This is a genomic window from Fischerella major NIES-592 (assembly GCF_001904645.1).
GTDB lineage: Bacteria > Cyanobacteriota > Cyanobacteriia > Cyanobacteriales > Nostocaceae > Fischerella > Fischerella thermalis.
Genome location: NZ_MRCA01000003.1, coordinates 211,096 through 441,781 on the forward strand (window position 1 = coordinate 211,096; position 230,686 = coordinate 441,781).

General features: G+C 42.3%; 197 protein-coding genes, 2 tRNA genes and 1 pseudogene (1 of these 200 cut by a window edge). 92 read left to right on the forward strand and 108 right to left on the reverse strand.

Translation table 11 applies throughout. From position 1 onward, the window contains the following. Positions 1-92, reverse strand: partial view of a hypothetical protein gene (locus tag NIES592_RS08260; protein WP_073555449.1) — the beginning only. It extends 463 nt beyond the left edge of the window; the window shows 92 of its 555 coding nt (coding positions 1-92); the start codon lies at positions 90-92; the stop codon falls past the left edge of the window. Positions 93-192: 100 nt separating this feature from the next. Here NIES592_RS08260 and NIES592_RS08265 point away from each other — a divergent pair, with 100 nt between their 5' ends. From NIES592_RS08265 to NIES592_RS08275, 3 genes are read left to right on the forward strand one after another with little or no spacing between them, the layout of a single operon-like run. Beyond that, positions 193-483 (forward strand): hypothetical protein, encoded by a 291-nt coding sequence (locus NIES592_RS08265; protein ID WP_073555450.1) that lies wholly within the window; start codon positions 193-195, stop codon positions 481-483. Continuing rightward, a complete protein-coding gene (locus NIES592_RS08270; protein ID WP_073555451.1) occupies positions 483-830 on the forward strand; it encodes a hypothetical protein in 348 nt (115 codons plus the stop codon). The genes NIES592_RS08265 and NIES592_RS08270 overlap by 1 nt, the downstream gene beginning before the upstream one ends. Continuing rightward, on the forward strand, positions 827-1,237 hold the full coding sequence (locus NIES592_RS08275) for a hypothetical protein (protein WP_073555452.1): 411 nt from the start codon (positions 827-829) through the stop codon (positions 1,235-1,237). The genes NIES592_RS08270 and NIES592_RS08275 overlap by 4 nt, the downstream gene beginning before the upstream one ends. Here NIES592_RS08275 and NIES592_RS25765 read toward each other — a convergent pair. Continuing rightward, positions 1,234-1,518 carry a hypothetical protein gene (locus NIES592_RS25765; protein WP_256678086.1) on the reverse strand — a complete coding sequence of 95 codons (285 nt, stop codon included), beginning with the start codon at positions 1,516-1,518 and terminating at the stop codon, positions 1,234-1,236. The two genes, NIES592_RS08275 and NIES592_RS25765, sit on opposite strands and share 4 nt — an antisense overlap. Between NIES592_RS25765 and NIES592_RS08280 the strand changes: the two genes are divergently transcribed. Next, on the forward strand, positions 1,509-2,537 hold the full coding sequence (locus NIES592_RS08280; RefSeq protein WP_256678087.1) for an IS66 family transposase: 1,029 nt from the start codon (positions 1,509-1,511) through the stop codon (positions 2,535-2,537). The two genes, NIES592_RS25765 and NIES592_RS08280, sit on opposite strands and share 10 nt — an antisense overlap. Before the next feature lie 25 nt (positions 2,538-2,562). Further along, complete coding sequence (locus NIES592_RS08285; RefSeq protein ID WP_073555453.1) at positions 2,563-3,048, forward strand: hypothetical protein; 486 nt, start codon at positions 2,563-2,565, stop codon at positions 3,046-3,048. Here NIES592_RS08285 and NIES592_RS25010 read toward each other — a convergent pair. The 6 genes from NIES592_RS25010 to NIES592_RS08310 all read right to left on the reverse strand — a co-directional run bounded on the left by NIES592_RS25010 (position 3,027) and on the right by NIES592_RS08310 (position 7,887). After that, positions 3,027-3,191 carry a hypothetical protein gene (locus NIES592_RS25010; protein ID WP_178379503.1) on the reverse strand — a complete coding sequence of 55 codons (165 nt, stop codon included), beginning with the start codon at positions 3,189-3,191 and terminating at the stop codon, positions 3,027-3,029. The genes NIES592_RS08285 and NIES592_RS25010 overlap by 22 nt on opposite strands. 138 nt (positions 3,192-3,329) lie before the next feature. After that, a complete protein-coding gene (locus tag NIES592_RS08290; RefSeq protein ID WP_073555454.1) occupies positions 3,330-3,767 on the reverse strand; it encodes a hypothetical protein in 438 nt (145 codons plus the stop codon). 2 nt (positions 3,768-3,769) lie between these two features. Further along, the gene (locus NIES592_RS08295; RefSeq protein WP_143168354.1) at positions 3,770-4,093 is read right to left on the reverse strand and encodes a hypothetical protein; all 324 of its coding nucleotides are present in this window, start codon (positions 4,091-4,093) and stop codon (positions 3,770-3,772) included. A gap of 86 nt (positions 4,094-4,179) precedes the next feature. Continuing rightward, complete coding sequence (locus NIES592_RS08300) at positions 4,180-4,941, reverse strand: hypothetical protein (protein ID WP_073555456.1); 762 nt, start codon at positions 4,939-4,941, stop codon at positions 4,180-4,182. 2 nt (positions 4,942-4,943) lie between these two features. Further along, on the reverse strand, positions 4,944-7,208 hold the full coding sequence (locus NIES592_RS08305) for a host specificity protein J (protein WP_178379504.1): 2,265 nt from the start codon (positions 7,206-7,208) through the stop codon (positions 4,944-4,946). Between the two features lie 115 nt (positions 7,209-7,323). Continuing rightward, entirely contained in the window at positions 7,324-7,887 is a 564-nt protein-coding gene (locus NIES592_RS08310; protein ID WP_073555458.1) for a tail assembly protein, read from the reverse strand. A 220-nt stretch (positions 7,888-8,107) separates the two neighbouring features. Between NIES592_RS08310 and NIES592_RS08315 the strand changes: the two genes are divergently transcribed. From NIES592_RS08315 to NIES592_RS08370, 12 genes are all read left to right on the forward strand, one after another. Continuing rightward, positions 8,108-10,249 (forward strand): LamG domain-containing protein, encoded by a 2,142-nt coding sequence (locus tag NIES592_RS08315; RefSeq protein ID WP_256678088.1) that lies wholly within the window; start codon positions 8,108-8,110, stop codon positions 10,247-10,249. A 1-nt stretch (position 10,250) separates the two neighbouring features. Beyond that, positions 10,251-10,922, forward strand: a complete 672-nt coding sequence (locus NIES592_RS08320) for a phage minor tail protein L (protein ID WP_073555460.1) — start codon at positions 10,251-10,253, stop codon at positions 10,920-10,922. Positions 10,923-10,925: 3 nt separating this feature from the next. Continuing rightward, positions 10,926-11,273, forward strand: coding sequence for a phage tail protein (locus NIES592_RS08325; protein WP_073555461.1), 348 nt, complete (start codon positions 10,926-10,928; stop codon positions 11,271-11,273). Positions 11,274-11,309: 36 nt separating this feature from the next. Further along, a complete protein-coding gene (locus NIES592_RS08330; protein WP_073555462.1) occupies positions 11,310-12,023 on the forward strand; it encodes a phage tail tube protein in 714 nt (237 codons plus the stop codon). 2 nt (positions 12,024-12,025) lie between these two features. Next, a complete protein-coding gene (locus NIES592_RS08335) occupies positions 12,026-12,613 on the forward strand; it encodes a hypothetical protein (RefSeq protein WP_073555463.1) in 588 nt (195 codons plus the stop codon). Positions 12,614-12,720: 107 nt separating this feature from the next. Beyond that, the gene (locus NIES592_RS08340; RefSeq protein WP_073555464.1) at positions 12,721-13,005 is read left to right on the forward strand and encodes a hypothetical protein; all 285 of its coding nucleotides are present in this window, start codon (positions 12,721-12,723) and stop codon (positions 13,003-13,005) included. Positions 13,006-13,242: 237 nt separating this feature from the next. Continuing rightward, positions 13,243-14,025, forward strand: a complete 783-nt coding sequence (locus tag NIES592_RS08345) for a hypothetical protein (RefSeq protein WP_073555465.1) — start codon at positions 13,243-13,245, stop codon at positions 14,023-14,025. 8 nt (positions 14,026-14,033) lie between these two features. Further along, positions 14,034-14,315, forward strand: a complete 282-nt coding sequence (locus tag NIES592_RS08350) for a hypothetical protein (protein WP_073555466.1) — start codon at positions 14,034-14,036, stop codon at positions 14,313-14,315. Between the two features lie 47 nt (positions 14,316-14,362). Next, the gene (locus NIES592_RS25570; RefSeq protein ID WP_073555467.1) at positions 14,363-19,528 is read left to right on the forward strand and encodes a glycoside hydrolase family protein; all 5,166 of its coding nucleotides are present in this window, start codon (positions 14,363-14,365) and stop codon (positions 19,526-19,528) included. Next, complete coding sequence (locus NIES592_RS08360) at positions 19,525-19,755, forward strand: hypothetical protein (RefSeq protein ID WP_073555468.1); 231 nt, start codon at positions 19,525-19,527, stop codon at positions 19,753-19,755. Before NIES592_RS25570 ends, NIES592_RS08360 begins: the two co-directional genes overlap by 4 nt. Positions 19,756-19,860: 105 nt before the next feature. Beyond that, on the forward strand, positions 19,861-20,058 hold the full coding sequence (locus tag NIES592_RS08365) for a hypothetical protein (RefSeq protein WP_073555469.1): 198 nt from the start codon (positions 19,861-19,863) through the stop codon (positions 20,056-20,058). 324 nt (positions 20,059-20,382) lie between these two features. Continuing rightward, positions 20,383-20,697, forward strand: coding sequence for a hypothetical protein (locus NIES592_RS08370; protein WP_073555470.1), 315 nt, complete (start codon positions 20,383-20,385; stop codon positions 20,695-20,697). Here NIES592_RS08370 and NIES592_RS08375 read toward each other — a convergent pair. Next, positions 20,694-21,461 carry an NlpC/P60 family protein gene (locus tag NIES592_RS08375; protein WP_073555471.1) on the reverse strand — a complete coding sequence of 256 codons (768 nt, stop codon included), beginning with the start codon at positions 21,459-21,461 and terminating at the stop codon, positions 20,694-20,696. The two genes, NIES592_RS08370 and NIES592_RS08375, sit on opposite strands and share 4 nt — an antisense overlap. Before the next feature lie 855 nt (positions 21,462-22,316). Here NIES592_RS08375 and NIES592_RS08380 point away from each other — a divergent pair. The 4 genes from NIES592_RS08380 (at position 22,317) to NIES592_RS26220 (ending at position 32,907) form a co-directional block, all read left to right on the forward strand. Beyond that, positions 22,317-25,925 carry an AAA-like domain-containing protein gene (locus NIES592_RS08380; protein WP_073555472.1) on the forward strand — a complete coding sequence of 1,203 codons (3,609 nt, stop codon included), beginning with the start codon at positions 22,317-22,319 and terminating at the stop codon, positions 25,923-25,925. A gap of 607 nt (positions 25,926-26,532) precedes the next feature. Further along, positions 26,533-27,054: a tetratricopeptide repeat protein gene (locus NIES592_RS08385; RefSeq protein ID WP_073555473.1), complete on the forward strand. Its 522-nt coding sequence runs from the start codon at positions 26,533-26,535 to the stop codon at positions 27,052-27,054. A gap of 556 nt (positions 27,055-27,610) precedes the next feature. After that, entirely contained in the window at positions 27,611-32,284 is a 4,674-nt protein-coding gene (locus NIES592_RS08395) for an Hsp70 family protein (RefSeq protein ID WP_073555475.1), read from the forward strand. A 437-nt stretch (positions 32,285-32,721) separates the two neighbouring features. Beyond that, complete coding sequence (locus tag NIES592_RS26220; protein ID WP_073555476.1) at positions 32,722-32,907, forward strand: DUF4278 domain-containing protein; 186 nt, start codon at positions 32,722-32,724, stop codon at positions 32,905-32,907. A gap of 162 nt (positions 32,908-33,069) precedes the next feature. On the opposite strand, the gene NIES592_RS08405 is transcribed toward NIES592_RS26220, so the two are convergent. Beyond that, positions 33,070-36,798, reverse strand: a complete 3,729-nt coding sequence (locus NIES592_RS08405) for an NB-ARC domain-containing protein (RefSeq protein WP_073555477.1) — start codon at positions 36,796-36,798, stop codon at positions 33,070-33,072. A gap of 302 nt (positions 36,799-37,100) precedes the next feature. Between NIES592_RS08405 and NIES592_RS08410 the strand changes: the two genes are divergently transcribed. The 4 genes from NIES592_RS08410 (at position 37,101) to NIES592_RS08425 (ending at position 40,941) form a co-directional block, all read left to right on the forward strand. Then, positions 37,101-37,997, forward strand: coding sequence for a pyridoxamine 5'-phosphate oxidase family protein (locus NIES592_RS08410; protein ID WP_073555478.1), 897 nt, complete (start codon positions 37,101-37,103; stop codon positions 37,995-37,997). A gap of 302 nt (positions 37,998-38,299) precedes the next feature. Then, on the forward strand, positions 38,300-38,722 hold the full coding sequence (locus NIES592_RS08415; RefSeq protein WP_073555479.1) for a hypothetical protein: 423 nt from the start codon (positions 38,300-38,302) through the stop codon (positions 38,720-38,722). Positions 38,723-38,736: 14 nt separating this feature from the next. Then, positions 38,737-39,492 carry a MinD/ParA family ATP-binding protein gene (locus NIES592_RS08420; protein WP_073555480.1) on the forward strand — a complete coding sequence of 252 codons (756 nt, stop codon included), beginning with the start codon at positions 38,737-38,739 and terminating at the stop codon, positions 39,490-39,492. Between the two features lie 69 nt (positions 39,493-39,561). Continuing rightward, the gene (locus tag NIES592_RS08425) at positions 39,562-40,941 is read left to right on the forward strand and encodes an AAA-like domain-containing protein (protein ID WP_073555481.1); all 1,380 of its coding nucleotides are present in this window, start codon (positions 39,562-39,564) and stop codon (positions 40,939-40,941) included. Positions 40,942-40,975: 34 nt separating this feature from the next. On the opposite strand, the gene NIES592_RS08430 is transcribed toward NIES592_RS08425, so the two are convergent. The 7 genes from NIES592_RS08430 to NIES592_RS08460 all read right to left on the reverse strand — a co-directional run bounded on the left by NIES592_RS08430 (position 40,976) and on the right by NIES592_RS08460 (position 52,507). Further along, complete coding sequence (locus NIES592_RS08430) at positions 40,976-41,323, reverse strand: type II toxin-antitoxin system RelE/ParE family toxin (RefSeq protein ID WP_073555482.1); 348 nt, start codon at positions 41,321-41,323, stop codon at positions 40,976-40,978. Further along, positions 41,323-41,574, reverse strand: a complete 252-nt coding sequence (locus NIES592_RS08435; RefSeq protein ID WP_073555483.1) for a hypothetical protein — start codon at positions 41,572-41,574, stop codon at positions 41,323-41,325. The genes NIES592_RS08430 and NIES592_RS08435 overlap by 1 nt, the downstream gene beginning before the upstream one ends. A gap of 256 nt (positions 41,575-41,830) precedes the next feature. After that, positions 41,831-42,346, reverse strand: coding sequence for a hypothetical protein (locus NIES592_RS08440; RefSeq protein WP_073555484.1), 516 nt, complete (start codon positions 42,344-42,346; stop codon positions 41,831-41,833). Between the two features lie 83 nt (positions 42,347-42,429). After that, on the reverse strand, positions 42,430-42,972 hold the full coding sequence (locus NIES592_RS08445) for a hypothetical protein (protein WP_143168355.1): 543 nt from the start codon (positions 42,970-42,972) through the stop codon (positions 42,430-42,432). A gap of 204 nt (positions 42,973-43,176) precedes the next feature. Beyond that, positions 43,177-50,445: a LamG-like jellyroll fold domain-containing protein gene (locus tag NIES592_RS08450; RefSeq protein WP_073555486.1), complete on the reverse strand. Its 7,269-nt coding sequence runs from the start codon at positions 50,443-50,445 to the stop codon at positions 43,177-43,179. 219 nt (positions 50,446-50,664) lie between these two features. Further along, a complete protein-coding gene (locus tag NIES592_RS08455) occupies positions 50,665-50,862 on the reverse strand; it encodes a hypothetical protein (RefSeq protein WP_062245907.1) in 198 nt (65 codons plus the stop codon). Between the two features lie 361 nt (positions 50,863-51,223). Beyond that, on the reverse strand, positions 51,224-52,507 hold the full coding sequence (locus tag NIES592_RS08460; RefSeq protein ID WP_073555487.1) for a flavin-containing monooxygenase: 1,284 nt from the start codon (positions 52,505-52,507) through the stop codon (positions 51,224-51,226). A 252-nt stretch (positions 52,508-52,759) separates the two neighbouring features. Between NIES592_RS08460 and NIES592_RS08465 the strand changes: the two genes are divergently transcribed. Next, positions 52,760-54,391 (forward strand): cyclic peptide export ABC transporter, encoded by a 1,632-nt coding sequence (locus tag NIES592_RS08465; RefSeq protein ID WP_062245904.1) that lies wholly within the window; start codon positions 52,760-52,762, stop codon positions 54,389-54,391. 39 nt (positions 54,392-54,430) lie between these two features. On the opposite strand, the gene NIES592_RS08470 is transcribed toward NIES592_RS08465, so the two are convergent. After that, positions 54,431-55,021 (reverse strand): chromophore lyase CpcT/CpeT, encoded by a 591-nt coding sequence (locus tag NIES592_RS08470; RefSeq protein WP_009456402.1) that lies wholly within the window; start codon positions 55,019-55,021, stop codon positions 54,431-54,433. A 335-nt stretch (positions 55,022-55,356) separates the two neighbouring features. Next, the gene (locus NIES592_RS08475) at positions 55,357-56,019 is read right to left on the reverse strand and encodes a methyltransferase domain-containing protein (RefSeq protein WP_073555584.1); all 663 of its coding nucleotides are present in this window, start codon (positions 56,017-56,019) and stop codon (positions 55,357-55,359) included. A gap of 583 nt (positions 56,020-56,602) precedes the next feature. On the opposite strand from NIES592_RS08475, the gene NIES592_RS08480 reads away from it, so the two are divergent. After that, positions 56,603-57,538: a phosphoribulokinase gene (locus NIES592_RS08480; protein WP_062245903.1), complete on the forward strand. Its 936-nt coding sequence runs from the start codon at positions 56,603-56,605 to the stop codon at positions 57,536-57,538. A gap of 238 nt (positions 57,539-57,776) precedes the next feature. Continuing rightward, positions 57,777-58,508, forward strand: coding sequence for a RadC family protein (gene radC, locus NIES592_RS08485; RefSeq protein WP_062245902.1), 732 nt, complete (start codon positions 57,777-57,779; stop codon positions 58,506-58,508). A 108-nt stretch (positions 58,509-58,616) separates the two neighbouring features. Here radC and NIES592_RS08490 read toward each other — a convergent pair whose 3' ends face one another. Further along, positions 58,617-60,266, reverse strand: a complete 1,650-nt coding sequence (locus NIES592_RS08490) for a bifunctional ADP-dependent NAD(P)H-hydrate dehydratase/NAD(P)H-hydrate epimerase (protein ID WP_073555488.1) — start codon at positions 60,264-60,266, stop codon at positions 58,617-58,619. Between the two features lie 210 nt (positions 60,267-60,476). Here NIES592_RS08490 and NIES592_RS08495 point away from each other — a divergent pair, with 210 nt between their 5' ends. From NIES592_RS08495 to NIES592_RS08530, 7 genes are all read left to right on the forward strand, one after another. Next, entirely contained in the window at positions 60,477-61,391 is a 915-nt protein-coding gene (locus tag NIES592_RS08495) for an ion channel (protein WP_073555489.1), read from the forward strand. Positions 61,392-61,699: 308 nt separating this feature from the next. Next, a complete protein-coding gene (locus tag NIES592_RS08505) occupies positions 61,700-61,924 on the forward strand; it encodes a hypothetical protein (protein ID WP_062245899.1) in 225 nt (74 codons plus the stop codon). A 64-nt stretch (positions 61,925-61,988) separates the two neighbouring features. Then, positions 61,989-62,240 (forward strand): hypothetical protein, encoded by a 252-nt coding sequence (locus tag NIES592_RS08510; RefSeq protein WP_062245898.1) that lies wholly within the window; start codon positions 61,989-61,991, stop codon positions 62,238-62,240. Then, positions 62,237-62,584: a type II toxin-antitoxin system PemK/MazF family toxin gene (locus tag NIES592_RS08515; RefSeq protein ID WP_062245897.1), complete on the forward strand. Its 348-nt coding sequence runs from the start codon at positions 62,237-62,239 to the stop codon at positions 62,582-62,584. Before NIES592_RS08510 ends, NIES592_RS08515 begins: the two co-directional genes overlap by 4 nt. Positions 62,585-62,785: 201 nt before the next feature. Beyond that, on the forward strand, positions 62,786-63,343 hold the full coding sequence (efp, locus tag NIES592_RS08520; RefSeq protein WP_062245895.1) for an elongation factor P: 558 nt from the start codon (positions 62,786-62,788) through the stop codon (positions 63,341-63,343). Between the two features lie 277 nt (positions 63,344-63,620). Then, entirely contained in the window at positions 63,621-64,172 is a 552-nt protein-coding gene (accB, locus tag NIES592_RS08525; RefSeq protein WP_073555490.1) for an acetyl-CoA carboxylase biotin carboxyl carrier protein, read from the forward strand. A 69-nt stretch (positions 64,173-64,241) separates the two neighbouring features. Beyond that, positions 64,242-64,586, forward strand: a complete 345-nt coding sequence (locus NIES592_RS08530) for an ArsR/SmtB family transcription factor (RefSeq protein WP_009456410.1) — start codon at positions 64,242-64,244, stop codon at positions 64,584-64,586. Between the two features lie 134 nt (positions 64,587-64,720). Here NIES592_RS08530 and NIES592_RS08535 read toward each other — a convergent pair whose 3' ends face one another. The 3 genes from NIES592_RS08535 to proS all read right to left on the reverse strand — a co-directional run bounded on the left by NIES592_RS08535 (position 64,721) and on the right by proS (position 68,138). Continuing rightward, complete coding sequence (locus tag NIES592_RS08535; protein WP_073555491.1) at positions 64,721-65,329, reverse strand: GerMN domain-containing protein; 609 nt, start codon at positions 65,327-65,329, stop codon at positions 64,721-64,723. A gap of 68 nt (positions 65,330-65,397) precedes the next feature. Beyond that, positions 65,398-66,198, reverse strand: coding sequence for an LmeA family phospholipid-binding protein (locus NIES592_RS08540; protein ID WP_062250484.1), 801 nt, complete (start codon positions 66,196-66,198; stop codon positions 65,398-65,400). A 134-nt stretch (positions 66,199-66,332) separates the two neighbouring features. Beyond that, complete coding sequence (proS, locus tag NIES592_RS08545) at positions 66,333-68,138, reverse strand: proline--tRNA ligase (RefSeq protein ID WP_073555492.1); 1,806 nt, start codon at positions 68,136-68,138, stop codon at positions 66,333-66,335. A gap of 291 nt (positions 68,139-68,429) precedes the next feature. Between proS and NIES592_RS08550 the strand changes: the two genes are divergently transcribed. Further along, positions 68,430-69,809 (forward strand): glycerol acyltransferase, encoded by a 1,380-nt coding sequence (locus tag NIES592_RS08550; protein WP_073555493.1) that lies wholly within the window; start codon positions 68,430-68,432, stop codon positions 69,807-69,809. Between the two features lie 41 nt (positions 69,810-69,850). Here NIES592_RS08550 and NIES592_RS08555 read toward each other — a convergent pair whose 3' ends face one another. The 4 genes from NIES592_RS08555 to NIES592_RS25020 all read right to left on the reverse strand — a co-directional run bounded on the left by NIES592_RS08555 (position 69,851) and on the right by NIES592_RS25020 (position 73,147). Beyond that, a complete protein-coding gene (locus NIES592_RS08555; protein ID WP_073555494.1) occupies positions 69,851-70,435 on the reverse strand; it encodes a Uma2 family endonuclease in 585 nt (194 codons plus the stop codon). A gap of 61 nt (positions 70,436-70,496) precedes the next feature. Then, a complete protein-coding gene (locus NIES592_RS08560) occupies positions 70,497-71,261 on the reverse strand; it encodes a circadian clock KaiB family protein (protein ID WP_178379506.1) in 765 nt (254 codons plus the stop codon). A 130-nt stretch (positions 71,262-71,391) separates the two neighbouring features. Further along, the gene (locus NIES592_RS08565; RefSeq protein ID WP_062245890.1) at positions 71,392-72,690 is read right to left on the reverse strand and encodes a type IV pilus twitching motility protein PilT; all 1,299 of its coding nucleotides are present in this window, start codon (positions 72,688-72,690) and stop codon (positions 71,392-71,394) included. Between the two features lie 286 nt (positions 72,691-72,976). Continuing rightward, positions 72,977-73,147 carry a hypothetical protein gene (locus NIES592_RS25020; RefSeq protein ID WP_157221844.1) on the reverse strand — a complete coding sequence of 57 codons (171 nt, stop codon included), beginning with the start codon at positions 73,145-73,147 and terminating at the stop codon, positions 72,977-72,979. 340 nt (positions 73,148-73,487) lie between these two features. Here NIES592_RS25020 and NIES592_RS08570 point away from each other — a divergent pair, with 340 nt between their 5' ends. The 3 genes from NIES592_RS08570 to NIES592_RS08580 all read left to right on the forward strand — a co-directional run bounded on the left by NIES592_RS08570 (position 73,488) and on the right by NIES592_RS08580 (position 75,916). Continuing rightward, positions 73,488-73,862, forward strand: coding sequence for a hypothetical protein (locus tag NIES592_RS08570; protein ID WP_009456418.1), 375 nt, complete (start codon positions 73,488-73,490; stop codon positions 73,860-73,862). A gap of 269 nt (positions 73,863-74,131) precedes the next feature. Beyond that, positions 74,132-75,253 carry a non-hydrolyzing UDP-N-acetylglucosamine 2-epimerase gene (gene wecB, locus NIES592_RS08575; protein WP_062245888.1) on the forward strand — a complete coding sequence of 374 codons (1,122 nt, stop codon included), beginning with the start codon at positions 74,132-74,134 and terminating at the stop codon, positions 75,251-75,253. Positions 75,254-75,436: 183 nt separating this feature from the next. Then, complete coding sequence (locus NIES592_RS08580) at positions 75,437-75,916, forward strand: hypothetical protein (RefSeq protein ID WP_062245886.1); 480 nt, start codon at positions 75,437-75,439, stop codon at positions 75,914-75,916. A gap of 73 nt (positions 75,917-75,989) precedes the next feature. On the opposite strand, the gene NIES592_RS08585 is transcribed toward NIES592_RS08580, so the two are convergent. Together NIES592_RS08585 and NIES592_RS08590 are read right to left on the reverse strand one after the other, a co-directional pair. Further along, positions 75,990-78,212: a GumC family protein gene (locus NIES592_RS08585; RefSeq protein ID WP_073555495.1), complete on the reverse strand. Its 2,223-nt coding sequence runs from the start codon at positions 78,210-78,212 to the stop codon at positions 75,990-75,992. A 549-nt stretch (positions 78,213-78,761) separates the two neighbouring features. After that, positions 78,762-78,833 (reverse strand) — tRNA-Gln (locus NIES592_RS08590). Between the two features lie 415 nt (positions 78,834-79,248). Between NIES592_RS08590 and NIES592_RS26225 the strand changes: the two genes are divergently transcribed. The 9 genes from NIES592_RS26225 (at position 79,249) to NIES592_RS08635 (ending at position 88,085) form a co-directional block, all read left to right on the forward strand. Next, complete coding sequence (locus NIES592_RS26225; RefSeq protein ID WP_016869274.1) at positions 79,249-79,575, forward strand: hypothetical protein; 327 nt, start codon at positions 79,249-79,251, stop codon at positions 79,573-79,575. 531 nt (positions 79,576-80,106) lie between these two features. Then, positions 80,107-80,421, forward strand: coding sequence for a PqqD family peptide modification chaperone (locus NIES592_RS08600; RefSeq protein WP_062245883.1), 315 nt, complete (start codon positions 80,107-80,109; stop codon positions 80,419-80,421). Beyond that, positions 80,405-80,845 carry a lasso peptide biosynthesis B2 protein gene (locus NIES592_RS08605; protein WP_009456424.1) on the forward strand — a complete coding sequence of 147 codons (441 nt, stop codon included), beginning with the start codon at positions 80,405-80,407 and terminating at the stop codon, positions 80,843-80,845. The genes NIES592_RS08600 and NIES592_RS08605 overlap by 17 nt, the downstream gene beginning before the upstream one ends. Further along, on the forward strand, positions 80,842-82,869 hold the full coding sequence (locus NIES592_RS08610; protein ID WP_073555496.1) for a lasso peptide isopeptide bond-forming cyclase: 2,028 nt from the start codon (positions 80,842-80,844) through the stop codon (positions 82,867-82,869). The genes NIES592_RS08605 and NIES592_RS08610 overlap by 4 nt, the downstream gene beginning before the upstream one ends. Before the next feature lie 126 nt (positions 82,870-82,995). Further along, on the forward strand, positions 82,996-83,208 hold the full coding sequence (locus NIES592_RS08615) for a lasso peptide (RefSeq protein ID WP_009456426.1): 213 nt from the start codon (positions 82,996-82,998) through the stop codon (positions 83,206-83,208). 377 nt (positions 83,209-83,585) lie between these two features. Further along, positions 83,586-83,804 carry a lasso peptide gene (locus NIES592_RS08620; protein WP_062245880.1) on the forward strand — a complete coding sequence of 73 codons (219 nt, stop codon included), beginning with the start codon at positions 83,586-83,588 and terminating at the stop codon, positions 83,802-83,804. Between the two features lie 369 nt (positions 83,805-84,173). After that, positions 84,174-85,079, forward strand: a complete 906-nt coding sequence (locus NIES592_RS08625) for a hypothetical protein (protein ID WP_062245877.1) — start codon at positions 84,174-84,176, stop codon at positions 85,077-85,079. Next, positions 85,076-86,938 carry an ABC transporter ATP-binding protein gene (locus NIES592_RS08630; RefSeq protein WP_073555497.1) on the forward strand — a complete coding sequence of 621 codons (1,863 nt, stop codon included), beginning with the start codon at positions 85,076-85,078 and terminating at the stop codon, positions 86,936-86,938. The genes NIES592_RS08625 and NIES592_RS08630 overlap by 4 nt, the downstream gene beginning before the upstream one ends. 31 nt (positions 86,939-86,969) lie before the next feature. Continuing rightward, entirely contained in the window at positions 86,970-88,085 is a 1,116-nt protein-coding gene (locus NIES592_RS08635; RefSeq protein WP_073555498.1) for a nucleotidyltransferase domain-containing protein, read from the forward strand. A gap of 18 nt (positions 88,086-88,103) precedes the next feature. Here the strand turns inward: NIES592_RS08635 and NIES592_RS08640 are convergent, their stop codons facing one another. From NIES592_RS08640 to NIES592_RS08745, 22 genes are all read right to left on the reverse strand, one after another. Then, positions 88,104-89,441, reverse strand: a complete 1,338-nt coding sequence (locus NIES592_RS08640; RefSeq protein WP_073555499.1) for a hypothetical protein — start codon at positions 89,439-89,441, stop codon at positions 88,104-88,106. 166 nt (positions 89,442-89,607) lie between these two features. Next, positions 89,608-90,771: a glycosyltransferase gene (locus NIES592_RS08645; RefSeq protein ID WP_062245869.1), complete on the reverse strand. Its 1,164-nt coding sequence runs from the start codon at positions 90,769-90,771 to the stop codon at positions 89,608-89,610. Then, positions 90,772-92,025 (reverse strand): glycosyltransferase family 4 protein, encoded by a 1,254-nt coding sequence (locus NIES592_RS08650; RefSeq protein ID WP_073555500.1) that lies wholly within the window; start codon positions 92,023-92,025, stop codon positions 90,772-90,774. It lies immediately after the preceding gene. Positions 92,026-92,027: 2 nt separating this feature from the next. Beyond that, positions 92,028-93,182, reverse strand: coding sequence for a glycosyltransferase family 4 protein (locus tag NIES592_RS08655; protein WP_073555501.1), 1,155 nt, complete (start codon positions 93,180-93,182; stop codon positions 92,028-92,030). 9 nt (positions 93,183-93,191) lie between these two features. After that, positions 93,192-94,352: a glycosyltransferase gene (locus NIES592_RS08660; RefSeq protein WP_062245862.1), complete on the reverse strand. Its 1,161-nt coding sequence runs from the start codon at positions 94,350-94,352 to the stop codon at positions 93,192-93,194. Positions 94,353-94,359: 7 nt separating this feature from the next. Continuing rightward, positions 94,360-95,055: a class I SAM-dependent methyltransferase gene (locus tag NIES592_RS08665; RefSeq protein ID WP_256678089.1), complete on the reverse strand. Its 696-nt coding sequence runs from the start codon at positions 95,053-95,055 to the stop codon at positions 94,360-94,362. 156 nt (positions 95,056-95,211) lie between these two features. Continuing rightward, on the reverse strand, positions 95,212-95,892 hold the full coding sequence (locus NIES592_RS08670) for a class I SAM-dependent methyltransferase (protein ID WP_062245858.1): 681 nt from the start codon (positions 95,890-95,892) through the stop codon (positions 95,212-95,214). 64 nt (positions 95,893-95,956) lie between these two features. After that, entirely contained in the window at positions 95,957-97,066 is a 1,110-nt protein-coding gene (locus tag NIES592_RS08675; protein WP_073555503.1) for a glycosyltransferase family 2 protein, read from the reverse strand. An 18-nt stretch (positions 97,067-97,084) separates the two neighbouring features. Further along, positions 97,085-98,959 (reverse strand): glycosyltransferase, encoded by a 1,875-nt coding sequence (locus NIES592_RS08680; RefSeq protein ID WP_073555504.1) that lies wholly within the window; start codon positions 98,957-98,959, stop codon positions 97,085-97,087. Positions 98,960-99,080: 121 nt separating this feature from the next. Continuing rightward, entirely contained in the window at positions 99,081-100,211 is a 1,131-nt protein-coding gene (gene glf / locus NIES592_RS08685; RefSeq protein WP_073555505.1) for a UDP-galactopyranose mutase, read from the reverse strand. After that, on the reverse strand, positions 100,208-100,597 hold the full coding sequence (locus NIES592_RS08690; protein ID WP_073555506.1) for a hypothetical protein: 390 nt from the start codon (positions 100,595-100,597) through the stop codon (positions 100,208-100,210). Before NIES592_RS08690 ends, glf begins: the two co-directional genes overlap by 4 nt. 44 nt (positions 100,598-100,641) lie before the next feature. Further along, complete coding sequence (locus NIES592_RS08695) at positions 100,642-102,675, reverse strand: HAD family hydrolase (RefSeq protein WP_073555507.1); 2,034 nt, start codon at positions 102,673-102,675, stop codon at positions 100,642-100,644. Positions 102,676-102,735: 60 nt separating this feature from the next. Further along, a complete protein-coding gene (locus NIES592_RS08700) occupies positions 102,736-104,004 on the reverse strand; it encodes a glycosyltransferase (protein WP_073555508.1) in 1,269 nt (422 codons plus the stop codon). 26 nt (positions 104,005-104,030) lie between these two features. Continuing rightward, positions 104,031-105,020 (reverse strand): glycosyltransferase family 2 protein, encoded by a 990-nt coding sequence (locus NIES592_RS08705; protein WP_073555509.1) that lies wholly within the window; start codon positions 105,018-105,020, stop codon positions 104,031-104,033. Continuing rightward, the gene (locus NIES592_RS08710; protein WP_073555510.1) at positions 105,011-106,009 is read right to left on the reverse strand and encodes a glycosyltransferase; all 999 of its coding nucleotides are present in this window, start codon (positions 106,007-106,009) and stop codon (positions 105,011-105,013) included. Before NIES592_RS08710 ends, NIES592_RS08705 begins: the two co-directional genes overlap by 10 nt. A gap of 137 nt (positions 106,010-106,146) precedes the next feature. Next, positions 106,147-107,373: a polysaccharide pyruvyl transferase family protein gene (locus tag NIES592_RS08715; protein WP_016869248.1), complete on the reverse strand. Its 1,227-nt coding sequence runs from the start codon at positions 107,371-107,373 to the stop codon at positions 106,147-106,149. A 46-nt stretch (positions 107,374-107,419) separates the two neighbouring features. Next, positions 107,420-108,859, reverse strand: coding sequence for a Coenzyme F420 hydrogenase/dehydrogenase, beta subunit C-terminal domain (locus NIES592_RS08720; protein ID WP_073555511.1), 1,440 nt, complete (start codon positions 108,857-108,859; stop codon positions 107,420-107,422). A gap of 80 nt (positions 108,860-108,939) precedes the next feature. After that, positions 108,940-110,253, reverse strand: a complete 1,314-nt coding sequence (locus NIES592_RS08725) for an ABC transporter ATP-binding protein (RefSeq protein WP_073555512.1) — start codon at positions 110,251-110,253, stop codon at positions 108,940-108,942. Positions 110,254-110,255: 2 nt separating this feature from the next. Beyond that, complete coding sequence (locus tag NIES592_RS08730; RefSeq protein ID WP_082720533.1) at positions 110,256-111,035, reverse strand: ABC transporter permease; 780 nt, start codon at positions 111,033-111,035, stop codon at positions 110,256-110,258. A 573-nt stretch (positions 111,036-111,608) separates the two neighbouring features. Further along, entirely contained in the window at positions 111,609-112,424 is an 816-nt protein-coding gene (locus NIES592_RS08735) for a WecB/TagA/CpsF family glycosyltransferase (protein ID WP_062245834.1), read from the reverse strand. A 509-nt stretch (positions 112,425-112,933) separates the two neighbouring features. After that, positions 112,934-113,137 (reverse strand): hypothetical protein, encoded by a 204-nt coding sequence (locus NIES592_RS25780; protein ID WP_009456450.1) that lies wholly within the window; start codon positions 113,135-113,137, stop codon positions 112,934-112,936. 663 nt (positions 113,138-113,800) lie between these two features. Next, positions 113,801-113,884 (reverse strand) — tRNA-Leu (locus tag NIES592_RS08745). A 225-nt stretch (positions 113,885-114,109) separates the two neighbouring features. On the opposite strand from NIES592_RS08745, the gene NIES592_RS08750 reads away from it, so the two are divergent. Together NIES592_RS08750 and NIES592_RS08755 are read left to right on the forward strand one after the other, a co-directional pair. After that, entirely contained in the window at positions 114,110-115,426 is a 1,317-nt protein-coding gene (locus NIES592_RS08750) for a serine hydrolase (protein WP_073555513.1), read from the forward strand. Positions 115,427-115,761: 335 nt separating this feature from the next. Then, positions 115,762-116,106: a hypothetical protein gene (locus tag NIES592_RS08755; protein WP_062245831.1), complete on the forward strand. Its 345-nt coding sequence runs from the start codon at positions 115,762-115,764 to the stop codon at positions 116,104-116,106. Positions 116,107-116,373: 267 nt separating this feature from the next. On the opposite strand, the gene NIES592_RS25025 is transcribed toward NIES592_RS08755, so the two are convergent. After that, positions 116,374-116,550: a hypothetical protein gene (locus NIES592_RS25025; RefSeq protein WP_178379507.1), complete on the reverse strand. Its 177-nt coding sequence runs from the start codon at positions 116,548-116,550 to the stop codon at positions 116,374-116,376. 413 nt (positions 116,551-116,963) lie between these two features. Continuing rightward, positions 116,964-117,182 (reverse strand): hypothetical protein, encoded by a 219-nt coding sequence (locus tag NIES592_RS26230; protein WP_371915097.1) that lies wholly within the window; start codon positions 117,180-117,182, stop codon positions 116,964-116,966. Positions 117,183-117,270: 88 nt separating this feature from the next. Here NIES592_RS26230 and NIES592_RS26235 point away from each other — a divergent pair, with 88 nt between their 5' ends. Both NIES592_RS26235 and NIES592_RS08765 read left to right on the forward strand, forming a co-directional pair. Continuing rightward, positions 117,271-117,588, forward strand: a complete 318-nt coding sequence (locus tag NIES592_RS26235) for a hypothetical protein (RefSeq protein ID WP_306417336.1) — start codon at positions 117,271-117,273, stop codon at positions 117,586-117,588. Between the two features lie 228 nt (positions 117,589-117,816). Beyond that, complete coding sequence (locus NIES592_RS08765) at positions 117,817-119,643, forward strand: peptidoglycan D,D-transpeptidase FtsI family protein (protein WP_062245828.1); 1,827 nt, start codon at positions 117,817-117,819, stop codon at positions 119,641-119,643. A gap of 245 nt (positions 119,644-119,888) precedes the next feature. On the opposite strand, the gene NIES592_RS08770 is transcribed toward NIES592_RS08765, so the two are convergent. The 25 genes from NIES592_RS08770 to NIES592_RS08875 all read right to left on the reverse strand — a co-directional run bounded on the left by NIES592_RS08770 (position 119,889) and on the right by NIES592_RS08875 (position 141,887). Further along, entirely contained in the window at positions 119,889-120,164 is a 276-nt protein-coding gene (locus tag NIES592_RS08770; protein WP_062245826.1) for a hypothetical protein, read from the reverse strand. Positions 120,165-120,305: 141 nt separating this feature from the next. Further along, positions 120,306-120,611: a P-II family nitrogen regulator gene (locus NIES592_RS08775; RefSeq protein ID WP_073555515.1), complete on the reverse strand. Its 306-nt coding sequence runs from the start codon at positions 120,609-120,611 to the stop codon at positions 120,306-120,308. A gap of 161 nt (positions 120,612-120,772) precedes the next feature. Beyond that, complete coding sequence (locus tag NIES592_RS08780) at positions 120,773-121,072, reverse strand: RNA recognition motif domain-containing protein (protein ID WP_062245824.1); 300 nt, start codon at positions 121,070-121,072, stop codon at positions 120,773-120,775. A gap of 254 nt (positions 121,073-121,326) precedes the next feature. Next, on the reverse strand, positions 121,327-122,313 hold the full coding sequence (locus NIES592_RS08785; RefSeq protein WP_073555516.1) for a zinc-dependent alcohol dehydrogenase family protein: 987 nt from the start codon (positions 122,311-122,313) through the stop codon (positions 121,327-121,329). 182 nt (positions 122,314-122,495) lie between these two features. Further along, a complete protein-coding gene (locus NIES592_RS08790; RefSeq protein WP_073555517.1) occupies positions 122,496-123,806 on the reverse strand; it encodes a TldD/PmbA family protein in 1,311 nt (436 codons plus the stop codon). 246 nt (positions 123,807-124,052) lie between these two features. Beyond that, positions 124,053-124,919, reverse strand: coding sequence for a Tab2/Atab2 family RNA-binding protein (locus NIES592_RS08795; protein WP_062245818.1), 867 nt, complete (start codon positions 124,917-124,919; stop codon positions 124,053-124,055). 185 nt (positions 124,920-125,104) lie between these two features. Continuing rightward, the gene (locus tag NIES592_RS26240) at positions 125,105-125,473 is read right to left on the reverse strand and encodes a double zinc ribbon domain-containing protein (protein ID WP_371915098.1); all 369 of its coding nucleotides are present in this window, start codon (positions 125,471-125,473) and stop codon (positions 125,105-125,107) included. A 38-nt stretch (positions 125,474-125,511) separates the two neighbouring features. Next, entirely contained in the window at positions 125,512-126,273 is a 762-nt protein-coding gene (locus tag NIES592_RS08800) for a PRC-barrel domain-containing protein (RefSeq protein WP_016870258.1), read from the reverse strand. 26 nt (positions 126,274-126,299) lie between these two features. Continuing rightward, positions 126,300-126,461, reverse strand: coding sequence for a hypothetical protein (locus NIES592_RS25035; protein WP_178379508.1), 162 nt, complete (start codon positions 126,459-126,461; stop codon positions 126,300-126,302). Between the two features lie 14 nt (positions 126,462-126,475). After that, the gene (locus tag NIES592_RS08805; protein WP_062245815.1) at positions 126,476-127,024 is read right to left on the reverse strand and encodes a phosphate-starvation-inducible PsiE family protein; all 549 of its coding nucleotides are present in this window, start codon (positions 127,022-127,024) and stop codon (positions 126,476-126,478) included. 22 nt (positions 127,025-127,046) lie between these two features. After that, positions 127,047-127,283 carry a DUF2905 family protein gene (locus NIES592_RS08810; protein ID WP_009756720.1) on the reverse strand — a complete coding sequence of 79 codons (237 nt, stop codon included), beginning with the start codon at positions 127,281-127,283 and terminating at the stop codon, positions 127,047-127,049. Between the two features lie 8 nt (positions 127,284-127,291). Beyond that, positions 127,292-127,690 (reverse strand): hypothetical protein, encoded by a 399-nt coding sequence (locus NIES592_RS08815; RefSeq protein WP_073555518.1) that lies wholly within the window; start codon positions 127,688-127,690, stop codon positions 127,292-127,294. 38 nt (positions 127,691-127,728) lie between these two features. Next, positions 127,729-130,353, reverse strand: a complete 2,625-nt coding sequence (gene clpB / locus NIES592_RS08820; protein WP_073555519.1) for an ATP-dependent chaperone ClpB — start codon at positions 130,351-130,353, stop codon at positions 127,729-127,731. Between the two features lie 49 nt (positions 130,354-130,402). After that, on the reverse strand, positions 130,403-130,699 hold the full coding sequence (locus NIES592_RS08825) for a hypothetical protein (protein ID WP_062245809.1): 297 nt from the start codon (positions 130,697-130,699) through the stop codon (positions 130,403-130,405). Positions 130,700-130,749: 50 nt separating this feature from the next. Further along, the gene (locus tag NIES592_RS08830) at positions 130,750-131,067 is read right to left on the reverse strand and encodes a chaperone modulator CbpM (protein WP_073555520.1); all 318 of its coding nucleotides are present in this window, start codon (positions 131,065-131,067) and stop codon (positions 130,750-130,752) included. Continuing rightward, the gene (locus NIES592_RS24460; RefSeq protein WP_016870265.1) at positions 131,064-131,255 is read right to left on the reverse strand and encodes a hypothetical protein; all 192 of its coding nucleotides are present in this window, start codon (positions 131,253-131,255) and stop codon (positions 131,064-131,066) included. The genes NIES592_RS08830 and NIES592_RS24460 overlap by 4 nt, the downstream gene beginning before the upstream one ends. A gap of 121 nt (positions 131,256-131,376) precedes the next feature. Beyond that, positions 131,377-132,522 (reverse strand): ABC transporter permease, encoded by a 1,146-nt coding sequence (locus tag NIES592_RS08840; RefSeq protein WP_073555522.1) that lies wholly within the window; start codon positions 132,520-132,522, stop codon positions 131,377-131,379. A 34-nt stretch (positions 132,523-132,556) separates the two neighbouring features. Next, complete coding sequence (locus NIES592_RS08845; protein ID WP_073555523.1) at positions 132,557-133,702, reverse strand: ABC transporter permease; 1,146 nt, start codon at positions 133,700-133,702, stop codon at positions 132,557-132,559. Positions 133,703-133,707: 5 nt separating this feature from the next. Further along, positions 133,708-135,699 carry an ATP-binding cassette domain-containing protein gene (locus tag NIES592_RS08850; RefSeq protein ID WP_073555524.1) on the reverse strand — a complete coding sequence of 664 codons (1,992 nt, stop codon included), beginning with the start codon at positions 135,697-135,699 and terminating at the stop codon, positions 133,708-133,710. 11 nt (positions 135,700-135,710) lie between these two features. Continuing rightward, positions 135,711-137,009 carry an HlyD family secretion protein gene (locus NIES592_RS08855; protein WP_073555525.1) on the reverse strand — a complete coding sequence of 433 codons (1,299 nt, stop codon included), beginning with the start codon at positions 137,007-137,009 and terminating at the stop codon, positions 135,711-135,713. Between the two features lie 159 nt (positions 137,010-137,168). Next, complete coding sequence (locus tag NIES592_RS25790; RefSeq protein ID WP_256678090.1) at positions 137,169-137,300, reverse strand: hypothetical protein; 132 nt, start codon at positions 137,298-137,300, stop codon at positions 137,169-137,171. Continuing rightward, positions 137,297-138,292, reverse strand: coding sequence for a DnaJ C-terminal domain-containing protein (locus tag NIES592_RS08860; protein ID WP_062245798.1), 996 nt, complete (start codon positions 138,290-138,292; stop codon positions 137,297-137,299). The genes NIES592_RS25790 and NIES592_RS08860 overlap by 4 nt, the downstream gene beginning before the upstream one ends. Positions 138,293-138,352: 60 nt before the next feature. Next, a complete protein-coding gene (locus NIES592_RS08865; RefSeq protein WP_016872100.1) occupies positions 138,353-139,123 on the reverse strand; it encodes a ChaB family protein in 771 nt (256 codons plus the stop codon). Positions 139,124-139,228: 105 nt separating this feature from the next. Beyond that, the gene (gene dnaK, locus NIES592_RS08870) at positions 139,229-141,097 is read right to left on the reverse strand and encodes a molecular chaperone DnaK (protein WP_073555526.1); all 1,869 of its coding nucleotides are present in this window, start codon (positions 141,095-141,097) and stop codon (positions 139,229-139,231) included. Between the two features lie 349 nt (positions 141,098-141,446). Continuing rightward, positions 141,447-141,887, reverse strand: coding sequence for an Hsp20/alpha crystallin family protein (locus NIES592_RS08875; RefSeq protein ID WP_073555527.1), 441 nt, complete (start codon positions 141,885-141,887; stop codon positions 141,447-141,449). Positions 141,888-142,380: 493 nt separating this feature from the next. Between NIES592_RS08875 and NIES592_RS08880 the strand changes: the two genes are divergently transcribed. Beyond that, complete coding sequence (locus tag NIES592_RS08880) at positions 142,381-144,231, forward strand: response regulator (protein ID WP_073555528.1); 1,851 nt, start codon at positions 142,381-142,383, stop codon at positions 144,229-144,231. A gap of 36 nt (positions 144,232-144,267) precedes the next feature. On the opposite strand, the gene NIES592_RS25040 is transcribed toward NIES592_RS08880, so the two are convergent. Beyond that, the gene (locus NIES592_RS25040) at positions 144,268-144,426 is read right to left on the reverse strand and encodes a hypothetical protein (RefSeq protein ID WP_218600596.1); all 159 of its coding nucleotides are present in this window, start codon (positions 144,424-144,426) and stop codon (positions 144,268-144,270) included. Between the two features lie 197 nt (positions 144,427-144,623). Between NIES592_RS25040 and NIES592_RS25795 the strand changes: the two are divergent. The 4 genes and pseudogenes from NIES592_RS25795 to NIES592_RS08895 all read left to right on the forward strand — a co-directional run. After that, positions 144,624-145,004, forward strand: a pseudogene (locus NIES592_RS25795) (CHASE3 domain-containing protein); the annotation flags it as partial. Between the two features lie 123 nt (positions 145,005-145,127). Beyond that, entirely contained in the window at positions 145,128-146,693 is a 1,566-nt protein-coding gene (locus tag NIES592_RS08885) for a PAS domain-containing sensor histidine kinase (RefSeq protein ID WP_256678100.1), read from the forward strand. A gap of 377 nt (positions 146,694-147,070) precedes the next feature. After that, complete coding sequence (locus NIES592_RS08890) at positions 147,071-147,469, forward strand: response regulator (RefSeq protein ID WP_016870280.1); 399 nt, start codon at positions 147,071-147,073, stop codon at positions 147,467-147,469. Positions 147,470-147,890: 421 nt separating this feature from the next. Beyond that, on the forward strand, positions 147,891-148,298 hold the full coding sequence (locus NIES592_RS08895; protein WP_073555530.1) for a response regulator: 408 nt from the start codon (positions 147,891-147,893) through the stop codon (positions 148,296-148,298). Between the two features lie 252 nt (positions 148,299-148,550). Here the strand turns inward: NIES592_RS08895 and NIES592_RS25050 are convergent, their stop codons facing one another. Then, positions 148,551-148,724: a hypothetical protein gene (locus tag NIES592_RS25050; RefSeq protein ID WP_178379494.1), complete on the reverse strand. Its 174-nt coding sequence runs from the start codon at positions 148,722-148,724 to the stop codon at positions 148,551-148,553. 176 nt (positions 148,725-148,900) lie between these two features. On the opposite strand from NIES592_RS25050, the gene NIES592_RS08900 reads away from it, so the two are divergent. The 11 genes from NIES592_RS08900 to NIES592_RS08950 all read left to right on the forward strand — a co-directional run bounded on the left by NIES592_RS08900 (position 148,901) and on the right by NIES592_RS08950 (position 159,325). Further along, a complete protein-coding gene (locus tag NIES592_RS08900; RefSeq protein ID WP_073555531.1) occupies positions 148,901-150,811 on the forward strand; it encodes a chloride channel protein in 1,911 nt (636 codons plus the stop codon). Between the two features lie 165 nt (positions 150,812-150,976). Then, on the forward strand, positions 150,977-151,999 hold the full coding sequence (locus NIES592_RS08905; RefSeq protein ID WP_073555532.1) for a sigma factor-like helix-turn-helix DNA-binding protein: 1,023 nt from the start codon (positions 150,977-150,979) through the stop codon (positions 151,997-151,999). A gap of 108 nt (positions 152,000-152,107) precedes the next feature. Next, positions 152,108-152,575, forward strand: coding sequence for a CBS domain-containing protein (locus tag NIES592_RS08910; protein WP_062245786.1), 468 nt, complete (start codon positions 152,108-152,110; stop codon positions 152,573-152,575). Positions 152,576-152,715: 140 nt separating this feature from the next. Next, positions 152,716-153,108: a hypothetical protein gene (locus tag NIES592_RS08915; RefSeq protein WP_256678091.1), complete on the forward strand. Its 393-nt coding sequence runs from the start codon at positions 152,716-152,718 to the stop codon at positions 153,106-153,108. 31 nt (positions 153,109-153,139) lie between these two features. Next, the gene (locus tag NIES592_RS25800; RefSeq protein ID WP_256678092.1) at positions 153,140-153,349 is read left to right on the forward strand and encodes an NAD(P)-binding domain-containing protein; all 210 of its coding nucleotides are present in this window, start codon (positions 153,140-153,142) and stop codon (positions 153,347-153,349) included. Continuing rightward, complete coding sequence (locus NIES592_RS25805) at positions 153,283-153,444, forward strand: hypothetical protein (RefSeq protein ID WP_256678093.1); 162 nt, start codon at positions 153,283-153,285, stop codon at positions 153,442-153,444. Before NIES592_RS25800 ends, NIES592_RS25805 begins: the two co-directional genes overlap by 67 nt. Then, on the forward strand, positions 153,434-153,805 hold the full coding sequence (locus tag NIES592_RS25810; protein ID WP_073555534.1) for a hypothetical protein: 372 nt from the start codon (positions 153,434-153,436) through the stop codon (positions 153,803-153,805). The genes NIES592_RS25805 and NIES592_RS25810 overlap by 11 nt, the downstream gene beginning before the upstream one ends. Positions 153,806-153,918: 113 nt before the next feature. Continuing rightward, positions 153,919-155,610 carry an alpha-amylase gene (locus tag NIES592_RS08935; protein WP_026086257.1) on the forward strand — a complete coding sequence of 564 codons (1,692 nt, stop codon included), beginning with the start codon at positions 153,919-153,921 and terminating at the stop codon, positions 155,608-155,610. 180 nt (positions 155,611-155,790) lie between these two features. Further along, positions 155,791-156,198: an Hsp20/alpha crystallin family protein gene (locus NIES592_RS08940; protein WP_235148042.1), complete on the forward strand. Its 408-nt coding sequence runs from the start codon at positions 155,791-155,793 to the stop codon at positions 156,196-156,198. Between the two features lie 2 nt (positions 156,199-156,200). Next, the gene (lon, locus tag NIES592_RS08945) at positions 156,201-158,690 is read left to right on the forward strand and encodes an endopeptidase La (protein WP_073555535.1); all 2,490 of its coding nucleotides are present in this window, start codon (positions 156,201-156,203) and stop codon (positions 158,688-158,690) included. Positions 158,691-158,698: 8 nt separating this feature from the next. After that, complete coding sequence (locus NIES592_RS08950) at positions 158,699-159,325, forward strand: MarC family protein (RefSeq protein WP_026086541.1); 627 nt, start codon at positions 158,699-158,701, stop codon at positions 159,323-159,325. Between the two features lie 18 nt (positions 159,326-159,343). On the opposite strand, the gene NIES592_RS08955 is transcribed toward NIES592_RS08950, so the two are convergent. From NIES592_RS08955 to groES, 3 genes are all read right to left on the reverse strand, one after another. Continuing rightward, on the reverse strand, positions 159,344-160,999 hold the full coding sequence (locus NIES592_RS08955) for an ABC1 kinase family protein (protein WP_073555536.1): 1,656 nt from the start codon (positions 160,997-160,999) through the stop codon (positions 159,344-159,346). A 97-nt stretch (positions 161,000-161,096) separates the two neighbouring features. Next, positions 161,097-162,731 (reverse strand): chaperonin GroEL, encoded by a 1,635-nt coding sequence (groL, locus tag NIES592_RS08960; protein ID WP_009756747.1) that lies wholly within the window; start codon positions 162,729-162,731, stop codon positions 161,097-161,099. Positions 162,732-162,878: 147 nt separating this feature from the next. Continuing rightward, positions 162,879-163,190 carry a co-chaperone GroES gene (groES, locus tag NIES592_RS08965; protein ID WP_009756748.1) on the reverse strand — a complete coding sequence of 104 codons (312 nt, stop codon included), beginning with the start codon at positions 163,188-163,190 and terminating at the stop codon, positions 162,879-162,881. Positions 163,191-163,528: 338 nt separating this feature from the next. Here groES and ftsH point away from each other — a divergent pair, with 338 nt between their 5' ends. Continuing rightward, positions 163,529-165,499, forward strand: a complete 1,971-nt coding sequence (gene ftsH, locus NIES592_RS08970; RefSeq protein WP_073555537.1) for an ATP-dependent zinc metalloprotease FtsH — start codon at positions 163,529-163,531, stop codon at positions 165,497-165,499. 440 nt (positions 165,500-165,939) lie between these two features. Here the strand turns inward: ftsH and NIES592_RS08975 are convergent, their stop codons facing one another. Both NIES592_RS08975 and NIES592_RS08980 read right to left on the reverse strand, forming a co-directional pair. Next, complete coding sequence (locus NIES592_RS08975; RefSeq protein WP_256678094.1) at positions 165,940-167,127, reverse strand: tetratricopeptide repeat protein; 1,188 nt, start codon at positions 167,125-167,127, stop codon at positions 165,940-165,942. A 244-nt stretch (positions 167,128-167,371) separates the two neighbouring features. After that, positions 167,372-167,848, reverse strand: a complete 477-nt coding sequence (locus tag NIES592_RS08980; RefSeq protein WP_256678095.1) for a lipocalin-like domain-containing protein — start codon at positions 167,846-167,848, stop codon at positions 167,372-167,374. A gap of 238 nt (positions 167,849-168,086) precedes the next feature. On the opposite strand from NIES592_RS08980, the gene NIES592_RS08985 reads away from it, so the two are divergent. From NIES592_RS08985 to hisS, 5 genes are all read left to right on the forward strand, one after another. Beyond that, on the forward strand, positions 168,087-169,130 hold the full coding sequence (locus tag NIES592_RS08985; protein WP_073555540.1) for a nitrilase-related carbon-nitrogen hydrolase: 1,044 nt from the start codon (positions 168,087-168,089) through the stop codon (positions 169,128-169,130). A 142-nt stretch (positions 169,131-169,272) separates the two neighbouring features. Next, a complete protein-coding gene (locus tag NIES592_RS08990; RefSeq protein WP_073555541.1) occupies positions 169,273-170,688 on the forward strand; it encodes an aldehyde dehydrogenase family protein in 1,416 nt (471 codons plus the stop codon). Next, positions 170,681-171,268 carry a hypothetical protein gene (locus NIES592_RS08995; RefSeq protein ID WP_009756755.1) on the forward strand — a complete coding sequence of 196 codons (588 nt, stop codon included), beginning with the start codon at positions 170,681-170,683 and terminating at the stop codon, positions 171,266-171,268. Before NIES592_RS08990 ends, NIES592_RS08995 begins: the two co-directional genes overlap by 8 nt. Positions 171,269-171,287: 19 nt before the next feature. Then, positions 171,288-171,734, forward strand: coding sequence for a DUF3598 family protein (locus tag NIES592_RS09000; RefSeq protein WP_073555542.1), 447 nt, complete (start codon positions 171,288-171,290; stop codon positions 171,732-171,734). Positions 171,735-171,854: 120 nt separating this feature from the next. Next, a complete protein-coding gene (gene hisS, locus NIES592_RS09005) occupies positions 171,855-173,252 on the forward strand; it encodes a histidine--tRNA ligase (RefSeq protein ID WP_073555543.1) in 1,398 nt (465 codons plus the stop codon). Between the two features lie 125 nt (positions 173,253-173,377). On the opposite strand, the gene NIES592_RS24475 is transcribed toward hisS, so the two are convergent. The 3 genes from NIES592_RS24475 to NIES592_RS09015 all read right to left on the reverse strand — a co-directional run bounded on the left by NIES592_RS24475 (position 173,378) and on the right by NIES592_RS09015 (position 175,916). Then, a complete protein-coding gene (locus NIES592_RS24475; RefSeq protein WP_143168357.1) occupies positions 173,378-173,578 on the reverse strand; it encodes a hypothetical protein in 201 nt (66 codons plus the stop codon). Positions 173,579-173,989: 411 nt separating this feature from the next. Continuing rightward, a complete protein-coding gene (gene ilvC, locus NIES592_RS09010) occupies positions 173,990-174,985 on the reverse strand; it encodes a ketol-acid reductoisomerase (RefSeq protein ID WP_009756758.1) in 996 nt (331 codons plus the stop codon). Positions 174,986-175,043: 58 nt separating this feature from the next. Beyond that, entirely contained in the window at positions 175,044-175,916 is an 873-nt protein-coding gene (locus tag NIES592_RS09015; protein WP_073555544.1) for an aldo/keto reductase, read from the reverse strand. A 688-nt stretch (positions 175,917-176,604) separates the two neighbouring features. Here NIES592_RS09015 and NIES592_RS09020 point away from each other — a divergent pair. Together NIES592_RS09020 and NIES592_RS09025 are read left to right on the forward strand one after the other, a co-directional pair. Further along, positions 176,605-177,699: an IS701 family transposase gene (locus tag NIES592_RS09020; protein ID WP_073555545.1), complete on the forward strand. Its 1,095-nt coding sequence runs from the start codon at positions 176,605-176,607 to the stop codon at positions 177,697-177,699. A gap of 111 nt (positions 177,700-177,810) precedes the next feature. Further along, the gene (locus tag NIES592_RS09025; RefSeq protein ID WP_073555546.1) at positions 177,811-178,215 is read left to right on the forward strand and encodes a DUF4359 domain-containing protein; all 405 of its coding nucleotides are present in this window, start codon (positions 177,811-177,813) and stop codon (positions 178,213-178,215) included. A gap of 35 nt (positions 178,216-178,250) precedes the next feature. Here the strand turns inward: NIES592_RS09025 and rppA are convergent, their stop codons facing one another. Beyond that, positions 178,251-178,940 (reverse strand): two-component system response regulator RppA, encoded by a 690-nt coding sequence (gene rppA, locus NIES592_RS09030; RefSeq protein WP_062245764.1) that lies wholly within the window; start codon positions 178,938-178,940, stop codon positions 178,251-178,253. 67 nt (positions 178,941-179,007) lie between these two features. Here rppA and hisG point away from each other — a divergent pair, with 67 nt between their 5' ends. Further along, a complete protein-coding gene (gene hisG / locus NIES592_RS09035; RefSeq protein WP_062245763.1) occupies positions 179,008-179,652 on the forward strand; it encodes an ATP phosphoribosyltransferase in 645 nt (214 codons plus the stop codon). 103 nt (positions 179,653-179,755) lie between these two features. Continuing rightward, the gene (locus NIES592_RS25815) at positions 179,756-180,004 is read left to right on the forward strand and encodes a hypothetical protein (protein ID WP_082720477.1); all 249 of its coding nucleotides are present in this window, start codon (positions 179,756-179,758) and stop codon (positions 180,002-180,004) included. On the opposite strand, the gene cydB is transcribed toward NIES592_RS25815, so the two are convergent. Both cydB and NIES592_RS09050 read right to left on the reverse strand, forming a co-directional pair. Further along, the gene (cydB, locus tag NIES592_RS09045; protein WP_073555547.1) at positions 179,992-181,005 is read right to left on the reverse strand and encodes a cytochrome d ubiquinol oxidase subunit II; all 1,014 of its coding nucleotides are present in this window, start codon (positions 181,003-181,005) and stop codon (positions 179,992-179,994) included. The two genes, NIES592_RS25815 and cydB, sit on opposite strands and share 13 nt — an antisense overlap. 8 nt (positions 181,006-181,013) lie before the next feature. Further along, on the reverse strand, positions 181,014-182,456 hold the full coding sequence (locus NIES592_RS09050; RefSeq protein ID WP_073555548.1) for a cytochrome ubiquinol oxidase subunit I: 1,443 nt from the start codon (positions 182,454-182,456) through the stop codon (positions 181,014-181,016). Between the two features lie 384 nt (positions 182,457-182,840). Between NIES592_RS09050 and NIES592_RS09055 the strand changes: the two genes are divergently transcribed. Together NIES592_RS09055 and NIES592_RS09060 are read left to right on the forward strand one after the other, a co-directional pair. Continuing rightward, the gene (locus tag NIES592_RS09055) at positions 182,841-183,665 is read left to right on the forward strand and encodes a sulfatase-like hydrolase/transferase (RefSeq protein ID WP_073555549.1); all 825 of its coding nucleotides are present in this window, start codon (positions 182,841-182,843) and stop codon (positions 183,663-183,665) included. A gap of 15 nt (positions 183,666-183,680) precedes the next feature. Then, entirely contained in the window at positions 183,681-185,189 is a 1,509-nt protein-coding gene (locus NIES592_RS09060; RefSeq protein WP_073555550.1) for a hypothetical protein, read from the forward strand. Between the two features lie 159 nt (positions 185,190-185,348). On the opposite strand, the gene NIES592_RS09065 is transcribed toward NIES592_RS09060, so the two are convergent. Both NIES592_RS09065 and NIES592_RS09070 read right to left on the reverse strand, forming a co-directional pair. After that, positions 185,349-186,443: an FG-GAP repeat domain-containing protein gene (locus NIES592_RS09065; RefSeq protein WP_062245754.1), complete on the reverse strand. Its 1,095-nt coding sequence runs from the start codon at positions 186,441-186,443 to the stop codon at positions 185,349-185,351. 820 nt (positions 186,444-187,263) lie between these two features. Then, positions 187,264-188,178 (reverse strand): TauD/TfdA family dioxygenase, encoded by a 915-nt coding sequence (locus NIES592_RS09070; protein WP_073555552.1) that lies wholly within the window; start codon positions 188,176-188,178, stop codon positions 187,264-187,266. A 575-nt stretch (positions 188,179-188,753) separates the two neighbouring features. On the opposite strand from NIES592_RS09070, the gene NIES592_RS09075 reads away from it, so the two are divergent. The 3 genes from NIES592_RS09075 (at position 188,754) to NIES592_RS09085 (ending at position 193,292) form a co-directional block, all read left to right on the forward strand. Next, positions 188,754-190,256 (forward strand): hypothetical protein, encoded by a 1,503-nt coding sequence (locus NIES592_RS09075; protein WP_143168358.1) that lies wholly within the window; start codon positions 188,754-188,756, stop codon positions 190,254-190,256. A 381-nt stretch (positions 190,257-190,637) separates the two neighbouring features. Continuing rightward, the gene (locus NIES592_RS09080) at positions 190,638-192,116 is read left to right on the forward strand and encodes a hypothetical protein (RefSeq protein ID WP_073555554.1); all 1,479 of its coding nucleotides are present in this window, start codon (positions 190,638-190,640) and stop codon (positions 192,114-192,116) included. A 270-nt stretch (positions 192,117-192,386) separates the two neighbouring features. Continuing rightward, complete coding sequence (locus NIES592_RS09085) at positions 192,387-193,292, forward strand: sulfotransferase family protein (RefSeq protein WP_073555555.1); 906 nt, start codon at positions 192,387-192,389, stop codon at positions 193,290-193,292. 209 nt (positions 193,293-193,501) lie between these two features. Here NIES592_RS09085 and NIES592_RS09090 read toward each other — a convergent pair whose 3' ends face one another. The 8 genes from NIES592_RS09090 to NIES592_RS09125 all read right to left on the reverse strand — a co-directional run bounded on the left by NIES592_RS09090 (position 193,502) and on the right by NIES592_RS09125 (position 213,920). Then, the gene (locus tag NIES592_RS09090; protein ID WP_231936414.1) at positions 193,502-194,689 is read right to left on the reverse strand and encodes an alpha/beta hydrolase family protein; all 1,188 of its coding nucleotides are present in this window, start codon (positions 194,687-194,689) and stop codon (positions 193,502-193,504) included. A 160-nt stretch (positions 194,690-194,849) separates the two neighbouring features. Continuing rightward, positions 194,850-195,380, reverse strand: a complete 531-nt coding sequence (locus NIES592_RS09095) for a hypothetical protein (RefSeq protein WP_073555556.1) — start codon at positions 195,378-195,380, stop codon at positions 194,850-194,852. Between the two features lie 61 nt (positions 195,381-195,441). Next, positions 195,442-198,087 carry an efflux RND transporter periplasmic adaptor subunit gene (locus NIES592_RS09100; RefSeq protein ID WP_073555557.1) on the reverse strand — a complete coding sequence of 882 codons (2,646 nt, stop codon included), beginning with the start codon at positions 198,085-198,087 and terminating at the stop codon, positions 195,442-195,444. Between the two features lie 228 nt (positions 198,088-198,315). Beyond that, positions 198,316-199,914: an alkaline phosphatase family protein gene (locus NIES592_RS09105; RefSeq protein ID WP_073555558.1), complete on the reverse strand. Its 1,599-nt coding sequence runs from the start codon at positions 199,912-199,914 to the stop codon at positions 198,316-198,318. Beyond that, a complete protein-coding gene (locus NIES592_RS09110) occupies positions 199,914-200,201 on the reverse strand; it encodes a phosphopantetheine-binding protein (protein ID WP_062245740.1) in 288 nt (95 codons plus the stop codon). Before NIES592_RS09110 ends, NIES592_RS09105 begins: the two co-directional genes overlap by 1 nt. Positions 200,202-200,251: 50 nt before the next feature. Beyond that, positions 200,252-205,315: a type I polyketide synthase gene (locus NIES592_RS09115; RefSeq protein ID WP_073555559.1), complete on the reverse strand. Its 5,064-nt coding sequence runs from the start codon at positions 205,313-205,315 to the stop codon at positions 200,252-200,254. Continuing rightward, complete coding sequence (locus tag NIES592_RS09120) at positions 205,312-207,768, reverse strand: SDR family NAD(P)-dependent oxidoreductase (RefSeq protein ID WP_073555560.1); 2,457 nt, start codon at positions 207,766-207,768, stop codon at positions 205,312-205,314. Before NIES592_RS09120 ends, NIES592_RS09115 begins: the two co-directional genes overlap by 4 nt. Continuing rightward, positions 207,768-213,920: a type I polyketide synthase gene (locus NIES592_RS09125; RefSeq protein WP_073555561.1), complete on the reverse strand. Its 6,153-nt coding sequence runs from the start codon at positions 213,918-213,920 to the stop codon at positions 207,768-207,770. Before NIES592_RS09125 ends, NIES592_RS09120 begins: the two co-directional genes overlap by 1 nt. A gap of 815 nt (positions 213,921-214,735) precedes the next feature. On the opposite strand from NIES592_RS09125, the gene cysC reads away from it, so the two are divergent. From cysC to NIES592_RS09150, 5 genes are all read left to right on the forward strand, one after another. Further along, a complete protein-coding gene (gene cysC / locus NIES592_RS09130; protein WP_073555562.1) occupies positions 214,736-215,341 on the forward strand; it encodes an adenylyl-sulfate kinase in 606 nt (201 codons plus the stop codon). Further along, a complete protein-coding gene (locus NIES592_RS09135) occupies positions 215,298-216,077 on the forward strand; it encodes a tetratricopeptide repeat protein (RefSeq protein ID WP_073555563.1) in 780 nt (259 codons plus the stop codon). The genes cysC and NIES592_RS09135 overlap by 44 nt, the downstream gene beginning before the upstream one ends. Before the next feature lie 655 nt (positions 216,078-216,732). Continuing rightward, entirely contained in the window at positions 216,733-217,476 is a 744-nt protein-coding gene (locus tag NIES592_RS09140) for a hypothetical protein (protein ID WP_073555564.1), read from the forward strand. 1,116 nt (positions 217,477-218,592) lie between these two features. Beyond that, a complete protein-coding gene (locus NIES592_RS09145) occupies positions 218,593-219,381 on the forward strand; it encodes a DUF1350 family protein (protein ID WP_062245730.1) in 789 nt (262 codons plus the stop codon). A gap of 294 nt (positions 219,382-219,675) precedes the next feature. After that, positions 219,676-220,812 (forward strand): PP2C family protein-serine/threonine phosphatase, encoded by a 1,137-nt coding sequence (locus NIES592_RS09150; RefSeq protein ID WP_073555565.1) that lies wholly within the window; start codon positions 219,676-219,678, stop codon positions 220,810-220,812. A 77-nt stretch (positions 220,813-220,889) separates the two neighbouring features. Here NIES592_RS09150 and NIES592_RS09155 read toward each other — a convergent pair whose 3' ends face one another. The 4 genes from NIES592_RS09155 to NIES592_RS09170 form a co-directional block, all read right to left on the reverse strand. After that, positions 220,890-221,243, reverse strand: coding sequence for an STAS domain-containing protein (locus NIES592_RS09155; protein WP_009756779.1), 354 nt, complete (start codon positions 221,241-221,243; stop codon positions 220,890-220,892). 261 nt (positions 221,244-221,504) lie between these two features. After that, positions 221,505-222,158, reverse strand: coding sequence for a nucleotide exchange factor GrpE (gene grpE / locus NIES592_RS09160; protein WP_062245726.1), 654 nt, complete (start codon positions 222,156-222,158; stop codon positions 221,505-221,507). 373 nt (positions 222,159-222,531) lie between these two features. Then, entirely contained in the window at positions 222,532-223,011 is a 480-nt protein-coding gene (locus NIES592_RS09165) for a Dps family protein (RefSeq protein ID WP_062245724.1), read from the reverse strand. A gap of 84 nt (positions 223,012-223,095) precedes the next feature. Next, positions 223,096-223,359: a ParB N-terminal domain-containing protein gene (locus NIES592_RS09170; RefSeq protein WP_016872129.1), complete on the reverse strand. Its 264-nt coding sequence runs from the start codon at positions 223,357-223,359 to the stop codon at positions 223,096-223,098. A 182-nt stretch (positions 223,360-223,541) separates the two neighbouring features. On the opposite strand from NIES592_RS09170, the gene NIES592_RS09175 reads away from it, so the two are divergent. Together NIES592_RS09175 and NIES592_RS09180 are read left to right on the forward strand one after the other, a co-directional pair. Next, complete coding sequence (locus NIES592_RS09175) at positions 223,542-225,173, forward strand: SpoIID/LytB domain-containing protein (protein ID WP_073555566.1); 1,632 nt, start codon at positions 223,542-223,544, stop codon at positions 225,171-225,173. Between the two features lie 282 nt (positions 225,174-225,455). Next, complete coding sequence (locus NIES592_RS09180; protein WP_073555567.1) at positions 225,456-226,907, forward strand: Ni/Fe hydrogenase subunit alpha; 1,452 nt, start codon at positions 225,456-225,458, stop codon at positions 226,905-226,907. Positions 226,908-227,406: 499 nt separating this feature from the next. On the opposite strand, the gene NIES592_RS09185 is transcribed toward NIES592_RS09180, so the two are convergent. Beyond that, the gene (locus tag NIES592_RS09185; RefSeq protein ID WP_009756786.1) at positions 227,407-227,709 is read right to left on the reverse strand and encodes a ferredoxin; all 303 of its coding nucleotides are present in this window, start codon (positions 227,707-227,709) and stop codon (positions 227,407-227,409) included. 427 nt (positions 227,710-228,136) lie between these two features. Between NIES592_RS09185 and NIES592_RS09190 the strand changes: the two genes are divergently transcribed. Both NIES592_RS09190 and map read left to right on the forward strand, forming a co-directional pair. After that, a complete protein-coding gene (locus tag NIES592_RS09190) occupies positions 228,137-229,120 on the forward strand; it encodes a Gfo/Idh/MocA family protein (protein ID WP_073555568.1) in 984 nt (327 codons plus the stop codon). Between the two features lie 6 nt (positions 229,121-229,126). Beyond that, positions 229,127-229,888, forward strand: a complete 762-nt coding sequence (gene map / locus NIES592_RS09195) for a type I methionyl aminopeptidase (RefSeq protein ID WP_009756788.1) — start codon at positions 229,127-229,129, stop codon at positions 229,886-229,888. Positions 229,889-230,019: 131 nt separating this feature from the next. Here the strand turns inward: map and NIES592_RS09200 are convergent, their stop codons facing one another. Both NIES592_RS09200 and NIES592_RS09205 read right to left on the reverse strand, forming a co-directional pair. Beyond that, the gene (locus NIES592_RS09200; RefSeq protein ID WP_073555569.1) at positions 230,020-230,256 is read right to left on the reverse strand and encodes a hypothetical protein; all 237 of its coding nucleotides are present in this window, start codon (positions 230,254-230,256) and stop codon (positions 230,020-230,022) included. Further along, positions 230,256-230,456, reverse strand: coding sequence for a hypothetical protein (locus NIES592_RS09205; protein ID WP_062245711.1), 201 nt, complete (start codon positions 230,454-230,456; stop codon positions 230,256-230,258). Before NIES592_RS09205 ends, NIES592_RS09200 begins: the two co-directional genes overlap by 1 nt. Between the last annotated feature and the right edge of the window lie 230 nt (positions 230,457-230,686).

The window sequence follows — 230,686 nt, forward strand, 5'->3', positions numbered from 1 at the left end:
ATGCCCAACACTGGGACATATTCTGTGTAAAATTTGCGGTGTCCGTAGCGCGCCTTGAGGGGTGCGATCGCTACTCGGTCAATCTGTTCCATACGTTCTGGTACGTGTCGGAATGTGTTTCAATATATCAGAAAACGAGCCAAACGATAAAGCAGGGTGGAAAATAGAAGATGCGTTTATTAAAGAATACGTATGCCTATTTGGAGAAGCTGGACACCACCTAAATTAACTATCACTACCGCAACGTACCGATGGACAGCACCTTACGCTTATGATGTCCACGAACGTCAAGGTAACAGATGGACTGATAGGGCATTATCAGGAAGTAATTTACCTGCTGTGTTTACGGCAAATTACCAGAACACTCATAATTTAAATTTGGCTTTCACTGCGACTGCGAACTATCTCAACCAAATATTTCTACAAGAAGTTCCTGTCAGTAGTGGACGGTTGAAAGCGTCGCAGTCGATGATGTTGAGTTGATGAATTTAAAAACCCTTCAACAATCTTGTCAGAAATGGCAACAGATATTAAAGCTAATGGATTGGGATGTATCTGTCAAAGTCGTTTCTTCAGAAGAAATAGACGATGCGGAGGGACTAGTTACCTGGGACTTGGGCAAAAAAGTTGCTGATATCAAGATAGCTAAACCGGAAGAATATTCAACCGATGCAATGCGCCCTCACAATATAGAACACACGCTAGTTCACGAGCTACTGCATTTACACTTCGCTCCTTTTAACGTTAAAGCTGGATTAAAAGCAACATCTCAAGAACAAGCAATTAACGCAATAGCCGAAGCATTAGTGAATCTCAAAAAGCAACGATGATTCAACACATCCACACCGCACCCGAACTAAGGCAAGCGATCGCCGACTTACTAGCCAATGAACTTGGGCTTTTTGCCAACAACCAACCCGCTATCTGGGTTGAACCTCCCAGCACTCCTAAAGGTGGCGTGAGTGGTGGCGTGGAGGTGAGCATTAATAGATTTAAAAACGTTTCCAGTAGTAGCCTGTTGCTTAACAACCAGCAAGAACAGCGCTATGAGTGGATTGTGGCGATAAAGTTAGGCGATCGCACTCCAGAAGGTTTCACGAAATTCAACAGCGCCATTGAGAAAATGCGGCGATACTTTCCCAGGAGACGAGAGACAATATCACCGTACAGTGAAGAAGAAAATTTGATTGCTACGTTTCGGTTAAGTGAGTTGGAAGTTGTGAATAGCTACGTTTAGTCAGGGACAATAATCGCGCTAAGGTGTTCCAGTAAATTTTCTGCATACCGCCAACTACGTCCATCATCCAATTTGTAAGTCCAGTGTTCAGCAATAGTTGTCGGACTTATGGAAGTTCCGCCATTTTTGTACGTCTTAATTTCGTAAGTTGCAACAGCTTTGTTGTGGACGCGATCCAGTACTGTGTAAATTTTGCCACTGCGTTTGTGTAAGACGCGATCGCCTACCTGAAATTTTGGTTTTTTCATGTTTTGAAGTTGAGTATAAACAGGTGTACGCATCCGGTTTAGCAAGTAGTCCTTGGCAGCATTTAGACCAAACAGGTGCGCGTGTTGGTGGAGTCAACTATACAACGAACATAATTTGTAATCCTTTGTATACAGTCTACCTGACGACGGAAAACAAAGACCGCTTAAGCGTACTCAAGGTACTACAAAATACGACGGAACTGGAGTTTATCCTCAATTCGCTAACCTACGATTTACTTGAGGTATTAAATCTGCCAACAAAGTGGAATAATCGACTAAAATTATTGCCTCAAGAAACAGCCTTCACAGAAATTGAGTTGAATCGATTGCTTGATGAGCATCTGGCTAATTTAAATCCTCAATCCCGTACTCGTATACAAGAAGCAGCAGCAATTGCTTTTTATCATCAGCAATCAATAACTCCTGTAATCAAAACTCTTCTATGTGATGATGCCCCACAGTTCAAGTTATTGACTGATGAATTAGCTTTATGTTGGGTACATGAAGGACGGCATTATAAAAAGTTAAATCCATTTATTGCCTACCACCAAAAAATTTTAGATAACTTTCTAGACAGATTCTGGCAATACTACCGAAAATTATTAGCTGATCGAGATTCCCCCAGTCAAGATAAAGCCTCAGAACTCAGGTCAGAATTTTGGACGCTTTTTACCGAAAAAACTGGTTACGAACAGTTAGATGAGCGAAAACGATTAACCACTGCAAAAGCTTCTGAGTTGCTTTTAGTTTTAGAGCATCCAGAATTACTATTGCACAACAATCCTGCCGAGTTAGCAGCTAGGACAATGGTGCTGCGACGTAAGATTAGTTATGCTACTCAGACATTTCAAGGTACAAAAGCTTGGGATATTTTTATGTCGCTTGTTGACACTACTCGTAAGTTGGGTATCAGCTTTTTTGAGTATATGCGCGATCGCATTTCTCAAGCTGGAATAATTCTCCCTCTGGCAACTATTATTCGTGAGAAAGCTTCTCTTCATTCCTTCGGTTGGTCCTGGGAAGCAGAATCATTGCTTACCCCCAATTATTGAGAGGATACAAAAATATCGTCGCATTTTGGAACAGTTGCAGCAAGAGCGGTTGACGGTACAAAAGGTGCGCGATCGCACCAAAGAAATCAACGCACAACTCAAGGAGCAAAAACCACCCAAGCCAGTAATGGAATGGAGAAGAGCAAAAACAGGCGATCGCTCCTTATTGATTCGTTTGGAAGACCCAGAAGCAGCAGCAGAACTGGAAGCGCGGTACAAACAATCTTGTCTGCCGTTGCCTTTGTTCATCCGAGAGTTGTTGAAGGGTACGGGCAGTTTTTCCACCACTTTCAAAAGCGACAGTACCCGCACCGCAAATAATACTACTACAACAATTCAAATAGGCGATCGCATTGAAGTTGTCTCTTGTGAAGATGGCTGGCTTGGTTGCACTGGTAAAGTCACAAATATTTGGAATGGTGGCTATTGGGTTTTGCTGGATAATGTGCAGCAGCAAGGATTAACAACCAAAACCTTTTTCAAAGCACATCAAATTGTAAAACTGGAATAGTCTTGCAAAAATTCAGCTTCAACCACCTCAGCAGGAACTTCGGTGGTTGTTGGTGTCTGGGCAAAGCAAATCGCTGCTAGCAGTTTTTCTTGGGCGCTTAGTGCAGCACCTGAGATTGCATACTGCCGATTTTGCAGCAACACTGCAAATGCTTTTGTGTGAAAGATACTGTGGTAGTATTTTGTTGCATTTGTCTCAGTATAAATATCATTATTATTAAAAATTGAGGTGATGTTCTCGATGCGATCGCATTGTTAATAGATTAATGTAAGCAAATCAATCTACTCTCTGATTTTAAAACCTCCTCGTTGCTGCAAATATCTTTGCAGTTCCCTTACCTCGCCATTAGTCTTTTCAAATTCCTCTTCTGTTCGTTTCCATTTATGGGCTATTGCTTCTTTATTTCCATTAACTGCTAAAAGTAAAGCATCCTTGTAACCTGAGTAGTCTTGAAGATGAATGTCAAGGCGTTTATCAAGTCCGTGAACTTCCCTTTCTAATGCTTTCGCTTGCTCAAATATTTTTTTGTTTTCATTCAAGTCTTCTTTTAAATCTTTAATCTCGCTATTTATTAAATTAACTTTTGACACTATTTTAATAATTATTCCTATTAATATTGAAACTGATACTAAGCTTCCTAAAAATATGCCAGCCGATTCCAAAGTGATTGTCAGCGACGGCTGTGGGTTAGGTGTCGAACTGATAAAAGTTTGCGTCATAATTATTCTTTTTTCGTGCTTTGAGCTAAACCAGAAGCTCCAGCTATAGCCGTACCAGCCAGACCGAAACCAGCTGCTGCTTTAGCGTCACTTAAATTAGAAAATATTACAGCAATGCCAATCACCCCACCAATCACCCCTAATACCGTTTCACCATAAGTCTGATACATTTGGCGACAAGGGAGACAAGGAGGACAAGGAGGACGACTTGGGAGAGGATTTGTATCAGGATTTTCGTGAAATGGTATAACAATAAAGGTGTTGCCGTTTGAATCAAGTCGCTTTTCACAGCCCATCTCCCGCGACTGCACTTGCTTTTTCTTCAAGTTTGGCTCCTTACAAGTGCAGAAGCTAGGCAAAATTTACTGAAAGTACAAAGCAATAAAATATTTTTACATATACCTATTTATACTTATACTTCTGCGATTCCATGAGACAGCATCGTAGTAGTGCCGCTTGCTACCTGTGCCTGGATTCGCACTGATTCCATACCATTGCAGCGCATTCTAAACCAGCCATCACCACCACCAGGAATAGTAATCATAGTTCCACTACTAACACCGCTATTGATTATTTCAGTGCTAGCGTTGTTACCTTGTTTACCATTGCTGGTAGTGAAATCAGCGTTAGTAGAAGCGATGGTATTCCAAATATTTAGATTGCTGTTAAAACGTGCTTGCACCTGCAAGGCTGAAAGTGCTTCACTACCAGTATTTTGTAGCTGTACGCCAAGTGTGCTTTTACCACGGCAATCAAACGTAATTACCGTTGTCAAGCTAGTGCCAATAGTTACATTGGTGGCTGTTTGCGATTCTACAAAATTAGATTCAGCCAGCGATCGCAACATCGCCATCAGGGAGCCAGAACGCGCCGCTGCATCTGAAATTGCACCTATGACATCAGCCAGCGATCGCAATTTGGCATGAATTGAACCTGTAGGCGAAGAGGCTTCGCTAGCAGTACCCAACAGATTCTGCCAAAGACCCCGAATCACAGCAGAAAGTGTGCCATTGGCAGTAGGGGTACTTATGGGCGAATCGCTGGTTGTACCCAAGCGATCGTAAGTCCCTTGGTCAGCAAAGGAAAATACATCGGGGTCAGTATTTGTACCGTCTCCAGAAGCTGATTTACGTTGGCGGATAGCGCCGGAACCATCTATATAAGGAACAGACATAATTAAAATTCAGTTGCAAAAATAGAAGTTTGTTGGTCAGTAAACACTGCTGAATAATTAACTTTGCTTAGGGATAAGGGATATGATTCCACCCAAACAGAAGACTTGCCATTGATATCTGTCGCCGCCACTCTCACATAATATTTCCCTTCTTGTAGTCCTTCGTATTGGGTACTGGTACTTGTGACGTTTCGCGTATCAACCCAATCGCCATCATCACCCTTTCTGTATTCCACAAAGTAGCTGGCAATAAATTGGTCGCGCTGTCCATTATTTAACGGGTATTGCCAAGAAGCATCCAATATATAAGTGAAAGATGCTCCATTATTAATTGCTCGGTAAGATAGAGCAATATTTCTAGGCACGTTTACAACAGCAGGAACTCTGTTGATTGTGGGGCGTGGTGTAAGCGACCAACCTTGTTCAATAAAGTTGTATTTATCGCCTCGGTAGTCTAAAGCTGTGATTTCGTGCAGCATCTCTCCACTTCCGGGTGCTGGCACGCGGTTGAGTACACGAAATAGCTGGGGTTGTATATTCGTAGAAGCAATTATCCAGTTGCTTTCCGGTGGTGGTGCTTGAGGTAGAGGTGAATCTAGGTTCAAGGTGGTATGGGAGCCAGGGGGGTTTGTTACGGTGCGTTCAACCACTGTCCCGTCAGCCATCATCACAGTCAGGGTGTAAGTTTCACCAGTATTTAAAGATACTGGATTATCTAAAGTAACAGTGGTAAGAGTTGATGCTGCGATTAATCCGCCGTAACGAATCTCGGCACGTTTCGCATCGGAAATTCTGATAATGTCGCCGGGTTTTGTGTATGCACCATAAGCCCTAACTCGGAAGGTTACAGTTTCCGTCTCCAGGCGTTCTGTCAGCAGGGCTGCAAGTCCAGCGCGGTGTGCTTGACCTCTGGAAATGCAAGCAAATGCTGACATTTCGAGTTCGCGTACACCATATTTAGCAATGCCTTCACGGTCTTCTACTGTTTCTATCGTTGGTCGGTAGAAATCGTCGGGGTCAAGCCATGTCACCAATGCGATTGTGTGGCGAGACTTTAAACCAGTGCGACTATAAGAAAACATCCCATTTTCAATGTCAGCTTGGGTGAATTGGGCAACAGGGGATGCTGGTTTGTCAGCTGCAAAAGAAATTGCACCATTCATCCAGTAGGAGAAGCCACGAAATATGGAACGAATCGACTCAATAACTTTGTAAGCTTCTTCTTTACCTTCTAACAGTACGTGACATTGGAAGCGGTGTTCTGTACCTCCTTCACCGTTGGGTACATACTCATTGCAGTACTGGCTAATTTCGTACAAAGCCCATTTGTCAATTTGATTCGCTTTGATGTAGCGGCCCAAACCGTAGCGGGTGTTGGTGATGAGGTCGTAGAGAATCCAGGCCGGATCTGCGATCGCCACCGATGGCACATAAAAAGTCCCGTTCCAAATCCCTGAGTATGTCAGTCCCCTTGTAGCGGTTGGGGTGGCGTTGGTGGGAATGGCAATTTTACGCCCCGCAAGTTTGAGTGAGATTTGCGGTAAAGATTCAAATTGTGCGGCATCAAATCGGAAAGCAAACAAAGCACTATTAGGATAGCGCAACTTGGTTTCTGTGACTTCAATTAGGGTACGCCATTGTAGAACACGCTGAAAACGTGTAGTGTCGGAGTCTTGGGGGGTTACACGCTCTACGCGAACTGAAAAATCGTTAACTGTACCGCCTAAGTTGTTGACTGGGAAGTTGTATTCAAACTCTGTCAGGGTTGAGTAACGACCTTTGATGGTTTGGTCAAGTCGCAGTACAAAAGCACCATTACCCTCTTTAACATAAATCTTAAATTGAATTTTTAACCCCAACACCCCACCCTTGGGAGGGTATTCTTGCAGCACTACCCCAAGTCGAACGCGAATTATATCAAGGTTGGCGTTGATAATGGAACGGGTAAGGGGTATGGGTTGCTTAATTTCAGCACCGACGTTGGTTTCAGAACTAATTTCATCAGAAAAACCCGCTAGCCTATCCTGTCCTTGAGTTCCGCCTCGCCAATCCCAGCTAAAGTTAGTAAAGTTTGAAGAACCGTCACTGTTTTGGGCCGGGGTTTCGTTAAAGTAAATGGATTGCGCCCCATTAAACAACCCTTCGATTTCACCTTCGGACACGATACCCAGTATTTGAGCGTAAGAAGCGCTACGTCCACTATCCGCCTCTTCTTTGGGTTTTTTGTTCTTTTTGCCGCCTCTACCTGATAAATTTCGTTTTTTCATTTGCATTGTCCCCAAAAAAACGGGCAGGCTTAATATACCCGACGAATAGCCCTATTTGCGTATCGAACAAGCCCAGAAGCCTGCCCGTTTTTCTACGTGGAAGACCCTCATCTACTTACTTAGTTAAATAAGTCACTATTTTTGCACTCACAACATACAACCCAGCAATAACGACACCATAAATTATCGGTACTCGTCCCCCTTCTTTGGTTGTGGTTGAAGGGCCGCCAAAGGTGAGGGATTTTTTACTCTCTTTCGCATCTGGTGACTCTTGACGACCAAACAATGAAGATATCCCACCCAAAAGCATTGCGCCACCAGTAAGAGCAAGTGTTGTGGCGGAAATACCCAAAAACCCAACCCCGGTTAAGCCTAAACCCAAAAGCGCGACACCACCAATAATTCGTCCTACAGTTCCCGCCCCCGCAATGACGGGAGTAATACGAATCGTATTCACGCTTTTACTTATAGGGCTATAAAGTTGGGTGTCATCGACTTCCTGACGCCCAACTTTTATTTGATAACTGACACCCCTTTGGGCGGCTTCGTATAAGTAAGTTGCAAAACCTGGGAAGTTGGCACGAAGTGCGGCGATCGCTTCGGCAACACTACTAACAGCAACGGTGATTTGCTCGGTACATATATCAGCTAATTCACCACACAGAGTAATAGTAATCATAAAATTACGAATTAGGAACTACGAATTACGAATTATGACTGACCCTATCCTTCCCCTAACACTAACTTGGGGTAACACAGAGCAAGAAAAGGCTGATGTTGCTAAGACTAAATATGGTGAAGCAGGGGTTGAACAGCGTGATTTTATTGGTATTAATCCCATTTCTACAAGCTGGGATATTAATGTTAATATCCGCAATTTTCAAGAAGTTGATGATTTTTTGCGATCGCGTCGCGGACAACCATTTCGCTTGAGTTTAGATGGTGGTGTAAGCGACGATGGTAAATTTTACATTTGTACAGAGTGGCAGATACAGCAATTGGGCGTAAGTGCAGGTAATTTCAGTGCAAAAATTACTCAAGTACGGCGATTTATTTATATTCCTGAACCTGAACCTGAACCTGATATTATCAACCCAGTTTTTCTGCTCTCTGGAAATGGCGCAAACAATGCAAATAACTTTAGGGATTTTTATGGTAGGGCTTTGAATCCTTCAGGTAATCCTATTTACTCTACTGCCCAAAGTAAGTGGAATAATTCAGCTCTTTATTTTGATGGAAACAGTTATATTCAATCCCCCTTAGTTTTTGAACTTACTTTTGGTTCAGGAGATTTAACTTGGGAAGCTTGGGTTTATGTTACTCAAGCTGTATTTGATACAGGGTATCAAGCAATTTTTGGTAATACTTTTGGTACGGGTTCTGGTAATGCTGGACTATTTTTAGCTCTTGCTCATAACTACAATAACTACAAATTTGTATTTAGACACTGGGTGGATGGTTACTCAAATGCAGCTAGTACTCAAACTATAAATTTAAATACTTGGTATCATGTAGCTTGTACTAAATCTGGCACAGTTCTTGAAATATTTGTTAATGGTATAAAAGGAACTTCGGGGTCTACTTCTCTCTTTAATACTGATTATGCTTTTAATCTGGGTAGGGCTTCTAATCCTGGCGGGTACGCCGCTAACTTTAGAGGATACCTAGATGATATTAGACTAACTAAAGGAGTAGTTAGATACACTTCTAACTTCACTCCTCCTACACAAGAATTTTCTAAACCTATAGACCCTTATCAAAATAACAATGTTCTGTTATTTGATTTTCGTCCAGTTAATGGAAACAATTTCTTTTATGATTACTGCGGTAATAGTTGTACTGGCTTTGGAAACGCTCAACTGTCTTCTACTCAAAGTAAATTTGATGGAACTTCCCTATATCTTGATGGTAATGGGGACTATGTACAAATCCCTCACAATAATAATTTCCACCTTCCAGGAGACTTCACAATTGAAGCCTGGATTTATAAACAAAGTGAAAATAGACCAAGAACAATAATATCTAAAACTTCTGTCAGCGCTATTGAATTTGCACTAGTTTTAGAAAATACAGAAAAAATTTCTTTCTTTAATCAAAATAGCAGTATATTTATAATCTCCACAAACACTGTTCCAAATAACACATGGTCACATATTGCTGTAACTAGAAAAGGTTCAAATATAAGACTATTTATTAATGGTAATCTTGAAGCTACTCAAGTTTCTAGTGCATGGCTATACTATGCTCAAAGTCCTGTTTTTATAGGAGCGCTTGACCCTTATAACTCAGGATTTAGTAATTTCTTTAATGGATATATTGATGATTTAAGAATAACTAAAGGGATAGCTAGATATACAGCTAACTTTACTCCAGACAACTATCCAGCCATTTTAGAGCGAGATCTTGACATAGATAAAGTAGTATTCTTAGCTCACTTTAACGGGGCAAATAATTCTACTACTATTGCTGATTTAACCAATAAAGCTATCACTAAAAATGGTAGTCCGACAATTAGTACTACTCAGAGCAAATGGAATGGTAGTAGTTTGTATCTTAATGGTACAAGTTCTGCATTACTTATTTCTCAATCGCAGCTAGATTTAAGGTCTTCTATCAATCCTGTTTGGACTGTAGAATGCTGGATTTATCAACTAAGCCAAACAGGTAGGCGAGTAATATTTGGTAACTACAATATTGTTAATTCTGGACAAGCCAATGCTTTACTCTTGGCTACCACTCAAATAGGAACTGATAATACCTTTTTGAATTACACTTTACCTCAAAACCAATGGATTCATTGGTGTGTAACTAGAAATAGTAATGGTATTATTTCTTTGTATCTCAACGGACTCCTTAACAATAGTATTTTAGCCAATCCTAGCAACTCATCTAACAATAACTTTATCGGCGGTTCGCCTGGTGACAACAATATTGGAAATGAGTGGTTGAATGCATATATAAACGACTTTAGAATTACTTTAGATGTAAGATATACATCAAACTTTACCCCTCGCACTAGACCATTTCCAGACATCAACTAATATGATTGCTGATTTAATATCACTCAGTCCCGATTCGCCAATTGAGTTATTTGAAATATCGGGATGGAATCTTACTAATCTCGCAGAAACTTTGTATATTTGCAACTTTACAGGTGTAACTTTTGAAGGGGTAAATTATCAAGCAATTGGCTGTGAAAGCGAAGGCTTTGATTTAATCGGTCAAGGGCCAATCCCCAGGCCACAGCTAACTGTTTCCAATATTGGGCGAACAATCAGCGATTTACTCTATAACTGCAAAACTAACGCCAATTATCGACTTGAAGGTTCTACGGTATTACGGCGCGTCACACAAAAGCAATTTTTAGATGGACAACCAAACGCAGCTTTTGCAATTAAAGAACTTCCACAGCAGCAGTACATTATTGAGCAGATGCAGGAAGAGACTTATTTAGCTGTGAAGTTTCGGCTAGGAAGTCCTTTTGATGTAGAAGGAGTTACACTGCCTGCACGTCCTCTGTTGCGTTCTTGTTCGTGGCGATATCGCTCTGCTGAATGTGGATGGACAGGGGGAATGTTTACTTTAAATAATCAGCCAACCACCAACTCAGCATTAGACCAGTGTGCGAAGTCGTTATCCGCTTGTGAATGCAGGTTTGGCCCGTATGCAGAATTAAATTTCGGTGGTGCGCCTGGACTGAATACTTATCGATAAGCCATGCCAATAGCAATTTTAGAACTACCCCCAACATGGGACGCAACTAAAAAAGTTAGCGTACCAACCACCAGAGCCAAGTTAGGTGATGGATACGAGCAAATTGTGGTGCAGGGAACAACAGGAGCAATTGAAGAATGGGATGTGCGATCGCCTGCGATGCCTCGTCAATACGCACAAGATAAATTAGATCAATTGCGGGTGTTTTCTGGCATATCTCCTTTTTATTGGAGTCCAGACAATGAATTAACAATACCTAGAAAAATATTCACCTGTGAAGGCTGGACATTAACTAGATTAGGGCTAACTGCTCATCAAATTAGTGCGACATTTAGGCAAGTCACACAGTGAAGGTTGGGAACAATACCAAAAAGCTTATAAAAATCGATGCCACAGACTATTAATCGTGCCAGTGTAGTAGAAACTACCCTTGGCATTACTTTTCAAATCGGCGAATTACCTACCCAGCAAGTAGGCAACGTAATTGTAACTAACCGCAACGCACCCAGTTACACCATTACAACAACTGCGGCGGCGGCTGCTAATACTGAATCCTTGAGTGTACAAGCAACACCCGTACTTCTGGATGCTGGGACATTGCTTAATTTTGGTGGTGTGGTTGCCACACTTTCTAATGCTGCACCCGCTCTTAGCACCACGCTACAAACACTACCATTACCAGGAAGTATCGGTAATGGTGCGGCTGCCACCACCAAAGCACTGGTTTTTGTAGCTGGATGCACCGATGCAACGGTATCACCAGAAATCAAAAACGTAGAGACTACCAATTACCTCTCTGGAATTGGGATGGAGAAGGTAACAACCGGGAACGCCAAAAGGATGAAATTGGACTTCAACTTGGTTTACGGCGATCGCGGTGGCAGCATTCTTAGACGTATTGCTTACGACAAAGTTTACGTAGGGCGTGAATTCTACTTCTACTTGCTTTTTCCCAGTGGTGAAGCACATGAAGGCGTAGCGTTACTTGAATCAGCATCACCTACACAACAAGTGCAAGACAAGCGTTCTTTCTCCTGTGATGCCCAAATTCAGGGCAATAGTTACATATATACACCACCCGCAGTAGTTAATATCTTCTAAATATGGCAATTACTTTAGAGTTAACCCGCCCTAAATCGGTTACAACTAACGCCGCTAACTCAGTATTATCAGTTGGCACAGTAGTAGAAACTGATACAGCACAAGAAGAAAGCTTTTTTATTCCCATCGGTTTAGCTTCAACCGACCCGCCATCATTTACAGTTGCTAACTCCACCACAACTAGTGGTAGCAACCAAGTTACGACTACCAACAACGGATTTTCTAATGTCAAGGTGGGTGATGTCGTAACAGGTACAGGTATTCCAGCCAGCACTACAGTGACAGCGAAAGCGAATAATAACACTATCACTCTCAACAATAATGCCACCGCATCGGGTACGGTGACATTAACCTTTGACCCGCCAGCAGTGACACCGACACTGTACGCAGTGAAAATCACTCACTCTAAAGCTGGTTCTGTTTTTGGGCTAAATGTAGCTCTTTATACTTATGATGGCTCATTGGGGGGGACGGCTGGAACTGCTGCTAATGCTAGTAAAACCATTAATTTGGCATCCACTGATGGGCAACCCGTACAAATTGATATGGATTCTGTTTTAACTAATTTGCGCGTTCCGCAATCAGCTTAAACGAAGGAAGGAGGAAGGAGGAAGAGGGAAGAAGGTTGATGGGAAGAATACTGGAGTGGTTTTTTAACCTAATCCTTCAACGACTAGAACAACTGGAGAGTAAGATAATGGCTTCAATTGAACAATTGCGAACTGAACTAAAAGATGCGGTAGCTGCGATCGCAGAACTAAAGCAAGCAACAGCTACCGAAAAAGAAGAAATTGCTCTTAAGCTTACTGCATTAGACACTAAAATTGCAGAGCAAGCAGGATTGATTGAGGAACTTAAAGAACAAATTGCTGGTACAGTACCGGATTCTGTTTTAACTGAACTTACAAATGCTACTGCTAGCATCAAAGAAACAACAAACGAAATTAAAAATATTATCCAAGCACCTGTAACTGTGAGTTGATAAACCACAAATACTTACACTCAAACGGACACACCATAACTCTCATTAATTGCAAACTACTGCATCCTGAGTATTTAACCTGTGGTGCAGCTTATTTTATGGCGGGATTGCCAGAATATATGTTTTTGTATAGTTTGAATGGTAATAAAATCTGTTCAATTGTTGTTCCTGAAACTGTTAGAAAAAATCCCACTTACACACGCTTACTCTCACCATTAGACGACATCAAAATAGATTATGCAAAACCCTTGGGGAGTACCTGAAATTATTCATGTAGCTGGTTTTCCACTGCCTAAAATGGGTGGGTTAAATCCAGAAGAAAAAGATTACATGGCAGAAAAGATACGTAATGTGCAGTTTCAAGAAATCGCACCATTAGCGGAAATTGCGGATATTGTTGTTGAGAAAGAGAAGATTAGCAAAACAGAAGCTATTAGCCTAATTCGTAAAACCTTAGAAGGGAATGCCGGGAAAAATGAAGAGGAAATTGATGAATTATTAGCCTTTGCCATTGAATATCAACACGAATTAGGGCGGATAAAAAAGCCGGATATGTTGATAGAAAAGCAATCTCAAGAAGTGGCAGTGATGATACTGCGATCGCGCCTTGCTCCACAGTGGATACTTGAGAATATTGATAATTTACGAGCTTCTTTTCGGTGTTCTCTGGATAAAGAAGTATGCGCCTTATTAATGGCAACACCTGAAGAAAATTGGTTGAGTGATACTACCAGAGAGAAAGTCATTAGGCAGATAGTACGCAAGTTACCTGAAAATATTTACTCCCAAATTGCTGCATTTGCACTGGGAGAAGAGAGAGAATGGGCGGAATTACCAGTGATTACAGTTGAACCAGAAGAAGTAACGCTGGGGGAGCGCTCCAAAGGCTTCGGGAATACCAAGAAGTCACCCAAAAAGAGCGCCAGTTCTACCGTGAATGCTATTACACCATCCAATACTTCGGAGTCACAGACCCCAGTTTCCACAGAAGAAGTTTCCACCGCGTCCCCTGTTGGGTAATCCGGGAAATGGTTGATAATTTGTACAAGCAGTACAAGTTACACGCCAATGTCACCACGTCCGCAGTCGCCAAGATAGGTACGATGCTGGATATGTCAGGAAAGGCGACAATGCAAGACTTTTTGCCCTTTCCTGACAACGCACAAGAGCGTAAAAAGTTACCAGTGTCAAGGGAAACAGCAAAGATTTATTTAGAGTTGCGATCGCAACGGCTAATACCGCCACGGGTATTGGGAGCGTTTGCGGATATTGAAAGTCAGATGGAGGAGCTGGCAAATATTAATTCGTAGTGCGTAATTCGTAATTACGAACTACGAATTACGAATTACGAATTATTATGACTTTTTCCGGCAGTTCCCTCGGCACTCTTGAATTACAGTTAACAGCCAACCAACTAGCTCTACAAGCACAACTCAATCAAACTCGCGCTTACGCCACACGAGTAGCGCGAGATATTGAACTGCAAATCAATCGGGCTTTTGGTGGTGGTAGAAGAAGCACACAATTACCAGGATTAGCTAACGCTTCATCTCAAGGGGCGCAAGCTGGCGCAAGTGCTGGGAAATCCTTTGCTGATAAATTCACAACGGCTGTCGCACCAATCAAAGGAGCAATTGACAGTATTTTCAGTGGTGTTTTTGTTGGGGCGGGGATAGGGGCGTTTAATGCTGTCACGGGTGCAATTCAAACGGCTATTGGTGCGGTACAGGGGTTTGCAGGGCAGATATTCAACGTTACTAAGGATTTTCAAGGGTTTGAAGCCTCGTTAAAAACATTTCTTAAAGGGAATCAGCAGGAGATTGATAAGTTTGTCGCTGGTTTAGAGAAATTTGCAGCAACCACACCCTTTGAACTCAAAGACTTACAGCAAGCTGCAATTCAAAACCTAGCTACAGGGGCGAAACCCGACCAGATTATCAAGGATTTGAAATCGATAGGTGATGTCGCAGCGGGTGCTAATGCTAACCTCAAGGATTTGATGGAGGTGTACGCCAAAAGTCGGACTGAAGGACGTTTGCAGAATGAAGATATTGACCAGTTTACGGGGCGTGGTGTGCAACTACGGGCTGAACTTGCCAAGATGTTGAGCGCAACGGAACAGGAAGTAAGGCAATTAGCCACGGATGGGAAGTTGGAATTTCGCCACTTGGAAGAAGCGTTGCGGAGAATGTCCGCTCAAGGTGGCGCGTATTTTGGGGCGATGGAAAACAAAGCCAAAACCCTAGAAGGTAGACTTTCTAACGTCAGTGACACCTTTTACCAATTCCAAAAAAGTATCGGACAAGCATTTGAACCCCTGATGAATTATGGGGTGCAGGTGTTTGGTGATATTGTCTCAGGATTGTCTAGTTCTAAAGGTGTGCTGGGTGAGGTTAAAAAAGAATCCCAAAAGTTAGTTGAATATTTCAAAGCCAATCCCCAACTAATTGAAGCATTAAATAAAGCTATTCAAGAATTAGTTAGTGGTGGCTTTAAATTACTATTAGGTGGCATTAAAAACGTTGCCGAATACTTACAGGAAAACCCTAATTTTATTCAAGATGCCACAGATAAATTTAATTCATTATTTGGTGTTGTTCGTGGTGTTTTGGATACGATTAGCTCTATCGCTTCCTGGATTAGTGGAGCGATTGCTGAAGGAATCAAATTATTTAATGATAGAGCGACAGAATCACACCCTATCTTTGAAGCTATTAGAGATTTGTGTCAGGCAATCGCTGAGTTATTTAAAAAACATGGCGATTTACTAAAAACATTATTAGACATCATTGTAACTATTATTAATACTGGGTTTAAAATAATTATTCAATTATTAACAGAAGCCGTCAAAATAATCACTCAAATTATTTCTTATTTTCGTGAGAATTTACCAGGTGCAATACAGAGATTTTCTCAAGGATTAGAAAAAGTATTAGAAGTTTGTAAGCAGATAGGACAAGCAATTTTTGGTTGGGTTTCGGGTATTACTGATGCAGCACAGCAAGCTGGTAGTTTTGTGGGAGGATTATTTGGTGGTGAACAGCAGCCGCAGCAAACGGAGCGATCGCAAAACACTAGCGGTGGTACTGGGAACTTTATCGGGAATTTGATTCAAGGTACACAAAACCTTGTTGGTGGTGGAGTTGGCAGGGCAATACAAGGAGTACAGGGCTTGCTTGGCGGTTCTAGTAACTCAAATCGAGGTGTTGCAGGACAAGTAACATTACGCCGCACTGGAGTTAAGGATGAATACGGACTAGAGAAAATAGCCGTTATTCTCCCTGATGGACAAACCTTCTACGCAACTTCTGGTCAACGCCGCACCCAAAATCAATTTGGTCGCGGTGGTACTACGAAGAGTGGTTCTATGGCTCCTATCGAATACGGTAAATACAATATTGGAACCGAAACTGCTGGTATTGGTGCGGGTGTAGGCAAAACTTTTATTCCCATTAACCCCACCTTCAAAACTCAACGTTCTGCCATTGGTTTTCATCTTGATGCAAACCGTTCTGTAGCACCAGGTAGTGCTGGATGTGTTGTTTTTTCGACACAACAAGAATTTAATGCTTTTCGCGCTGCTCTAAAACGAAGTGGGGCTAAACAATTGGTATTTGAAGAAGGACAAGGAATAGGTATTGCTGATGCAGCACAAGGTGTGAGTGTTGGTAAGGTGACTAGTGCAGGCGGGTTTTTAGGTGAAATAGCAAACCAAGTACAGAAAATTTTACCCACAGGTGCGGGACTTTCAAGTAAAGCCGCTAATGTCGTCCGTGGAAAGAATGAAGGGATATTTCAACAGGCTGGGGTGACAGATAAATTAGTGGAATTAGTGAAACAAGCTGAGGGATTTGCAGCTACACCTTATTGGGACAGAACACAGTACAGCGTGGGTTTTGGAACCAAGGCTAAATCTCAAAGTGAACGGCTGACTGTAGAGCAAGCAAATGAGCGGTTATTGCAGGAATTACAGAGTAAGCGATCGCGTGTGCAAGGGATGGTAAAAGTACCGCTAAATACCAACCAACTAGATGCGCTCACTTCCTTTGCATTTAACGTTGGTGATGGGGCTTTGCAGAAAAGCACATTGCTAAGAAAGCTTAATGCTGGCGATTACGCAGGTGCGGCGGCGGAATTTGGACGGTGGAATAAAGGTGAGCATCGGGGGGTGAAGCAGGAGTTGCCAGGGTTAACGCGACGACGTAAGGCTGAAAGGGATCTGTTCTTGAGTCAGTCAACAGTCAATAGTCAACAGTCAATAGTCAATAGTCAGCAGTCAATAGTTAGTAGTCAGCAGTCAGTACCAACCACACCTACAGGCGGTAACGAAGAAGACCAACGCAATTTAGTAGCGGCACGGCGCAGGCTGGCACAACAGAAATATCGTGAAATCAAAGAAGAAATTGATTTTGCCACTCAACAAGCTGATGCCACTCAAAAACAACAACGGGAATTAGCAGCCCAAAAACGTGAACAACTGAATAAAGAGAAGAAAGCACAACTACAACTAGCAGCCGCTCAAGCTCCTGATGATGAAGCGAAAAATGTAATTGAAAAGCGTTTATCTAGGTTTGAAATTGATAGTAAATATGAAGAAGATTTAATTAAACTTGCACAGCAACGCGAAGACTTGACATCAGCTAGAGACAAGAAGCTGCAAATTATAGCTGAAGCTAAAAAACGCGGTCAAACTGTTGATTTGGGTGAAGAAGGCGGGAAGGACTACACTAAGGCAATTAATCAGTTAGATGAAGTAATTGCTTCTACCAAAGAATTGCAAAAAATAGAATTAGAAACTAATAATTTAAACGAATCTAATTCTGAACAGCAACAAGAGCGAGATAAAGAGCGACAACGCGAATTAGAAAAATTAACTCGCGCTCATGAACAATATATTAATCAGCTAAAATTACAACAGTCACTAGTTTCCGACGAATCAACTAAGCAAAATCTTCAATTAAGTATTGATAAAGTAGAAATTGAATATCAAGCAAAATTAGCGTTAGCTCCACTACAAAATCGACTTGATGATTTACAGGAGCGGAAAGTTTACCTATTGGGTGAAGGTGGCTTGAAAGATGATTCTGAAGAAGTGAAGCGGTTGCAGAAAGAAATTGATAATTTAGTTGCTCAGATTCATTCACTTGCCGATAAATCTGATATTGATTTATCGGTTTTTGAAAACCAACGTAAGCAAGTTGAACAGGCTAACCAACGCTTGCGGGAAGCCGAAAATCAGGAATTGCAATACAACCAACAAGTAACCCAACTGCGATCGCAAATCTCAGGAGCGCGTACTCAACAGCAAAAAGCTGAGTTACAATTCCAGCTTGATAAATTAGCTGCAATACGTGAGGAGCAACAATTATTGCAGCCTTTAAAACAACAATATGATGATTTAGTAAAATCTCGTGAGAGGTTAATTAATGAAGGTAAATTAGACGCTTCTAGTGAGGCAATTAAAAATCTTGATGCCGAAATTGCACGATTAAATAATCGAATTCAATTAGTTGGTGAGCAGTCCAAAATCAGTTTTGAAACTCTAACTCAAGAATCACAAAAAGCCATTGAACAAGCTAAATTTGCCGACATGGAAGCGGCGTTAAATAAAGAATCAGGTTTAGCTGGTGGACGCGTTTCTGTTCTTCAAGGACAAGCTACTTTAATCCGTAATCGTGGTGGCGATGAGTACCGAGCATCTGCATTAGAAGCAGAAGCCGCACGGATGCAAGAACAGATTAGATATAAGCAAGAGTTACTACAAATAGAACAACAAATTGCCTCAGTAAGAGGGACTGCTTCTGAATATACAGAAGAAGAAATTGCTACAATGAAGGCGAATGCTGAAGCACTAAATAAAATCAATTTAGAAAATATTTCTTCTCAAGTTCGGACGCTTGGTAAAGACTTGATGGATATTGGTAAAAACGCTCTTGGAACTTTCTTTACTGATATTATTACTGGTTCAAAATCGGCTGGCGAAGCTTTTCAAGACTTAATTGGCAACATAGCTAACCAACTCGCACAGTTAGCAGTTAATAAGTTGATTTCCGGTTTATTTGGCGGGGGCTTATTTGGTGGTGGGGGCGGGGTTCCAGGTGTAGGAAGCGGTGGTGGTATCTTAGGCTTCTATCAAGGTGGGATTGTCCCCAACTACGCTAGTGGTGGTAGTGTAGGAGCGATCGCCACTGCACTGCAACGAGAACGCGCTGCATCTGGACGTAACCCAGTTTTAGCGGCGCTGACTCCTGGTGAAATGGTGCTGACGGTGGAACAGGCTAAACGCTTTCAAGAACTGCGGTTAGATAAAGTTTTGAATTTTGCTAATGGTGGGGTTGTAGGGAAGGAAGGAGGAAGAGGGAAGAGGGAAGAAGGTGGAGGTATGACTATTAATATTCCTGTCACTGTCCAGGGTAGCAGTCAAACTTCTGTTGATGTGCCACGCTTGCAAAGTTCGATTCGGGGTGTGGTGGTTGAGGAATTGTTGAAACAGCAGCGTCCTGGAGGGGCATTAAACAGATGAGTGATTTTGATTTGTATATCGATTCAACCCGTTGGCACGAAAAAGACAAATGGGAAACAGGAATACCAATCCGAGCCAAGCTTAGAGACGGTGGCTATGAAGCAGCAGATATTGGTGTGCTTGAAAAAGATTCGTTGCCAGCTTTTTTGCGATCGCGTGGCGGTGATAATATTTGGGCCGAAAACATAGTAGGCATACTGTTAGGACATGGGCAGTTGCACAAATAATTATCAAAAGCACCTATACATATATAGCTCGTGGTTTATATATGTATAGGTGCATATACTATCGGTTGTGTTATTCTAAATCTGTAAACCAGATTATCAAAAGGTATGGTTGGCAGAAAAAAATTAAATCGGGACAACTTACACGCTAGAGTTGCTCCGGAAACATCTGATAAGTTGAAGGAAATAGCTTATAAATTAGGTTACGTATACAATAATGAAGGATCAACAGGACAACTTTTGGACGCGATCGCACACGGCGAAATTATTTTAATTTCTGCTAATAAGCCTAGAAAATCTGGTTAACGTTTTTGCTTAATGATGCGATAATTGTAGGTATGAGGGGCAAATACTACTAAACCCTCATAAGGAGGTAAATTGACCCAATCAGGTAAAAAAGGCAACGGAAACCACGAAACCAATCCCGACGAAATTCGGGTTTATGAAGCGGTTTACGAGGTCGAAGACGAGGCTCAGGAAAATCCTGCGGGATATCTTGAGCTAAATATGAAAGGGGAGGAAACTAGGTTCCTTTAAAAGCTTCCTCCTGAACTTTCTGATGACAAATCAGAATAACAACTTAGTTTAGTTTTTGTCCCTAGATTGTCTAGGGACTTTCTTACCACCATTATGTCAGAGACAACCGTTTTTATTCCAGATTACTACCGAGTTCTAGAACGGCGTTCTGGAGAGTGGTTTTTAAAAAAGGCCAAGGTTCTTGTACGAAACCTGCCAATTGCTATTGACTTTGATGATTTTGAATTGCTTTACGGTATTTCCAGAGAGAAAGTTGCGATTGAATTATTTCGGATCAATGGCGGGAGAGATGGCTACTACCTAGTTAATCTCCGCCAAAAACGATACTACTATTGCGGAACAGAACCAGAAGGGGTAAAAACGCAATTGAGAGAATTAGGGATTGGGCGAGATGATCCAATACCTTAACCAACATACCGAATTACAGCCCGTGTCCTGTCTACCCAATACCCGCCATACATAAAAATTTCACTGAGTCGACCTTCACCGAGATTATGCAGCGCTTTCCCGGTTGAAGGGTCTAATAATATGGCGGCGTGGTGAGTGCGATCGCCTACAATACACATGAGTAACACATCGTTTGTTTGGAGTGGTTCATCGGCTTCGAGTTTACGGAAACCACATGAAGCAAAATTGCTCCTAAACATATCCCATTCCGGTGAAGTTGTTTCTTCGATGTCACCTCTTGGAAAGTCTGGTAGTTCGATATCCAGCATCCCTTTATAGTAACTGCGAAATAGCGTGTAACAGTCGCTACGGTTGTACTCAAAGCGCCATCCCAGGTAATACTCTAGTGATTTTGGGGAATGGGGATTAGGGGTTAGGGGATAGGGGTAAATATTGTTAGGTTCGTAGTAGTCCCATTGCCCGAAAGCAGTGTGGTATAGGACGTAGGGTAGTTTTGCAGCTTTGCTGTTGCTTATATCTGTGGGGCTGAGTAAAGCTGGTTGCGTATGTTGCCAATGACTATGGTAAATAGCCGCTACTTGGTTAGCAGCGTTTATTTGGTCAAAGTAGTCTGTTGAAATTTCAAACGCTTCTTGCGGGTTAGGAGCAATATTTGCACAAGGAAAAACTTCCCCATTCTCACAAATTAATCCACATATTTCCATTTCGCTCTGGTATTGAGAATGGTTGATAATTTTTTGTTTAATTTGGGTTGTTATTATCATGTAAGCTAAAAGCTAAATATATATACTGAATTTTAGTTTTTAAAGCTATAGTTTTTTATAATGCACGAAATTTTGAGCTTGCTACAAAATTTGTTACATTTTGGTTTTATTTTTTCAAAATCTTTACCAGTCAGGCTTTTGAAAGTTGGATATCGGACTGCAAAACCTCCATTCCCCGGTTCAAATCCGGGTGCCGCCTTTAAGAAAATCAAGTGTTTCAGGGCTTGAAAGCCCTTTTTTGTTGGACGTTAAAGGTCTTGTTTTCCAAGCCTTAAGATATTTTTGGGGTTATTTTGGGTAGTTGGGATAAAGAACTGGGGTAAAAATGTAAGGTAGAGGTTTTTACCCCAATCAGCATTTCTGAGGTAAAACTGGGGTAAAGTGGAAAGGATGAAGGTCTTTACCCCAGTTAAATTTACAAGCATTACGCAGGTAATAAACGTAACCTACAGATGCCAGAGTTATAAATTTGTTGAATTCAAAGACAGGCGATCGCCTTTTTTGATTTCAGGCAGAATTAGGTTTTGTGCGATCGCAGCAAGGAGAAATGGCAGAGTATGATCTGCTCGAGCAGTTTCCCTGTTAGCAACTAAATGTCCCGTAATTCCAGGTGATGTTGCTAGTCAATACCACAATTTCAATACATAGTCCAGTTTTTTCCAGTTTTTGGGGAATGGAATTTGCGATCGCTTATTTCCGGTATGATACATTTTTTTAGTTTGTAAATTGCTGTACATTAAGTCAAGAAAATCCTTAACTTTTCTACATCGACAATTACAGCTAGAACTTCTATAAATATGACAGTCAACTTTGTGATGCATTGCATCAATTCAGAATTGAAAGGCAGGGATACCCGTGCAAATATTGATTTCATCCTACGAATATCAAGTTGGCGGACGCCTCCCGGCTGATGCACCCAGCTACGTAGTACGGCAGGCTGACGAAGAACTCTACAATGCTCTAAAGGCAGGTGAGTTTTGTTACGTTCTCAACTGTCGTCAGATGGGCAAATCTAGCTTGCGAGTACAGGTGGCTAAACGTCTGCAAGAGGATGGTATTGCTTGCACAACGGTTGACCTGTCGGGGATTGGAAATCGCAACATCACAGCCGACCAATGGTATGCAGATATCGTTATGCGGCTGGTAAGGAGTTTCCGGCTATCTACTCAAATTAATGTCCGCAATTGGTTAGGAGAAAGACAAGACCTGTCCCCTGTAGGTCGTTTGGGTGAATTACTGCAATCTGTTTTACCAGAATTGATTAAGCAGCCGATTGTAATTTTCTTTGATGAAATTGACAGTACAATCAGCTTACCATTTAATACGGATGACTTTTTTGCTCTGATCCGCTCTTGCCACGAACACAAACGCTTCACTTTTGCTCTATTGGGAGTAGCCACACCTTCAGATTTAATTGCAGATAAAACTCGCACACCTTTTAATATTGGACGAGCAATAGAGTTAAACGGGTTCAATCTTGCGGAAGTTCAATCATTAGAAATAGGGTTGGCAAATAAAGTAGAAAATCCTCAAGCAGCATTGAAGGAAATACTTGCTTGGACGGGAGGTCAACCATTTTTGACTCAGAAACTCTGTCAATTAGTAGCACAGCATTGGGATGGAGGAACAGGACAACAGGGGAACTTTTCTGCTATAGAATCGCCCTTCCTGAAGAAACTGATGCACGAGATATTGACCCCAACTGAAGCGATCGCAGATCAAGTATCTGCTATAGTGCGATCGCATATCATCGACAATTGGGCATCACTTGATGAGCCACCCCATTTAAGAACGATACGCGATCGATTACTTTGCAACGAACAACGGGCTAGCAGACTACTGGGACTATATCTGCAAATATTACAGCAAGGTGGTGTGCCAGCCGATGATTCACCTGAAAAAATCGAATTGCTCCTATCGGGGTTAGTGGTTAAAAAACAAGGTAGCTTACAGGTTTACAATCGCATCTATCAAGAAGTTTTTAATTTAGAGTGGGTAGAAAAGCAGTTAAAAAAGTTACGACCCTACGCAGATTTAATTAATGGGTGGGTGACATCAAATTATCAGGATGAAACCAACCTCTTACGAGGACAAGTCCTCAAAGATGCTCAAGCTTGGGCGAAGGGCAAGAGTTTGAGTAACATGGATTATCGGTTTTTAGCCGCTAGTGAAGAACTGGAGAAACGCCAGGTACAAAGTGCGCTAATTGCATCCCAACAGGCAAATCAAATCCTCCTGAATGCCGAACAGCAAGCGAAACAAACGATTCGTCGCGGAGTGGTGGGATTATCTGCGTTGTCTCTAGTGACTCTCACCCTGCTGGGATTGTCAGGTTTACTAACATGGCAAACCGCGCAACAAAAGCGACAAGTAAGCTTGGGCGAGATTAAAGCCTTGACCCTCTTATCAGAAACTGCTTTTGAGTCTCATAATACCTTTGATGCTTTACTTGAAAGTCTAAGGGCTGGTATCAAGTTAAACCACATGGGATGGGAAAACGCAGATACAGAGTTAAAGGTGCAGGTAGAAAAGACATTACGCCAGTCCCTTTACTGGGTGCGTGAACGCAACCGTTTGGTAGGACATGGGGATGTAGTCACACGGGTGAAATTCAGTCCCGATGGGCAAAAGTTAGCCAGCGCCAGTTGGGACAAAACCGTGAAAATTTGGCAGCGTGATGGTAAGCTACTTCATACCCTGCGTGGTCATACGGATGCAGTTTGGAGTGTAAATTTTAGTCCCGATGGTAAGATGTTGGTCAGTGCCAGTCGAGATAAAACCGTGAAAGTCTGGCGTGTTGAAGATGGTAAAGAAATTATCACCTTAAATCATCAAGATTGGGTAGCGTGTGTCGGATTTAGCCCCGATAGCAAGGCGATCGCATCAATGGAATGGGGCGGTAAAATGAGACTCTGGAACCTACAAGGACAGGAGTTGAAATCTTTCTCTACCCATAATGCCCCAGTTGTTGCTATCCATTTCAGCCCCAACGGCAAAATGATTGCTACCGCTAGTCGAGATGGTACAGCAAAGGTTTGGTCTTTGGATGGCAAAGAATTATTGTCTCTGGGAGGCCATAAGAATTGGGTAATGTATGTTAATTTCAGCCGGGATGGCAAAAACCTAGTCACGACAAGTCGAGACAAGACCGCGAAAATTTGGGATTTAGACGGTAAGGAATTGGCAACACTACGCGGTCATACTGATACTGTAGCTAGTGCAGTTTTTAGCCGTGACGGTCAGACAATTGCCACTGCCAGCTGGGATAAAACCATCCGACTGTGGAGCCGCAAAGGCGAGGAATTGCAAGTTTTTCGGGGACATACTGATGCTGTTTGGGGTGTAAATTTAAGTAAAGATGGACAAATCCTGGCCAGTAGTGGTGAAGACGGGACTGTGAGATTGTGGAATATGGAGAATGGGGAAGCAGGAAAATTCCAATCCCTAAGTTTCAATCTTGGTGAAGCTGCTGCTGGTAGTGTCAGTTTTAGTCCTGATGGTCAAATTCTTGGTACAACTGGTCGTTACACAATGGCGAAACTCTGGAATCACCAAGGACAGGAACTGGTAACACTGAACGGTCATAGCGATACCCTAAGAAGCCTCCAGTTCAGCCCTAATGGACAAATTATCGCTACCGCTAGTCGAGATAAAACCGTCAAACTGTGGAATTTGTCTGGAAAAGAAATAGTGACTTTGCGGGGACATCAAGCAGATGTAAGGAGCGTAACTTTCAGCCCAGACGGTAAAACCATTGCTAGTGCTAGCTGGGATACAACAGTTAAACTGTGGAATTTAAATGGCAAGGAACTTTTAACTTTACGTGGACATCAAGGCGGTGTGAGAAGCGTAAGTTTTAGTCCTGATGGTCAAATTATTGCTACCGCAAGTGAAGATGGAACTGCTAAACTCTGGAATTGCCAAGGACAAGAACTAGTTACCCTCAAAGGACATCAAGCTGGAATACAGGCTGTAGGTTTTAGTCCTGATAGCCAGGTTATCGCCACAGCCAGTAAAGATAAAACCGTGAAACTCTGGAATCGCCAAGAATGTAGAGATGTTACATGTAACGTCTCTACACTGCGGGGACATGAGGGTGAGGTGAATGCTGTAAGTTTTAGTCCAAATGGAGAGATTATTGCTACAGCAAGTGAAGATATGACAGTCAAGCTTTGGAACCGTCAGGGAGAAGTGCTGCAAACCCTTGCAGGTTTGGATGCTGGGGTTAAAAGCGTGAGTTTCAGCCCAGATGGTCTAGTTTTAGCTTCTTCAGATTCTCTTGGTAAAATCACTCTCTGGAATTTAGATTTTGATTCTAGTCCAGAGAAATTGTTAGCGCAGGCTTGTAATTGTGTGAGGGATTATTTGCACAATAGTGCAGATGTCAAAGAGGATGAGAGGGGTTTGTGCGATGGGCTACGCCCCAGCCTTGGCGATCGCATTAATTCAGTGAAAATACCATAGTAAGCTAGAGCAATTGATTATTTTCAGTTGGCTAAAGTCCAACGATGTGTATGAGAGTGGGAATAACCAAATTTTTGGATTTTACTGGTATGTCAAGGGATTTTGTTTAGCAAACCAGTTATATCAAGTTCGGCTAATTGCTTACGATATTATGCTTCGCTTTTGGTCATTGGTTTTTCTCCATTACCAATTACCTATTACCAATTACCAGCCTACGCGACAGTATAAGTATTCAAGAGAACATGATATTAAAGGTTTATAGTTAAATTTTATAACCAACAAATATTTGTGCATTGAAAAGCTATAGACTTTAAAATCATGTCTTTATACCAATTAAAAATAAAGAAATCCAGATATCATAATGGTTTCTGAGTTTTGAAAGGTTACTTATACCATTTCACAAAAAATATGAGACGGATGTAGGTTGGGTTGAGGGACGAAACCCAACACCTCAAAATATTGTGATTGTTGGGTTTCACTGAGTTCAACCCAACCTACACATCTGTTTCATTCTTTTCTGGAATTGGTATTAATTTTGAACAATTGAGATTGTAGCTAGCCTGTGTCGCGATCGCTAGTCACATCATGTTTGCATGAGGAATAAATCATGAATAAACTCAAACAATTTTGGGTTAGTTTGTTAACCATTGCGCCATTAGTGAGTTTATCTAGTAATGCACAAGCACAATGGTATACCCCTATCCCACCACCAGAAACATATATCATGCCTTCTGCCATAGAAAGTGAGATTTGTAGACAGAATCCTGAGGTGAGAAATCACCCTAGATGTCAAAACCCTGGCTCGTTGGGCTTAGGAAATCAAAGACACAATACTAATGCTCCCAATTCAACTATTAATCCTCAACTTGCTAGTGCCTATTTAAAACAGGGTTTTCAACACTATCAACAGGGGAAATTCCAGAGTGCGATCGCAGCTTATAATCTAGCGATCTCGAACAACCCGAGTTATGCTGCTGCTTATCTTGGTCGTTCTATGGCTTTAAAAAAATTAGGAGACAGACACAATGCCTTTTTAGATGCGCGAAGAGCCGCTCATTGGTCTCGCCAACAAGGAAATATGAAAATATATAATGCAGCAGAAAAATTCAAGCGTGCAATCTATCGATAGTGACGCACCCTAATTTAACTTACCTTTCAAGAAGCAGGGGGAGTAGGGAAGCGCTTAATACCTGCTTTGGGGATTAGTTTAGGTGTAGGTTTAATGCTGGGTTTCTCCAATTTTTGGGTAATATCAGCACTAACTGTTACTGCACTACCTGTTATTAAAGTGATTTTTTACCATAATTTTAAAGCTTTCAAACATAAGCAAACTTCTCCTAGTCAGAATCTCAGTTCTCCTGATCAAAATTCCAAATCGCAGACTTTATCTGTTATTAATCAGCAAACTGACTCTAGCGAATTGAATGCGCTAAAAAATCAATTTTTAAAACTTCTTTATGGCGATCAAGGCGCTTGCAAACGGCTCATTCAATTCGAGCGCAGGCAGAATCCACATAAATCGGAAATAGAACTGTATCAAAATGCAATTGCTCGGCTGCTAAGAGATCGTGGACACTATTGAATCAGAATTTGATGATAAAGCCACAGGTATTAAAAATTATTACAGGAAATCGCAAAAGTAATCTATTCCGTAGATTTACTATAATAGGTTTCCTAAAAGAAAAATGTCTAATTGGCGCTTGAATTTCAAGAGGTTATTTCAGGCTTTATACAGACCTCTGATTAGTCTGGTAAGAAGGCTACAGGCGGGAAAAAATCCTCGTCAACAGCTAGCCAAGACTTGTGAAAAGTTACAAAGACAACTAGAGATTCCCCAAGACAGGGAAAAAGCTTGGCAGACTTATACGCAAGCTTTGTTTCTAGCTAGGAAATGCAGCGATCACCAGGAACTCACTCAATTAATTTTCAGATTTGATCCGCTTTTTGGTGAACAAACTCCTAGCCCTAACTTGGCGATTGGACAAGCACTCTCTTTTCTGCTGGAAGCAAAACCTCAAACCGCTCAAAATCTGGACGCTGCATGGCGACTATCGCAACGATTGCCCGAAACCTCATCTATACAGGAAATCCAGCAACAGATATGCCTGCAAACAGCAAGAATTGGTGATAGCAATCTGCTGTTAGCTAAGTTACTCAAGCGGCGTCAGGAGGGTAATTTAGATAAATCACAACTTTTGCAAGTAGTCAATATTTTTTTAGAAAATCACACTTTTCAACTGGCTGATCCTTGGAAGTCATTTTTTGCACAGTTGCAGCCAGATGAACTTCCCAAAATACATCAAGTTTACGCTCTTGTCGATCGCTATATTGAAGCTGCTGATTTGGCGGAAACTGCTCAAGATTACCGCGCTGCTATGCATTACCTCATGCCTCTGGCTGGTCAGGAAAATGCCTTGCGGCGGTTGAATTTGGCTAATCGGTTAGGTGATGACAGAGCGATCGCTCAAGCGCATGAAAAAGTAGCAGAGAGTTTTTGGGAGGGCCGTAATTTTACCATAGCCCTCGAACATTTTCAACAAGCAGGTAATCTAGAACGGGTCAGCGATTGTCACCAGAGACTTGGAGAATTAGGACTAGCTATTCAATACCGTCCTAGTATTACCCCTGAATGGGTGCAGTCAATTCGAGAATCATTAGAGAATACAGTCAGGTTACACATCGAACATCAGGAATTTTTAGCGGCTGTACAGTTGTTAAAGTCTGTAGCCGCAGCATGGCAGGAAAAATCTCAAGTACCTGAAGCTGAACGGACACAACGTCTTTTATCAGAGGCAGTCAGAACCGCTCGTGCTGCCTTGACTACTGAGTTGTCAGGCTGTGAGGGACAGTCTACCACAGACCTGTTTAAACGCTGGAGTCTTCTGGAAGAGGCGGCGGGAAACTATCTCGAAGCTGGATTGCAAGCCGAGAAAGCCCAAGATTATTTTGCTGCTTCTGTGTTGTTTGAAAAAGCTGGTGCATTTGGACAAGCTTTAGTTGCCTTAGAATCTGCCTCCCCGGAAGCAGTTGATATCAGAAAAAAAGCACAGTTGCTAGAAGAAGGCGGTGACTTTTTTATGGCGGCATCGCTGTATGAACGGTTGGGAGAAACCGATCAGGCGATCGCACTTTACGCACAAGCCGGGGAGTTCTTGCGGGCAGCAGAGTTACGCCAACAGCAGCTAGGTGATGAGCCAGCATTGTTTGATTATCAATTCCAAGAATTGCTGCAAAAAGCTGGACGGGTGGAGCAGCTCGCCCAGTTGTGTGCAGCCAAAGCCAACGCCACAGGACAATCCACCAGCCAAAAAGCCAAATTGTGGCGGCGGATCAAAGATTTGGCAGACCAAGGTCTGCTGGGGCAAAAATGGCTAGACTTGGTAGCGATTGAGCTTCCTGGTATAGAAGTGCTAGATCGTCGCCGCTTTGAGGAGCAGGCAAATAAATGGGTTAAAGATGCAACTACGCAAGTTTTAGCAGATTATATTGATGCGATCGGGTTGGATTTAGGCACTAGTAACAGTGTAGTGTGTCTTTACAACAAACGAGAAGGAAAGCCGGAAGTTGTGGAGCGGCGAAGACAACGGCAGATCCCATCGGTATTTGCGATTGATCAGTCGGGACGGGAACTGGTGGGAGTCCCCATCGCCGAGTTGTTAGGCAAGTCCCCCCGCGCCATCATCATCAAAGCTAAACGGGAGATGGGAACAGACCGGAAATTTCGGGCAGGTGGTCAAGAATATCGAGCCGAAGAAATTTCCGCCCGGATTATCAACTGTGCGCGTGAGTTTGCCAGGGAATACCTGCAAACGAAGATTGCAGCCAAAGTCTCGACCATCGCCGCCCAGAAAATGCGATCAACTCCTCCCAGCGATTGGGTAAATGAGTTTCTGGTGCAACATCCGCCTGTCATTCCCTTGCACAACATCGTCATTACTGTACCAGCGTACTTTAACGAGGCACAGAAACAGGCAACTAAAACTGCTGGATTTCTAGCAGATATTTGTGTGCTGCGATTGATACATGAACCAACCGCGGCTTGTCTGGCCCAGCGTATCCATGAACATAAAAATGAAACCATCTTAGTCGCTGACTTGGGGGCAGGAACTTTCGACCTTTCGATCATTGAAGCTGGTGGCGGTGTATTTGAAGTACAGCAGATTGAAGGTGATAATGCCCTTGGTAGTGCGGATTTAGACGAAATCATTTACACCCATTTTAGTGAATTTGTCAGAGCCGAGACAGGACAAGATATTCCGCGCAATAGTCAAGCCGCAACCCGCTTGCGTCAGGCTTGTGAACAACTCAAGATTGAACTGTCTACACAAAGCGAATGGACAATCGATTTGCCTTATCTGATTGGCGATCGCACAATCCAATTAATCCTGACACGAGCAGAACTAGAACGATTGGCATCCCCCTGGCTAGAACGGATTCGTAGCACCTGCCGAAAAATCACAGAAAACCCCACTCGTATCTTGCTGATTGGAGGGGGTGGACTAATGCCCGCAGTTCGCCGATGTATTCGTGATGTATTTCATCTAGAGCCTGATTCTGCTTATGATCCCTTGACAGTCGTTGCCCGTGGTGCAGCTTTGCAAACAGCAATTCTCATGGGTGATTTCCATAACACGCTGTTGCTCGATGTTGTACCCTTCAGTTTAGGGATTAAATGCCGGGTTGAGTCTGGGGAATTTCAGTTTAGTCGTGTCATTCCCAAACACACCACCATTCCCACTGCCAACACCCAGCGATACACTACCATTGAAGATAACCAAACTGTGGTCAGAATTGAGGTTTTTCAGGGGGAATCATCTATTCCTGAAGAAAATTTCAAGATTGGCGAATTTATCCTACAAGGCATTCCCATTGCCCCAGCTGGTGTACCGCAGATTGATGTCAAGTTTGAAATTGATGCTAATTGTTTGCTCACGGTCACGGCTCGTGATGTCGGGACGGGTAATAAGCAGAGTATTGCGATCGCTGATTCCCACTTGCTCACCCCCGCACAAATGACTTCGCTGCAAACTCGATTCCGTGACTCACAACTCTATCAGGAATCGCTGACTAGTTTAGAAAAACTGATGGCACAGTTGCAAGCAACCTTGCATGAGGTAGAAACAGCAGACATTCTTGCTTTGTCAACACGCTTTCAAAACCGCATCCAGATTTACGAACGACATCGGGAACGCTATTCACCTACATCCACAGATAATAATACACTTTTTGATGTTTATCGCGATCGCCTGCAATTAGAGAACAACACCAGACTCGCACTGGATCAATGGGACACCTTAAGCCGCAGTATTCGTTTGTGGTTAGATCGTTATGGCTCGTTGGATTGGCGAACTAAGGAAATTGTCACGCAAGTACAGCAGTTGTTAGAAGATGGCGATCAGCTGCTGCAACGCGCTCAAAATGCCAAAATGGATATCATTGATATTGCCGCCAATTATCAAAGATGGTTGAGTGTGCTGGAGAACTTGCCCATTAACCCTGAAGGTAATCCTCAAGAGCTAGCACAACATTTTTTACGTCTGCAACGTTACTCAGAAGCTTTGACTCAGTTTGAGCGATTGGCTAAACCTCTATCTTCGCAGCAAGTAGAACTCGGTTTAGAAATTTTAGCTCGTGTTCGACAACGCGAAGCTTATACAGCTTTGTTGCATGAAAATACGGTTACGCTGGGAGTTCACCAACCAGATTTTACCAGCCTCAATCATACTGTCCGGATTTATACTTCTTCTGTTGTTTGGATACAAGTAAATTTAGGTAATTGGGCTACGAGTGGCAGTGGTTTTGTGATTAGCTCCCATTACATCGCTACCAATCGCCATGTACTCATCGACGAGACGACAGGAAACTGTGTTGCACCCCACGCTATACAGGTATTTACCAGAGAGGGTACTTTGCAGGTCGTATCAATTCATTTACCCAGTTGGGGTGCAGACGATGTAGCAATTTTGCAGGTGCAGCCAGCATCTAACTCGCTAACACCCTTGCGGTTAGGCTTTTCGGAACTAGTTGAAGTGGGAGAGCAGATCATGACCATTGGTTTTCCCTCTCCTGAAAGTGGAGGATTTACCGAGAATCTTTACTGCAATACGGGGTTAATTAATCGTGTCCGTCCCAGTTCACTTTGCTCTGAGCGAGTGTTGGAGGTGAGCATTCCCCTACAAGGAGGAATCAGTGGCGCACCCATCTTGAATCAATTGGGCGAAGTTATTGGGCTGTTAACCTTCTGGTTAGAGCGCAGACAGGAGTCGGCTAGTAGACAGATTCGCAGTGAGCAGTCATTTTATGCCATTCCGGTAGAACTGTTACGCCGCTTGCGAGCCGAAATTAATAATGAATGGTAAACTAGCTACACTTATGCAAAAAGAAGGCGATCACTTTATCAATGTCAATGCTTATTGCTTCTGCTTAAAATAACTACCTTCCATCCTGACAAATTCTAATCGTCTTCTTGCCAAAATCACCCAATGGGAATCAAATATAGTGTAGATAGTTGCATTACTTTTGGTTAACGGCGATCGCCACTGCCAAATTTTTCCGTCAATACAGAAAAGTTAAGTATTTTGCTTGTGATCGCCACAATTAATTTAAGGTACTGGTAGTCCATAAGTCATAACCCATTTGTGGCACTTATAGTTAGTGAAAAGTTAAGGGTGTAAGAAATAAAGTTAATTCTTGTTTCGCTCAAAAACTGCATAACTTTTATATATCGACTTGAGAAAATATAAATTTTATCGTGATAACAGTCAACGCTAGTCACCCACAAAAATAAACTAAACTTATGCTACTGTCTTATCGCGGTTCTTATTACAGTACTATCATCACCCAATTGCCTAAGCAGCAAGATTTTATAACTGCAAAGTATCGTGGGGTTAGTTACAAGATTGTAAAGCATACAAAAGTTCAAACTCAACTCAAATCTGAGTTAAAATATCGCGGTGTTATCTATATCAGTAGTAGTAAATGAGGTTTTGCAGAATAATGTATTTACAAGTAGCTGTTCAAGCTCAAGTTCATCCGAGTAAACAAAATGATGTTGCGATAAATCCACTCACAGGATGTACCATAATTTCTCTACCTCTAATTTTACTGTGGCGTTTAAGTACTCCAGAAAAGACCTCCTAAACTTCTAACCTACTGCACCTAAAGATTGCAGTGTCACAATCGTCGCATCTGTTAAACCTTTGACTCGAGTAATATTCATCCCCTCATAAAGTCTTTTCGCCCTCAAAATTCTTATACAGTCACCCGTTTTCATCTCCCAAATCCTTACGGTTTGGTCTTGAGAACCACTTGCGACAAATTCTCCATCGTGGCTGAATGCAATGGAAGATACTAAATGTGTATGCCCAACGCAGACATGACGACATTTCCCTGTGCTGACATCCCAAATTCTCACAGTTTGGTCATGGGATGCACTAGCAAGGGTTTTTCCATCTGGACTAAATGCAACAGCAAATACCCAGTTTGTATGTCCAGTTAGTGTTTTGAAACATTTACCAGTTTTCAAATTCCATAGTTTCACCGTTTGGTCAGTGCTGCAAGTAGCGATGATTTCCCCCTCTGGACTAAAGATAGCTGAGTATACACGACTATCGTGTCCTTGTAATGTGCTGATGCAATTACCTGTGCAATAATCCCACAATTTTACCGATTGGTCAGCACTGGCGGTAGCTAAAACTTGCCCGTCTGGACTCCAAGCAATTCCCAGGATTTTATCGGTATGTTCGCTCAAGCTTTTGAGACATTGACCTGTGCTAATATCCCATAGCTTGACTGTAGAGTCAGCGCTACCAGTGGCAAGGATTTTACCTTGCGGATGAAAAGCTACGGCATATACCCAATCTGTATGTCCGAGTAAAATTTGGAAACATTGACCTGTGCTAAAATTCCATAATCTTACTGAAGAATCTGTACTTGCACTTGCCAAGATTTGATTATCTTGACTAAAGGCAATTCCATAAATAAAATCTGTATGCCCTTCTAAGCTTCTAATGCAACTACCAGTTTGCCAATCCCATAGCTTAACTGTTTTGTCGTTACTACCACTGGCTAAAATTAATCCGTCAGGACTAAAAGCTACAGGAAATGCCCAATCTGTATTACCGTACCAAGTTTTCAAACATTGACCAGTACGACAATCCCACAGCCTAACACTTTGGTCTAAACTGACACATACCAGTGTGTAACCATCTGGGCTAAAGGCGACGGCACAAACTTCATTGGTATGCGCATGTAGAGTTTTGATGCAAATATTTGTTTGACAATCCCAGAGTTTGATTGTGCGATCGCCACTTCCACTAACTAGAATTTTACTATCAGGACTAAAAGCAATGGAATAGACGCTGTTAGTATGTCCTGTGTAAGTTTGCAAGCATTCACCTGTATGATAATTCCAAATTTTAATAGTGCGATCGCCACTAGCACTAGCCAAGGTTTGGCCATCTGCACTAAACGCCACCGAACGCACCCACCCTGTATGTGCTTCCAAAGTTCTTAAGCATTGACCCTGACGCACATCCCACAGTTTTATTATGTGGTCAGCACCACTACTAGCCAAGGTTTGGCCATCAGGACTGAAAGCAACGCAACGTACCCAATCTGTATGTCCTGTAAGCGTTTGCAAGCATTTACCCTCGTGGATATTCCAAAGTTTGACAGTCTTATCACCACTTGCACTGGCTAAAATCTGACCGTCGGGATGAAACGCTACAGAAAATACCTCATGTTCATGCCCAGTTAAAGTTTTTATACACACTCCATCTTGGACGCTCCAGAGTTTAACATTCTGGTCAGCACCACAACTCGCCAGGATTTTACCATCTGGACTAAACACCACAAAGCGCACCCAATTAATATGTCCTTGACAAATGAGCAATAATTTACCTGTTTTCACCTCCCACAGACGGACATGACAATCAGTATCGCAAGTTGCTAAAAGTTGACCATCTGGACTAAAGGCAGCAGATAAAATATTACCTAAAGTTTCAGTAAAAACACAGCGATATAAATCTGAGTCTGCAAAATTAACATCATGCAAGTTTACACCCTGAAGATAAGCTTGCCAAACAGTTAAACCCGAAAAATCATAGCTACTGAGGTCAATTTGTGCTTGATGCAGCAGATTTAAAGCATTTCCCCCAGCATAGCCCGTTACTTGCGGCGATTTGCCTCGGAGGTTGGCAAGGATTTGAACCAGACAATTAGCTATATTTTGCAGACTGCCAAGTTCTGTAATTAATTTATCGATAACAGGTTGAAGAATCAGACTGATTTGAGTCTCCCGCACATAATCTTTAGCTTGCGCCTTAATTAGTGCATGACTGATAAATAGAGAAGTAGGAGGGGAAAATTGCTTCTGTGTTCCCCATTGCTCGATTTCTTGACAAACTTGCTCTATCAACTGATTGCTAACATACTCCATCACTACAGGTTGCTGAGTAAAGCCAGCAGCACTTTTTTCGATTAAAGAACGCCTTTGCAAAGACAAGAGCGATTCTAGCAGTTCACGAGGTGGGATATTAGCCACAAAATCTGCTTGTAACTCTGGTAGAGAAATAGGTTCGCGGTTGATGGCTAACCAGTACATAATCTCTCGTTCCAAGACTGTCAGACGCTGGAACTGTTGGTCAAGCAGATCACGAATATCATCAAAGATGAATGTACCTTGCTGGGAAATTTCCAGAAATTGGGAAATATCACCATCAAAAAAGTCTCGGATGGAAGACGCTACAATCTTGAGAGCCAGAGGATTACCGCCATAGCGTGAAATTAAAAATTGCCATTGCTCTTGGGAAGCAGTAAATTTACCTTTAACGTTAAATAATTCGCGCCCTTCTGTTTCTAGTAAACCTGTAAGTTGCAGAGAACGCACTGGCAAACTATCCCCTTCATACTTGGTGAGTCCTTGGGGTTTTTCCCGTGAAGTGAGAATTAAACAACTTTGGTGGGAAGTTTCTGCTACACATTGCAGAAATTGACCGTAACCTTCACATCCAGCACGATAACGACCAGTGCGATCGCCTGCTTGTAAAATTGACTCAGCATTATCCAGAATAATTAGACAGCGCGACGAACGTAAATATTTGAGTAGCAGCGAGATTCTACCGTTTAAATGAGTTGGTAAATTTGTTTGGTGCTGTGCAGATAAAAACTGAATCAGTTCTGCCAAAATATCTTCTACAGGCGGTACATTGCGGAGACTGCGCCAAATTATGTATTGAGGGGATTGGGGACTAGCGACTGGGGATGAAGCAGATGAAATTTCCCCTTGTCGTCCTTCTGTTCCCTTGCCCTCTATACTGGCAATAATTTCCTGTGCTAGCTTAACGGATAGTGTTGTTTTACCAATCCCACCCATTCCCAGCAACGTAATCAAGCGACAATTTTCTTGTGTAACCCATCCTTTAACGGTTTCCAATTCTTCACAACGACCGTAGAAAATCGATACATCAGGTGCTTCACCCCAGTCAGTCTCGAGTGCTAAATGCTGTAGACGCTTCTGCGGCTTCCCGTAGGGTGTACTGAGTTCTCCCTTGTCCTCCCTGTCCCTCTTGTCTCCCTCTGCCTTCTGCCTCCGCATAGCTGCCTTCTGTTCAACAACCTCTTCCCAGTTCAAACCAAGCACCTGAGAGTAGGCTTTAAATGCCTCAGCGTTAATCGCCTGTTTTCCCGCTAAGAAACGTTTCCAAGTTCCTTCTGATATACCAACAGCAAGAACGCCTTTTTCTTTCCAACAGACACCTAAAACTTCACTGGCTAACTCTATCCATCGAAAATCATCAACAGACCAGCCTTTTTCACTTCTAGCTTGTTTAATCCTTGCGAGTCCCTGTTGAGAAGCTTTGAGAGTAGCCACAATTTTTGAGTGTGTCCTGGTATAGCTGGATCTGACTGAATTACCGAGTGTTATCTCAGCGTTCCACGTATAAATAATATTTGCAGAATCGCAATGTTTATTGCAACAGCATAAAATTATGCGATCGCCAAGATCAGTTATCTTTGCCCAATCAAGCCAAAACTGATCTTGGAAAGTAGAGGTTGTATGAGGTTATATAACGAATATTTAATAAATGTGCAGAAGTCGCACGACTTAATTTTTTACGGATACAGAAGATTGAGATCGTAGAACAAAACTAGCTAGTAAAACGAATTAATATAATGTCTTTTCATTCTGGAGAAATCAGAGTCCAAACTCAAGCCGGGGTGCGACAAGAGGCGCAACGTCTATGTCATGTCATCAATAGCACTATCAAGCCATCTGTCCAAGATTTCCTTAGTAAGCAACAATTAGCAGTTGCTAGTACAGTGGATGCAAACAGCAGAGTCTGGGCATCTTTATTAACCGGACAACCTGGTTTCGTACAAGTCTTAAACACGCAAACGGTACAGATTAATTTTACTCCTATACATACCGATCCCCTACACCAAAACCTGCACGGCAATAATGATATTGGTCTATTGATAATTGATTTAGCAAACCGCAAGCGTTTGCGTTTAAATGGCAAAGCAGAAGTAGATCAACAGAGTATAAAAGTACAGATTCAGCAGGCGTTTTTTAACTGTCCTAAATACATCCAGGTACGTCACATCGAAAAAGCTATAATTTATTTATCAAAAGAACCTCAAACCCTTATTATAGATGCTTTGAACCAGACAAATCAACTTTGGATAACCCAAAGCGACACTTTTTTTATAGCCAGTTTTCATCCAGAAAGTGGGGCTGATGCTTCCCACAGAGGAGGATTTCCGGGGTTTGTGCAAGTTGTGAATAGTAATAAGCTTGTGTTTCCCGATTACTCTGGTAATAATATGTTTCAGACCTTCGGTAACTTGATTGTGAATCCAAATGCAGGTTTATTATTTATCAATTTTGAACAAGGTCACACATTGCAACTCATTGGTAAAGCAAAGGTAATTTGGGATGTAAATAGATTAAGTGAGTTTGCTGGGGCGCAGCGCTTAGTAGAGTTTGATATTGACCAGGTGTTGGAAAGTAGGAATGCTACTTCCCTACGTTGGCAGTTTGGGGAATATTCTCCTGTAAATCCTGGATAGGGTTTGATAGTTCGTACTAGGGGCTTTAGCCCTCATTTAAGCACGCGCATTGCTTAGTACAAACTACCTTAAAAAACTTTTGTTTGGCAAAAACATCCGTTGCCTTAGACACAGAGACTGAGACTAAAATAATTTAGTCTCAGGTATTGTCAAATCATAAAGATACATTTTTGTCAAGACCAGTTTTCCAAGTGCTGCTTCGCCGCAAAACTGATCTTTCGTCATGTTGTGCGATCGCGTAATCCTAGAAAGATAAAGATCCGCAAATTTCCAGCACAGGCGTTGATCATATGGAGTAAATCATGCCCCAATATCCTTTTAATATTGGTATCGAAGCAGTCCCCGCCAAGATTATTAGCTTCAGTACTTTTAAAAATGCAGCGAATAACAATATTCTCATGCCTTTTCCTTCCAGACTAACCCAGAATAGCTTTAGAAAGAATGAAGTCAAACAAAAGGCTAAGTCTAACTTACAAGATATTGAAGAAAGTTTAAGGGCAGAAGTTGCTGCTTTGCAGCAGGAATTGGCAATTACAAAACAGCAAAAAGCTGAATTAGAAAGTCTATTGAAACAGCAGGAAAAGGAGAGAAAACTCCGACTCCAAGAGATGCAAATCGAAATTGATTTACATAAAGTTGCATACCAGGTAGCAGAAATTACTCAAACTGATTATTTTCAACAATTGCAGATAGACATTGAATCTCTTCGGAATGCAGATTGCTAATTGCTGAAATCTATATGTCTAAAATTATTGCGATTCACTCGTTCCGAGGCGGAACTGGTAAATCTAACTTAACAGCAAATTTAGCAGTAGCAATAGCACTGCAAGCAAAGCGAGTTGCCATTGTAGATACTGACCTGCAATCTCCGGGTATTCATGCTTTATTTGGTATTAATGAGACTATGACAGGCAAGACCTTGAATGACTATTTGTGGAATCGTAGTTCCATTGCTGACACCGCCTATGATGTCACTTCTGATCTAGAAATTAATCAGGGAAAAGTTTTCCTCATACCTTCTAGTATAAATACTGATGAAATTGCCAAAATTCTCAGTGAAGGATACAACGTTAGTTTACTTAATAGTGGATTTCAAAGATTAATTGAAGAACTAGAGTTAGACTACTTATTTATTGATACTCACCCTGGTCTGAGTCGAGAAACTTTACTTTCTATTGCTATTTCCAACCTTTTAATTGTAATTCTCCGTCCAGATCGCCAAGACTTTCAAGGTACGGCGGTGACAGTTAATATTGCTCGTCAGCTTCAAGTCTGCAAGATGATGATGATCATTAATAAGACACCAAGCCGAATGGACTTTTCATCACTACAGCAAAAAGTGGAAAAAACTTATAACATCCCAGTTGCAGGTATATTTCCACTTTCAGAAGACATGGCACAACTTGGCAGTAGCGGACTATTTTGTTTGCAATATCCTGACCATCTCTTTACTCAAATCCTACAACAGGTAGCAGACAAAGCAATTATGAATTAGCAAGATCCCCGACTTGTTTAAGCATTCGGGGATCTGGAACTTTCAGCTTATAAAAATTAAACTAAGAAAATGGTGGAAATTATTCAAGAACAAGCAATAACATTTGAAACCGCTTTAAAATTGGCAGATGCAGCAGTATTTGCCAAGACCAAAAGACATTTGAGAAACATTGAAGTAGCTGTACTACGGGGAGCTTTGCTAGGTCAAAAATATGACCAAATTGCGGCAGAATGTGACTATGCTCCTGAGTATATCAAGCATGATGTGGGCCCAAAATTATGGCAGATCCTTTCAGCTAGTCTAGGGCAAAAAGTCAGTAAAACTAATTTGATGGCTGTCCTAGCGCAACGAATCTCTTGGGAAGAGGACACAAGAACGCGCAAGAGGATAACGAAAATGTTTATACCCTTCACACCCCTCTCCCCATCTTCTTTTTATGTAGAACGTCCTCCCGTAGAGTCTCGCTGTTATGAAGAAATTACCAGACCAGGGGCATTAATTCGCATTAAAGCACCAAGTCAAATGGGTAAAACTTCTTTGATGGTGAGAATTTTAGCTCATGCTAAACAACAAAATCCTGATGAAGTACGTACTGTAGCTTTAAGCTTACAGAGAGCAGAGCGTTCTATTTTTAATGATTTAGATAAATTCTTGCGTTGGTTTTGTGCTGCGATTACTCGCAAGCTTCAATTACCCCATAAAGTTGAGGATTATTGGAGTGAAACTTTTGGTAGTAAAAGTAACTGCACAGCTTATTTTGAAGATTGTTTATTGCCAGATCTTAATGGTGTTTTGGTATTAGGTTTGGATCAAGTTGATGAGGTGTTTTTACACCCAGAAATTGCTGATGATTTCTTTACTTTATTGCGTTCTTGGTATGAAGAAGCAGCCTACGGAGATAGTGGTAATCCTCTGTGGCAAAATCTCCGGTTGGTTATTGTCCATTCCACAGAAGTATATATTCCTCTAGATATTAATAAATCACCATTTAATGTGGGTTTAGCAATTGAATTGCAAACATTTACACCTCTGCAAGTATTCGATTTAGCTAAACGTTATGAAATTCATTTATCTGAAGGTGAATTATCAGAACTGATGCAGCTTGTGGACGGACATCCATATTTAGTGCAACAGGCTTTATATCATCTTGCACAGCAAGATTTGACTTTGAAGCAGTTAATCGAAACCGCAGCTACGGATGCAGGTATTTATAGTAATCATTTGCATCGCCATTTAAGAAGCTTACAAGAACATGCGCAATTAGCAGCAGCCTATGAGGAAGTAATCCATTCATCAAATCCTGTAGAGTTAGAACAGACTTTAGCATTTAAGTTGCACAGTATGGGGTTAGTCAAGCTGCAAGGAAATCAGGTAATATCTAGTTGTGAACTATATCGACAGTATTTTGAAGAAGCCTTAAGACCAACTGCTATACGTAATATTATGTAGATAGATACGTAATTAGATTCACTACACAGTCTTGTTAAGTTGTGTCGGGTTTCTCTGGCTCTTCACCAAGAGTTTGCTGTGAGGCGTGTCGGATATGGAGAATACGAATTGTGGCTACTTCTTCTCGTTCTAAAATAGTAAACAGAATACGGTATAAATTACGCCCTCGACCATAGAGTAATTGTCGAATTTCTTGGCTAAAATATTCATTCTCTCTGGCTAGCGGACAACGCTTGGGCATTTGTGACAAAGACTCAATTGCTTGTAGTAATCCTGCATACCACTGACTTGCTCTGCTTGGAGATATTATTTGAGACAAACGCAGAAATGCACTATTTGCCTCAGCCTCAGCCACACTAGAAATTTCGATACGGTATTCCATTAATAAGTGGCTAAGTTATACTTACGACGCTGCTCGTCAGCAAACTCATGAAAAGACCGAAACCGACCAGCCTCAAAGTCATCTAATCCTTGTTGAATACCTTTGATAGCTTCCTCTGAATCTTGTGTTTCCCACTCTAAGACATTAGCCAGTAATTCTGATGCAACAAGATTAACATCTTGACCTTGCCGAGCAGCTTTGTCGCGCAGTCGTGCTTCTAATTCTGGAGTCAGGGTCACAATAATTGTCATCAAGCTACTTCCTGTTGCATTAAGCCTTTGAGCTTCATTTTAGCAAAAGCAAGAAATAGTGCGATCGCTTTCTGATTTTACCTGAGAAATGTATTGTATTTTAGTAGGCGATCGCTCACAGCAAAGAATCACTCAACTTTGACCACTACAACCTCACGTAACTTAATCCTGAACACTTATCAGTAACTTTACGGCTACCTTTACGTCAATGACTTAAGCAATCTAACAGCAAAAGTCAGTAGCACTACTACTGTAGCTATGGTGTTGCAATATTGACGAGTTTTTTAACTCTATGAGACCAACCAGAGAACTGTAGATCCGTGTAGGAGAGACGTGAAAGACCGTTTGCCCATTGGAGTGGAGCAGGAAGGCGACTAGGTTGGTAGGAGAGCGTAGCTGAATGGCAAAGAGCTGTGAGTAGTAAAGCGATATCTGATGAACTATGGTTTTTAGGATTGATTGGTGTGCGGAATTTTACTGGTGTTGTGAGTACGCCATGCTGTGGTGAGGTGCAGGGATATAAAGCGGTAAAGTCTGATTCCTCAATTAGAATTGTTGTACCTGGTTGGGGTTCAAAAGGAGCGCAGTGAATTAAAGGAGAGCCAGATTTTGAATATTCGATCAATGTAAATTCATGATTGAACAAAGCTTCACGGTAAGATTCTATGGACTCGTTGTGTGGTCTAAGTCCATCACGAATAAGGTAGAGATGACGACCTATACCCAATGATTCAGCTTTGGAAGCAATCCACGATAAACCCTCACGTAGCACCTCCGCAGAAAGAGTCTCATCCTCGCCCTTTCTGGCTCGCCAGTGAGCTTGTAAAATCCCTTCTGCATTGGTAAGCGCGATCGCTACTCTTTTGGCTTATCTAGGTCGAGGTTATCAGGTAGAACTTCAATCTTTTCGGTCTTAACAGTTTGCCGGACAGGTAGCTCAAACTTAGCAAGCATTTGAGTTATTTCTGCTTGATTTCCGTACAACTCTCCTAGTATTCTGTCTTGGTTTAGTGCACCATCTTTCAGGTAATTTAGAATTTCCCCAATTTCTTCGAGTTTGCTGTTAATTTTTCCTTGATTATTATCTATATCCAGAATTTGATCATCAAATTCACTATCATCTGGTTCTTTCACAGGTGACTCAATACCAGGGGGACGTTGAGTTTTTGGTCTGCGGATGTCGAATTGGTGGGCATCATTTTCAAATTCTTCTGATAGTGCTTCGTAGGTAGGTTGATCTTTAGGGTAGACCCATACTTTCCGGCTTCCATCCCATTGTCGTCCAGCAATCTTCTTAGCACGATCGCGGTTTTCAGGATGAATACGGACGAGAAAATGTGTATCATCCTCAAAAACCTCAATTGGACTATGCTTTCTAGAGTTGAGGTCGAAAGGCATAGTCATATTGAGAAAAACAGAATTTTTGTATATAATTATTTTTGCTTAAAAATATACATACTTACACCGTATAATTCCTTAAGAAAAGTCAATCTTCCAAATTTTTCTGAATATTTTCTTGCTTTCAATTTCTTTTTCACATAAAAGTACGTGAGACAAAAGCCTCACGCACCTTAGATTTTATGTCTTATTCGATTGCGTTAACTAATTCACTCCCTCCACACCAAAGTAATTAGCTAATGCCAACACAACCTCCTGAGTTAAACCCTCGGATAACTCTGGCAAATAAACCCGAATTGCATTCCTCACAGCCGCATCGAATTCGCCAGCGCTAGCCGTAGCATTACGGACAAATGGCTCAATTAAACGGATTAATTCGTAACTACTGCTCAAGTCCGTATTCTGAATTGCTCTATCTAATGGTGGTGCTGTGGGGTCGGGGAATTCTGGGAGGATGCGGCTAACGAAGGTGACGCGGTGGAAGATGCGCCAGCAAGCGGGGCCGCCTTGGGGTTGTCGTGCTTGGCGGAGTGCTTGAGCATTGGGTGAATTATTTTCCTCTAACCAGATGGGATCGACAACCTCATTAAAGAAAGCATCGTAATTTTGAGTATCTGGGGTGAGGTAGAAGCTCAAGAAGCGATAGGCGTTGACTTTACCGGGAGCATCCAAAGGATTACCATTAGCATCATATTCCCGTATGGGACGACCAGCTTCATCTCGTACTAAGTTACCTCTTTCATCTAGCCTAAATCTCTGTAAATCGCCTTGGGTGTTATTTGTTAAGTCGATTCTAAACGATTGGCTGGCTTCTTTGGTTTTGGATTTGGTGAGGTTTAAACTACCACCAAAAGATGCTTTAGTTTCTACGTTTAAACTGATACCAACTACTTCACCGGTGGCGGCAGCACTAAAGGTGGCGTTACCTGTGAAATTATAAGCCCCACTGGTAGATTCTTGCTGTATATCTGTGGTTTCTGTAGATTCAGCAAAGAGTCCACCGTCTGCTGTCCAAATGTAGCTGTTGACTAAGTTACGTTTACTGTATTGCTCTGGTAAATCGTTGTTGGAAGTTAAAGCATCGATTAAACCACCGGCAGCAATTCCGGCGGCGGCGACAAAGGGTGCAGCTGCTCCGGCAACTGAGGCTCCGGCGATCGCACCTGTGAGTCCTCCTGCTAAAACACCTGTTGCACCGGGGGGTGTGGTGCGGAAGTCTTCGTAGTAGGTACGCAAGCGGGTTTCTTCGGCTTGAATGCGTTGACGCAGGGCGTAAGCTTCGCTGGGTTTGAAGTAGCTGTACTCGCCGTAGTTGATAGCTTCAGGATAATCGGGATCTAATACCTTGCCGTTTTGGTCGTATCCCACAGCACCATCGAGGGTGCCTTGTTTGGTATAACGAGGATTGATGGGGAAAGGAATGATGTTGGTATCCTTGGGAATATTGGGATTGGGAACTATACGGAAAGCGACTAGGGCGCGGTTATATGATAGGCGGATGGCATACATATCAGCAGTTTCCGATTCCACTAGGGCAAAGCCGACGTTGGAGGGTTGGTAACGGCGAGGCATGGCTTTATTTAGCCGTCGGTCAATATTTGGATCTTCCCACGCACCACCTAAGCCGACGGTGGTCATTTTGTTGACATTGGTGATGTTAGTTTGTTGCTGGTTACTCGACCATTTCAACTCGGTGTCTAATTTGGTTGAAGCACCTAATTTAATACCACCAGCAACAATATCTCTAGTGATAATACCGAAACCCAAAGGAGCAACCACACCATCGATATTTTGACTCACTTCGCCAGTTATGGATGCTTCAAAGGAGGAGGTGAAACTAGTGTCTTTACTGGCTGCAATGGTGTAGGAAACGCTATCTGCTTCGACAAACTCTACAGAAGTAGTATCAACGTAATCGCGTGAGGAATCATCAATTGGTCCGGCGGTGAGGTTTTCCGAGGGAACGGGGGGCGCACCTTCGATGAAACCTTTGATTTGGGGGTCAAATTGGACTTGACTAATCCATTCGGTAATTAAGTTACCGACTTTGTAGCCTGTGAGCAAATACCAATGGCTGTCTTGAATGAAAGCGTAACAGCGTTTGTGAACTCCGGTAATTTCGCCGTTGTTAGCGGTTTGGATGTCTGCGTATTCGGCGATCGCAGGACGGCTGGTAATATGACTTTGGTATCTGTTCCTGACACTACCTAACGCATTCCTCACTAAAGGTATGTCATCAGAAAGTGGTGCGCGGGAGAAGGTATGCTGAATATCGGCATTGTTGCTAGCTGTGAGGTGGTTTCCTCGTAAGCTGCTGTCGTTGACGGTGGTGACTTTACCTGCGGTTGTCGGATCGGATTCAAATTCGTAGTAAGCTAGCAGGTTTTCTCGTTCGCCTTTGAGTTGTCCAAACAGGTTATCGAGAATTTGTTCTTGGGTACGGAACTGTTTCCAGATGAGGACTTCATCAATTGCTCCCCGGAAATCTCGACCCACAGTAAATTGATTTTGTGGCAAGGTGACAGCATTGAGAGGGGCAATCTGGGCTGGGATACCGTTGATGTATAAATCTAATCTGGTAGCTGTGGGTGCAGGGTCAGCAACCCAAGTCGCACCGATGATTCTGGCTTCATCATTACCGATTAAATTGGCGGTAGCGTTACCGGAACCTTCGTTAATGCGCCACTCACCGGCTAATTTATTGCGATCGCTATTAGTTTGGTGCAATTCGCTCATACTTAAAGCACGGTTCCACACCCGCAAGCTGCTGATGGTTCCCAACAGATAACGGGGATAACCATTAACAATTCTTGTACCTTGAGGTATACCATTACACCTACCTACTTCTAAGGGTTGTAAACTGCTTACTGGTTTGCCGCTACCTGAGATAGTTTCAGTTCTGCGTAATTGTCTGTTCCAGTACAAGTTAACTGTGTAACCATTGTCAGTTTGTGTACCTGTGACGGCGATGTTCACCGGAATACCAGGGGTAGGTGCGTTAACAGAGGCAATGATTAGGCGTGGTTGTTGATTATCTTCATAACCAAAGCACAGGCTGTAGTTTGTCGCCGAATCGCGTCTGACGTATAGCCAAGCAGTCAGTTCGGGGTTGTCTCTGCCAATTCTACCTTTTTGCAACAAGGGGTGAAACATTTGATTGTTGTTAGGTAGAGTGACAGTCATTTCAATTGTGAGTTCGTTGTCTACCCCTAAACCAACTTGATTACCACAGTCTAGGTAATTATCGACACCATTGAATCTTAAAGCATAGGCTTCGGCGTAAGTGGCGGCGACGTGTTCCCAAGTAGTTGTCCACATCGGTTCGGTGGTGGTGAGGTAGCGGTCTCTCACCCCAGCGACAACGTTGTAGGCGGTGAGTCCTGATTCTACTTTGGCTAGACTGCCGAAAATTTGCCCATCATTGCTGGCGTTACCAGTGCGATCGCTTGCTGTGCCATCTTCAAAGTGATAGTATGCCCGCAATCCTGCTTCGTTGCCATCTAAACGACAATTTTTGGTGTCATTTATTTCTGTTTGGCTACGTACTTTACCCCAAACCCGGATTTCATCAAGGGCACCTTGGAAATAAAACTGTCGGGAAGGGTTCTCAATCACCCCAATCAGTAATGCCCCTGTACCTTGGTAAGCGGCTGTGGCAATATCTTCTACTACCATTTCTCCATCTTTGTAAATAATCCGTTTGCGGCTTTGGGCATCATAAGTACAAGCCCAGTGATGCCAATTGGTATCGTTTGCGACACCATTTGGTGTATTCAAATCATTGCCAAAGAAGGCGAAGGAAAAGACTCCATTTTGACGGAAACCGAAGTGCAGTTGGTTATTATTGGTAGGTCTTCCTTGGGTGAGAACTGCGGAGAAGAAAGCGTTGAGGTTGGCGGAATCTCGTCTAGTCCAAAATTCGATGGTAAAGGATTGATTCGCCAAGTTAAGGTTAGCGGCTTGGATATAGTCACTTTGTCCATTGAATCGCAAAGCAGAATTTACAGGCTTTCCTTGAACGCCTAAAGAATATCTGGATGTGGGCGAATTTTGGGAGACAATCCAAGTGATGTTACGAGAGATTTCTTTATCAGGACGAATCCAAGCTTCTAGAGAAATGTCGCCTTGATTTGATAACTCGCTAGCATCGCCGCTTAAATGTCCACTGCGAATTTGCAGCGCATTTCCTGGGGTATCGGAAATCCAAGCGTTGGGTTGAGATAAGCCAGTCAGGAGACGGGTAGCAAGATTTTCAATGTTACCTGTGTTGGATACCCCAGTTACTTCTACCAAAACCGAACCAAATTTGAGATTATAAGGAGCATTCATCAGCTCGCCTGTGTTGCTGAAGCTGCTGTAAGTGTCATAATCGTATTCAACCAAGTTGATGGTTGTACCCGCAGGTAAAGTGCCTGTAAAGGTAATTTCGCTAATGCTAACTTCTTTTTCGCCAGGTGCGATCGCTTTCCTTAAGGTGAGAGTTCCTGCACCAATTACCAAGGTTGCACCTTGTTCGTAGCGTTGCGTCGCAGGTTCCGCCAGGGTAATTCTATCAACTTTGCCTGTGACATCTGCACCCAAGCGACCGAGATAAACCACATCCCGCGCCTGTCCACTCAGCACTCTTGCCAATCCCATCGGGTTGCGGGGGACTCGTTGCCAAGTTTCGGTAATTTGCAGCAAGCTATTTTCTAAAGTGACATTGCAAGTATTGGCATCTTCCCCATCGGTAATCTTCACCGTAGTAGTATCAGGATTGGCATCACTAGCCATAATCACTTTCACTTCCCTGCGTCCCAACCCTGGAGAACGTTCCCGTAGTTGCACACTATTAGAAAGTAAAATGCTAGCACGGGCAACATTGGTGTTGTAACTAACAGCAAAAAATTGGTCTGCATCACCCCGGAAATACAACCGCAACATTCCATTAGCACTTTCAAATAATTGCGGTGCATCATTTGTCCAAGCAAAATCTAACAATCCACCTACTACATTTAAACCATTGGGGTCAATATGAATTAAGCGCATGGGGAAAGCAAATTTACCTTGCAGTTGGGTGCGTAAATCTGCTAGTTGGGCTTTGAGGTGTTGCAGATGTTCTGTTTGTGCAGTCACCTGCTTATTTAAGTTAGGAATAATTACCGTTTGAATGTTGGTAATGTGTTGGTTGATAGCCTCGATTCGCAAGTTGTAAGCATTCACTTGATTCTGAAAACTCTCCGTATGAAGCACCCTCGCACTCATGTAATTAATCAGAAAATAAGTGCCGCCTAATCTACTATCTTCCTCATACACTGCCCGTGGAAAACCTCGGAAGTTTGGTTCCCTATATAGCAGAACATAAGTACCTGGATCTGGTTTTACCGAGTTAATTCCAATTGGTAATGTTGGATGTTCGCCTATTTGTAATCTTTGTCTAACACCTGTAAATCTATGGCCAGAATATCCTGTAATACCCCGGCTTTGATTTAGATTTACTCTCCCTAGTTCACTGTTTTTCCTCTCTGTAATTAATCTTTGGATCACTGCTTGTTGATTAGCAATTTCTTGATTGAGAGAGTCAATTTCCCGTTGGGTATTGGGAATTTCAGTTTGTTCTAATTGAATGATTTGGTTGATAAAGGTATTCGGGTCTTTTGTCGTTGTGTCTATCAACGGTAGATTGATATTGTCGGGAATTTGCGATAAACGACCCCGTTTACTAACAGCAAAGTCCAGGACAGCTATTTTTTTATTGTCATCATTTTCATGGGCTGTGGCTACCGCAACTAACACACGGGCATTTTGCTTGATGGGTGCAGGTGTGCCATCATGTCCTGAAGGTAGTTCCTCTTGCTGATAATACAACATAGCAGAGATACCTTTACCTGCCACAGTGCGTTCATCAAATCCAAAACTCGTCCGTTGAATACCTGGATTATCGCCTACAGGTGCGTCAGATTGTACCCACTCGGCTTCTCCTTCGACAATACCATTGTTGAGTGTGTCTGTGCGATCGTAAACAGTTGTACCGTTTCCTTCGTCAAATTGCCAATAAGTAAGTAAACCTGGTTCATTCCCCGCCTTGCGGAACTTTTTCGTTTCTCTAACTTCCAGTTCTGAACGTTCCCGTCCCCAAATCGATAATTCATCAACAGTTGCAACAATAGGTAAAGCAGGTTGGGAACCACCGTACAACGAACCGACATTTTTACCAACAACCATGTAAGTTGTCGTTTCAGTAGTCGTGGGAAACAATAAATATTGATTCTCTTCCCCTTCACCGTTAACAACTGCATCCCCTACCTGAATTGTCACCACGCCAGAATTTGCAGGTGCATTGATGCCATCTGGAGCCGGAGCCAGAGAAATACTAATATGATTCCATTGCCCCATTTTGATTACACTAGCCGCAGAAGTCACTGTCTTGGAGTTAGCGGTTACCTGAATACCGTAACCAGGAAGCAATTGTCCATCAGTATTTAACTGAGTTTCTACCAAGCTAATTTGGAAAACTGCGGCTGGTGTTCCTTCTGAGTAGATTACACCAGTAGTTTCTGGTTTAATCCAAGCGGAAATATTAAACTTTTGTTTGTTGAGGACTTGTGCTTTACCTGCTATATAGGTATCTGCATTTAGCTTTATAGCTGATTCTGCATAACCCATCTTCGCAAACCCATCTGGACTTTCTGTACCTTGAGTATTGAAAAATCCATCAGCAGAACGTTCAATATTGTAAGCATCAATTCTGTTAGTCTGTTGATTATGGACAAATATCTGCCAACGTTTAATATCAGGAATACCCGTTGGGACTTGCAAAACCGTAAACCGCCCATCTACCAAATTCTCGACAAAACCTAACTCCATAGTTGGTTCAAAAAATGGACGATTATCCATATCTGTGGCGCCGAGAGTATCTTTTGCACTACTTTTGAGAATTTTATGGCGACTGCGACGATAGCGGACTTCTCTCGCTGTTTTTAGTTGTGTACCAGCGAGGATGAATCTGTCTACTAGCAGGGTTTGATCGACAATCGGAATGGGTGTTTGTCCATCAGGATTTGTCATAGTAACGTTATCAGGATGATTGCCATTAATCGACTGACGGAACAGGTAAATATATTGTCCATCACTCAATGCTTGAAACGGCGCATCTGCTGTTAGTCTTGCGGTTGTTGAACGGAATAAATCGATTTCGGAAAAATTGCGAGCAGCTTGACCATTACTTCTAACAGTTGGTAAAACTTTGTTGGCAAGAATAGCAAAACCAACTTGGGTAATTTCGTTGGGAAAAATCAATTCTTGGGGTGTAGGCGACCAATTTCTGGCATCAATTGGATTGGGGTCATCTTGCTGATCGAGAACAGTGTAATATATTCGGCGATCGCTATCCATCGCCAAGGATATCAATACCCCTGTATGTTCTACCAGAGTTGTGTACTGATAAGCTTTGTTAGCGTATGTTTGCAAATAGTTGTCCCATTGGGGTTGCATATTTTTCTCCTAGTTATTAGTTCAGGTGATGCAAAACTGTTCAAAATACGGGTTTTCTGTTTTTTCGGTTAGCTAAACAGAATGAAGAAAAGAACTTACACTTACACAAAATTTGCAAATGTAAGTTCTATAAATTTAGACAAAATACTCGGGAGATTTAAATTTCCGTAAATTTTTGATGACAGATTAATCTTGCTTATACCAGAAGATTAGACAAATTTAATTACCACCACGATTGAGTGGAGATTTAACAGGACTCTGGGCAATAGATGATGTAGGATTAGAAGGATTGACACTATCACTCAAAATTCTTCGTGGCGCACAAGCTTGTGTAAATAGCAATATGCTGATTGGTAAAGCAATGGTGAAAATTCTGTTCCAGCGCATATTGTTCATAGAATTCATTACACGATTCATCAGTTCAACTCCTTGATTTCAGATGTTCTGTTATCTTTATATAACCTGCAAATAAAACAGTCGATACAGAAAAATTAAGGAATTCAAACTGGAAGCTAACTTAACTCGAAACTTAACTTTTATAACATCAAAAATAATTATAAGTTTGTAGTAATATCAATTTACAATGAGCTTGCACATAAACGTAGGGTGTGTAACGCTCTAACAATCTTTCAACGAAGCGAATAATCTTGTAGCGTTACGCAACATCAATATTAAATAATGTGTATCTTTAATGTAAAACGATATAAGCATTTTCTGCTTAGAAAATAAGAACTAAAGTCCTTACTACGAACAAGTTTAACTTGACTTAGACAGACTATTAGAGTAAAATATTATATTGTTGACGCGACGAAAATTGGCTTTCCAGCAATTGCAAGGCGATTCTTTTACCTGTACACCAGCCGTAATATCCATAAGTTGCGGATGCACCCACAATTTTCTCAAAGCCTACAAAGTAAAGTGTAGGATCAACAATAGATTGGCATTTACCATCTGTTTTTGGTAATAATCTATCGTTCTCATTAAGATATAATTCAGGCTGTCTCAATATTTTATTAATACCAGGGCGAAAGCCAGTACCTAAAATAATCGCATCGTAATCTTGTGATATGCCATTGGCAAAAATTACGCCTGTTTTTGTGAGTTGCTGAATGCAACTAGAGATTACTTGAATATTTCCTTTTTGAATTTGTTTGACAGTACCTCTGTCTACCCACGCGACACGACCCTGATTAACTTCCATATCTATTGGTCCTTTATCTTCTGGATAGATAGAGTAAGCACTCAAATCTAAAGCAAAACGCTGAATAAATTTATCAGTTTCCTTGATGTCTGCTTGCAATTCTTCTGGAGAAAAGTCTATGGCTCTCTCCATAGCTTCTATTCTCGTATCTGTTGTATTTTGATTAAACAACTGTTTAAAGTATGACCTGCTTCGCCATAACAAATATTGTAGCGATCGCAGTCTCGGATAAAGAGGAAATACCCAACGTTTACCACGAATTAACATATCTACACGCGCAGCACCGTGTTCATATAAATCAAGTGCTATTTCTGCTGCTGAATTTCCCGAACCAACAACTAAAATTTTCTGATTTCGATAAGAAATACCGTTTTTATAGGCACTACTATGAATAATTCTCCCTGTAAAATATTCTTGCGCAAAAAAGTTTGGTATCACAGGTTCATTATTTAGTCCAGTACATATAACAATAATCTTGCTGTATAGAATGTCTTTAGTTGTTTGTATCTGCCAATGATAATCTGTTTGATTTTGATTATAAATCTTGGTAATACTTTGTACCTCCTCACCAAAACGAATATACGAATAAACCTGAAAATGATCTGCATATTCTGTCAAATACTCCACCATTTCATCTTTGGTCTTAAACGCGGAATATTTTCTCTTGCCCTCAAAGAAAGGTAGAGTAAAATAAGGATTTTGAGTAACTAATCGTTCGTAGGCATTTTTCCAGATAGTTGCGACAGTTTCTCCCTTCTCTATCACAATAAAATTATTAATCCCAAAATTTTTTAAACTTGCAGCTATAGTAATACCGCAAAAACCAGCCCCAATGACGATAACGTCTAGTTCAGAGTTCATAAAATCAACTTTGATTGAAAATCTTTACTTTTATCTTTATAAAATTTGGGGTTTCAATAGTCGATACAGATTAGTTAGGGATTTTGAGTCGTTACCAACCTACTTAAATCTCCTTTCTACCTGCCCTATTCATTAATTGAGTTTATAAGTTAAGTCATTTTCCTCCCTATTTCCTTAACTTTTCTGTATCGACACTGCGATCGTCAACCTCTATATATAAACAGCAAGACTATCTATGACGAAAGAGTTAATATGAACTTGATAACTTTGCTGTTACGCTCTTCTTGGAAAATCCTGGCTCTTGCTGCTATCATCGGATTATTAAGTGGGGTTAGTACAGCCGGATTACTTGTTACAGTCAACGCTCAAATCAATCATTATCCACTGATAAATACACTCATTTGGAGTTTTATCAGCCTTTGTTTTCTGAGATTTATTACTAATATAATTTCTAAATATTTGTTAATAAATCTGGCAGAAAAAGCAATTTTAGAATTACGAATTATCTTAAGTGAGAGAATTTTAGCTGCACCACTATATCATTTAGAAAGTTTAGGAAAGCATCGCATCTTAGCTACACTAACGGATGATGTTTTCTCAATTTCTAACACAGTTTACATGATTCCTACATTGTGTATTGATATTGCCATTGTAGTCAGTTGCCTTTTTTATTTGTTTTGGTTATCTCCAACGATATTTTTTCTGGTGTTTATTTCTTTATTACTAGGAATCTTTAGCTATCAACAGTTAGCACAAAAGGCAACCTCATTTTTTACCTTAGCTCGTCAGCAAGAAGACCAATTATTTAATCATTTTCGCAGCATAACTGAGGGGACAAAAGAACTTAAGCTTCACTATCAGCGACGACAAACATTTATAAAGCAAGAACTTAGAGAAACTGCACAATTATTTCGACGTAAAAATGTAGTTGCAATGACTATATTTGCGACGGCTGCTAGTTGGGGAAATATTTTATTCTTTGTAGTTGTTGGGTTAGTGATTTTTATCCTGCCTAATCTCCAGGTCGTTCCTACCTATATTTTATCTGGATATGCACTGACTATTCTCTACCTGCTCTCACCTTTAGACTATATTATGAGTGCTATTCCTAGCTTAAGTAAAGCTACAGTTGCTTTGAGTAATGTAGACTCTCTCAAGTTGTTATTGTCAAATTACTACCGCGATAGCAATTTGATGACTGGAATTGAAGCAGATAATTTTTGTCGGCGTTTAGAACTTTTAAGCGTAACTCATACTTATCATCAAGACCAAGAAGATACAGTTTTTACTCTTGGGCCAATCGATTTTACTATTGCGGGTGGTGAAATTGTTTTTATCGTCGGTGGTAATGGTAGTGGTAAGTCTACTCTCGTAAAATTGATAACTGGTTTGTATATTCCTGAAAGTGGAAAAATTTATCTCAATGGCAAATTAGTAACTAAAGAAAATCAAGAGTGGTTCCGCCAAAATTTTTCAGTTGTATTCTCTGATTTTTATCTATTCGATAATTACTTGAATTTAGGTAAAACTATTGCTGACGAGCAAATTTATGACTATTTGGTTAAATTACAACTCGACAAAAAAGTTCAAGTTAAAAGTGGTAGAATTTCTACTACCTCATTGTCTCAAGGACAGCGAAAACGTCTAGCTTTATTAACTGCTTATTTAGAAGATCGACCTATTTATGTATTTGATGAATGGGCTTCTGACCAAGATCCTATATTTAAAAATATTTTTTATACGCAGATATTATTTGAGTTGAAGAATAAAGGCAAAACTGTAATAGTAGTTACTCATGATGAGCAATATTTCTATTTATCAGATCACATAGTTAAGTTAGATTATGGCAAGGTAAATAATGTTCATAATTATGTAATTTCTTAAATTACCCACCATACCGCTTGGCGGTTGGTGGTGGTTACTTTACACTTTCACTTCATCTGCAAAACTCTGCCAACGAACAAAATGAAATGGTCCAGCGACAGATCCCCAAATATGTTCATCTGTTTCTGGATCACGTCCCCGATCCAGGCTAATAAATTTTTCTTCGTTAATCTCAAACTCACTATCAAGGTAGGTTTTGTGACCTTTACGAAAGACGATACACGCTTTTCCTGGCTCTACCTTACCTTTGAAGCTGTTACCAGTCCACTCTACAATCATGTTGCAGCCTGGTAATTTTTCCAAATCATCAGCGTTTAGCGTTTTCAGACGTTCGATGTTACGAGATGCACCGTAGAATCTTTGTTCTTCTTTAACAGTGTAGTTTTCGATAATGATGTGCTTCTGTGTCGTTAGTAACTTCAATACCCGCATACGATAGGGATCATTGAGCATGTAGTCATAAGCTTGCTCAACAAAAAAACTTACCCCTGATAGCAATTCTAAGGGGAGGGGACGCATACACACACGGATATGAGCATAAAAAGGTGGGTTTTCAAAAGCTTGTTCTTGATTGCTAAAGTCTGCTGCCATCAGGCGGGCTAAGGTAGCAATATCTGTGGAGCTAGTCATTACAAAAAATACACCAATCGTTTAAAAATTATCTGCGAGTATTGTAAAACTTGTGAGGATGTCAATACAAATTGAAGTCAATTGCTTAGTGCTTAGGAGCGCGATCGCACTTACCTATGTGAGCAATTGTATATGAACTACTAACGCATTTATCATTGACTCAGTGTAGATGTGATCGCAGCACAACCTGTACGACAGCATTTTTTCTGCTATGAGCCTGGCTCATGTCCTAACTTCTGGTGCTTTTGTCATCAGACACTGATAAAAATTTTTCAAGTCGTGCCAACCTGTTGCAAGAACTCGATATTTAGCTCTATTTATACAAATTTTGATATTTAGTCAGACAAAGGCTTTATATAAAAGTTAAACACATGCGCAAACTTCTGATCATTCGATTTATCAGGTACTGAGTATTGTACAGTAGATAAAGGACTGAAAAAATAAGGTTCAAATTGTTGTAAGGTTTGACATTCTTCAATTACAGGAAAAGGCTTTGCTTCAGGAATATCATTCCATCCGAAGACTAAAATTCCTCCTGGTCGCAGGCATTGAAAGCATTGCTGAAAAGAAGTTTCAGTATCTTCCCTGCTATTGATGCCCCATCCGAAAACTCCGTTATAAACTATCACATCCAAATAATCATTAGTAAAATGATTGCTGAGGTTCAAAAGTGAATCAACAATGTGCCTTTTGGAACCATATTTTTTTCTCTTTTCATCAATTTCTATAGTCCAGTATTCTTTATTTTTAAAGTAGTTATTGTAAGGTTTAGTAAACCAATCACAACCAATAAAGAGAATTTTATAAAATTCATTGCGTTCAAGCAAATATGGGATAATAATATCTTCTAGTACATAGCGATCAGGGGTATTGAGATGTAAATTAAATCCCCGGAGCCGACTAATTGAAATCTGGGCAAGAAAACCCTGAATTCTATCAACTACAGGTTTTGGCAGGATTGTTTTAATAAAATTTTTTACTTGTAGAATTAACACCATTACCATACACTCACTGGCTCAACAACAGTGATATCTATGAATGTAGATACTAAAAATCTTACTGTGTGATTAATAACTAGATATTAAGAGTTTATTAACAAAGTTAATTTAATTTATTAAACAAGGATGCTTTCAATAATAATTCTTACCTAGCAGGTACATCATTACAAAAGAGTTAACATCATCACCTTGCGGTCGTTTCTCGCCGGAAAGCCTCTGTTCTACCACCGCCTTGCCTTTGCTGTGCGATCGCTAGTTGCAATCGCCCGAACCCTCGTTACCAAATTTAACTGAGAAATAAGAAACACAGAGTTTTTAGATTTATATGTTGAGTAATACCAATGCAGGTGGAAACTAGTTCTCGGCCATTTGTCATAACTTATTGACAAAAATATATACAAATCGTTTTAAAGAGTAAGTAAGCTTGATTACAAGTAATGAAGTCAATATTTCTTGACTCACTTTGATCAGAACATCTGTTCGAGACCTTGAGTTATCTTTAATTCATTTCTAGAATTAGTAAACTGGAATACAATTTAAAATTGCATTTTATTGTAAGAGCTATCTTCAGGGGGAAGAAATCATGAGCCGTCCAATTATTCTTGGTATTGTTGGTGATAGCGCTGCTGGCAAAACTACGCTGACAAGAGGAATTGCTCAGGTACTCGGTCCAGAAAATGTCACAATCATCTGTACAGATGATTACCATAAGTACGATCGCAAGCAACGTGCAGAAATTGGTATTACGGCTCTCCATCCCGACTGCAACCATCTCGATATCATGCAGCAGCATCTATCGCTGTTACGGACTGGGCAACCTATTCTCAAGCCAGTTTACAGCCATACAACTGGTACTTTTGAAGCTCCAGTGTATGTTAAACCCAACAAATTTGTAATTGTAGAAGGATTACTCGGCTATTCTACCCGTGCTGCTCGCGATTGCTATGATGTAAAAGTTTACCTTGCACCCCCTGAATCAATCCGCGCCAATTGGAAAGTCAAGCGAGATACCCAAAAGCGTGGTTACACAGAAGAACAAGTTTTGGCAGAACTAGAGAAGCGAGAACCCGACTCAGAACAGTTTATCCGCCCGCAACGGCAATGGTCAGATATAGTAGTGAGTTTTTATCCACCTAGCGATGATATTAATAACACCAATGGACATTTAAACGTGCGTTTGGTACTACGTCCAACAATTCCTCATCCAGACTTTACCAAAATTCTTGATTTTTGTGATAACACTGTGTCTGCCATCCGTTTGGGATTAGACCGCGACATGGGTAAACCAGTGGATGTGCTAGAAGTAGACGGTCATGCAACTCTAGAACAAGTCAACAAACTCGAACATTTGATTTGTTCTGATATGCCTTATTTAAAGAATGTATGTAATCGCGAAGTTAACCCAGAGATCGGCAAAGTTGCTGGTACTACTGGCGAAACAATCCAGAGTTACCCCCTAGCGATCACTCAACTTCTCACTACCTACCACATATTAAAAGCAACACAGATTTATCAATAAGTTGGTTGGTGGTTGGTGGTTATTGATCAATCATTCTCAACAGAGTACAAGCCTCCAGATTTATCTCTAGGGTCAATCCAAAATCTAAAATCTAGATGGCTTGTGCTAAACAACAAACATCGAACAATCAATTTTAAACACCAAAATCTTGAATATTTTATCAAAAAGGCATAGATTTTGAGAGCTTACAGGGGATAACTAGAGTATATATCCTCCTTTGTTTTTATTCTCTTGAGCTATGACCTATTGCCTAAGAATTGCTGATATGCCAGAGACTGAGCGTCCACGGGAGCGCTTATTGGCTCATGGTGCAAAAGTTCTATCCACAGCAGAATTAATAGCAATTTTGCTTGGCACTGGTCAAGGCCCGGGAAAACTTTCTGCGGTGGGTTTGGGACAATACATATTACATGAATTGAGTAAATGCGATCGCGAACCTTTAGCAGTTCTACGAGATATTAGCGCTGCTGAACTCATGCAAATACCTGGTATTGGTCCAGCCAAAGCAACAACAATTTTAGCAGCCATTGAATTGGGCAAACGCGCCTTTCAATCGCGCCCTGCGGATCGTGCAGTTATAGATAGCCCAGCAGCAGCGGCGGCTGCTCTCAGTCAAGATTTGATGTGGCAAAACCAGGAACGTTTTGCAGTTCTGTTATTAGATGTAAAAAATCGCTTACTGGGAACGCAAGTCATTACTATAGGAACTGCAACCGAAACCCTCGCACCTCCCCGTGAGATTTTTCGAGAAGTGATTCGTCAAGGTGCAACACGGTTAATAGTTGCCCATAACCACCCTTCTGGTAACATCGAACCCAGTAGCGAAGACATCGAACTCACTCGCCAGTTACTAGCAGGAGCCAAATTTTTAGGTATTCCCCTGCTTGATCATTTAATTTTAGGTAATGGCAATCATCAGAGTTTGCGGGAAATTACAACTTTGTGGGAAGAGTGTCCCCAAGGAGATTAAAGTTCTTGCACAAATATCTGTTTACCCTATCCTAACCCTCCCCGTAAATGGGGGGATTTTTAGAAATGTGTATATACGTAGCGTCAGGATTGAGGGGGTTTTTAGGATTCATGCAAGAGGTTTATTGATCAGACTTAGAAATTTAATTAAATACTGAGTCAATGTAAATGCATCAACTCCTAATTCTGTGCGTTCTTGGGCTGCTAAAATTCCGGCTTGAGCGTGCCACCAAGCAGCTGCTGCTACCATATCTTCGGCAGGTATTTGATGGGTGACAGCCTGAGCAATTAATCCACCCATTAATCCAGTTAACACGTCACCACTACCACCCCGCGCCAACGCTGGAGTACTTTCGGGAACAATCCATACTGCACCTTCGGAATTGGCGATCGCTGTTCTTGCTCCTTTCAACAATACTACTGCCCCGCTTTGGGCTGCTGCTTCTCGCACTGCTTCGATTCTATTGTGTTTGGCATCTGGTAAATCAGGAAATAAGCGTTGGAACTCGCCTGTATGGGGTGTAAGTACTGTTAATGCTTGTCGTATTCCCCCTTTTGTCCCCCCCTTAGTAAGGGGGGGATTAGGGGGGGTTCCCATTTCCGCCAGAATATTTAAACCATCAGCATCAAGCACTAGAGGGATTGTGCTTTCTAACACCTGTTGAACAATTGGGCTAGCATCTTTGGTTAAACCGGGGCCACAGGCGATCGCATCAAAGGAATTTAAGTCTGTGTTTTCTGGTAATTGTAATTGAGCGATCGCACCTGTTTGTGTCTCTGGACATCCGACAATCAACGCTTCTGGCAAATGACTAACCAAGATAGGTTTGAGAGATTCTGGCACAGCGATCGACAACATACCAACTCCACTTGCCCTTGCTCCCAATCCAGTTAAAATCGCACCTCCAGCATAGCGACGCGAACCGCAAATTAATAATAGATGTCCTTCTTTGTACTTATGGGTGACAGCAGGACGCGGTAGAGGCACAGTTGAAAACACACTATCTTTTGTTACACGTTTAATCCTGGGTGTTTCTCCCAGCACTGCTTCCACATCCGCCCAAGGAATATCAAAATCGATTAACTCTGCTTTGCCTACATATTCTAAAGCCTGGTCTTGTAATAAACCCAATTTCCACAAACCCAGACAAAAAGTGTGGCTAGCACGGATAGCAGTTCCTAAAACTTCGCCAGTATCTGTATGCAAACCAGACGGCATATCGATACTAATAATAGGCACAGACTTGTGATTTAACTGATTAATAGCACTAGCAATAGGGTCTTGGAGTTCTCTTTCTAACCCAAATCCAAACAATCCATCAACCAACAAATCACACTTTGGCAAGTCCTCAATAGATTGATAACAGGGAATACCCAGACTCTGAGCATACTGCAAATGTTGTGAAGTTAATTCTTTGAGTTTGGCAAAAGGACTATATATATAGACAGCATAACCCCGAAAGTACAATTCACGGGCAACAACCAAAGCATCCCCACCATTATGACCGGGACCGACAAGAATTCCGACTTTGTGTGGACGCACAGACACAGAGAAATTTTCTGTCTCCGCGTCTTCAGAAAGATAAAGCACCTGAATACGACGGGCAATCAGTCCTGCTACCTTTTCCATCAAAGCCGCTACAGGCATACCTGCTGCAAAGATACGCGCTTCAATCTCACGCATCTGTTGTGCTGTCACTACAACTTGCGAAATTTGGATTCTTTGTTGGTTGTTGGGTGTTGGGTGTTGGGAATTCATGGTTGATAGCCAGCCTTCTTATAACCATTAACCACTGTACAGGCTCACAGTCGTACGCTCCTAAGGATGTATTTGTATCATCAAAAAAGGGGAATGGAACGAGAAGTTTCGTGTTTCAAGTGAAAACATTTTCATTTCAAGTGAGAAGATTCTGATTTAAAGTGAGAACATCCTCGTTTCAAGCAAGAGATAACAGGATAACGGTACATTGTGAGATTAGTTCGGCAAAAAAAACGGTCTCAGAAGCCACTACAGCCTTTACTTCCAAAAGTCCACATCAAAATCCAGGATGGACGGTTTGAAGTCTTGGGCATGAATGTTTGGTATTCCTACTGGCGTGATCCTTACCATTTGCTTTTGACAATTCCCTGGCCTGGCTTTTTGGGGTTAATTGCTCTATTTTATTTAACTACTAATGCCTTGTTTGCCTTAGCTTACCTGGCAGGGGGAGATTGTATTGCTAACGCTAGACCTGGGTCTTTTCTCGATGCCTTTTTCTTTAGCGTCCAAACTCTGGCATCTATTGGCTACGGGGCAATGTTTCCTAAAACAACCTATGCTAATATTATTGTCACTATTGAAGCAATGATGGGTTTGGTGGGAATTGCGGTACTGACTGGTTTAGCATTTGCCCGTTTCTCTCGACCTACAGCCCGTGTCATTTTTAGCCGGGTAGCAGTAATTGCGCCTCACAATGGTGTACCTACTCTCATGTTTCGCGCCGCAAACAAGCGCCGCAACCAGATTTTGGAAGCGCAGTTACGGGTTTACTTGATGCGCGATGAAGTGACAACCGAAGGTCAATTTATACGTCGATTTCACGAACTCAATTTGCTGAGGAATCAGACACCAAGTTTCACGCTGAGTTGGACGGCTATGCATCCAATTGATGAGTTAAGTCCTTTATATGGGATGACACCAGAATCATTGGTAGCAACAAAAACTTCAATCGTGGTTTCCCTCAGTGGAATTGATGAAACAGTTGCACAGCTTCTTCACGCCCGTCAAACCTACGCTGCTCATGAAATTTTGTGGAACAACCAATTTGTAGATATTTTTTACCACACTTCTGATGGACATCGCTACATCGACTACAATTACTTCCACGATGTCGTGCCTTTATAGTAATACAGTTATCAGTTATCGGTTATCAGTTTTCTGTTCACTGTTATCTGTTCACTGTTAACTGTTGTCACTACAACGCGACCATTTTCAACAACGGTGCATTTTTTAGAAGTCGTACTTTGCTCACAGTTAAGTGGGACTTTAGCACACTGTTTATGGTGATGAATATTTTCCTGTTGTTGCTGTCTGAGAATCGCGGCACAACAGGCAGAAGTGGAGACTAACATATTTTTGGCATTGCTGAATCAAGATATGAATTTACAATTCACGGATATGTAGAGACGTAGCAATGCTACGTCTCTACAAAAATGTATACAAACATAATTCATGACCAGATTCAGCAACGCCATATTTTTGATACTCTTTGCTCTATTTCTATTATTTCTCGATTCAGAGATGGTGACGCAGCAAATAGTTGTAATTTAATTTTTGATTTTTTTATGAGTTTTAATGATCTTCCCAATCTTTGGGTTCCTTTAGCACTGTTAGGTTTAATTATTGCGGCTGCTGTGTTTTTCAGCCGCAGTAGCTGAGTGGTGATAGTTTTGTCACTAAAATATTTACAAAAACCTAACTCACACAAAACAAAGAGGAAATATGGTATCACATCATTTACTGGAAATAGAGCGTTCAATCCGTGCTTTGTCTTTAGAAGAACAAGAATGGCTATTAGAACGCATTACAAAACAAGTGGAAGAAAGAAAGCACACAGCAGGTAAATTGAATGATGCTAAATATATGAACGAACAACTAGCTGCAATGGCCAGAGATTTAGATATACAAGCAGAAATTGCTTCTATCAACGAGGACTTTATGATCACTGAAATGGATGGTTTAGAAAAGCTGTGAGCATTGAGCGTGGACAGATTTATTTTGTCAATCTTAATCCTGTACAAGGACGAGAACAGGCGGGAAAACGACCTGTTTTGGTGTTATCTATAGATGCTATTAACCAACTACCCTTAGTCGTGACTGTAGTTGTAGGCACAAAAGGAACAAGTATTAAACAGGATTATCCAACTAATGTGCGAGTCTCTCCTAGTGAGTCTGGATTACCTATAGAAACGGTATTCCTTTGTTTTCAAATTCGTTCTCTAGATGCAAATCGCTTTTCTAATGAAGTTGCTGGAAAGATTTCTGAGGCTAAGATGCTGGAAGTGGAAGCTGCGGTTCGCTACTGTTTGGGATTATAAACCTTAGTAAAAAGGAGCTACACTCACATCAGGATATATGATCGCACACCACCAACACAATATCGAGCGATCGCACCTTGTTAATCACTAAGTGAAAATTCCTACCCTTCATCCTTCATCCTTCTTTTATGACTTAATGACTAATTTCTCCCTTTGAGGGGTACAATAAATGCCGATTGTCTTCCAAACTTTGAAAGCTTCATGATCTCCAGTAACGACTTTCGACCTGGTGTCTCAATTGTTTTAGATGGATCTGTATGGCGAGTTGTGGAATTCCTCCACGTTAAGCCTGGAAAAGGTTCCGCCTTTGTGCGAACAAAATTAAAAAATGTCCAGAGTGGAAGCGTGGTAGAAAGGACATTCCGCGCCGGGGAAACTGTACCACAAGCGACTCTGGAAAAAAGCACGATGCAGCATACCTATAAAGACGGTGATGAATACGTTTTTATGGATATGGAAACCTATGAAGAAGGTAGATTAAGTGCAGCCCAAATTGGCGATCGCGTTAAATATCTTAAAGAAGGTATGGAAGCTAATGTCGTCCGTTGGGGTGATCAAGTACTAGAAGTTGAACTACCTAACTCTGTAGTATTAGAAGTGGTGCAAACTGATCCTGGTGTCAAAGGTGACACAGCTACTGGTGGCAGTAAACCTGCAATACTGGAAACTGGTGCAGTTGTGATGGTTCCTCTATTTATTAGCCAAGGAGAGCGCATCCGTATTGACACCCGTAATGACACATACCTGGGCAGGGAGTAAATTATAACTCAGCAAAGATGGAAATCTATATTTCTATCCCTAGCGGGGATTTCCATCCCTGCCTCGCTTAATATTTATCTTTACCAAAAAGCCTATCTACCAGTACACTCGTCATCAACTGCATACACCAAAACGTACTGAAAAACTTGGTAATTGGTAATGGGTAATTGGTAATGGGTAATTGGTAATAAAAAATGATATTTATGAAATTTCTGCCTTCTGCCTTCTGCCTTCTGCCCTCTGCCTTTTTTAACGCATTATTGAGGTAATCAAAGCTGTGCCATTGGACTTTAATGAAATTCGTCAATTGTTAGAAACCATCGCTAAAACAGACATTGTAGAAGTAGCACTCAAAAGCAACGATTTTGAAATCACAATACGTAAAGCTGTTACGGCTACTGCTGGAGTTTTACCAGCACCAGTAGCAACTCCAAGCGCTGCTACTGGTGCTGGATTACCGCTTGTGAGCGCAATGCCATCAGTAGCATCTACTCCAACAACAGATGCAACTACAAACAGTACAGTTGATACTCCTACGAGTACAGGTGTAAAATCATCAGCTACTCCCTCACCACTTGAGCAAAAAAAATTTACAGATGTTACTTCCCCAATGGTGGGAACATTTTATCGTGCCCCTGCACCAGGTGAGCCACCATTTGTAGAAGTAGGCGATCGCATCCGTAGCGGTCAAACTGTGTGTATTATTGAAGCCATGAAGCTAATGAATGAAATTGAAGCGGAAGTATCCGGGCAAGTGGTTGAAATTCTGGTTCAAAATGGTGAACCTGTAGAATATGGTCAGCCTTTGATGCGAATTAATCCAGATTAAGTATTAATGTATATAACTGATGTCTAAAGTTGTAAAATTTCTCAGTTCAGTTCTTCCGGGACAATCCTGATGAAACAAACGTTGCCTGTACCGCCAGAAGTTGTGCAACAAGTAGCTGAATACTTCAGCCTGTTGAGTGAACCAATGCGCCTGCGATTGCTGCATTTATTGCGGGATGAAGAAAAATGCGTACAAGAGTTGGTAGAGGCAACCCAAACGTCACAAGCAAATGTATCAAAGCACCTGAAGGTGATGTGGCAAGCGGGGATTCTTAGCCGTCGTAGCGAAGGAACTTGTGCCTACTATCGGGTGGAAGATGATATGATTTTTGAATTGTGTAACCGAGTTTGCGATCGCCTTGCCAGTAGGTTAGAACAACAAGCCCGGAGTTTTCGTGTATTGAATACTAAGTAATTTAGTCATTAGTCATTTGTCTTTTGTCATTAGTCATTTTTCCTTTGCTCTACCCAAAACAAAGCTGAATAAAGCACGTTCATACTATTAGCATTTTTCCAATGACCAATGACCAATGACCAATGACTACACGATTAAAGTTGAAAATTTTCCTTAAAGTTTTGACGTGTCAGTGGTTGTTCCAACTCCAAACCTTCGCCACCCAATACATCTAGTTGTTTGCCGTCTACATCAATATACACTTTGGCGTTCGGATTTAAACTAGTGGCGGTGTAAACAATTTGACCAATACGCCCTTGCATAGAAGTGCTACCACCGCCACTGGTAAATTCTCCAGATAGATTGACACGGACAGTATCACCTTGAACATCTACACCCAGCAATTTTGTTCCCTGAGGAATTGTACTCGAACCACTACTTCCTTCTGTAGGTCCTTCTAATAAACGTTGGAATGCTGCTGTTAAAAATTGGTTGGGTTGGTTACGATTTGCTTGCACTTGAACTGATTGAGGAACCAATTTAAAATTTGTGCCAGTATCTTGTAACCAATAAATTTGGGTAGTTTGTTCATTTCCTACCTGGGGTGGATTCCCTGGTACAAGGCGTTCTGATGGTGTAGGATTGGTGTCCTGATTAGAATTCCAAGTTAACCAGCCTACCCCCCCTCCTACCAACACAACTGCTGCTGAAATTGCTGCTATAACACCAGAAGAAACCCGTTTCGATCCTTGTTGTTGACTCATATGCAAAACCTTCCTTAAGCTCTTGATACTATTTATTTGAAGAGAAGTTTGGTTAACGACGAGACTTACTAACGACGAGTTTCCAAAAACTTAGAAGATGGTTCTAACCTTACAAATGCTGCCATTTCTAATTTCCCTGGTTTCATATTCCATTTTAGAATTCGCATTTGTACTCCGTCACCTTCCAAATTACGTAAATCTAATTGTTGATTTATGTTACTAATAATCATATTGAGAAATTCTGTTGGAAACTCTTGTCCATCTAATGATACTTTTGGATCTACTAGTTGAAATTGTCTGCCACCAACTATATTTAACCCAGAATTGATTTTAATTAAAAGGGGTATTACCTCCTGCTCGTTTTGTAACTCTACCTGGAAACTAAAGCGATTATTGGGTAAAAATTCTACCTTAGGGTTAGCGAAACTAGAGGCTTCGGTAAACTCAAGAGCAGAAAAATTCCCTTTATTCAATTCTTGCAGCTGCTTCAGAAATTGTGGTGATTGTAAAAGTTTATTGATATCTTGCTCTGTTACAACTAAACGTACTCCAGCCTGTAAAGGTTGTTTTAATTTGGGTAAGTTTTGCCTCAAACTAGTTGGATCAAATTCTATTTTATCGGTCTCCAATTCCAAAACTGCGATGCGGAAATCTTGTTGTTTTAATTGCAAAGAACGTCCTGCAATTAACACTCTTTCCACCTTACCTTGCAGTAATTGATAACTAGGAGCATTATCGACTCTTACTTGTAGTTGTTCCACTGTTGAAAACTGTGAACGGATGGTATTTTCAGCAGTCTGATCAATTACCACTCCTACAGGAGCAACTACACCCAATAGGCTAGATATGAGGATTGTCAGAAATTCCATTTTATTATTTTGAAGGGAATTGGGGGTGATGGGGCAATGGGGAGGTAGGGAGGTGGGGAACTCGGGGCCCCTGGTGGGGAGAAAAATTTCTTTGTTGTCCTCGTTGTCGTCTTTGTCCCCCCTATCCCTAGTTCCTAACTTACTGCTTGCGAGATCCACCCTTTAAGAGTAGATACAACTTCCGTGATGGGGATTTCCTGAGAATTGCGGCTTTTTCTTTCGACTACTTCGACTTTGCCATTGGCGATCGCTCTTCCTGTGACAATTCTGTAGGGTATGCCAATCAAATCTGCATCCTTGAATTTTACTCCTGCTCGTTCGTTGCGATCATCGAGGAGGGTTTCAATTCCAGCTTGATTGAGTTCTGTGTAAAGTTGTTCGGCGATTTCTAGTTGTTGAGCGTCGTTGATGTTGGGAACTGTGACAATGGCGTGATAAGGTGCGATCGCGACAGGCCAAATAATCCCGTCTTTATCGTAAGATTGCTCTACTGCCGCTTGTGCCAAGCGTGACACTCCTACACCGTAACAACCCATCACAAGTGGTTTTTCTTCTCCCTGTTCATTGGTATAAGTTGCTCCCATTGCAATTGAGTATTTTGTACCCAACTGGAAAATATGCCCGACTTCAATCCCCCGGGCACTCTTTAAGATTTGTTCGGGGTTATGTATGGCGCGATCGCCTGATCTGGCTTTGCGTATATCTACTATTGCTTTTGGTAATTTAAATTGCTTTTGCCAATTCGCACCAACTACGTGATAGCCAGATTCATTCGCACCCGTGACAAAGTTCTTTAAATCAACGACGGTTTTATCTGCCAAACGCAAAAATTTCGGTGCAACATCTTTAGTAGATTGAATATAATCATCGGCAATATCAGGCGCAACATAACCCAAAGGTAAAGGTTTCGCCGCCCATTTTTTCTGGGCATCTGCATCAGGTACTATTAACTTCAAAACTGCATTTCCACCATATTCAGAAGCTAATTTTGTCAACTCATTTTGTAACTTGACTTCGTTAACTTCCTGATCACCCCGAACACTCACTAGTACCAAAACCGTTGTGTTGTTATCGTATAGTGCCTGGTAGAGAACATTTTTCACAACTTGAGTCGGAGAACATTTGAGGAAATCACAAAGTTTTTCAATTGTCTCAGTTCCCGGAGTTTCCCGTTTTTCATAACTTGTAAACGGGGAATTTTCCGCATCAGCAGGTAGAGAAACAGCTTTTTCCACATTAGCGGCGTACTGTCCATCTTCGGTATAGAGGACTTCATCTTCGCCAGCTTCTGCCAAAACCATAAATTCTGTGGAACCAGTACCACCAATCGCCCCAGAGTCAGCTTCTACAGCACGAAAACTCAAACCAGAACGCCGCAGCATATTGCTATAGGCTTGGTACATATCCTGGTAAGTTTTTTTTAAGCTTTCTTCATCAGTATGGAAAGAATAGCCATCTTTCATAATGAATTCTCGTCCGCGCATCAAACCAAAACGGGGACGAATCTCATCACGAAACTTCGTTTGAATTTGATACAAGTGCAGTGGTAGTTGCCGATAGGAGTGAATCATATCACGAGCGATCATCGTGATCACTTCCTCGTGAGTCGGTCCTAATGCTAATTCTTGTTCACGGCGATCAGTGAGGGCGAACATAATACCCTCAGCTTTAGTGTAGGTATCCCATCTACCAGATTCACGCCATAGTTCTGCTGGTTGTAATTGGGGTAAGAGACATTCCTGGGCCCCTGTGGCGTTCATTTCTTCCCGCACAATTTGAGAAACTTTTTGCAGTACCCGCCACATCAATGGCAAATATGCGTAAACACCGCTACCGATGCGACGAATGTAACCTGCGCGCAGTAATAATTTATGACTGGGGATTTCAGCATCGGCTGGATCATCCCGCAGTGTAACGAATAACATTTGTGACAGTCGCATCGTTTATCCCTTTTTCAGTGTTGCTAATCTCTAAATAAATGAAGTCTGGAGTATAAAGGATGAAAGACAAATTATGAATTATTTAATCTGAATCACAAAAAATGAAAAAAAGAATAAAAAAAACAAAATGAGGACTTACGCAAAAACCCTCTGAAAGCCTCTTTCCTTTGCGTTCTTTGCGTCCTTTGCGGTTCATTTTACCGTGACCACTGCGTAAGTCCTAAAAATTTCATAATTCATAATTCATAATTCATAATTCATAATTTACAATTCACATTGGAGAACGTTACCTTGACTGATGTTATCAATCAAGCACAGCCGCCCCTAGAATTTATTCCGCCAGCATTTAACCCCTCGGCTTTACGAGTTATTCAGCTAGGTTTACCCAGCTACTTACGCTGGAAAACAGCAATTAGCCAAATTGAAGCAGATAACGTAGAGGTTTTGGTAAATCTCTACCGTCAGTTTCAAGAGGGAAAGATTCGTTTTTTGATAGCATTTCGCCATCCTCAAGCTACAGATCCACTGTGTTTGGGCTACTTGCTTTCCCGACTCGTGCCAAGGGTAGCACGACAGCAGGGAATATCGCTACAGCATCCAATCCATGCTCATTTTATCTATGATCGCGGTATTACTCTATGGGCTGGTTCCCAGGTAGGTTGGATTGCTTCTAAGTTGGGTGCAACACCTATTCAACGGGGTAAAGCTGACTGGACAGGTTTGCGTTCAGCACGCGATTTGTTTGCCAATGGGCGGTTTCCCATGGCTGCTGCACCAGAAGGTGCTACCAATGGGCTTTCAGAGATTGTTAATCCCCTCGAACCCGGAATCGCCCAAATGGGTTTTTGGTGTGCTGAAGACTTGCACAAAGCTGGACGAGATGAACAGGTTCTCATTGTACCAATAGGAATTCAATATAGTTATGTTGCAGATCCTTGGGGTGCGATTGCCAATTTATTAACTAAATTAGAAACTTACAGTGGTTTACCCTCGACTCACTCTCATCCCCATCTCCCTAGTTTCCTTTACCCCCGGTTGTTAAGCTTAGCAGAACGTTTGCTCAGTTTAATGGAAGATTTTTACACACGGTTTTATCATCAAAAATTGCCAGAAATTCCAGCAAAATCTGAAGAAATAAATATATTTATTGCTGCTCGTCTCAATGCACTTTTAAATATAGTTTTACAAGTAGCAGAACAGTATTTTGATTTACAACCAAAGGGTAATTTTAATGATCGCTGTCGCCGAGTAGAACAGGCAGGTTGGAATTATATTTTTAGAGAAGATTATAAAGATATAAAATCACTCTCATCTTTAGAAAGAGATTTAGGCGATCGCATTGCCGAAGAAGCGAATTTGCGGATGTGGCACATGCGTTTAGTAGAAAGTTTGGTTGCTGTCACAGGTAATTATGTCAACGAAAAACCCACCGCCGAACGCTTTGCCGAAACAACATTACTCATTTGGGATGTAGTAACTCGAATTAGAGGTGGTAATCCTTTCCAGCGACCACTTTTGGGTAAACAGAAAGCGAAAATAACTGTGGGTGAACCGTTATCAATTTCGGAACGGTATCTGGTGTATAAGGGAAGTCGTCAAGGTGCGAGACAAGCAGTTGCAGATTTTACCAAAGATTTACAGCACGCAATGGAGGATTTGATTGTCAAATAAGGGTGATTGTAGCGATCGCCCTTTTTCTGATTTCTTGGATTCTACTGCATCTTTGGGGGAAAAACCTTTGATAAATCCAGAACTAAATCCGGAAAACACGGTAGATAAACTGATTCATTTGCCAGATAAATTAACTTTTTGCGATAACCAAATTTAGCTTGGAAATCATGTAATGGTTCACTATAATACTCTAAGTGATTTTCTACTAAATTAAATATCCAATAATCAGCAATACCCGCTTCTGCATAAAGTGGTAATTTCACCTCTTGATCATATTTCAAAGAGGAATCGGCTATCTCAATTAACAGTAAAATATCATTTGGAGTGGGATGATTGCTAAGATAATCATCAGGGCTATTTTTGACAATTACCCGATCTGGTTCCGGTTCGCTGTAGTCAGAAATAATAATCGGTTGCTGTCCCCGTAGTGTCGCTCTTTCTCCCACAAGCTTAAATAATTCTCGCTCTAAGCGTGTTTCACACACAGAATGCGGTTTGCCTTTAGATACCATCGAAATGATTTCTCCCCTAATTAGCTCAACTCGGTCATCTTCATTAAAAAAACCGAGTTCTGCTAAACGATCATATTCGGCTATAGTAAAGCGTTTAGTTAAGACTGTAGTCATAACATTTAAGATAGTGCAGGTCTACCTGCATGTTAACTCTTAACCCTTAACCATTGACTTTTTAACTCTGTTCTTTCGCACCCAACATCTGCAAAATTTTATCTACATTATCCAAGTCGCCCACAATGCGCCGCACGGGGAGAGGCCATACTTTTACAAGGGTAGGGGTAGCTGTGACTTGATTTTTTTCTGCTTGTTCTGGATGGCTGATTACATCAATGACTTTCAGGGTGTATGGTTGGCCAAGGTATTGTTCTAATAGGTCGTGGAGACTCTCAAGTGTACGTTCTATACCGGGGCTATGGCCAGCTACAAACAAGCGTAGAACATAGCCTTGGGTGTTTGGTTGTATCTGTAGTTTTGTTGCTTCTTGATAGTATGGTACTGCTTCAAAAGGATCTAAACGTACGATTAAGTCGTGGTCTTCCCAAAGTTGGGGGAACGAGGAGCGATAACTATTTAATACCATGCGATCGCACAATCCTTCTCGCCAAGGTGCGCTTTGCCAAATAATGTCGCCTGTACCAAAAATGGCATTTAGTAGCGCTTGATGTCGCATCACAGCTGGATAAGCTTCAGCAAAAGTGCGTATTTGTTGGGTACGTGGATCTAACCAATGATCAATAGTAGCTGTGTAGCAGGGTACTAAAAAATGAGGTGGTTCTGGCAAGTTTAAGATTTCCTGTAAACTTGCACATAAATTCAAATGCCATCGACCTTGCTTACTGGGGTCGATACAATAAATCAAATCTCCTCCGGGCGTAAACAGAGCAATGCCTTTAAATAACTGGGGTAGAATGAGTCTATCTGAAGTCAAGGGAATCAATAGGTTAGGGACTGGGGGCTAATAGTCAACCAGGAATTAGAAGCTAGTGTAGAACTATATTTTTATTGTCTAATTCCTACTCTTATTATTATTTCCTAATCCCCTATTCCCTATCCTCTATCCCTAATTCTTACACTCGACCTCGCAGCATTTGGGCCATTTCATTGGGAGTCGGTGACATCTCCAAGGCTGTTTCTTCAGTAATCCGACCTTCTTGGTAGAGGTTAAACAAAGACTGATTCATGGTAATCATGCCATCAAAACCAGCTTGTTTCATTAATTCCGTAATTTCATCGTACTTACCTTCTTTGATCCAGTCTTTAACTGCATCTGTGTTTATTAGAATATCGTGAAAAGCAGCACGTTTGCCATCTGTGGTGCGACATAAACCTTGAGCAATCACTGCTACCAGAGATTCGGAAATTGCCACCCGCATGGCATCCTGTTCATCACCTGAGTAAAGATTGAGAATACGTTCAATCGTTTTCACAGCGCTGTTAGTATGCAGAGTTCCCATAACTAAGTGACCAGTTTGAGCAGCTTTGAGCGCTGTATTCACGGTTTCTTTGTCCCGCATTTCCCCTACTAGAATTAAGTCTGGATCTTCCCGTAAAGCAGCTTTTAAGGCGTTGTCAAATTTTCGGGTGTGCATTCCCACTTCCCGTTGTTTGATCAAGGACTTTTGACTTTTGTGAACAAATTCGATGGGGTCTTCGATGGTGATGATATGCTTGGGCATCTCTTTGTTGATGTAGTCAATCATCGCTGCCATCGTGGTAGATTTACCAGAACCAGTCGGACCTGTCACTAGAATCAAGCCTTTGTGGTAATGGCAAATGTCCCTGAAAACAGGGGGTAGGCGTAACTGGTCAATGGTTAAGATTTTGAGGGGAATTAAGCGCATGACCATTGCATAACCTTTGAGAGAATCAAAGATATTTATCCGCACACGGGCAAATTCGTATTGAGTTGCACCATCAAATTCTAGGTGTTCTTCAAACCGTTGAATTTCTGCTTCCGTCAATATTTCCCGCATCCAATTCATAAAAGTCTCTTTATCCGTTTCTGGATAATCTGTAGTCTGAATTTCGCCACGGTTACGGAAGCGGGGTGGTTCGCCTACACCCAAGTGAATATCAGAGATACCATTATCATAAGCTTCCCGTACCAACTGATGTAAAGTTGGGTGTAAACTATTGTTTTTGACACGGGCAGGACTGGGACTAGGGATTGGTGGTGGTGTCCCAGGACGATGAGCAGAAGCAGGGGGAGAAACTGGTGATGGGGTAGTACGACTTCTGTCAACTGGTATTTCTAAAGTTTGTGTGGACTGGCGCTGCGTACTAATTGTTGGTGGTGGTGGGGGAAGCGGAGGAATACCACGAGCTACAGATGGGGCTGGATTTAATGGATTTTGTGATTCTGACATATATCTTTACAAATGATTTTGTGTGAACTTATGTAAAAGACAGGAAACAGAAGGCAGCTAAACGTCATCTGGTCTGCGATCGCTATAGTTACGTATTCAGCTGCCACTGAAACTATGGTCAATATTTATTGCTGTTATGTGTATTATTTTTAACTTAATTAATGAAAACATTATCAGTTAAGTATATACATTGTTGTTGACTTTACTATGTCTAACACAATAAGTATATAATCCAGCTATAGAATTTATACTTATACAATTTAGTATAAATTAAAACTAAAATATTTTAATAAGATTTGAAATTTAGGTGAACTACGTAGCCATCATCAACTGCGTAAACCAAGGCAGATGAAAAAACTTTACTTTCCACCTGCCATCTGCCTAATTTCCCAGACAACTTCGGTTCATGTTCATGTAGAGATTTTTGATGAGATGTCTCTACAAATTTTGCTTGCACGCTACCGCAGCCACATCTTAAAATTATGAGAATCAGCTATGGTTTTGATAAGAAATATTAAGAAAGCTAGAAGCGAATTCTTAAGACACACTAAATAAGTAAGCAACTTATAGCTTATCTGTCTAAGGATAGATGGCAAAAAGAAGTTTTTAGCGAAAATAAGCTATCAGCGTTTATCCATAATAATAAAAACTTAACTGTTAATTTTATTAAATAAATGCTCATCTTCTCAACTGGTTTTTATATACTGAACTTCACTAATTGTTGATCCCTTTGTTTATCAACATCAAGGAAAGACTTCTGAATTCCAAACTGATTTGCGTATTTAGGAGATATACTCATGGCTCTCTCACAAACAGCTAATTTAAGCAAAACTGATTCCTTATTAATGGTTAAAAGCTTTTTGATATGGTCTTTCACATTGGCAGTATGCTTGCTGGTTGTCGGTTTTCCTTTGGTTGTTTTAATGGCTACGGTCGGATGTCTATTGTCTATTGTTCTACAATCTGTGATGCCTGTTAGTGCCGTTTTACTTGTGGCAGGAGGTTTAATTCTGTTTAATGTTTTGGCTGTTGTTATTGGTGCAAGCGTACTGACCGCTAAGGGTATCCACCCTAAAGAAGTGAAGTGGTTAAGCTGGTTGCATGGAGAAACAGAAGAAATGCAGAAGACCGTTTATGCTGCTTGCCCACTAACGTGTGACATCAAACTGTAACCTATTGCTGAATTCGACAAACAGTGCATCCTGCCCGGTTTTACCGGGTTTTTTCATGCTTTTTTGTCATTTGTCATTTGTTATTTGTCCTTTGTGATAATTGACCGATAATTCCGAACAGCTTACAAGAAAGCGGATTTATCCGTGGGGTCAATCCAAAATCTAAAATCCAAAATCAGATGACCATAATTTGAACTTAACAATTATTGACAATTGACCATTGACAATTGACCATTGACCAATGACCAATGACCAATGACTAATGACTAATGACTAATAACAAACTCGTTTACATTATTTTAGGTACTCGTCCAGAAGCAATTAAGTTAGCTCCAGTCATTCAAATTTTCCAAAACTTTCCAGGCTTTGAAACACAAGTTATTTTGACTGGACAGCATCGTGAAATGGTTGAACAAGTGATGCAGCTTTTCAACCTTCAGGCAGATCGTGACTTAGAAATTATGCAACGGCAACAATCTTTAACTGATATTACTTGCCGCAGCTTGCGAGGATTAGAAGAATTATTTCAAGAAAATAAACCAGATTTAATTTTGGTGCAAGGAGATACTACCACGGCATTTGCAGCGACTTTGGCAGCCTTTTACCAAAAAATTCCTATCGGTCATGTAGAAGCTGGGTTAAGAACAGATGACTTATTTAATCCTTTTCCAGAAGAAGCTAATAGAAGGTTAATTTCACAACTAACTCAATTGCACTTTGCACCAACACCTTTAGCAGTGCAAAACTTAAAAAATTCTGGTGTTTTAGGTCAAATTCATTTGACTGGTAACACAGTAATTGATGCACTGTTAAATGTAGCTGCAAAAGAACCAGCCTGTAATATACCTGGGTTGGAATGGAATAAATATCGTGTTTTGCTGGCGACTGTGCATCGACGGGAGAATTGGGGAGAACCACTCCAAGGAATCACCCAAGGATTTTTACAGATACTAGATAAGTTTCCTGACACAGCTTTATTATTGCCATTGCATCGCAATCCTACAGTACGAGAACCATTACAAGAAAGTTTGGGCAATCACCCTCGGATTTTTTTAACAGAACCTCTAGACTATAGTGAACTGGTAGGAGCGATTATGCGATCGCACCTTCTCCTTACAGACTCTGGCGGTTTGCAAGAAGAAGCCCCTAGTCTAGGTAAACCAGTTTTGGTTCTGCGAGAAACTACAGAAAGACCAGAAGCAGTCACAGCTGGTACAGCTAAACTTGTGGGAACTAAATCAGAGACTATAGTGGCTAATGCCGTAGAATTGTTAAGTAACCCGGATGCTTATGCAGCAATGGCAAATGCAATCAATCCTTTTGGAGACGGTCATGCAGCAGCACGAATTTTGCAGATAGTCCAGAATTATTTAGGGATAGGGAATCGGTGATCGGGGACTGGGAATTGGAAGGGAGACAAGGGGACAAGGAGGACAAGGAGGACAAGGATAAAGATTTCTCCCACACTCCCTCCATCACCTCATCACCCCATCTCGCCACTATCCCCAAAATAGGGGTTTCTTCATGTTAAAATTAAGCGGCTTTCAAAGCAGTAGCAAGTTTCTTGCAAAAATATGGTTCAGTACACTCTCGCTCAAAGCCCAGATATCATCCTTACTGTAACTGGTAAAGATTCAGCTAAAGCCCGTGAAAAAGCGATGGATCAGCTGATGCAACTCATGGATGAAGGTAAGTTACCTACGGAACTCGAAGACGGATTTAGTGCCAAACAATTGATCGAGGTAAAAGAAGTATCAATGGATACTACTAGCGGTGAGGACGAAATTACCCAAGCTGTTCAAATTCTTAGCAACCTAGCTACACTCAAGCTGAAAGTCCAAGACTCACGCGCCGAAGCATTGGAAATTCGCAAACAAGTTGATATTCTCTTTTCAGATGATTCTGTGACAGAAGAGGAAATTACTCGCCTGAAGGAAGGTTTTAAGGTTCTCAAAACTTTTGCTCAAGCAAATTTACGTTACCAGGAAGCAAAAGCGAAAGCAGAACAGGCTAGGCAAATACTAGATCGTGCTTTGAAATCGGCGGATAAGTAATAGCTGGTAGTTAGTAGTTAGCAGTTGGTGGTTGGTAGTTAGTTATTAACCACTAACCACTAACCACTAACCACTACCCCTTAATTTTCCTCACGGAAGAAGATGTGGGGACAGAGTTATTTCTGATTTCTGTGTCATCATCATCACCAACACGTTCTACGCTCATGCTCTGCCTGTAATACTGCTGATAGTAGGTATAGGAAGCAGGTACGGCATCTCTGGACTTGTTGGCTACCAATCCCAAGATGGGTGTGCCGGATATTTGTAGCTCTTCTAATGCTTGTTGGAAGACGGTACGCTTTAGTTTACCTAAACCAGCAACTAGTACCATACCATTGGTGTTAGCTGCCAATAAGGTTGCATCAGCAAATCCAACGAGGGGCGGAGTATCATAAATCACTAAATCAAAACTACTATGTAGGTCTTGCATCAAGTCCTGCATTTTCTGAGACGCGAGTAACCTAATTGAGTCTGGGGGAACAGGACCAGCCGAGAGGACATAGAGATTGTCTTCTAGAGGCGATCGCTCAATCACGTTGCTCCAGTCTAAGTCAGAAGAAATAACATCAGTCAATCCCTGAATATTCATTAACCCTACGCGTTGGTGTAAGCTGGGAGAACGTAAATTTGCATCTACAAGCAAAACTCGGTGTCCCATTGCAGCTGCTGCTAAAGCTAAATGTACAGCAACTGTTGATTTTCCGTCTCCTTGTCCTGCGGAGCTGATCACTAGTGAACGAATTGGTGCATCAGAACCTAAAAGCAGAATGTTGGTGTAAAGAGAGCGAAAGACTTCAAAAAATGAAGCGCGAGCTGCTTGCTGCAAACCACTGGAAGTATTACCTGCATTTGTGGAGAGGGCAATTTCTTTTCTGAAAGGAACTACTCCTAATAATGGCAGTCCTATAGTTTCCTTAAGTTCTTTGGAAGTATAGAAGACGTTGCTGAGTTTATCAACAACTAAAGCTGCTCCTACTCCCATTAACAAACCTAACATTCCTCCCAATATGAGATTTCTCTTAGCGCTATCAGAGATGGCTTCAGGTTCACTCACTTTTGTCAATTGAGGATCTAGTAATCTCCAAGGTTGTAATCTTTGAGCGTACTCGATTTGTAATGCTTGTTGCTTGGCTGTAAATTGGCTTAAGCCTTCGGTGGCAATTTTTAATTCTCGCTGAATGTTATCGTAATCACGACTAACTGCTGCTAAAGCTCGCAAATAGCCATTGAGATTATCTATTTTTTCACTAATAGCCAGATCACGTGCTTCCAATTCTCGGATGCGGCTTTGAAAATCTCTGTTGACTCGCGCTCTTTCTTCTTCCAACATCATAGTCATGGTGTCTCTCTGTTGAGAAAGGCGTACCATGCCTTCTTCTTCGTCGGTAAATATAGATCCTCTTTGAGCAATTTGGGCATTTATTTGCTGGAGTTGATCGAGAATTTTTTGATACCGGGGATTATCACTGAGTAGTGAATTGCTAGCTAATGCACCTGGTTGTTGCAAGAACTCTTTTTGCAAGTCTTGATACTTGGCTCGCATTTGTTCTAGCATCACACGATTTTCTAGTTGCTGCTGTGTCAATGTAGCAACATGAGTAGATACTTCCTGTGCTTTTTGGGCTGGTTCGACTAAATTATTCTTCTGCCTGATTGTTCGCAGTCTTTCTTGCCAATCTTTGACTCGTTGTTCTAATGGTTTTCTTTGTTTTTCTACAAATTTCAGTGCCTGCTCTACATCATTACGGCGTTCTGCCAAACTATATTGCAAATAAGCATCTTTAATACTATTTAGCAAATCTGTAACTAGCTGCTGATCTGCATCGATATATTGAACTTGTAAAATATGTCGCTGTTTCGACTCAATCTCTAAGTTCTCAATTACATAGTCGTATTCTATTTCTGGGTACTTAGTCTGAAGCTTTTTGATGACTGGCTCTAGTATTCTGCGACTTTGTAAAACTTTTATTGTTGTTTTGATTTCTTCGGTGGTTTCTGGAGCTGCGATCGCGTCTTTGCCGTCTCCTATAGTTTGAGGAACATTAGCTATAACTTTACCCTCACCAGTCACAGGTTTGGTTAAAATTTCAAAGCTGCCTTGGTATATTGGTGGATCTGTTTCTGCTTTTAATGCCCCTGCGGTTGCTACTACGCCGGTTAAACCAGCTATTAGTAGCGCTCGTCGACGAAGGGCTGCTCCCACTTGACCTAAATTTAATCCGCCTTCATCAGCATCATTTAATTGAGCAGAGTTGGCTGTTAACAACGGGTGATGATATTTTTCTGATTTCAGCATATCTTTAGTAAATTTCACTACATTCCTGACCGAAATAATCGGATATTCAGAATTCAGAATTAGTAAACTCAAAAGTAAAAGCCCGCAATTTGATCATGTTATGGATCAAAAAATTATTTTCGTTGTCTGGGGTTCCCAGCTTTAATTGTCGGGTAATTCTAAATACTGAATTCCTGATTTCAATTCATTGTCACCCTGTATTAAGTCTTGAAAATGCCCGTTAATTTGGAGCGATGCACTATACATACAGTAACATTACGTAAGGTAGATTGGTAGCTTAATTGAGACAGTTAACCAAGCTGTATGTATAGATTTTTTATACTGTGCATCGTGATCTATACCTGCGGGTACTTCCATCGAGCGTGTGATAGCACTTGACAGTGATGGGTTATGGCTGCTGTTGCCTATTACCAACTACCGCACATTATATTTTGTGCTTTGGCGAAATTGCGATCGCTACCACAAGTTTGGTAAAATTACAGTTAAATAAGTTTGAAAGCACCAAACTGTAAGATAAAGTTTACTGCTTTAGTTTTACCTTTGAATTAACTGGGGCGCTAGGATTCGAACCTAGGGATGGCGGGACCAAAACCCGCTGCCTTACCGCTTGGCTACGCCCCACTGCGTTTTCGCTGTTTAACAATATAGCAGTTTCGACCATGGTTGTGTCAAGTACTTTGACCCAGAAATTTTGAGTGTATTAGTGGATGCACTAGGGAGTGTGAGGAGTAAGTATTAAACAACCACTAACAACTAACAACTAACAACCACCAACCAACAACAAAGGATATCAAACCAAAGCCTTGACTTGTGCCAGTAGGATTACAGTTGACATTATTTTCATCTGGCTACAATCTAAATGTGTGTATCCAGCAATTTTGGCTAGTTCAAGTGTTATCTGCAAGGGGAGAACTAGAAACATCAAGTCAAAATCAAAAGTCCTTGATTGTTTGCAGCTTGAGACTAGTTGTCGGTTGAATGATTACTCTGTGAACAGCATTAATTTGAGACAAATTTTATTGATAAGCAAATAATTATGCCTTTTAGTAGGTCAGGGATTAGCATTAGTGTTATTTATGAGTTAGTCGCGCAATTTATTTTTACTATACCAACGTTCCAAAAACATAAAATACACGACTTTCGGGGATTGATTTATGGGCGCGACTATATATTTGAGCCTATAGAAGGTTTAAAAAAAGGTTATATGACCGCGCAGTGTAAAGGTGTCAAGCGTGGTGACTGGATTATTCTAGAAGATGATAGTCGCTCTTATAGATATCAAGTTGAGCAGATTGATTACTACTCAGAACCATCAGACATGTGGATAGCTTTGCTTAATCAAGCAATAGTGGAAGAAACTTAAAAATTGGTTCAAAATTCCAGGTTTAGACCCCTACACCTCTATTTCCATAAACTCCTCAGAGCAAACTTTACCCAAGATTAACCTAATTATGTTTTTTTGATGAACTTTACGTACATCGTGAGTGTTATGTATGTATACTGATAACTTAGAAAAGCTACGTAAGCATCTTCCGCATTCAGGGTTGTTAATTCATCAAAAATCTACCTCTGCAATAATTAAAAACCGAGTTTGACGGTAAAAGTTTCACAAGTTTATACCATGGGTGTTAGTAAAACTAAAACTTTTTAGTTATACAAGTGTAAGAAAATATACTTAATTTCAGCCATACCCTATTTTCCCAAGGTAAGGCTCGGTTTTTCCTGGGTGCAAAGAATAAAAAAGAAGTGAATCTATGAGTTGTTGGGTGCAAAGTTTGGGAAGTTATTCGCTTTTTTTACCTGAATATCCGGATAAGCACTGAGAAAGCTAGTTAGATGTTAACAGGAGCCATTGCATAGCCAAAATAGAATAGCCTAAGGAAATTGAGTAAACATGAAATCAAAAACAGTAGAATTTAATATCTCAGAAAATACAATTGTTGTGGCATCTGTTGAGCAAATTTCCTCTGATTTGGGAGGTGAAGCAGTGATTCTCAATCTGAAATCTGGTGTATACCACGGTTTGAATGAAGTAGGAACATTGATCTGGAATTTGATTCAAACACCCAAAACTGTCAAGGATATTAAAGCAGCTATCTTGGCAGAGTACGAAGTTGAAGCCGAACGGTGCGATCGCGATTTGCTCAAGTTACTTGAAGATCTTTTAGCTGCGGAACTAATCAATATTCAAAATGACGCTACTGTTTAAATTTGTGAGTTTTAATGCAGGCGATCGCCACTTACTAATCATGACCTTGATTTTACTGGCAGCTATGCGCCTGGGATTGTGGTTACTACCGTTTCGCACTCTTTTAAAGCTGTTACCAAAAATAAGTCAACCAGTTAGCCTACAAACTACAAACCAAGTATCCATCCGCAAAATTGTCTGGGCTGTAGAGGTAGCCAGTCGTTACACGCCTGGCGTCAAGTGTTTAGCTCGTGCCTTGACTACGCAAGTCCTGATGAATAGATATAACCACCCTTGTCAACTCCGCATTGGTGTCGCCAAAGACAAGACAGGAATCCTAGAAGCTCATGCTTGGATAGAACATCAGGGAAAGATTGTGATTGGGAATCTGGCAGACCTTTCTCGCTTCATTCCCCTGCCAACCCTAGAAGGAGTCAAGTTATGAGTGGGATGATGGGAATTTACTATCTTGATGGGCGTTCTGTAGACAAGCAAGATTTAGAAAAGATGGTAAATACTCTCGCTCACCGTGGTCCTGATGGTGCAGACATCTGGCATGATGGAAATTTGGGTTTTGGTCATAGAATGCTGTGGACTACCCCCGAATCTCTACTAGAAAAGTTACCTTTAGTTAATCAAACGGGTGATTTAGTCATTACATCCGATGCTCGCATCGACAATCGGGAAGAGTTATTATCTATATTACAAATAAATGATTGTCCACTCACAAAAATAACGGACACTCAGCTAATATTAGCTGCTTATCAAAAATGGGAAGAGCTATGTGCAGAGCATCTACTTGGTGATTTTGCTTTTGCGATTTGGGATAGAAAAAAGCAAACACTTTTCTGTGCAAGAGACCATTTTGGAGTCAGGCCTTTTTACTATTACTATCAACCAAATCAAGAATTCATATTTGCTTCAGAAATCAAAGCACTCCTATGTTTACCACAGGTACCACGTCGCCTCAATGAAGTTAGGATTGGCGACTACTTGGCATTGATGATGGAAGATCAAAAGATCACCACCTATAAAAATATTCTGCGGCTTCCTCCGGCTCATAGTATGGTGGTCAGTCAATCAGGAATACAACAATGGTCTTACTGGTCACTTGACCCTGAGCATGAAATTCATTTAGCTGATAATGAAGCATATGCTCAAGAATTTCGGCAGATCTTCACAGAAGCTGTCAAGTGTCGCTTGCGTAGCGCCTTCCCCATAATCAGCCAACTGAGCGGTGGCTTGGATTCTTCGGCTGTGACTTGTGTAGCACGGAATCTGCTTGCGGAAGTAGGAAAAACTCCATTGCACACCATCTCAAGTATTTTTGATAAAGTTACTGAATGTGATGAACGCCCCTTTATCAATGCTGTACTAGAACAGGGAGGATTCATCCCCCACTACATTCATGGTGATGAATTTGGTCCTTTGTCTAATCTAGATAGTATTTTTCAGTATGAAGATGAGGCTTTATTGGGTCCGAGTCATTTCTATCCTTGGATGGTTTATCGCACCGCCAAAGAACTGGGAATGCGGATTACCCTAGATGGCTTTGATGGCGATACCACAGTGAGCCACGGGATAGCTAGACTCACGGAATTAGGACGTCAAGGTAAATGGAAAACTCTCATCCAGGAAGCTAAAGCCATAGCAGCACAGCACAATGTTTCGCCATACGTAGTTTTTCGGGGCCATGGTTTACCATATCTCCAAGATTTAGTCAAGAAGTGGCAATGGATAGAGTTTGTTAAAACCGTACAGTTGATTCACAAACATTTTGGTGTTTCCCGGAAATTGTTAATTATCGCTCACGGAATTAAGCCTTTCTGGGAGCAAGTACGGTTATTCTGGAGGGGACAACACAGACAAAAAACATCTCCTGATTGGTCTTTACCTCAGACTCCTCTTGTCAACCGTAACTTTGCACAACGTATTTATCTGGATGAACGGATGCAAACGTTAAGCCCTCCACGGGAAGCGCCCCTGACTTTAAGACAGGAGCATTGGCGTAGCTTAACTCAAGGAATATTAGCCTACACCCTAGAACAGATGGATCAATATGCAGCAATGTTTTCTTTGGAAGTTCGCCATCCTTTCATGGATAAGCGACTTATAGAATTTTGTCTAGCATTGCCTTCTGAACAAAAACTATATCAAGGATGGGGACGGATGGTCATGCGCCGTGCTTTAGCAGGAATTCTTCCAAAAAGCATTCAGTGGCGGACTGACAAAGCTGATTTGTCACCAAATTTTAATGATGGCTTTCTCAAGCGCGATCGCCAAATTCTCGATCAGGTGATGTCCCAAAAAATGAAAAACCTGGAGAAATACATTAATTTAGATTTTCTGCAAACAGCTTATCAGCGCATTCTTGCGGCAGAAAACCAAGCTAGCAACGATGATTGGATGGCAGTTTGGCAGGCAGTCATCTTAGCATCATGGCTGGACTTTAAAGGATTGACACCGTAATTTTCAAAACTTGGCAAATGTGGATTTACAAGCGCTCTTAACATTATAGCCACTGTAAATCCAATTAGCTGGGTGCATCACCACAAGTTTGCAGAAAATAGGTCAAAAATCAAAGGAGTTACAGCGATGAAGAAAACCTATATTGCACCAAAGCTAATTGCACACGGCAGTGTCGAAACAATCACCAACTTTTCTGGCAACCGGACACGCACGGATTTCGTATTCTTCAATGGTGATAACAATGCTGGTCTTTCTGGTCCAGTCAATCTGAATGGTAGTCTGGGTTCCATTGACCATTTTGATACTCCATGTCCCGAGAATCCAAGTAGATGCAAATAGTGCTCAAACTAGATCCATCAGAATTGGATAAAACGTCACTGGCTTAAGAGCCTAAAAGTAATTGTTCGATGGTCTTGGATTTAACCACCAACCACTCACCAGTACTTTCAGGCAGCTTAAGAGAGTAACAGTAGGCTACATCATTATGGATGAGCATATGTAGTCTGATCCAGTTTTCAATCTTGGCAGGTCGTAGCTCAGGGAGTTTGGTATACATCACTCACGATGAAAATACTGCTAAATCCAGGTTTCCGGCAGACCTTGGTTGTAGATACTGCTGATCTAGCAACCACTAAGCTGCGCCGTAAGTCCAACAAGGGGCTCTACACTCAAAAACTACTAAGTCAACTTTATCACTCAAAACAAGGAGACAAAACATGAAAAGTACGTATAGTACCCCTATACTCAGTGTTTATGGCGATGTGACCGAAATTACCCAAATTCTTGGTAGTTCTGGACAAACAGATTTCCTGTTTTTCACTGGTAGTGGTCAGTCTGTATCTGGTGGCAATGATAAAGGTTCCCTGGATATCATCTGTGATGGTACAGGCTGGAGGAATTTAGGTAATTGCCGAACTGCTCCTACCAATAAATAGTTTGGATAATCACATTCATAAAGTCTTGGTGATTATACCTTCATTAATTTACCAAAAAAAATGATAATGTTGGTTAACTCATAGAAGGCTAATATCCTTCTTGATTAAATGTTTACCAACAGCATCATCAACTTCCTGGCAATTTCTTGGTTCAACATTGTAGGTTGTTTGAGGTTGTAAAATCCAAAAAACGTTCATTGATTTTGAATGCTACTTCACTCAACCTACAATTATTTTTTATCTTAGCGGAGGAATAGAGGAGATCCATACAGATGGACTATGAGTTTGCTGTGAGGTTCTTGCCCAGCGCCCCTAATTCCTACTCAGGGGCTGAGTTCCACAATCCCGATCCCTATTTCCAGACAGGATATGAAGTGTTATAAAGCCTATAATTTGTGCATTGCTTGCGAATTACCACTTCCAGAGTTGATGGAAAGTGAATCTGAACCAGATGTAATTGTGCGGTTTGGCGATGTTAATGACGCGATCGCCACACAACATGATGGTGGCACAAATATTGTGGGAGGAATACCAGAAGTAGGTAAATTTTTTATCCAAAATGGACGGGAAATTGTGATCAATCCTCTACCAGATGTGGATGAGGCTGTTGTGCGGACTGTACTTTTAGGTCCTGTATTATGCGCTCTGCTGCGACAAAGAGGACTGTTAGTTTTACATGCTAGTTGTGTTGACATCAATCATCAAGGAGTAGCATTTTTAGGTGGTTCCGGTTGGGGAAAATCTACCCTAGCAACTGCTTTTCATAATCAAGGCTACGCCGTTTTAACAGATGATGTTATGGCTATCCAAATTCAAGCGGGGCGACCTTTAGTCTTGCCTGCTTATCCTCAGTTTAAAGTTTTTCCAGAAGCTTTGAATTGCTTAGGATATGATACTAAAAATTTATCACCAGTTTATCAAAGTACAACAAAGCTAGCTTATAAATTTACTCGTGGTTTCCAGCAAATTCCCCTACCACTACAACGTGTCTATGTCTTGGATAAAGGAAGTGAACATTTGATCGCAAACATGCAACCCCAAGAAGCATTTGTCGCATTGGTGCGCCATACTCGTGCTATGGGTGTATTAACAAAAAAAGAATTTGTTGCTAATCATTTACGTCTTTGTAGCGAGTTAATTAAAAGTGTAAAGTTTAGCCGTTTCACTCGTAAACCTTCCTTGGAAGATTTACCGAATTTAGTGAAGTTAGTTGAGGATGATATTAGCGATACTCTGGAAAATTCCTCTGATTATTTATTAGCTACCAAATCTTGAATTCACAGGGTCTTGATATTTTGAAGCGCAAATTTCGTAGTGCCAATACTATCATAAATCATCTAATTCAAACTCTCAGTCTGGTCTGGGCTGCCTCTGGCTACTGGACTTTAGCGAGTATGGTAATGTTATTAGTGCAAGGAATACTGCCAGCAATTTCCCTTACTTTCACTCGTCAGGTCGTTGATAATTTAGTGGTAGTTGCTGGAAATGGTCTCTCTGTGGCAAATGTGCAAAAGATTTTGATTCCAGTGGCATTGATGGCGGGTATCATGCTGTTGGGAGAGTTTTTCAATAGTTCTAGCGAATGGATTCGCACTGCTCAATCAGAATTAGTAAATGACCATATCACAGCTTTAATTCATAACCAGTCAGTAACAGTAGATTATGGCTTTTATGAATATTCAGAATATAATGACAAACTGAATCGCGCCCGAGAAGGAGCAAGTGGACGATCGCTAGCATTATTAGAAAGCATTGGTAGTTTGTTGCAAAACAGTGTCACATTGTTGGCAATGGCAACAATCTTAATTCCTTACGGTCTTTGGCTACCCACAATTTTAATTATCAGTGCTTTTCCGGCGTTCTATGTATTAATGTATCTCAGCAAAATTCAATATCAATGGTCACAGCGGACAACAACTGACCGTCGCTGGCTGATGTATTATGACTATCTGCTGACAAACAGTTCTACCGCCGCAGAAGTACGATTATTTGACTTTGCTAATCATTTTCAGTCTGCTTATCAGATTCTGCGTCGGCGACTTGTCAAAGAACAATTCCATTTATTAAAACTGCAAACTTTAGGTCGCTTTATTGCTGCCATAATTGCACTGATAATTACTGGTGGGGCTCTAGCTTGGATGGGGCGGCAAGTATTATTAGGTATTTTAACATTAGGAGATTTAGCTCTATTTTTCCAGGTATTTAATCAGGGACAAGGAATTGTTAAAGAGTTATTAAGTAATATTGGAAAAATTTATCGTAATAGCTTATTTATTGGTAATTTATTTGAGTTTTTACAAATCCAGCCCACAATTGTAGATCCAGAAAATCCAGTTGCTGTACCGACAAAACCTCAAAAAGAAATTCGATTTCGGCAGGTTACTTTCCGCTATCCTGGTGCTACAGAAGCTGTATTAGAGAATTTTAACTTGATAATTCCAGCTGGTAAAATTGTAGCGATCGTCGGTGACAATGGCGCAGGCAAAAGTACATTAATTAAGCTTTTGTGCCGTTTTTACGATCCAGATTCGGGAAGGATTGAATTAGATGGTATAGACTTACGTAACTTTGCCGTCAAAGAATTCCGTAGATTAATTACTGTTTTGTTCCAATCTCCCATTCCCTACTACACCACAGCAGGTGAAAATATTGCTTTGGGAGATATCACAGCACTATCAAATCAGGTAGAGATTGAATCGGCAGCTAAAGCATCGGGTATTCACGAAAAGATTATGCGCTTACCTTTGGGTTACAACACAATGCTGGGTAAGTTGTTCCCTGATGGAACCGATTTAAGTGGCGGTCAATGGCAACGTTTGGCACTAGCACGAGCATTTTTTAGACGCGCTCAAATCATTATTTTAGATGAACCAACAAGTGCTATGGACCCCTGGGCTGAATACGACTGGTTGGAACGTTTCCGCACCTTAGCAGAAGGTCGTACTGCTGTTGTGATTACTCATCGTTTCACTCTTGCGATGCAAGCAGACATAATTTACGTCATGCGTGCTGGTCGGATTGTAGAGTCAGGGAATCATGGCGAACTATTGGCTTTGGGTGGACTTTATGCTCAATCTTGGAAAGCACAAATGGAGTCCAGTTCGAGTCAGAAAGTGAAAAATGGGATTGCTTAACAAACTGAAAATCATTGAATAAGGCAGACAAATGCAAACTCTACCAAAGTTAAATACCAATATTTTAAATATCTATGTTCGCCCTGAAATACAGCTACTCCTTTATTGTGCTTCTACAAAAAGAGACGCTGCTAAAACCGAACAAATAAAAAGTTTGATTCAACTACCAAATTTAGACTGGCAAGATGTAATTAGTCAGGCATATAAACATGGTTTAGTACCGCTTTTATACACCAATCTGAATACTATCTGTAAAGATGATATCCCCAAGGAAGCTATCAATCAAATTCGTCATCTTTCTTATGCCAATAGCCAACGCAACTTAGTTTTGTGTGCAGAATTATTTAAAATTCTGCATCTATTACAAGAAAAAGATATTAAAGGGGTTCCTTATAAAGGACCAATTTTGGCTAGCACTGTATATGGCAATATAGCACTGCGCCCTAGTGGTGATTTAGATATTATAGTGCAACAGCAGCATGTTCTAGAGTTCAAGAAAATATTAATTTCTCTGGGATATCAACCATTAGTAGAATTAACTCAACGAGAAGAAATTGCCTTTCTTGAAGCGAAAAGCGAACATAGCTATAACTTTTTTCATTATGAAAAGAAAATTCTGGTAGAGATTCACTGGAGAGTTAGCCCAGAATATACATCTCCAATCGAAACCAAACACTTTTGGAGCAAGCTAAAACCCTTCCCTTTTGCTGGCATTACAATATATAACCTACCGTTGGAGGATTGGTTGCCAATTTTATGTGTTCATGGTTCCAGACATCGTTGGGAAAGATTAATTTGGCTTTGTGATATTGCAGAACTACTGCGGACTAATCCAGAAGTTAATTGGGATTATCTGATTCAAGTAACTACTGAATTAGACTGCAAGCGTATGTTCTTTCTCGGTCTTTTTTTGGCTCATCATTTATTGGATGTCACCCTACCAGTAAAAGTGTTACGGCAAATCAAAGCAGATACAGAGGTAGTTGCTTTATCTTCAGAAATTTGTCAAAGTCTATTTACGAAAGATAATCATAACCCTAAATTTTTGGGCAGAACAATCTTTCATATGAGAGTCAGAGAACGCTGGCAAAATAAATTTTTGTATTTTCAATCGTTTCTACGCTGGTTAATGATTGTCAGAAAATAATAGTTGCACTTGTGATTGTTAGTTCAATTCTAGCTGGGGATTGCTATTGTAAATTAACTGTAGTTGTCGATCGCGCGATCGCTTGGCTAATTGTACCTCTTGCCACCGCAAACCCAGAATTGCAGCCACAGAGATGACATATCCTGGTTCTTCCATTTGCGTAAAAATAAAGCCAAACACGGCTACACTCATCAAAATCACTCTGCAAGCATCATCAACGCAAAATCGCCGCCAAGCGACGAACATTACATAAATGAAAGCCGCTAAACCAAACAATCCCCAATCTCCCCAAATACCAGCCCAACCAAAAAATGGCGACCACAAACGACTTCTAGGACCAATCCAAGTAGACCAAACCGCATCCCACGCTTCCTGACTCGCAGGAAATTTTGTCACACCTAAAGGCTCTAATAAGCTGGCATAATCCCTTAAAATCCATCCCCCTAATCTACCAACAGTGTGTCCGGGTCCTAAACCAAAAAGTAAATTTAAGGGCGATTGATAGTGAGATGTCACAATCGAAAATATTGAGAATTTTAAATCTAAACCATCCTGCATTTGGTCTTCTCGGGAAAACGCAAGTAATGAAGGAGCTACCGTCTGAGATGCCAAATGAATTCCACCTAAAAATAAAATAGCTAACACCAAGTACTTCAAGAATAAAGTAATACTTTTATTTGTTAGTTTTAGTTTAGTTAACATCACTAATATCAAGGCGACTAAAAACACTAATAAGTGTGATTTTGCATCTGTAATAAAAAGATGTATAATTGCGAATACAGCTACAGCTATACGTATCCAGAGGGGAGATTTTTTAGAACTGGTGAAATAATAAATAGCAAAAATAATCGAAACTCCAGAAGAAACATCACAACCCGCACCTTGTCCAAGAAAAACTCCGGTGATGAAATCTCCTGCTGCTGGTTGACCTTCTCCCCAACGTAAAATAAACTTCTGTACAAACGCAAAAAATATATTAATAAAAGCAAATGATAAAAACCAAAAACGCAGACGCCTAAGACTTTTTTCTGTTGGTATGATGCTAATCATGGCAAGTAAAAAGATGAACCACTCAGCACGCAACATATAGTCTAAAAAGACATTGACTACACCTGCTTTGTTGAGCAAAGCGCTAAAAATAACGATTGCAAGTAAGATCAGCAAAGCTGTTAACAATTCGAGTGCCATCTGCACTCGAATTTTGGATCGAATTTGTAAAAATGTGAAAATTCCTGCTAAAGGAATGAAGACAAAGTGAGCAAAATTTACTACTGAAGGAAAACCAACTGCATCTAGAACTCGCGGTAGAAACGCACTAGCAAAGGCAAGCAACAAAATTACAGAATTTTTAACCATATCATGTTCATTTGAACACTTATATTATCCATTAGAGTTGGTCATAAGTAATTAATATTAGATGAAGTACACATCTATCTGTGTACCCTGCGTGAAGCCGCCCGTAAGGGCATCTACATCTGTGTTCATCTGTGTTAATCTGTGTTCGTTTTTTTGCCTTAAAAACTTAAAGATTACGAACTAAATCATAAATCTCCATAAGTTTATGATAATTTTGTCTAGCTGTATATTTTATTTCATATTCCCTTCTAACTTCTTGACGCATCCGATTCAGTTCTTGGGGATTTTCCCACAACCACGTAACTTTTCTCGCTAAATCTGCGGAATCAGCAGGTATAAATTTAAGTCCAGTACGCTTGTCCTCTACCAATTCTGCGATCGCACCGATATCAGAAGCCACCACCGGTGTTCCCTTGGCAAAAGCTTCGACAGCTACCCTACCAAAGGTTTCATACCAATTAGAGGGAAAGATTAAGAACATTGCTTCTCCAAGCAACTCATAAACCTCCGACATAGATTTACGACCCAACCATTCAATGTGGGGCATATCTTGGGCATCTGCTGCCAACTTCCCTGCTAACGGCCCATCACCAATTATTTTTAAAGGTAGTCGCATCGGTAATTGCTTCCAAGCCGCCAGCAAGGTACTCAAACCCTTTTCCACAGATAACCTACCGACATATAAAGCATAGCCACCCTTACCCTCTCCAGGTTTGGGATCGGGGTGAACGAAGTTAGATTTTACGACGATTTTTTCTGCGGGTAACCCCCCTTGAATAAACTTCTGGCGGGCAAACTCAGTTAAAGCAATGTAGACATCAACCATTTTTGTCCAGGTGCGAAGCGTGCGGTGGACTGTTAGCATACTAGCAACTGCGACACTCGCTACCCGACTTTGGCGGTAACAACCATGTATCACTCCTGGTAAGGGCAAAAATTTACCCAGACAGTCTTCGCAAACTTGCCCATCACGAAAGAACAAAGCATTAGGACACAACAAACGGTAGTTTCGCAGTGTCTGAACTACAGGCACACCCTGAGCTTTGGCAGCATAATAAACTGAGGGAGAAATTAAAGGGAAAAAATTCTGGACGTGAACGATATCCTGGGGTTGTTCTTGGAGTCGCCGTTGGATAATTTGGTATGCTTCTTGTGACCAAATTGTTCGTGATGCCACCTGTAACTGATTCATCTTGGCAATGCGATCATTGTGTTCTTCGTACACTGTCACTTCATGCCCCATTTCTCGCAGCAGGTTTTCTTCGGCTTGGCGAGATTCATCTTCGCCGCCGCGAATTTGATAACGGTTGTGTACGCTGAGAATCCGCATTTAAGCCCCCTGATGAACGATTTCCGTATAAAGTTTCCTCAAAAACTTGCCCTTCATTTCCCAACTGTAGAGTTGGTTTACTCTTTGCCTACCTGCCTTTCCCATGCGAACTCTTAAATCTGGTTCCCCAGCCAAACGCTGCATGACTTTTGCCATGTCTACGGTAACTTGCTCCGGAGTATGGGCAGGAATTTTGAATCCGGTTTCTGCGGTGATTTGAGTTGCTGGCCCCCCTAGTTCCAAACAAATTACCGGACGACTGGCTGCCATTGCTTCCAAACAAACTGTTGGGGAGAAATCATGCAAACTGGGGTGTACCAAAACATCACACTCTCCCAATTTGCTTAAAGTTAAATCTCGTGGCAAGTTGCCAAAAAAATGGACGCGATCGCTAATTTGTAATTCTCGGCTCAGGTTTTCTAAACGCTTTCTTTCTGGCCCGTCACCCACAATCCAGAATTCTCCATTTGGTAAGTTGGCTTGGGCAAAAGCCCGCAAACCCAGGTGAAAGCCTTTCCAATGTAACAACCTGCCAATGCTAATAAAGCGGATAGATGTTGCCGATGCCTCCACGGGTAACTGCCCCAACTGGGTAATTTCTTGTTGATTGATACCAGTTTGCCCGTATATTACCTCAATGCGCTTTGCACCTAAGGCACTGACACGGGCAGAAGTTTCGGGTGTGGCTACAATTGCTACTTGGCTGCGCTTGACTGTGAGATGAACAAATGGATCGCGCTCCCCTACCCAAGCAGCAATATTACGGAGAAATTCATAAATTTTATTACTTGTACTGAAGTCTTGCCAGAAAGGCGTGGGTGCAGATTCACCACCGCCCACAGGTCCCCAAACGAAAGGTATAGGTAGCAAAGACAGAAAGCTAGGAGCGGAATACCTACCGTAGGTGACATGGTGGACTAAATCAAAATTGATTTGGCGATGTAAATTTTGTGCCAAGAAGTAAACGCCGATCTGCCAAAGATAATGATGCAAGTGGACGCCTCGATTCTTTCCTTTCCACCAACGCGCCCAAGCTGGTAGGTCGTAGTAAATGACTTCTAAACTGGGAATGGGATTTTGTGTCAGTTCCGCCTCAATGAACGGGCGATTTTCAGCACGAGTGATGACCCAGATTTTGTAGTGTTTGACCAACTCTCGCGCCATGTTCCAACCAACACCCGGTTCCGAACCCATATCCGGTCTGCAGGCATAGGCAGAGAGGAGAACTTTTAAGGGTTTTTGTTGATTTTCCATACCTAGACCATAGATTGTTGTAAGGAATAATCTCGCTGCATGCCAACCAAACTTTCATAAACTTCAGCCACTTGAGAAGCGGCTTTTTCCCAGGTAAACTCTTTAGCCCGAACTCGCCCCCGCTTAATTAGTTGTTGATGGTAGCTAGAATCTTGCTGAATGTGCTGTATGGCCTCAACCATAGCTGACACATCCAGAGGCTCAACTAAAATTCCTGCATCCCCCACTACTTCTGGTAAAGAAGTCACATTAGAGCTAATAACTGCCGTCTGACAAGCCATTGCTTCTAAAATGGTGATGCCAAAACCTTCATAAACTGAAGGTGCTAGCAGGATGTCTGCTGCGTTGTAAATTTGTCTGAGTATATTTTTATCTGGCTTACCTAAATACTTGATACAAGAGTTAAGGTTGTGCTTCTGGATAAATGTTTTTTGTTCTTTGGTAAAATCAGCGCCTGTTTTCCAAAAATGAACGCCCATTCCTTGGGAATTTAAGATTTCTAAAACTTGGAGTATAGTTGTGACATTTTTCCGGGGATGGTTTGACCCTACGTTCAGCAGACAAATGGTATCTGGCCTCAGTCCCTGCTGCTGGCGAAAAGCTGATATTTCCTCTACCGGTAAGGGATAAAAATCTGACTCTACGCCGTTGTGTACTACTTTTATACGTTCTGCTGGTGTGTGCAACAACTGCATCGCATCTTTTGCTGTATGGTTAGAGACACAGATAATGCGATCGCTCTGTTTGAGTCCTTTGATGGCATACTTCCAAGCAGCCATGCTGACTACTGGTAGCTTTGCTTGGTCTTGAATATTTTCTGGATAAATAAAATTAATCAGGTCGTGGCAGGTAACAACTACGGGTTGATTAGTTTTACGCAGCCATTGGACAATATGGGCATCACTATGGTCAATGATATGAAAAACATCAGCTACCTGTTGCCTGACAGTGGCAGGATAGCGCCAGTAACGCTCGTAATACTTCTCAATTCCTTGGAGCCAAGAAGTTTTTTTATTAGTGAGGGAATACGACCGTGGAGTTAATTCGATAATTTCCCAGTCTGGGCGAACTGCTTTGAGGCCACTAACCAAACCATCAGCATAGACATCCATACTAAAGGAAGCTTTGGGCAGCCTGCGGACAATTGCTACACGCATTGTAATTTTCTATGTGTTTGTATCAACGACTTGATGCCAAAGATTAACTAGTTTTTGAGCAATACTTTGGTGTGTATACTGTTGCTGCACTCTTTGCAGGCTGTATTCTCCTGCGGCTTTCCACCAATCTGGTTCGCGGATCATGCGTTCTAGAATAGCAGTTAGCGCTTCGCTATCTTCCTGGGGAAACACTAAATCAGGACGACCGATAACGTTCGGGATTTCTCCACAAGTAGACCCAACAACAGGGATACCCATTGCCATAGCCTCAATGAGTACATGGCCAAATTGTTCTTTCCAGGTGGGAATGCTACGAGAGGGTAACACCAAGACATCAAACTCACTCATGACTTGGGGTACTTGATCATGGCGGACTACACCATACCAAACCACCAAGTCTTCTACTTGTTGTCTGTGTGCTTCTTGGCGTAGTTCTGCTTCATGGACACCAGTTCCACACAAAATAATCTTCACGGAGTAACCGCGATCGCGCAGGTTTTTGGCAGCTTTTAAGATCAAATCAACACCTTTTTGATGTACCAAACGCCCTACAAAGCCGATGCGGAATTCCTGATGAGGATGTTTTTTTGGCTGGGGAGCAAAGAACTGGTTGTCTACTCCCATTTGGGGCATAACTTCAATTTGACCTTTGTAACCCCATTTCCGGATAATATCAGCCCCTTCTTGGTTCCCTGCAATAATTAACTTGGCGGAATTCAGCACAAATTTATACATCCAGCTGCGATACCAGGGGAGTTTGCGGTCAATGTTTTCCCAACAGAAGACAACTAGGGTTTTACCTGTTAGTCTTGCCCAAACTGCCATTTCAAAGGCAGAAATCGCCAGTACTTCTTGTTCAACTTGTAGAATATCTGGTTTAAAATTTCGGAGGGCGTGCAAAGTTGCTAGTGGTGGATGAAAATATACTGTACTGCGCCCGTTAAAAAATACCTTAGTCGGGAACATGTGAATGTGGGGAAAAGGAGTCTCTAATTCCATTACCTTTCCCCAAGCGATCGCCCGCCATCTACTAGGGGTGAGTAAACCAACTTCTGCTTTCCCAGTAGATGCGATCGCATCTAGTTTCCCTTGGTTGACACCAACCATATAAGTATGGGTAATAAAAAGAACCCGCAGTGGTGAAATTTTCTCAGTAATTACTTGACTCATATAAACTTCACACACTTAGCTTTGTACAAAAATAAATATCTTCAGTGTTGGAATCTTCACTAATCAACCGATATTTTTCTGCTAAATTATCACCTAATGCTTGAATATAATCTTCTACTTTTACCTGGAATCCTGCTGCTTCTAGCCTATTTTTATAATCACGTCCGTAGAGTCTGAGATGGTCTTTTTGTCCGTAGAACTTCACTCTATCTTCTTCAGAAGTGATATTAGGATCTTCAAATGTTTCAGCAATATTTTTATCTAAAGGAACTTGGAGAATTGCCCAGCCATTTGGCTTGAGAACTCTGTATAATTCTTTTATGGCCTTGGCATCATCTGGTACATGCTCTAATACGTGATTGCAAAGAATCACATCAAAAGAAGCATCAGCAAAAGGTATATTAGTAATGTCCATATTCATCATTACCCGTGGTGCTGATAAATCAGCAGTTAGGTAATCAATATTGGGCAATTTCCGAATCAGTCTGTAAAGTTGGAATTCCGGTGCAAAATGTAGCACCTTCAATTTTTCCGACAACAAATTAGTGCGATTTTTGAGATATAACCATAACAAACGATGTCTTTCTAAAGAAAAGCATTTCGGGCATTCAGCCTTTGGTCTATGATTAATTCCCGCAGGTAAAAATGTCCGAAAACTTCCTTCACAACAAGGACAAGTATATTCTTTCCCTGCATAAGTCACAGATTGTATAGCTGATATACAGCTTTTTGCTATTTGTGACAGGTAATATTTGGTTTGTAAGACTTCTCGATATGTCTTGGTATGACTCATCATTATTGTTAATAAAAAAAATACTGAATTTACTCTAATTTTTAGTATTCTCAGCCTATTTATTGATCATGCATTACCTACTAGAGAAACTGGCTGTGAGCTTTCTTGCAATTTGGGTGCATGGTCAGTTATTTTTTTTCCTTCAACAATGACAGCATTCACTGTCCGGCTATACTGTTCAATAATGGCGACATCCTCAATATCGCTTTCTAAACCTTTCTTACTTGCTACTTCAAAGCCAATTTCCGACATAACTTGTAATAGTGCATTAGTATCATACATGCACTTATGAGGAAAACGAATAAAAGGTGCTAATCTGCGTTTGAGAAATCCATCTGCTGAATCTTCGTAGCTAACTTCAAGTGCATCAAGAAATTTATGTGCTGGTATTTCACCTTGCAGATAACTTTTGACTATGACGCTCAAGTCAGGAACAACTATGCGAATAATGCCATTCGGTTTCAAAACTCGATAGCATTCTTTTAAAAATTTTTGTCCTTCAGTGCGTGAGAAATGCTCCAGAGTATGGGAGCTATAAACTATATCAACAGAATTGTCTGCCCACGGAAATTTTTTTCGCAGGTCATAAATAAAAATATTATCTGGCCAGTCAAGATTGATAATTTTGAGATATTTGTTGATGGTAGAAAACACAGGTAGCTTAGCTAACCAAGAACCAAGGGCATAATCTACATTTAACCAACCATCTGGAGTATGAGAACCACAACCAAGATTGAGTTTGAGCATTTGTACAAATTCCTTCTGACGTTACCAAATTTATTCAGAGATCAAAATTCACAAATTCACCCACTTACAAAGCTAGTGCTAGTTTTTTTCTAAACAGCCATTTTCCGAAACGTCTTAAGCTACCTGAACCATAAATTTGGTCAAATAACATTTTAAAGATTGCATCTGGTAGAAATTCACCCCATTTTAATAGCCATGTGTGAGGTGTATTTCGACCAAATAGCTGATAGAATTCCGGGTGATTTATGAGTTGTTGATGTGCTTTTCTAGTTTCTAATTTGGATGCACCTTTGAGGCGGGCTAGTAGATAAAGATTTTGGCAAACTATTAAACTGTATTGCCAATCTTTTAGCCTCTCTGCAATTTCAGTCCCATAAACTTTTAACAGAAACTGTTTCTGTTCTTGATGTACACGAGCAATAGTAATTTGTGATTTCTCAATGAAGTCTGCTGACACGATCGCCACGCTCGTAGTGTTGCTTCCATGCAAGCGAAACTGATTGAGTACGTCGGGTACAGCTCCGATAACTGTTATGTAGGGTGCACAACGGAAGATTAAACTATCGGCATTGCGTCTAAATTGTTCATTAAGTGGAAATATATAATCAGCAACTTCTCTACGAAGACTCAGCGCCGAAGCTTGAGGAATATTGTTAATAAATCCACCATTTTCTAGAGCATAATCTCCCATCCAGCCAGAAGCTAGATTTTTATACATAGGGGTAGGTTTGATTAATTTCCCCTCACTATCAATTTGAACAACATTGTGAATTACAAAGCCAGCTTGAAGATTGGTTTTAAACTCATTGACAATCTTTTCCAACTTCCTCTTCATCCAGATATCATCTGCATCTAGTAAGCAAATGATTTGACCTTGGCTCTTTTGGTAAGCTACATTTAAAGCGCTAGCAACTCCACCATTTTGTTTGCTGATTAATTTAATTCTAGAATCTTTACGAACGTAGTTAGCAATGACATCACAGGAGTTATCAGTGGAACCATCATCACAAACAATGATTTCAAAGTTTTGATATGTCTGGCGAAGGACACTTTCTAAGGTTTCGCTAATGTATTTGTCATAGTTATAGTTAGCAACTAATACAGAGACTAGTGGACTATCAGGAAGCTGAGACAATTTAATGGGTTGCAGTTCTTTTGTTTGTAGTTCTGGCATTTAGTGAATCCTTGGGCTTTAATTTACCGACGCATTGTGTATAGGTTGTTGGGGTTGCTCTTTAAGCTTGAGATAATCTTTCCAGAATTCAGTTGAAGTGAAATAACTGAACGAATTCTTCCACTCTAAACTGACAGAAGACCATCTCGTTGCACTCTTAATAACAATTTGTAACCATCTAAATAAAATTCCTATACCAGTTGCTCGACTCATCTCGTTCCTTTGAATAGAGTTATTTCCTTCGCGCGAAATGATAACTCTCTTTTTCGCAAACGCCTTAGGCCACCAATCTTGATAGTCTGAACCTATCCATAAAAATGCATCTTCATTGCTGAGTAAAAAGTTGGGGATTAAATGACCATTGAGAGTCAATAAAGCAATAGTTTTTTTTAAAAACGTAACTTTAGTCTGTTGATTAAGAGATTTTGGATCAAATTTATTATTAGTGGATTCGCTATATTGCAGACTCTGACTCTTATACATTTTGCTCAGTTCCACAATACTAGCATGTAGTTTTTCTGGATCAGTACTTTTAACTTTATCTGGTCCTTTGATGTAATCTTCAAACCCCCTCAGCAGCATTTCAGCAGAATTGTAATCAAATAAAAATAGCTGGTAAAATAAAGCTTTTGTCAAGAATTTTACTGCTTCTAAATATCTTAAAGATTCACGAATAGAATGTGTTATCAAATGATTACGAGTTGCATAATAATTAACCCAAACAGGATTTTTGGCATAAAAAGGTTCGTGCCAAACAGCTATGCCAGGGAACGCCACTATAGGATTTCCAAGGCGTTCCTTAATCCTTGTACCAAACTCCATATCATCTACCTTAATGAAATAAGGCATCGGTAGTCCGATTTTTGCAACTATTTCCTTGGAAAAAGCGAAAAACCAAAATGCTCCATAGTCAGGGTTATCTTCTGTTAGAAATATATTAGTAGTGGTTTTTTCCAGATTCAGTTTGTGCTTCAGAGGAACACGTCCAAATGGACTATGTACAGGTTTTCCATTAGCACCAAAGTGTATACCATAAAGTGCGCCTGCTTCATATACCATGGATTTTTTGTATAAATCTAGCATAGCGCCAGATACTGCAAAATCTTGATTGGCATACTCATACAAAGGGAAAAGTCTATAGATAGATTCACTGTCTAGTTCTACATCATCATCCATCAACAAAAAGTGTGTATAAATATTCTCATCAAGAGCTTGTATTAATCCTCGAGTAAATCCTCCAGAACCACCTACATTTCTGTTAGGAATCAATTCCACATTTTGCTGATCAAACTCATCTCTTTTTAAGGTACTACCATTATCAACAACAAAAATCTTAAAGTTTTTACTTTGTAGAAAACTGTCTTTTAAAATAGTATTAACTGTGTTTTTGACATATGTTTCTTTTTTAAAAGTGCAAATAACAATGCCCAAGGAAACTTCTTTAGTCTTTGGTTGATCAGTTGCAATTACACCCTCTGTAAATAAGCCATGCTCACCTAAACAAGTAATTTCAAGATAAACTCTACCTGCATCTTCACTCCGCCAAGAATCTGGTAGTGAAATTTTCACAGGTTTAGATAGTTGACATTTCTCAAAACTTTCTGTGTGGATCAACTCTCTAGTCTCTTGATGAGGATGCTCTCTATAAAGAGCAACCTGAAAGTTACCCTCAAGAGTTAATAAATAATATAAAGAAGATATCTGGGTATACTTGGCATAGAATTTCTCAAAAAACGAATTAAAATAGGTATTTAAAGACAAAACACTATTTTGAGTGAAAACAATCTCTTGGTGTTCTGTACATAAATTGAGATATGCACCTTCGGAACATTTTATGTACAAGCTAGAGGTTTCAGATGTTGACGGAAATTTAATTCTGTTTACTACGGTCATCTTTTATTGAGTGTTTAGATACTTAAATATTGTTTTGGTAGATGCAGACTTTTGATGGAATAAATTTGTAATTTCTATACAATAGAAATCTACTATTTTTCTCAGAGCTTATTTACCATTCCTAAACTCTGGAATTGGCTATCTCTTTTTCAAACAGACCTAGCACACGCAATACAGCTTGATCCATATCGTAGTATTTATAATCTGCAAGCCTTCCTGCAAAAATTACTGTTCCGTTTAATTTCTCTACTTCTTTCAGGTAAAGATCAAGGCGATCGCGATTTTCTTCATTGAGAATGGGATAATAAGGATCATTCTTTCCTGGTATATAAGCTTGAGGATATTCCATCACCAAGGTAGTTTTAGGTGAGGTTTGTCCTGATAGATATTTCTGTTCGGTAATGCGGGTGATATCGTAGTCGTTGGGGTAATTGACCGTTCCCACTTCTTGATACCATTCCTGGTCTAATGTCTGAAACTCAAAATGTATGCTACGGTATGGCAATTCACCATACATATAATCGAAGAATGTATCAATCGGACCAGTGCAAATGATTCGATTGAATTGAACGTCGTTGATAATTTCGCGGTAATCTGTGTTTAGCAGTACCTTAATGTTAGGATGAGCCAACATCCGACGAAACATCTCAGTATAACCAAGCTTGGGCATAGCTTGATAGGGGTCTTGAAAATAACGATTATCCCGACTGATGTAGACTGGAACACGTCCTGTAACTCCCCGATCAAGTTCTTCTGGTTTGACTCCCCACTGCTTCATTGTGTAGCGGAGGAAGACATTTTCATAGATGTAATCAGCTAAGAAAGTCAGGTCTCCACTAGCACTTTCACGTAGTTTGAGAATGGGTACTTTGACTCCAAAACCAAAGTTTTCTAGAAGCAAGTTTTCTAATTTTTCTGCATATTTTGGAGGGAAAAGAGCGTAGAGGGAATTGAGGTTAAAAGGAATAGGGACTTTTTTTCCTTCTAACACTCCGAGTACGTGATGATAGTAATGTCTCCACTCTGTAAATTGTGAAAGATAATCCCAAACTTTTTTAGATTTGGTATGAAAAATATGGGGACCGTATTTATGTACTAAAATACCATGTTCATTGTAGTAATCGTAGGCATTACCGCCAATGTGGTCTCGCCGCTCTACAATTAAAACTCTTTGTGCAAGTTGAGTGGCAATTCTCTCAGCCAGCACACAGGCAGAATATCCAGCTCCTATTATTAACCAATCGAATTTCACGAAATTTCTCCTTGCTTGAGACTAAGAGGTTGTGAATGTTCACACTCAACTGAAGATTGTGTATTTTTTTCAAGTTCTAATTCAATAAAAGTGTTTTCTGCTAAATTCTTTAGTAGAGATTGTAATTTCATACGCTGAATGTATGGCCAGCCGCCTTCCTCTTCAATATTTTTTAAAAGAAGGTAAAGAGACTGGCGATCGCGTGGTAGAGATTCCAGAAATAGACTATCTCGAATTTCTCGATGTAAACTCTCTAGCAAACGTAGCAATGCCAGTAGTTTTAAAGTATCTTCCTGATATTTTTTGGCTACTGACTGAACCATCTCCGCAATCGTTTCTAACCTTGGATTATTCTCTTGTCGTTTCAGCTCTGTATTGATGTACATGCTAGTATTGATATTTAGAAAAATCACAGTAATCAAGGCTGAAATTAAGTAGGCTGGCTGACTTTTGCAGTTGCATGAGTCACTTTTTGCTTGATAAATTTCCTCCTAATTTGGCGAATTTTATTCACCATTTTTACTCCAAATACACTTCCCATAATCGGATTAGCTCTAGCAACTGAAGCAGGAAACCAAGCATCTACATGTGGATGTCTGCTCGAAACCAGCAGCCGCCACCAATCAACTAAACTGTAAATTGGTGCTAGTTCATAGAAAGAATTTTCAGTTATATCCCCAGATATCAGGAAGGATCCAAATACTTTTGCTTCCTGGTACGAAGGATATAAGACAAATTCTCGTGATAAAATTTCAGTTGCTTCAACTAAATGATTAGTTGTACATTCTTGCGCGTTCAGATTAGTGGTGAATTGCTTTGCAAATTCAACCGCAGCATTTTGTAAGACGTATAACCCCCAAGCAATTGCTTCTTCGTTTTTTTGCCGGCGCAGAACTGGAATATATTTGTGATCATGTGAATCGTAGCACTTAGTGCTGCCATGATCTGCTGACATGAAAAGTTCAAACAAGCATCTATACTTGCAGAGAAAATAGCGATCGCTACGTTTTTCCTCTACATCATAAAAATAAGCAAATAATTTATCATCCTTAAATGGTTTAACCCGGTTTTCTAATGCAAAGTAAAAACCATAAACACCAGATTCTGGATAAATACCAGCAATGTTCAATAAATTACTAAAAGATGATTGTGTTTTTCCACTCCAACCAACATCTACTAAGGCAAAAGGAACTCCATCACCTATACCTTCTTGATGAAAATAGCCAATAGCTTTCTCACGGTAGTAAGCAGCATTGGCGATGATCAGTTCAGTAACTTTTTTCTCAGTAAAAATCTGCTTCAATAATTTACGTTCGTGCTGCTGAAGATTAACATCCCATTTTTTGGCTGGGAAACCATAGCGGCTGAGTACATCTTGAATTTGTTCTGGTAATATATGAACCCGATCGCAGACAGAACGAATTGATGTAAACTGAGTGAGGACCTCAGTCTGAAGCAAAATCCAATCAAATTCGGATTCACTAATACCTCGAGTAGCAGGCATATGCCATGCTTGACGAGAACCATATAAGTAGCGACAATCGATGGTAAATCCCCAATTTTGGCAGATCACCTGAGCGATTTTATGTAATATCTGCCCATCTCTGGCGGCAAAATATAGTCTTTGAATTCCTCTTTTTTGCGCTTCGACTAAGCACCAGTAAACGAAACCAAACAACATTGGAGCGATCGCACTTGCTGTTGTCTCCCAAATAACTTTTTTATGAGGAGTTGTTTCTTGAGACTGCAAACGAGTCAGCCTACTTGCACCAGCGAGTAGGGATCTAAACTTTAAAGGAAATTGAGTTGCTTGTGTGATTAGTTGCTCGTAGCGATTCAGGTGAGCTTGAGTAAAATATTCAACTGCAATACCAAGTTTTTTGGGAACTTTTACATCTGCTCTCTGATTATCTCCGACATGTTTCAGTTGCGATCGCTTGACTGCTTCTTGTGCTAAACAGTATTTAAATAACTCACCACTGCCTTTATTAATTCTTGTTTCTGATGAAACGTATAAAGTACTGCCTGGAGTCCACACTTTGTTTTCTTTCAAAAAATTCCGAATAACTTCTTCCGGCAGATACATATCCGAAATATAAATTACTCGTTCATTTGCTTGATAGAGCGACTGAATGCGCTTTTGGATGGCGGGTACTGGACGCAAGCTCAATAGCTCTATTTCTATTTCTTTTTGTTTTGCTCTTTCAACTTCAGCGGTTGACCAATTTAAGGAACGAGCGATGTGTTCATATATTTCGTCTAGTTTGACTTCATAAACAGGCCCTGTTTCTCTGACAATTCTTTCAGCCTCCATTCTCAGGTGAGACCAAGATTCAGGTGAAATTTGAATTAAATTTTCTTGTCGGAGTTGATCACCTAATTCCCAGAATAGGTCTGTTGGTTTTGCCCAAATTCTGGTTATGGATGTATCAAACACGTCAAAGGAGTAAACAATCTTTTTCATCAGAGTCTCACCAATGCTGCTAAAGGATTCAACAAAAAATACAAGGCTTGACTTGTGGATTTATTTCAGGCTTTGTTGATACAACGGACTATTGCTCAATGACAATAAATCCTCAGAATTCTGATAGAGTTGTAGATGCTTTTCTAGAAAAACGGTTCTTGAAAATTTATTTTCAATATCTCTTCTTGCTTGCTGACCGATTGCTTCCAAATCAGAAGCTGATAATACTTGGCGCAAGGCTTGATTTAGGGCTTGTTGGTTAGTAGGTTCAACCAAAATACCGTTGTGTCCATTTTGGATGATCTCTGGTACACCTCCTGTAGAAAAACCAACAACTGGAGTAGATGCAGCCATTGCTTCTAGAACAGTAAGTGGTAGGTTATCAGCAAGGGTACAAAAAAGCATAACGTCTGCTGCTGAGTAGGCTTTTGCTAATAAGTGAGGGTCGGAAATATAACCCATCTCTTTGTATTCAAGTCCCTTAAGTGAGTGCTTTAACTCATCGTTACAAAGTCCGACAACTATTACAAATGGAGATAAATCACTTATACTTTGAAGTGCTGCGATCGCATACTTCACACCTTTACGAGGATCGTCAAGAACATGGGCAGAAATTGCAACTACTCGGCGATTTTCTGGAATACCTAAACTAATTTTTGCTTCTACTTTTTTCACTATCGGGAAAAAACTTAAATCCAGACCATTAGGGATGACCACAGGCAAAGATTGAAATTTGAGAGCTTTTTGAGCCTCCTGAAGCATCCAGTGGCTGGGAAATATATAGCGAATATTAAATTTTTCAGCAACCCATCTTTTAATTGCTTGAACTTCTCGTGTGCGATCGCGTAGCTGATTTTTCCATCCATCTTGAGACAATTGGGGGCACTTGTGACAATAGCTAACAAACTTTTCACACCCCATTGGATAAAGACAACCGCCAGTAAAAGCAGAACAATCATGTACTGTGAAAAATGTCGGTTTGCGTCGAGAAGCTAGAGCTAAAGTTACTGGAGATATAGCAGTATATAAATCATGAAAATGGACTATATCGTAATCATTGAGAATTGCGTTGACCTTAACCCAGTATTCAACAGGCAGTAACTCTCGAAAACCATATTTATTCGTTTTTCTATGAACAGTTTTACATAATCTGAATTTAAGACCTTCTCCGTAAAGGCTGTATTGAAATGAAAGAGGTTCTTTGAAATTAAAGGCAATAAAATGATCGGTTGGATGCCCTGCATCATTTAACCAAATAGCGAGATCCTCAGCAACTCTGCTTGCCCCACCCCCTTTTCTATCAGATTTGCTAATAATAGCTACTTTCATATATCCAGAATAATTACTATTGAAATTTATTTAGCTAGCACAAAAAATATATTTTTGAGCATCAGTCTTACTCGTTTTCGCATACCCCAAATTCTCCAAGCAGAAAATGTTAATTTTTTGAAATCCTTTAGGGATATTAATCTATAAATTAACGCATTTAATATTATTTTCTGTGCATACAACTTTTCTCCTCTTTCAATTAACAAAGGGAGTACTTGTGTGAGCATAAAACCTGTATTTGCTCTGGATGATATCGAGGACTTATACTCACGAATCCAGTTTACTGATATTTGATAATCAGGCATTCTCGATATGCGATCTTTGCGTGGATCGGCATTCCAAATTACTAAAGGTTTTTTGATGAAGGTAAAAATTGCTCCTTGAGCTTCAAGTCTGAAGCAGAAATCCCAGTCTTGGTGTCTTTTTAAACCTGGACGAAAACGAGCTGCTAAAGCAAGCGATCGGTGCATCATCAAAGAGCTTGTGTGAAGTTCCCCATGATGGCAAAATAGATAGTCTGCTACAGTTTCTACTTCACCCTTACCTTTTTCTGGAACTATATGTAAAGTTTCAGTGTTAATTGCAAGTTGATCATAGCTAGACACTCTTGTGAAACTAAACACTATTTGAGTATGACAAACTACTTTTTGAGGATTAGGATGTTTCTGAATTGAAGCCAGTTGCAATTCTATTTTTTCAGGTATCCAGAGGTCATCTGAATCCAAAAATGCAATATACTCTCCTCTAGCATTTTCAATACCAGTATTGCGGGCAACCGAGCCTCCACTATTGTTTGGGAGACGAATATATCGAATCCTAGAATCATCAATAGCTTTTACAACTTCTTCGGTGTTGTCTACGGAGCCATCATCAATGATAATAATCTCTAAATTTTTGTAGGATTGCCTGATAGCGCTATTTAAAGTGTGCTTAATTAAATCTGCGCGATTGTAAGTTGGTATAACCACACTTACAAGGGGTTCTTGCGAAAAATTATTCGTATCTATCAATTCCATAATAGCTTCATCGATTTCTTAATTAAATTTCTTTCTGTAAAACTGTAAAAATACCGAGCTAATTTAATTAGTTTTGGATATTTGATGATTAACAACATCATTACAATAAATTTATGTAATTTATAAAAAATTTTGTGTATTAAATCAGTTTTTCCCCCTAAAGATTGATTTGTGAGACTGTCAGCATATTGACTAAAAAGTAAAGCTAACTTTCTTGGTTCTAATCTGTTCTTATAGCCCCATATGAATAATGTTTCCCAGCGGGGTAAATTACTGTAGTAGACTAATTTCTCATGAAATCTTGTCACATGATTATGACTATGCACTCTCCTCATGGCAACTGGTACATCTAAACTTCCAGGAAGCAATTTACCAACAGCCGCCATTTTGAACCACATCACAATATCTTCGCTAAATTCCAGATTCTCATCGAAATAACCTGTTAAATTAAAAATCGTTTTGCGAACCAGTAATCCATTAGCATGGAACCAACCAACTTCCTTATTGAGGAGTAAAGTTTCAAATAATAATTCGGGATTAATTGTTTCACTAATAGTAGTTAGTTTATTGTCACCACGACCAATAGAAATCCATGTATTCTTACTATTTTCATCTTCAAAATAAGTTCCAACTGCTTCATATACGCCATCTATTTCAGGATATTTGGTTAATTGCTCACATGCTGATTCAAAACGTCCTGGTAAGTAAAAATCATCAGCATCTAAAAATGCAATATAATCGCAATTAGCTTTTTGGATTCCTACGTTTCTACTTGCGCTTGCACCATGATTTTTTTGATCACTATGACAAAATAATTTAACTAGAGAATATTCATTAGCTAATTCTTGGCATACCTTGAAAGATTTATCTGAAGAAGCATCTTCTATCAAGATTACCTCTCCAACCTCTGGTTGAGATAATGCAGATTCTACAGCTTGTCTAACATATTTTTCCGCATTATATACAGGAATAATGACCGATATTTGCATAAGTTTCCCGTCCTCCATATTTGTGCTTAATCTGAATAATTGCCATAATTTTTATGATGACTAATCTAGCTAGTTATGATGTAGGCGAGGCAAAAGACATTTATTATTTGCTAATTGATACATTGGTTCAGCAATTTTCAAAAATTATCTAATAGCTTTGCAATCATATCGAAGTTACTTGCTGAATCCTGCTTTATCTTTGGCAACACCTCTTTGAGTTGACTTGCCACCTCTTGGCGTCTTGTCCAGGCATTACGAATAGCTACACAAGCTTTATCAGTATCGAGAAATTGATGGATTGGGATGAGTAAACCGTTATGAGCAGATTCAGTTCCTAATAAATTGGTCATAATCCCTTCAGCCTTAATTGAATACCCGACTGCAACAGTGCAAACACCACTAGACAGTCCTGCTATTGCAGCGTGCATACGCTCAGCAATAACCATATCGCAGGCACCTATTAGCCCTTTGAATTCTGAAGCAGAGTGGTCTGCACCAGCTAAGCGAACACGTGGGTCAAAATCAAGACTCCTGAGAAGCTTGGTGGCAGCAATCCGGTCATCATTTGTGACATAATTCTCTTGGACATGAGGAATGAGGAGAACTTGTGCATTCAACTCATCAATGAGTAATTTAATGACCTGATGCCAAGCTTTGAGATGTTTATCAGCATCGCAACCAGAAAATGTAGTGATCCCTTGACTGATGGAGAGTGCTATTACTGGTTGGTCTTTTTTGATGCAGTAGGAACTGAACATGTTAGCTACAGCCGTTGGAGAAGATGGTTGCAGCAAAAATGCTGGATCAGCAGTATGTTTAACTAAGTTTGTTGAAAGACCGAGTTTTTCTGTTAGATAACTGTAGGAAATTTTCTCCCTAACTGTAATCAGTTTTGAGTGACGAGCAACTTTTAACCATGCTTGGGCTTCTTGATCTGTTTTGAAAGGCCCTATTGATTGAGCTAGAAATACTATAGGTACTTTTGCATCTAACGCTATTTCTAATGGCTTTAAATGTTGATAAAGTCCGCCATAATCGGAACTAAATATATCACCACCAGAAGCAATAACAACTGATGCTTCACGGAGTGCTTGTACAGCAGGTGTTTCTTTGGGCTGATAAAAAGGTAGCTTGGCACCTAGTCTTTTAAGGCGAGTCCGAAAAGGAGTGCTATGGGAAAGTGTGCGGTCAATTAATTTAGCACCGTAATGCTGTAGCCGCATCTCATCATAGTCTGGTGTTCTAGTAAGAACACTAATGGGAAGGTGAGGATGACGCTGATGCAATTGTTCGATGGTAGGCACTACTAATGCTTCAACCCCTCGATTTCGTAAACCAAATATTCCTGTGATGACTACTTTCATATAAGCCTAATGTCGCTATATAGGGAGAAATTACTGAGAGATGTTTTCAAATAAATGCATTCAATAAATGCTTTACAAATCCTTTGAATTGCCACATGAATTGCTTCCATGTTGGAGGCTGAGACAATGCTCGATATTGCCTAACTAAAGGCTCCATGATTTCAACGAAAACTGAAAACTGACCAACTTCGACTGCTTTTTTGAAGGCGTCATGGCTTTCTTTTGCCAGCAACATCCGCATTAGATATCGCTTTTGAAAGTTGCGTTCTATATTTCTTTTACTCGGCTGTATGCGCTTTTTAGGACGCCATTTACCCTTAGTATCTGCTAAGTAAAGACGGTATGCTAGTCCATCATGTCGATGTGCGAATCCTGATTTTTGTGATCGGACGACTTCTTCTGCATCAATTAGATCAAGTTTCAAATTGCCTGCTGCGATCGCTCGTTCAAGCATATTATGAATAATTGGGTGACGAACAATAATTACATTCGTACCCTGACTGTCTTTAATATATTGAGGTAACCAAGCATCACCGACAGTTACATCCGCAGTTTCAGCAACTACGTCATCGCAGTAGTCACAAGCTTTGTATTTGAAAAACCCTAATCCCCAATCGTAACCGTACATGTCTTGAACTGGACTAGTGCGTGTAACAAGTTTGCCATTTTCCAGTCCAACTACTTCTACGCCATATTTGTTAGCATCTGCATCAGGTAGCTTTTTACGAAAGTCAATTGCTAGAAGTTTTCCGGGTTCAACACCGCATTGCCAAGCAAACATTTCTGCAAAACGTATACTCTTAAGGTGTCCGCAGATCAGTCCAATACAGAACCGAATCCGTTCACCTAGTAGAGGATCTTCCTTCATCAGCAGACGAACTGCTTTGATAAAACATGGAATACCAACTAACACATAACGTCCAGGTCTGTCACGAATTATCTGTATAATTTCGGACATTTCAACTGGGTAATAGCGAGACTTAGAGCCATGACGTACCTGTTCTAATGTTGTAGATAACTGATATTGGAATAATCTGGGGTCTGTCTCAGAAGGTTGACGTTGGTGAACATGAAGAACCCCATCAACTAATCCTTCTTTCAAAAGGTTGCTAGCAATCCAGGTACCCATACCACCAGAACTACCGCGATCGCGGAAATCATCTTCACTAACGTAACCTGCATAGGTTGCTAGATGATAGCCAATCTTTTGATGGTATTCACAATTATTACTGAATAATTCCTGACTAATTTGGTCTTCGTTTAGGCTCTCATTAGAGAATGGGCAAATAGCTTGTACTGAAGTGTTTAAAGCTGATTGCTCAGCAGATAAATTTACAGTAGCCTGAAACTGACCATATTTATTTAACCTCATCTGAATTGGTGAACCATTAATCGAAGCACATGCGCCACAGCCAATACAGTAGCCGTTGTCGACAACAGTTTTGAAGAGTTTTGCTACCTCAGAATTTTCACTACGAACTGCCATTATGGATCACCACTTTGAAGATTATTCAGCTACATGTAGTAGTTTGGGTTTATCTCAAGGATTTTTTATTAAGTTATTGTTTAACTATTTATGTTTACTGTGCTTTGTTTTTCAACAGACTTCCATACCCGTGGCTGATAAAATAAGCATTTAGTCATAGTTGTTTTTGTCTTGACGGAAAACTGAAAAGATTCATAATAATCTAAAGTATAAAGTGAATCTTTTTTAATATAAATTTGCATGGTGTATAAGCCTGGTCTTAGACCAACATAAGGCATATGAACTTGTAATTCATTTTCTCCAGGCAATATTTCTAGTGTTTGCTCATCATCAAAACTGCTCAACCTTAAGACAACATCTTCTTTTCCTATTTCCTGGATAGCAAAACTTAGGTAAACTTTATCAACTTCTCTATCTTGAGATGCTTTATATATTATGGATAAACTAGCTGGTTCGCCAGTGATAGGATTTTCAATTATATTTCCTTGGCAATCTCTAAAAAAGATAGCATTAATATCGACACCTAAGCTTTCATGTTTAGGTTTTTCTTTTAAAAATATTGCTCCTCCTTTCTGAAGTTTCCCTTGAACAAATAAATCTTCTTCATATCGATTCATGATAGAAACTGGATCACCTGACTCAATCAACTGACCTTGCAATAGATAAATAGCGTGATTACACACATTTAAGATTGATTGAGGTTGGTGGCTAACTAATATAAAAGAAGTTCCCTTCTGACGCAGTTCTTGCAGTCTTCGATGGCACTTAGCCCTAAACCTTATGTCTCCTACAGCTAGAACTTCATCAATCAGAAGAATATCTGGATTAGTGTGAATGGCGCTGGCAAATCCTAACCTTGCAGCCATTCCAGAACTGTAACTTTGTACTGGTGCATCAATCGCATCTCCAATTTCGGCAAACTCTACAACTTGATCAAATCGCTCATCAATTTCCTTTTTAGACAAACCCAAAATCGACATATTGGCATAAATATTTTCCCGCCCTGTCAAGATTGGATTAAATCCTGCTCCTAGTGCAATTAATGGTGCGACGCGACCGTAAACTTCTACAAATCCAGTATCTGGTTTAATTAAACCTGCGATAATTCGCAGCAGGGTTGATTTTCCACTGCCGTTTTTTCCAACTAAACCTAGTGCTTCTCCTCGTCGCAATTGAAAACTGACATTGTTCAGCGCCCAAAATTCTTTGGGGCGTAATTTATCGCTCTTTTCTCGTAGTCCGAATAGTTCAGAGGTGATATCTTGAACACCATAGAACAAAGACCGTTTCAAATCCCGACAAAACTTTTTGGAAACTCCATTCACTGAAAGGACAATATCACTCTCACTATCTTGCGGCTTTGCTGTCATATCTTGTTCATTGATGCTGATCATGATTACGAACTAATCCTCTCAACTACAAAGGGCATTGCTAAACGATAGATAATCCAAGCCAGCAGCAATCCTAATATTGCGATCAGACTTGCAATCCAAAATCCTTGAGGATTAGATATAACACCTGTTGTTGCTAATTCTCGTGTTGTTACTAATAAAGGTGTAACGGGATTTAGCTTTACAATGCTGCCAAATACTCCACTGTTGGGAACTGGATAGACAACTGGGGTGAGAAACAACCAAAGTCCAGAAATCAAAGTCAGTCCCATCGAAAAATCCTGATATAAAGCACCCATCGGTGCTAATAACAAACCAATAAATGTTCCTAGTAACACCAGATGGATTAAGGCAACTGGTGCTAATATAACGCTCCAGGTAATTGGTATTTTAAACCAGAGAAATAAACCAAAAATTAGAATCAGCTTGATGCCAAAGTTGAAAAATACTTCACCCAACTTAGCAATAATTAGGGCTTCCCGAGGAAAGTTAATTCTTGCCAGCATTGGCTTGGCAGATGTTACTGCTTGTACTGGGCCATTTAATGCTTCGACAAAAGTTTGCCATAAGGTCATGCTGAACATGACATAAGCAGGATAAGGTAATTCTGTATTACCAAGATTGACAACGCCGCTACCTTTAGCAATGGTAAAACCAGCTGCCATGATGACAGGAGGAATAATCGCCCAGAAAATTCCTAGAAAAGATTGACGATATTTCGCGCTAATATCTCGAACTAATAGCCTCCAAGCTAATTCTCGTGATGCCAGCAAGTCATATACCATTGCCCTAAATAACTGAAGCGGATGTCTCATTCGACTTTCGGGCCGATACACTTCTCTAGGCGAATTTTTAATTTCTTTTCGAGTCTGGCTTGAGACTTGATCTCGTCTAAAGTTGTGCTGGCTGTGTTGCATAATTAGTGTTAAGGTTTACTTTATTTTCTTGCTGAACAAAATTTTTTCAAATTTATTCTAGCCATACTGATTGATCAGTAGATTAAGCTACCTCTTCTACAAGACTAAAACTAGCAGACTAATTAATTTTTAGTAATTATCTTAGTTACTAAAGCTGTAATTTTTGTGATAAAAGACTACCAGCAATTAGTAATTATGACAATTACGACATCTTAGTTTTTTTACAATCCTGCTATGTGAGTGGTGATAGCCATAGTAATAGTTAAGAAACCAGTATCTAGATACTGTTATAGACTTAGCCACTCCGGATGGTTTTTGTTTGGCTAATAATTTTGTGGGAAGAATTCAACAAAAGTTAGTTCAGCTTTTTGGTTGCATCACCTCCATCAAAACTAAGTCTGTTTGAGCAGCGTTTAATTAATAGAACTAGAAGACTTTAATTTACTCAACCCTCCATCCAAAGTAACGTTCGCGAATATGAAATGGAGTACTAAATGAACTTGACATTAATATTTGCTTAAAAGCTAACAATAAAAAGGGTGGAATTGTTGTAACATAGCGATTCCAAAGGCGGCGGGGTTCTTGAATCCATCTATATAACCATTCAAAACCTAGATCCCGCACCATACGAGGCGCTCTTTTGTGAATCCCTGCGTATACCGGAAATACCCCACCTAATCCAATCATCACTGCCTGGATTTTACCTTGGTGTTGCTCCATCCACTTTTCTTGTTTGGGACATCCTAAGGAGACAAAGACAATACCAGCGCCACTAGCGTTGATCTTTTCTATGAGGGCTTCGTCTTCTTTAGTAGTTAAGGGACGAAACGGTAAGGGTTCCATTGCAGCAACTTTCAAGTTTGGGAATTCATTCTCTAGCCTTTTTCTCATCCGAGATAAAATTTCTGCTTGAGAACCCACAAAAAAAACACTTACGCCAAGTGTTTGAGCCAGTTGACATGATGCTAATAAAATATCCATCCCCGCTACACGGTTTTGGTATCGCGCTCCTTGAAGCCTCATCATCCAAACCAATGGCATTCCATCAGGAGTGACTAAGTCTGCGTTCTGTAATATGCTAGCAAACTCTGGATTCCAATGAGCTTCCATGAGCATATGCACATTGGCTACACATACAGTCTTGCTCTCGCGCGCGATCGCCCACCTCAGTATCGTCTGTATTTGTTCATCAAAACGTAAGGCGGTAATTGGAAACTCTAGTACTTTCTGAGTAGGTAGAAAAGTTCTTCCTACCATAAGCCACTCCTTGTGTCACAGATAAAATCACAGAACCGCAAAACCATTGCTAATGCGCCGAAATTCAAGCTCAGACTAAACTTTTGCTTTTAGACACTTATGCAACGGTAGGCAGTTAACACATGGAGATGCAATTTATCTTTACAGTAAATTACTGCTTCCCTGGTAATAATTTAATCAAGCCACCTGTATCCTACCTTACTCCACATTCGTACCATGTCAGTAGTTTTTTAGTAAACTTCATACTTTCTTTATATTTGCTTTAATGTTTTTATAAAAATAAAATAGAAATATATTCTTTATGTAAAAACTATTACTTGTCTAATGACAACAATATTTTGATATTGGGTGGATACACTAGCTGTCTTATGGATATTCGTTATAGGAAATTTCTTTAAATCAGTAATTTTTATTGCCAAGTAAAACTTAACTACTTGATTAACAGCAGTGTGCTAGTGAAATAACTGTCACTTGGTAGCGTGAAACTAACAGCTTTATTTTTTATCATCCTAAAAAAGCCCAAAAAAGAGGGGGAAGCTAAAATTTTCTTCCCCCGTTCCCTGATTATTATTTTGATTGGTTTCTTTGTCTGTCTTCAGCCTATGCCTTAGCATTTGCTGCTGTTTCTTCAGTTGTCGTTTTCTTGCTGAGCCGCCTTTACCTTTATGATTTCTGCCCTGGCGGCGCGGAGACTCCCATCTTTTTAGTCTCATAATCATTGTCCTTTGAGTTAGCTATAAATCCAATATTTGGATTACAAAGCAAATGTTTTAGTTGCGATATTTTTATAATTTAGAGTTACAACTTTCACTACTATATATATTGTAATTCATTGTTATCTAAAGTGTTAAATTATCAGTAAATTTTTGAGACTAAAAAATACACTGTTTTGTTAAAAAAATAAAGTAATAAATATCACTAGTCAAAGAGTTAAAAGCAGTTATGTACATCCTGAATGTAGTTATTACGTAGAAATTTACTTATGCTAATTCTTTATTTAGTAAAAAATTAAACAGTAAACTTTAAGTAAATTTAAGCAGCAAGATATAAGTGTAAAATGTTGCTTTAGTTATATAATTATGTTAAAGGGTACACCTTTGTTATCTGCCATAAGCAGTATTCAGGATTTTGTAGGTATGACCCGGAAAAAAAGCTAGAATTTTAAGATAGGATCGTAGACTTATCTGAAGCATGAAATAGTCTCAGATAATATTTCTGAATGGTATGTCAATTACTTGCCACTCTATGGGTGCAAAAACAGCTAGCTGACCATAGGGTAAAATTTGCAAAAAGGGATCTTTGCAGACAGCTAATACAACATCTCTAGCAATTAATACAACATCTCTAGCAATAGTTTATTACTGTAACCATGACAGTGGGCAGGAGGAGAATCGAACTCCTATGAGCGCAAGCTCGCCACATTTTGAGTGTGGTGCGTCTACCAGTTTCGCCACCCGCCCTTAATTTGCAACTTTATCATTATACTATATTTTTTGATTTTGCAACAAGTTTTGCACTATTTTTTGTGTTGAGATAGTGTAACAGTACAAATACTTACCTAAGCAGCTTTTTGGGGATTGTTGAAATAGCCTCGTCATATATTTTTCGGATAATACTGAGATTTATTCCGGATCTACTGAGATAAATCTGAAAATCTGTGCAAGTAAATTAGTATGAATAAGAAGATGAGATTACGCTTTTTATTACTTAGCGTCGTCAGTATTGTGCTGCTATCTTCTCCAATCAAAGCAGCTCGATTGCAATCTTGGAGTTTTGATCAGGCGCGCCATCAACTACATTTAACTACTGATTCTGGAGTTCAACCAAGAGCTTTTTTAATTAAAAATCCCACAAGACTTGTACTAGATTTACCTGGAACTAATCTCAATCGTGATACAGTTCACCAAAAATTTGGTTCAGCCATCAAAGAAATTCGGATTGGACAGGTTGACTCTAAAACTACCAGAATGGTAATTGAATTAGCACCAGGTTATACAGTTTCTCCGGATAAATTACTGATAAAAGGTGATTCTTCCTCTCACTGGATAGTAAACTTTTCATCAATTGAACGTGTAACTGCTAACAATTCATTTGAGCAAAGTGCAAATAACAAGTCTAACGAAGAACAATTTCCTATCGAGATTGGTGATGCTTCTTCCTTTGTAGGAGGAATCCGTTTAGGTAAAGATATATCTCAGTTAAATACTCAAGTTAAAGCATTAATGGCTCGCTACAGCTATCTTCAACCTGGGATGTTCTTTCTAGATCTAGATACAGGTAACTATCTAGATTTGAATGGAGAAAAGATATTTCCTGCTGCTAGCACCATTAAATTTCCTATTTTAGTGGCTTTGTTTGAGGAAGTAGACGCAGGTAGAATCAAACTGAATGAAACTTTGGTCATGCGACGTGACTTGATGACTGGAGGTTCGGGAACATTGCAGTACAAACACCCAGGAACTAAACTGAGTGTTTTAGAAACCGCTACCAAGATGATTACCATCAGTGACAATACTGCAACCAATATGATTATTGATCGTTTGGGTGGTAAGGCGAAATTAAATCAGCGGTTTCGGAGTTGGGGACTGCAAAATACAGTTATTCGTAATTTATTGGGTGACTTTAAGGGAACAAATACAACTAGTGCAAAAGACTTGGTGAGACTAGGTGCTTTGCTAGCTAATAATCAATTGTTAAGTGATACAAGTCGTTACAAGACTTTGGATATCATGCGTCGTGTAGAAAACAGAAGTTTATTACCAGCAGGTCTTGGTAAAGGTGCGATGATAGCTCACAAAACTGGTACACTTGGGATTATTCTTGGAGATGCAGGTATTATTCAAACATCCACAGGTAAGCGTTACCTAGCTGGAATTATGGTTCGCAGACCCTTTGGTGATAAAAGAGCAAAGTCTTTTATTAATCAAGTTTCCCGACTAGTCTATAGCTACATACAACAAAACAGCATTAATGCATCTAGTCCTCCACCACAGCAACTTTAACAGTTATCAATATTAAATTCAAAATAAAAAATAAAAAAAGGAAAGTCGAGGTACACCAAACCTATAAACTGCAACAAGTAGAGAAAACCCTCAGAGGATTCCAGAGTTAATAGTCAAGTCCTAGAGTTAGCCCTCATAAAACCTCTTTTTTCTCTGCTAACTCTGTGCTTCTGTGGTTTAAAAGTAATTTTTTTAACCGTAGAGTTCAGAGAACACAGAGGAAAGAAATGATAGAGGAATTTATTTTCGAGAATTTTTACCCACCTTGAAAGAGCCAGTGTCTAGAATTTTCACTATTGACTATTGACCTATTACTATGTCGCAAAGGAGAAAAAATGTCAGACTTTCAAGATTTTCTCAGACATCAATACGTTTATGTAGCGACGGGAGAGTTTAAACCAGGTAAGTTTGAAGAAGCCAAGCAACTTTATGAACAGGCTGTATCAATGTATACTAAAGGCTTCCAAAAAGCATATCTGTTGCAGCAACCAGGAACTGACAAAGGTATCGCAATAATTTTCTGGGAAAATATCGGTGACATGGAAGCTAATTACAGCGAAGCTTATCAAAATATCTTAAAAAAGATGAGCCACTTGTTTGCTCACGCTCCAACTACCTCTTATTACGAACTTGTTTGCGAAATCCAACCAGCTTTAGAGCAACAGATTTCAGTTCAGTAATCAAGGGGTTTAGTGCTACCAACTTTTGTAAGCAGCGATCGCCTCCTTACTTTAGACTATATTTTTGGCTATGGTGGGCGATCGTTTGTTTGTTATAACTTCATTAAGATGCAAAGTAAAACAAAAAATTTTGAGTAATGCAAGCTAAAGCTTAGCCTTACTCAACCAAATCCTTCATCCTTTTGGCAGCAAAGAATGAATTATCAGTGTAGTGATGTAGTGAGGAGCGAAGTCAACGCCCTTAATGAACTAATGTGAAACTACGAGCTAGGGAGTAGTAGCAGGAGTAGCAGGAGTAGTGGTTGCGGGTGTAGTAGCGCCAGTATCAGCGGGTTCACCTGGAGTAGTAGTGGTAGTGTTAGGATTATCAGTACCACCTTCGCAAGCTCCAAGAGCAGCAGCTAGACCGAGTAAGAGAGCAAAACCAAAGATTTTTATTTTCATAACTCCTCTGTCACCAAATGCGGCAAAAACTATTTTAGGCCTGTTGAATAAGATACCGTATTTGTTGCTTAATTTTAATAATTTTTAGATTATATCTTTATAAAGATGATTTTTGCCTTTGGCCTATCTTAAATACTATCACTAGAGCATGTAGTTTTATTGTTAAACAGATGACATAGCTGTAATTTATAACAGCACTAGAACTATATATTTTTGATAGGACACACTACAATACCAGAAAACAAGATTTTAGACAATCTCTTGCTCTTGCTATTTTGCATTGCCATACTTAGATGCGATATTCACTACTGAGGATTGGACATCAGGATCGAGAATAAGGAAAGAATTTTAGATTTTAGATTGAAATCCAAAATATCTTGTCCCCCTTCCCCTGTCCATCTAATCCCCAGCCCCTACTCGCAAAGATATATTTCCCAAAAAATTATGGCTGTTGCTCGCAAATCAGATGTTTTTACAAAGCGTAGTTGGTTCCAGAGAAATTCTTTGAGAACCAGAAATTCTGCCACACTCAAGCAGTCCATTTCAAGGGGAATGATCGCAGACAAAACCTCATCTCCTCCAGTTTCTTCCAGAAGATACAGGCGCTCGTCTGGCACAATACCAGTATCCACTTCGACACCTATCCCCGATTTAAACCAACAAGGAACAACTCCGACGTGGTTGTTACGCTTGTGTGTAATACATCGTCATTCAGGAATAATGGCGTTTGTGTTGGTAGCAACAACACTAGTAATTTATGGTTGGACAGTATATTCTCAACAACTTTGGAGTCAGTCATATCGCAAACTGCAAACCTTACAGCGCGATGAGCGGCAGTTAACGACAACTATCGAAGTATTAAAAAACAAAATGGCTCAGGAAGCACAAAAGCCAGCAGCAGGACTGGTATCACCATCCCCCGCATCGGCAATTTTTTTGCCTCCAGCACCAGAGGATTCTAGCTCGTTACCATCTACCACAACTTCTAAATCCAACTTTCAACTACAACAGCAAGACTCTGCACCAATTGGATATTAAAGTCAATAGTTATTGGTGTTGGGGAGGCGGGGAACTCGGGGTCCCCATTCCCCCAAGGGAGTGGGGATTAGGGGCAGTGGGGGCAGTGTGAGGAGTGTGAGGGGTAGTAACCAACTAACCACTGTAGGCCGCGTGCATTTGTACCAAGATATTTAGTTTTCAGCAAAGATACTCATACAAATGCTTCGCCCCTACTAACTACTAACTACTAACCACTAACAAACAAATATGCAAAAATCCCCCAGTAGAAGGAGATTGAGAAAGTCTCGGAAGGTAGAATCACCAAAGCGAGAGGGTCAAAAAAAAAGACGAACGTTTTTACCCTCGTTTAATTTTAATAGCCAACCGCAAACACCCAACATTAAAACTCGGCTTTTGATAGTCTGGGGTGTATTAGTTGCTGCTGGATTGGGGCTAGGTATGAATTTGTATAATTTACAAATTGTACAAGGACCAAAGCTGAAGGAAAAAGCGCGAAACCAACAAATGGTAAATTTGCGCCCTTTTGTACCTCGTCGTCAAATAATAGACCGTAATCGAACTGTACTGGCTATAGACCGACCAGTGTACACTGTTTACGCTCATCCCAAACTATTTAATAAATCTAATCAAGAAATTGCCAAATTACTAGCCCCAATAGTAGATAAGGACGTCACTGAATTAAAGAATAAATTTGACAATAAAAAAAGTGGTATTCTACTGGCATCAGCAATGCCTGAAGAAATAGCCAATCGCATTTTTGCATTGCGCCTCAATGGTTTAGAGTTGATTCAAAAATACTCTCGATTTTATCCACAACAAGATTTAGTGGCGGAAGTAGTAGGGTATGTTAATCTTGATCGTCGGGGTCAGGCAGGTGTGGAATATAGTCAGGAAAAGTTATTAGAACGTTCCGTCCAAGCAGTACGTTTGAGTCGGACTGGTAACGGTTCTTTGATGCCAGATTATGCACCGGATGGTTTTCCCCATTCTGATGACCTACAACTACAATTGACTATTGATAGCCGCTTGCAACGAATCGCTCGTGCTGCACTCAAACAACAAATGGATAAGTATAGTGCCAAGCGTGGGGCGGTGATTATTATGGATGCTTGGGATGGTTCTTTACTAGCCTTAGCTTCTTTGCCTACCTATAATCCCAATGAGTATTCCAAAGCCGATATTTCGCTGTTTAAAAACTGGACTGTAGCGGATCTCTATGAACCCGGTTCTACCTTCAAACCTTTGAATGTAGCGATCGCTCTAGAAAATGGTGTCATTACAGCCAATGATACTTTTAACGACCCCGGTTATATTCAAGTAGGCGATCGCACAATTAAAAATGCTGAGAACAAAAGTTACGGACGTATTAATATTGCCCAGATTCTCCAACATTCCAGTAACATCGGCATGGTGCAAATTATCCAACGTTTACAGCCTTCTATTTATTACGGTTGGTTAGAAAAACTGGGACTAGGACAAGCTGTATCTACAGATTTACCCTTCGTTGTAGCCAGTCAACTCAAAAGTCAAGAAAAATTTATTACCTTACCGATTGAACCGGCAACAACTTCTTTTGGTCAAGGCTTTTCCTTAACACCGTTGCAACTAGTACAAATGCACGGAGCTTTAGCCAATGGTGGTAAATTAGTCACACCCCATGTAGTTAAGGGTCTGGTTGATAGCAAAAATCAGATGCACTATACACCAACAAGACCCGCACCACGGCAAATTTTTTCATCCATCACCGCCCAACAAGTAGTAGAAATGATGGAAACTGTTGTTGCTGATGGCAGTGGCAAAGCATCACAAATTCCGGGTTATCGCATTGCTGGTAAAACTGGTACAGCCCAAAAAGCTAGTAGTTCAGGTGGTTATATTAGCGGTGCCAGAATCACCAGCTTTGTAGGCATATTACCAGTAGAAGCACCCAGGTATGTAGTATTAGCCTTAGTAGATGAACCAAAAGGTGCAAACGCATATGGTGGTACTGTCGCCGCACCAATCGTCAAAGCAGTCATGGAAGCATTAATTACCATAGAACAACTCCCACCAAGCCAGGCAATTAGACAATAGTCAATGGTAGGTTGCTGGTAGGTTGCTTGTCGTTTGTTGGTGGTTATTCACTACCTACTCCTCACACCCCCCACACTCCACGCCAGTTGCTCTTTGTTGGAAACCAACAAAACCGCACTGGCTCCCCCACCTCCCATAATACCCACTCCCTGACGGGGTGACAAAGCGGCTGAAGCAGAGAAAATAGAGGAGTGTGACCGTTTTGGGGTAAAAAAAGATAGGTCAGGTATTCTCAACAAGACCTATCAGATGCTTTCTTGGAGACTACTTACACAAGAATTAATATGGGAGCGGATAGCTCGCTCATAAACGGCAGTTTGCTGTGTGCGTATTCCTACGGCTTGATATATCAATTTAATTTCTGGAAATTCGCACCAGTACATCAAAAAAATGTCTTTAGCAGGAGTGGTAATTTCATAATTATTCTCTTGCCTTTTTTTCTTCAACTTACAATTATTTAGTTGTAATTTTTGTCTAAATAATTTTTCAAATTCTGGAATTATATTTGAAGTAGTTTCCATTCTTGATATACCTAGCAATCTGTTATTAGAGCAAAACTTATCGTGTGATGTCCCTGAATATGACACTTAAGCTATCTGATCTGATTGGAAATTTGCTAAGACAACATAATCTATAAAAACTGCCGTAGAAAGAAAAGTTAATCAATAGAAAGCTTCTATATTGTGTCGAAAGGCGATTAAGGCGTGCTTCCCCTGTTCCTGTTTTAGGGCACAAAGGATCGCATCAGATGCTTCTAATGAAACTATTGTCTTAATTTCAATATTTGTGTTGTACCCTGCTAAGTCTGCCAAGCGTCTTCCATGACCGCCTTCACCCTGCACTTGACTAATGGTGTAGCCGCTTACATTATAGCTTTTTAGTAGTTTAACAATACGGTCTTTAAGCACCGTTTCACCAATGATGGTGATTAAAACAGCAGGTTCTAAGAGAGTGCCTGAGTCTGACATAAAGAACTCCAGAGATTAGGTTTTGGCTGAGAAAGCTTAAATTTTCGCTGCCCAGTCCAGCTTCTGTATTAAAAAGGCTTAAGCATTTCTGCCTAAGCCAGTACTGAATGCAATTAATGTGCTACATATTGAGTCAGCTTCAAAAGCTAAATCGATAAAGCTTAGTAGCGGTTACGTCCGCCGTTGCTTCGGCGACCACCACCAAATGAACCTCTATCTTCTTTGGGTTTAGCCTTATTAACTTTAAGGTCACGTCCCATCCACTCAGCACCATCAAGTGCTTCAATTGCAGCGGTTTCTTCTGCATCTGTACTCATTTCCACAAAACCAAAACCGCGTACACGACCTGTTTCACGGTCAGTAGGTAGCTGAACCCGCTTCACAGAACCATATTCTGCAAAAACTGCATTCAGACTATCTTCTGTAACTTCATAAGAAAGATTGCCTACATAAACTGACATAGATTGTCTCCGAAATCATAAGGGTGTAGAGATTTAAGTTTCGGAGAAAAGTCTGTAAATACCAAAAGGAAAAAGCCCGTCAATACTAAAAACAAACGCTGTCGCCGAATTAACTCTCATCTATTAGTATGACATAGTCAGCAATGATCACAAGTATTTTTGTAAAAACCGTTATATAAAGTTACAGGAACCATTTATAGCTAAGTACCCACATGAAATTCTTCTACTCGTTCTTTTGCTGCTTCTACACCCGCCTAATCAACTACCAATACAGCCGAGCCTTCGATTTTACCACTGCGAAGGGCGTCTAAAGCCTCGTTTGCTTCACTTAAGTTAAATAAATTCACCTCTGTCTGAATGGGAACTTTAGGTGCTAAGGCGAGAAATTCTTCTCCGTCTTGGCGAGTTAAATTAGCAACAGAACGCAAAACTCTTTCTTCCCAAAGAATTTCGTAGGGGAAAGTGGGAATATCACTCATGTGAATACCAGCACAAACTACCACGCCGCCTTTAGCAACTGCACGCAAAGCAGCAGGTACTAATTTACCTATAGGGGCAAAAATAATTGCTGCATCTAATGGTTCTGGGGGTAACTCATCAGAACCACCTGCCCAAACAGCACCCAGCTGACGGGCAAATTCTTGTCCCTGGGTATCGCCAGAACGAGTAAAAGCAAAGACTTGACACCCTTGATAACGCGCCAGTTGAATTAATATATGGGCAGCAGAACCAAAACCATAAAAACCGAGTTTTTCGGCATCACCAGTCATTCTATAGGCACGGTAGCCAATCAACCCACCACATAACAATGGTGCGGCTTGCAAGTCGGGATAACCTTCGGGAATGGCAAAGCAAAAGCGGTGGTCGGCGACAGTATACTCAGCATAGCCGCCATCTAAGTTGTAACCTGTGAATTCGGCATAATCACAAAGATTTTCCCGTCCGGAGACACAGTAACGACAGCGATCGCAAGTATAACCTAACCAAGGAACACCAACGCGATCGCCCACATGAAATTTTTCTACTCGTTCTCCTAGTGCTTCTACAATACCCACAATTTGATGTCCGGGTATTAAAGGTAATTTTGGGTGTGTGAGTTCTCCATCTACAATATGCAAATCTGTACGACAGACAGCACAAGCATGAATGCGAATCAGTACCTGTTCTGGATGAGGTTTTGGCACAGGTAAGTTAACTAATCGCAGAGGTTGACGCGGCGCTTCTAACAGCATTGCACGCATAAGCAATAATTACTCACTCATTTCTTTATATATATTGTGCGAAAGCACCACAAAGGTAGGAATAAATAAGAATTATGATTCTGATATACTAATCAGAGGATTTGGTACAGGAAAGGACTGATAGTCTAAAAGCTTAAATGTATCACTATTAGCATGAATGTCTACGCTTGGACTTAAAAAATTCAATTATTTCTACCAGTTGTAGATAATCCTTCCACAATTAAAGAAGGAGTATAACAGGAACCGTTCCAATCAGTATCACTACCTAGTTTAGCTAATTGTTTGAGTGCAGTATAAACATTACCTGCCACCATCGTATCCTTTACGCGTCCTATTACCTGGCCATTTTGGACACGGTAGCCTAAGTCTACGTTGATCGAAAAATCACCAGAAATGCCACTACCACCCAACATTTGATCCACAATTAAGCCATCATCGAGTAATTCAATCAATTCTGGGAGTGATCCCGAACCGGGTTGAATGAGAAAATTAAATAAACCAGGGGTGGGGTAACTACCCAAACCAGGACGAAAACCATTACCAGTGGAAAAAGTACCAAGCTGACTAGCAGTGGCGCGATCGCAGTAAAAATTTTGTAATTCTCCGTTTTGGATAAACACCATAGGCTGAGTCGGAGTGCCTTCATCGTCAAAAGGGCAACTGTAGGGTCCCGCTTGGGGATCTTGATAAAGGGTAAGGGAGGAAGAAACTACTAACTTACCAATGCGTTCTGTCCAAGGGGAAGCCCCTTCCAAGACACGTTTGGCATTCAAGGCAGCTTGCACAGTACCCCAAAGCATATCAGCGGCTTTAGAAGTAAATAGAACTGGAACACGACCGGATGGTGGTGGAACATTTTCTTTTGCCCAAGCCAGACGCTGTAAAATTTGTTGAGCAAGTTTTTGCGGTTGCAGGTTGCCGCGTTCGGTTTCACCATCAGAAACACTTAAAATATCATCTCCCCGTACCCATTCAGCTGAGATATAGCAACTGAGAGTAGTGTCGGTGTAGTAGCAATCTAGACCTGTGGTATTCACAAGCCTAGTAGTTTCCACATCACATTCCCAGTCGCCATTGCAAATAACTTCTGGATAAACGTCACGAATAAGGGCGATCGTTTCTTTGCCCCACTCGACTAACTTTTCTACTGGTACATCTTGCCCTAAGTCTGGGTAAAAGGGCTGGAAGTTACTGTTTAATTCCAAGGCTTCGGGTTTATTTAGCCGACTCAGAGACAAGGCACGTTCTACTAAAGCTTGGGGTTCCACAATCCCATAGGCTACTGCCAGTCCCGGACGCCCATTGTGCCACAGCCTCAACGCTGTACCTTCAGCTTGGCTAGTTTCTAGCTGCTTGAGACGGTTGGCCTCAAAAAACACTGGGCGAGACAGCGATCGCGACTGATACACCTCAGCAGTCTCTGCTCCAGATTTTAAGGCTAATTCCAGCAGCTGTTCTGCTAGTGTATCTTTTGGTAACTTTTTAGACACCATCATTTGTATTGGCAGTGAGTTAGGAGTGGGAGGTGGGGAACTCGGGGTCCCCTCTGGGGATTAGGGGCAGTGGGCAGGTAGGGGGAGTATGAGGAGTGTAAGCAGTGTGAAGAGTGGAAAAATAACCACTAACCACTAACCACTAACTAATGTCTAGACGTGCCATGGCACGTCTCTACAACTACTAACCATTAACCACTAACAACCAACCAGCAACCACCAACATTAACTATTCCCCAATTCACTTTAAGACAGATTGATCTCACACAACAGCCAAAACCCTGCAAAAGATTTTGATTGGGGATCAGACTGTACCCCGATAAAATGTACTCCGTTTGCTTGTTGCTTGGCTTGTTCAAAGTTTCTGGCTTCTGCCAAAATTTGCGGGTTTTTGAGATTGGCTAAAATCCAACTTTCTGTAGCACCTGTTTCTAGAAGCAATCTTCCTCCCTGTGGACTGTCGTCAAATCTTAACCAAGCTAAATCCAACCCAGACATCCAACCTGCTAGAGGTAAGGCTCTGGGTGAGAAAATTAAAATACCAGGAATGCTAGTTTCCGGAGAAACTTGTGCTAATTCCAAGGGAAATCCTTCTCCAAAATCAATTTCCCAGTCAGGCATATCCGCAAATTCCGAACCTAGCAAAGTAACAAATCCCCACTGTTGCCATTCCAAAGCATCTGGTAAGCGTTGAGGTAAAGGTGCTTCCAAACGTACCGAGGGATTTACCCCACCCTGATACCCTGGTTCTTGTGGATACACTTGTTCTATCCGCTGCTGCAACCATTGATTCAATACCAAAGTCCGACGGCTTGGCTGTGCTGGAATACCAATATCACCACATGCCTTGGTAATCATATTATTCATCTGGCGACGGAAAAAGCGAATTTTAATCGGCGCTTCTCCTGCTTTGTCTATTGCCTCTTGTAAAGCTGTCCGCAGCCATACGGAGTTTACTTGGGTACTGGGACAATACTGAGCATAACGAAACAAAGAATCAACTTTTGTGCGCGTATCCAAAGGGCTTTCGCACACTAGAACTTCCCAAACTTTTTTCTGATTTTCGTCCAAAATTGGACGGGAGTAAAAATCAAGTTCCCAAATACTGCCCATGTGATGCCGTTAAAATTTGGCTACTTTTTTCTATATCTTCATCATACGAGCCTATGGGTAGCGTCGGGGCAAGGGCTAGGATGTTGTGAATACGACGTGAAGCCAAGATAGGTGTAAAAAGCTGCACTCCGGGTCTAGAAACGATTGCTATGCCAAGGTTTTAGCGATTTTGACTCTTCTGTTTATCAGGCTGTCCACTTGAGTGACACAACTAACTCCCCACAGTGAGTGCAACTCGTCTGCAACTGCATACCGCACAGATAACAAAAATTAGCCCTAACTTGACTCCAGAGAGCGTCAGCCGCCGTCTCAGGAGTCCAGCACCGGGGACAAAAATTGGGGTCATCGTGCCAAAACGGGAAACTGCGATCGCGCTTATTTAACCCACTGGCTCGTAGACATTGCTCCTCAAAGGAACGGTCACACACTTCGCCCAAACGGTGAAAGAACATCGCTGTGGACAAAGAATGTTTTAATTTTCCCTTATTCAGTTCCGTCGTCGCCCTACGACGCAGCCCGAAAATATTCCGCCGCGTTCGATAGAGTGATTTGATTCTGCATTCCGGTGAGCCTGCTGCGGATAATACTTACTTCAAGATGAATGAGTTAATCGCTTCCAAGCCGAATCGATCGCTTGTTTCATCCGTTTTCCAGTATAGCTGAGGCTATGCTGGAAGTCCTCCCATTTATCTTGCAAAAATTCACTGGCTTCTTCTAAGGCATTTTTGTCATGTCGTCCCGATTGACCTAGTTCATCCCGTACTTCTTTGATTTTGACGCGGACAACTTCGGGTTTATCCTGGGGTGAAAGGAGTTTTGCCAAGCGATCGCCCATTTTCTTCACCAGATTCTTCACCTGTTGCGATTTCTCACTCAGAAACCCTTTCAGTCCTTCGGATTCACTCTTGAGCCGATTTTTAGCATCCTCTTTGATAACGACAACCTCTGCATCAATCGCTTCTACGTCCTCAGGAAATAAAACTGCCCGACCACCAAAGGGTGCTGCAATCTCACCGCCTAAAATGTAAGCCGCAATATCCCCCGTTTCCCAATCAAAGAGAAAATCTTCTACCCAACCCAAGGGAGTACTCAACGAGGGCGTGCGGATAGCCATCTGATGGAGACGGCGTAGGGATGGCGGTGGCGTAAACGCTAATTCTGAGTAGGTCAGTAAGGCATCAGGGCCGATCATAGCCACTTGCTCAAAGGGCGTATAGCCTGCATCGCTAGCAAAGTAGACGACTCGACCACTATCATCGACCCAAACTTCTTCCACGCTGCCATAGCGGGTGGCCGTGCTACTATCCATTGCCATTAAACCAACAATTTGACTCCGACGAATGACGTTAAACATCTTTAATTCCTCCTCAAAATCCATAATCAGGTTAACAACAGGGCAAATAATCCGCACAGGGCAAAACCAGGAGAAAAGCCCAGTTTGGCAACAGCCACTTCAACGTCTGTAGTGATCGCCAGCCAGATAAAGGGGAAAATAAGTAAGAAAAGTAAAAATAGTAACAGTGTAACCGGAAGATAGATCATCTCAATTAGGTTCACTAAAAGGGATATTGCTCGATAGATGGCGGACGACGGCGCAATTGAAAGTGCTGATTGTCGGATAGATCTTGAGTGCTTGGTTGCGAGAGATGTTCATTTCTTGTAGTTGCAATTGCCTCAAATCGCTGAAACATCCAGACTCGCAAATATAATAATCCACCTAAAACTACTAAAAAAGCACAGACTCCTAATAGGCGATCAATAGGAATATCCACTACTCCCTGTAAAATCACTTCCCGCAATGCCGACACTAGGGAAACTTCCACGGCTGCTCCAATGGAAATCCGCTGTTCTTGGAGGTAGATAATTAACAGGCGAAAGATTTCTACCAGGATAAGAACAAACAAAATATCAGACGTGATGGCTTGAAAGTTAATCGGTTGCAACAGGGAAAGAAACATTTCACCCAACCGAATCAACATGACGCAAAACAAACCAATACATAGAGATACCACAATAAAATTCTGGAAAAATTCCAGATTATGCACGATGGTGTCTCTTTCAAACCATAATTTCCAGCGTTGGTTCGGCGAGTCTGGATATTTCATAGCCGTAGGAAGGTGCGAAAAATTAGCGACTGGTCATAAATTTTCCTAGCCAGAGGAAAGCACTTAAGCCAAGGCTCAAGAGAAGGCCAGTGGTCAAGGGGAAGTAGAAGGTAAAATGCTCATTTTGCACCAAAATATCTCCTGGTAAACGACCAAGGGGGATGTGTTTCAATGTTCCACCACTGAGCCAGAGCAAACCTCCTAGCAACAGGATGCCAGCACCAAGAAAGACTAGTGTTTTTCCAATTTCCGCAATCATAGTCGTACCTAGGAATCAGAAGACTTGGGTTGGGTTAGAGCATTCCACGCGGCTTTGGCTGCTTCGGTCAGGCGATCGCCCAAACGTTGAATTTCGTCGTTGATAGACTGCCAATTTTTCTGAGCTTCTTGCTGGATTAGTTGCACTGATTGTTCTAGGCGATCAGGATCAATCAATTTTGTTTCTTCAATTGTTTCTCTAGCACGCCGCACAGCCGTTAGATAGGCTTCGCGAGTCAGGTCTTGTGCGGTATGAATTTCAGACTGGGCGCGTTTTTTGATGGCTTCGATCAGCGCCTTGGTTTCTTGCTTGATGTCTGCATTTTGCCCTGCCATTTCTTGTTCAACCAGAGCATCAGTTTCTGGACTAATTGTGATGGGAGCGGATGATTCAAAGTTGTTTGTCATGGTCGGGTTCCTCCTGTGTTTGTACCGGCTTGAGTATGCTAGGAAGTACTAACGAGTTCAGAAGATAAACGCTTAAAGACTAGTCGCTCATTTTCTACACCAACGTAAATGGTGTCGCCTTCGTGGAATTCTCCGCGTAAAATTGCCTTGGCAATGGGTGTTTCCAGTTCTCTTTGAATGGCTCGTTTTAGGGGACGTGCACCATACACTGGATCGTAGCCAACCTGAGCCAACCAATCGAGGGCTTCGTCAGAAAGTTTCAGCGCTAGTTTGCGTTCAACCAGTCGCTGTTCTAATCGCTGAACTTGCAGTTTCACAATTTCGCGCAACTGTTCAGGTCGCAAAGTGTGGAAGATAATGATTTCGTCAATCCGGTTGAGAAATTCTGGACGGAAATTCCCTCGCATTGCTTCCATAACGCGATCGCGCATTTCTTCGTATTTACTATCATCACCTGCCACATCCAAAATGTATTGCGAGCCGATATTGCTGGTCATGATAATGACTGTATTTTTGAAATCAACTGTCCGTCCTTGGGCATCGGTCAGGCGACCATCATCTAGAATTTGCAGCATGACGTTAAACACATCCGGATGCGCCTTTTCGATTTCATCAAAAAGAATCACCGCGTAGGGACGACGGCGAATCGCTTCGGTTAGCTGTCCACCTTCGTCATACCCCACATAGCCCGGAGGCGCACCAATCAACCGAGAAACCGTATGTTTTTCCATATACTCGGACATATCGATCCGTACCATCGCCTCTTCTGTATCAAACAAATAGGCTGCTAGAGCCTTAGCCAACTCTGTTTTACCCACCCCAGTTGGACCCAAGAAGATAAAGCTAGCAATCGGGCGATTGGGATCGGCAAGCCCAGCACGGGAACGCTGAATGGCATCCGCAACCGCTGTGACGGCTTCATCTTGCCCAACCACGCGCTTGTGTAATTCCTCTTCTAAATGTAGGAGTTTTTGCATTTCGGATTCCACCAATTTACTCACCGGAATGCCCGTCCATTTGGAAATAATTTCGGCAATATCCGCTTCAGTGACTTCTTCCCGCAGCATAGATTTGCCGCTAGTTTGAGTTTCTGCTAAACGGGCTTCGGCAGTTTCTAGCTGTCGCTGTAAATCGGTGAGCTTACCATATTTTAATTCTGCGGCTCGGTTGAGATCGTAATCTCGTTCCGCCTGTTGAATTTCAATATTAACGCGATCGATTTCTTCTTTGAGTTTTTGAATTTGATCGATGATTTGTTTTTCTGCTTGCCATTGGGCGTTCAGCGCAGATTGTTGTTCCTTGAGATCTGATAGTTCTTTTTCCAATCGTTCCAAGCGCTCCTTAGAAGCACTATCGGTTTCCTTTTGCAAGGACAAACGCTCCATTTCTAACTGTAAAATTTTGCGATCAATTTCGTCCAGTTCCTCTGGCTTCGAGGTAATTTCCATCTTTAGCTTGGCAGCCGCTTCATCGACCAAATCAATCGCTTTATCGGGCAAAAAGCGATCGCTAATATAGCGAGTAGACAATACAGCTGCTGCTACCAGGGCGTTATCAGAAATTTTCACACCGTGGTGTAATTCATAGCGCTCTTTCAGTCCCCGCAGAATGGAAATGGTGTCTGCAATACTGGGTTGATCGACATAGACTTGCTGGAAACGACGCTCTAAGGCTGCATCTTTTTCAATGTATTTACGATATTCATCCAAGGTAGTAGCACCAATGCAGCGCAGTTCCCCCCGCGCCAGTAGAGGCTTGAGCAAATTCCCCGCATCCATTGCCCCCTGGGTGGCTCCAGCTCCCACTACAGTGTGAATTTCGTCGATAAACAGAATGATGTGTCCCTGAGCTTCTTGTACTTCCTTCAGTACGGCTTTCAGTCGTTCTTCAAACTCTCCTCGGTACTTCGCTCCGGCAATTAAAGCGCCCATATCCAGAGCAATTAATGTGCGATCGCGCAACGATTCCGGTACATCGCCACTGACAATGCGTTGGGCGAGTCCTTCCACAATCGCTGTTTTACCCACACCCGGTTCACCAATCAGCACAGGATTATTCTTGGTGCGGCGAGACAGGATTTGAATCGTGCGACGAATTTCATCATCCCGTCCAATCACCGGATCGAGTTTTCCTTCCCGTGCCAATTTGGTTAAATCCCGTCCATATTTTTCCAGGGATTCATACTTGCCTTCCGGATTTTGATCGGTCACTTTTTGACTGCCTCGAATTTGTTCAATCGTGGTGCGGAGTTTCTGTTCGTTTAGTCCCAATTCTTGAAATAACGTTTTACCAAAGCGATCGTCCTTGGCAAACGCCAGCACTAAATGCTCAATGGAAATATATTCATCGCCAAAGTTTTTTCGGTATTGCTCAGCCCGATCAAGTAAAGTATCTAAACTGCGCCCCAAGTATACAGAACTGCTACTGCCACCCGATACTTTGGGCTGACGGTTGATGAAGTCATGGGTGCGATCGCGCAGGATCTGCACATTCACTCCTGCTTTGTTAAAAATAGAACTAGCTAGTCCTTCCTGTTCCAGAAGACTCCGCATTAAATGTTCACTTTCAATTTGCTGATGTTGAAATTGTTTGGCGATTTCTGGAGTGCGGACAATCGCTTCCCAAGCTTTTTCAGTAAATTGGTTGGGGTTAGTCGGTTGCATGTTTGAATCCTCCAAACGGCGATAGCATCATCCCTACAAGCATTATTTCCTAGCTTTCCATAGCAACCTCGCTTGATTGTTGCAATCCCTGCAAATATTGCTGACCCTCCGCTGTGATTTTGCCGCGAATGAAGTGAATTGGTTCAGGTAAAATCGCAAAGGCGGCGTAGGCTCCTGGAGTAAATTCTCCGGTAATAAATCCCTTTTCATGCAGATAATCCAGGTGAAACACCAGGTCATATTCATCTCCGAATAAATGGGCAATATCTTTTTCTTCAAAGCCTGCTTCACCCTGTTCAGCAGCGATTTCCAATACTTGTTGAACAATGTTGCGATTGAGTTGCATGGTTCACTTCCTTGATTGATGTCAGTATCCTGTTGTTTCAAGTCAGCACGTTAATTCCTGGTTCTCAACTCTGTTTGATAAGCACGCAGTTGTGCCTTGAGTTGGGCAATCTCCGCTGCCATATCCAGCACCATCGCAGCCCCTACTAAATTCAGTCCCAAATCGCGGCGCAAGCGCTGAATCTGCACCACGCGGACGAGATCCTGGCGGCGCAGCATCATGCCTGTAGGTTCAACTAGACCCAGGGTGACAAACTGCTCAATGAGTGACACTGAGGTTTGGGTAAAGTAAGCGGCTTGCTCAAAGCTGTAGAGGCGATCGCCCCCATTAGACCAAACCACTCGTGAAAGTCCCATGCTAGTGGTCATAGATGCACCTCCGCGATCGCACCTCGAGGATTAAAACTGCTGACCTGCTGCAATTTTTCATAGCATTCTCTTTCCTGCACACTCAGTTCTTTCGGGATGACAACTTTCAGCCGCACCAACAAATCCGTCTGGTTGCCTTTGGGATCACACCAGCCTTTGCCGCTTCCAGGCGAATTGGGATTTCTCAAACTAAATTATTCTCTTCAAATCTGTAGAAAAAATGAGGGAGTAGTCTGCTTGCCCAGCAATGCTTGCACCAATAATGAGGATATCTGCTGAATCGTTTATCATCGTTACACAAAAATAGCCTTAAACTAATTGACGGCGGAATTGCCAACTGCTGGTTGTGAGTAAGACCGCTGCAAAAAACATTAAGACCAGAGCATTACTCCATAACACTTCCAAGCCTACCCCACGTAATAAAATTCCGCGCACTATTTGGATGTAGTGATAGAGCGGGTTGATGTGGCTGAGAGTCCGAAAAAATGCAGGCATACTTTCAGTAGCAGACAATGCGCCCGAAAGCATGACTAATGGCGAGTTAATAAAAAATGAAGTGAGAATTGTTTGTCGTTTATTGCTGGAAATTGTCGCTAAGAGCATTCCAATGCTGACGCCAATTAAGATATAGATGCTGGAAAGCAACATAAACAGCAATATACTACCCCGGAAGGGTACGTGAAAAATGTAACGGGCGATCGCCAATGCTAGCAACACATCTGCCAACAACAATGCAAATAGAGGAATCACCTTTGCCAGCAAGATTTCTAGGGCATTTGCAGGAGTCATCAACACTTGCTCCAGAGTCCCTTCGTCCTTTTCTCGGACTGCTTCCACCGCTGATGCTAAGGAACTTACGAGGGTTAATACTGTTCCCATGACTCCTGGAACGAAAAACCAGCTGCTTTCCAATCCAGGATTGTAGCGAAAGATGACGTGTGGCTCGATGGTAAGGGCAATTGGAACAGGGGCAATCCGACGGTTATAATTGCTAATAATTTGTGACACATAGCCATTGGCAACCCCAGCGGTGTAGGCATTGACTCCATCAATAAAGACCTGAACATCAGCAGATTGGTTGCGTCTGAGGGTTGTGTTAAAGTCAGGAGGAATTATAATTCCAACATCAATTTCGCCTTGACGAACTTGCTCGATCAAAGTAGTGTGATCGCCCGCTTGCGTGTGAATTTCAAACACCTGATTTGCGGTAAAGGCAGCAATTAATTCCCGGCTTTCGGGCACATGAGCATAGTCTAAAACTCCGAGCTGAAGATGGTTAACTTCGGGACTGACTGCAAAGCCAAAAATCAGGAGTTGTAAAATCGGCGAAACGGTGAGTAGAAAAATGAGCTGCTTATTTCGTCGAATTTGGGCGATTTCCTTGCGAATCAAGGCAATTAGTCGAACATTAAAAAAGCGAAAAAACTGTTGTACCTGAAAAACTGGATGTTTCATAGTCCTCCATTCTTTGATGGATTGATAGAATGGATTAGTCAGACAGTTGCATTTGACGAATGCCCCACCAGGTGATTGCAAATTCCACCCCAGCTAGTAGCAACAATACTACAGGCACAAACCAGATGCCTGCCCAACCTGTGCCACGGACAAAGGCATCACGCACCAGCTCCAGGTAGTAACGAGCAGGCACAACATAAGAAATGAGGGAAAGGGGGAAAGGAATATTGCTGAGCGGAAAGATGAATCCAGACAGCAGTAGTGCCGTCATGAATTTCACTGTTGCGACTCCTTGAACAGCGGCACTTTGTGTTTGGGTTCGGGTGCCAATCAAAATGCCAAGCTGAATGCTGGAGAAAATAAAAATTGGTGTACCGACTAGTAACGGGGTAGGATCGCCCGCGAACCGAAGTCCCCAAATTATTGCCCCTATGGTCATGATGAAGACCGCTTCTGCGATGCCTACAAGCAAGTAGGCAAGGCTCTTGCCCAGCAGTAGTTCAGTTGCCGTGAGACTGGACGCATAAACCTGAAGAATGTTGCCTTGTTCCTGTTCCCGCGACATTGCGATCGCCGCCAACAGAGGTGGATAAATTGCCAGGACAATGGCAAAGGCTCCTGGCACAATGTACAGTGACTCTCGCCGTCCAGGATTAAACCAGAGGCGCGTATGAGGTACAATTCCTGTTTGTTGAGGTAATAAGCCCTGCGTTTCCAGGAAAAATCGATTGGTTGCCAGCAGGCTATTTTTGATGACCCGTGCATTCGCCACATCCGTTCCATCAATAATTACCTGAAGCTGTCCTGTTCGCCCTGCTTTCACATCATTGGCAAACCCAGGTGGAATAATGACTGCTGCTCTGGCACTGCCGCGATCAACGGGGTCGAGACGATTTGGGTGTCCTGAATCCCTTAGAAAAGGGGCACAAAGAGGTTCAACCGTTGCCCAAGGAACCGCAACAAATTGGTTGGTGGCAAAAATTCGCTCAATGTAGCTGCGACTCTGAGGGGTATTGTCCAGATCGCGCACAGTCAGCGGAATGTTTTTGATTTCCAGCCGAATAGCAAACCCGTAAATTAATAGGGTAATGAGCGGCAAGAAAAATGCCAGCGCCACCGTGAGGCGATCGCGTCGAAATTGCACTAGTTCTTTTACACATTGATTCCAGACGCGTCTCATGGCTGTTATCCTCTTTTCTTCTTTGCCCGCTGCACAATGCTAATAAAGGCATCTTCGAGAGAGAATGGAATCGTTCGCCAAGACAACACGGTGATGTTTATGGATTGTAGCCAAGACAGCACCTTTGCCAGATCGAAATCAGCATCGTTGAATACAACATGCAGGCAATCGCCAAATAACGACACTCGCCACGGTTCCAGCACCTGCTTTAATCCATCGGCAGCCCTCTGAGCATCTGAAACTTGCAGTTCGATCAGTTGCCCTGGTTGCTCCGCCTTAATTTGGCTTGGTGACCCCTGCGCGACCATTTCTCCTGCCACCATAAACCCGATGCGATGGCAGTGTTCCGCTTCTTCCAGGTAGTGCGTGGTGACTAGCACAGCCGTTCCTGCCCTGGCAAAAGCTTCGATAAAACGCCAAAACTGTCGTCGTGCCAGTGGATCGACTCCCGATGTCGGTTCATCCAAAAACAGAATTTCGGGTTCGTGCAGCACGGATGCACCAAAGGCAACCCGCTGTTTCCAGCCCCCTGGTAATTTTTTGGTTAATAGGGTTTCTCGCCCCAACAGCCCACAGATTTCTAACACCCATTGAATGCGATCGCGCTGCAATGAACGTGGCACCCCATAGACCCCACAGTAGAATTCTAGATTCTCTTGAATGGTGAGGTCATTGTACAGCGTAAATTTTTGGCTCATGTATCCCAATCGCTGCCGCAGTTCCTGGCGACGCAATTGTCCTGTTTGCCCAGCCAGAGTGACCGTTCCCTGAGTGGGTGCAAGCAAGCCACACAACATTTTAATGGTGGTAGTTTTTCCTGCTCCGTTTGCCCCTAACAAACCATAGATTTCGCCATAGCGAACTTGTAAATTAACACCATTGACCGCATGAAACGTGCCGAAGATTTTGTGGAGGTTGGTCACTCCAATGGCAATGGGTGCCTCTGGTTGAAATAAAGATGCAGAACGATGAGGCTGAGACGGACGTGGAAAAGGAATAAACGGCGGGTCTGATCCTTGCTGCCGCAGCCGTGTCACAAACACATTTTCCAGCGTCGGTTCACTCACCTGGATTTCTGCCGATTGCTGGGCCTTGGTCAATAAGTGAGAAACTTGAGCCACGATCGCTTCCGCGTTGGATTCAGCTTTGGGAACTAGCACATCCAGGCGATCGCCAAAGGTTTGCACGTCCTCAATCGTTTGTTCTCCCTGCCTGACAGCATTCCATAGGATTGTTTCGCAGGCTTTTAGGTCTGTCGCTCGCACTTCCAAGCGGGCTAATCCTAACCCCGATCGCAACTCGGCGGGTGTCCCCATCTTTTGAATTTGTCCGTCATACATGAGAGCTACCCGATGGCAGCGTTCTGCTTCATCCAGATAGGGCGTTGCCACCACCATTGTTACCCCTTCCTGAGACAAGGCCGCCAGCACATCCCAAAACTCACGCCGCGATACGGGGTCAACTCCGGTTGTCGGTTCATCCAGCAATAACACATCAGGTTGAGCAATCAAGGCGCAGCATAATGCTAGCTTTTGCTTCATGCCGCCCGATAGTTGTCCTGCGAGGCGATCGCTAAAGCGTTCTAGCTCCATCAACCGCAAATACTTGACCCGTCGTTGGGCAAAGTGATCGGGGTTAACATTGCGTAACCCTGCCATATAGCGGAGATTTTCATCAATACTCAAATCGAGGTAAAGGGAAAACTGTTGGGTCAGATATCCAGTTCTGAGCCGCATCTGACGGGGCGATCGCCCCAAAATTTGCACTGTTCCCTCTGTGGCTTGCATCACGCCTGCCAGGATGTGAAAGGTTGTAGTTTTACCTGCGCCATCGGGGCCAATCAACCCAAAAATCTCTCCAGGCTGTACCTCAAAACTGATGCCATTAACAGCAGTAACATGACCGTACCGCTTAGATAACCCTTGAACTTGGATTACGGGTTCAATGGTTGCACCTCGAAGCCGTTCAGCCGAATGCATCGCACTCGCCAATCGCATGAGTTTTGCTCCTAGTTTAATTGGATTTCAGCATCGGCAGGCATTCCCGGTTTGGCTAAACCATCGGGAGTCGCAATGCTGATTTTGACTCCAAACACTTGTTCAACTCGATCATTGCGGAAATAGATGTTTTCAGGGGTAAAGGAGGCTTCTGTGTCGATCGCAGCCACATGAGCAGCAAGCGGTTGCTCAGGAGCCGAATCTAAATAAACCCTAGCTGCTTGACCGACACGTATCCGTCCAATCTCGCCTTCTGGAATAAATCCACGCAAGTAAACTGTGTTTGGGTTAATCACGGTTAACAGAGTTTTCCCACTACTAACTACGGTACCCGGTTCCACACTCCGTGCTGTGACAATCCCATCAATGGGGCTGGTAATCGTCAGATCATTGACCTGCGCTAAAATCCGCTGACGTTCGGCGGCAACTTGCCGGACGGTAGCTTGGGCAGCCGCCCATTGCGATCGCGCGATCGTCAATTGCTCTTGCAATCCTTGCAGGCGGGTTTGGCGAATATTAGGATTGAGGCGAGTCGTTTGTACCGATGTGAGATCCCCCTTAGCTGCATTGACTTGTCGTCGAGCCGTCTCCACGGCAGCTTGCTGTGCCCGCAAGGTGGCTTGAGCTGTTTCTAATGCCGTTTGTGCCTGGTCAAGTTGTTGCTGGCTGTAGACTCCTTCCTGGTGCAATTTCATCGCGCGATCGCGTTCGATCTGCGCCAGGTTTAACGCAGACTCGGCTTGTTCCTGTTGTGCTTGAGCTTGCTGCCACTGTGCTTGGGCAGCAGCAAGTGCCGATCGCGCCTGCGTGATTCGGCCTTGGGTATCTTCTTGTGCCTGTTCCAGATTAAGCTGGGCTTCTTCAATCTGGCTTTGAATGACATTGATCTGCCCTTGTGCTTGGTTGACCTGCTGTTGAGCGGCTGCTAGTCGCGCTTCTGCTGCCTGGAGCTGTGCCTGAATTTCTGAGTCATCGAGTTTAGCAAGCACCTGTCCTATTCGGACGCGATCGCCCTCGCGCACCGTTACAATCATGACCCGTCCAGGTACTTTAGTACCAATATCCGTTTCATAGCCTTCAATTCGACCGCTTACTTCCAACACAGTTGAAGGGCTGGAAGAATGAAACCCAAAGTACCAAGCCGGAATAGCAGCTATCACAAGGGTTATTCCCGCAATCCCTAACCACCAAGGCAGCGATCGATGGGTAAGTTTTGCCTTTGGTAAAGCGACAGAATTTGCCTGCTCGGATGCTGACTGGTCTGCTGATGTATCTGAGGCTGGCTCGGTTGGAGAGAATATTTTGGTCATAATGCCTCGCGTGATCACAGGTTTGAATTAAGCGATCAAAAGCAGTTCAGATTAGAAATATCTTCTAAGTTGCGACTGGGTTGCTAATACTGAGTCAATATCGTGCGATCAAGTCGGATTCATTAGATAACGATTCTGCGAGTCATTAAGTTGCAATGCTCAATTTCTGGTCGTTTGGTTCAAATTCCTGAAATCAAAGGTTTGGGTAAAGTAAGCGGCTTGCTCAAAGCTGTAGAGGCGATCGCCCCCATTAGACCAAACCACCCGTGAAAGTCCCATGCTAGTGGTCATAGATGCACCTCCGCGATCGCACCTCGAGGATCAAAACTGCTGACCTGCTGCAACTTTTCATAGCATTCTCTTTCCTGCACACTCAGTTCTTTCGGGGTGACAATTTTCAGCCGCACTAGCAAATCCGTCCGGTTGCCTTTGGGATCGCGCCAGCCTTTACCGCGTAACCTCAAGGTTTGTCCAGAATCCACGCCAGGGGGGATGCTCATCGTTACCTTTCCGTCCGGCGTTGGAACTTTTATTTGGGCACCAAGTACAGCTTCTGCCGGACTAATCGGGATTTCACAAATTAAATTATTTCCTTCAAATCTGTAGAAAGAATGAGGCAGTAACTCGATAGTAAGATATAAATCTCCCCGCTGCTGGCTAAAGGGGCTGATCTGCCCTTTGCCCTTTACCCGAATCCGGCTGCCGGATTTTGCCCCGGCTGGAATGCGAACAGTAATTGTTTCATCCCCGATTTGCAACCGTTTTTGGGTGCCGTGAAAGGCTTCGGAAAGAGTGAGGGCGATCGCCGCTTCTGTATCTTGGGCAGGCATTTCCACAAAACGGCTGAAGGGATCGTCCCCAAAGTCCACGTATTCTCGGAATCCCTCTGGCCCCGTTGTTGTCCGATAGGTATATACCCGTCGCCCAGCACCACCGCCACGCCCGAAGCGTCCCAGCAGTTCGTTAATAAAGTCATCAAAACTGCTGTACTGTCCAAAATCCATTCCTTCAAAGCCAGCTCCACCCGGCGGGGGTGTACCCGCAGCGGCTTGCTTCCAATATTGCCCAAACTGGTCGTATTTCTGGCGCTTTTCTGGGTCAGACAGCACTTCGTGGGCTTCGTTGATCTCTTTGAAGCGAGCTTCTGCCTCTTGATCACCTGGATTTAGATCTGGATGATATTTGCGCGCCAGTTTCCGGTAGGCCTTTTTGATTTCTTCTGGTGTGGCGGTTTTACTCACTCCCAGGATTTCGTAATAGTCTTTGAAATCGGTTGTAGCCATCGGCAACTCCACGGCAGAAAAACTAGTGGTGTATCGGGCAGTGAGAGTCAATACCAAGCCTTAATTGGCTTTGCGTTTTGAAAAGATGCCCTTGTCATCGCGATCAAACAATTGCTTGATGCGCTCCCAGGCTTTCATCAGCGCATTGGCTTTCTCTGGAGATTCGTTGAGGGACTGATTATAGGTTTCCACAAAGGCTTGTTGCGCTTCTTCCGACAAATCTGCCTTCATTTCAGGTGAGAGTTGGTCACTGCCTGTCAATTTACCTTCGGGTTCATGGGGAATTTGCATATCTGTAGTGGCAACTTCCTCACCCCCGGCACTTTGTAGGAGCAAAAAGGTTTCACCCGATTTTTCTTCGGGAACTTCCACAACCAGCAAAAATTCACCCGCTTGCACCCGTGTTTGATAAATAGCAGCCTTTTCTTGAGGCATTCCTAATGACATCAGCACCGAACCAAGCCCCGCACCCAGCGCTCCATACAACGCACCGCTAGTTGCCCCTAGCAGAGCCGCTGCCAGCGGTCCGGCTGCCACCACTGCTCCCAAAAAGGGAATAAACAGCACACCTACCCCCGTCAGCAGGCTCAGGACAGATCCAAAGAGGGAACCATAGAGCGCACCGCTGGCCAAACCATCCAAGATCACGTCTTTTTTAGTCAAAAACCCAGTAATGCGGGCTTCCGATTGGAAGTTACGTCCAATGATGGAAATCCGCTCTTTGGGCACACCGCGATCGAGCAGGCGTTGGACAGCATCCTGTAGCTTTTTCTCATCTTTGAAGGTGGCGGAAACGCACTTTTCTGGGGTTTTGGCAAAGGCTGAAGTCATGGTTGCTGCTCCTTAATTCAATGTCTTCAAATTGGTGGTTGGGAATGTTTGGCTTGTAGTCAGCGCTTCAGCACTTACTACCAACCTGACGGCAAATCTCATCCATCACTTTTGGTCTATAAAGTCAGCGTCGATAACATCTTCACCGCCGTTGGTAGTGCTGCCACCTGTCTGCTGAGAATAGACCGCGCTGCCAACTTGCATCAGCGCCTGCTGAATGTCATTGGTGAGGGATTTCATGCGATCGTAGTTTTCTTGTTCAATTGCGGTTCGCAAGTCTTGAATCATGCCTTCCATACGAGTTTTGTCTGCGGCGGAGACTTTATCGCCCAAGTCTTTGAGTTGCTTCTCGGCTTGATAGGCAACGGAATCGGCATTGTTTTTGCTATCGATTTGTTCGCGGCGGCGGCGATCGGCTTCGGCGTTGCGTTCGGCTTCTTTCACCATTTTCTCGACTTCTGATTTATCGAGCGTAGAGGCACCTGTAATCGTGATCGACTGCTGCTTGCCAGTGGCTTTGTCTTTGGCAGAGACAGAGAGAATACCGTTCGCATCAATGTCAAAGGTGACTTCAATTTGCGGGATGCCACGCGGTGCAGGAGGAATACCGTCGAGTCGGAAGGTTCCCAGGCTCTTGTTGTCGGATGCCATTTCCCGTTCGCCTTGCAGAACATGGATTTCCACATTGGTTTGTCCATCGGCAGCAGTTGAAAACACCTCCGACTTTTTGACTGGAATGGTGGTGTTGCGAGGGATAATTTTGGTCATCACGCCACCCAGGGTTTCTACCCCTAAAGACAATGGTGTGACATCCAATAGCAACACGTCTTTGACATCACCTGCCAATACCCCCGCTTGGATGGCCGCACCTACAGCAACAACCTCGTCGGGGTTCACGCCCTGACAGGGTTCTTTTCCGGTCATTTGCCGCACTAATTGCTGCACTGCTGGAATGCGAGTCGAACCACCCACCAGCACAACTTCATCAATGTTGCTAGCAGTGAGTTTGGCATCACGTAATGCTTGATCAACGGGTTTGCGGCAGCGATCAAGCAGGTCACTGCACAATTGCTCAAACTGACCTCTGGTCAAGGTCACATCCAGGTGCTTCGGTCCGTCCTGGGTAGCTGTGATGAATGGTAAATTAATCTGCGTTTGAGTCGCTCCTGACAGTTCAATCTTGGCTTTTTCTGCTGCCTCTGTCAGCCGTTGCAAAGCCTGCTTGTCTTTGCGTAAATCAACGCCCTCATTGCGCTGAAATTCAGTGGCAAGCCAATCCACGATCTTTTTATCAAAGTCATCTCCACCCAAGTGGGTATCACCACTGGTGGATTTGACCTCGAACACGCCATCGCCCACTTCCAAAATGGAGACATCAAACGTACCGCCCCCCAGGTCAAACACCAGAATCGTTTCATTACTCTTCTTATCCAAACCATAGGCCAGTGCTGCCGCTGTTGGCTCGTTGATAATGCGTAACACTTCAATGCCTGCAATCCGTCCGGCATCTTTGGTGGCTTGTCGTTGCGAGTCGTTGAAGTACGCTGGGACGGTAATCACGGCTTGGGTGACAGGTTCACCCAAATACTTGCTAGCATCATTGACCAGTTTACGCAGCACTTCAGCCGAGATTTCTTCTGGTGCGAATTGCTTTTTCAAAATTGGGCAGTCAAGTTTGACATTGCCATTACTGTCTCGTAATACCTTGTAGGAAACTTGTTTGGCTTCCTCGGTGACTTCATCATACTTGCGTCCAATGAATCGTTTAACTGAGTAAAAAGTATTGTCGGGGTTCATCACTGCCTGCCGTCGGGCAATTTGTCCAACGAGCTTGTCGCCCGTTTTGGTGAATGCTACAACCGATGGCGTGGTTCGACTGCCCTCAGCATTAGCAATGACAACGGGTTGTCCTGCTTCCATGACTGCCACGCAGGAGTTTGTTGTTCCTAAATCGATGCCAACGACTTTTGCCATCGTTTGTTTCCTCCACTATTCCAAATTGTCCTAAAACGGTTTATGGCGCGATCAACGGAGCCTGAAGAGCCTGATTGCAGCCTTTTTGGGGTGCCTAAGGCTGCGATTATGAGCTGAGGATAGCTAAACTCTAGTGGACTATAATTTGTAGGTGCAGTTTTAGCTGCAATTTCTTTTCACCAAGCAAGCAGTAGATCCTGTAAATTGATGCCTAGAGAACCACTATATAAAAATAGTGTAGAACTTAATTCACATTAAAGGGGATCGGTCTTCCAGATGGGAAAAGTCCCTCTTTCCGATCCCCCTTGTGCAGTCAATGGATGAATCACTCAGGATTGACTGCTTTAGATTAACCCAAGTTCACTTTCACAACCTTGTTCTTTTCTTCTTCAGACTTGGGCAAGGTGAGTTTCAGAATGCCATCCTTGTACTCAGCCTGAACGTTGGTGTTCTGTACCCGCGCAGGCAATGGAATCACACGCTGAAACTTGCCGTAACGAAATTCCGTGCGAGTCATTCCTTTTTCTTCTGTTTTAGTTTCCGATTTCCGTTCACCCATAATCGAAACAGAGTCTGCCGATACTTGGACGTCCAGATCTTTCGCATCCATACCTGGGACTTCTAGCTTGAGGTGAATCGCATCGGGGGTTTCCTCCATTTCGGCTGCGGGAACAAAGGTTATGCCATTTGCAGTTTCGCGGACGGTCGGCATTAGCTCGTCAAATAGGCGATTCATCTGCCGTTGCAGTGTATCAATTTCCCGAAACGGTTCCCAACGAACGAGTGCCATAGGAATTTACCTCCTGTTATGTCGATACTTGCGATGTTATTGTTTATGCGATCTAATGAACTGTCTCCAACAAGTTATCTGAGTTCGTGGTGCAGGCTTTAGCCTGTCATGACTGAAGTCACTACTACAAACTGTTACTATAAACTGCAAATGTTGAATCTGCCTTGGTGCTGAAACAGGAAACAGAGAACGGGGATTCTCTGGAGTTCTGCACTGAAGATTCAAGATTAAAAGTAAGGAAAAAATCTGAGGACTTTCTGAGGACTGGCTAGATTTGCCTCGCCAATTATTATACTTGGAGAGGAAGTTAAGGGAGCATCCCACGTTTGTCGCCCTCACCCTAAATCTCTCTCCCAAAGCGGGAGAGGGAATTCAATCCGGCTCACCTTGTCCTCAAAAGGGAGAAGGGCTTGGGAAAGGAGGGAAAGTAAATCGTCGCTTAGTTTGATCGTAGGAAAATGGAGATAACGGGTAGTAGGATGGGGGCAGAACGATGAAACTGTTGATTATCGATGACGATCGCGAAACAACTTCTGCTCTGAGGGCTGTACTTACCACTCAGCAATTGACGCTAGACATTGCGCCGGATGCTCAGACGGCACTAGCACTGCTCCAAACGGTTCCCTACGATTTAATTGTGCTGGATGTGATGTTGCCTGATGCAGACGGTATTTCCCTGTGTCGCAGGATTCGGCAACAGCAGCAAACTATCCCGATTTTGCTATTGACAGCGAAGGATGCGGTGGGCGATCGCGTGGCTGGGTTAGAAGCGGGGGCAGATGACTATCTCACCAAGCCTTACGACTCCGCAGAATTGCTGGCGCGAATTCGGGCCTTGCTGCGGCGGGGACAGACCCCTATTACTGAAACCCTGAGTTGGGGAGCGTTGCAGGTTGATCCCCAAGGTTGCAAAGTCACCTATCAGGGCAATCCGATTAAGCTAACCCCTAAAGAGTACCGGTTACTAGAACTCTTTTTGCGCTATCCCCACCGGATTTTTGATCGCAAAGCATTGCTCGATCACGCCTGGTCGACTGATGAATGCCCAGGGGAAGAAGCCGTCACTACCCAAATTCGGGGACTACGCCGCAAGCTGGAAGCCGCCGGGCTGCCTAACGACCCGATCGAAACGCTATATGGACTGGGCTATCGCTTACGAGCCTGGCAACCGGATACGCACTCTCAGGAACCCCTTGACGCTGGACAGCAGGAGGCGATCGCCGCCATTGGGCAGATGTGGCAGGAGTTTCAAGGACGACTCCAGGAGCAGTTAAGCCTGCTGGAAGAAGCAAGCAGCAACTTAGCCAACCAAACGCTGACCCCAGCGCAACAGCAGCAGGCTCAGTCCACTGCTCATCGGTTGATCGGTTCCCTCAGTGCTTACGGGCAACCAGAGGCAGCGACACTGGCGCGACATATTGAGCAAGGATTTGCTGCGCCTCAATCTGCGATCGCCCCTCAATTAACCACCCTGCTACAGCAACTCCGGCAAGCTACTACTCAATCTCCCTTTGCCAATGCTCCTGCAAGCTCAACAGCATCCCAACCGCCGCTGACCCACCGAATTTTGGCGATCGCCCCTGATCCCACCCTGTTGCAATCCCTCCAAACCGAAGCACCCAGTTGGGGATATCACCTGGACACTGCTACCGACCTCACCAGCGCCCGTCAGCAGCTTTTGACCCATAGCCCCGATGCCATTATTCTCGATCTGGACTTCCCGGATGCCCAGAACACGGGACTCACTTTCCTGACACAAATTAAACGCCTGGGATCTACACCCGTCCTGATTTTGACCCAGCAAAATGGGTTGAGCAATTCTCCTTCAAAGACGCTACGCGATCGCATTACTGTTGCCCGTCTGGGAGCCGATGCCTACTTGCAAAAATTTGCATCTCCCAGCGATATATGGCGAGTTGTCAATCGCCTGCTGCACCGCTTTGATCCCATCACCGCCAAGCTGCTGATTGTAGATGACGATCCCGACCTGCTGACACGATTGCAGACACAACTGCAATCCTGGGGGTTTCAAGTCACCGGGCTGAGCGATCCCAGCCAGTTCTGGTCGGTGCTGCAAACAACCCGCCCCGATCTGCTGCTGCTAGATGTGTCTATGCCCGAATATAGCGGCATTGACCTGTGCCGAGTCGTCCGCTGCGATGCCCATTGGTACGCCCTGCCCATCCTGTTTTTGTCTGCCCATGCCGATGCCGATACGTTGCATGAAGCCCTGTCAGTCGGAGCCGATGATTACGTCCTCAAGCCGATCACCGAAGCTGATTTAATTCAGCGAATTTTACAACGCCTGGGACGTATAAGTGCTCTGGAGGAGGTACCCGCCTAAAGGTGGGCTGAAGCAAAGAGAATCAATGTGAGTCAGTTATCTACCCGTCTGCATCGAATTCTGCTGCTCGCTTTCCAGACGCATCTGCTCTTCATGAGGGGCGATCGCCTCTTGAGGCGGCTGAACTGCTGAAGTTCCTCCTTTTCCAGAATCTAACTCACTGAAGGCATCCAGGCGAGCATACAAAATTATCACATCTCCAGGATGAATCACCGTGCTAAAGTGTAAAAGAAAAATCCACCCATTGCAGGAGTAGCGTCTTGTCTGAGGATCGGTTTCATCTTCAGAAACGATTGGTGAATGCGGGATTGCTCGTGGCGATTTTGCTTTTGGGTAGTACTGGTGTTGTAGCCTTCCTCAATACCCGCGAGTGGCAAACCACCCAAGAACGAGTGCAACACACTTACGATATATTGCTGACCTTGGAGCGGGCAAAAACTAACCTGAATGGCACGGCGAAAGCACGGCGAGGCTATTGGCTGGGTCAGGACGTCGAGCCTGACTCTAAGCTCTTTTTGCAAGACTATCAAACCAGTGTGCAACAGACACAGCAAGCCCTGGCGCAACTCCAGCAGTTGACAGCAGACAATCCCACCCAGCAAACTCGCCTGCAAAAAATCAACATCCTCTGGCAGCAGTATCAGGCGCTCCATCAGTCTCAGGTTGAGCCATCTCCAACGGAGAATCAATCTGAAGCGCAGCCCTCCTCTGTGATTCAAACACCTGATCGCTCTCTGAGCAGTGCGCAGCACTATCGCCTCCAGCAACAAATCTTTGCCCTGCTCAACCAGATGGCTGCCACCGAGCAACAATTGTTACAACAGCGCACCGCCGCCACTGCCCGCCTGACGGGCATAACAAACCATATTCTGGCGATCGCCTATAGCTTGAGTCTGGTGTCCCTGGCGACTATCTATGCCCTACTGCGACGAGAAGCCGGAAAGCGACAGCAGGCTGAAACCAATCTCCGTCGCAGCGAACACAAGTTTCAGTCTGTGTTTGATGAACTCTACGAATTTGCCGGACTGTTAACTCCCCCAGGCCTATTGATCGAAGTTAATCAAGCACCCCTCGCCTTTGCTCAAGTGACACGGGAAGACGTGCTGGGCAAACCTTTCTGGGAATTCCCCCTCTGGCAGCAAAGTTCGGAATTAACTGAAATTGCCAAAACAGCGGTCAGTCAGGCAGCGGCGGGGCACTTCTTCCACACCGAAGTCACCTTCAATAGCCCGACTGGGCAGCCCCATACCTTTGATGTCTCCGTGAAACCTGTCCATTCGGCTCAATCAAAGCAGGTGATGTGGTTAATTGCTGAAGGACGAGATATTACGACTCAGGTACAATTACGGGATGCGCTACGCCAGGAACGCAATCGATCGCTTCAGCTCATCAACGGCAGTATAGACGGCATTGCTGCTGTTGATGAGCAGGGAACCTGTACCGTGTGGAATCCGGCGATGGAAGCCCTGACCGGCATTCCCCGCGATCGCGCCATTGGGCAGTGTGGGATGGATCTCTTCCGTTCCCTTGTTCCAGACTCTACCCTCCAGCACCTGCATCTGGGTATGGCGGATACCGTCACGGCGTTCGATTTTTCCCACTCCCATCCCCAAACTGGGCAATTGCGAATGATTGAAGCCCGTTACTCGCCCCTGCACAACGGCAGCACAACGGTAACCGGGGGATTAATTGTGCTGCGAGATGTCACCCGGCAGCGCGAACTGGAGCGACTCAAGCGAGAATTTATCTCTATCATTAGCCACGAAATTCGCACTCCCCTGTCTTCGATTCGCGGGGCTTTGGGATTGGTTGCCGAAGGCATTTTAGATGACGATCCCCAAACTGCCAGGGAGATGGTAAGCATTGCCAATAACAACATTGAGCGGTTGGTGAGGCTGGTCAATGACATTCTGGCACTCAACCGTCTGGAATCGGGACAGGTAGACCTGAAATTTCAGTGGTGTCCGGTGACATCCCTAGTGCAGCAAGCCTTTTCCAGCGTTGAAGCCCTCGCTACTGCCCATCAAATTCGCCTGGAGGCAACTGTACCTGATGATCTCCAGGTCTGGGCTGATCCCGATTGGCTGGTGCAGGTTCTGGTAAACCTGGTCAACAATGCGATCAAGTTCTCTCCTCCCCAAACAGCGATCGCTGTCACCGCAGAGGCGATCGCCTCCGAGTCCATCATCCAGTTTTCGGTCGCCGATCAGGGACGTGGCATCCCGGCAGATAAGTTACAAACCATCTTTGGTCGTTTTCAGCAGGTCGATGCTTCCGACTCTCGCCAAAAGGGAGGAACCGGACTGGGACTAGCCATCTGTCGCCAGATTGTGCAACAACATGGCGGGCGCATCTGGGTAGAAAGCGAACTGAACAAAGGCAGTACCTTTTATTTCACATTGCCCCATCCAGAGCAGCGACAAGAAGCGGAAAGAAACCAGACAACACAGAAGCTTCTTTAAGGTAGAACAAGCAGTGACCGAAGGGATCTGAATCTCGATGTGGAATGGGATCGGTTTAGGATCTGGGCGTGAAATACGGCCTATTTTGTCATGAATACCGTATTTTCAAAAGATTTCACTGCCTGTCAAGATAAAAACTTGGAGTGATGCCCGTCTTGTGACTTATGTTGTGATCGCTCAGGAGTAGGACGGGATTGTCGTTATTCATTGCAATTGCTTTAGATTGAACGTCTGGGTGGAGCACTTCAGCCCAGGAATCAACCGCACATTGTCGGCAATAATCGTACAACCCCATTGGGGGCGATCGCTCCAGTTTCAACCCTCTGGTGTGTGTGGGCAACACTCTCCCTATGCTCAAAGCAATATGTTTGACTCTTATGCTTAATTCTAATCCCAATCGCTGCATCTTGCTGATTGATGATGAACCCGATCTCTGTCGCATTGTCAAAGTCACCCTAGAACGCCTCAAAGGCTGGAAGATTCTAACCGCTCAGACCGGACAGGACGGCGTCACTATTGCCCAAACCCAACCACTAGATCTTATCTTACTCGACCTGAGCCTACCCGATGGCAATGGATGGGAATGGTTGCGAACCCTGAAAACCAATTCAGTGACGCGATCGATTCCCGTGATTCTCTTCACAGCCAGTGACCCCACCGACCCCAACTCCACAGACAACTTGGGAGGCAATAGTGCTGACATTGCAGGAGTCATCCTCAAACCCTTTAACGTCCTGCAACTCGCCGATCAAATCATCACCCAACTCCACTGGTAAAAGGGCTTGTCGTAACGACTTCAGTCGTTGCAAACCATCCCCATTTCCCCAACATCAAAATGCAGACTCCCCCTACACAATCAAGGCAACCTAAAACCTGAACTCCCTCAGCGTTTCCTTAGAATTCTGGTTTTTAATGGGCAATAAAACCTGCACTGATTACTGTCTATCTTCCAGGGTGCTTAGCCCCTCTCCCTGAACCTTAGCCTGTTTGGGGAAAGGCTGCTCATAAAATGCTTCATCCCCCTTCAAGGCGGGCTGAATCATCTAAGACGTACTAAAAAAGAAAGCCAAAATTGATACACTTAAACGCTTAAGTCAGTATTACAATCTATCAGTCTAAACCTGAAGGAAGTTGAAGGTTTCCCAGTGCAGGAGTATAGCAGTGTTCTCAAATCTCGGATCGATACAACAACAGCCAATGATTGACTCATCGGCAAAAAATATTCTAACCAAGCGACGCGTTTTGTTTGTAGATGATGAATTTGATGTACGGCGCGTCGTGCAAACCTGTCTGGAAAAAATTGCCCACTGGACGGTAATTGTAGCAGAGTCTGGAGAAGAGGGCTTACAAAAAGCCAGAACAGAACATCCCGATGCGATCATTTTAGATGTGATGATGCCAGAAATGGACGGCTACCAGTTTCTCAAGCTGCTGCTGGCTCAGATAGAAACGCGCTCGATTCCTGTGGTTTTATTAACGGCTAAGGCCGATTCTTTGGACGTTAAGCAGTATGAAGCACTGGGAATCAAAGGTTTGATTGGTAAACCCTTTAACCCGTTGACTCTGCACCGAGAAATTGCGGCTTGCTTGAATTGGGTTCTCTAATGCCGAGAGAAATTAGGGATGGTGGCGTGTGGAGTGGATCAAAGGTCGCTCAGTAGATAGCTCACAAAACAGGACGCTCTCACGTTCATCCCCAACTAAGTTTTCATTAAGCACCAGGTCTGAAATAATCCAGCAGGCGATCGCCCGAATCAGCCCGAATCAGAGCCACTACTACACCTCGCCCTTTCGGAACATAAGCAATCACGCTTTCTCCTGAAGGACTAAAGTAGTAAGACTTGTCGCTTAAGAGCGTTAAATGAGCCAGGGATGAGCGCCCGTAACGTTACCCGGCGTGACGGCAGATAACAAATTCGTTATCCCCACCGCAGCAATCCAGACGGCAACAATCCATAGTCCGATCGCGCGTTGAGGTAAGTTGGGTGTTGGAGTCGCGCTCATCGTCCTGGGGGCGGTAGTGTCCGACATAGGCTTTTGTTGAACTAACAACTTCTAGAAATTAAATTAATAATCTAAGCAAACGATGAAGATCGAATTGAAAAGTTTAGTGTGACTTGCGTGCGCTATCACACGTCTAGTAACTTCCTCTCGGATTTTCATCGGCACTCACGTTGCACCAATTCACCTTATTCAAGCCCCACTCAATGACTGCGACAACTCCGCCACCTAGAATACTGCCGTCCTTAGGAGCGAAAATCCCTTCGCTGAGCGATCGCCTTACCAACCTGCTGAATCGCTTGCAGCCCTCCCCAGAAGTCTTGGTAATCTTCTCTGCATTGATTATTGGTGGAGGAGCAGGCTTAGCAATTGTTTTATTTCAAAACTTAATTTCCTTAGTGCAAACTTTGGCATTTGTGCAGGTACTCAGTTACTTATTAAAATGGGGAACTTGGACACTCGCTACTATTCCTGCCCTGGGCGGCTTGCTGATTGGTATCTTGCGTTGGTCGTTTCCAACCCTATTAGGACAAGACCTAGCAGCACTGTTGAGTAATACCAGAGTCCAACTGTTTTCTCCGTTGCGCCCCTTCGTGAAAATGCTGGCTGCTGCTGTATCTTTGGGAACAGGAGCATCCTTAGGACCAGAAGGACCGAGTGTAGAAATTGGCTCTAGTGTGGGTGTCTTACTAGGACAAACCTTTCAAGTTTCGCGAGAACGCTATCGTTTATTGCTAGGAGCGGGGGCTGCTGCTGGATTTGCTGCCGGATTTAATGCACCGATCGCCGGGGTCTTCTTTGCGATCGAGGTAATTTTGGGAACCCGATTTGCTACCCCTGCTGCCAGTTTAATTTTGCTGTCAGCGGTTATTTCTGCCTTAATTGCTCAAAGCTTTCTGGGAGCACATCCTGCCTTTGATTTGCCAACTTATCAATTAATGAACTCCTGGGAATGGTTGAACTATTTTGGCTTAGGGATACTAGCAAGTTTAGTTTCAATCATCTATACGCGATCAATTCGATTTGCCCAGGCATGTTTTCAAGGTGAATGGACGAACCAAACAGCGATAGGTAAATTACCTGCTATTACACAACCACTGCTAGGAGGAATAATTGTCGGACTTCTGGCACTCAAGCTGCCACAAATTCTTGGTGTCGGCTATGATGTGCTAGAGTTAATTCTTCAAGGAGAGCAATTCTCTCTACAATTTCTCTGTGTCTTACTAATTGTCAAATTAATCGCCACGGCAATTAGTTTAGGCAGTGGTTTGGTAGGGGGAATCTTCGCGCCTGCCATGCTTCTGGGAGCTTGCTTGGGGAGTGCTTATGGCAATTTCCTGCTTACAATCTGGCCCCATGCCGAAATCGCACCTCCTCCAGCCTATGCCCTAGTGGGAACGGCTGCTGTTTTAGCTGGAAGTGTGAGAGCACCACTGACTGCGATTCTGTTGCTGTTTGAGATGACCCGCAATTACCTGATTGTCTTGCCGCTGATGGCGGCAGTGGGGATCAGTGTTTGGGTAGTTGATTTGATGCAGTATAACTCCTCGAATGGAGAATTAGATCTACCCCAAATGGGGGTAAATCTGCAAAACCAGGATGAGATAGAGCTTCTGGGAGATGTAGCTGTTTCTGCCCTCATGAATCGAGATTATTTTGCCTTACCTGCATCGATGCCATTAATTCAGGCAGGACAAACGATGTTACAAAACAAATGCCATACAGCTTTAGTTCTTAATAATACAGGACAATTAGTTGGAGTGGTCACCCTCGCCGACATTCGGCGAAAAATCACCCAAGTTGTCGCTGAACGCTCTCAGTCTATCGATAAGGCATCTCAATCAACTGATCAAAATCCCTTTCAGCAAACGCTTGAACAAATCTGCACTACAGAAGTTCTCTATACCTATGAGGATGAATCCATTGCCGCAGCACTAGAGCGTATGGGAGCTAGAGGGCTATATCTCTTACCAGTAGTTGATAAAGATAACCCCCGTACAGTGGTGGGAGTCATCGAACGTAAGCAGGTGGAGTTAGCAGGAAACTTAGTGATGACACAAGCTGCACTGGCAATGATTTCTCCGCAGGAACCCATCACCGTCAATTCGTCAAGCTGAAGTTGCACAATCTACAAACGTCTCATTTTTTCTACAGGTTTCCCTGGTAAAAGTTGCAGTGATAGGGATAGAGGATTTGAAGTTGTCGAACACTAGTGGCATCCAATCTTCGGGTTTTACGTATAAAAAGCAACTATTTACTGTTGCAATACACGGGAGGAACTGATGGTACAGCATCTGATTTTTCACAATTGTCCCGATACGGTCAAAGAAGGAATTCGCGACTACTGGAGCCGAAAACAGCCTCCAATTGCTCGACTCTTGCAAACATTTCCAGAGGAGCAACGGCATTTAAGATTGATGGTCGATCGCAATCCTGACGGCTATCAAGCAAGAGCAGTATTAATGTTGCCGACTCAGGTGCTTGTGGCTCAATCCAAAACTCGACAGGGCGTGTATCAAGCTGCGATCGATGAAGCTGTGGATATTCTGGCAGAAGAAATTCGTCGCCACAAAGATAAGTTGCGGCGCGATCGCACCCACCGGAAAAAACAACAGCAGCAAACAGATGTTGCTACTACCCTGGAATTGTTGGAACAAGATATTCGCCAACAACGCCGAGAATTCTTCTTTGATTTATTACGTCCTGTACTACGCAACTTACGAAATCATGCCCGGCGGGAATTAGTTTTTGCTCAACTAGAAGGCAAGGTTTCCCCTGATGAAATGACGGTATCCGATCTACTCGATGAAGCGATCCTCCGGGCCTGGGAAGGCTTTGAGCAACGTCCTCCTCAGCAACCTCTCGATCAGTGGATCAGTGGACTAATGCATGAAATCATCGATGAGCGAGAAGCTAAAGCAATTCCTGCCATTTCTTTAGAGACCGAAATTTCAGAAGATGATCCGCGGTTTCGTGTGGCAAGTGGCTGGATTCTAGACAACGAGCCATTTTGGGGCGATTTGGAATCTTTGACTTTAGAAGACATCCTTCCCCAACACGAAGTTGAAGAACCCTGGGAGGCCTACAGCCTTGATGAGAAGGAGCGGTGGTTGTTTGCCCAATTATCGAAATTGCCCAAGCTGCAACGTCGGGCATTGATGCTTTACCTCCTAGAAGGATGGGAGGTGGAGGAAATCGCCATGCTGCAACAACGAAGCGTTACAGAAGTACGGGCAGATATCGAAGCGGCACAGACTTTCCTTAAAGATCAGTTGTGGCAGCAAATCTATCAACGTCAAAACTGATTGGCCAGTCGCCCACACGGTAACAGACAAGACAACACTCATTCACCTCAGATTTCCCTCAGATTTTCGGCTTAAGCTTAAATAGCCCACTTTGGATGAATTGCAACGATGCTGACTGAAACGCGCCAGGTTAAGGATTTGATGACGACCGACCCGGTGACTGTAAAGCCGACAGATTCTGTTGAAACGGTTTTGCGATGTCTTGAGGAAAACCACATCAGTGGACTTCCTGTAGTTGATGAAACAGGTAAGGTGGTTGGCGTCGTTTCAGAAGCAGATTTGTTATTCAGAGAGCGTCCTGTTCGCTTGCCATTGTATCTCTCGTTTTTAGGTGGAATCATTTATCTCGAACCACTTGATCATTTTGTGCAGCAGTTGAAAAAGAGTTTAGGGATTCTAGTGCAGGATGTGATGACACCTAACCCAATCACGATCGCCCCAGATGCTCCTATCTCCCAGGCGGCTGATTTAATGCTAGAGAAACGAGTGAATCGCCTACCTGTTGTGGATGAAACGGGGGCACTGGTTGGGATTATTACACGGGATGATCTATTACGTGCGTTGAAATCAGATTGATTACATGACTCTTCCCAGAGAAGTTCGCAAGGAGCTACAGGATCATGATCAGCAAAATTTCAGACTCGTTTCCAGGCGATAATCGCTCAACATTATCATTCTCTTCCTCGCCCCGTTTCCCGGTCAGTAGCTTTTTAGACTTGAGTTTGCTGATCCTGATTTTCGGCGGCTTGGGCTGGTTCACGGTCACTAATCATTCTCCAGTCAGCGCGATTTTGTTGATGATTGCAACCGCAGGAGTGCGTAGCTGTTGGCTAGCGGGGTTTCCAGTTTGGGCTGGCTTACTCTCGCTGACGTTTAGTGCTAGCTGGATTCTGGTTGCTGCCTTGACGGATAGTGGCATCTATGGATGGGCAGTGGCGATCGCCCTCAGTTGGATGAACGTTTTTTTACTCGATATTAGCCTGTCCCATCTGATCGACCGTTTCCATCAAATTGGATGGCGTTACTGGCAAATCTTTGGGCTTTTAGCAATCGTCTGCACACTCAGCACAACGGTAGGAGGAATCCTGCCAATTCTGTGGAAGATCTAAAAGCAAAAAATCGATAGACGAGATTTTGAGCATGGAACTTGGATTGATTGGACTGGGGCGGATGGGGGCTAACATGGCACGTCGGCTAACACAAGCTGGACATAAAGCCATATTCACAGCAGCCTGGAGGAACGAAAAGGGGTGGATGAGTCTGCCTTTAAGAAGCTGTGTTCATTGCTTTGCTACATTTCAGGAGATTATGGCGATCGCGGGACTTACGAAAAGCTTTGCCATGTCTTAGAAAACTCAAAGAGTCCCTCATTTTACTTAGCGATTCCGCCCAGCCTATTTAGCACCGTCGTAGCTGGATTAAAGCAGGTCAGATGTGTTTGGTGAACGGGCGTTTGGATTGGCGAACTATTTTTACTTTCGTCTCAGTCCCAATATGTTAACCGCGATCGGAGTTCGCTCTCAAGCACCCGGTGAGGGAATGGTTGGTAATGAAGTGGGACTGGTTGCTCAGGTGGAACCTGCGAGTGAAATGCAACCCTATGAGCGCCTCTTAGGAGATGCAATTAAAGGAGAACTCATGTTGTTTGCCCACCAGGAGGAAATAGAAGCCCAGTGGCGAATTGTAGAGCCTATTTTGACCAGAAAATCGCCAGTTTATCAGTATGAACCCGGCACATGGGGACCTCCCCTTGCCGATCGCCTGACTCCACTCGATGGTGGTTGGCATTTTCCACTTTTAGATTGAATGGAATCAATCAAATTTTGCCCTGAAAATGATCTTAATGATCTTAATTGAGGTCACTATCATGAACATGAGGGAGAATGACTTGACACACCTGCCATACGGAGGAAAACCAAGTGTCTTCTGAGCTAAATGGTGTCATGTTGCAGGGCTTTCACTGGTTTCTCCAGGAAAATAGTTTTCCCGGTAGCCAGGGGAGAAAGCTTTGGCAGTTTCTCAGAGATGAAGCTCCTCATTATAGATCTATTGGCATTGATGCAATTTGGATTCCACCAGCCTACAAGCCAGCTTTCAACCGCACAAATAGCGTTGGCTATGATGTCTATGATCACTTTGATCTTGGCGAATTTCCCATCTCTGGCGATCCCGATCCGAATCCAGAAACTAAATATGGCAGCAAACAAGATTTACTAGCAGCCATCGAAGCACTACATGGTGATGGCACAAATCAGCGAATTCAAGTTTATGCCGATGTGGTTCTCAATCACAAAATGGGAGGTGCTCAGGATGACTATTGGCAGGCAATTCGAGTTGAGAAAGATAATCGCAACATAGAGCGTTGGTGGGATGGCTACGAAAGCGGTCTAATTGAAATTCAAGGGTACACAAAGTTTGAATACCCAGATCGGCAAAATAAGTACTCTAGCTTCAAATGGTATTCTCGCCATTTTGATAGTGTGGATGCCGCCGCAAAAATTCGCCAAGGGGACTGGGAATTTTTTGAACCGTCTGGCAAATATATTTATCGCTACTTGTTTAACGAGGAAAATTATATTCCCCAAGTCAAATCTTTTGCCCAATGGGTATCCCTAGAAAAAGGGAATTACGATTATTTAGCAGGCTGCGATCTGGATTATGGGCGCTATGATGTGCGGGAGGAAATGAAATACTGGGGGTCTTGGCTCGTTCAGGAGCTTGATGTGGATGGCGTGCGGCTGGACGCAGTGAAACACATTAATGCCGACTTCATCCGCGAATGGCTAGGGCACGTTCGCTGGTCTACTGGTAGAAACTTATTTGCTGTTGCAGAATATCTCTCTGGGGATCTTAATGCCCTCCATGCTTATATTAAACGGGTTACATCAGAAGGTGACTATCCCCAACGACTTTGTTTATTTGACTTTCCCCTGCGATTCAAGTTTGGTGATGCCAGTCGTCAGGGGCAAGCCTATGATTTGAGAAACCTCAACAGCAGCACCTTGATGGCTGAACAACCAGCACTGGCGGTTACTTTTGTTGAGAATCATGATTATGAGTATGGTCGTTTCTATGAATCTCATGTCGAGGAGTGGTTTAAGCCGTTAGCCTATGCCTACATTTTGCTACGGCGGCAGGGGTATCCTTGTATTTTCTTCCCCGATTATTATGGTTCAGGCAATTGGTATGAGGCACAAAGGCAGTGGCATCGCGCTCAACTCTCAGGGAATAGCTATCTCGATCTCCTCCTGCAACTGAGAAAGCAGTTTGCTCTAGGTGAAGAACAATATTACGCCAATCCCAACGTTGCAGGCTGGGTAAGATTGGGGTTTGTTCCTGGCGCAAAGGGGGCTATGGCTGTTGTCATCAATAATGCATACAACCGTGTGGAGGCAATTCGTATGAATACGGGACGTTCGAGTAAACGTTTCTATCACCTGGCAACCATTAAAGCAACGCCAGATGGCTTCCTGGTTGTGCGCGATCGCTACGAAATGTATGGCAGCAAAGCCGAAGAACTCTACACTGATGAATTTGGTTGGGCTGATTTCCTGGCTGATGGCGGCACGGTTGCCATTTGGATTGAAGATGGGGTGGGATTATCGAGTTAAATCAAGTTTGTAAAACCTGATCGTAAATTCGCACCACGATAAACACTAAATTGTCATTCTAAGGAGTCAAAATTTTATTGCAAAATGCCTATTGTTGAAGCTTAAGTACATCTCTGGTGATTGCCAGTTCCAGGAAAAAGACAATTATCTATCAAAATCATCATTGAAACCATCAAATTTATGCGCTACCGTCGATTTAGCTACCGATATACGGGTGTTTTTTCTGGCATAACTTCGCCTTCCCAGTCCACCATTTGGGAAGGTCAACTTCAGGCAAGCTTTGCCTATCCACAGTGGCAACCCGCCGCCGACCTCTATGAAACGCCCACCGCCCTAATTGTGAAAGTTGAAGTGGCGGGCATGGTGGAAGAAGACTTTGAAATTTCCCTCTACGAAAATGCCCTGGTGATTCAAGGTGTGCGCCCCTGGGAGAGCTTTGAAGGGGAGGGACTGTACCACGCTGTTAACATTCACTACGGTGCTTTTCGACTGGAAGTTCCCATCCAGCAGCGAATTGAGCGCGATCGCATCCAGGCGCGCTATGACCGGGGTTTCCTGTATGTCATCCTACCCAAAGCAGAGGTGTGATTATGACCGATACACCCATCAATGTGAATCAGAATTCCGAAATAGATGCCCAAACAACTCCCGAAATTCCCGACATTCTGCCGGTTTTACCGCTCATCAACACGGTGGTAGTTCCAATGGCGGTAGCTCCCATTGTGGTTGGGCAGGAGCGATCGGTCAAACTTGTAGATGAAGTTATGCGGACTAATCGGCTGGTGGCACTGGTGGCGCAGCGTCACCCAGAGGCCCGCCCGGCAGGTCCGGATGATATCTACCGTGTGGGGACTGCTGCAATTATTCACCGACTATTGCGTTTGCCAGATGGCACCCTCCAACTCGTTGTTCAGGGACTAAAACGCATTCGTATCCTGGACTTTCTGCAAACCGAACCCTTCTTAGTAGCCAGGATTGAAACCTCTCCGGAGCAGGTGATATCCGGTGTGACGGAGCTAGAAGCTTTGCGTCGCACATTGGGTGAGTTATTTAGCAAACTGGTGCCCCTGACGGAGGATATTCCTAACGAATTAGCTGCTGCTGGTGAAAATATCAGCGATCCCCGCCTGTTTGCTTACTTGGTTGCGGCAATGACCCCAATGGAAACGCCCCTGCGGCAAGAGATCCTGGAGTTAGATGCTGTAGAAAACAAGCTCCAGCGGCTGATTGAAATTGTCCAGCAAGAATTAGCCGTGCGGGAGTTACAGCAACAAATTGCCTCGGATGCCCAGGAAAAAATTTCTAAATCTCAACGGGAATACATTCTTCGGGAACAATTGAAATCGATTCAGCGTGAACTGGGTGAAGAAAACGCAGAACAAGCAGAAATTCAAGAACTACGCAACCAACTGGAAGCAGCCCAGCTCCCTGAAGAAGCCCGTAAAGAGGCATTCCGCGAATTGTCACGCCTGGAACGACTGCCCGCCATTTCCCCAGAATACGGCATGATTCGTACCTATCTCGACTGGATGGTGAGTCTGCCCTGGAATACAACGACAGGTGAGGCGATCGACCTGGGATATGCGCACCAAGTATTGGATGAAGATCACTATGATCTGGAGAAGATCAAAGACCGGATTGTGGAATATCTGGCGGTTAAAAAGCTCAAGAGTGAGCGTGCTGCCGTTCTGGAAGAGCAATCCTCTGTCCAGGAAAAGGTTCCAGAAGAGGCACCAGCTTCCCAAAAGCCTCCAGAAACCGTGCTAGAGGAGATTCGCCGCGAACCGATTTTGTGTTTTGTGGGGCCACCCGGCGTGGGTAAAACTTCCCTGGGACAGTCGATCGCCCGGGCAATGGGACGCAAGTTTGTCCGCATTAGTTTGGGTGGGGTGAGTGATGAAGCCGAGATTCGCGGTCATCGTCGTACCTACATTGGGGCGTTACCGGGGCGCTTAATTCAAGCTCTGCGACGAGCCGAAACGGCTGATCCGGTGTTTATGCTGGATGAAGTGGATAAACTGGGCAGAAGTTTTCAGGGCGATCCAGCAGCAGCCCTGCTGGAAGTCCTCGATCCAGCTCAAAATCATACCTTTGTAGATACCTATCTGGGCGTACCCTTTGATTTATCCAGAGTCTTGTTTATCTGCACAGCCAATACCGTCGAAACCATCCCCTCTCCCTTGCTGGATCGCATGGAAATTTTAAGTCTCTCTGGCTATACCGAACTGGAGAAGTTGCACATTGCTCGTCGCTATCTGCTGCCCAAACAGCTACGGGCTAATGGACTCAAGCCAGAGGAACTGGCAATTACCGATGGGGCACTCCAGCGGATTATTCGGGAATATACCCGTGAAGCAGGGGTTCGCAGTTTAGAGCGAGAAATTGGTGCGGTGGTGCGCAAAGTGGCTCGCCAAATTGCGGAAGGAAAAGTGACAGCCACCACCGTCGAAGCCGAGCAACTTCCTGATTATTTGCGTCGCCCCCGGTTTCTTGATGAAGTGGTGGAACGAATCGATCGCCCCGGTATTGCCACAGGTTTAGCCTGGACTCCTGCTGGTGGCGATGTGTTGTTTGTGGAAGCGACCATGATGCCTGGACGCGCCGAACAGTTGGTGTTAACCGGGATGCTGGGGGATGTGATGCGGGAGTCTGCCCAGGCAGCCCTGTCCTATGTACGGTCTAATGCGGAGAAATTGGGGATTGATCCCAAGGTATTTATGGGAAAAGTCGTGCATGTGCATGTGCCAGCGGGGGCGACACCCAAGGATGGGCCTTCAGCGGGGGTGACGATGGTAACAGCGATCGCCTCTGTTGCCTCTGGCCGCTTGGTTCGTAATGATGTGGCCATGACGGGAGAAATCACGCTGCGGGGCAAAGTGCTACCTGTGGGGGGAATTCGGGAAAAAGTATTAGCCGCCTATCGAGCAGGAATTAAGACAGTGATTCTCCCCCAGCGGAACGAACCAGATTTAGAAGATGTGCCGGAAGAAGTGCGCCATCAACTCCAGTTTGTACCCGTGAGTGCGGCGGAGGAAGTTCTGGCGACGGCGTTGACAGCTGCCAATCTTGATGCTTCATGATCCTTCCCATGACCCCTTTTATTCTGCGAGCATTCTTCACGCTCTTCGTGGTTCTTGATCCGATCGGGTTAGTGCCTATTTTTCTGACCCTGGCAGGTGAGTATTCCCCTAAAGTGCAAATGCGTATCATTCGCCAGTCCATTTTAGTCGCAGGGGGTATTTTATTTAGCTTTGCCCTATTTGGTAACAATTTGCTGCGCTATCTGGGAATTAGCGTGGAAGCCTTTCAGGTAGCGGCTGGAATTTTATTGTTAAAAATAGCCGTTGATATGGTGTTTGCCCAACATCAGCGAGAAACGAAAGCAGAAGAATCAGAAGCTCAAACCCGAACAGACATTAGCGTCTTTCCCTTGGGAACGCCGTTGATTGCTGGGCCGGGTGCATTGGCTAGTATTTTGGTCTTGCAGGGGGAGGCGACTATTTATCCCTTTGGTACGGTGATCGTTTTAGGAATGACGATGTCTGTGCTGTTGTTGCTCTATGGTTCACTGGCTATCGCCCAAACCCTGACCCAATGGCTCGGGCGGACGGGGATTAATGTCGTTTCCAGAGTGTTGGGAATTTTACTGGCGGCACTGGCAGTGCAGTATGTAATAGATGGGATCTTGGCTCTCATGAAAAAAACATTGTTTTGAGTATATAGATAAAGACAATCAAAAAGAACGCAAAAGAGCGATCGTCACCCAACTCATCAACCCAATGCCAGATAAGAGTAAGCCTTGACTAACCATTTCAATCAAAGGAGAAGATACAGAATCCTGTCCCAATAATTGCTGTAGAATTGCGCCAGAAACCAGCGAACCCATTGACAGTATAGCTAAACTCAAACGGTTCATCCCTTGTTGCTGCGTGTGCAAAAATTCTTGCTCTAGTCGCCAACCTAGATTGATGCCTAACTCTGAGCGCTCTAGGCGATCGAGTAACACTTCAAACCGCTGGGGAAATTGGGTAGTTAGCCGGGACAAATAGAGACTCGACTGCACAGCATCTTGCCATAGCTCAGTTCCAAATAGGCGCAGACGAATTGCCTGTTCTACAATAGGACGCGCAACTTCTACAAAGGGAAATAGGGGATCAAGTTGGCGGGCGATTCCTTCCACATTGGCGATCGTTTTCACAAATAATCCAATCGTGCCTGGCATTTGAATATTATTTTCTCGTGGCACCCTCAGTGCTTCATTGAGCAGTTCAGCCAGGTTAATTTCTGTCAAAGGTCGAGTATAAAATCTCCTGAGCAGGCGGTCAAAGGCAGACTCAATTGATCGTAAATCGACATCTAAGCGGGTAAACCCTAGCTCCCGAATGGCCTGGGTGACAATTTTGGGCCGCTCGTACACAATGCCAATGAGCAGATCGGTGAGAATACTTTGTGTACGAGGGTCGATCATGGCAACCATGCCACAATCCAGTAAGGCTAACCGATCCTGGGTATCATCCCCGATATACAAAAAATTACCAGGATGGGGATCGGCATGAAAAAATCGATCGAGATAGATTTGTTGCATCACCACCTGAACCGCTAAGGTTGCCAGTCGCTTTTTGCGGTGTTCGGGGAGATCAACCTGATTCAGCTTGATCCCTTCAATCCATTCCAACGTCAGAATACAATCAGTTGTCCAATCCCAATACACCTTGGGAACAACGACTTGTCCGGATTTCCAAAAACGGCTATTGCTTAAATTTTGGCGGAGTTTTTCGGTGTTGCGAGCTTCTCGATGAAAATCAAGTTCACCCAAAAGGCTGTATCGAAATTCTTCAACTAAGCCAGGTAAATCGTAAGCCTGTCCTATTTTATCTCGACTAAACCAGTTCGCGAGAGCTTCTAGAACCTCCAAGTCCCGCTCGACAATTTCTCGAATACCAGGGCGTTGAATTTTCATCGCAACGGTTTGGTGGTTTTTCAAAACCGCCCGATGCACCTGGGCCAGAGAACCAGCGGCAATCGCCACGGGTTCAATAGTGAGAAATTTAGATTGAAATGATTCTCCAAAAGCATTTTGTAAAATCGGTTCTATCTTATTCCAGGGTAAAGCTGGAACATTGTTTTGCAAAGTTTCCAGCACTGCAATGTACTCTGGACTGAGCAAGTCTGGACGAGTGCTGAGCAGTTGTCCGAGCTTGACAAAGGTCGGCCCTAGCTCAATTAAGATTTGTCGCAGAACGTGCGGTAGAGGTAAAGCGGGTTGTTCGGGTTGGGCATCTTTGATAATGCGACTGCGAAAATAATTCCAGCCATTGCGTAAAATGACTTCAATAATTTCAGCTTGGCGGTGGCTGGCGGTGGCTGATTTGGCAGCAAGTAAAAACATCTTCAGTGACTTGACTAAGAAATAATTGAGAAATAACAATGAGGAGAGAAATCAAATATTCCCTCCTCGTCGGTTTACACTATTTCATCTGTTACCATTAGTAGTCAAAGTCACCGCCGCCTGCTCCGGCGCCTGCGGGGGTTTTCTCCTTTGGTTCTGGTTTATCAACAACAATACACTCGGTTGTCAGCACCATACCTGCTACCGATGCAGCGTTTTGCAGAGCGCTACGAGCTACTTTTGCTGGGTCAACTATGCCAGCCTCAAACATGTTCGCAAACGTATCTTTGGCGGCATCATAGCCTTCGTCAAAGGGCAGCCCTCGCACATGTTCAGCAATCACTGCACCATTCACACCGGCGTTATCCGCAATCCGACGCAGGGGTGCATAGAGGGCACGTGCCACAATCATGGCACCGGTCAATTGTTCATCTTGAAGATTGCTCTTCGCCCATTCTTCCAGTTGCGGCGCGAGGTGAGCAAAGGTGGTGCCACCACCGGGCACAATCCCTTCTTCCACGGCGGCTTTAGTCGAGTTGATGGCGTCTTCCAGCCGGAGCTTACGGTCTTTTAATTCAGTTTCCGTTGCAGCTCCCACTTTGATGACTGCTACGCCACCTGCGAGCTTCGCCAGTCGTTCTTGCAGTTTTTCTTTGTCGTAGGACGAGTCGGTTTCCTCAATTTGGCGACGAATTTGTTCACAACGGGCTTTGACGGCTTTTTCGTTGCCTTCAGCCACGATCGTGGTGTCTTCTTTGGTGATGGTGACACGACGGGCTTTACCAAGCATTTCGAGCTTGGCATTTTCCAACTTCAAGCCTGTGTCTTCGCTGATTACCTGACCGTTGGTGAGGACGGCGATGTCTTCCAGCATGGCTTTACGGCGATCGCCAAATCCTGGTGCTTTGACGGCGCAGACCCGTAGTACGCCACGCATATTATTCACAACCAGGGTTGCCAAAGCTTCTTTTTCAATGTCTTCAGCAATGATCAGGAGCGGTTTGGATGCCCGTGCCATCTGTTCCAGAATTGGGACTAGATCCTGCACCAGGGTAATCTTTCTGTCGGTAATCAGGATATAGGGTTCTTCCAGAATCGCTTCCATGCGTTCGGCATCGGTCACGAAATAGGGGGAAATGTAGCCTTTGTCAAAGCGCATCCCTTCCGTGACTTCCAATTCCGTCTGCATAGACTTCCCTTCTTCTAGGGAAATTATGCCTTCTTTGCCGACTTTTTCCATCGCTTCGGCAATCATTTGCCCAACTTCAGCATCATTGCCCGCAGAAATGGTTGCCACCTGAGCAATCGATTTGGAGTCATCGATCTGACGGGCATGTTCCTGAATCCGGTCAACAATAAAGTGGGTGGCTTTATCAATACCTCGTTTCAACAGCAATGGATTCGCTCCAGCCGCCACGTTGCGCAACCCTTCTTTAACCATGGCATGGGCAAGTACGGTTGCGGTGGTCGTTCCATCTCCTGCTATATCGTTCGTTTTCGATGCCGCTTGACGCAGGAGAGACACTCCGGTGTTTTCTACGTGATCTTCTAGCTCAATTTCTTTGGCAATGGTCACGCCATCATTGATAATTTGCGGTGCGCCGTATTTCTTCTCCAGCACGACATTGCGCCCCTTAGGACCAAGGGTGACAGCCACCGCTTCTGCCAGTGCGTCAATCCCTTTTTCAAGACTGCGGCGAGCAACATCATTGTACAAAATGGTTTTGGCCATAGATAATCACTCTCCTGAAATGATTGAGATCATGAGCGTAGAACGTTCGACAGGAATCCAGCCGAGGCCGAACTTGACAGAAACTAACAGAAACTTAAGCAGATTTTTTGCTCATTGAAATGAGCAGAGGTGATAGAGCACAGATCTCTAGGCAACAATAGCAAGCACGTCTTTTTCTGACAGTAAGACGTAATCTTCACTGCCTAACTTAACGTCTGTGCCAGCGTACTTGGAATAGAGAACCTTGTCTCCAACGCTGACTTCCATCGGGATGCGATTTCCTGATTCATCACGTTTGCCCGGCCCAATTTGCACTACTTCACCGACCTGAGGCTTTTCTTTGGCGGTGTCGGGTAGCAAAATTCCGCCCGCTGTTTTCTCCTCGGCTTGGGCAACTTTAACAAATAAGCGATCGCCCAGGGGTTTTACCGTGGAAACATTCAAGCTAATGGTTGCCATAGGTATTCATCCTCCAAATACGCAATCTAATTACGCAACATCTGCCTGGAGCTATCATTCAAGGGTGTTCAGACTGACACCGTACCTACACCCAATAAATTGACAACTAAATCTGAGGACTTTCTGAGGAATAATCTCAACGATCTAACAATCCGATTGGATGATCGTTCTGATCGCGGTACTCATTTTTTCCACAGATTTGAATGTTCTACTCTAATCAGTAAATATGCAGGATTTAGTCTTCAGTAGGTTCTTGACAGAAGTAGGGTTTTCCGTCCAGAAGCCCTTGAACCTTTTGGGGTTTTCCGAACCAGTGATTGCCAAAGGAAGTTGTGCTTATGCCTGTGGAAACTGAAACTCAGCGATCGCAAAAGCAGCCCAAACCCAGGGATGTGGGTGGCAGCTTATTGATTTTTCTGGTGAGCCTATTTTTGCTGAATTTGCTGATTTTTCCTAACTTGAGTCCGCGACCCCCGGAAGTTCCTTATAGCGAATTTGTTGAGCAGGTGGAAGCCGGACAAGTGGCACGGGCAATCGTCAGTCCGAATCGAATTGAGTACCAGTTGAAGCCCAAACCCGGTGAGACAGAGCCGCCACGCATTTTTGCCACAACGCCTGTAGCAATCGATTTGGACTTGCCGAAGATTTTGCGAGAGCATAATGTGGAATTTGCGGCTCCACCACCTAGCAACACGGGTTGGATCAGCACTCTCTTAGGCTGGGTGTTACCTCCGCTGATCTTCTTCGGCATTTGGGCATGGTTGTTTAATCGCGCCCAGGGAGGGCCGGCAGCATTGACGGTGGGTAAAAGCAAAGCCCGGATTTACTCAGAAGGGGATACGGGGGTCACCTTTGCAGATGTTGCCGGGATCGACGAAGCGAAGGCAGAGCTACAGGAAATTGTCGATTTTCTCAAGCACGCCGATCGCTATGCCCGTCTGGGTGCGAAGATTCCCAAAGGGGTGTTATTAGTAGGTCCACCGGGAACGGGTAAAACTTTGCTGGCAAAGGCGATCGCTGGAGAAGCCGGTGTTCCTTTCTTTAGCATTTCCGGCTCGGAGTTTATTGAACTGTTTGTCGGGGTTGGGGCTGCACGGGTGCGCGACTTATTTGAACAAGCGAAGCAACAGGCTCCCTGTATTGTGTTTATTGATGAACTCGATGCCCTTGGTAAATCGCGGGCGGCGGGTGGCCCGTTTGTGGGCGGCAACGATGAGCGCGAACAAACCCTCAATCAATTACTAACCGAAATGGATGGCTTCGATGCCAATACAGGAGTTATCATCCTGGCGGCAACCAACCGCCCAGAGGTGCTAGATCCCGCCCTGCGTCGTCCCGGTCGCTTTGACCGCCAGATTGTGGTCGATCGCCCCGATAAGATAGGACGCAAAGCTATTCTGGAGGTTCATGCCCGACGGGTCAAGCTCGCTGCTGATGTGGATCTAGATAAAATTGCCGCTCGCACACCGGGATTTGTCGGAGCCGATCTCGCTAATTTGGTAAATGAGGCAGCCTTGCTAGCCGCCCGCCAAAATCGGGATGCCGTGACGATGGCTGACTTTAATGAGGCAATTGAACGAGTGTTGGCTGGCTTGGAAAAGCGATCGCGCGTTCTCAATGATCTAGAGAAAAAGACCGTTGCCTACCATGAAGTGGGTCATGCCCTGGTTGGGGCATTGATGCCAGGGGCAGGAAAGGTTGAGAAAATCTCGATCGTGCCGCGAGGCGTGGGGGCTTTGGGCTATACGCTGCAATTGCCCGAAGAAGATCGGTTTCTCATGGTCGAGAGTGAATTGCGAGGACGAATTGCTACTTTGTTAGGGGGGCGATCGGCGGAAGAACTCATCTTTGGCGAAGTTTCCACCGGGGCAAGTGATGATATTCAGAAAGCGACCGATCTGGCGGAGCGTGCCGTGACCCTTTATGGCATGAGCGATACATTAGGCCCGGTGGCGTTTGAAAAAATTCAGCAGCAATTTTTGGAAGGCTATCCGAACCCGCGCCGCTCAGTCAGCCCCAAGGTAGCAGAGGAAATTGACCGTGAGGTGAAAGAAATTGTTGATGGTGCTCACCATATCGCTCTATCGGTCTTGCAAACAAACCGGGAACTGCTTGAAGAAACTGCCCAGACGCTACTCCAAACCGAAATTTTGGAGGGCGAAGCATTGCGATCGCCCTTAGAACGGGTTAAACCTCCGGCTGAACTTCAGCACTGGCTCCGCACAGGTCAACTTCCTGAAGGTCAGAATCTGTTACAAGACACACACAACTCACAACAAGCATCAAGCGATACTGCAAAGCCTATTTAACTTTGCAGTAGAGCAAGGATATATAAAATCCAACCCCATTTGGGGAATTAAATGTTGAGTGAACAGTAGGGAAGTGATTCTTGAACGCCATATCGCGGCTTTAAGCCCTTATGTAAATCGGCATATAAAAAGATACGGTGATTATGTAGTGAATTTACATAATATTCCCCAACCTTAGAGGCGGCAATGAGTCTGCCATCCGAAATCTTTGAAAGCTAGGTATATCAAAGATTTCCAGACCCGGAGTGCACGTTTTTACATGTATCTCGGTTTCATGTCAATACGGAAAGAACTCTAGAAAAACAACACATAAGGAAAAATAAATTACATTTTTCCTGAAATTTGCTATTTTAGAAGCAATCCATTTATTGAGTGTCCTAAGCTTCCTGTAGAGGCTTAGGATTTTTTTTAGCTATCAGTTATGAGTTGGAAGTTTTACTCTAAATTAACCCCATTTCTTGCAATCCTTGCCGCAGTCGCTGTGCTTCTTGGGGATTATTTTTTTCATGTAAAGCGATCGCTTTCCCAAAGGCAGCTAAACTAGCCTGCAAGTTACCTAATTTGAGCAGCACAACTCCTAAATTTTGATATGCATCGGCGTAGTTAGGATTGATCCCTATGGCTTTTTGATAGCAAGCGATCGCGTCAGTATATAAACCCATTGCCTTCAGAGTCATTCCTAAATTGTAATGTCCTGTGGCAAAATTAGGGTCAATTTTCAAAGCATTTTCGTAAGCAATTTTGGCATGATTTAAATCTCCAGCTGTTTTAAACAAATTACCTAAATTGTTATATGCACCTAGCTTCAGCATAGGATAAATAGGTAATTTAATTGCAGCTTGATAATGAGCAACAGCCTGTTTTAAATTTTGTACTCGACTGTAAGCAATGCCTAAATGATAGTACAGTTCATATAAAATGTCATAGTTGTCTTCTGCGGTAGTGACTCCTCTGGCCAATAACTCTACACCTTCTGAAATTTTCCCAGTTTCCACATATAATGCCCCTAATTTACTACAAACATAAGGATCATCAGGATGAGTAGCTAAAAACTGTTCCATTGCTGCTTGGGCTTTGGCATATTTATTGTTTTGATCTATGACATCTTTTTGATAACCAGAATGGAGAATTGCCACACCTTGCAAATAACCGACTTGCCATTGTGGCTCTTTGGATAAAATCTCGGTGACGCTATCATCAACTAAAGCATGGTAAGGGCGAGAAAAATAAATTTCTGGATGATTACGAAATAAACGGGAAACCAGGGAATAGGGAGATTGTACCGCCCCTACTTCTTGCCGAACTAGATTAATCAGTAAATATTCTTCTCTATGAATTGCCTCTTGCAGCTGGGGTACAATTTTTTGTGCTAGACTTTCATCTGCATCTAAAACCAGAACCCAATCGCCTGTGACGTATTTTAAAGCTTCATTTCGGGCTGCACTAAAGTCATTGCACCATTGAAATTCATGTACTTTTGCACCGAATTTGTTAGCTATATGTACGGTGCTATCTCTTGAGCCTGTATCTAATACTACTATTTCATCTACCACATTTCTGACACTGCCCAGACATTTGGGTAGCACTTTTTCTTCATCTTTAACAATCATGCACAGGCTGAGCTTCATAGAATGATCGTATATTTATTTAAAAATTATGTAAATATAAGCAATTTTAAGTCTGGGCGAAAATCAATATCAACTAAAAGATAGCGCGCACCCCAAACCAAACAAATAAATCCCCGGCTTTTGCAGAGAGTCGGGGATCTTGTTTTTCGTCATGGTTGTTTCACAACTAACTGTCGTTAGATCACAAACTCTTGTCGTAACTACACAAAAACTAAACAACTAGATCTATAGCAATCCTACTTGATTAAGGCTCTACTTTTTCCCACACCAATTCAAAGACTTTCTCGACACCAGCAGTTTGAGTTGGTGGAGTTTGCAGTGTAACTTGATTCCCGTTCAACGTAAAAGTACGAACTAAGTCTGTACCAACCCGATTAGGGATAGAGGCTATCTCGACATGATGCGTCACCTTGTTGCCCTCTATTGTATAGATCCCAGCATAAGCATTGAATGTAGAAAATGCTTGTAGGCACTCTTGTGGTGGTAAAGATTGGATTTCTTTGCTAAAAGGTGAACGAATGTCTCCAGTAAGCGCCAAGCGATCGCGTTTAGAAAAAATGACCATCATCCGCCCCTCAGGAGTATAAGTGATGTAGCCGGTTGGATTAGGACCATATACTTCAGGCTCAACCGTTCCGTCGGGGTTTATAGCTGTTGCTGAGATGAGTTTCCAAGTTCCTAGCAACGGATTATGTTCCATAGAAGGCAGACTAGACATCATACACCTTAACATTGGTAATATCACTTATCCTGTTGCTTTGTCAAAAACTTGAGCATCTCCTGAGCTACGACAAGTTGATAAAGTTTTACAGCAAACTCAGTAACAAAAAAGCGATCGCATTCATAATAAAACTACCATTGAACGTGATCCAGGAAATCAACTTGCTGTACAGTTGACAAATTGATACGAGCCTTATGGGGTGGTTAAAGGCATCTGTTGAAATCACAGAATTAATATTATGACAGCAAATACCACTACACTCAACTCATACCGCACTTTGGCACTCCAAGTAACATGTTATGCAGTTAACCAAGCACGCGATCGCCAAGAAGCTCGTTGTTTAATGCAAAAGACTATTGAGCGCTTAGGACAGCAAATTGCTGCTAGTATCGCTTTTATTGGCTCCGACTGTCGTTTAATTGTCCTACCAGAGTACTTCCTCACAGGTTTTCCTATGGGAGAGACGTTTGCTGTTTGGGCGGAAAAAGCTTGTTTAGAAATGAGGGGTGCAGAGTATGAGAGCCTCAGTAATATTGCTCAGAAGCTGAAAATTTTTATTGCTGGTAATGCCTACGAACTTGATCCTAATTTCCCAGAGCTATACTTTCAGACATGCTTTGTAATTAACCCATCCGGTGAAGTAGTTTTGCGTTATCGGCGCTTAAATTCCATGTTTGCACCGACACCCCATGATGTTTGGGATAAGTATCTTGACTGTTACGGTTTGGATGGTGTTTTTCCCGTAGCAAAAACAGAAATAGGTAATTTGGCTGCTTTGGCATCAGAAGAAATTTTGTACCCGGAAGTAGCGCGGTGTTTGACAATGCGGGGTGCAGAGATTTTTCTGCATTCAACATCAGAAGTTTATGGCCAAGAGCGCGCACCCAAAGAAGCTGCTAAAATTTGCCGGGCAGTGGAAAACATAGCATACGTAGTCTCAGCCAATACTGCTGGTATCGTCAATACCCCTATACCGCAAGCTTCTACAGATGGTGGTTCTAAAATCATCGATTATCGGGGATTAGTTCTAGCGGAAACAGGAGCAGGGGAAAGCATGGCAGCTTTTGCAGAAATAAACCTAGCAGCCTTGCGTAGCGATCGCCGTCGTCCAGGGTTAAATAATTTACTTTCCCGCCAGCGCTTTGAACTATACGCAGACAGCTACCGCCAGTCAAATTTTTATCCTGCAAACACTATGCTAGACAAAAAAGTAGACCGCCAACACTTCATCCAAACCCAGCAACAAACAATTGAGCGTTTAGCCAAATTGGGAGTGATTTGAGGGTGGGGGGATGGGGCAATGGGGAGTGTGAGGAGGTGGGGAGTGTGAGGGGTAGTGAACAACTACTAACCACTAACAACTAACTACTAACCACTAACCACTAACCACTAACCAATGACAATTGACTATTGACAAATAACAAATGATCAAACCAATAGATGTCCGTAATCCTCGTACAGGGAAATATGATTACGTAATTATACCGCCACCGCCAAAACTTTTAGCACAATTGTGCAATCGTTTGCGGAGAGCGCAAAAAGGCTGGCAGCAACTTGGTTTAGAAGGACGAATAACTGCTTTGCAACAGTGGAAACAAGCTATTATTGCGGGACGGGATAAACTCATTGAAGCCTTAGTTGCTGATACAGGTAGATTGTCAATTTCGGTATTAGAAATTGACTCGTTTCTTTCTAATATTGATAAGTGGTGTAAATTAGCACCAAAGTTATTAGAAGAAACAGAAAAACAGACAGCAGTACCATTTATCAAACTGCAACAAAAAGCAGTTCCTTATCCTCTGGTGGGGGTAATTAGTCCGTGGAACTTACCATTATTACTGTCAACCATGGATGTGATTCCAGCACTGCTAGCAGGTTGTGCTGTGATTGTGAAACCCAGCGAAATTGCACCCCGGTTTATGACACCGCTATTAACAGCAATTAACGCTGTTCCGCCATTGCGGGAAATATTTACTTTTGTAGAAGGAGCAGGTCAAACAGGTGCTAATTTGATCGAAAATGTAGACTTAGTTTGCTTTACAGGCAGTGTAGCCACAGGACGAAAAGTTGCAGAAGCTGCTGCAAAACGCTTCATTCCAGCTTTTTTAGAATTAGGAGGCAAAGATGCAGCGATCGTTTTGGAATCGGCTGATTTAGAATTAGCTACCTCAGCAGTTTTGTGGAGTTCGGTTGTCAATAGCGGTCAGTCATGTCTTTCCATTGAACGCATCTATGTTGCAGAATCTATCTTTAAACCTTTTGTTGAACGACTCGTCACTAAAGCCCAAGGTTTGGAATTAGCCTACCCCAAATTAGAAAGTGGTGAAATTGGTCCGATCATTGCCGAAAGACAAGCCGCAATTATTAGTGAGCATTTGCTAGACGCTATAGAAAAAGGAGCAGTTGTACACTGCGGGGGTAAAGTAGAAGATAGTGGGGGAGGATGGTGGTGTCGTCCGACAGTTCTCACCCAAGTTAATCACACAATGAAAGTAATGACAGAGGAGACATTTGGTCCAATCATGCCAATTATGGCTTTTTCGACACCAGCAGAAGCAATTAACTTGGCAAACGATACGATTTATGGGCTGAGTGCAGCAGTCTTTGCAGCAGACGAAGCAGAAGCATTAGCAGTTGCCCAATATATAGATGCAGGTGCTATTTGTATTAATGATGCAGGTCTGACTGCACTCATATATGAGGGAGAAAAAAATTCTTTCAAATACTCCGGTTTAGGTAGTTCGCGCATGGGGGCTGCTGCATTGATGCGATTCGTGCGGAAAAAAGCCTTCTTAATTAAAACAAATTCCGCTCCTGATCCTTGGTGGTTTGATGGTTAACAAGAGAAAACTATTGTTGTGGTGGGTACTGGCTAATGCGGTGGGTGGTGCTATTGTTGGCGCTTTAGAGGAGGGTGGATTCCAGTTTTTCGCAACATTAGTTTTAACTGGCCCGATTCTCGGAGTTGCCCAATGGTTAGTGTTAAGACGTTACATCAGACATACAAACTGGTGGGTAATAGCCAGTATTTTAGGTTGGTACTTGGGTTTTCCAGTAACACTTGTGACAAGAGAAATTCTCAATCCCATCCTTCTAGAGATGTTGTTGGCAGTCAGCAAACTTTGGGAAGTATTCTGGTTAAATGCTGTAAATCAGTTAGTCACTTTCACTGTATTGGGAGTAGCCCAGTGGTTGGTTTTGCGTCAGCATTTGCAACAAGCATGGTGGTGGATTCTGGCTAGCAGTGTCGGAGGATTTGTGAATGGGGCTGTGAGTGCAGCTGTGTGTGCTGCCGCATGTCAAACTATAGCAATGAAAGTCAATGCACAAATGGCAGGTGCGATCGCCTATGGTAGTGGTTGGACTGGAAGTGGTTTAGTCACAGGTATCATGCTTGTATGGTTATTGCCAAATCGCTAAAAGTAAAAGGAGGGTGATCGTGTCTTCCATCCGAGAAGAAATGCCCGTTTTGGCCCGTCATGAAGGAGATTGGAAAGGTACGTATATACTGGTTGATACACAAGGAAAAATTCTTGATCAGCATCAATCTCACTTAACCTGCGAATTTCCAGTAGATAGCCGTTATTCCTACTACCAAACTAATCGCTATAACTGGGTTGATGGTCGAAAAGAAGAACATAAATTTCCTGCAACTTACCGGGATAAAGCAATTTGGTTTGATACAGAACGCATTGCAGGGAAAGCTTGGGAAGTAGATGATCATACAATTATTTTGTGGTTTTCATATAAGGGAATGCCAGAAACATACTTATATGAAATGATTCAAATTAGTCCTTGCAATAACTACCGCGCCCGGACTTGGCAATGGTTTAAAGATAATCGAATATTTCAACGCACCCTGATTCAAGAGGAACGGATGCGTTAACAATCAGTTATCAGTTATTAGTTATCAGTTATCAAATTAAACAGGTAACTGATTTCAACTAATGTGGAGATGTGCCATGGTACGTCTCTATAATCATCAACCACTAACAAAATTGAATCTATGGCAAAAAGCGAAAAAATAAACTTTTCTACTCCTAGTGGTTTTCCAGAATTTCTTCCCGGCGAAAAGCGCCTAGAAGTATATTTACTTGATACTATCCGTAGAGTTTTTGAAAGTTACGGATTTACTCCTATTGAAACTCCCGCAGTCGAAAGGTTAGAAGTTCTGCAAGCTAAAGGTAATCAAGGCGACAATATTATTTATGGTATTAATCCAATATTGCCACCCAATCGCCAAGCAGAAAAAGAGAAAGCAGGGGAAAGTGGTTCAGAAGCACGGGCATTAAAATTTGATCAAACAGTTCCCTTAGCAGCCTATATTGCCCGTCACCTCAATGATTTAAATTTTCCTTTTGCACGTTACCAAATGGATGTAGTGTTTCGTGGCGAACGGGCAAAAGATGGACGCTTCCGTCAATTTCGTCAGTGTGATATTGATGTTGTCGGTCGTCGGGAATTGAGCTTACTTTATGATGCTCAAATGCCTGCTATAATTACTGAAATATTTACAGCCATCAACATCGGTGATTTTTTAATTCGCATCAACAATCGTAAAATTCTCACAGGTTTCTTTCAATCTGTAGGAATTGAAGAAAGCAAAATTAAATCCTGTATCGGTATCATTGATAACTTAGAAAAAATCGGTGAAGCTAAAGTCAAACAGGAGTTAGAAAAAGAAGGAATTTCACCAGAACAAACCCAGAAAATTATTGAGTTTGTTAATATTAAAGGCACAGTGGACGATATGCTAGATAAACTCAAGCATCTAGCTCAAATCATGCCAGAAGCCGAACAATTTAATCTGGGGGTTACTGAACTAGAAGCAGTAATTACAGGGGTGCGTAACTTAGGAGTTCCTGAAAATCGTTTCTGTATTGACTTATCAATTGCTCGTGGTTTAGATTACTACACCGGAACAGTTTACGAAACAACTCTGCTAGGACATGAAGCTTTAGGAAGTATTTGTTCTGGTGGTAGATACGAAGAACTAGTCGGAGTATTTTTAGGCGAAAAAATGCCTGGTGTGGGCATTTCTATAGGTTTAACCCGCTTAATGAGTCGCTTAATCAAAGCTGGGATTTTAAATACTTTAGCTCCGACTCCAGCGCAGGTAATGGTTGTTAATTTGCAAACAGAACTAATGCCACTTTATTTAAAAGTATCTCAAGATTTACGGAAGGCAGGAATTAATGTGATCACCAGCTTCGATAAGCGGGGATTAGGTAAACAATTCCAACTAGCTGATAAACAGGGAATACAATTTTGCGTGATTATTGGTGCTGATGAAGCAGCAGCGCAAAAATCTTCTCTGAAGGATTTAAAAACAGGTGAACAAGTAGAAGTAGGATTGGCTAATTTGGCAGAAGAAGTGAAACAAAGGCTAGTACCTAAAGGCTAAAGTATAAAGTATGAAAGCAAGAAGCTTATACAGTAAGCTTTCTGCTGGTTTGGAATGGTAGCTTGAAAGTATGTATTTCTCGCGTATGCGCGAGAAATGCTGTGTCCTTGTTAAATCCCCCAAATTTATTTAGGGGTGCGATCCGTTCGCCAGAAATGAGTAGAACAAGGAATATAAACATTCCAACCTGTACCTTGACAACTTGTTGTTCGTGTAGGTGAAATTCCTACCTCCTGTGGTGACAGGATGGCAGTGTATCCTCTACCTGGGCGACTGATTATCAAACGGGTAAAGCGGGGATAAACGGTGGTAACTGGAAGTCTCACCCAGAACCCCATCTAACACAGTTGGTCACGGTTAGCGCAAGCAAAGTCACATTAATCTGTCACATTTTCAGAATTAGACCGTAAGGTATTTTGGAAATTATTCCGAGGTTGGGCGAAGTTCAGACATCCCAAGAAATCGAGTAAATGGATAGCCAGAAAATACTGGCACATCCCAAAACATAAAAATTGGACTTTTGGCAATGACAAATTAGTCCTATATTGTCACGACCAGATACATGGTGGCAAAGGCAACTTTTCAACTCAACGAACCTACCAATGACAATGGTTAACTTGGAGAGGAGCCGTGTGATGTGAAAGCATCAAGCACGGTTTTGAAGCCGAGCATGAGGGGTGACTCTCATGCTTAGGTTAACGGATTACCTTCTTTGTGCCCTCTACCTTCTTCTATAATTAATCTTTCTTCAGCCAACTAAACATCGCACGTAAATCTTTACCAATTTCCTCCACTGGATGTTCGGCTTCTTTACGACGCATTGCAGTAAACCCAGGTTTACCTGCTTGATTTTCCAAAACAAATTCCCGTGCAAACTGACCAGTTTGAATTTCTTGCAGAATTTTTTGCATTTCTGCCTTGGTTTGTTCATTGACAATCCGAGGTCCACGGGTGTAGTCACCATATTCTGCGGTATTGGAAATACTATCACGCATTTTTGCTAGCCCGCCTTCCACAATCAAGTCAACAATCAATTTGACTTCATGGAGACATTCAAAATAAGCTAGTTCCGGTTGGTATCCAGCTTCTACCAAAGTTTCAAATCCGGCTTTAATTAAGGCACTCAAGCCACCACACAATACTGCTTGTTCACCGAACAAATCTGTTTCAGTTTCTTCGCGGAAGGTGGTTTCCAGAATTCCAGCGCGTGTACCACCGATACCCTTAGCATATGCCATGGCGCGATCACGTGCTTGTCCAGAAGCATTTTGATACACAGCAAACAGACAAGGTACTCCTTGTCCTTGTTCGTAAGTCCGTCTGACCAAATGTCCTGGCCCTTTGGGTGCTACCATGATCACGTCTACCTCAGCAGGTGGGACAATTTGACCAAAGTGAATGTTGAACCCGTGGGCAAAAGCTAAGATGTTACCTGGTTCTAAATTTGGTTCAATTTCGTTTTTGTAAACAGTTCTTTGTACTTCATCAGGTAATAAAATCATCAACAAGTCAGCAGTTTTGGCCGCATCTGCCACACTTTTGACAGTTAACCCAGCTGCTTCGGCTTTTGCGGCTGACTTGCTACCCGGATATAATCCGACAATAACATTCATGCCACTATCCTTAAGGTTAAGGGCGTGAGCATGACCTTGGGAACCATAACCGATAATCGCAATGGTTTTTCCAGCTAAAAGGTCTAAATTTGCATCTGCGTCGTAATACATCCGAGCCATAAGCGCGTCTCCAGTCAGCAAGCATCCTGTTTAATTGCAGACTTGTTATTTTACCTGATTATGACGCTGTTTCTCGATCTATTATTTGTACTTCTTGCTCAGATAATTGCAGATCCACAGCACGTACGCTATCTTCAATGCTAGAAATTTTACTCGCACCCGGGATGGGCAAGATACAGGGCGATTTTGCCAGTAACCATGCTAATACAATAGAGTACACTGATACGCCTTTTGTTTTGGCTAATTGAGCGATCGCTGGGATATCTTGTAAATTTTCGTGACGACGACTACCACCGAAAGGACTCCAAGGTAAAAAAGTTAAACCTTCAGTCTCACAATACTCTAGTACCCCATCAAATTCTGGTTGACGCTGCCAAGGATTGTATTGATTCTGCACCGAGACGATATCAACTACATCCCGCGCCCTTTTGATTTGTTCTACAGAAAAGTTAGAAACTCCCACAAATCTAATTATTCCAGCGGTGACTGCTTCTTTTACTGGTGTGAGGGATTCTTCAATAGTGTAGTCGGGATCAGGTGCATGGTATTGCCATAGATCAATGGGTTTATTACCACCTAAAGCCTCAAAGCTAATCCGAATAGTTTCTCGCAAGTGATTGGGGTTGCCATTACGTGTCCAACTACCATTGGGACGCATTAAGCCACCCTTGGTTGCCACCATCACATTACTCGTATCCCCATTGTAACTTTGCAAAGCTTTGTGAATCAGTCGCTCATTGTGGTGCTTGTCTGTTTCATCTCGACAGTAAGAATCAGCAGTATCAATGAAAGTGACTCCCAACTCCAAAGCACGCTGAATAACATTGATTGACTGCGACTCTGGGGGACGGTTGCTTAACGACATCGGCATCGCCCCCAAACCGATGGTACTCACATAAACACCTGTGTTACCTAGTTGTTTTGTTTCCATGTTTATGGCTAAGGTTTTCAGTACTCTTAACCTCACTCTAGCGCTTTCGGTGATCAGGGTGATCAGAATGATGAGAAATGTAGTCTCTTAATAGCTGCTTATTTGCAGAATGTATAGGAGCGATCGCTTTTAACAGTCTTTACCTGTATGTCAATTAAATTACCCATTAAATACCCAACTAAAAAGATACAAGAAAAATAAATGTAGTAAAAATGACGTTTAGTATATATGGTGTCATTATTGAGCATGATTACTTAATTAATAAAAATTAATTTTTATTTCTAGTGAACTAGGAAATTATTCTTATGTAACTTGCTATTTAAATGTTAATAGATTGATTTTTGTATGATAAAAACATAATTATCCTTAAGAGTAGACGGATGTTTGTTTTGTAGATCCGCTCTTAACTAGTAGATTTTTATTCATTATGTCGAAACTCAGACAAAAATATAATTAGTATAATTGCGGACAAAAAATATGTATAATAATCATCTGTGTTTTTGACACACAATAAAATATTCTCCGTTAGCAATAAATTTATATAAAAATCTGTGAAAGATAGAACAAGCAAAAAAAATTACTTCAATAAAGCTTCATAAAAATGTAAGTAAACTTTGAGTTATATTATGTGACGCCACTAAAAAATGTCTCATTTATAAGCATCCATAATTTTTTCCGGAGTCAAAATATGGCGCAACCCAGGGAAGCAACTACTACCCGTACTTTTGTGGATAACTATTGTGCAAACTACAAACATCTTTTTCCAGAGGTAAGAAGTTTTGAATTTTTCAAGTGGTTGCATTTAGGTTTGGTTTCTGATATTGATCGCAAAAGTTTACCTGCGATCGCTAAATATTTAGGATTAAATAATCAAGCTTTACTCCATTTTGTTACCGAATCACCCTGGCAAATCAACGAACTCAGAAATCAAAGATTATCTATTATTCGTCAGGTTTTGCAAGGAAGGAGCTTTACCTTAATTATTGATGATACTGGAGATAAAAAAAAAGGGAAAACTACAGATTATGTAGACAAACAGTATATTGGGAACTTAGGCAAATTTGAAAATGGAATTGTTTCAGTCAATGCCTATGCTTTCCTAGATGGTTTAATTTTTCCTCTTACATTTAAAGTTTTCAGACCGCTAAAAAGATTAAAACCGGGAGATACTTTTAAAACTAAGCCCCAATTAATTGCTGAGATAATTGAAGAATTACAAGCAGGAGGGTTCACATTTGATTTGGTATTAGCAGATACTGTCTATGGGGAGTGTGATACCCTAATTAATATTTTAAATCAATCTCAACTTAATTTCATTGTTGCAATTAGAAGTAATGTTGGTTTTTGGTTAGCCCCTAGCCAGAAGATGAGGTACACCAGTTGGAAAAACTTTCATCGGATTTTCAGTAACGGCAAAACAGAACAAAGCTATATTCGTGAAATTATCTTTGGTAGCCGTCGAGAACTAAGGTATTGGCAGATTACAAACAATAGAGAACAATCTGCTGAGAATTTCACTATGTTTTTAATGAGTAATTTACCAAAGTCTATTACTTCAGCAGTTGATAACCCCTATGGGTTAATAACTTGGTTGGAGTATGGCTGTAAACACAGTAAAAACTACATAGGTTGGTCAGATTTTCGTATCACTAATTATGAGCAAATAGAACGTTGGTGGGAAATTGTGTCTAGTGTTTACTGTATGCTGAGTATGCAATTTCATATTTTTCAGCAAAAGTCTAATCAAGCGATTCACAACCAAAACACTGAACTTATTGCATAACACGGTAAGCTGTTGACTTGTAGCAGCTTTTTACCTGAGGTTTCGGAAATCCGTGTCTTTGCTACTGTATATACCATCAAGCAGTCAATTGCATTGTTTGATGAAAAACTTATGAAGGCATCATTGCACAATCTTTTAGGTATAAGAAAAAGTACATTCACACTGATAGCTATTGCCAGTGTTGTAGGTGTAATGTCTTTTACTAATCCTGATAATAATACTTATGTTAATTATGCCGCAGAACGACTCACCAGCGAAATACAAAACGCGATTTGCCAAGGACCACAGTTACCACAAGGACAGTTATGGGAGGATATAAGCAAACTTACAGCCAATACCTGTAAATCGGGATTAGCAACGGGGATAAATTTTCAAGAAAATAACATTAAAGATTTTATTGCCACATCAACCGAGCGTCAGAACTTTGTAGCTTTTAGTATCTACACTACCAAAGTACCTGGATATAACTTTAAAACAATTGGCGCATTCGGGAATTTTTTCACATTTCAAAAATAATAGAGTCTTGATAACTAATAACTGATAACTGTTCACTATTCATTAGATATTCCAAAGCGATATCCTTTACCATAAACACTATGAATTAATTGAGTTTCACCAGTTAACTCAATCTTGCGTCTTAACAGACGTACTAGCGCAGCAATAACATTACTACTCGGTTGCTCGTTATCTTGCCACAAGTATTGCATAATTTGGGTGTGGGTCAGGAGCTTGCCAGTATTTTCCATAAAATATTGCAGCAACTGACTTTCTTTTTGTGATAATTCTATTACCCGTCCTTGACGATAGGCGACTTGATTTTCTGGGTCAAGTTCCAGATCAGCTACTGTCAAGCGAACTGTAGGTGTACCCGGTATCTGAGAAACAGATCGTCGTAACAAAGCACGGACTCTTGCTAGTAACTCTCGCAGTTCAAAAGGCTTGACTAAATAGTCATCTGCACCAGCATCTAAACCTTCAACTCGGTCATCAAGAGTATCTTTCGCAGTCAGAAATAACACAGGAGTAGTAATTCCTCGCCTGCGTAATTCTTGACATATCTCCAATCCCGTTTTTCCAGGTAGCATCCAATCTAAAATCAGCAAGTCGTAATTGCTGGTTTGTGCCAGTTGACCGCCACTTGTACCATCATAAGCAGCATCGACACTGTATCCTTCACGACTTAAAATCCGACTCAAAGGGTCAGTCAATTCAATTTCGTCATCAACTACTAAAATTCGCATGACCAGCCATCAATATTTAGGAATCAGCTTTCCTGTATTATTATCATGCTGACCGCTAACGCTATTTATGCTTACTGTTGCACTGCCTAAAGGGGAACTTCTCAAACATAGCATCCAACTGCTACAAACTGTAGGGCTGGACTTTAGTGCGTTTTTAGACTCTAGTAACCGACAATTACAAATTACTGATACTAATGGCAAAGCAAAAGGACTACTAGTCAGAGGGCAAGATGTGCCAGTTTACGTAGAATATGGTCAGGCACAACTGGGTATAGTTGGTTACGATGTACTGCGTGAGAAAAAGCCGCAAGTAGCACAGTTAGTTGATTTGCGGTTTGGGTATTGCCGGATGTCCGTAGCAGTCAAACAATCCAGCCCCTACCGATCGCCTTTAGATTTACCAGCTCATGGTAGAGTAGCATCCAAATACATCAACTGTGCGCGGGAATATTTCCATAGCTTAGATTTACCTGTAGAAATTGTGCCGTTGTATGGTTCCGTGGAACTAGGGCCAATCACAGGCATGTCGGAAGCGATCGTGGATATAGTCTCCACAGGCAGGACATTACGCGAAAATGGTTTGATGGAAATTGCAGTACTCTATGAAAGTACAGCACGGTTGATTGCTCATCCTTTAAGTTATCGTCTTAACACAGATAACCTCAGTAACCTGATAGCAAAGGTGCGTGAGGTAACATTGGCAAATGTATAAATCAAGACTTAGTGTCTTAGTGCCTTGGTGGTGTAAATTAACCACCAAGACACAAAGACACCAAGCTAAATCAGAATTTATCTGAACTTTACTGCGACTAGCAATGAATCAGACTATAGATTTTGATACTAACCCAACAGTTGCTGTGAGCGAATATGACAACATGGCACGTATCGCACTGCCTGGTTATGAAGCAATGCATATAATGGTGTTGGCTTGTTTGCGATCGCATCTGCCAGATATTGTTGCAAGCATCTGTCTAAAAATCAAAATCTTTGTGTCTTTGTGGTGGTTAATATTCATCTTATCCACCACAAAGACACAAAGACACCAACTTACTTACTCTCCGTAGTGACCACCAGTGACCTTACCCCGGAACACAATATATTGATAAATGTTGTAGAACAACATTACGGGGATCAGCGCACCAATGAAAATAATCATAAAAACCAGCGCACTCGGATCAGCAGCAGCTTCATAAATAGTGATTTGAGTGGGGATAATGTAGGGAAAGACAACCATTGCCAAGCCCACAAATGTCAGCAAGAAAAGCAGAATTGTCCAGATAAAAGGCACTTTTTCTTCTTTACGAAATAAGCTTCTAATCAATAGCGAAATCAACAAAACTCCCAACAAGGGAATCACAGCAAATAGGTAAACCAGCGGGCGATGAAACAAACGTTCTCTGGCGTAGTCGTAAAATATTGGAGTACCAATTGTAATCAAAATGGCTCCAATCAAAGTTGTCACAGCCGCAATTTTTGCTGTTTTGTAGTGGGTATCCTGTAATTCGCCTGTGGTTTTCCAAATTAAATAGGTGGAACCAATCAGGACATAACCTTGGATGAGAGTCAAAGCTACCAGCACAGTCTGCCAACTCAACCAATCCCAAGTCGTACCGATAAAGTGACCTGCTTGATCTACCTGAATTCCTTTGAGTACGCCACCAAGGGCGAATCCTTGACCTAAGGCTGCAAGAAAACTACCAGCACCAAAGGCAAAGTTCCAGAATAGTTTGCGCTTAGCTTGTTCACGAAATTCAAATGCGACAGCGCGAAAAATCAATCCAAATACCATCAACAAAATGGGAATGTAAAGGGCATTTAAAATCGTGCCGTAAGCAAGGGGAAACGCCCCAAACAAACCACCACCCATGAGAACTAACCAAGTTTCGTTAGCATCCCAAATATTACTCAAGCTAGTCATTAGGATGCTACGGCGTTCTTCTGTAGAAGCAGTCAGGGATAAAATTCCTACCCCCAAGTCAAAGCCATCGAGCATGACATAGAGGAAGAGGAAAAGAGCTAAAATACCAAACCATACTTGTGGTAAAAAATAACTTAGCGTCTCCATCAAACCTCCTATTGCTGTGCTTCCACCGGGCGCTCATCGGGAATAAATTCTCCAGGAGTAGTTTCTACTGCGGGTTGGTCTTTTAAGCCTGGTATTGGTAAATCTAGTCTGGGGCCTCTACGGATAATCCTACTACCAAAATATAAAACTGCAACAAACAACAGACTGTAAACTGTGGCGAAGCCTGTTAAAGTCGCTAGGACATTACTAGCAGGGAGATTTGAGGCAGCATCAGCCGTGCGAATCAGTCCGTACACAGTCCACGGTTGTCTGCCTACACAACGAACTATCCAGCCTGACTCCACTGCAATGTATCCTAAAGGAGCAGCAAAAATCCAGCCCAGCATTAACAAGCGTTGCTGGGAAATGTTCTCTGGGGAGAGTTTACCGCGTAGCCATTGAATAGTACTGACTAGCATCAATCCTGCTAGGAAGAAGCCAATGGCAATCATGATCCGGAAGGAGTAGTAGATCAATGCTACTAGGTGTGGTCTATCGGCTGGTTGCCATTCTTTTAAACCGAGTACAGGTTCGGAAAGTTTTGGTTTGAATTCCAGAATGTAGCCAAGGGCATTGGGGATAGTGATTTCCCAATCGTTTTGTTCTGCTTGTTCATTGGGTAAAGCTATTAGACTCCAATCTGCTGGCTGTCCCGCTGGGGTTGTATGCCATTGTGCCTCCATTGCTGCTAGTTTGGAGGGTTGGTAGTGATACACTTGTTCACCACTCAAGTGTCCTACGTATATCTGCAATGGTGCAACAGCGATCGCAGCTGCTAAAGCTATCTTAAAAGCTTTGGCAAAGAAGGCGCTATGACGATTGTTGTAAATATACCAGGCACTAATTCCACCAATTACAAACAGTGAAGTTTCCAGTGTGCCTAAAAACATATGCGACACACTCACCGCCATAAACGGATTGAAAATACCCTGAAAGTAATCGTGGACGATAAACTTACCGTTGACCATTTCTCCACCCGCAGGAGTTTGCAACCAGGAATTAGCTGCCAAAATCCAGAAGGTTGATAAGTTAGCACCAACAGCAACCAGGATCGTAGAAATAAAGTGAATGATTGGGTGGACACGTTCCCAGCCAAATACCATAATTCCTAAAAAAGCCGCTTCCAGCATAAATGCCCAGGAAGCTTCAAAGCCGATGATGCTACCAAAAAAATTACCAATTGCTTCCGATAGAGGGGCCCAGTTTGTGCCAAACTGAAACTCCATCGGAATACCAGTAGCGACACCGATACCAAAGTTTAAAATGTAGAGTTTTGACCAAAAGCGGGCATGATAGTAGTAATCTGGGTTACGGGTCTTCAACCATATTCCCTCTACAATCGCTAGATAAATTGCCATGCCTGTAGTCAGTACAGGCCACAGCATATGAAATATGGCTGTCAGTGCAAACTGCATCCGCGACAGCGCTACAGTGTTAGACAAAAATTCCATAAGTTCTTCCCTTCACTGGTTGAACAACTATGTGTCAGGATTGTCACCCACTACATAAGCAGTAAATACCTGTGAGTGTGACAATCCTTTACAAATTTTTAATGTATGACTTGTTGTCGTAAAAATGTCAGGGAAGCGATCGCAGATACTTGGTAAAAATTTAATCTTGGTTTCTTACGTCAAGTTTATGGAGTATTAAAAACGCTATCAATAGCATTCAATAGCTTCTCTAAAAACTTCTTGAGATTTTGATTGTATGTTGTCCAAAGTTATCAAGCTCAATTTATATACTTCATCAAAATTTCGCTAAATCTAGTCAAAAAGTTAAAATTTACACTAACCTAGTGAAGAAGTATAATTTTCTTAAAGTCAATCTTTATACCCATGCCCAACAATCTTGTATACATCATCATGGATAGCTGTCGCTATGACAGCTATGCGGCGGCTGCAACACCCAATATTGATCTACTCGGAAAAGCAGAGTGTCGTTACAGCTATGCATCTTGGACTTCCCCCTCTCACTACACTATGCTGATGGGTATGATTCCACATCAAAGCCCACGCGGTGTATTCGCTTCAGAAGTGTACAAGCAAGAGTTTGTCAAATGGGTAAATCGTTTGAATATCCCAAATCTGTCTTTTAAAACTTTTGTGCCTTACTTATCTTTACCAAAAGTTTTACAAGACAATGGCTATAAGGCGATCGCCAGGGTTTCCATGCCTGTTCTGAATCAGTTTACCAACATTAATAAGCATTTTGATGATTATAAATTAATGCCAAATCATAATGATTTTCCATCCATGATTAATGAAATGGAATTTCCTGATGATCAACCTCGTTTTTACTTTTTCAATTTAGGCGAAACTCATTATCCCTACATGCTGAAGGGAGATGATATGCCTCGGATCTCAGGTGTACATGGAGTCTTTAAAAATATTGATGAATTTTTGCTAGTTGGCGAAAAACCAGAAGAGAAAAGCTTTTTTGAACCAGAAGAAATGACTCGCTTACATCAACAACAAATTAGTTGTGTAGAGTATGTAGATAAATTTATCGGTGAATTATTTAATAAATGTCCTGATAATACTCACATCATCATTACAGCAGATCATGGGGAATTATTTGGAGAAGATGGTTATTTTGGACATGGGCCAATTATGCATTCTAAGTGTTTTGAAGTTCCATTTTTAGAGGGAATACGCCCGTAATTATGAATGTAAAAAATGACTCAGGTGCGAATTTTTAATCCAGAACCAAACCGAGGATTGAGTGAGGCTAATTTCCGTAAAATTTGCAAAAACGGTTTTGGCGATGGTAATAATGCTTATGCCCATTCCATGGCTTGGTTCAATGGACACTTGTATGTTGGAACAACCCGCGCCAACCTCTGTCTTATCCGTAGTAGTATGCCCCATGTCAAGATTGATATGTGGCCTGTTGAGTGTCCTCATAAAGTCTATACCCCAGAGTTTGAAAGGAATTGGGCCCGGGCAGAAATCTGGCGCTACAATCCAGTTATCAAACATTGGGAACGAGTTTTTCAGGCTCCCATGACCTTGGCCAAGGAAGGAGATGAATTCAGCCGTGACCTTGGCTATCGAGGGATGGCAGTATTTCAAGGGAAATCAGACCCAGAACCAGCGTTGTATGTCAGCACTTGGTCAAGGTCGCGGTCTAATGGCCCACTCATCATGCGTACAGAAGATGGCAAAAACTTTGAGGTTGTCTCTAAACCTGGATTAGTAGGTTTACCTGTTACCAGTTTGCGCTTACTGATTCCTTTCAAAGGACGCTTGTTTACTGCACCAACCAGTGCAACTGGAGGTAATGCAAATACTTCTGGAGTCGCTCAGGTATATGAAAGTAGTGATCCTGCTAAAGGAGAGTGGCGTGCTGCGAGCGATCGCGGATTTGGTGATCCAGAAAATCGCACAATCTTCGAGTTAAGAGGATTTGGAGACTATCTTTATGCCGGAACCGTCAATAATAATGGTTTTCAAATCTGGCGTACTAAAGCAGAAGGAGAACCTCCTTATCATTGGACTAATGTTATTACTAACGGTGCAGGTCGTGGCAGTCTGAATCAAATCGCTGCCAGCATGATGGTTTTCAAGGATGCTCTGTATGTCGGCACTGGTATCCAAAATGGTGGTTACGATCACCTCAATAAAATTGGCCCTGCGGGAGCGGAAATCATCAGGATTCACCATGACGGTTCTTGGGATTTACTTATGGGAGATATCCGCGATGGTAGATATCCCTTGAGTGGATTATCAGCTGGGTTCAATAATCTATGCAATGGTTATGTCTGGAGGATGGGAGTACATGATGGTTGGCTGTATGCAGGAACTATGGAATGGAGCGACATCATGTGCTACATCTCCTTAGAAGGGAGACCAGACAAAACAGTTCGGATGCTCCAGCAAGTAGGATTGGAAGAGATAGTTAAATATCAAGGTGGCTTTGAAGTATGGCGTACCTTTGATGGCGAAAATTGGCTACCAGTAACTCGACAAGGATTTGGTAACGTATATAACTATGGAGTTCGTAACTTTATTTCCAATTCTTACGGTCTGTTTATCGGTACAGCCAATCCTTTTGGTCCACGTGTAGCAGTTCGTCAAGAAGGAAAGTGGACATATGTAGACAATCCCAATGGTGGCTTGGAAATTTTGCAAGGAACTTTAGATTGGGATAGCCAACTTCAAACTCAAGAAAAACCTCCTCTATAATCACAATACTTCACCAATTTCATGAACTGATAGAACTGCTCACCAAGGACGTTGCTGAATTGTGGTATGAATCCGGACGACCAGACACAATATATCGCATCTAGTCAATGTTGTGGTATTACCCATAATTTTCATCCATGAAATCAGCAACGCCAGAAATTAAATCCTGTGATTGAGCAGCACTGAAACTGTATTAGATGTATTATTGGCTACAGCAAAATCCAGATCACCATCATTATCTAAATCTCCAGCTGCAATGGAAACAGGTCTATTTCCAACAGAAATGTTTGTCAGTAAACTAAACATACCTTGACCATTATTTAACATTAACGAGACATTATTGGAAAAATGATTCGCTACTATTAAATCTTGATCACCATCACCGTCTAAGTCTGCTGACTCCACCGCCTTGGGAACATTTCCCACATTGTAGTTTATAGCTGGCGCAAAGGTACTATTGCCATTATTCATCAACGCTGAGAAATTCTTAGATTCAGAGTTTGCTACAGCTAAATCATAATCTGTATCACTATCCAAATTACTGATTATGATCTCGTATGGACTAGTGTTAACAGCAAGGTTCTCCAATAGATTAAATGAACCGTTTCCACTGTTTTTCAAGATGGAAACATTATTAGAGCCGAGATTTACCACAGCTAAATCAGTATAGCCATCGCTATCAAGGTCTCGATTGGCTAAAGCCCAAGGCTTAGTACCAACAGTAACATTTTGCGAAACACTGAATGAACTAAGACCATTGTTTAGGAGTATAGCTACACTATTGCTATTATTGTTAGCTACAGCTATGTCTATGTGACTGTCAAGATTAAAATCTCCGATTGTTACTCCATAAGGACCACCCCCAACATTAAAGTCATTTACTGTTCCAAATGAACCATTACCACTATTCAGTAGCACTGAGATATTTCTAGATCCAGAATTCGCCGTAACTAGATCAAGGTCAAGGTCTTTATCGAAATCTGCGATCGCTAAATCTAACGGTTGAGTACCCACACTATAGTTGACTGGTACTCCAAAGCTTGCATTTCCCTGATTGAATAGCACTGAGATGTTTTTGGAATGACGATTGGCTACAGCCATGTCCAAGTTTCCATCTTGATTTAAATCTCCAACCACTATCGACTTTGGACCATTTCCAGCAACAGCATAATCTACTCTTGTGAAAGTCAATGTTTCAACGGCGTTCAGTTCTCGGAGTTGGCTTGCTACAAGCAAGACAAAGGTTAAGAACATTAACAGTAAAAATCCGTAAGGACTCTTGCACAAGCTCATACACAATATCCAAATATTTGCTCAGGTATTTTTGGGAAAAAATCGGATGAGTTTGGTGGAAGGTTGATATTCTTTTTGTAATATTTATTACATATTTCCTAGTAAATATTGCTAACTTATTTTGAATGAAGCGTAAAGTGTATGTAAAATTTTAGTAAAAAACAATACATATTTTTCAAGTATGTAATTGGACTTTCTTTGGAGAATTTAGGATCCAAAATATGGCGTTGCTGAATTTGGTCATGAATTATGTGTGCATACATTTTTGTAGTTCGATGCCAAATCATTGTAGAGACGTAGCAATGCTACGTCTCTACTACGTCTGGTCATACCCTGTAAATTCATATCTTGATTCAGCAACGCCCAAAATATAATGCAATACCTTAGATCTTGCACCTAATTTTAGTCCGCCAAAAAATAAATTATAGGTTCAAAGCTCAAGTAAGCTTTAGCTTACTGAATATACATTTGAGTCCGTTTTAACCAACTTTGGCTATGAGGATTGAACTTCAGTTCAAGGCCTACTCAGGGCTTATAGCTGAAACTTTTTTTACTAACTACACCAGACGTAGAGAACACACCAAATACCAGATAAGAGAAGGAGGAAATGCTTAACTGAACTGTACTGAAATATAACGATAAGTCATAATTATCACTAACTCAAAGATTGACAAAATTGGGTCGGGTAGAAATCCCGCCCAATTTATCTTCAAATTGAACTTTGTTTGTGTAGCAGCGATGACAAACATCGCCTGCAATAAATTTGGTATTATTGCCAAATTCAAAGCGAGAAAACTGGATTACATAGCCTCACATAAATGTCTCTTTGATTATCAGAAAAAGTTCTTCTACCATGAAGTAATCTGGTATTATCAACCATGAGAATATCTCCTTTTTGCCATGCAACTAATTGGGTTAATCTACCAGTAATTTCTTTGAGCTCATCAATTACATTCTCAGGAATTGGAGAATCATCCTCAAACCTGACAAGACTATTATTTCGACCCTGTGCTTCTTGTTCTATGACAGGTAAAATGTTGTTAAGAAATACCTTGTAATTACCACATCTACTGAGAACAATTGCAGATGTTATATACTCAGTAGTAATAGATTTTCCCGCTTCATTTACCTTCAGAAGCATATCATTATCATTGCATACTTTCTCTACCACTGCTAAATCGTTAGTTTGATAGATTTTTGGCCAAATTTCCTGAGGATAGGTGCGAATATATTTTAAACGCTTGGAATGGAATAATTCCTTAGTAGTTTGGCTTAACTCATTATAAACTTGAATGCCGTCACAAATTGTCGTCTCGCCATCACTTAATGCCGGAGTAGCACAGTAAAACCACATCATCTTTGGCTGTGTTTTCGTGTAGTACATTTCTCCATGAAAAGGAACAGCACAAGCAATTTTGTGACCAGTTACAGATAAGACTGTGTTATCTCCATTGATAGAATCTCTGCTATAAGCACCGCCGACATAAGTCATAAAGCTAGTGCTATATAATTCTGTAAATTTTTTAAATTTATCTACGTCAGTCTCAAATCCCCTAAAAAGTATTAGGCTAGAAGATTTAAATAATTTAACAACCTCATCTATATCTAGATTCAGAATATTTTCATCGCCTATTCCCTGAATGATAATACCAAATTGTTCAGTAATGGGTGTTATTTGCATATTTATAGATGGCATAATTTTTGTCTGGAATGTAAGGTATTGTTACTCTAATTCATGGAGTATCCTGCAATTTGTCTCTTGCAAATTGGCATTATTTAGCTTGCATCCTAAATTTTCAGCCTTGGAAATATTGTGGTAGTTAGACACCCAAACCCACGACGTGGTAGTAGCATAGCTAACTGCAAGTGCTGGTCATCAACTTGCGGATATGTAAAAAATAGCTCCACTGTTGCATTATTACTTAAGTAGTAGGGTTAGAGCAAGAGCAGCTTTACTTAGACATAGATTACACAATTACTAAGAAATTTAAAGATAATCTGGCGATCGCATGATTAATTGTCATTCTTAGCCAACATCTGACAAGAGTAAAAATTTTACATGTAAATCTCCCTAAGTCATGTTCCTAACTTTTTAAATACTTTCTTAATTTTATTTTTATTAAATCTTTATAAAAAATTTACTTGTATTTTTTAATGCTTGGTTATTTAGTATACATAATTTACTAAGTGATAAAAACCTGCAAAAAATCCAAATACAGCTTACTCAGAATTTGAGAGAAGGTTTCAGATTTGAAATAAGGAGTATGATCAGTGCGTATAAATTTAAGCAAGCTAGTTTCGTTGCTAGCAGGGACTGCGACGGTAATTGGATGTTTTTCAGGTAAAGCTGCCGCTAATTCTACATTTCAGGAAAATTTACCTCCTGGCTATCAAGTCAATTCAGGTTCCCTCGTAGTTGGTCAGTCATGCTCTTGTGCAAGTTTTGGACTACCTGGAGCACCACCACCTCCTCCTCCTTGTTCTGAAACTGGAACAGAAGATGAACTTTGTTTTGGGAGTTCTAACACCCGTTACGCTTGGGCTTACACCAATGTTGCTGGCATCAATGGACAAGAATGTGTAGAAAAACAAAACGAAGACTACACCATTGGACCTTGTTTTCAACTTGATGGTGATGATGCTGTGGTGATTTATGGCAAAACACCAGAACAAATTACCTACTATAGTATGACCTTATATAACTCTTTGTCATACAGCCAATCTTTAGGCGATTATGCTGTGACCATGGCCAGCATTAATCTCGACCTGAACAATAGAAACCTAAAAACTGCTAGTTCTTTGCCATTCAACAGTAATTACGCAGTTATAATCACATCCAACACAGGCACACTCAAAGCCGTCAAGAGTGCCTTGATTAAATCTGGTATTCCTGATAGAGCCATCAATAGCTATCTATTTCCAGCCAAGTATGCCAACGCTGCAACCAGCGCCAACCCTGAGCAGTTGTCATTTCTATTGCGTCTGACGACTCAAACCCCACAAGAAAAACAACGAGTCAATACCTTTGTAGAACAAACAGCACCTGCGACAAAAGTAGCATTTATCAAAGCCCCAGGGACTACTGGTGATGTTACCGATAGCAGCTTAAAACGTTGGGAAGATAATCTGAGAACTGACACTACAGAGTACCAACAACAGCTAGACAAGAAACTAGATTCATTACAAGCCAATGTAGTTAACTACTACCAACAGCAGGGGTATACACTCAAGTACCACCTCACAGAAAAAATGAAACACTCTGAACCAATAGAGTGCATAACTAACTTTACTTCCTGTGCATATGATTCACCCAATGCTCTTTACACCACTTTCCCTTGTGATTTCTCTTCCTTCCCAATTACGGCTTTGGGTTGTGGGATTAGGTTAGAAGATGGTGATTTTCTCATGTTGGTTGGGGTAGACCACACTACCGTCGTCACAGACTCAAACAAAGGTCTTGCCACTTATTTTTCTTATGAAAGTAAGGGTTCAGTGGATGGAGAAACCTTTTCTTTTGTTGGGCTTTACACTCAAGGTTCAGCTAATCGATTCCTTTCCTCGTCTGATGCTGCTAATTTATACGCTGTTCGCATCAATCCTTACTCATGTGGTAATGACCCTTATTGTGTGATTGCTTTTTCCAAAGGTACACCTCAAGACAATCCGTTTTTCTTCATTGGTCGTGTCTATCTTGATAAAGTCACAGCCACTGGTCCTAATCCTGCTAATCTCATTCCCGCCCGTTTGCTTTGGTTTACTAAAAGCGCCCAGTAGCACTCTATACCAATTTCGTGAGTTAATTCAGTGAGTACTGTCTACATGAAAACACCTCTGCTAAATTCAGCAGGATTGATATCAAACTAACTGTGTGAACGTTACCTAAACAGCATATCTTTGCTTGAACATCTGAGCTAATTTGATTAGCTCAGATTTTTAATATGTAAATTTTGTGTATATTTTCTAATTTGCTTTGCTACATATATTTGTCAGTTTTTAATCAAAGATTTATCAAACTTGTATAGTTTTCCTGCAATTATAAGTAAGTAATTTCAACTAGTAGAAATATCTACCACAACTTAAATCTATCAAGATAACCAGGGTATAGGTAGATGCAAGATTTCACGTAACACTTAAGGATATATGGGTATAAGTTCGATGAAAATTTTATCATTCCTAGCTGGAATGATAAGTGTACCACTGGCTTTCTCTAGCCAAGCAGCTACAGCTAATTCAGGTTCATTTGTAGAAAATTTACCGCCTAACTATACCAGCTATGCTGGCAAGTTAGTAATGGGAAAATCGTGTAGTTGTTCATCTAGTAGCATCTCTGGAGCGCCTCCGGGACCACCTCCATGTAACACAAACCCTTGTTATGGCAGTTCTCATACTCGTTATGGCTGGGTGTATACCAATGTAGAAGGCATAAACTCTAGTTTCTGCGACCAGATGATGGAGACTAGCAGTGGTGTACCTCCCTGTTTTCAGCTAGATGGAGATGATGCAATAATCATTTCTGGTACTGTGTCTACCATCAAAGACGTTCCATTTTATAGCTTCACTGCTTATCAAAGTTTTACTTACAACAGCGACTTTTCAAGTAACTATGCTGCCTTAGGAAGCAGTGTTGGACTTAGCATTAACAATGCCAATATCAAAAAAGGTACTAATGGTAAATACATTTTGATTGTGACAGCAAACACCCAGACCTTAGATACAGTTAAAAATGCTTTAAAAGCATCGGGTGTGCCTAATTCAATTATCAACACTTATCTGCTACCTGCAAGTATCACTAACGTCGGAAGCTCAAGCTATCCTGACCAACTCTCATTGCTACTTCGGATTACAACTCAAAGCCAGACTGAAAGACAGCAAGCAGAGACTTTTGTCCAACAAACTGCACCAGAGACAAAAGTGGCTTTTATTAAGGGACCAGGCATCACTGGAAACGTCACGTGGGATGATATTCCCAAGTGGAACAATCAGCTGAGATCTACTACTGTTGAGTACGACAAAAAGTTTGACCAAAAACTGAATGCCTTAGAACAGGCTGTGATCAATTCCTATGCTCAAAAAGGATATACGCTCAAAGCAAGCCTGACCCAAAGTATGACTCATGTTGACCCACAAGAATGTAGAACGACTCCTTCATACTGTGCCTATGATTCCCCAGATGCTCTTTACACGAGTTTTCCTTGTGACTTTGCTCCAGGACCATTAGATACTCTTGGTTGTGATATTCAAATCCCGAAAGATAGCGACGATGTTCTCATGTTGGTTGGGGTAGACCATAGCCTAGTAGATGATAAGTCTCTGGCTGCTTATCTTTCTTTTGAATCAAAAACATCTATAGGAAGTCAAGACGGCACATTTTCTTTTGTTGGTCTCTACACTCAAGGTTCCGCGGCACAGTACGTATCATCTACTAATGCTAGGAATCTCTACGCTGTTAAAATCACCCGTACTTGTGGCAGTGACCCATTCTGTGTGACCGTACCTTACCAAGGAGGGACACCTGAAGACACTGGGTTTTACACACTCGGTCGGATTTATCTAGATAAAGTGACTGCAACTAGTTCTAATCCTGCCAATTTGATTCCCGCCCGTTTGCTTTGGTTTACTAAAAGCAATCAGTAGTATGCCACACAAACTTTGGTGAATTCCTGCTGTTCTAATACTACTGTTGATGTCACGGATGCTAATCTCAAGCGTTTGGAAGATAATTTAACAAACGACAACACAGAATAATATTACTACGCCACACCAAATTTGCCGGAAGAGAATTAGTGAAGTGAGAAAAGAGTAAAGGGGAAACATAAAACTACCCTTTGCTTTTTATTTTTTACTCCACAAAGTTTTTCATAAATCCTTGAGAGCAGATAAGCCAACAGCTTTCCAAAGTCGCATATGTCAGTTCCTCCACCTCTTTTTATCCTGGGTTCTCCGCGTTCTTTTACATCCTTAATTTGCGCCATGCTAGGTCAGCATCCTGAAGCTTACGGCATGCCAGAACTAAATTTGTTCATCACTGACACTTTGGAACAACTATCAGAACGCATGAAAGGAATGCGTCAGTTTCAAATGCATGGTTTGTTGCGTACAGTTGCCCAACTCTATGCAGGTGAACAAACAATTGCATCAGTAGAAATGGCACGTCGTTGGATTCTAACCCGGATGAATAAGACTACTGGTGAAGTATATGTCGAACTGTGCCGTAAAGTAGCACCACTACGCATTGTAGACAAAAGTCCTGCCTACTCAACTAAACTCGAAATTCTTAACCGGATGCGCGAAAATTTTCCCAATGCTTATTATCTGCATCTTATTCGCCATCCCAGAACCCAAGGAAAATCGATCATCAATATTGCTGATGGTTTAATGGCTATACTCGCCAACTCTATTGATTATTCAACAGATCCACCTACAGTTGACCCTCAGATTTCGTGGTATAAAATGCAATGCAATATTTTGGATTTCTTAAGTACTATTCCTCATCAGCGACAAATGTGCTTACGTGGCGAAGAGATGTTAAGTAATCCTCGTCTATATTTTGAAAAAATATGTAACTGGTTGAATCTTTCTTGGGATGATTCAATCTATGAAATCATGTTGCATCCTGAAAACTCTCCCTATGCTTGTTTAGGACCATATGGCGCTCAATTAGGTAATGACCCCAATTTTCTCAAATCACCTGGTTATCGCGCCTCAACCATTAAACCTAGCCATCTAGAGGGGCCGTTACCTTGGCGTCCGGACAACAAAGGTTTTATGCCCGAAGTGATCAAGATGGCTAGAGAATTTGGGTATGAGTAAATCCCATATAGATACATACGGTTCAATTATTATTCTTTGTGTCTTAGTGTCTTAGTGGTTAAATATTATCTTTTTCACCACCAAGACACCAAGACACCAAGGCAAATTAATCATTACTGAACTGTGTTGCTATGATAGATGAAAAAATAAGGACTACACAGTCCTTACTCAAAAAAATATTCTTACAAGCAAATTACCAAAATTTGATTTTATTTGAAAGAAATTGAGACATCTCCATTGCTTTCAGACTTGAGTGCATCAGACTTGAGGAATTCCTTAGCTTTGCTATCCTGTTTCAAATAAGCATCCCAAAAAGAGAGACTGGCAGTTTTGACATAACTAAAGATGGTTCCTTCTTGCTGTTGACCACCGCCAAAAAATCTGCGATCGCCACCCCCAAAGCGTTCTCGTAACCTCCAACCACGTTGTCGTCCTAAAGTTTCACCCCTAGCTTGTCCACGGTCAGCAAATCTACCACTGAATGAAAAGTGGGAGGCTCCCTCTATAAAAACAAGATACTTGTCGCCCGCAGGAGAATACTTAAAAGGCTCCTCTTTCCAATCTGGCCCTTGTCCTTGAGCGCCTCTATCTTTGGAACCAGTCATCGTCATCATCGGCAGATTTATTTTTGCCCAAGAGTTACGAGTTAGTCCTTGCTGACCAGTTCCCTGAGGAGACAATAACAAGACTGCACTCACACGACGGTCTGCAAAACTTTGTGCTTTAGCTCCTCCTGGTATATCAATGGTTGCTCCGCCAACCAACTGAGCAGTGTAAGCACCGTAAGAATGACCACCAACACCAATACGCTGAGTATTCATTTTGCCTTTCAACTGGGGTGCTTGGCGCTCTAGTTCACTCAAAGAACTAATGATAAAAGATATATCGGTTGCACGGTCTTTCCAACCTTTGGCATCGCCCAGCATTTGTCGGACGCTTTCACGTAAGTTCTCAGAGTTGCCTTGTTGCCTGTTTAAAGCTATTGAATCTGCATGGGTAGGCTGGATGCAGATATATCCTTGACTAGCCCAGAAGCGAGTCAGAGGAGCGTAATCATCCTTGGAAGCGCCAGCCCCATGAGAAAAGACTATGACAGGAAACGACCCTTGTTGTCCTTCCGGGTAAGAAACTTTAATTGGTATCTGACGGTTGCGTTGGGCATCCTTGAGTATTAGGTTGTCGACAATACCGACATTGTAGACTTGTTGATGAGATTTGTGCGTAGATGCAACTAATGAGCGATCGCTTACTGAGGTTGGTGAAGACTGAGCAAACACGTGATTATCATTCCACTTAGAAGAGCAAGCTGTCACAGTAGGAGATATCAATAAAGTTATTGGCATAAGTAAGACAAAACATCTAGCTATTCGTACCTTGAGAAAATTTTTATTTTTCACACTAATTTCCTCGATATAACAGATAAACTACTTAGAAAGTCAGTTTATTAGTCTAAAGAATCTGTTGTTAACTCTAGACAAAATAATTGCTTGCCAATATTCTATATACACGTGAACAGAGTTCAAAATTGTTTTATGGTGAAAATCTGTTTTTTTGTACTCAAGATTTAGAATCGATGATTTTCAAAACAGTGTCTGAGGTTTCACTGATTTCTTTGACATCCTCATTCGCTTTTTGTTCCTCTGCCGTAGAAATTAAATTCAGTTCTTTTTCTGTAGTCTTTAACAATTTTTGCAGCCAAGCTTGACGATTGTTTAGTGTTTCTTGACGTTGTTTGATCTCATCTGGTGTTGTGAAACTAAGATTCATTTCCAAAGCAAAATGAGACATGTCGTCAATAAATTCCAGCATACTCCCTTGAGTCAGGTTAGGCTTTTTGTGATTTTCCTCCGGGATTTCTTCTATTTTATTTTGAGATTTATTCCCCTTAAAAAATCCTATAAGCTTAGTCAGAGAATTAGCTTGTTGTATTTCTGTAACTACATCTTCTTTGATTTGGGAAAGTGACTCAAGTTCTAGCTGATTTTCATCATGTAGTGCTTTTAACCAGAGCTTGCGATATTCCATCTGGGCTTGGCGCTGTTTAATTTCTTCTATACTACTAGACCCATAAACTCTTTCTATATCCATAATCTATCTTCCAATTTTTCGCTGTTTTAATTCATAGAAAAGTTTGCCAATTAATAAAAATTTAAGGAATCCAAGACCACAATTCAATTTGAATAAATCGAACAATAGGACGAGTAAACGCTATGATTACAGGCATACTTTTACCCTCGATTTTTGCATAACCAGACATACCAGATTTTAAAATTTTGCTAGTTCTGGGAAACTCTACTACTACCTTAACCACTCGACTAGATGTTGCATTTGTAGACTCTAAAGTTGTACCGGAAGTTTGATTAACAGAAATCTTACTTGATGAATTATCATTGCTGGTAACAGGTTCAATTGAAATTACACGTCCCATCAAAGGATCATTGGGATATGCGGTCAGCTTAACTTCAGCCTTTCCTCCAGCAATAATTTCACTTACTTCATATTCGGGAATTTGGATTTCTCCATAAATATTGCGAGAGTTTTCTACAGTAGCAAAGGTATCGCCCTTATCTAGATAACTACCTACTTTTTGCTGCAATTCAGAAGTGACTATATATCCATCAAATGGCATTACTAATTTAGTACGTTTAAGCTGACTATTAAGATATGTCAATTGTTGCCTCAGACGCTGGATTTCTGCTCTAGTAGCTGCTATTTCTTGACGCACAGCATCTAGTTCTTCTGGATAAGGTCCACTCTTGACTAAACTGAGATTAGCTTTTGCTTCTTCTACTTTTTGATATTTAACTGCAACATCTTCTTTTGCTTCCTGTAGACTTTGTTGAGCTTTTTCAACATTTTGCTTCATTTCCTCAACAGTATTGCGATCTGTTGTAGCACGCTTCTCAGCATCTTCATACTGTTGACGAGAATAAGCACCTTGTTCTGACAAATATTTAAATCTCTCAGCTTCACGAAGACTAAATTCAGCTCTACTAATAGCAGTCTGAAGTGCTCCTTTGGCTACTTCCACTTCTTGTTGAGCAACTTTTACTTTTTGCTTAGCAACTGCTACTTGCTGTTGTGCAACTTCTACTTGTTGTTTAGCAACTTCTACATCTTCTTTCTTAGGAGTAGCTAGTAGCTTAGCTAGTTCAGCTTCCTGCTTTCTCATATCAGCTTGCTTACTGTTTATTTGCTCCTCGGTTTTAGAAAACTCATTGCTAATTTCCGGAGCTTCCATAGTTGCTACTACAGTTCCGGCTTTTACCCAAGTACCATCACCACCTTTGAGTAAAACTCGGGTAATTTTTCCATCAACTTCAGCTTGTATTTGCTGCTGCTTAGAAGTTATTAATTTAATTTGACCACCAGAACGATATGGATATGGCAAAAAAAGTGCCAAGCCTCCAAGCATTGTACATGCTTTTAAAAATGTACCCAGCCAAGATTTATTGACTTTCTGATTTGCGTATTCTGATTCTTTTGCTGATGTAATCATATCTCTTGTCACTAAATTATTCAGTTTCTGTGAGTTCAAGCATTTAGATATTGGCTGGCGTAAAACAAGTGCTAATAGTACAAATAAAAATATATAGGTAGTACCATTACCTAAAATTCCGGGCAAGTTTTCTGCTAAACCCCCAGCAGCAAAATAAATGATTGTCAAAATCACTGAGATTGAAAAAATTCCTGCACCCAGCAAAAACAGTTGCAATCCTAATTTTTGTTTTGCAGGTAATGATTTTGGTAGGGGACGGCGGTTAAGTAACATATCCCAAACCAAAAAAGATCTTTGAAACAAGTTAGGTGGTAGACGAAAATAAGCTGTTGTCCATACATAGCCGTCAGAAGGCCATAGAGGACTTGCATCTAGTAAAAAATCTATAAAACTGGCATGAGCAAGTAAAAGAGCGTAATTGCTCAATTGTGTTCCTGTTTCACGGTGCAAATACCAAACTAAAACACTCAAAACAAATAAAATTGGTCTGGTTATTACTGGAGTTGCTAGAGTCCACAATTGTTTGTGACGTCGAAGTTGCCACATAGGCTCTCTATCAATATAAAAGCGGGGTAAAAATCCAGCAGCCAGAACCAAGCCAAATTTCGTAACTGTACCACCATAATAAGTAAGCACTACACCCTGAGCTATCTTAGCTGTCAGAGAGGCAAAAATAAGATTAAATATATAAATTTGTAAATAAGGTAAAGACTTAATTCCAGAAAGATAATCAGACCACAAGAGAAATTGGTTATTAAATAAAGTTAAAAAAGCTATGGGTATGCCAGGTATCAATCCCCAAACTGATACTTGAAATAACAGACTAAATGGTGCAAAAATATTTTTGAGAACAGCAAATTTTTTACCAGGATTGACAGCAGACCATATATAGACTTGAGATTTATGTTTTTCTTTTTTAGAAAAAGTCATACCAGAAGATATTCTGGTATATTCATTTTGTTTAATTTCTAATAATGGTTCCTGTATTACATTTTCTATATCTGATTCAGATAGAAATGGTTCGAGAAGATTACACTCTGCAATTTGACGAGAAAACTGATCAAAATCTTCTTCGGCTAGTAAAGTATTAAAACGAGATACAAATTTATCAATAATTACGGATGGAGTAGCTACTCCATTCATCGATTGGCAAAGGAAATATTCTTCCAATCCGAATTCAAATATTTGCTCAGAGTTGGGAATTTTAACTTGGTAACATTCAGGTTTTTTCCCTACTTGTGGAATTCTTTTAATTTCTAAATCTCTACGCCAGCGATTTTTTAATGGTTTATACATGACAAATAAACAGAAATTGTCGGCTCAATTTTTTACTTCTTTGTGTGATAAAAGTTTATTTTAGATATTGTTACTCAAAGCAGAAGTTTTTTAGCTTATGAGATTTGTCTAGATCAGATAAGGGAGAGAAACTAATAAATTTCTCCCCTCTATTTTCTTGCTCATCCCAGTGTTTAACAGGATTGGGGTATTTGTTATACTCCTTAGCACGTTAACTTAAAATTCTTGTTATTCCATGTAGCCAAGCATTTGTAGCTGAGCAATGATTTGTTGTTTTTCGTCCTCACTAATATCGCCAGTTCCTGTATTTGCTTCTTCGCCAGTAACAGTAGAAGCACCAATTTTGATTGGTTTTAAATCTAAATGAGTTTCAGTGAAGAACTCTTCAGGTACATAACCTTCAAAATCTGCGGGTACAGAAAGGCCAAGACTATACAGCAGAGCGGCTGGAACATCTACAACATTTTGGCGTTTCCCTTCATAGTTGGATTTAATTCCGTATCCTCCTGCTAGGAAAATACCGTCAGGATGATGAGTTCCTCCTGGTGTTTCACGCGGTTCAACGGCAGGTTCGTAATTTTTGATTGAGACAAAACCATAGTCGCGCAGCACTAGAGTTAAGTCAGGAGCTTCATGCATAGCCGCTCCAGAATAAACATCTTCCCGTTTATGAATTGCTTGGATAATCCTTTCGCCTGTATTTGGATCTCGGAAATTCTCCAAATCACAAATTAGTTTTTCGCGGAAGGCTTCGTATTCTGAAGGCTGAACACCTGGATCTCCTGGTTTTTCGGCTACACGGATTGTAATGCCGTTACTAGAGGGAGTACGGCAGTAAGCTAAAGTTTTATCCCAATCTAGATTGGCAAACCAACTAGATTCACGTCTATTACTGGCTTCAGAACCATCTGTTTCTTTCCATACTAAATAACCTTTTTCGTGCAAAAAGGTATTGATGCGAACTACTTCTGTTGTAGCTGTGAAGCCGTGATCTGAGGCCATAAATACCTGAGCTTCAGGGCCAGCAAGTTCCACTAGGCGCTGAATATAAGTATCTAACTTACGGAAATACTCTAGACATAGTTCCCGCATCCGTTTTTGCCAAGGGGAAGGATTAGCAGGTATCAAAGCTGGGTCGAGAAACATCCAGATTTGGTGCTGGAGTTTGTCTACGCCATCAAACAACACTGCCATTAAGTCGGGATTATCTTCTTTGAGAAGTTTCTCAGCAATCCGGAACCATTGTTCATCACGGGGGATATGATAGCGAACCCAGTTTTCTAAATCCTCATCGGTCATCACCTCCAAGGTTTGTTTTTCGCGGTCAAAGTCCCAAGCTAATTCCTTGGGATCAAAATCTGGGATTTCCTTGAGGCGATCATATAAATTACCTGGAGTTGTGTTGCGACGCAGGTGTTTCCAGGGAACAAAACCTGGTATTAAAGCTCCATTAATAGGTAGGGGTGGGGCAGTGAAAGGAAAGTTTAAAGCTACAACTGTACAATTTTGGCGGCTGGCGCTCGACCAAATAGTTTCTGTACGAATATCTCTAGCATCATACAGGGTAAAATAAACGTCCCCTGCTTTTTCTTCAGCGCGAATGAAGTCGTAGACGCCGTGATTTCCAGGAGTGCGACCTGTCATGATCGAAACCCAAGCCGGAGGAGTGAGAGGATTGGGAGTGGAAAGCAATTTTGCCCTTGCGCCGTTTTCAATAAACTGTTTCAAAAAAGGCATCGTCACACCTACATCAGGTAGGTCGCGGATCATTTCATTGATAACGGTAAAAGTTGCACCATCTAATCCAATAAATAATGTTTTTGTCATCACACCCCTCCGTTTAATTGACTAGAAACAAAATTCACAACTTGACCTAAGTTCAGGTCGTCAACATAACGACCATCCTGCATCAATAATTGAGCAAATCCGAATTTCTGCTTGAAATGGTCTTCTATGGCAACAACAAAATGGATGATATCGATAGAGGCAAAGCTAAGGTCTGCTACTAACTGGGTCTCGAGACTGATCTCATCAGATTCCAAATCCCAGTCTTGGATAATATCTTTGAGGATCTCAATAATTGTCGATTGAATTGGAGAGTCTATGGCTTGCATAAAGGTTGCTGTGAAAGAAACTTCTGATTAATTTGAGAATTTGGCAACAATTAGGAGTGCTGACAAATAGCTAATACTTCGCGATCGCTGTAACAAAGCTGGACGACAAATGATTCATTACCGTAGTTAATAGTGACCCACTGTCCATCACTGGAAACATGGGTAATTAACAACTGTGTCAGATTGCCTTGCAGTCCTGTACCTAGTGCTTGAGCAACAGCTTTCTTCGCAGACCACAGCCCGGTGATGCTACTCTGGTGTCTTTGTGGCATTTGTTGCAGTTCGGATTCACTGAAGGCAGTAGCTACTAAGCCTTCAACACACACAGAGTCAAAATGCTCGAGATCGATGCCGATGGACTTTCCTGGGTGTGCCATCGCTGCGACGACAAAACCTTGACTGTGACTAATGGCAATCTCTGGTAAAACTCCCGCCATCGTCTCCAACTCTGGACAACGGACAACAGGTTTACCTGTGGTAGTGCTGATAACTTCAATATCAATAGGGGCAAGTTCCAAATTAAAATTTTGCTTTGCCCACTGACGGACGGCATCTTTAGCAGCAATGCAACCAATCAACCAATCCGTGCGTTCTGTTCCTTTTTCTGGTAGATTGTACCAGAAAAGGCGTTCTGATTCATTGAGCATCAGATGTGCTAGAACACGTTTCCAAATACTCCAAGAATCATCCAGGAAATGTTCTGGGAAGGGTTCAATGCGTCGCACCACCATTTGTAGCCTGGGGTTTAAGTCCCAGGATGCTTGCAGCCAAGCATCTGATAAATAAGCAGTTTGGGGATGCAAGCGACATTGGTAATATCTGTGTGGTACGCTAAAGTAACGGTCTTGCCATCCTTCTAAACGAGCGATTACCCGACCTGTGGCATCAAGAAAATCAAAGCTAGCCTCAGTTTGCCACTCACTAGTAAAACGCATTAAGCCACGGCATAATACTGCACTGTTGGCCGGTAGAGGTGATACGTACTGATGAAATGCCCGTACTTGGAAGGGGAAAACATTAAAATCTGTGCCAAACTGTTCCGAAACCCAGTACCCGACTAATTGTCCAGCAGCATCAAGCAAACCTGCATCTATTTGAAAGATTGGCTGTTGGGTATTACTAAAGAAATCTTCAATGGCGATCGCTTCCAAATCAGCTTCAATTCCCTGTAAACCCCATTGGCGAATGTGCCTCACGCCTTGGAAACGTGGACCATGGAACATCCCGGTACGGTACAAATCGGCATCAGACCAACGGGAAGGTGCAGGTGTCTCGAGGTGAAAAGGCAGTGGTAATGGCGATACTGGAAATTGATTTGCCAGACGTACATTACCCTCAAATACCAAGTGCTCGATAGTGTTACCTTGCCCTACTTGGAATAGTTGTACCTTTACTTCCCAAGTTTGGGGATCTGGTTGGGGTTGCAACCGTGCTTTGATCTTGAGAGTGAGTTCGCCACGATCCAGAGCCAACCAACGATAACCGCGTAGGTCGTAAACTCCCACCACTAGCTTATCTTCACCCACGAGATAAACTGCTGCTTCCGCAAGGGTTTCCATACTAACAGTGAATGGAATCACAGGCAGGGGAAACAAGTCTAAATGCCTTTGAGATACTTGGCCGCCAATAGTGTGGTCGTAGAGAAAAATATCTCGCTGCATATCAAAGCGACGTTGGCAGTAAAGATGCTGGGCATCGTGTTCCAGGATCTCACCTAACAGCGGGAAGGTTTCATCAAAGGTGGATGGTTGCAAATCGTTGGCTTCTGGCAGTGCTAAAGACATATTGACAAAAGGAGCAATCAACCCATTGTCTACACCAGCTAGGTGAGAGTATAGCGCTGTCATCACCCGTGCTTGACTATCAAGGAATTCTTGCATTAAGTCAAAGTGGTCAAAGATAATTGACAAGCGTTGCTCTTCATCGGTATAAGATTGGTCTTCCCCTGCATTTGCATAAGTTTTTGATGTGCTAAAAGTGACTATATTTTCATCACTAATACTGTCTTTTACTACACTATTTCTCACAGATGCGGTAATAGCAACTGCATCATTCACATTTGTTGATACTACGGTTGCCACAACCGGAATCGTGCTAGATGAGTCCTTTGCTACTGGTTCTGGTCGTTTTACCACAGGTGGATTAAGTGGCGTTGGCGCGATCGCACCCACATGAGAAACAGAAATATCTTTGCTTACTTGCAATTTTTCCCGGACAGTGTTAACAAAGTCTGGTTGCAAGCGCAGAACTGGCATGGTCAGTTCTAACACAGGAGTGGACTTGTGAATTTGGCGAACTTGCGTTGTCGTATCTAGGCTGATAGGAGTAATTTGTCGATGCAAGTACAACGCCTTTGTATCTACAGGATTACCGTTGACAAACAGCCGTGCTAGCAAATGCTGAATCTGTTCCAAGCCAGATTGCCGTTGGCTGTTGCTGGCTATGGCTTGGTGTTCTTGACCGTGAAGAATATCACTGACAAAGGCAGTCAGATTACTGCTAGGCCCAACCTCAATAAAATTTTTAACTCCACTCTCATACAGCTGTAGAACTGTTTCCCGAAAGCGCACTCGACTCGACCATTGTTGGGCTGCTAACGCCCTAATCGCTTGTGGTTCCTGGGGAAAGGGAGCCGCAGTAGCACAACTGTAAAGAGGTGTGTGACCAGAACCTACATCCAAATCATTGTAGAATGCCAGGAAGGCAGTTCCCACGGGTGCAAACAAAGATGTGTGATAGGCACGATCAAAAGGCAGACGGGTACAAATACCACCTACTGCTTGCAACTTACTGGTGACTGCATCAATATCATTGACACTGCCGAACAGAACTACTTGATTTGGGCAATTATCCATTGCCACATGTAGGCGTCCATCAAACTCATCTAAAACTTGTTGCAAAACTTCAGGTGCGATCGCCCCAACTGTTAACAGTGAGCCCTTGGGAATATTGTTTGCCACCTCTAAATCTAGGTAAATCTGATTGAGGAGGCGCATTTTGGACATCAATTCCATCCGGTCAGACAAGCGGACAGTACCAGAAGCAATCAGCGCTGCATTCTCGCCTGTGCTGTGTCCCACCATGACATCGCAGTTAACGCCTAATTTACATAGCAATTCGTACAATGCCATGCTGGCAGTAAACACAGTCTCGGAAGCGACATCCATATCAAATAGTCGTCGCTGAGCATGGTGACGTTCTGTTTCCGTTAAACTTGTCGGTGGTGGAAAAATCAGCTGGCTGGGTAAATAAGCACGTCTCTGACTAAAAGTAGCGTCTAAAAAGTCAAACCACTCGCGCACTTGCGGGAAATAAAGGCACAAATCAGCCAACATCTGGGGATATTGCGACCCTTCACCAGGAAATATAAAGGCTGTCTTGCCAGGATTGGCATTGGCATCAACTTCTGCATAATAAATGCCGTTACGAGTTTGCCAGCGGCTTTTGGCAGAATTTTGTAATTTCTCAACTGCCTGACTGAGTTTTTTCTGTAATTCTGAGATATCCTTGGCGACTACAGCCAGACGATGGCAACCGACTGAGTGAGTTGACAGGGTGTAGGCAATGCTAGCGAGAGTTACTTGGGGATGATTTTGCAGTACTTGTTGGACTTGATGAATGCGTTCAATTAGTACTGAACGACTATCACCTGAGAACAACAGCAGTTCTGTAGGCCATTGCTGGTGTAGTAACTTAGTTGATTGTACAGCTTGGGTTGGGTACTCTTCTAAGACAGCATGAGCATTAATACCACCAAAGCCAAAAGAGTTGACACCTGCCCGTCTCGGTGTGGAGCGATCGCCATGAATCCAGGGTCGTGCCTGTGTATTGATATAAAAGGGAGTCTTTTCGATTTCTAGCCCAGGATTCACCTCATCACACAGCGTTGGTGGCAAGATTTTGTGGTATAGTGCCAGTGCTGTTTTGATCAGTCCTGCGGCGCCGGCGGCGGGAATACAGTGACCAATCATTGATTTCACAGAACCCAAAGCACACTTCGGTAATTGCTCCTGACGCTGACCAAAAATTTGGGTTAAGGAGCGTACCTCTGTTTGATCTCCCAAGGCGATGCCTGTACCATGGGCTTCAATCATGCCCACTGTAGTCGGGTCAACACCACTTTCTTGGTAGGCACGTTGTAGTGCCAGCACTTCCCCTTCCAGACGTGGTGCTAAAAGTCCCAAGGCTTTGCCATCACTAGAACTACCAACACCTTTGAGAACGGCATAGATGCGATCGCCATCTTTTTCAGCGTCGCGTAACCGTTTCAAAACTACAATTCCCAGACCTTCCCCCAGTAGAGTACCACTGGCTTTGCTATCAAAAGGTTTAATATCACTGCGAGACAAAGCACCCAACTGACAGAAAATCATGTTAATTTGCGGTGGGGTGGAAGCATGAACACCCCCCGCTAACACCATGTCGCAGCGATCGCTTAATAGCTCTTTCATCGCCAGTTCTACAGCAATTAAGGAAGAAGCGCAAGCTGCATCAATAATGTAATTAGGCCCCATCAAGTTGAGGCGATTCGCAATGCGGCCTGTAATTACATTCGGCACTAGTCCTGGCGCCATCTCAGCTGTAAAAGGTGGCAAGCTGGCTTTTAGCTGTTTGCGGATCTCATATAACGTATTTTCATCTAGGTCTGGATGCAATTGCGTCAGCAAATCCAAGGTCTGGTCTACAATCTGACCATGTTGCAACAGTGTATTGTAGCCCCGGTTGATGTAAGTACCACGACCCAGAATAATACCTGTTTTTTCTCGGTTAAAGGGGCGATCGATGTAGCCTGCATCTTGCAGCGCTTCCCAAGCAAGTTTGAGAGCAAGAAAGTGATCAGGTTCACCACCATCCACCGAACTGGGCATAATCCCAAATTCCAGGGGATTGAATTCAGCCAAGTCTCCTAAAAAACCACCTTTACGGGTGTAGATGCGGTCATTTGCTGTGGAATCAGGGTCAAAATAAGGCTTTGCCCATTTATCGGGTGCATCCCCAACAGCGTTAACCTGATTTAAAATGTTTTGCCAGTATGTACGCAGATCCTTAGCTCCAGGAAATAAGGCAGACATACCAACAATGGCAATGTCGTGAGATGAATTTGGCACAATCATAGGTGGCTGGCTAAACGATTTAGAGCAGTGTTGCAAGTACTCTCAATGTCCTTGAGATGGAAGCGTACATAGCCGTTTTCATCAATAAAAACAGCATCGTAATTTAGGCTGTGGTCATCAAAGCGATTAACTCGGAAGGCAATTCGTAACTGACCGTTAGGCATCGATTGCCCATAACGCTTGACGCTGCCAAATCGAGCAGGTAAAGCTGTAGTTCCTCGTTGTACTCGCGCCCAGACGATCGCTAACTGAGGAGCTACATCAATCAAGCCGGGGTCAAATAACCAATTAGCCATTGGTTGACTGTTCAACCACGCCACAGGTCGGCTAGGCATGACTTGGGCGTCAATACCCCCATCATTTAATCGATCAATGGCTGTAATTAATTGGAAACGTTGACCATGAAACAGGTACGTATCATAAGCTACAGCAGGTTGTAACTTTTCTCCGGAAGATAATGGTAAAATTTCGGTTGCTGGTGGTTCTGACCATTGCGGACGAAGAATCACAGAAGCTCGGTAAAAGGGAATATTGCGCTCTGGGTCAACGATTTCTGCTGCTACCTGTAAGGATTCAGAGTCAGCATGGCTAGAAGCACGAGCCTTAAATAAAACTTTTTTACCAACCTCTGTATCTAGTACTAAACCCCGTAAAACTCTGAGTTGGCAAACTTCGCTCACCTGCCATTCTGGCCAAGCTGACTGGACAAATTCACCGAACCACTCTAAGGCACCAGCAGCAGGGAGAACAGGTTTACCATCTAAGCGATGATCTTGTAGATAAGGGTCAGTGGCTAGGGAAAAGGTGTGTTCTAGGGTAACAGTGCCGTTGGGTTGTAGTTGCGGAGCTGAAGGTAATAAAAGGTACGGTGTATTTGCCCTGATCTGTTCCCCGTTTCTTGATTCCCAATCCTTGCTCCCCGAACTTTCGTAGGCTTCCCAAGGACCTTCCCCTGCAACTATCTCGGTTTCACCCTTGCGTCCGTAATGCAATTCCTCAAGAAAAAAATGACGACCTGCTGATAATGGGATAGGAACTATACCACGTTCTCGGAATTGACGTTTGACTTCTTCTGAAGCCATACCAGTGGTATCCCAAGGCCCCCAGTTGATGGCTACAACCCGCGTATTAGACCAAGAGCAATCCATATGCCAAGCAAAGCGATTCATCACTTCATTGGCAGCAGCATAATCAGATTGACCGCGATTGCCATAGCGTCCAGCAACGGAGCTAAACAAGACAAGCAGTTTCAGGGATTCTGGTCTGAGATAACGGTACAACAAAAACGTACTGTCTGCTTTGGTGTCAAAAACACGCTCCAAAGATGCAAAGTTTTTGTCAGCAATGAGCTTGTCTTCGATGATACCAGCACCATGAATAACCGCATCTAAGCGACCGTAACGAGTATAAATACTGTTAATCGCAGAACCAAACTCTTCCCCATTTCTCACATCCACTGCTAGATACTCTACCTGAGCGCCAGCTTGGCGAAATTGTTGGAGATTATTGGCAATGGCGCGATCGCGTAACAAGTCTTGCAGTTGCCGCTCTATCTGTATTGGGGTGGGGGTCAAACCTTGTGTCCGCGCTCTTTGCAGTAAGACTCGCCGCAGTACAGTGATATCTTCAATACCTGCTGTATCAGGTGTTTCTGCTACTGGCTCTGCGGCTCGTCCTGTAATCACCAGCTTTAAGCCGGATTGTGCCAAATCATTCACATTTTCAGCAGTAATTCCCCTAGCTCCACCTGTTACTAATACTACCCAATCTCTGGTTGGTGTTAATGGTGCAGGTGGATTTTCCCTCGCCAATTTTGCTGTAACTGTTTGGAAAATCGTCCGTTTCCCCTGGGGATAGCCGACTTCCAAACGACCACCACTGAGTACTTCTTTGACAATGTGTTCGGCGATGCTAACAGGAGATAGACTGTTGTCAAAGTCAATGGCTTTGGCTCGAACACCAGGCCACTCTGTTACCAGGGTTTTGAGGAAACCAGTGTTACTACCACCAGTGGGTAAGCCAGAAATACCTTGACCCTGGCGACCGAAATATCCTCCTAGTAAAGAAGCCGCCACTACACAACCCATTTGTTGTTGCCCTGCTTGTTGCAAATCAGCGGCACACAGATGCAGTAATTGAAATAGACTCTTGCAGTGAATCTGGGTGATTTGCCGCCACTCAGTCAGAGTTTCCGGTAGTTCAAGGGCAGCTAAGGGAGCGAGATGTATAATTCCGGTGACAGAACCGTGAATTTGCCTAACACGTGCGATCGCCTGTTCTAGTTTTTCTGGTTCAGCTAAGGTAGAGGTGTTGAGGATAGCTGTAGTAGCTCCTTTTTGTTGCAATGCTGCGGCAACATGGGAAGCTGCGGATAGTCCATCTTCTGTAATCAAGAACAAGCCTGTCAGCGAAACAAGCTGTCGTGAGGGCAAAGCTTCTACCTGTGCTTGCATTACGTAGCGTGGGATACTTGCAACTGGGCTGGAGGCTTTCCCAGGCCATTCTCCTGTGCTGAGATTGCCAGAACTTGCTCAACAATACTATTGAGAGATTTCACACGGGTCAAACTTTCCATGCGTGCTTGCACACTAGTTGCTAGGGACTGAGGCAAACTTTTTTGCAGCGCACCCAGAATTTCCACTCGCTTAATCGAATCAATACCCAATTCTGCTTCTAAATCTTGGTCTAATCCCAACATATCTGTGGGATAACCGGTGCGATCGCTCACTAGTTGCAACAGAGTCTGAGTGAGTTTGGTTTGATTTAGCGATTCACCGACCGGTGCAGACGAGATATTTGCAGCTGTGACTGTGTTGGTAACGGTAGCCGCAGCCGTAGGTTGGAGATTTTCTAAGATTTTATCGACAATGCCATTGAGAGATTTGACCCTGGTCAACTGCTCCATTTGCTGACGGACACTATCTGCAAGGCTGGCTGGTAAAGCTTGGTTGAGCGCTCCCAATATTTCGACTCGCTTGATTGAGTCAATACCTAGTTCTGCTTCCATATCTTGGTCAAGTCCCAACATATCTGCGGGATAACCTGTACGTTCACTGACCAGTCCTAATAAGGTCTGAGTTAAACTAGCACGATCTGGCAAGGACTGGGTAGTAGCTGGGGGTGCTGGTACTTGTTTAACAACCATCTCCTGTACAGGCGGCGCTGACGCTGGTTGAGGAATCAGGGGTTGGGGTGCAACTGGTATTTGCTCTTGTTTGTTGTTGGGTGTTAGGGTTGGGGCAGAACCATTTTTTGGCTGAACAACTACAGGTTGCGGAGCAGGTGGCAGATGATTTTCTGGTTGTCTGCGGGGTGGTAAGGGAGTGGTAGCAGGTGTAGGTGCGTTTGCCAATGGTGTAGCTAGTAGCTGGCTCATCACCTGTTCTTGGACTGCCAAGAATTTACGCATAGTTTCTTGGTAAGCCTGATAGGCTTGCAAAATACCTGCTCCCATTGCTTGCTGAGCTGGGTTCGCAGGTACAGGGAGAGGCGAGGAATTGCCATTTAAGCTCTTGCCGTTAGCTGGGGTGGATGATGTAGCTGGTTGATTCATGGGGATTTCTGGCTTTTTTGATACAAGGTGAGTGTGAGGCTGTGGTTTTGGTGTTGGTTGTTCTTGTATAGGTACTGGCTGGGTTGGGGGTTGACTTAATTCGGGTAATCGTGCGATCAGAGCAGCAGTTTCTTGATTTAAAGGTGGTAGTTTACCTGTGTAACCAACTGGCTGGTTTTGTGGTCTGGCACTACCACCGTTAATTAACCAACCTGTTGGAGGTAAAGCAGGTTTGCGTGTTAACTCGACCAATTTAGCTAGGTTGAGGTTTTGGACATCACGACCATCAAATAAAGCTGTTAACTTGATGTGAACACCACGAACGAACAATGTACCCAAAGCTATCAATAAACCACGCAATCCCCCACCTTGCCCATCTAAAGAAACAGCAGTGTGTTCTTTTTGTGCCAGGATTTGAGCGACCAGATTAGTTAGGACATGCTTTGGCCCGAGTTCTACGAAAATCCGCGCTCCATCGGCATACATCGCATTAATTTGCCCCAAAAACTCTACTGGGTTGAGTAATTGCTTGGATAACTGGCTACGGATGTCATTAATATTCGAGCCGTAGGGGCGACCTGTGGAGTTAGCATAAACAGGGATGCGGGGAGAGTGCATGGTGACGGTGGAAATAGGCGCTGCGAGAGCGGCTTGGGCGGATGCCACCAAAGCGGAGTGAAAAGCACCAGAAACTGGCAACATCCGGGCTGTAATTCCAGCAGCGTTTAAACTATCTACCACCTGTTGCACAACCTGTTTATCTCCAGAAATCACCGACTGACGGGGAGCATTTTGGTTAGCAATCACTACTCCCTCAAAATTCTGGAGGCGTAAGAGCAAATCTTCGCGGCTAGTCTGGACTGCGGCCATGGCTCCTACGGAAGTCGCACAGGCTTCTGCCATCACCCGTCCTCTAGTTGCAGCCAAGTTAAAAAAGTCTTCTCTGGATAAAACTCCCGCAGCGTGCAGGGCTGTGTACTCGCCAAAACTGTGTCCACCAACCATGACGGGCTTCAGTTCTAGCCTGGCTGCCAAATCTATCAAACCTGTTTCCACTGCCCCAATTGCTGGCTGGGCAATCCGGGTATCCATCAGCTGTTTGTAGTTTTGCTTTTCTTCGTCTTCGCTGTAAGGGCTGGGTGGATAAACATATTGGCTAAGTAACTTGGGAAAACACTGGCGTAGCTGACGGTCTGCAAACTCGAAAGTACCACGTATTTCGTTAAAATATAGCCCTGTTTCCCGAGCCATACCAGAATATTGCGACCCTTGTCCTGGGAACAAAAAGGCTACCTGTTGATTGGCTTGAGGATCTGCCATCCCAAACTGAATATGAGGTGGTAAGGTTTGGGATTGACGACCTTCTAGGTGGGCGATCGCGATTTCCAGATCTATTCGTAACTGTGACAAACTCTCAGCCACAATCGCCAAGCAAGCGCTCTGATTCTGACGTGCTTGGGCGCGTTGAGCAAAACTGTGAGCAAGATCCTGTAAACGTGGTTCTGCACCATTACTGAGGGCTGTCAGCAGTGATTTGGCTTCTTGAGCTAAAGCCGCACGGTTTTCGGCACGGAATACCAATAACTCGTGCGGCCAGGTATCAGCACCTGGGGCAGTAGCTTGCCAGTTACCTCGATATTCTTCTAGAACAGCGTGGAAATTTGTGCCACCAAAACCAAAGGCACTTACACCAGCGCGACGGGGGTGATCGGGATGAGCTAACCAGGGTTGGGCTTCTTTAGGTAGATACACCGGGCTTTCACCATCTATGATTGGGTCGAGGGGTGTATCAACATTCATATGGGGGGGTTTGACTTTGTGGTGCAGTGCCAAGACGGCTTTAATCACACCCGCAATCCCCGCTGTACTCTTAGTATGACCGATGGAGGTTTTCACTGAGCCGATCGCACAGGATTTGGGATGAGCTTGATATTCTTTCAGGACGCTGATCACAGTTTCTAACTCTGCTTTATCACCTGCTGGTGTACCTGTACCGTGAGCTTCGTATAGTCCTAAGGTATTGGGTGAAAAGCCAGCTTTGTTGTAGGCGCGTCTCAAAGCCCGCATTTGCCCAGCAGGTAAGGGAGCTGTCATCCCCAAAGCTTTACCATCACTGGAACTGGCGACGGCTTTGATGACTCCGTAAATGCGATCACCATCTCTTTCGGCATCAGCTAGGCGTTTGAGTACAACGACGGCAATACCTTCGCTAATGGCAATGCCATCTGCTGTTTTGTCGAAGGTGCGCGATCTACCGCGTGGTGAAAGAGCCTGGGTTTTACTAAAGCAGAAATAGGCAAAGGGACTCTGAACGGTGTCAACTCCACCAGCGATCGCTACATTACTACGTCCACTTTCGAGTTCTTTAACTGCTAAATCCAAGGCTGCTAAGGAAGAAGCACAAGCAGCATCGACTGTGAAGTTGTGACCACCGAAGTCAAAACGATTGGCAACTCGACCTGCAATCACGTTCAACAACAAACCAGGGAATGATTCTTCTGTCCATTCTGGTAAACGATCCCAAACCTCTGGTGTAGTTTTACCAACCATCCGGGGTATTTCACAACGAGTAGCATATTGCTGACCCAAATCTGCAATGCCGCCACCTGCCCCCAGAATTACAGAGGTATGTTCGCGATCAAAGTTACCCGACCCATAGCCAGCATCTTCTAAGGCTCGCCGCACTGTCTCTAGTGCCAGCAGCTGCACTGGTTCAATGGATTTTAAAGATTTGGGTGGAATACCAAAACGCAGCGGGTCAAAGGGTACATCTTCTAAGAATCCACCCCACTTAGAATAAACTTTATCTCTGGCGTTACGGTCAGGATTGTAGTAGAGCCGCCAGTCCCAACGCTGGGCAGGAATTTCTGTAATTGCATCGACTTTGCGGAGAATGTTGTTCCAGAAGGTTTCGGGATACTGAGCTTGGGGTAATAATGTCCCTATACCAATAATGGCGATATCTGAGGGGCGGGTTGTGACTTCTTGTTCTCTATCTTGTTCAACGAACGCAGATATTAACAGCTTAGTACCAATCTCCGATACATTTTGGTGTAATTCTCGCACAGTACAAACTTGATCGCGGAGAGTGGCGACTTGCCCGATCATATACATGCCATCAGTCAGTTGTTGTGCTTCGTCTACTGTTTGTACCTGACCATCTGGTGTACGTTGCAATCCTTTGGAGGCAATTCGCAAGCGTCCTAAAGTCAAATCCTCTAAGGTGTCTTTGATTTCCTCTGGAGGACTGCCTGCTGCCATCATTTGTCGTCGTGTAGCGTAGAATTCTTGGGCAAAGGGAGTGAAGACACAACGACTAGCATGTCCCGGCCCGGTTTCTAAGTTAATGGTGCGGCTACATGACAGGGCTTGTTCTTGAAATTTCTGGACGATCGCACCACAAGCAACAGCTTCTTGGGTAAATAAATATGCTGTACCCATAAGGACGCCTATCCGCATCCCTCGTTCTACTAAAGGTGCAGCCATTGCAGCAATCATGGCTGCGGAACGGGCATCGTGAATCCCACCGGCAAATAGCACATGTATCTCTGATTCTGTACCCGGTGGTGCATCTGCTAATAGGGTGGCGATCATGCTTTCCCAGAGAACAAAACTACTCAACGGACCAACATGACCACCACACTCGCGACCTTCAAATACAAACCGTCTTGCCCCTTGTTCTAGAAACATTTTTAGTAGGCGTGGGGCTGGAACATGGATGTAGGTGGCGATTCCTTCGGCTTCAAAATGAGCTGCTTGATCGGGACGTCCACCTGCAATTAAGGCAAAGGGAGGTTTGAATTCTTTTACGGCTTGGATTTGTTCTTCACGCAATGCGTGAGATACAAAACCCAGCATCCCGATACCCCAAGCTCGATTGCCCATTAATTGCTGGGTTTTTTGCAGTAAGCTGCGTACTTGCGAACCACGCATCAGCGCCAAGGCTAACATTGGCAGTCCTCCGGCTTGGGAAACTGCATTAGCAAACTCTGCGGTATCGCTCACCCGTGTCATTGGCCCTTGGACAATCGGATATTGAGTGCCGTGGGAAGCTGCTAAAGGTGCATTGGCATCTAAGGGACGTAGTTGTTGGGCTGTTTTGAGTTGTTCTTGACTTTGTTTGAGTAATGCTTGAATCAGTTTGCCAATTGTGGGGTAGCGATCGCGAAATGTTGCTGCTAATCCTACAGCTTGTCCCATGGGCCAAGCGAGTTTTCCTGGTTCACCCCAACCTATTAATGGTTGCGCTTGTTGTTGCCAATTTTGCACACTATCTGCTGAACCGTCGTTTGCAACTTCTATTTGGTCGGCAAGTTGTTGTAAGTTAGTAATTACTTGAAATCCCGGACGGGACAGGACACGACAACCAGCATTGAGCCTTTCACCCAATAATATTGCTTCTTGTCCGTTGAGGTTACTGAGATGGCGTTGCCATTCCTGTGGCAGGGGTGATTCTGGCATGAGCCATAATTGGTCATCCAATATGACACCAGCAGCTCCCGCCGCGCGGCAAGCTGCTGCTGTGTGAATGCCAATTCCACCTTGGACGTAAACTGGGCGTGACTGAATGCTCAACAGTTTCTGCAATAAGATGAAGGCGGAGTCTTCACCTACCCAACCTCCGCCTTCATGTCCACGAGCAATTAAGCCATCAATATTTATATTCTCTAGTTGAGTATCTAAAGCTTGAGCTTGTTCGATGTCTGTAATTTCTAGTAGGAGTTTACGCGATCGCCCCGTTGGCAGTGATGCTACAGTTTCTACTAGTGTCTTGGCATTCCACCCACATAGGATTAGCCAATGAGGTTGATGACTCAGACGTTTTAAAAGTGCATGACTAGAAGCAATTTGAGTAGCTGATAAACGTATTCCTACAGATTGACCAGGATTAGTTAAAGCCAGTAATTTATCTAAATTATTACTTGCTTGTTTTGGATCATGACAAAATTCTCTATCTAGAATACCAATGCCACCTGCACGGGTAGTAGCAACAGCTATACCAGGATGAGCAAGGTTAATAGGACTTACAGAGAAACAGATAAATTGACTCATAGTATATATTTACAGGATGAGCAAGTACTGATAGAAATCACCGAAAAATAGATAAATTGTTTTATAGGCATTGCATACTTACACTCCTGAGCAAAATGTGAATTCCGTAGCATTAAATATCAACATGTTGCTCAACCATGTGTCTTAACTCAAAGTGAAGTAGCTTTATTTAAGAACACAATTTCAGCCTAAAAATTTTTGGTTGCAACCTGATTGATGCTACTAAAGCATGATTTTGGATATATACAACAGACTGAGGTAGAAGCACTTACCTGTATATAAAAATGTTAAAATAGATACTTTTTAACTTAAAAATTACATATATTAAGTTTTTTTTTTTACTTCGGTGATTGTCCAATTTATAGAATTTTTTGATTACATTGTCAATTAATTTCACAGAAGCTTTATACAATTTTAGTCATATATAAATTTTTACTTTGACTCAAAAATTGAATAGGGAATCTCTGTAAAATTCAATACGATACGATTACTGATTTTTAGGAAGCAAAATAACATTACATTTAAAAATCTAGATAAATCATACCGTATAAATACTTTTATATATAAAAAGCTCTCCTTTTAAAAGTAGTTTTTTTTCTCGTGTAAATACTTAAAGAAAACTTTACTAAAACTAAAAAATTTAAACAACGGTTTGAGGGTATAGTATATGCTATTACTGAAATCTAGTTTTTAAAGTATGTGTGATCTTTTTGTCAAAATATCTTTAAAATCTTAGGTGTTGGTAAATCTACAGCACAAAGTATTGAAAGCTACCAAAATATTAAACCTGCTGAAATAACCCCAAGGATTAGGTAATGAATCAGCCAGTTAACAATAATGGTATGGCAATAAGTAAACTTCAACACTCCGGTGTCACTGTGTGGTTTACCGGCTTGAGTGGTGCAGGCAAGACCACAATTAGCAGCGCTTTAGAGAAAGTGTTGCTTTCCCAGGGCTACAAGGTGGAAGTTCTAGATGGAGACGTAGTGCGCCAAAACTTAACTAAGGGTTTGGGCTTCAGCAAGGAAGATCGAGATGAAAATGTTCGCCGCGTGGGTTTTGTTGCTAGTCTATTGTCTCGTAATGGTGTAATTGTACTGGTTTCGGCTATTTCACCCTATCGAAATATTCGGGAACAGATGCGGCAGCGTATTGACAACTTTGTTGAAGTTTATGTGAATGCGCCGCTAGATGTATGTGAGCGCAGAGATGTCAAAGGACTTTATCAAAAAGCTCGTTCTGGGCAAATTAAGAATTTTACTGGGATTGATGACCCCTATGAACCACCATTAAATGCAGACATAGAGTGTAGAACTGACTTAGAAAGCTTAGAAGAAAGTGTATCTAAAGTTTTGGCGAAGCTAGAAGAGAGGGGTTATGTACAAGTTTACTCCCAGCATCAAACGGTTGAAGCAAGATGAACCAACATTTACAACTGAGCAAGAGCAGTTACAGCTTGGTGCTGCTTTGGCAAAGGAAGGACGTTATGATGAAGCTTTGGCAGAACTAACAAAAGTTCTAGAAACTAATTCCAACTCAGTTCATGCTCATTTAGCTGTAGGCAATATCTATCTCACACAAAAGCATTACCAAGAGGCTTTGCATCATTTTTTGGCAGTGATGTTGTTAGATCCTCTCATGCCTGAAGCTCCACTAAATGCTGGACGTGTTTATCTAAAACAGGGTAAGCTGAGCCATGCTTTGGAACAGTTTGAGAATGTTCTCAATTTAGATCCTAAGTCTGCACCAGCTCAGGTGGGTATTGCTCAAGTGTGTATAGAACAAAAGCAATATGATGCTGCTGTACAGAGATTGAAATTTGCTTTGAGCTTAGATCCTGAAATGTCCTTGGCTCACTTGCTGATGGCAGAAGCATATAAAAATAAAGGGAAGATATCAGAAGCTGTCATGGAACTCAAGACTGCTCTGAGCTTGAACTCTAAATTTGTGCTTGCTTATATTAAGTTGGGCCGTATTTACTTAGAACAAGAGGAATACACAGCCGCTAAAGATGCATTTGAAGCAGCCATTAAACTCAACCCAGCTATACCCGCGGCTCGGTTGGGGTTGGCAGAGACTTTGATTCAAGAAAATAAATTAAAAGAAGCTGGTGAGGTGATCAGTAATCTTGCCAAACATCAACGGCGAGAAGGTTGATTTTATTTCTTGCACCAATGTCAGTAAGCCTTAAATCCTACTAGAACTCAAGTTCTAGGCTAATAGCTCAACTCCATTAAAATGGAGTAAAGTTCCTTGGTCGTCTTATACACGAAGACTTTCCTTATCAGCCTGAGGTTTGAACCTCAGGTAGTTTATTACCAAACACAGATAGCAAACCTCTACTCAATACATGCTTATTAGTATTGTCTTTGTATATCTTCATTTTTTTTAACTAAATCTTTGCGGTTTTAACTTCGGAATCAATGAACCCAGCACTGCTGGGTTATTTTTTTGCTGGAGAGTGATTACTATGGTTGTGCGTTTGCGTAGCGTCTCCTACGGAGCATAGCTTTCTATACTTATGGTGGTAGCTGCATGTTTGAATCGAGTCCTTTGTAGGCTCCGCTTTGAGAGGGTTTTCCGGTTACTTATTGTTTTCGGGCGATCGCTTCTCCAATAACATAACGTTTTTGTAGATTTACTATAGCAGTTTACTATTGAGTGGAATACACTCAAATTATGCGATCGCATCAGACGTGTTAATAGCTTTCAGCTTTCTTAGAATATCTAAGAAGGATAAACTTCATTTTCGCCAAATTCTCATTCACTAAAGATGTCATAAGTTTAATTACCATATAATTTTAGTAAGACTATGTTTCACGAGGATTTAATAACTGTGCGTGATGATTTAAAAGGTTTAGACATAAGTCTAAGCGAACTACAATATTTAACAAATTTACCTGTTAATGATGAACTAGTAATTATTATTAATCCTATCAAGCAAACACTACAAAGTTTTATACAAAAAGCAAAAGGACCAGAAGGAGCCACTATAATTTTTCTCGGAATCACTATATTAGTCGTTAGTTATCTTGTATTTGATATACTTGCTAAAAGTCTTATAATTGGTACATTTCTTCCATCTTGGATTTTATTGATTGCATTTGTTGGTGTGGGTGCTGCTATTACACAGTTGATATTGTATCTAATTTGGAAACAGAAAAAGAAGCTAGTCAAAACTAACATTACACCTTCCCTTGAGATGCTATTGATTGATGTTGATAGATATAATGCTGTTATTAAGGCAATAGATATCAACGACCAAATAGAAGCAGCCGGTAATCTAGGAGTAACCATCAAAGAAAGAAGTAAGGTTATCGAAGCATTACAACTTACAAAAGCTGATCTGATACGTGCTTTAAAGACAGAGAGAATTTTGCGAGAAAATCGGAAATTTATTATTAGTAACTCGGAACTATTTATGAATAACTTGGCAACTTTAACAGCAATGCAAGTACCAGAACAAGCTAGTGAACATGGAAAATTATTAAATGAAGCTTTACAAATTGCCTTGGATGTTCAACATGAAATGAGACGTTTACAGAACCAGCATTAAAATTGATACATCTAGACAAACTGCTTCGTAGTTAACGCTACATAACCAAGTATTAAGTGTTAAATATAATGCCAACTAATATCTGAGGTTAGTGTTAATTTTTTCCATTTATTTCTGAGAAAAATCAATATCCTTGTTATGAAATATAGGAAAGCTAATTTATGGTTTTGCACCAGATTTTTTTGTGAATTAACTCTCCTATTTTCCTGTTTGCTTTATTGTTCTCTGTAGATGGAAATGAAGAACCTTGGATCGTTAGGGAGCATCTATGAAAAATAATGAAGGTGATCGCGGTAGTGGCAGATTTGATTGCTAACCAGCTAAACCATACTCCATCTAGACATCCATGATGGTAAAGGCTATTCCTTGGGAAGCAACAGGATTTTATTTTGGCATTTTGGCAACAGTTCGGACTCGATAAAAAGTAAAGTAAGTGAGCAATCGGTTCTTGCACAAAATTAGCGCGAATTGTAAAAAATTCCTCCCCTGCTTAGCCACAGGGGTATTTTATTGGGAATACATTGAAATAACAATTACATTCTGAGATTAATGCGTGGAATCTTATCAAATTAATTTGCTTTTACCATAAAATATTTAAGTGCGAAATGAAATTTATTAGACAAATCATCAGTTATTTTTGGCATTTTGGCAGATATATACATTTAAAAACGGATATTGTAGAGAAATCATAAATCAAGTGCAAGAGTGTCAAACTACAGGATTCCCGGAGATTAATCCGGGAATTTTTATCTTTAATTAACACCAAAAAAAACAGCAGATTGCAGAAAGCATGAAGTTCAGCACCTTCTCCTGATCAAGAAAACGTATCAGGAAGTTAATATAATCAAGCTATCATCAGTATATAAGTACTAGTTATGTTTAGTAGCTCAGGATTAGATCACACTCAGCGCTAGCACATCTTCAGCTCAGTTTCTAAAATAATTCTTACGAGTCTTACGAGTAAAGCGATCGCATGATCGTCTAGACAGTGCTATCGAATGATCATACATATAGTTATACACTTTATTTACCCAGCGTATGGAATCTTCTCAACGATTTAAAATAAAACAGTGTTAACTAAATTTATATAGAATTAGCTAGGGATCGCCTATCAGCATGGAATGGAAAGAAATCTCTGGTAACTGGGTATTGATTCCTGGAAAGCCCACAGGTATAATTCATTTCCTCGGTGGTGCATTTGTTGCCACCGCACCCCATATTACATACCGTTTGTTATTGGAAAACATAGCAGAAAAAGGCTTTGTTATTGTAGCCACACCTTTTATAAATACTCTAGATCATACAGCGATCGCCCAACAGACCCTGCTCAATTTTGAACGTACTTTACTACGCTTAGAAGACAGAGGGATGTTAGGCAAAAAATACCTTCCTATTTATGGAATCGGACACAGCATGGGATGCAAGTTGCATTTACTGATTGGTAGTCTTTTCCCGGTAGAACGTGCAGGTAATATCCTCATTTCTTTTAACAATTATGCAGCACGAGATGCAATTCCTTTGATAGAGCAGTTCAACTCTACATTTCAGTCTAATTCCAGCTTTGCTGTTGAGTTTACCCCTTCACCCTTGGAAACCAAACAACTCATCCAGGAAAAATATAGTGTCCGTCGTAACTTATTAATTAAATTTAACAATGATACGATTGACCAATCAGCGTCCCTGGCTGAACTTTTGCAAAACCGCTTTCCAGAAATGGTGACAACACAAATACTCCCAGGAAATCACCTCACGCCTTTGGGACAAGATGTGAAATGGCAAACAGGTAAAGATTTTAATCCCTTGGATGCGATCGGACAATGGTTAAAACAAGAAGTATATCGTGATCTACAGCAACTAAAACGCACCATACTTTTTTGGCTTAATCCGTTGTCGTCACCGCTATAATTAGCTATTTGAAGTTTACTAATTGCAAACCACCCCATACATGCTAAAGAGGGGAGTGTCAGGGGTGTGAGAAGTATGTAGACGTGCTTTGCGCGGTAAGCCAGTGCGGTCTTGGGGGATTCGGGGTTTTCCCCATGGGCGTAAGCGTGAACCCGTAGACGCACTCATAGGCTTCTCGTAGGGTGGAGAGTGAGGAGTAACAGGAGGTTTGAGAAGAAATAGGATAGTTACTGGTACTCCCTGTCTCCTACACTTTATCCTCTATCCCCTGTCTTCTGCCTTCTATTTGAGCCTATGTTTCAAATTCTAGTAATTGACGATGACCCAGCAGTACGGATATTGCTGAAAAGAATGCTGGAAAGACAGGGTTATGAAGTAGTTGCTGTCAGCAACGGTGAGGAAGGAATTAAACAGGCGTGTACTGGTGATCCAGCGTTAATTATTTGTGATTGGATTATGCCAGGAATGAGTGGACTAGAAGTTTGCCAACGCATCAAAGCAGATCCAAAATTATCCACTACATTTTTCATTCTTTTAACATCTCTCGATTCAGTTGCCGATCGCGTTAAAGGTTTAGATGCTGGCGCTGATGATTTTATCACCAAACCGATCGAGCATAATGAATTGCAAGCACGGGTAAGAGCGGGATTGCGCCTGCATCACTTAAGTCGAGATTTGCAAAATCAAAAGCTTATTTTAGAAGCAGAATTGGCAGAAGCAGCCGAATATGTGCGCTCGCTGTTACCTCCTCCCATGACCAAACCATTTAGTATTGATTTTTGCTTTATTCCCTCACGGCAACTAGGCGGTGATTGTTTGGATTATTACTGGCTTGACCCTGATTATCTGGCAATTTACTTATTAGATACTGCCGGGCATGGGCTGAGAGCAACTCTACCTTCAATTTCTGTACTTAATTTACTGCGATCGCGCGCGCTTAAAAATCTTAATTACTACCAACCCAGTGAAGTCTTAAAGGCATTAAATGATACTTTTCAGATGAATTACCAAAATGATAAATACTTTACAATTTGGTACGGTGTTTATAACCGTGTCCAGCGTCAATTAATCTATTCTAGCGCTGGTCATCCACCTGCAATTTTATTATCTCCTAAATCAACGAATTCTGCTGAAGTTAAACTTTTGAGAACCCCTGGTATGCCAGTCGGAATGTTTCCACAAGTCAAATATGTTGATGGTTTTTGCAGTATCGAAGAAAATAGCACTCTTTATATTTTTAGTGACGGGGTTTACGAAATCACCAAATCCGATGGCACACTTTGGGGTTTGGATGCTTTTATCAAAATGTTGGTTGGGTTAAAGCATCCTCAAAATTGCCAACTTAACCAAATAGTCAACCAATTGATGGCTGTCAATTCCCAAGAAGTTTTCGATGATGATTTATCTATACTACAAATGAAATTTGATTAGATGTTTAAATTCAAAAATATTAACTAATTTTCATTAGTAATTAGATTAAAAATAATAGATAAAAATATAATTTTTCCCTAAAATTCATTGGTAAATTGATTGACATCATCTTGATTATTAATAGATCTATGAAATTCATCTTGATTGGTAAAAATTTCAATAACCTTATCAATGCCTGTTAATTGAAATACGATTCTGACTTGTTCATTAATAGAACATATGGCTAGTCTGGTATTAGCTGCTCGCAAAGCTTTAAATGCTAAGACCAAAGCACCAAGACCAGAACTATCCATAAATGTTACTTCTTTGAAATCAACTAATACAGTCTTGACACCGCTTTCTAGCTCTGCGGTAATTTTATCGCGAAACTCTTGTGATTTAGTAGAATCCAGAATTCCGTCTATTTGAATAACTTTGACTGAATTATTCATCATTTCCTACTACTGGAATAATGTCCTAAATTTAGCATGACATCTCCAAGTATAATTGCTAATACCATTTGTTGCCATATCCAAAATATTTAGACTATAATTTTTGCCTAGTTAACTGTAGGTTACGTTGCTGCATCATACATACAACATCTGATTCACATTTATTTAGTATTCCCAAAAATTCTCACATCTTAAACAGTGGGTATATATTTTCTTCGTTGGAATAAGCAAAGAACTAACACTTAATAAACAACTCTTCATTCATAAGGGACTAACCTTGGCTCGATAAAGTAACTTGTCCCCTTGGCGATAACCTATGTAGCGTACCCTAACAATATCTCCTGGTTGTGCAATACCATCCATCAATTGATGCAACAGGGGATCATAGGGTAGTTCTGCTCCTACAGATGCGATCGCTTCTATTCCCCACTGCTGCAAAAGTCTTTCTAGGGGTTTTTCTACCAACGGAATAATGTTGACAGCACTCAACTGGGGATTTTCTCGCGCTTTGTGGGCTGCTGTGGGAAATTGCAATAACAAAGATTCCAGCAGTTGTAAATTTGACTGCTGGAACTCTTGCTGCAAAGTTAAACGCTGCTGTTGTAGTTGTAATTGCAGGCGATCGTACTCTGTTTTTAAATCTGTGATTTGTTGCAATAATTCTTGAGGTGGTGTGGCTTTATTGGGTAATAATTCTTGCCCAGAAAAATTTGCCACTAATTCCTGTAATGATATTTGGAGTGCTTGCGACAGCTTGAGCAGCACATCTAGGCGCATCTGCTCGACTCCTAGCCGCCGCAGCCGCAAAATTTGTCGTTCGGAAACGCCAGCAGTACGACTGAGTGTCTTATAACTCAAAATGCCCACTCGTTGCATTAAATCTTGTAACTTTTGGGTGAAATCAGTTTGGGGCATTTTCACATACTAGTTGGTAGTTGGTAGTTAGTAGTTAGTAGTTAGTAGTTGGTAGTTATCTGGTGAACTACCCACACTGTACCGTCAGGTTAGTGTGGGCTTCCAACTTCACAGAAGATTGCTGCATCTTGGACTTACGGCGATATAGTTAACGACGGCATTGCTGAATCAAGATATGAATTTACAATTCACGGGTATGACCAGACGTAGCATTGCTACGTCTCTACTACAAAAATGTATGCAAACATAATTGATGACCAAATTCAGCAACGCCTTAACGACTATCAACTAATAACTGATCACTGTACGGGCGTAGACACGCTCATAGGCTCCTCGTAGGATATACCCCTACCCACTAACTACTAACTATTAACTATTCTTCCAGTAAACTTCTCAACATCCAAGCAGTTTTTTCATGCACTTGCATCCGTTGAGTTAATAAGTCGGCTGTGGGTTCGTCGTTTACTTCTTCTACTATGGGGAAAATAGACCTTGCAGTCCGTACGACGGCTTCTTGTCCTTCTACTAGTAAGCGAATCATATCCGTAGCTTTAGGTACTCCGGAGGTTTCTGGTATTGAACTGAGTTGAGCAAATTCGCTATAGGTTCCTGGCGCTGGATAACCAAGCGCTCTAATACGTTCAGCAATTAGATCAACTGCCATAGCTAATTCTGTATACTGCTGCTCAAACATGAGATGTAATGTTTGGAACATTGGCCCAGTGACGTTCCAATGAAAATTATGGGTTTTCAGATACAAAGTGTACGTATCAGCTAGTAAACGAGACAATCCTTCAGCTATTTTTGCTCTATTGGTTTCGTCAATACCAATGTTTACTGGTAGAGATTGCATAGTTTTCTCCTGGTTATAGTTGATGGTTGTTTGTCATTGGTCATTTGTTGATGCCAATGACAAATTACTAAGGATAAATGACTTTTATGCCAAATGCTTCATTAGTACACTCTTGGGTGCTTTGCGGACTCGGGCTAAAATTGTTTCTTTGCCTAAACGTTGACAAGCTTCATAACGATGGCAGCCAGAAAAGCCGTAGTATTGTCCATCTACTTCTATAACGTCTATCGGTTCTTGCTGCCCGATTTCACGAATTGATTCCATCAAGGCTTGCACTTTGTTGGGATCGTTTTGGCGTGGCAAGGGTCGCCTAATCTGATTTAAAGGTATTTCTTGGACTCTTACCATAGTTACTATCTCTCGCTTACCTATATAAATCATACTCGTTATGAGTTTATATTGCAAGTGGATTGTTAAAAGAGTTTAAAATGTAGCCAACATTAATAGCTAAATAACCTTATAAAGCTACTAAACTACAAAAGAAATTCGTCGTCTAAATTTAAGATGACACTGGCTGCGGATCTACTTGTATGAAAATATTGCTTTGGCGTTGTTCGTATACTGTACTGACAACATTTTGTTTATTGGGCTTGACGGCTGCATCGCGTCCTGAGGGATTGGCAAATGACATAGAACTGAGGATCGGGATTGTACAGCGATTTGGAGATGATCCGAAAGAGCAGTTACTACTCGAACCCACAGAGGGCGATCGCTTGCGGCTCAAATTTCAAAAAGGTAATAATCAGCAGCAAACTCTGGTTACAAACAAACCAGTGAAGTTGGAAGTGACAATGCGACCGTTAGCGCAACCAGTAGTTGAGGAACGGTTAGTGCTGGGAACCTACCGCACTTATGAAACAGCTGAAGATAGCGCCAGAAACTGGCGTGCCAAGGGTATAGAAGTAGAAATAACTCAGCCAGAACGTTGGCAAGTATGGGCAAAACGGGATGTTTACAGCACTCCTCTGCTACGTCGCTTACTATTAGAAAGCTTGCAGGCTGCTGGCAAGAAAAAAGTATTTATTTCTACAAGAGTCTTGCAACAAGTGCCACAAGTTAGCTGGGTAATAGATGGCAAGCGTTACAGTCGTAACTATGTAGAAATTGACAGCGATAAAAATTTAATTAAGGTAAACGAAGGTAAGAAACCGCAGAATGCTCGACTTTATGCCGGGCGTTTACAGTTACAGTCAAATGCTTATGGTACTTATACCTTAGTAAATGAAGTACCTTTAGAAACATACTTACGTGGAGTAGTACCCTATGAAATAGGTACACAAGCTCCAAAAGCCTCAATGGAAGCACAAGCAATTATTGCTCGTACCTATGCTTTGCGGAATATACATAGATTTGAAGCAGATGGGTATCAATTGTGTGCTGACACTCACTGTCAAGTATATTATGGATTGAAGGGAGCCACTGCCGTTACAGACCGGGCGATCGCTACTACACGGGGTATGGTACTAACTTACAATGATGAGTTGGTAGACGCTCTTTATTCTTCTACTACTGGTGGTATTACGGCTGCTTTTAGCGACGTTTGGAATGGAGATGACCGTCCTTATCTGCAACCCGTAATTGATTCTCCCAGTAATATTTGGAACTTAACTGGGCAGAGTCTCGCGGATGAAAATAATTTCCAGAGGTTTATCAGCCTGAAAAAAGGTTTTAATGAAAGCGAGTGGGATCTTTTTCGGTGGCGTAGAGAAACTAAACTAGAAGACATTGCTAAAGGTTTACAAAAATTTCTGAAAGTCAAAAATAGTCCTTATGCCAAATTTAAAACCATTAAGGGGATGAAAGTAGTAGAACGCAGTAGAAGCGGACGTATTCTCAAACTTGCAGTTGATACTGATATTGGTACATTTTACTTACATAAAGATGAAGTCCGTAGTGCTTTTGCTGCCCCTGTTAGTACATTATTTTACTTGCAACCCCTAAATAAAGGAAAACCAGGGCTGTGGGGATATGCTTTTGTTGGCGGTGGACTTGGTCACGGAGTAGGTTTGAGTCAAACAGGCGCACAACACTTAGCTAAACTAGGGTGGTCGAATGCAAAAATACTCGAGTTTTACTATCCTGGTACTCAAATTCAAGTCCTTAACAACACCATTAAATTAACAAACTCAAACTCTGTACATACAACAGCAAGTCTCAAATGAACCGCGTTGTAGGTGCAATAGCTAGGCTGTATTCCCTCACATAAAAACTGCTGTCATGGACAATACACTGCATATAAACTCACAAGTTCCTCAAATTTGTGACCTATAACAATAGGTGTAACATTCAGGAGCGACAAGACAGCCCCAGATTTGAGGAATTGAACAGGTAAGGCCTTCAGATAGAACAAATTTAAAGGAGGAGTATCTTTATTTTTGCAAGCTAATACATTAACAATGTAAGCCGATGCAAAAACTATAGCGGGCATCTGGAGCAACAAAATTATGATCAAAAAAGTGATTATCGACCCTGTTACCCGAATTGAAGGACACGCCAAAATCACTATTTACCTAGATGATACAGGACAAGTTAGCGATGCTCGTTTTCACGTAACAGAATTTCGCGGATTTGAGAAGTTTTGTGAAGGGCGTCCACTGTGGGAAATGCCAGGAATTACAGCGCGCATTTGTGGCATTTGTCCGGTGAGTCACTTGTTAGCTTCCGCCAAAGCAGGCGATCGCATCCTTGCGGTGACAATTCCCAAAGCAGCGGCAAAACTGCGCCGTTTGATGAATTTAGGACAAATTATCCAATCTCATGCCCTGAGTTTCTTTCACCTCAGCGCCCCAGATTTATTATTGGGAATGGATAGCGATCCCCAAAAACGCAATGTCTTTGGCTTAATTGCTGCTGAACCAGAACTTGCCCGTGGGGGAATCCGCTTACGTCAATTTGGACAAGAAATTATTGAACAATTGGGAGGACGTAAAATTCACCCAGCATGGGCGGTTCCTGGTGGTGTCCGCGAAGCTTTATCCCAACAAGGACGCACCCATATTCACAACCGCATCCCGGAAGCACGCACCATAGTATTAGATGCACTGGGTAGATTTAAAGGCTTACTGAAGAATTATGATAAAGAAGCGCAAACCTTTGGGAATTTTCCTAGCTTATTTATGGGGTTAGTTACTCCTGAGGGTTTGTGGGAGAACTACGACGGACATATTCGTTTTGTAGATAGCGCTGGAAATATTATTGCTGATAAACTCGATCCAACTCATTATCAAGAATTTATTGGTGAGGCAGTTCAACCGGATTCTTATTTAAAGTCTCCCTACTATCGTCCTCTGGGTTATCCTGACCAAAGTAGCCATTGTCGTTTAGATAGTGGTATTTATCGAGTAGGACCTCTAGCACGTCTGAATATTTGCAGTCATATTGGTACACCATTAGCTGATGCGGAGTTGAGAGAATTTAGAGACAGAGGTAAAGGCACTGTCACCTCATCATTTTTCTATCACTACGCCCGGTTAATTGAAATTCTGGCATCAATTGAGCGCATTGAAATTTTACTAGATGACGCTGATTTATTATCAAATCGACTGCGTGCCGATGCTGGTATTAATCAATTAGAAGGAGTGGGGGTCAGTGAAGCACCACGCGGTACATTATTTCACCATTATCAAGTTGATGAAAACGGCTTAATTCAGAAAGTTAATTTAGTAATTGCCACTGGTCAGAATAATTTAGCAATGAATCGTACAGTCGCGCAAATTGCACGGCATTTTATTCACGGTTCAGAAATTCCTGAAGGGATGTTGAATCGAGTTGAAGCGGGAATTCGAGCTTTTGATCCTTGTTTGAGTTGTTCGACTCATGCAGCAGGACAAATGCCATTACATATTCAATTACTAGGAGCAGCTGGAAATTTAATTAATGAAGTTTGGCGGAATTAACAGCACAGAACCTCTCAGTTGAGCAATCTATATGCAGAGTGTTCGCCTTCAATTGTGACCTGAAATGAATTGGGCGATCGCAATAATTCATCCTTGGATAAGACAGATAGTGTATTAAGGGCAAGAGCGATATCTCAACTATAAACTATCATCCCGCTTCCCCCAAGTTTCGCTGCGCTACACATGGGGCTTCTCGCACGATTTGTTAAACTAGTAGAATAAGGCAGTTATTATTTTAGGTAAAAAGCTTACTGTACAAGCTTTTTGTCCACTTAATTTTTTAGCTGCACTAACTACCAAATCAATAAGGCAGGAACGCACGCAAATGCATTACCTGCCGTTTTGCTAAGATACACAACTTGGATTTTTGCCAAATTAGCTTTTCAGGGCAGACACAACAGAAGACAACTTGTTTTCTGTTTGTGCTGCTTTTTTGTTTCCCTATTTTTAGGACATCGATAAACTCTTGCAAGAGATTTAGGTGTGAGGCGCCTAATTTTTAGTAGAGTTCTTCTTCTTTGTGGGTTTCGATGGTGCAGTCTCCAGTTGGATAAGCTACACAAGTCAGAATATACCCAGCTTCTATTTGATCATCATCTAAGAATGACTGGTCAGACTGGTCTGGAGCCGATCCAGATACAAGTTTACCAGCGCAGGTAGAACAAGCACCAGCACGGCAAGAATAGGGCAGGTCAAGACCAGCTTCTTCAGCAGCGTCTAAAATATAGGTATCGTCGTCACAGTCAATAGTTGTATTAAGCCCTTCAGCTTCGTTAATGAGTGTAACTTTGTAAGTTGCCATGAAGTAATCCTCTCTTTTGCAAGCGGCAGTATAAGTTATCTTGAAGCAAATAGTCCGGCTACTCCTATAGGATTAGTCGTTTGTTATGTTTTGCTTCACTTCTGATACTACGAGAAAAACAAAAGGATGTAACCGGAATTTCAAGCCGATTAGTAATGAAATTTAGTTACTTGATAAAAATAAGTTTTACTTATACAAGTAAACACCTAGTAGTTAAACTATTAGATAATTTTATAATTTGGAAAAAAAGTTTGAATGTGTAAATACATCGTTTAATTAACCGATAAAATCTCATGATACTAATATCTGATTAGACTATAAGTCAACTGGATAAGAAAATAAGGATGAAGTGTGAAAGATAAAGTATTAATTTTAATCCTTCTGCCTTCTGCCTTGATTAATTTGCTTTGCCCTCAAAATAGTAAAAATGGATAAAACAAAAGTGCGTATTGGTTTGATTGGTACTGGATATGCGGCAAAGCTACGCGCAGAGGCATTAATGTGTGATGAACGATCGCACCTTGTTGCTGTTGCTGGAAATACACCCACAAAAACAGTAGCCTTTGCTAAGGAATTTCACTGTACAGTCATGAATTCTTGGGCAGAATTAGTGGCTAGAGATGATGTGGACTTGGTGATCATTTGTACTGTAAATCGAGATCACGGTGCGATCGCAGCATCAGCCCTCTCTCATGGTAAACACGTAATTGTTGAGTATCCCTTGGCTTTAAGTGTCGCAGAAGCTGAGGAACTGATTGCCCTAGCAAAAATCCAAAATAAACTCTTACACGTAGAACACATCGAACTTTTGGGTGGTGTGCATCAAGCCCTGAAGCACAACTTACCACAAGTGGGACAAGGGTTTTATGTGCGCTACAACACAATTAAACCAGAGTATCCCGCACCCAGAAAATGGACTTACAGCCATGAACTTTTCGGTTTTCCCTTAATGGGTGCGCTTTCCAGAATACACCGGTTGACTGATTTATTTGGTCAAGTTCTCACTGTTAATTGTCACAATCGTTTTTGGGCAAGGGAAACAGAATATTATCAAAGCTGTTTCTGTGTCGCTCAGTTGAGCTTTAGCAGTGGACTCCTAGCACAAGTGATCTATGCCAAAGGCGAAACTATGTGGCAACCAGAACGCAGGTTTGAGGTTCATGGTGAAAAAGGAGGACTAATTTTCGATGGTAATACTGGAGTTTTAGTCAAGGCAGACGAAACCACACCGATTGAGGTTGGCACTCGCCGAGGATTATTTGCTAAAGATACAAGTATGGTGTTAGACCATCTTTTTGATGGTACTCCGTTGTATGTTACCCCAGAGGAAAGCTTGTATACTCTTAAGGTTGCCGATGCTGCGAGGCGTTCTGCCGAAACGGGGCTAACCGTGGTTGTTAATGATAATTAAAATTATATGAAAAATCAAACTATTGTCATCCTATCCCAAAGAGAACTAGAGAAAATGCGTAAGGCTGGTCGCTTGGCAGCCGAACTTTTACATCATTTGGAACCAATGGTGAAACCAGGAGTTAGCACCCTGGAAATCAACGATGAAGCAGAACGGTGGACACAAGCTCATGGGGCTAAAAGTGCGCCTCTTGGTTACAAAGGCTACCCCAAGTCGATTTGTACCAGCGTGAATGAGGTCGTTTGTCACGGTATTCCTAATGCCAAGCAGATTCTTAAAGATGGTGACATTATCAATATTGATGTGACACTGATTGTCGATGGTTATCACGGTGACACATCCAAGACATTCTTTGTGGGTACACCCTCACCCACTGCTAAAAAGTTAGTCGAGGTGACACAGGAGTGTCGTGACAGGGGTATTGCTGAGGTGAAACCAGGCGCACGCATTGGAGATATTGGTGCTGCGATTCAGGAATATGCTGAGTCACAGGGTTTTTCTGTAGTGCGAGACTTTGTTGGACACGGGATTAGCAATGTTTTTCATACTGCACCAGATATTCCCCACTACGGCACACGGGGCAAAGGCAGAGTATTGAGACCTGGTATGGTATTTACTATTGAACCGATGATCAATGAAGGTACTTGGGAAGTTGAGGTTTTAAGTGATGGCTGGACTGCTCTAACACGCGATCGCAAACTCTCGGCCCAATTTGAGCATACAATTGCTGTCACAGAAGATGGTGTGGAAATTCTAACCCTTCCCTAGCCCTGAGTACACCCGGAACTTTAGTTCCAGGCTAATAAGCAAAGTCCGTTAAAACGGACTAAAAAATTACCATTTCTGGAGAGATCTAATAGCATATTTATGCTGTGCTACAACTTACCGATTAATTTGTCTTACTCTGCATGAGTTCCAATCCAAAACCAGGAAATGCCACCTTCTACTTCGACACCTAAAGCCAGATAATCTAGCCCTGCGCGAACTGACCAATACTTGTTACCAATCTTTTTGAAATGCAACGATGGATGAGACGGATCGGCTTTAAGCAACTCATAGGATTGATCAGCAGTTTTCTGCGCGTTTTCAGGTAAAGTGTTGTAACACTTCCAAAATCGTCGTGTCGTGTAATGCATTACATCTCTCGACACTGTCCCGCTTTGAATTCAGCGATCGCTTCTTGAGCTAAGGCTTCTAACTTGCCATCTGCAATATCTTGCTCTAGCTGCTCATCCCAACGCTGATAATCCAAATCAAAGAACCACCGCCTTAGATGCTCAAAGTCTTCTGGCGAAAGTGTTAGAATAGCTGCTTCAATTTCTTCGATGGTTGACATATTACTGTTTACCTCTACTACTTCCCTCAATATACAAGGCTGGGTTGAGGAACGACACCCAACATTCTCGGGGCTAAAATGTTACTCTGTCTATTGCAACAAAGTGTTAGACTGCAAGCAATGTAGCTACTCCTGAACCAGAAAATTTTGCTGCATTGCTTAACCAACTCAAAATATACATTTTTGCCATAGACACAAAGATAATTTATATCGATAATACTAAATCGAGG

Excerpts from the sequence above, each read along its gene's own strand:
- NIES592_RS08265 (WP_073555450.1), top strand. The coding sequence starts at position 193 with ATGCCTATTTGGAGAAGCTGGACACCACCTAAATTAACTATCACTACC.
- NIES592_RS08270 (WP_073555451.1), top strand. The coding sequence starts at position 483 with ATGAATTTAAAAACCCTTCAACAATCTTGTCAGAAATGGCAACAGATA.
- NIES592_RS08275 (WP_073555452.1), top strand. The coding sequence starts at position 827 with ATGATTCAACACATCCACACCGCACCCGAACTAAGGCAAGCGATCGCC.
- NIES592_RS25765 (WP_256678086.1), bottom strand. The coding sequence starts at position 1,518 with ATGCGTACACCTGTTTATACTCAACTTCAAAACATGAAAAAACCAAAA.
- NIES592_RS08290 (WP_073555454.1), bottom strand. The coding sequence starts at position 3,767 with ATGACGCAAACTTTTATCAGTTCGACACCTAACCCACAGCCGTCGCTG.
- NIES592_RS08300 (WP_073555456.1), bottom strand. The coding sequence starts at position 4,941 with ATGTCTGTTCCTTATATAGATGGTTCCGGCGCTATCCGCCAACGTAAA.
- NIES592_RS08305 (WP_178379504.1), bottom strand. The coding sequence starts at position 7,208 with ATGAAAAAACGAAATTTATCAGGTAGAGGCGGCAAAAAGAACAAAAAA.
- NIES592_RS08310 (WP_073555458.1), bottom strand. The coding sequence starts at position 7,887 with ATGATTACTATTACTCTGTGTGGTGAATTAGCTGATATATGTACCGAG.
- NIES592_RS08320 (WP_073555460.1), top strand. The coding sequence starts at position 10,251 with ATGATTGCTGATTTAATATCACTCAGTCCCGATTCGCCAATTGAGTTA.
- NIES592_RS08325 (WP_073555461.1), top strand. The coding sequence starts at position 10,926 with ATGCCAATAGCAATTTTAGAACTACCCCCAACATGGGACGCAACTAAA.
- NIES592_RS08330 (WP_073555462.1), top strand. The coding sequence starts at position 11,310 with ATGCCACAGACTATTAATCGTGCCAGTGTAGTAGAAACTACCCTTGGC.
- NIES592_RS08335 (WP_073555463.1), top strand. The coding sequence starts at position 12,026 with ATGGCAATTACTTTAGAGTTAACCCGCCCTAAATCGGTTACAACTAAC.
- NIES592_RS08340 (WP_073555464.1), top strand. The coding sequence starts at position 12,721 with ATGGCTTCAATTGAACAATTGCGAACTGAACTAAAAGATGCGGTAGCT.
- NIES592_RS08345 (WP_073555465.1), top strand. The coding sequence starts at position 13,243 with ATGCAAAACCCTTGGGGAGTACCTGAAATTATTCATGTAGCTGGTTTT.
- NIES592_RS08350 (WP_073555466.1), top strand. The coding sequence starts at position 14,034 with ATGGTTGATAATTTGTACAAGCAGTACAAGTTACACGCCAATGTCACC.
- NIES592_RS25570 (WP_073555467.1), top strand. The coding sequence starts at position 14,363 with ATGACTTTTTCCGGCAGTTCCCTCGGCACTCTTGAATTACAGTTAACA.
- NIES592_RS08360 (WP_073555468.1), top strand. The coding sequence starts at position 19,525 with ATGAGTGATTTTGATTTGTATATCGATTCAACCCGTTGGCACGAAAAA.
- NIES592_RS08365 (WP_073555469.1), top strand. The coding sequence starts at position 19,861 with ATGGTTGGCAGAAAAAAATTAAATCGGGACAACTTACACGCTAGAGTT.
- NIES592_RS08370 (WP_073555470.1), top strand. The coding sequence starts at position 20,383 with ATGTCAGAGACAACCGTTTTTATTCCAGATTACTACCGAGTTCTAGAA.
- NIES592_RS08375 (WP_073555471.1), bottom strand. The coding sequence starts at position 21,461 with ATGATAATAACAACCCAAATTAAACAAAAAATTATCAACCATTCTCAA.
- NIES592_RS08385 (WP_073555473.1), top strand. The coding sequence starts at position 26,533 with ATGAATAAACTCAAACAATTTTGGGTTAGTTTGTTAACCATTGCGCCA.
- NIES592_RS08395 (WP_073555475.1), top strand. The coding sequence starts at position 27,611 with ATGTCTAATTGGCGCTTGAATTTCAAGAGGTTATTTCAGGCTTTATAC.
- NIES592_RS26220 (WP_073555476.1), top strand. The coding sequence starts at position 32,722 with ATGCTACTGTCTTATCGCGGTTCTTATTACAGTACTATCATCACCCAA.
- NIES592_RS08410 (WP_073555478.1), top strand. The coding sequence starts at position 37,101 with ATGTCTTTTCATTCTGGAGAAATCAGAGTCCAAACTCAAGCCGGGGTG.
- NIES592_RS08415 (WP_073555479.1), top strand. The coding sequence starts at position 38,300 with ATGCCCCAATATCCTTTTAATATTGGTATCGAAGCAGTCCCCGCCAAG.
- NIES592_RS08420 (WP_073555480.1), top strand. The coding sequence starts at position 38,737 with ATGTCTAAAATTATTGCGATTCACTCGTTCCGAGGCGGAACTGGTAAA.
- NIES592_RS08425 (WP_073555481.1), top strand. The coding sequence starts at position 39,562 with ATGGTGGAAATTATTCAAGAACAAGCAATAACATTTGAAACCGCTTTA.
- NIES592_RS08430 (WP_073555482.1), bottom strand. The coding sequence starts at position 41,323 with ATGGAATACCGTATCGAAATTTCTAGTGTGGCTGAGGCTGAGGCAAAT.
- NIES592_RS08435 (WP_073555483.1), bottom strand. The coding sequence starts at position 41,574 with ATGACAATTATTGTGACCCTGACTCCAGAATTAGAAGCACGACTGCGC.
- NIES592_RS08445 (WP_143168355.1), bottom strand. The coding sequence starts at position 42,972 with ATGCCTTTCGACCTCAACTCTAGAAAGCATAGTCCAATTGAGGTTTTT.
- NIES592_RS08450 (WP_073555486.1), bottom strand. The coding sequence starts at position 50,445 with ATGCAACCCCAATGGGACAACTATTTGCAAACATACGCTAACAAAGCT.
- NIES592_RS08455 (WP_062245907.1), bottom strand. The coding sequence starts at position 50,862 with ATGAATCGTGTAATGAATTCTATGAACAATATGCGCTGGAACAGAATT.
- NIES592_RS08460 (WP_073555487.1), bottom strand. The coding sequence starts at position 52,507 with ATGAACTCTGAACTAGACGTTATCGTCATTGGGGCTGGTTTTTGCGGT.
- NIES592_RS08465 (WP_062245904.1), top strand. The coding sequence starts at position 52,760 with ATGAACTTGATAACTTTGCTGTTACGCTCTTCTTGGAAAATCCTGGCT.
- NIES592_RS08470 (WP_009456402.1), bottom strand. The coding sequence starts at position 55,021 with ATGACTAGCTCCACAGATATTGCTACCTTAGCCCGCCTGATGGCAGCA.
- NIES592_RS08475 (WP_073555584.1), bottom strand. The coding sequence starts at position 56,019 with ATGGTGTTAATTCTACAAGTAAAAAATTTTATTAAAACAATCCTGCCA.
- NIES592_RS08480 (WP_062245903.1), top strand. The coding sequence starts at position 56,603 with ATGAGCCGTCCAATTATTCTTGGTATTGTTGGTGATAGCGCTGCTGGC.
- radC (WP_062245902.1), top strand. The coding sequence starts at position 57,777 with ATGACCTATTGCCTAAGAATTGCTGATATGCCAGAGACTGAGCGTCCA.
- NIES592_RS08490 (WP_073555488.1), bottom strand. The coding sequence starts at position 60,266 with ATGAATTCCCAACACCCAACACCCAACAACCAACAAAGAATCCAAATT.
- NIES592_RS08505 (WP_062245899.1), top strand. The coding sequence starts at position 61,700 with ATGTATACAAACATAATTCATGACCAGATTCAGCAACGCCATATTTTT.
- NIES592_RS08510 (WP_062245898.1), top strand. The coding sequence starts at position 61,989 with ATGGTATCACATCATTTACTGGAAATAGAGCGTTCAATCCGTGCTTTG.
- efp (WP_062245895.1), top strand. The coding sequence starts at position 62,786 with ATGATCTCCAGTAACGACTTTCGACCTGGTGTCTCAATTGTTTTAGAT.
- NIES592_RS08530 (WP_009456410.1), top strand. The coding sequence starts at position 64,242 with ATGAAACAAACGTTGCCTGTACCGCCAGAAGTTGTGCAACAAGTAGCT.
- NIES592_RS08535 (WP_073555491.1), bottom strand. The coding sequence starts at position 65,329 with ATGAGTCAACAACAAGGATCGAAACGGGTTTCTTCTGGTGTTATAGCA.
- NIES592_RS08540 (WP_062250484.1), bottom strand. The coding sequence starts at position 66,198 with ATGGAATTTCTGACAATCCTCATATCTAGCCTATTGGGTGTAGTTGCT.
- proS (WP_073555492.1), bottom strand. The coding sequence starts at position 68,138 with ATGCGACTGTCACAAATGTTATTCGTTACACTGCGGGATGATCCAGCC.
- NIES592_RS08555 (WP_073555494.1), bottom strand. The coding sequence starts at position 70,435 with ATGACTACAGTCTTAACTAAACGCTTTACTATAGCCGAATATGATCGT.
- NIES592_RS08565 (WP_062245890.1), bottom strand. The coding sequence starts at position 72,690 with ATGTCAGAATCACAAAATCCATTAAATCCAGCCCCATCTGTAGCTCGT.
- NIES592_RS08570 (WP_009456418.1), top strand. The coding sequence starts at position 73,488 with ATGGCTCTCTCACAAACAGCTAATTTAAGCAAAACTGATTCCTTATTA.
- wecB (WP_062245888.1), top strand. The coding sequence starts at position 74,132 with ATGACTAATAACAAACTCGTTTACATTATTTTAGGTACTCGTCCAGAA.
- NIES592_RS08580 (WP_062245886.1), top strand. The coding sequence starts at position 75,437 with ATGGTTCAGTACACTCTCGCTCAAAGCCCAGATATCATCCTTACTGTA.
- NIES592_RS08585 (WP_073555495.1), bottom strand. The coding sequence starts at position 78,212 with ATGCTGAAATCAGAAAAATATCATCACCCGTTGTTAACAGCCAACTCT.
- NIES592_RS26225 (WP_016869274.1), top strand. The coding sequence starts at position 79,249 with ATGCCTTTTAGTAGGTCAGGGATTAGCATTAGTGTTATTTATGAGTTA.
- NIES592_RS08600 (WP_062245883.1), top strand. The coding sequence starts at position 80,107 with ATGAAATCAAAAACAGTAGAATTTAATATCTCAGAAAATACAATTGTT.
- NIES592_RS08605 (WP_009456424.1), top strand. The coding sequence starts at position 80,405 with ATGACGCTACTGTTTAAATTTGTGAGTTTTAATGCAGGCGATCGCCAC.
- NIES592_RS08610 (WP_073555496.1), top strand. The coding sequence starts at position 80,842 with ATGAGTGGGATGATGGGAATTTACTATCTTGATGGGCGTTCTGTAGAC.
- NIES592_RS08615 (WP_009456426.1), top strand. The coding sequence starts at position 82,996 with ATGAAGAAAACCTATATTGCACCAAAGCTAATTGCACACGGCAGTGTC.
- NIES592_RS08620 (WP_062245880.1), top strand. The coding sequence starts at position 83,586 with ATGAAAAGTACGTATAGTACCCCTATACTCAGTGTTTATGGCGATGTG.
- NIES592_RS08625 (WP_062245877.1), top strand. The coding sequence starts at position 84,174 with ATGAAGTGTTATAAAGCCTATAATTTGTGCATTGCTTGCGAATTACCA.
- NIES592_RS08635 (WP_073555498.1), top strand. The coding sequence starts at position 86,970 with ATGCAAACTCTACCAAAGTTAAATACCAATATTTTAAATATCTATGTT.
- NIES592_RS08640 (WP_073555499.1), bottom strand. The coding sequence starts at position 89,441 with ATGGTTAAAAATTCTGTAATTTTGTTGCTTGCCTTTGCTAGTGCGTTT.
- NIES592_RS08645 (WP_062245869.1), bottom strand. The coding sequence starts at position 90,771 with ATGCGGATTCTCAGCGTACACAACCGTTATCAAATTCGCGGCGGCGAA.
- NIES592_RS08650 (WP_073555500.1), bottom strand. The coding sequence starts at position 92,025 with ATGGAAAATCAACAAAAACCCTTAAAAGTTCTCCTCTCTGCCTATGCC.
- NIES592_RS08655 (WP_073555501.1), bottom strand. The coding sequence starts at position 93,182 with ATGCGTGTAGCAATTGTCCGCAGGCTGCCCAAAGCTTCCTTTAGTATG.
- NIES592_RS08660 (WP_062245862.1), bottom strand. The coding sequence starts at position 94,352 with ATGAGTCAAGTAATTACTGAGAAAATTTCACCACTGCGGGTTCTTTTT.
- NIES592_RS08670 (WP_062245858.1), bottom strand. The coding sequence starts at position 95,892 with ATGCTCAAACTCAATCTTGGTTGTGGTTCTCATACTCCAGATGGTTGG.
- NIES592_RS08675 (WP_073555503.1), bottom strand. The coding sequence starts at position 97,066 with ATGCCAGAACTACAAACAAAAGAACTGCAACCCATTAAATTGTCTCAG.
- NIES592_RS08680 (WP_073555504.1), bottom strand. The coding sequence starts at position 98,959 with ATGACCGTAGTAAACAGAATTAAATTTCCGTCAACATCTGAAACCTCT.
- NIES592_RS08690 (WP_073555506.1), bottom strand. The coding sequence starts at position 100,597 with ATGTACATCAATACAGAGCTGAAACGACAAGAGAATAATCCAAGGTTA.
- NIES592_RS08695 (WP_073555507.1), bottom strand. The coding sequence starts at position 102,675 with ATGAAAAAGATTGTTTACTCCTTTGACGTGTTTGATACATCCATAACC.
- NIES592_RS08700 (WP_073555508.1), bottom strand. The coding sequence starts at position 104,004 with ATGAAAGTAGCTATTATTAGCAAATCTGATAGAAAAGGGGGTGGGGCA.
- NIES592_RS08705 (WP_073555509.1), bottom strand. The coding sequence starts at position 105,020 with ATGGAATTGATAGATACGAATAATTTTTCGCAAGAACCCCTTGTAAGT.
- NIES592_RS08710 (WP_073555510.1), bottom strand. The coding sequence starts at position 106,009 with ATGCAAATATCGGTCATTATTCCTGTATATAATGCGGAAAAATATGTT.
- NIES592_RS08715 (WP_016869248.1), bottom strand. The coding sequence starts at position 107,373 with ATGAAAGTAGTCATCACAGGAATATTTGGTTTACGAAATCGAGGGGTT.
- NIES592_RS08720 (WP_073555511.1), bottom strand. The coding sequence starts at position 108,859 with ATGGCAGTTCGTAGTGAAAATTCTGAGGTAGCAAAACTCTTCAAAACT.
- NIES592_RS08725 (WP_073555512.1), bottom strand. The coding sequence starts at position 110,253 with ATGATCAGCATCAATGAACAAGATATGACAGCAAAGCCGCAAGATAGT.
- NIES592_RS08730 (WP_082720533.1), bottom strand. The coding sequence starts at position 111,035 with ATGGTATATGACTTGCTGGCATCACGAGAATTAGCTTGGAGGCTATTA.
- NIES592_RS08735 (WP_062245834.1), bottom strand. The coding sequence starts at position 112,424 with ATGGTAGGAAGAACTTTTCTACCTACTCAGAAAGTACTAGAGTTTCCA.
- NIES592_RS25780 (WP_009456450.1), bottom strand. The coding sequence starts at position 113,137 with ATGAGACTAAAAAGATGGGAGTCTCCGCGCCGCCAGGGCAGAAATCAT.
- NIES592_RS08750 (WP_073555513.1), top strand. The coding sequence starts at position 114,110 with ATGAGATTACGCTTTTTATTACTTAGCGTCGTCAGTATTGTGCTGCTA.
- NIES592_RS08755 (WP_062245831.1), top strand. The coding sequence starts at position 115,762 with ATGTCAGACTTTCAAGATTTTCTCAGACATCAATACGTTTATGTAGCG.
- NIES592_RS25025 (WP_178379507.1), bottom strand. The coding sequence starts at position 116,550 with ATGAAAATAAAAATCTTTGGTTTTGCTCTCTTACTCGGTCTAGCTGCT.
- NIES592_RS26235 (WP_306417336.1), top strand. The coding sequence starts at position 117,271 with ATGGCGTTTGTGTTGGTAGCAACAACACTAGTAATTTATGGTTGGACA.
- NIES592_RS08765 (WP_062245828.1), top strand. The coding sequence starts at position 117,817 with ATGCAAAAATCCCCCAGTAGAAGGAGATTGAGAAAGTCTCGGAAGGTA.
- NIES592_RS08770 (WP_062245826.1), bottom strand. The coding sequence starts at position 120,164 with ATGGAAACTACTTCAAATATAATTCCAGAATTTGAAAAATTATTTAGA.
- NIES592_RS08775 (WP_073555515.1), bottom strand. The coding sequence starts at position 120,611 with ATGTCAGACTCAGGCACTCTCTTAGAACCTGCTGTTTTAATCACCATC.
- NIES592_RS08780 (WP_062245824.1), bottom strand. The coding sequence starts at position 121,072 with ATGTCAGTTTATGTAGGCAATCTTTCTTATGAAGTTACAGAAGATAGT.
- NIES592_RS08785 (WP_073555516.1), bottom strand. The coding sequence starts at position 122,313 with ATGCGTGCAATGCTGTTAGAAGCGCCGCGTCAACCTCTGCGATTAGTT.
- NIES592_RS08790 (WP_073555517.1), bottom strand. The coding sequence starts at position 123,806 with ATGGTGTCTAAAAAGTTACCAAAAGATACACTAGCAGAACAGCTGCTG.
- NIES592_RS08795 (WP_062245818.1), bottom strand. The coding sequence starts at position 124,919 with ATGGGCAGTATTTGGGAACTTGATTTTTACTCCCGTCCAATTTTGGAC.
- NIES592_RS08800 (WP_016870258.1), bottom strand. The coding sequence starts at position 126,273 with ATGTTTAACGTCATTCGTCGGAGTCAAATTGTTGGTTTAATGGCAATG.
- NIES592_RS25035 (WP_178379508.1), bottom strand. The coding sequence starts at position 126,461 with ATGATCTATCTTCCGGTTACACTGTTACTATTTTTACTTTTCTTACTT.
- NIES592_RS08805 (WP_062245815.1), bottom strand. The coding sequence starts at position 127,024 with ATGAAATATCCAGACTCGCCGAACCAACGCTGGAAATTATGGTTTGAA.
- NIES592_RS08810 (WP_009756720.1), bottom strand. The coding sequence starts at position 127,283 with ATGATTGCGGAAATTGGAAAAACACTAGTCTTTCTTGGTGCTGGCATC.
- NIES592_RS08815 (WP_073555518.1), bottom strand. The coding sequence starts at position 127,690 with ATGACAAACAACTTTGAATCATCCGCTCCCATCACAATTAGTCCAGAA.
- clpB (WP_073555519.1), bottom strand. The coding sequence starts at position 130,353 with ATGCAACCGACTAACCCCAACCAATTTACTGAAAAAGCTTGGGAAGCG.
- NIES592_RS08825 (WP_062245809.1), bottom strand. The coding sequence starts at position 130,699 with ATGCAACTCAATCGCAACATTGTTCAACAAGTATTGGAAATCGCTGCT.
- NIES592_RS08830 (WP_073555520.1), bottom strand. The coding sequence starts at position 131,067 with ATGACCACTAGCATGGGACTTTCACGAGTGGTTTGGTCTAATGGGGGC.
- NIES592_RS08840 (WP_073555522.1), bottom strand. The coding sequence starts at position 132,522 with ATGAAACATCCAGTTTTTCAGGTACAACAGTTTTTTCGCTTTTTTAAT.
- NIES592_RS08845 (WP_073555523.1), bottom strand. The coding sequence starts at position 133,702 with ATGAGACGCGTCTGGAATCAATGTGTAAAAGAACTAGTGCAATTTCGA.
- NIES592_RS08850 (WP_073555524.1), bottom strand. The coding sequence starts at position 135,699 with ATGCGATTGGCGAGTGCGATGCATTCGGCTGAACGGCTTCGAGGTGCA.
- NIES592_RS08855 (WP_073555525.1), bottom strand. The coding sequence starts at position 137,009 with ATGACCAAAATATTCTCTCCAACCGAGCCAGCCTCAGATACATCAGCA.
- NIES592_RS25790 (WP_256678090.1), bottom strand. The coding sequence starts at position 137,300 with ATGACCACTAGCATGGGACTTTCACGGGTGGTTTGGTCTAATGGGGGC.
- NIES592_RS08860 (WP_062245798.1), bottom strand. The coding sequence starts at position 138,292 with ATGGCTACAACCGATTTCAAAGACTATTACGAAATCCTGGGAGTGAGT.
- NIES592_RS08865 (WP_016872100.1), bottom strand. The coding sequence starts at position 139,123 with ATGACTTCAGCCTTTGCCAAAACCCCAGAAAAGTGCGTTTCCGCCACC.
- dnaK (WP_073555526.1), bottom strand. The coding sequence starts at position 141,097 with ATGGCAAAAGTCGTTGGCATCGATTTAGGAACAACAAACTCCTGCGTG.
- NIES592_RS08875 (WP_073555527.1), bottom strand. The coding sequence starts at position 141,887 with ATGGCACTCGTTCGTTGGGAACCGTTTCGGGAAATTGATACACTGCAA.
- NIES592_RS08880 (WP_073555528.1), top strand. The coding sequence starts at position 142,381 with ATGAAACTGTTGATTATCGATGACGATCGCGAAACAACTTCTGCTCTG.
- NIES592_RS08890 (WP_016870280.1), top strand. The coding sequence starts at position 147,071 with ATGCTTAATTCTAATCCCAATCGCTGCATCTTGCTGATTGATGATGAA.
- NIES592_RS08895 (WP_073555530.1), top strand. The coding sequence starts at position 147,891 with ATGATTGACTCATCGGCAAAAAATATTCTAACCAAGCGACGCGTTTTG.
- NIES592_RS25050 (WP_178379494.1), bottom strand. The coding sequence starts at position 148,724 with ATGTCGGACACTACCGCCCCCAGGACGATGAGCGCGACTCCAACACCC.
- NIES592_RS08900 (WP_073555531.1), top strand. The coding sequence starts at position 148,901 with ATGACTGCGACAACTCCGCCACCTAGAATACTGCCGTCCTTAGGAGCG.
- NIES592_RS08905 (WP_073555532.1), top strand. The coding sequence starts at position 150,977 with ATGGTACAGCATCTGATTTTTCACAATTGTCCCGATACGGTCAAAGAA.
- NIES592_RS08910 (WP_062245786.1), top strand. The coding sequence starts at position 152,108 with ATGCTGACTGAAACGCGCCAGGTTAAGGATTTGATGACGACCGACCCG.
- NIES592_RS25800 (WP_256678092.1), top strand. The coding sequence starts at position 153,140 with ATGGAACTTGGATTGATTGGACTGGGGCGGATGGGGGCTAACATGGCA.
- NIES592_RS08940 (WP_235148042.1), top strand. The coding sequence starts at position 155,791 with ATGCGCTACCGTCGATTTAGCTACCGATATACGGGTGTTTTTTCTGGC.
- lon (WP_073555535.1), top strand. The coding sequence starts at position 156,201 with ATGACCGATACACCCATCAATGTGAATCAGAATTCCGAAATAGATGCC.
- NIES592_RS08950 (WP_026086541.1), top strand. The coding sequence starts at position 158,699 with ATGACCCCTTTTATTCTGCGAGCATTCTTCACGCTCTTCGTGGTTCTT.
- NIES592_RS08955 (WP_073555536.1), bottom strand. The coding sequence starts at position 160,999 with ATGTTTTTACTTGCTGCCAAATCAGCCACCGCCAGCCACCGCCAAGCT.
- groL (WP_009756747.1), bottom strand. The coding sequence starts at position 162,731 with ATGGCCAAAACCATTTTGTACAATGATGTTGCTCGCCGCAGTCTTGAA.
- groES (WP_009756748.1), bottom strand. The coding sequence starts at position 163,190 with ATGGCAACCATTAGCTTGAATGTTTCCACGGTAAAACCCCTGGGCGAT.
- ftsH (WP_073555537.1), top strand. The coding sequence starts at position 163,529 with ATGCCTGTGGAAACTGAAACTCAGCGATCGCAAAAGCAGCCCAAACCC.
- NIES592_RS08975 (WP_256678094.1), bottom strand. The coding sequence starts at position 167,127 with ATGAAGCTCAGCCTGTGCATGATTGTTAAAGATGAAGAAAAAGTGCTA.
- NIES592_RS08980 (WP_256678095.1), bottom strand. The coding sequence starts at position 167,848 with ATGATGTCTAGTCTGCCTTCTATGGAACATAATCCGTTGCTAGGAACT.
- NIES592_RS08985 (WP_073555540.1), top strand. The coding sequence starts at position 168,087 with ATGACAGCAAATACCACTACACTCAACTCATACCGCACTTTGGCACTC.
- NIES592_RS08990 (WP_073555541.1), top strand. The coding sequence starts at position 169,273 with ATGATCAAACCAATAGATGTCCGTAATCCTCGTACAGGGAAATATGAT.
- NIES592_RS08995 (WP_009756755.1), top strand. The coding sequence starts at position 170,681 with ATGGTTAACAAGAGAAAACTATTGTTGTGGTGGGTACTGGCTAATGCG.
- hisS (WP_073555543.1), top strand. The coding sequence starts at position 171,855 with ATGGCAAAAAGCGAAAAAATAAACTTTTCTACTCCTAGTGGTTTTCCA.
- ilvC (WP_009756758.1), bottom strand. The coding sequence starts at position 174,985 with ATGGCTCGGATGTATTACGACGCAGATGCAAATTTAGACCTTTTAGCT.
- NIES592_RS09015 (WP_073555544.1), bottom strand. The coding sequence starts at position 175,916 with ATGGAAACAAAACAACTAGGTAACACAGGTGTTTATGTGAGTACCATC.
- NIES592_RS09020 (WP_073555545.1), top strand. The coding sequence starts at position 176,605 with ATGGCGCAACCCAGGGAAGCAACTACTACCCGTACTTTTGTGGATAAC.
- NIES592_RS09025 (WP_073555546.1), top strand. The coding sequence starts at position 177,811 with ATGAAGGCATCATTGCACAATCTTTTAGGTATAAGAAAAAGTACATTC.
- rppA (WP_062245764.1), bottom strand. The coding sequence starts at position 178,940 with ATGCGAATTTTAGTAGTTGATGACGAAATTGAATTGACTGACCCTTTG.
- hisG (WP_062245763.1), top strand. The coding sequence starts at position 179,008 with ATGCTTACTGTTGCACTGCCTAAAGGGGAACTTCTCAAACATAGCATC.
- NIES592_RS25815 (WP_082720477.1), top strand. The coding sequence starts at position 179,756 with ATGAATCAGACTATAGATTTTGATACTAACCCAACAGTTGCTGTGAGC.
- cydB (WP_073555547.1), bottom strand. The coding sequence starts at position 181,005 with ATGGAGACGCTAAGTTATTTTTTACCACAAGTATGGTTTGGTATTTTA.
- NIES592_RS09050 (WP_073555548.1), bottom strand. The coding sequence starts at position 182,456 with ATGGAATTTTTGTCTAACACTGTAGCGCTGTCGCGGATGCAGTTTGCA.
- NIES592_RS09055 (WP_073555549.1), top strand. The coding sequence starts at position 182,841 with ATGCCCAACAATCTTGTATACATCATCATGGATAGCTGTCGCTATGAC.
- NIES592_RS09060 (WP_073555550.1), top strand. The coding sequence starts at position 183,681 with ATGACTCAGGTGCGAATTTTTAATCCAGAACCAAACCGAGGATTGAGT.
- NIES592_RS09065 (WP_062245754.1), bottom strand. The coding sequence starts at position 186,443 with ATGTTCTTAACCTTTGTCTTGCTTGTAGCAAGCCAACTCCGAGAACTG.
- NIES592_RS09070 (WP_073555552.1), bottom strand. The coding sequence starts at position 188,178 with ATGCCATCTATAAATATGCAAATAACACCCATTACTGAACAATTTGGT.
- NIES592_RS09080 (WP_073555554.1), top strand. The coding sequence starts at position 190,638 with ATGAAAATTTTATCATTCCTAGCTGGAATGATAAGTGTACCACTGGCT.
- NIES592_RS09085 (WP_073555555.1), top strand. The coding sequence starts at position 192,387 with ATGTCAGTTCCTCCACCTCTTTTTATCCTGGGTTCTCCGCGTTCTTTT.
- NIES592_RS09095 (WP_073555556.1), bottom strand. The coding sequence starts at position 195,380 with ATGGATATAGAAAGAGTTTATGGGTCTAGTAGTATAGAAGAAATTAAA.
- NIES592_RS09100 (WP_073555557.1), bottom strand. The coding sequence starts at position 198,087 with ATGTATAAACCATTAAAAAATCGCTGGCGTAGAGATTTAGAAATTAAA.
- NIES592_RS09105 (WP_073555558.1), bottom strand. The coding sequence starts at position 199,914 with ATGACAAAAACATTATTTATTGGATTAGATGGTGCAACTTTTACCGTT.
- NIES592_RS09110 (WP_062245740.1), bottom strand. The coding sequence starts at position 200,201 with ATGCAAGCCATAGACTCTCCAATTCAATCGACAATTATTGAGATCCTC.
- NIES592_RS09115 (WP_073555559.1), bottom strand. The coding sequence starts at position 205,315 with ATGATTGTGCCAAATTCATCTCACGACATTGCCATTGTTGGTATGTCT.
- NIES592_RS09120 (WP_073555560.1), bottom strand. The coding sequence starts at position 207,768 with ATGCAAGCACAGGTAGAAGCTTTGCCCTCACGACAGCTTGTTTCGCTG.
- NIES592_RS09125 (WP_073555561.1), bottom strand. The coding sequence starts at position 213,920 with ATGAGTCAATTTATCTGTTTCTCTGTAAGTCCTATTAACCTTGCTCAT.
- cysC (WP_073555562.1), top strand. The coding sequence starts at position 214,736 with ATGAATCAGCCAGTTAACAATAATGGTATGGCAATAAGTAAACTTCAA.
- NIES592_RS09135 (WP_073555563.1), top strand. The coding sequence starts at position 215,298 with ATGTACAAGTTTACTCCCAGCATCAAACGGTTGAAGCAAGATGAACCA.
- NIES592_RS09140 (WP_073555564.1), top strand. The coding sequence starts at position 216,733 with ATGTTTCACGAGGATTTAATAACTGTGCGTGATGATTTAAAAGGTTTA.
- NIES592_RS09145 (WP_062245730.1), top strand. The coding sequence starts at position 218,593 with ATGGAATGGAAAGAAATCTCTGGTAACTGGGTATTGATTCCTGGAAAG.
- NIES592_RS09150 (WP_073555565.1), top strand. The coding sequence starts at position 219,676 with ATGTTTCAAATTCTAGTAATTGACGATGACCCAGCAGTACGGATATTG.
- NIES592_RS09155 (WP_009756779.1), bottom strand. The coding sequence starts at position 221,243 with ATGAATAATTCAGTCAAAGTTATTCAAATAGACGGAATTCTGGATTCT.
- grpE (WP_062245726.1), bottom strand. The coding sequence starts at position 222,158 with ATGCCCCAAACTGATTTCACCCAAAAGTTACAAGATTTAATGCAACGA.
- NIES592_RS09165 (WP_062245724.1), bottom strand. The coding sequence starts at position 223,011 with ATGCAATCTCTACCAGTAAACATTGGTATTGACGAAACCAATAGAGCA.
- NIES592_RS09170 (WP_016872129.1), bottom strand. The coding sequence starts at position 223,359 with ATGGTAAGAGTCCAAGAAATACCTTTAAATCAGATTAGGCGACCCTTG.
- NIES592_RS09175 (WP_073555566.1), top strand. The coding sequence starts at position 223,542 with ATGAAAATATTGCTTTGGCGTTGTTCGTATACTGTACTGACAACATTT.
- NIES592_RS09180 (WP_073555567.1), top strand. The coding sequence starts at position 225,456 with ATGATCAAAAAAGTGATTATCGACCCTGTTACCCGAATTGAAGGACAC.
- NIES592_RS09185 (WP_009756786.1), bottom strand. The coding sequence starts at position 227,709 with ATGGCAACTTACAAAGTTACACTCATTAACGAAGCTGAAGGGCTTAAT.
- NIES592_RS09190 (WP_073555568.1), top strand. The coding sequence starts at position 228,137 with ATGGATAAAACAAAAGTGCGTATTGGTTTGATTGGTACTGGATATGCG.
- map (WP_009756788.1), top strand. The coding sequence starts at position 229,127 with ATGAAAAATCAAACTATTGTCATCCTATCCCAAAGAGAACTAGAGAAA.
- NIES592_RS09200 (WP_073555569.1), bottom strand. The coding sequence starts at position 230,256 with ATGCATTACACGACACGACGATTTTGGAAGTGTTACAACACTTTACCT.
- NIES592_RS09205 (WP_062245711.1), bottom strand. The coding sequence starts at position 230,456 with ATGTCAACCATCGAAGAAATTGAAGCAGCTATTCTAACACTTTCGCCA.